This is a genomic window from Lysobacter sp. K5869 (genome assembly GCF_018847975.1).
Taxonomy (GTDB): domain Bacteria; phylum Pseudomonadota; class Gammaproteobacteria; order Xanthomonadales; family Xanthomonadaceae; genus Lysobacter.
Window position 1 is genome coordinate 511844 of record NZ_CP072597.1, and the last position, 230686, is coordinate 742529.

Genomic DNA, 230686 nt, shown 5'->3' on the forward strand with positions numbered 1-230686 from the left:
CCGCGGTTACCGCAACCGCGGCGAACTCAATGCCGAGCGCTTCCTCGCCGATCCGTTCCGCCCCGGCGGTCGCCTCTACCGCACCGGCGACCTCGCGCGCTGGCGCGACGACGGCGCGCTGGAATACCTCGGCCGCGCCGATCAGCAGGTCAAGATCCGCGGCCACCGGGTCGAACTCGGCGAAATCGAAGCGCAGCTGCGCGGTTTCGCGCAGATCGCCGAAGCCGCTGTCGCCCTGCACCGCGACAGCGCCGGCAACGCCTTGCTCACCGCGTATGTCGTGCCGGCCGCGGGCGCCGCGCTGGAACCCGAAACCCTGCGCCGCGCGCTCGCCGCGCGCCTGCCCGACTACATGGTGCCGGCGGCGTGGATCGAACAAGCGGCCTTGCCGATGACCTCCAGCGGCAAACTCGACCGCAAGGCGCTGCGCCCGCCCGAGCGCGACCGCCGCAGCGCCTACGTGGCGCCTCGCACCGAGACCGAGCGCAAGCTGGCGACGATCTGGCAACAGATCTTCAAGCTCGACCGCGTCGGCATCCACGACAACTTCTTCGAGCTCGGCGGCGATTCGCTGAGCGCGGCCGAACTGGTCGCCGCGCTGCCGCGCCACTTCGGCTCGGAGCTGTCGATGGGCGCGCTGTTCGAGGGCTCGACCATCGCCGGACTGGCCGCGGCGCTGGAGCGCAGCGGCGGCGACAACGATCCGCTCGGCGCGCTGCTGGCGTTGCGCGGCGGCGCGCAGGACCGCACCGAGGGCGAGCGGCCGCTGTTCTGCATCCACCCGGTCACCGGCGTCGGCTGGGCCTTCGCCGGCATGCTGCGGCAGCTCGAATTGCCGTTGTATGCGCTGCAATCGCGCGGCCTGCGCGGCGGCGCGCTGCCGGGCAGCATCGAGGAAATCGCCGCCGACTACATCGCGCAGATGCGCAAGGTGCAGCCGCAGGGGCCGTACCGCTTGCTGGGTTGGTCGCTGGGCGGACTGATCGGCCACGCCGTGGCCGCGCAGCTGCAGCGCGACGGCGCGCAGGTCGAGTTGCTGGCGATGATGGATTCCTATCCCTTCGCCGTCGAACCGGCCGTGCCCGACGAAGCCCAGCAGGCCCAGGCCGTGCTCAAGTTCCTCGGCTTCCACCACCGCTTGCGCGAAGCGCCGCAGGACATGCGCGCGCTGACCGAGCTGCTGTGCCAGGAGTACGAGGTGTTCTCCAATCCGCTGGTGCAGCAGGTGCTCAAGGACGACGCCAAGCTGATCGAGCACGTCGCCGCGGTCACCCGCAACAACCTGACCCTGGCGCGCCGCTACCTGCCCCAGCGCATCGACGCCGACGTGCTGTTCTTCGACGCCAAGCGCAAGGAGCGCGTCGACCTCGACGGCCTGCTGCATTACCGCGCCAACGCCTGGCAGGCGCACGTGGCCGGCCGCTTCGACGTGCACGAAATCGATTGCCACCACCAGACCATGCTCGAGCCGCGCGCGGCCGCGCACATCGGCCGGGTGCTGCGCGAGCGCCTGTTCGGCGCGAGCGCCGCGGCCGCGCGCGCCGACACGCCGCCGCCCGCGGCGTTGACCCCGGCCGCGCCGCTGATCGCCGCTTACTCGTAAGGAGACGTCCGTGTCCGCATCCCCGCTTCCCGTCAAAGCCGCAGACGCCGACGTCACCCCCGGCGCGGTGGTGATCTTCACCGTCGGCACCCAGGGCGACGCGCGCCCGTGCATCGGCCTGGGCCAGGCGCTCAAGCGCGCCGGCTATCCGGTGCGCATCGTCACCAGCGACAACTTCGCGCCGCTGGTGCGCGAGGCCGGGCTGGAGTTCTCCGCGATCAGCGCCGATTTCAGCGACCTGCTCACCAACAACCCCGAGACCGTCGATAAGGCGCTCAATCCCTGGTATCTGGTCAAGCACACCCGGGCCAAGTTCGCGCAATGGGCGGCGACCTGGGCGCAGGAAGCGCGGCCGGCGTGCAAGGGCGCGGCGCTGCTGGTCGGCACCGGCATAGTCACCCAGCTCGCCAAGGCGATCGGCGAGGCCGACGGCATTCCTTTCATCCAGGCGCATCTGCAGCCGTTCACGCCCTCGCGCAAGCTCTCGCCGCTGTCGTTCTGGTCCGAGCGCGAGTTCCCCGGCGCGGTCAACATGGCGCTGTTCTCGGTGATGAAGCTGCTGGCGTGGTACACGCTGAAGCCGGCGGTCAACGGCGCGATCCGGCCGCAGCTCAAGCTGCCGCTGTTTCCGTGGTACGGGCCGTTCTTCGACACCAATCCCGACCGCATGCGCGTGCTCTACGGCTACAGCCGCCACATCCTGCCGCCGCCGGACGATTGGCCGGAGCAGGTCAAGGTCACCGGCAGCTGGTTCCTCGATCAGGCCGACGTGTGGCAGCCGCCGCAAGGTCTGGCCGAGTTCCTCGCCGAGGGCGAAAAGCCGGTGTATTTCGGCTTCGGCAGCATGCTGGCCAACAACGCCGAAGCGCTGACTCAAGTGGTGCTCGACGCGGTGCGCATCGGCGGCCGCCGCGCCGTGCTTGCGACCGGTTGGGGCGGCCTGCGCTGCGAACCCGGGCGCTTGAACGACAAGGTCTACGTGATCGAAGCCGCACCGCACGATTGGCTGTTCCCGCGCATGGCCGCAACCGTGCAGCACGGCGGCGCCGGCACCACGGTGGCGGCGGCGCGCGCCGGCGTGCCGTCGGTGTTCGTGCCGTTCTTCGGCGATCAACCGTTCTGGGCGCGGCGCATGCACGCGCTGGGCGCCGCGCCGCCGGCGCTGGACCGGCGCACGGTCACCGCCGAGCAGATGGCGCAGGCGGTCGAGGAGGCGCTGCGTCCCGAGCGCGTGCACGCCGCGTACGAACTCGGCGAGAAGATCCGCGCCGAGAACGGCGGCGTCGCCGCGATCCGCGCGCTCAACGAATGGGGTTTGCTGCCGCCGCCGCGGCTGAGCCAGGACGCGCCGGCGTTGCCGCTGGAACGGGTGGCCTGAGTGTCCGGCGGCGCCGGGCGCGCCGCCATCGCATCGGCGCGGGCGCTCCGGCCTCTCCTCCCCTGTGGAGGGGCCGGAGCGCGAGGCGCATCGCGCGTTCGCCGCTTCGCCGCAGTCACAGCCTGGGAGACGCCCGGCGCGCACAATGGCGGACTGCCCCGCGGCGCATCCGCGCGCCGCCCGCGAGCGAGGCGTCCCCCATGCAAAGCACCGAAGTCGAACTCGAGCGCCTGCGCGTGCGCCGCGAGGCGCGCCGCGCCGAGTTGGCCGCGCACAGCGGCGTCAACCAGCGCGAAGGCCGCGCGCTGTGCCTGTCCGGCGGCGGCTACCGCGCCGCGCTGTTCCACTTGGGCGGGCTGCTGCGCCTGCACGAAGCCGGCCTGCTCGCGGGCCTGAGCCTGATCAGCTCGGTCTCCGGCGGCAGCATCGTGTCGGCGTGGCTGGCCTGCCGCTACCTCGACACCCGTCGCAACAAAGACGAAAGCTTCGCCGCGTGGAGCGACCGCATCGACTTCCGCGCGACGGTGGTCGAACCCTTCCGCGACGTCGCCGGGCGCGACATCCGCACCCTGCCGGTGCTGGCGACGCTGCCGTTCAACTGGATCAAGCCGTCGTGGCGCATCGGCTTGCTCGAACGCGGCTATATCCGCGCGTTCGGCGAACGCCATCTCGACGAGCTACCCGAATCGCCGGCGTTCGTGTTCTGCGCCACCGACCTGACCTTCGGCGTGAACTGGGAATTCTCGCGCCGCCGCGTCGGCGATTACCTCGCCGGCTATCTGCGCGACGGCGCGCGCCGAGTGCGGCTGAGTTGCGCGGTCGCCGCGTCCTCGTGCTTTCCGCCGGTGTTCGGGCCGGTGCGCTTCGACGCCGCGCCCGGCGACTACCAGCGCGGCGATTACCGCGGCGACGACGCCGACGAACTGCGCGCGCGCATCGAACTCAGCGACGGCGGCGTCTACGACAACCTCGCCACCGAGCCGAGCCTGCGGCGGTATCGCGAAGTGCTGGTCTCCGACGCCGGCGGCCCGTTCGTGTTCGAGAGCAAGCGCTGGTGGCTGTCGCGGCTGCTGCGCTACACCCAGGTCATGAGCAATCAGGCCGAAGCGCTGCGCAAGCGGCTGTTCTTCGGCCAATCGGAAATCGGCTCGCTGATCGGCGTGTACTGGAGCCTGACCGGCTATCGCGACGAAGGCGCCGACGGCTACAGCCCGGCGCTGGTGCGCGACGTCCTCGGCCGCCTGCGCACCGATCTGGACCGCTTCCTCGACGTCGAATTCGAAGTGCTGGTCAACCACGGCTACTTCGCCGCGCACGACGCGCTGTGGCGGCAGAACGGCTGGGTGTCGGAGGCCGCGCCGCCGGCGTGGCCGTATCCCGAACGCGCCGACGAAGGCCGCGTGCGGCATTGGCTGCGGCGCAGCCATGCGCGGGTGCTGCATCGCCGCTGGTGGGGCGCGACCTGAGCATCGCGTAGCAGCCGAAGCTCCTGTAGGAGCGGCGCAAGCCGCGACCAACCGAACCGACGCACGCGAGCGCATTCATCCGAAGCCCGGACAACCGGCGCTCACGGCGAGTCGCATTAGCCATCCGGGCTTCGGCGAAGGCGCTTTCGTCAATCGCTTCGGTTGGTCGCGGCTCACGCCGCTCCTACACGGAACCTCCGCGCCTAACGGCTCAACCCTTGCCGTGCACGCAAGGCGCGAACAAATCCATCGGCTTCTGATACACGCCGGTCTCCACCTGCATCAAGCCCAACACCGAATGGAACAGGTTGTCCTGGCTCGCCGGCTTCGCCGACTCCGCGCGCAGGCATTGCAGGTCCAGGCCGCGCGAGGCGGCGAAGCCCGGCGAGAACCACATCACCATCGGCACCTTGGTCTGGGTCTTCGGCGCGATCGCGTACGGCACGCCGTGCAGGTACAGCCCGTTCTCGCCCAGCGATTCGCCGTGGTCGGACAGGTAGATCATCGCGGTATCGCGCGAGGTGTCCTCGGCCAGGTAGCGGATCGTGCGGGCGAGGAATTCGTCGGTCGCCATCACCGCGTTGTCGTAGGCGTTGACGATCTGCTCGCGGTCGCATTTCCCCAGTTCGTTGGTGTCGCAGGTCGGGGTGTAGCGGCGCAGACGCTCGGGATAGCGGCGGAAATACGCCGGGCCGTGATTGCCGAGCTGGTGCAGCACCACCACCGCGTCGCCCGGCTTGGCGCCGATGCGCTCGCGCAGGCCGCCCAGCATCACTTCGTCGAAGCAACCGTCCGGGCCGCAGAACTTGGGATCGGTGCCGTGCTCGAACGACTCGAACGCCAGCCCCTTGCACACGTTCTTGCAACCGGTCTGGTTGTCGCGCCACAAGGTCTGGATGCCGGCGTACTCGAGCACGTTGAGCAGCGATTCCGAACCCTGGATGCGGTCCTTGTCGTAATTGGCGCGGCCGTAGGGCGAGAACATGCACGGCACCGAGACTTCGGTGCTGCTGCCGCAGGCGGTCATGTCGGGGAAGTTGATCGGCCCGATCCGCGCCAGCTCCGGCGTGGTCTGGCGCGCGTAGCCGTTGAGTCCCCAGTTCTGCGCGCGCACCGTTTCGCCGACCACCAGCACCAGCAGGCGCGGTTTCGGGCTGGCCGCGCGCGACGCGGCGACGCGCGCGTCGGTGCCGATGGGCGCGCGGCCGCGCACGCGCGAGGTCGAGTCGTCCAGCGCGACCCGCGCCAGCGACACGAGGTAATTGGCCGGCGTCACCAGATGCCGCACTTCCTTGTGGTTGCGCATCAGCGCCGAGATGTCCTGGAACGCGCCCATCAGCGCCAAGCCGGCCAGCGCCAGCGACGCTACCAGCAAGCCCAGCCGCAGCAGCAGCGCGCGCGCCAGCGGCCGGGCCTTGATCCGCACCCGCCACAGCAGTACCGCCGGCAGCACGCCGTACAGCAGCAGCGGCAGAATCAGGCCGGCGGTGAACAGCTCCGCCGATTCCTTGCCGTCGGACTGCAGCACGTTGCGGATCATCCCGGTGTCGAGATAGATCCCGTACTGGCTCATGAAATGCGCGGCGCCCGCGGTGACCAACAGCAGCACCGTCAGCAGCGGCTTGACCGTCCAGCGATTGAGCAACACGCCCAGCAGCAAGGAGGTGATCGCGACGATGGCGACGAACGCGCAGATCGCCACCCACGCGCCGTGCCCGCCGGCGAAGGCGCCGGCGGCCGAGGCCGCGCGCCAGAACGCGTTGTTGGCGAGCGCGGCGAAGAACACGCTGGCGACGACGACGATGGTCTCGACGCTCAGCTCGGGCCGGTACGACAGCCACGCGGGCCAGCGCAGCGGGGTGCGGGCGACGGCGCTCATCGGCCCGCCCCTTCCAGCGCGGACGCCGCGGCCGGCTGCGCGCGCGGCGCCTCGCGCCGCGCCATCGCCAGATACAGCGTCAGCGCGACGAACCAGCTGATCGCCAGCGTCCACACATCGTGCGAGAGGAAGTGCGCGCCGCGCAGCTGCTGGGAAATGCCGAACACCAAGCCGACGCCCAGGCCGATCGCCAGCCCCGTCCAGCGCAGCCGCGGCCGCACTTGCAGGAAGAAAAAGTACAGCGCCACCCAGGCGTAGCCGCCGCTGGCGTGGCCGGCGGGGAAGCACACGCCGCGGTCGAGCCCGGCCGGGCGCGAGGCGAACAGGCCGTAGAACGGCAGGTCGCCGCCGTAGCGGGCCAGATCCCAGGGGCAATCCATATTGGTCAGCGACTTCAGGCCCGACACCAGCGACACCGACAACAGCGTCGCCAGCAGCAGATAGGCCAGCGGCCGGCGCCAATCGGCCAGCGCCGGGCGCGAGCGCGCGAACACCCAGAACGCGAACGCGCCCAGCCACGCCGCGGTGCTGGCGTCGCGGCCGAAGCGGTGGATCACGTGCTCGGTCAGATAAGCGTTTTCCAAGGCCCAGCGCCCGCCTTGCAGCGCGTACCACCGGTCGGCCAGCCAGAAATCGCCGCCCAGGCCCATGCTCAGCGTCGACAGCGCGAGCACGGCGAGCAGCGGCCACAGCGCATGACGCAAGACGAAACGGCGCGCGGATACGCCGGCGGCCACGCCGGGCAGAACGGCGGGCAAAGCGGCGGGCCGGAGCGCGGCGGGCGCGAGCGGCGTGGAAGCGGAACGATTCATCGACGGCGACGGAGCTCGTGAGCGGACGTGAGAAACCCGCGCGGCGACGGCAACGGCACCGAAGCGGGTCGTCGGCGATGATCGAAACGGCGCTGTCGGAGAGCGGTCGGAACCGGGTTGGCGCCCCGTTAAACGGGGAAAATCCGACCGTTTTCGCCTCGTCTCGTTCAGATTCGGCGTGTCTAAGCCCTTGTTCCGACGCGACTCCGACGCCACCGTAGCCACACTGCCGGCCTGCGCCGGAGACCGGGGATGTCCACGCGCCCATGCCCGGCCGCGTTAACAACCGGCAAGACCTCGCGCCCCGCCATGGGGCACACTCATTCAGCCGCCCCCGCGGCAGGAGACTCGGCGCATGCGCCTGCTGGTGGTGGAAGACAATCGCAACCTGGTCGCCAACCTCTTCGATTACTTCGAGGCGCGCGGCTACACCCTCGACGCCGCGCCCGACGGCCCGACCGGCCTGCATCTGGCGGTGACCCAGCGCTACGACGCGATCGTGCTCGACTGGATGCTGCCGCGCCTGGACGGCCGCGAAGTGCTGCGCAGCCTGCGCGAGGAAGCCGGTTCCGACGTGCCGGTGCTGATGCTGACCGCGCGCGACGAGCTGCCCGACAAGATCGCCGGCTTCCGCGCCGGCGCCGACGACTACCTGACCAAGCCCTTCGCCCTGCCGGAACTCGAGGTGCGCCTGGAAGCGCTGGCCGCGCGCGCCGCCGGCCGCGGCCGCAGCAAGCTGCTGCAGGTCGCCGACCTCAAGCTCGACCTGACCACGCTGGAAGTCAGCCGCGGCGGCCGCTCGCTGCATCTGTACCCGGCCTGCCGCAAATTGCTGGAAGTGCTGATGCAATCCAGCCCCGGCGCGGTCACCCGCGAGCGCCTGGAACACGCGCTGTGGGGCGACAGCCCGCCCGACGGCGACATGCTGCGCTCGCATATCTACGAATTGCGCCGCGCGGTCGACGGGCCGTACCCGCTCAAGCTGATCCAGACCTTGCCGCGCGTGGGCTACCGTCTGGCGGCGCCGGCCGACGCCGAGGCCGCCGAGGCCGATGCCCACTCCGCCTGAGTCCGCGCCCGGCGAAGCCGCCGCCGCGCCGCGTCCGCGCGCGCGCTCGAGCCTGCGCCACCGCATCCTGCTGGGCCTGTTCGGCTACACCGCGCTGCTGTCCATCGCGGTGGTGGTGCAAGGGTTCTTCGTCAACGAACACGCCGAACACTTGGTGTGGACTTCGTTGATGAACACCGAGCTCGACTATTTCATCGAGCGCAGCCGCGGCGACCCGGATTACCGCTGGAGCGACACCCAGGCGCTGTCGCTGTACGACAGCGCCACCCGTCCGCCGCCGCGCGAGCTGGCGAAGTTGCCGCCGGGCGTGCACGACGAGGTCATCGTCGCCGGCAGCGAGTACGTGACCCTGGTGCGCGACATCGACGGCCGCCGGCTGACCCTGGCGCTGGACATCGACGACATGGAGCACCGCGAGTTCGACCTCGCGCTGACCATCGCCGGTTCGGCCATCACCACCTTGCTGCTGCTGTGCGTGGTGATCGGCTGGGGCGTGCACCGGCTGGTGCGGCCGCTGACCAACATGGCCCAGCGCATCGGCGACCTGCGCCCGGACCGCTCCGGCCAGCGCGTGGAGGTGCCCGAATCGGCCAGTTCGGAACTGGTGGTGATCGCCGAGGCGGTCAACGACTACCTGCAGCGCAACGACCGCTTCGTCGAACGCGAGCGCGCCTTCGTCGACAGCGCCAGCCACGAACTGCGCACGCCGATCTCGGTGATCGCCGGCGCGGCCGAGATCGCCCTGGACCAAAACGAACTGCCGGCCGGAACACGGCATCAGCTCAACCGCATCCGCCGCACCTCGCGCGATGTCGAGCAGCTGATCTCGCTGCTGCTGGTGCTGGCCAAGGATCCCAAGCGCCTGAGCGCCAACAGCGACCGCGTCGCGCTCGATCATTTGCTGCCGGAAATCGTCGAAGACCATCAGCATCTGACCCGCGACAAGGATCTGACCTTGATGGTCGCGCCGCTGCCGCCTTGCGAGATCCTCGCGCCGCTGCCGATCGTGCAGGCCGCCATCGGCAACCTGCTGCGCAACGCCATCGAGAACAGCGACCGCGGCGAAATCGCGATCCGCCTGCTGCCCGACGCCACCGTGGTGATCGAAGACCCGGGCCACGGCATGACTCCGGAAGAGATCAGCGCGATCTACGCCCGCGTCGCCCGCGGCGGACGCGAGGGCGGCGGCATCGGCCTGGATTTGATCTCACGCCTGTGCGAGCACCTGGGCTGGTCGCTGCGCTTCGACAAGGCCGAACGCGGGACGCGCACGACCTTGTCGCTGGCGGCGTCGCTGGCCGCGGAAGTTTGAAGCGGCGCGCCGGCGCCGCGGGAAGCGTCGCGTCCGAAGGCGTTGCCGCGAGGCAGCGCCTTCGTTACGGGGTTGGCGCCTTGCGTCGACGGGATTTCATCGCAACCCGCCCGAGCTTCGCGCTCGCGCGAGGCTTCGCCCGCGACGCCTTCGACGCGAACCGAGTCATCCTTGCAACCGCTCCGGCACCGCCAAGGCCTCGCCCGCCTGCACCCGCCGGTACGCCTGCTCCACCGCCTGCGCCCCGTACTTCAGCTCCAGGCGCTTGACGATGAAATGCCCGCGCGCCATGTCCTGATAGTGATTGGTGAACAACACATTCATCGTCGCCGCGGTCGCCGCGCCGATCACCGGCACGATCTGCGCCGCGGTCTTCTCGGTGATGATCACGCCGAAGCGCGTGGCGACCGTATCGATCAGCTTGGCCATCCACGTCGCCGTCTGCTTCTTGGCATAGGCCTGGGTGAGCTCGTGCGCGCCGCGGTGGCCGGCCAGATGCACCAACTCGCGGGTCGCGTTCTTGGTCAGCTCCGACAGCATCCCGCGCGAAGCGTAATACCCCGACTCGGCCGCATCGTCGCGCTTGCTGTTGCCGCCGAACGCGAACACCTCCACGCACGCCGCCTGCACCCACGGTTCGGACAGCGAAAAACCCTCGCTGCGCGCGATGTCGGCGACCGACCGCATCATAATCACCGTGGTCACCGGCAGCTCGACCGCCAACCCGGCCATGCCGAACAAACCGCCGGCCGCGCCCGACACCGCCGCGGCCAGCTTATGGGTCTTGGTCGAAGCGCGCTTGCTCGGCGCCTCCTTGACCGTGCGCAACGCAGCCCCCGCGGCCTTGTGCATCGCCGCGTGGGCGATCTTGTGGATGCGCTCGTGCGCGAACTTCGGCAGCTTGGACAGGCCGAACTCGATCGGCGCGCCGGCCAGCGCGGCCATGCGCGCGGTGATCGACGGCGTCTCCAACAGCGCCACCGCGCGCTTGAGATCGGCCGCATCGACCGGATGGTTCAGCAACTGCGCATCGTCCTGGATCATCGCCTCTCGCCTCGCATCGCCGGAATCCCTGGCCGGCGGCCGGTCGCGAGAGCGGCTCGCGACTTGGCGTAGGTTGGGGTGGCGGGGGGCGGCGACAAGGCCGAGCCCCGCCGCCGTTCAGCGCTGCGGCGGCCGCCTCTTGTAGGAGCGGCGCGAGCCGCGACCGCGCCGCGACGATCGCGACGCAACGGCGCGATCGTCGTCGGCGTCCCGCTACGGCTCGAAAGCGACGACGGGGCGAAACCATCGGGCACGGGGGGAGATGCGCTGTAGTTTTATCGGCGCGGTCGCGGCTTGCGCCGCTCCTACAGGTGGATTCGGCGAGCTGCGCGGGCTCAGGCAACCGCGCGCAGAGAGCGCTCCGCCACCAGCCGATCCACCAGCGCATCCACCTCCCGCTCCGCACGCTCCAACGAAGCGCGCAGCCGCTCGCCGCCGAATTCGTCGTACTCCGCCGCCACCCCGTGCGATTCGACGATGCCGATGTAGCGCATCGGGGTCAGCACGCCGGGTTCGACGTGGTTGATCGCTTCCAGCCGCTCGCCCTTGCCGTAACCGTAGTCGCCGCGCGAGCTCAGCAGGATCAGTTGTTTGCCGTGGTCGGCCAGCATCGGCCAGTACGGTTCGCCTTCGCGCGAGCGGTCGAAGCCGAAGGTGCGGCCGACCCGCACGACGTTGTCGATCCAGGCCTTGAGCTGGGCCGGCATGCCGAAGTTGTACATCGGCACGCCGACGACGATGACGTCGGCGGCGAGCAGTTCGTCGACCAGCGCGTCGCTCTCGGCCAGGGCGTCGCGCATCCAGGCTTCGCGCCGCTCGGGCGGGGTGAAGGCGGCATGGATCCAGCCGCCGGTGACCGGCGCGGGCGGGTGCAGGCCGACGTCGCGCACGGTCGTTTCGTCGTCGGGGCGCAGTTCGCGCCAGCGGCGCACGAAGCGCCCGCTCAGGCGGCGGCTGTGCGAGCCGTAGGCTTGGGTGTCGGACCCGCCGGAGCGGGCGCTGGAATCGATGTGGAGCAGTCGGGTCATGACGGGGCTCGGGTCGTTATGGATGAGTCCGGCTTGGCCTGTTCGGCGCCTTGCCGGGATGGGAGCCATGTTGAAACTCGCCACGACGGGCGACAAACTCCGATTTCTCAACCGACGAGTGAGCTGACCTCATCCATGCCCGGCCGCCGCCTGCCCCCGCTGAGCGCCCTGCGCGCGTTCGAGGCCGCCGCCCGACTGCGCAGCTTCAAGCGCGCCGCCGAGGAGTTGTCGGTCACCCCGACCGCGGTCAGCCACCAGATCCGCGCGCTGGAGGAACACGTCGGCGTGCGCCTGTTCGAGCGCCAGACCCGCCGGGTCGCGCTCACCGCCGAGGCCGAGCGCCTGTTCCCGGTGCTGCGCGACGGCTTCGACGCCTTCGCCGCCGCGATCGAAGCGCTGCGCGCGACGCCGCAGCGCCGCGCGCTGACCTTGTCGGCGCCGCTGTCGTTCACCGCGAAATGGCTGGTGCCGCGCATGGCCTCGTTCCGTCAGGCCTGCCCCGGCCTGGACCTGCGCCTGCACGCCTCCGACGACCCGGTCGATCTGCGCGCCGGCGTCGCCGACGCGGCGATCCGCTACGGCCGCGGCCCGTATCCCGACCTCGCCGCCGAGCCGCTGATCGAAAACCGCTTCGCGCCGGTGTGCAGCCCGCGGCTCGCGTTGCGCCAGCCGCGCGAGTTGCCCGCGCACATGCTGCTGCATTCGGAATGGCGCCATCCCACCGCCGATACGCCGACGTGGCGGCTCTGGCGCGAGCGCGCCGGACTGGCCGAACTCGCCGGCCTGGACGTGGACGCCGGCCTGCGCTTCACCGACGAAAGCCACGCCATTCAAGCCGCGATCGCGGGGCATGGCGTGGCGCTGTTGAGTTTGGCCCTGGTCGCCGACGACTTGGCCAGCGGCGCGCTGGTGCAGCCGTTCGGCCCGATCCTCGACGGCTACCCGCATTGGTTCGTGCGGGCGCCCGGGCCGGAGAACGCGGAGTTGTCGGCCTTGCGCGCCTGGCTGCGCGTGCAAGCGGTCGGTCTGGAAGTTAGCGAATAGAAGATAGGAGGCAGCGAAAAGCAGAGCGTCGATGCCGCGCTTCGCTATCTCCTACCTCCCAACCGCTATCTCCTAGCCCTTCGCCGCCTGATAGCGATGCTCCTGGGTCGCGCCGCCGTAGCCATAGGCCGCCGCGCGGGCATCGACGACATGGATGTAGGAAACCTCGTGCACCTCGCCGATCAGCGCCGCGAGTTGTGCGTATGCCTGCTCGATGAAGCGCGCCTTCTCGTCCTTGGTGTTGGTTTCGTCGGTGATGCTGATGTCGAGGAAAAAGGTGTTCTTGCCGAGCTCTTCGAGGCTCTGGCCGCCGATGAACCATTGCGCGCGCTCGATGAAGCGCACTTCGATCGCGATCAGCTCGCGGCGCTTGCCGAGGATGTCGACGGTGAGGTCGGCGACCGCGGCGGTCGCGCGGCGCGCGAGTTCGTTGTCGGCGGGGCCGGAAATATGCAGGTTCAGGTGCGGCATGACGGCGGTCTCGTGGCGGGCCGGCATGACTCGGCCCCGGGGATGCAGGTACACGATAGGCTTGCGGCCGCCATCGGAATAGCGGGAAGATCAGCGCTCATCCATCGGCTATCCCGATAACGGCACTTCCATGCGCAGTCTCGACCTGGACCAGCTCCGCGCCTTCGTCGCCGTCGCCGAGGCCGGCAGCATTTCCGCCGGCGCCGGCCGGGTGTTCCGCTCGCAATCGGCGGTCAGCGAGCAGTTGCAGAAGCTCGAAGCCGCGGCCGGCGCGGCCTTGCTGTCGCGTTCGCGCCAGGGCGTGGGGCTGACCCCGGCCGGGCAGCGACTGATCGGCCATGCGCGGCAGTTGCTGGCCCTGGGCGAGCTGGCGCTGCACGAGGTGCGCAACGAAGTGCTGCGCACCGATGCGCGGCTGGCGATCAGCGATTACTTCCGCAACGACGAAATCGCCGGATTGCTCGCGCACCTGGGCCGGCGCTGCCCGCAACTGCGCTTGCAGGTGAGCATCGGCCAGAGCGCGGCGCTGGCGCGCGGCCATGCCGAGGGCGAATACGACCTGGCCGTGATCCTGCACGCCGGCGGCGCGCGCACCCGCCCGCCGGGACTGGCGTTGCGGCGCGAACCGCTGCATTGGGTCGCCGCGCCCGGACTGGATCTGCGCGAGGAAGCGGAACTGCCGCTGGTGCTGCTGCCGCCGGATTGCGGCCTGCACGGCTTGGCGGTGCAACGTCTGCAACGGCACCGCAGCGCCCATCGCATCGCCCACTTGGCCAGCGGCGTGGCCGGGCTGCAGGCGGCGCTGCGCGCGGGCCTGGGCGTGGGCTGCCTCAACGCCTCGGCGATCGGGCCAGGGCTGGCGATCGCGCGATCGCCGCGTCTGCCGCCCTTGCCCGATTGCGGCTTCGGCCTGCTGACGCCGCCGGCCGAAGCGCCCGCGGCCTTGCATGAGGCCGCGTCGATCGTGCGCACGTTCTTCGCCTGACACGTTCTTCGCCAGCGGCCGCGCGGCGGAGAACGAAATATCTCGAAAACCGGCATCCGCCACGCGCCGATGCGGCGCGCGCGTCCGCCCACCGCGCCGGCGCCCGCCGCACCCTAGGCGTGCGGCGGACCGGCGGCTGCGCGCGGACGGATTCGGACGAATCCGCCGCGGGTCAGAGCAACATCAGTTCGGAACGTTCCTTGGTGCTGTTGTCGACGAAGAACATCTTCTTGCCCTTGTCGGCGCGATCCTCGACCACCTGATACAAGCGCAGCGCCTGACGGATCGCCGCGGTCTTGCTGACGCCCTTGCGGGTGCACAGCTCTTCGAGGAACTGCATTTCGCTGCCGGCCAGATTGAGGGTCATGCGGCGCCGGGTCTCTTTCATGGAATCACCTTAGTAGTCGCTCAATGGGGATCGCTTGCGTGCGTCCTCGCGCGTCCGGGTGGCGGCGGGCGGAGGAGCGGACTCGTTGAAACCGCGGCGGCGGCCGCGAACCGGTCGGGAGTCGTCGCGCACGAGGCGCCACGGCGGGAGCGGCGATGAGCCGGGATCGCGAACTGCGCTCCCAGCACATCCGAAGTGTTTCGGCGCCACGCTCCCGATGCCTTCAATGCACCTGGCCGTACACATCGCGTGGATTGCTTGATCACTTCGTCTGCTCCCTGCGGCGGGGACGAGCGCCTGGTAGCGACCGCTCGGCACCTCCGACTTCCGACACCTGTCCCAATCGGAGAAACCCCAAAGGCGAGGACATCCGCGGATTTAGCTTGCACGGATTTTTCCGGGGTAGAAAAGCCCGGTCCGAGCCGACGGAGCGAGCAAAATCCCGGCTTTTATCCTCATACGCAGCAGCAATTTCTGGATTTCGGCCACTTAATCGCCACGGATGTCGTTAAAAACCCCTCCATCGCATCCAGGTCGCCGCATCAAATTTCAGACTCGTCTGAGCCGTTTTTCGCCATCGGCAAGCCCAATCGCATGCCGAACAGGCACATGAAATCCTTACGCACGGACGGTTCGGCGCGTACGGCCGCGCCTGGGAGCGCTGCCGCTGAAGGAAACGGCCCAGCGCCCGGATCGATGCGAGTGCCGCGCGGTCGTCGGCGGGCTGGGATCGGGCGCGGTTCGGATGGCCGCTCGCGGACGCGCGGTCGCCGTCCCCGGGGCCGCTACGGCCGCGCGAAGGACACGCCGCGGGCACGGCGACGCCGGACTCAGGCTGGGATGGCCGCGTGCGGCGGCGGGCGCGAGTCGCCGCGCTCGGACTTACAGCGCGCTGCGCGGCGGCAACGCCCAATCGATCGGTGCCTGCCCCTGCCGCGCGAGGTATTCGTTGGCGGCGGAGAAATGCCCGCAGCCGATGAAGCCGCGATGCGCCGACAACGGCGAGGGATGCGGCGCCTTGAGCACGCGATGGCGGCGCGGGTCGATGACCTTGCCCTTGGCCTGCGCGTAGCTGCCCCACAACAGGAACACCAAGCCTTCGCGCTCGCGGTTGAGCACGTCGACGGCGTGGTCGGTGAAGCCTTCCCAGCCCTTGCCCTGATGCGCGCCGGCGCGGCCTTCCTCGACGGTCAGCACCGCGTTGAGCAACAGCACGCCCTGATCCGCCCACGGCAACAGGCAGCCGTGATCGGGCCGGGCGATGCCGAGGTCGCGGTGGATTTCCTTGAAGATGTTGTCCAGCGACGGCGGCACCGCCACACCGGGCTGCACCGAGAAGCACAGACCGTGGGCCTGGCCTTGGCCGTGGTACGGATCCTGGCCGAGGATCACCACTTTGGTCTTGTCGAACGGCGTCGCGTCGAACGCGGAAAAGATCTGCGGGCCGGGCGGAAAAATCCGCGCGCCGGCGGCCTTGCGCTCGCGCAGGAAGCGCGACAGCGCCTGCATGTCCTCGCGCGCGAACCAATCGCCGATGCGCGATTTCCAGGACGGATCGAGCTTGATGTCGCGGTCGCCGTCGCTCATGCGCTCACCGTCGCGGTTTCGCCGATGCGCGACAGGCGCAGCTGGAACAAGGTCTTGGTCACCAGCAAGCGCTCTTCGATCGGCTTGAGCACCAGATCGTTGGCACCGGCGCGCAGCAGTTCGCTTTGGTTGTCGCGGTTGGCGTCGCCGGTCATCACGAGCACCGGCAGACGCCGCTTGCCGTAAGCGAAGTCGTTGCGCAGCCGCGCGAGCAAATCTTTGCCGCCGAGCTCGCCCTTCAGATACACGTCGGTCAGCACCAGATCGGCGCCGGCGTCGCCGCCGTCGCGGCCGCTGGCGCGGTGCGCTTCCAAGTGTTCGAGCGCTTCTTCCACGCCGATGAAATGCAGCACCTGCAGCGCGTGGCGTTCGAGCATGCGCTTGGTCGCCACCGCCACCACGCGGCTGTCCTCGACGTAGAGCACGCGCGCACCGGGGATCGGCTGCGGCTGCACGTAGCCGCGGATGAATTCGGCCAAGGCGGTCTGGCCGAGCGATTTGTCGAAATAGTCGGTGACGTCTTCGGTGAAGCGGCGCGCTTCCAGATGCGCCTGGGCGTCGCCGGAGACCACGATCACCGGCACGTAGGCTTGGCCGGCGGCTTCGCGCACCGCGCGCGCCAGGGCGATGCCGTCGCCGTCGGGCAACACCAGCGACGTGGTGACCAGATCGACTTCGCCGTGATCGAGCGCGAGCTTGGCCTCGATGATGTTGCCGCACTGGACGACGCGCGCGTTCGGCAGCTCGCGCGCGAGCACGTCGGCGATGAGCTTGCGGACCAGCTTGGAGCCGTCCACCACCATCACCCGCGGCGCGGCGTTGTCGAAATGTCGCAGGTTCTGGCTTTGCATACGGGGCCTTGGCGTCGGCGAACGCGCCGGCGGCGGCCGGGGCGGCTGCGGCGGTGGGCGACGCGGGTCGTGCGGGGGAGCTCCGATTCTAGGCGCAAGCGGGGTCGGATTCCGAGTCTTGCGCGGCACGAATGCGGATTGGCGGCGATTCCGATGCCGCGGCGCCTGCCTGTGTAGGAGCGGCGTAAGCCGCGACCGGCGAAACCGCGCTTGCGGCGCGACCGGCGCCCCGCGGGTCGCGGCTTACGCCGCTCCTACGGGGAGATTCCGGGCTCGGTTCAGGCTTGCCCGCCGCGGGTCTGGCGCAGGTAGTGCCCGGTCACCACCCCGGCGCCGAGCCAACCCAACGCGGCGGCGCCGGCCAGGATGCCCAGCGCCTGCAGCGGGTCGAAGCCCTGCAGGGCGAAGCGGCTGCCGTAGCTTTGCGCCAGCGCGCCCAGCGGTTCGCGCAGGCTGTGGTCGGCCGCGGTCAGCAGCGCCAGCGCGACCGCGCCGGCGGCCAGCCCGTAGCAGGCGCCCAGGTACAGGAACGGCCGGCGGATGAAGCCGTCGGTGGCGCCGAGCTGCTGCAGCACGGCGATTTCCTCGCGCCGCGACTGGATGTCCAGGCGCACGGTGTTGCCGACCACGAGCAGCGCGCCGAGGCCGAGCATCGCCGCCAGCACCCAGGCCAGCCGAGTGCCGAAGCGCAGCCAGCCGTCCAGGCGCTGGCGCCAGCCGGCGTCGTGCTGGACCACGTCGGCCTCGCCGAGTTGCTCCAGCGATTGCGCCAAGGCCAGTTCGTCGCCCTTGGGCGTCACCACCAGCAGGCTCGGCAGCGGATTGGTTTCCACCGCGGTCAGCGCTTCGGCCAGGCCGCTCTTTTCGCGCAGTTCGGCCAAGCCTTGCTCGGGCGTGCGCAGGTCCACGCCGCCGACCTCGGGCCGCGCGCGCAGTTCGTCGGCCAGCGCGCGGGCGCGTTCGAGCTTGATGTCGGGCTTGAGGAACACGCTGATCTGGCGCGAGCGCTGCACGTCGCCGGCGAAGCGCTCGATGTTGCTCAGCGCCGCCCACAGGCCCAGCGGCAGCGCCAACGCCACCGCCATCACGCCGATGGTCAGCAGCGCCGCCCACGGCTTGCGCAGCAGGCGGCCGACGCTGGCGACCAGACTGTAGAGATGATGGTCCAGCCACATGCCCAGGCGCGATTGCGAGGACGCGCCGACGGCGGGCTCCGCGCGTTCGGCGCGCAATTCGGTCGGGCGGCTCGCGCCGGCGCGGCTGTCGTCGTCGCGAATGTCCTGCGCGCTCATTCGGCCAGATCCTCCGGAGCGATGTCGTCGACCAGACGGCCGTGGTTGAGCACCAGCACGCGCTTCTTCATGCGTTTGACCAGGGCCAGATCGTGGCTGGCGACCAGCACGCTGGTGCCGCGCTCGGGCAAGGATTGGAACAGGGCCATGATTTCGGCCGACAAGGTCGGATCGAGATTGCCGGTGGGCTCGTCGGCGACCAGCAAACGCGGCTCGCCGATGATCGCGCGGGCGATGCCGACGCGCTGCTGTTCGCCGGCCGACAGTTCGCCCGGCAACGCGCTGGCGCGTGCGCCCAGGCCGACTTTCTCCAGCGCGGCGCGCACGCGCCGGCCGATGTCGTTGCGGCGCAGGCCGCGCAGCAGCAGCGGCAAGGCGACGTTGTCGGCGACGCTGCGGTCGGCGAGCAGGCGGTGGTCCTGGAACACAACGCCTACCTCGCGCCGGTGCAGGGCGATGCGGCGGCCGCTGACCTTGTGCAGGTTCTTTTCGCCGAACACCACCGCGCCGCGGCTGGGCCGCTCGCTGAGATGGATGAGTTTGAGCAGGGTGCTCTTGCCGGCGCCGGAATGGCCGGTGACGAAGAGCATCTCGCCTTGAGCCACCTCGAAGCTGACTTCGCTGAGTGCCTCGTGGCCGCTGCTGTAGCGTTTGCTGACGTTGTCGAAGCGCAGGACGGTCATGGCGGAAGTATCGCAGAGCGAATCGCCGGAAATCATCACGTTTCGGCTCGCGGGTTTGGCCTATGTTCGCGCTGCGGCCCGCGCCGCCCTCCACAGACCGGTCCGTCCGCCGCGCGCGGACACTCCAAGGCCGGCGTCATGCGCGGCCGCCGGCGCCCCGCGCCGCGTGGGTTTTCGTCCGACATCCGCAGCGAAACCTCCCGGCCCGCACGGGCGGGATGTCCTTTCACGCATCCATGGAGTCGGACCTCATGCACACGTTCAAGCTTTCGCTCGCCTGCGCGCTGCTCGCCGCCGCCGCGTCGGCCGCTCCGGCCGCGCGCGCCGAATCGCACGATCCGCCGATCAACATCGCCACCCTGGCCTGCCCGGCTGGGTCCACCGGCTACGGCAACGCGCGTTTCCAGGTGTTTCCCTCGTTCGGCAGCGCGCCGCCGAACTGGCGCCTGACGATCTGGTGCAGCGCCGGCGGCACCGGCCGCCGCGGCCATTTCGAGCCCGGCACCACCGGTGTGTTCACCACCTGGCCGTACGCCGGCGGCGCGTTCGGCATCGGCTGGCCGGCGTCGGCGAGTTACGGCAACCAATATCAGTCGCTGGACATCGACAGCGACGGCGATCTGGACGTGTTCCAGCTGGTGGAGACTTCGGCCAATACGTGGTCGGTGTTTTTGAGCCGGACGCAGTGAGCGACTGAGCGCTCGCGGCACGCCTTCGGGCCCGGTGCGCCCCGGCGCGAATCCACTCGCGCCGCGGCGCCCGGAGCGAGTCGGAACGCGGGTATTCCGCCGCGCCGGGAGACGAAGCGTCGGACCTCAAGGCGTTCTCACGGCCCGCCTAAACGCGAAGCCCCTCGCACGAAAGCCCGCGAACCGGCGGCGCCTTCGTGCGAGGGGCTTCGATGCGTTTCGTCCCGGTCGCCCGGAACCCGCGGCGAAGCGGCCTGCGCCGCTTCGCCCGGCCGATCTCAGTGCTGAGTGCGCGGCGGGCGCGCCACCAGCGACTTCAGCTTGCGGCCGATGCGGCTCAGCAGCGAAGGCTGGCCCTGCGGCTGCGCCGGCTGCGCGGCGGCGACGGCCGGCTTGGCCGGCACCGCCTTGGGCGCCGCCGGGGTCGCCGGCTGCGCGGCCTGGGCCGGATTGGCCGCGCCCTCGGCGCCGTCGATGCGGCGACCGCCGCGACGGCGACGGCGCTTGCGCGGCGCGCGCTCGCCCTCGGCCGCCGGGCTCGCGCCCGGGTGCGCGGCGTCGTGCGGTGCGGCGCCAGCCTGCGCAGCCGCGGCGCCCTCGGCGCGCGGCTTGCGCGGCGGACGCGGCGCGCCGGCTTCGGCGCTCGCGCCGGCGGCGGAACCGTCCTCGCTGCGCGGCTTGCGCGGCGCGCCGTCGCGACGGCCGTCGCCGCGGCCACCTTCGCGACCGCCGCTGCGGCCGCCGGGGCCGCCACGGCCGCGACCGCTGCCGCCACCGCCGCGACGCTGCTCGTCGGCCGCGCGCTGCTCGCGCGCTTCCTTGAAGATCGCGCCGATGCTCTCGCTTTCTTCCTCGCCTTCCTCGACCGGCGGCAACTCGCGCTGCGGACGCGGCAGCGCCACCAGCAGTTCGGCGTCGACCGGCGCGGTCGGCAGCTTCTGCTCGATGTAGGCCTCGATGTCCGGCAGGCTCATCGCGTAGCGCTCGCAGGCGAAGCTGATCGCGTCGCCCTCGGCGCCCAGGCGCGCGGTGCGGCCGATGCGGTGGACGTAGTCCTCCGCGTCGAACGGCAGGTCGTAGTTGTAGACGTGGCTGACGCCGTCGATGTGCAGGCCGCGCGCGGCCACGTCGGTGGCGACCAGGATTTCCAACTGGCCCTTCTGGAACTTGTTGAGCAGCGACTCGCGCTTCTTCTGCGGCACGTCGCCGGACAGCACGCCGACCCGGTAGCCGCCGCGCTCCAGCGCCCGCGCCACGCGTTCGACGAAGGCCTTGGTGTTGACGAACACCATCGTGCGCGCGCCCTCGCTGCGCGACAGCAGGCCCAGCAGCAGCGGGATCTTCTCGTCGTCGGCCGGGAAGTAGACCTTCTGCCGGACCTTGGCCGCGGTGATGAACTCGGTCTCAACCACGACCTTCTCGGGCTCGTTCATGTGCTCGTAGGCGAGCTCCAGCACGCGGTGGCTGAGCGTGGCCGAGAACAGCAAGGTCTGGCGCTCGGTGCGGATCGGCATGCGCCGCAGCAGGAAGCGGATGTCCTTGATGAAGCCCAGGTCGAACATGCGGTCGGCTTCGTCGAGCACGCACACTTCGCAGGCGTGCAGCGAGACCACCTTGTGCTGCTTGACGTAGTCGATCAGCCGGCCCGGGGTGGCGATGATGACGTCGGCGCCCTTCTGCAGCAGCTCGCGCTGCTTGTCGTAATCCACGCCGCCGTAGACCAGGGCGAACTTCAGGCCCAGCTCGGAGCCGAACTTGACCGCGTCCTTATGGATCTGGATCGCCAGCTCGCGGGTCGGCGCCAGGATCAGGGCGCGCGGGTCTTCGGGCTTGCGCTCGGCCAGGGCCGGGCGGGTCAGCAATCGGTTGATGACCGCGACCAGGAAGGCCAGGGTTTTGCCGGTGCCGGTCTGGGCCTGGCCGGCGACGTCGCGGCCGGTCAGGGCGATCGGCAGGGTCAGCGCCTGAATCGGGGTGCAGCGGGAGAACCCGGCCGCTTCCAGACCCGCGAGCAAGCTCGGATGCAGGTCGAAGGAGGAGAACGTGATATCGGTTAAAGGCTTGTCGCTCATGCGTTTCCGGAATCCGCGCCGGTTCGGCGCCGTAGGGTGTCGCTTGCGTGGGTGGCGTCGGCGAAGCAGACTGCCGGGGCCGAGCCGGCCCCCGTTTTATGTGCGGGACAACCGGTTCGAAGGGGCCGTGGCGCGACGCGATACGCTGTGTCCCAGCCCTGTCAAAGGCCTTGAAGGCGCCACGAAACGCCCCAGTTTAGCGTAAGCCCCCGCCCGGCATGGCCCGCCCGGGCATTCCGTTCTAAATTAGCCTCAACCGTACGGTTGAGGCGCCCCGCAGGAGACCCCCGTGAGCGAAAAAGTTCTGCATGCTGGCGCTACCGATTTCGACGCCACCGTGCTGCAGTCGTCCGAACCCGTCCTGGTCGATTTCTGGGCGCCGTGGTGCGGCCCCTGCAAGGCCATCGGCCCGATCGTCGAGCAGCTGGCCGAGCAGTACGAAGGCCGCGCCAAGGTGGTCAAGGTCGACGTGCAGGAACATCCCGCGATCGGCGTGCGTTTCAACATCCGCAGCATTCCGATGCTGATGATGTTCAAAGACGGCCAGATCCACTCCACCCAGCTGGGCGCGCCGCCGAACATCAAGACCATCCTGACCCAGATGATCGACAAGGCCATCTGAGCCCGACGATCGCGGCGGCCCGATCCGGCGCCGCGATCGGATCCGCGACACCGCGTTCGCGCCCGCCACGGGCGCGGACGTTCCTGGCCCGAAACCGGTCGAACGCCGGCCCGGCCAGGTGAACGGCAAGCCGGGGGAATCTTGCCGCAGCCCCGCAGCAGTGCTAGTTTCGCAGTACCCGGCGTCGGACTCCGCGTCCCCGCGCCGCACCCCGTCTAGCTACTCACTCTTCCATCAACCCACGTCCCTGACGTCCCGCTCGCCCGATGCGAGCGCTCGCCGCTTAGCGAGGAACCTCCGCTTGTCCGATAAGACCCCCGACGCTGGCGACACCGCCGAGAAGCGCGTGCGCAAGCCGCGCGCCAGCAAAGCCGCCGAGGCCGCTCCGGCCGTGGTCGCCGATGCCAGCCCCCTGATTCCCGCGCCGATGCCCGCGAGCGACCCCGCTCCGGCAGCCGCGCCCGCGCCGCGCCCGGCCAAGGCCGCCGCGTCCGCCCCGGCCGCCGCCGGCGAGTCCGCTCCGGCCGCCTCCGGCGCCGCCGAGACCGCCGCGCCGCAGAACAACGGCAACCACAACGGCCACGCCAACGAAGGCGGCGGCTCGTCCAACAACCCGCAGCAGCAAGGCCAGCAGAACCAGGGCGGCCAGCAGCGCGACGGCGGTTACGACAACCGCGGCGGCAACAACAACCGCCGCGACCGCTTCCGCAACCGCCGCGAGCGCGACCGCAACAACCGCCAGCAACAGCGCGGCGGCAACGGCGGCGAAGACTTCGGCGACAACGGCAACGGCGAGAACTTCGTCCCGCGCCCGCACCCGCAGGTGCCCGAGGGCTTCCCGCAGTACTCGCTGGGCGACCTCAAGCGCATGCCCGCGCCGAAGCTGCTGGAAATCGCCGAACAGCTGCAGATCACCGACGGCGTGGCCCGCGCGCGCAAGCAGGACGTGATCTTCGCGCTGCTCAAGGTGCTGACCCGCCACGGCGAAGGCGTCGCCGCCGACGGCGTGCTGGAAATCCTGCCCGACGGGTTCGGCTTCCTGCGCGCGGCCGAGGCCAGCTACCTCGCCGGCCCGGACGACACCTACATCTCGCCGAGCCAGATCCGCCGCTTCAACCTGCGCACCGGCGACCACCTCTCCGGCCGCATCCGCTTCCCCAAGGACGGCGAGCGCTACTTCGCCCTGTCGGTCGTCGACAGCATCAACGGCGAGCCGCTGGAAGCGTCGAAGAACAAGGTCCTGTTCGAGAACCTGACCCCGCTGTTCCCGCGCAAGCGCTTCCGCCTGGAACGCGGCGACGGGTCCACCGAGGACATCACCGGCCGCATCCTCGATCTGATGGCCCCACAGGGCAAGGGTCAGCGCGCGCTGATCGTCTCGCCGCCGAAGGCCGGTAAGACGATGATGATGCAGCAGGTCGCCACCGCCATCACCACCAACCACCCGGACGTGCACCTGATCGTGCTGCTGGTGGACGAGCGTCCGGAAGAAGTGACCGAAATGCAGCGCACCGTGCGCGGCGAAGTGGTCTCCTCCACGTTCGACGAACCCGCCGCGCGCCACGTGCAGGTCGCCGAAATGGTGATCGAGCGCGCCAAGCGCCTGGTCGAACACAAGAAGGACGTGGTGATCCTGCTCGACTCGATCACCCGCCTGGCCCGCGCCTACAACAACGTGGTGCCGTCCTCGGGCAAGGTGCTCACCGGCGGCGTCGACGCCAACGCTCTGCACCGTCCCAAGCGCTTCTTCGGCGCCGCGCGCAACGTCGAAGAAGGCGGCTCGCTGACGATCATCGCCACCGCGCTGATCGACACCGGCAGCAAGATGGACGAGGTGATCTACGAAGAGTTCAAGGGCACCGGCAACTCCGAAGTGCACCTGGACCGCCGCATCGCCGAGAAGCGCGTCTACCCGGCCATCAACATCAACCGCTCCGGCACCCGCCGCGAGGACCTGCTGATCGAGCCGGAACTGCTGCAGAAGATCTGGATCCTGCGCAAGCTGCTGCACGGCATGGACGAGATCGGCGCGATGGAGTTCCTGCTGGACAAGATGAAGACGACCAAGTCGAACGACGAGTTCTTCAGTTCGATGAAGCGCTGAGTCGGATCGGTTCGGTCGGACGAAGAAGCCCCCGCGATGCGGGGGCTTTTTCGTTTTCGGGATCGCTCTCGCCGGAACGCGGCGCGGCTTCGTTTGCGGCTGTAGGAGCGACGCGAGTCGCGACCGCGGGGTTTCAATCTTGCGTCGCAAGCGAGGTGTCGCGGTCGCGGCTCGCGCCGCTCCTACAGGGAGCGCCCGGATAGCGCTGCGAACCGGCGTCGGCGAAGGACGCTTACGGCTCGACCGTCACCACATGCTCGATGCCCTGCCGAAACATCTTCGCGTACGGACAAACGCGCTCGGTGTTGCGCACCAGTTCCGCCGCCAGCGCGCGATCCAGGCCGGGGAGGCGCACGCGGATCTCGGCCGAGAGCAGGAACAAGCCGTCGATCGGATCGCGCGCGAACGTCACCGCGGCGTCCACGCGAACCTCGCTCAACGCCATGCCCGCGCGCTGCGCCAACAACACCAACGCGCCATGGAAGCAGGCGGCGTAACCGGCGGCCAACAATTGCTCGGGATTGCTGCCGCCGCCGGGCCCGCCGAGTTCGGACGGCAAGCGCAGTTCCACCGCGAGCGCGCCGTCGTCGGAACGCACCACGCCGGACGCGCGGCCGTGCCCCGCTTCGCCGCCGCGCACACTGACGCGGCCGGTGTAGAGCGCGACGGCGTCCTCGCCGCGGTATTTGTCCAACAGATGGGTCGGTGGAGGCTGCAGCGGAGACATGACCGCGATCCGGCTGATGAAGAAGGCGCCGCCGCCTCCGCGCGCGGCGGAAGCGACGGCGCGCGGCTCAGACCCGCGTCGCGTAGCGCGCGTACTCGGACTGTTCCAGCCAGCGTTCGAAGTTCATCGCGCCCAGCCACGCCTCGCCGTCCGGCACCAAGGTGCCGCGCTGCAAACGCGCGCCGAAGTAACGCGCGTCGGCGTCGGCGACCGCTTCGCGTGGGTCCTGCACGATGCTCATGAAGCGCTGCGCCAGGCTCGCCATCGGCTCGCGCTCGGGGCCGGCGATCTCGACGATGCCGTTGGCGGGCGCGGCCTGGGCGTAGCGCGCGACCGCCTCGGCCACGTCTTCGGCGGCGATGGGTTGGATCAAGGCTTGCGGCAGGCGCACGGTCCCGCCGTCGGCGCCGGCTTGCACGATGCCGGGCAGGAACTCGAAGAACTGGGTCGAGTGGACGATGGTGTACGCCTGCCCGGAGTCGCGGATCAGTCGCTCCTGCGCGATCTTGGCGCGGAAATAGCCGCTCTCGCTTAGCTTCTGCGTGCCGACCACCGACAGCGCCAGATGATGCTTCACTCCGGCGCGCGCTTCGGCATCGAGGAGGGTGCGCCCGGCGGCGCGGAAGAAGTTCAGCACCGCCTCGTCCTCGAACGACGGCGAGTTGGACAAGTCGATCACGACGTCGGCGCCGGCCATCGCCGCATCGAGTCCGGCGCCGGTGAGGATGTCGACGCCGGTCGACGGCGCGGCGGGCACGGCCTCGTGCCCGTTCGCGCGCAGCTGCGCCACCACCTTGCTGCCGATCAGGCCGGTACCGCCGATGACGAGGAATTTCATATCGCACCTCCGCGCGTTCGTGGATGAAGAATCGCCGACGATGCTAGGAAGCGGCGGGCGGCGCCGCTAGCCACGCGCGCGGCCGCGCGGTGTTGCCTTGCGCGCACCAATCGGCGCGCGGCTCACGGCGCGGGCGGCGCGGCGCAGGCGCAGCCCGGGTCGAGCGCGCAGTCCAGATCGAGCGCGCGCACCCGCGCGGTGACGAAATCGATGAACGCGCGCACGCGCTTGGGCAGCTGATGGCGGCTGAGGTAGCACAAGTAATGGCCGCCGTCGTCGGGCGCGTAGCCGCCGAGGCAGCGCACCAGCGTGCCGGCGCGCAGCGCGTCGCAGGCCAGATACGCCGGCAGTTGCGCCAAACCTTGCCCGTCCAGCGCCGCCTGCAGCAGCAGTTCGTCGTCGTTGAACACCAGCTCGGCCGGCGGCGTCGGCGAATGCGCGCGGCCGTCGACCTTGAACTCCCATGCGCGCAGGCGGCCGTTGGGCAAACGGCGGTTCAAGCAAGCACGCGCGTCGAGTTCGGCGACCGTCGCCGGCAGGCCGTGGCGTCGCGCGTACTGCGACGATGCGCACACCAGCCATTGCATCGGAATCAGTTGCTTGGCGATCACCTGACTGTCGTCGAGGCGGCCGTCGCGGAAGGCCAGATCGAGCCGATCCACGGCCAGATCGGGCGCGCGTTCGTCCAAACTCAGTTCGATGGCGATGCCGGGATGGCGCAGGCGGAACTCGCGCAGCAGCGGCGCCAGCACCTTGCGGCCGAAACCGGGCGCCGCGCCGATGCGCAATTGCCCGCGCGGCGGGCCGTCGCGCAGATCGCGCATGTCCTCCAGCGCTTGCAGGATACGCTCGACCCCGGGCCGGCAGTTGTCGAAGAACAACTCGCCCTCCGGCGTCAGCGAAGTCGACCGCGTGGTGCGCGAGAACAAACGCGCGCCGACCTGCCCTTCGAGCTTCTGCACGCTGCGGCTCACCGCCGAGCGGCCGATGCCGAGGCGGTCGGCGGCGCGGGCGAAGCTGCCCTCGGTGGCGACGGCGATGAAGGCGACCACGCCCGCGTAGCTGGCCGAGAACCCCGACGACAGCGCGTCCGCCGACGGCAGCGGCTCGTGGCGCTCGGCTTGCGCGAGAGCGCTCATGGCGCCGCGCCCTCGCGCGCATACAGCGCGGCCACGCGCGCCAGCGTCTGCGCGCGCGCCCGCGCGACGTGCTCGCGGCAGGCCGGCGCGGGTTCGCCGATCAGCGCGGCGATGTCGTCGTACCCCGCCTCGAACACCGCGTACAGCAGAAACGCGGCGCGCGCGGCGGGCGGCAGCGCATCCAGCGCGACGAGGAATTCGCACCACACGCGCTCGGCGTTGGCGGGCGGAATCGGGCGGCTTGGGGCGGGGCGGGACGCGTTCATATCTCTAGGTCGAAGCAGGACCCGCGCTTGTGACATGCCCGCTTCGCCGGATTGGTGCGTCGCGCTCAACACCGCGCGTCCGCGCGGCGGCCTACCGGCGCGGCGCGCGGCTGCCTAGATTGGCCGCCGAACCGCCCCCCTCGTCCCCACCGGAGCCCGCGTCATGACTCAGCGTCTGGATTACCTGAAGCAAGCCCCCGAACTGTTCAAGAAGTTCGTCGATTTCAGCCTGTCGGCGAAGCAGACGACGATCGAGCCGTCGATCGTGGACCTGATCAACATCCGCGCCTCGCAGCTCAACGGCTGCGCGTTCTGCCTGGACATGCACGTCAAGGAAGCGACCATCCACGGCGAACGTCCGCTGCGCTTGCACCATCTGGCCTCGTGGCGCGAGTCGACCCTGTTCGCTCCGCGCGAGCGCGCCGCGCTGGCCTGGACCGAAGCGCTGACCCAACTGCCGCCGCAAGGCGTGCCGGACGAGATCTACGACCGCGTGCGCACGCAGTTGTCGGAACAGGAAATCGTCGATCTCACCTACGCGGTGATGACGATCAACGCCTGGAACCGCATCAACGTCGCCTTCCGCGCCGTGCCGGGCAGCCACGACAAGGCCTTCGGCCTGGACAAAGCGCAACTGGCTTGAACGCGCGCGCCGGACGCCGCGCGCGTCCGGCGTTTCCCCGCTACGCCCTCGCAGGAGCCGCTTCCATGTCCGTCCGCTCGTCCATCGCCGTACTCGCGCTCGCCGCGCTGAGCCCGCTCGCCGCCCTCGCCCACGGCGCCGCGCCCGCGCGCGGCCACGACGCCCCTGCCCCGGTCGTGAAAGAAATCATGACCCGGGCCTTGCCCGACTATCCCGGCAAGGAAGCGCTGATGCTCTCGGTCGAATACCCGCCCGGCGGCGCCGATCCGGTCCATCGCCACGATGCGCACGCCTTCGTCTACGTGATCGAAGGCGCGATCGTGATGGGTGTGGCCGGCGGCAAGGAGGTCACGCTCAAGGCCGGCGAGAGTTTCTACGAAGGCCCGAACGACATCCACACCGTCGGCCGCAACGCCAGCCGCGACAAGCCGGCCAAGTTCGTGGTGGTGCTGCTCAAGGACGCGGACAAGCCGGCGTTGCTGCCGGTGCCTTGAGCGCGGCGCGCCGGCCGCTCGCGGTCCACGGACGCGCGCCACGGTCGGCGCGCGTCCGCTTGCGTCACAATCGGGCTTCCCGATCCGACTTCGTTGTTATGGACGGAGCTCTCGACACCTTTACCCGCCTGCGCCCGCGTTTGCTCGGCGTGGCCTACCGCATGCTCGGCTCGCTGGCCGAGGCCGAGGACGTGGTCCAGGACGTGTGGCTGGGCTGGAACGAGGCCGACCGCGCCCAAGTCGACGACGCCGAGGCCTGGCTGGTGGTCGCCGCCACGCGCCGTTCGATCGACCGCCTGCGCCGCGCGCGCGCCGACCGCGCCCGCTACGTCGGCCTGTGGCTGCCCGAACCGGTGCTCACCGAGGACGCGCCGGCCACGCCGGAAGATTTGCAGGAAGCCGCCAGCGATCTGTCGATCGCCTTCCTCACCGTGCTCGAACGGCTGGCACCGGACGCGCGCGCGGCGTTCCTGCTGCGCGAGGTGTTCGACGCCGATTACGCCGACATCGCCCGCACCTTGGACAAGAGCGAAGCCGCGTGCCGGCAGATCGTGCACCGGGCCAAGAGCCAACTGCACGAACAGCGGCCGCGCTACCGCGTTCCGGCGCAAGCGCACCAGCGGGTGATGCAGCGCTTCGTGGACGCCTGGAACCAGGGCGACCTGCGCGCGATGACCGCGCTGATGGCCGATTCGGCGACGCTGATCGGCGACGGCGGCGGCATCGTCGCCACCTTCCCCGAACCGATGGTCGGCGGCGCGCGCATCGCCCAGTTGTTGTTCGCCTCGACCTTGCGGCCGCAGCGCGGCCTGCGCATCGAGCTGGCAAGGATCAACGGCCGCTGGGGCGTGCTGCGCTATTTCAACGGCGAGTTGGAATCGGCGCAGGCCTACGACAGCGACGGCGAGCGGATCGTGCGGGTGTATGTGCAGCGCAATCCGAACAAGCTGCGGCGGATCGCGCTGGGGGCGGCGGGGTTGCATTGATGCGGGTGCGCGGCGAATCGCCGTGTTGTTTCCGGGCTGTCGTCTTTTCCGCGCTGTCGCCCAAGACGCAGCTGTCCAAGCCGTTGAGTCCCACGTCGCTGTGTCCTACGGCATCGCACGCCGCTACAAACGACGACGGGCCCGCCGGCCCGATGCTCTTCGATCGGACCCGGCCGCAAAGCGCGCGGCCGGAGCGAAAAGCATCGGGCCGGCGGGCCCGCTCGATAGCGTTGCAAGGCGCGACCGAATCCGCCGCGATACCGCCCGACGTAAAACAGCCCGAACTCGAACCGGAGTGCGCGCACGCAACCAACTTCTCCGCCTCGACCCGCAGCGACACCCCGCTCGAAGCAACGACGAAATCCGCGCGACGCCGGAGCCCGACGAGCCCCGGCGTCGCCGGCCGCGCTTAAAACCCGCGGCCGCCCGGCGCTTGCGTCTGCTGCGGATCCTGCCCACCGCCGGCGTTGGCGGCGTGATGCGCGGCGAGCTTGCTGCTGGTTTCGATGCTCTGGTGCGAGCCCTTGCTCACGTCGAGCGCGACCATGCGCCGGTCCGGCGAGTTCGGATCGCCCTGCACCGCGAACACGCGCGTGCCGTCCTTGCTCGGGATCAGGTGATCGACCTGGCTCAGCCCGGCTTCGCGCGCGGCCGGCACCAGCGCCGCGGCGAGGTTCTTCTGCTGCTGCTCGCCGAGCTTGTTCGGCAGATCCACGCCCTTGAGCTTGCCGAGCAATTCCAGGTACTGGCCGTTGAGCGCGTTGGCGCCGCTGGTGAGGATGCCGGCCACGCGCAGGCCTTCCTCGACCGCGCCGCCGACCTTGTTGGTGTTGCGGTTGGCGGCTTCCTGCTGCGAGGCCATCAGCAGATAGGTGCCGCGTTCGCGCTCGCCGTCGCGGTCCTTGATGTAGCGCTTGACGTCGTTGAGCTCCAGGTCGAGGAACTCCTTGGTCGAGCCCTTGGTCGCCTGCGCCAGTTGCATCGCTTGCTGCTGGGTCAGCTTGTCCAGGCCCTGGCCGCTGGCCAGCGCGTCGACCAGCGACTCGGGCTGCACCTTCTGCTTGAGGAAGGCGAGGAAGCGGTCGCGGGTTTCGCTGTTGCCGCCGAAGCCGTCGACGATGCGGGTGGCGGTGGACAGCGCGTTGCCGGCGTCGGTGGGCATGCCGGCGACTTGCCGCATCACTCCGCTGATGGCCTGCTTGGGTTCCAAGCCCTCGGCGAACGGGAAGCGCTCGCGGAACTCGTCCCACTGCGGCTTGAGGATAGCTTCGCGCACGTGCTTGATGAGTTGGTACGCGCCCGCGGCGAAGGCGACCACGGCCACGCCGATGGGCGCCACGCCGATCAAACCGGCGACCAGGCCGGAATTGCCCGCGCCCATCAGCAAGGCGGTGCTGCCGAGGTTGCCGGCGAGCTTGAAGCCGCCGCTGAGCAGGTCGAACGCGGAATTGACCCGGTCGTCGGCGGTCAGCGCCTTGCCGGTGACCGGGTCGCGGCCGTTGAACACGCGGCCGGCGTTGTGGCTGAGTTCGCGCGCGCCGCTGGTGATGCCCTTGACCGCGGTGTAGCGCTCCAACAGCTTGGCCGCTTCGCGCTCGTGGCCGCTGCGGGTGGCGAATTCGAGCACCGCGCTCAGCGCGACCGCGTCGAGCGGCTTGCCGGCTTGCTGGGCGGCGGAACCGGCCTTGATCGCCGCGTCCAACGCGTCCAGGGTCTCGAGGATGTCGGGCTTGCCGGCGGTGGCGGCGAGGCCCTTGAGTTTGGCGAGCGGAATCTCCTCGCTGCCGGGCGCGTGCGGGTCGTGCTGATCGGCCCAGTTCTTGGCGTAGGCGGTCAGCGCCGCCTGCGCGGCGGCCGGCACCTGCAGCGAATAGCCTTGGAACGGCGGCGCCGCCCGGCCTTCGCGGCTTTCGCCGGGTTGCAGCTTCCAGGCCGGCGCGGTGTCGGCGAAGGCGCCGCCGGGCGCGGACGCGGCGGCGACGGTGGCGTCGAGGGTGTCCTCGTCCACCACCAGGCCGTTGCGCTGCAAGGCGTCGGCGACGAAGGCGCGCATTACCAGTTCGCGCGACCACTGCCCGTCGGCGGGCAGCAGCGCGGTGTACGCGGTGGGTTGGGTCAGCGCTGCCCCTTGGCCGGCGTACCAGCGGGGGAGCAGCGCGGGATCCCCGGCCGGGGCGACGCCGGCGGGAGTGGGTGAATCGACTGCGGCATTCATAGGCACTGGCTCCATGTCGGTGCTATTTGCTTCACGAGTCGCCGAGCCCGACTAGGGATGTGGAGCTCCGGGATGGCGGGCGAACCCGCATGATGCCTCCGAAGCTGAACGACAGCAATTCGTCGGCGTACGGGAAGGCGCAGAAAGCGTCTGTGCTTGGCCGGAAGCATGCCTGTTCAGCGTTACCGCCCGTCGGTTGCGGCACCGGCGGGCGGATGCCGCGCCCGCCCGCCGGCGCCGCGGCCGGCCTCAGCGCGCGGGCGCCGGCGCGGCCGCGGCCGGCGCCGAATCGGCGTGCAGCAGCGGCGGACGATCGAACGCCGGATCGCATGCGCTCAACGACAACGCGAGCAGACACAGGGCGAATGCCTTCATGAACTACCTCCTTGTAAGCCGGGATGGACGTGCGTTCCTGCACGGCGCCGACGCTGCCGTCGAACCATGCGAGCGGCGGCCGCCCGCTATTTTCCGGCACATGCATCGCACACATCGCGACGCATAAAGGCGTCTTTTCGATGCCGTGATCGCGAGGCGCGAATCGCTTCGGCGCCGAGACGCGGACGTTGCGCGCGCCGCTTTCCGACCGCACGCGCTCTTGCCGCGACGCAGCGAATGGCGGCGCGCGCGACCGCGCGGGCGCATTGAAATCCGCCCGCGCGGCAACCATTGCAAACATCCGGCGTCATCCTGGGCCACGACGGTGCGTTGCGATCGTGGTGTCCGGCGGCGCGCCGCATCCACGGCGCGGCGCGCCATAATCCCCCGATCGGACAGAAGAGAGGTGCCCATGCACGGTGGCGGTCTTGATCTTGCGTTGTTGTTCCTGCTGGCCGCGGTCATCGCGGTGCCGGTGTTCCGCAAGTTCGGGCTGGGCGCGGTGCTGGGCTATCTGGCCGCGGGCGTGGTGCTGGGGCCGTACGGGATCAAGGTGATCGCCGACGCCGAGCCGGTGCTGGGCGCGTCGGAAATCGGCGTGGTGATGATGCTGTTCGTGATCGGCCTGGAGCTGTCGCCCTCGCGCTTGCGGGTGATGCGCAAGCCGGTGTTCGGCGCCGGCGGCTTGCAGGTGATCCTCAGCGGCATCGCCCTGGGCGCGCTGGCGATGTTCGGCGGCGGGCTGGGCTGGAAGGCGGCGACCGTGGTCGGCCTGGGCCTGGCGCTGTCCTCGACCGCGGTGTGCCTGCAGCTGCTGTCCGAGCGCAAAGGCCTGACCGCCGATTACGGCAAGCTGGCGTTCGCGATCCTGCTGTTCCAAGACCTCGCCGCGATCCCGCTGCTGGCGGCGATTCCGCTGCTGGGCAAGGCCGCCGGGGTGGAAGGCCTGAACTGGATTTCGGTGGCCAAAGCGGTCGGCGCGATCGCCGCGGTGGTGTTCGGCGGGCGGGTGCTGCTGCGGCAGGTGTTCCGGATCGTCGCGCGCACGCAGATGCCCGAGGTGTTCACCGGCGCGGCGCTGCTGACGGTGCTGGGCTCGGCCTGGATCCTGCAGACCGCCGGCCTGTCGGCCGGCCTGGGCGCGTTCCTGGCCGGCGTGCTGCTGGCCGATTCGGAGTTCCGCCACGAGCTGGAATCGCAGATCGAGCCGTTCAAGGGCCTGCTGCTGGGCCTGTTCTTCATGGCCGTGGGCATGAGCATCGACCTGCAGCGGGTCATGAACGAACCGCTGACCATCGGCGCGATCGTGCTGACCCTGCTGTCGGTGAAGTTCGTGCTGCTGTTCGCGGTCGGCATCAGCGCCGGCGGTTTGGACAAGCGCGGCGCGTTCCAGCTGTCGACGGTGATGGCGCTCGGCGGCGAGTTCGCCTTCGTCGTGTTCAACGAAGCGTTCAAGGCCAAGCTGCTCGACGATCCGACCCGCGACCGCCTGATCGCCGCGGTCGGCGTGTCGATGGCGCTGACGCCGCTGCTGATGATCGCCGCGCAGCGCTTGCTCGACTCCAAGCCGGCGCCCAAGCCCAAGCGGCCCTACGACGAGATCACCGACGACCACCACCCGCAGGTGCTGCTGGCCGGCATGGGCCGCTTCGGCCAGATCGTCGCGCGCCTGCTGGTCGCGCACCGCACGCCGTTCATCGCGATCGAGAACAGCGCCGAGCAGGTCGATTTCATGCGCCGCTTCGGCAACATGGTCTATTACGGCGACCCGGCGCGGCCGGAACTGCTGCGCTCGGCCGGCGCGGCGCAGGTCAAGGTGTTCGTGATCGCCATCGACGACCGCGACGCCTGCATCCGCACCGTGCGCACGATCCGGCGCTTGTATCCCAAGGCGAAAGTGTTCGCCCGCGCGCGCGACCGTCGCCATTCCTGGGATTTGATGGACCTGGGCGCCGAACCGATGCGCGAGACCTTCCACTCCAGCCTCAAGCTCGGCGAGGAGGTGCTGGTGGAACTCGGCGCCGACCCGGCGACCGCGCGCGACCACGTCGAGCGCTTCCGCGAACTCGACGAACGCATGCTCAACGCGCAGTACCTCGTGCACGACGACGAAGACGCGCTGCTGCAGAGCGCGCGCGACGCGCGCAAGGAACTGGAAGAGCTGTTCGAGGCCGACCGCGGCGAAGGCATGCTGGCGGGGATGGTGGACAAGCAGTCCACGACGGTGGCGGGCGACAACACCACGCGACATTGAGGTGGGTTGGCGGGTAACGCGCTTGCGTTCGCAAGCGCAGTCGCAGCTTCGATTCCCGCTGTAGGAGCGGCGTGAGCCGCGACCGCGGGGCTTCAAGCTCGCGTCGTAAGCGCGGTGTCGCGGTCGCGGCTTGCGCCGCTCCTACAGGGAGCGGCCGCAGATTCGATTCCGACTGTAGGAGCGACGCGAGTCGCGACCGCGGGGTTTCGAGCTCACGTCGCAAGCGTGGTGTCGCGGTCGCGGCTTGCGCCGCTCCTACAGGGGGCGACCGTAGCTTCGATTCCGACTGTAGGAGCGACGCGAGTCGCGACCGCGGGGTTCCAAGCTCGCGTCGTAAGCGCGGTATCGCGGTCGCGGCTTACGCCGCTCCTACAGGGACAGGCCGCAGATTCGATTCCGACTGTAGGAGCGACGCGAGTCGCGACCGCGGGGTTCAAGCTTGCGTCGCAAGCGCGGTGTCGCGGTCGCGGCTTGCGCCGCTCCTACAGTGAGCGGCCGCAGCTTCGATTCCGGGTGTAGGAGCGGCGTGAGCCGCGACTGCGGGGCTTCAAGCCCGCGTCGCAAGCGCGGCGCCGCGCTCGCTCAACGACCCACCGCCTCGACTTAGCTTCCCGGCCCGCCGCGCAGGAACCGCGCCATCGACACGCCGCCGTTGTTGCCGCTGCCCGCCGGCGTCGCCGGCGCGAACTCCGCGGCGATGTCGACGAAGCCGCGCATCACCGCGATCTCGCGCGGGGTGCGGTTGAGCGCGTCGCGCAGGTCGGGGTTGGCGCCGTGGCGCAGCAGGCGCTGGACCACGCGCAGCAGGCCGTGCAGCGAGGCCAGATGCAGCGGGCCGAAGCCGCGCGGGTCTTGCACGTCGAGCGAGGCTTCGTGGTCGAGCAGCAGTTCCAGACCGGCGATCAATACGTCCTCGTCGGCGGCGGTGCCCGGTTCGGCGCGCGCGCCCAGCAGCAACAGCAGCGGGGTGGCGCCGGCGGCGGATTGGCCGGCGTCGACGCCGGCCAGCAGCAAGGTGTCGAACAAGGCCACCAGGCGGCTGCGCTCGCGCGCGGTGAAGCCGTACATCGCCGCGCAGTGCAGGGCCATGCGGCCTTGCGCGTCGCGCGCGTGAACGTCGGCGCCGGCCGCGAGCAGGCGCGCGGCCAAGTCGGTCAGGCCGAGCGCGCAGGCCACCATCAGCACGGTGAGATCGCCCGGCAGACGCTGTTCCAGCGACGCGCCGGCGGCGACCAGACGGTCGACGATTTCGCCGTGGCGCATGCTCACCGCGGCCGACAGCGGGGTCGCGCCGGAATTGGCGGCGCGGCCCGGTTCGGCGCCGCGCGCCAGCAGCAGATCGACCACGGCGCGATGGCCGCCACCGGCGGCGCGCAGCAGCGCGGTGCAGCCCTGGCTGTCGAGCGCATCGACCGCCAGACCGAGATCGAGCAAGCGGCGCACCGCGTCGGCGTCGCCGACGATGGCCGCGGCCGGCACGTCGCCGGCGCGCAGCGGGCGCTTGGGCAGTGGCCAGCCGCGCCAGTCCAGCCAATCGGCGAGGTCGCGCCGGCCCGAGGCCAGCGCCACGCCGAGCGGGGTTTGGCCGTCGGCGGCCAGCAAGTCCGGCGCGGCGCCGTGGGCGACCAGCCGCTTGAGCATGTTCTCGCGGCCCAGCGCGGCGGCCAGATGCAACGCGCTCATGCCGTGGCTGTCGCGGGCGTTGAGGTCGACGCCGGACGCGAGCAGGCGCTCGAGCAGGCGCGCCCAGCCCAGCCGCACCGCGATCGCCAGCGGCGGATCGCCGGCCGGGGTGCGCGCGAAGGCGTCGGCGCCGCGTTCGATCAGATCCAGCGCGAACTGCTCCAGCCCGCGCGCGGCCTGTTCGCCGGCCGAGCAGGTCGCCAGGAACCGGCCCAGGCCGCCGCGGCCGGCCGGCGAGACGCCGCGGCGCAGCAGCGCGTGCAGCGCCGGCAGCGATTCCGGCGCGCGGTCGAGCAGGGCGAACAGCACGGTGTCGCCGGCGGCGTTGCGCACGTTGGCGTCGGCGCCCTGGCCGAGCAGCCAGTCGATGCGCTCGGCGGTCGGCGCCTGCCCGTCTTCCTCGTGCAGCTGCGCGCCCAGTTCGGCCGGGCTCAGCAGCTTGGCCAGACCGGTCAGTTCGGCCGAGCGGCCTTCGCGCAGGCCGTCGCGCAGCAGCGCGGCGGGCATGCGGTCGACGATCACCCGCTCGCCTTCCGGCGCGTCCGCGTCGCCCTCGCCGCTGACCGCGGCCGGCAGCGGATAGGCGCGGTCGAGCGCGGCCACCAGCGACCAGCGCCCGGCTTCGGCGGCGCGGTCGACCGCGCGCTTGCCCTGGCGGTCGCGCAGTTCCGCGTCCAGGCCCAGTTCGATCAGGCGCAGCACCAGCGGCGGCGAAGCGGTTTCGGCCTGACAGGCCAGGATCAGCGCGCTGGCGCCGTCGGCGTCGAGCGCCTTGGCCTGTTCGACGCCGCCCTGCGGCAGGTGTTCGAGCAGCCGTTCCAGCACCGCCGGACGGCCGCCGCGCGCGGCTTCCAGCACCGGCGTGCGCTGCTGGCTGTCGATCGCCGCGGCGTCGGCGCCGGCGGCGAGCAAGGTGGTGACGATGTCCAGATGCCCGGCGAAGGCGGCGGTGTGCAGCGCGCTGCGGCGCTGCGCGTCGCGCGCGTCGATCCGCGCCTTGTGCTTGAGCAGCAGCTGCACGCCGGCCGGATCGTCCTCGTCGCCGCCGGCCGCGGCCAGCAGCGCCGGCGAGCCGCCGGCGTGTTCGGTCTTGGCGCCGCGTTCGAGCAGGAACTTGGCCAGCCGCCAGTTGCCGCTGGCGCAGGCCACGCCGAGCGGGCTGAGGCCATCGTGATTCAGCGTTTCCAGTTCGGCCTGGGCGTCGCGCAGCAGCGCGGCCACGCCCGGGTCGGAACTGCGCGCGGCGTGGTGCAGCGGGGTGTTGCCTTCGTGGTCGGCCAAACGCGGGTCGGCGCCGTTGGCGAGCAGGGTCATGACCGCGTCGGGGCGGCCGTGCCAGCTGTCGCGGGTGGCGGCCAGCAGCGGGGTCATGCCGGCGTGGGCGAGGTTGAGGTCGGCGCCGCGGGCGATCAGGCCGCGCAGCAGGCGCAGGTCGGGCAGCACCGCGGCCAGCACCGACAGGCTGCGGCGGTCGCGCTCGTCCTCGGCCGGCGGCGCGGCGTTGACGTCGGCGCCGAGTTCGATGAGTTCCAGCGCGCGCTCGACCTTGCCGCCGCGCGCGGCGAGGTACAGCGCCTGGGTCAGTTCGGCGTCGCTGAGTTCGTTGGCGTCGCCTTCGAGCAGTTCGTCGGTGCCGTGGATCGTGTCGAGCTCGGGGTCGAATTCCAGGCCCGGCAGCGGATCGGCCGCGCGGATCGACTGCAGCAGCAGATGCAGCGCCGGCGACGCCAGGGCGAAGGCGACCGCGAGGGTCCAGCGCGCGCCGCCGCTGAGCAGGCCCGGCCATGCCAGCACCAGCGCGATCGCGACCAGCCCGGCGACGATGCCGGCCACGCCCAGGCCGCGCCACGCGCCCAGGTCCAGATCGGCCAGCCGCGCCCACTGCGGCGGCAGCGGATCGCCGTCGCGTTCGGTGCCGGTCCACAACGGCCACAGCCGCCACAGGCCGAGCAGCAACAGGCCGGCGACCACGCTCAATCCCAGCGCCGCCAGCAGCGAGCCCGATTGCAGCAGCGAACTCAGCGGCCACGCCGCCAGCGCCGCGGTCGCGGCGGTGGCGCCGCCCCACAGCGCCGACAGGCTCAGCAGTTCGGGTTTCCAGTCGGGCGTTTCGTCGCGCCGGCGCCACAGCCGCGCGGCCAGGGCGAAGGCCGGCTGCGCCAGCGCGCCGCCGAGCAGCGCCAGGACCGCCCCCGCCGGCGTACCGCCGAAGCCGGTCGCCAGGGCCAGCGCCAGGCCGGCGGCCAGGGCGATGGCGAAGCCCTTGGACAGGGCGCGCGAGGTGGGAGCGTCAGGCATCGGGCTGCGCGGCCTCCGCGGCGTTCGCGATCTCCGCGCCGGGCACCGGCGGGAACTGGATGTGGAAGCCGCGCGCGCTGAGGTTCTCGCGCACCGTCGCCGCGTCGGCGCGGGCCAGCTTGCGCTCCGGGCTCAGCTCGACTTCGAGCACGAAATGCAGCGAACCCAGCTGCTGGCGAACGGGATCGGGCAGGCGCGCGAAGTCGTCGCGCGCGCTCAGGAATACGTAGGTATCTGCCTTGCGGAGACTTTTGTAAACGTAGGCTTGCATGGGGCGGGCGATACAGCCGGGGGAGACTGTTTTTTGTGCATCTGCAGATGCGATGCACAGCATACCCGCCCGTTCGGGCCGCGCGTACTTCCGCGTTCAGCGCCAGGCCCATTCCGGGGTGGTATGGCCGGGGACGGCGATCCGCCGGCCGCCCCCTGAGTTCGCTCGTTTCGGAAATCCAGTCTGGAAATTCAGCTTCGGGCGCCCTCCCGGGCCGCCGCCGTCAGTGATACCCCGCGTCGGCCGCGACCTTGCCGCGGAACACGCGGTACGACCAATACGTGTAGCCCAGGATCGCCGGCAGCAGGATCACCATCCCGGTCAGCACGAACAGCTGCGAGGACGGCGCCGCCGCCGCGTCCCACAGGGTCAGCCCCGGCACGATGTTCGGCCAGATGCCCAGCACCAGACCGACGAAGCCGAGCACGAAGAACCCCAGCGAATACAGGAACGGGGCGCCGTCGCGGTCTTGCCTGCGCACCGCGCGCCACAGCGCCCAGGCGTTGGCGATCACCAGCAACGGCACCGGGAACAGCCAGTAGAAATTCCCGCCCTCGAACCAGCGCGCCATGATCCGCGAGTCCAGGAACGGCAGCCACGCGCTGACCAAGCCGATGAACACCGCCACCACCAGCACCAGCGGCCGCGCCAAGGTCCGCGCGATGTATTGCAGCCGGCCCTCGGTCTTGAGGATCAGCCAAGTCGAGCCGAGCAGCGCGTAGCCGAACACCACCGCCGCGCCGGTCAGCATCGAGAACGGGCTGAACCAGTCGAACACGCCGCCGACGTACTTGCCTTCCTGCATCGGCATGCCCTCGACGATCGCGCCGAGGATCACGCCCTGGGCGAACGCGCAGAACAGCGAGCCCAGCGAAAACGCCGCGCCCCACGCCGGCTTCGCGCGCTTGGCCTTGAAGCGGAACTCGAACGCGACGCCGCGGAACACCAGCGCGATCAGCATCAGCAACACCGGCAGGTACAGCGCCGAGAGCACCAGCGAATACGCCTTGGGGAACGCGGTCAGCAAGCCGACGCCGCCGAGCACCAGCCAGGTTTCGTTGCCGTCCCAGATCGGCGCGGCGGTGTTCATCATGTGGTCGAGCTGCTGCTCGTCCTCGGCGAACGGCGCCAGGATGCCCAGACCGAGCACGAAGCCGTCCAGCAGCACGTACATCAACACGCCGAAGCCGATCACGCCGAACCAGATCACCGGCAGCCAATAGTCCATCGTCGCTCTCCGTCTCTCTCGTCCGCGGCGCTCAGGCGCCGGCCTCGCTGGATTCGTCCGGCACCGACAACGGCCGCGCCGGGGTTTTGTCGCCGTGCGCGCCGCGCGGCGGCGGCTCGTGCGGATGCGGCCCCTTGCGGATCAGCTTGACCAGATAGCGGAAGCCGGCGCCGAACACGGTGAAGTAGACGACCGCGAACACGATCAGCGAGGTCATCACGCTCGCCGCCTCCACCGGGCTGACCGCGTCCGCCGTGCGCAGCAAACCGTAGATCACGTACGGCTGACGGCCGATCTCGACCACGTACCAACCGGCCAGAATCGCGGCGAACCCGCTCATCGTCAGCACCCGCCAGCCCCACAGCGCCGCGCGCGATTCGAACAAGCGCTTGCGCCACAGCAGCCACAGCGACAGCGCCACCAGCCCCAGCATCGCCACGCCCAGCCCGACCATGACCCGGAAAGCGTAGAACACCGGCTTCACCGGCGGCCGCTCGCTCGCCGGCACCGACTTGAGCGGCTGGATGTCGCCGTCGAGCGTATGGGTGAGGATCAGGCTGCCGAGCTTGGGCACGGCGATTTCCAGATCGTTGCGCTCGGCCTTTTCGTTCGGCACCGCGAACAGGATCAGCGGCACGCCCTCGCCGGGCGGGTTGGATTCCCAATGCGCTTCCATCGCCGCGACCTTGATCGGCTGATGCTCGCGCGCGTTGAGCCCGTGCAGATCGCCGACGAACACCTGCGCCGGCACCGTGATCGCGGCGAACAGCACCGCCGCCTTGAGCATGCGCTTGCCGGCTTCGACGTGGATGCCGCGCAGCAGGTACGACGCGCCGGTGCCGCCGATCACGAAGCAGGTGGTGATGAACGCCGCCAGCACCATGTGCGCGAGGCGGTACGGGAACGAGGGGTTGAACACGATCGCCCACCAGTCTTCCGGCACGAACACGCCGTCGACGATGCGGTGGCCGGTCGGGGTCTGCATCCAACTGTTGGCCGAGATGATCCAGAACGTCGAGATCAGCGTGCCCAGCGCGACCATGCAGGTCGCGAAGAAGTGCATGCGCTCGCTGACCCGGTTCCAGCCGAACAGCATCACCCCGAGGAAGGTCGCTTCCAGGAAGAACGCGGTCAGCACTTCGTACGAGAGCAGCGGCCCGAGGATGCTGCCGGCCTGCTCGCTGAGCACCGCCCAGTTGGTGCCGAACTGGAAGCTCATGACGATGCCGGACACCACGCCCATGCCGAAGGACACGGCGAAGACCTTGGTCCAGAAGAAGAACAGATCGCGCCACAGCGTGTCGCGCGTGCGCAGCCAGCGCCATTCCACGAAGGCCAGCCAACTGGCCAATCCGATGGTGAACGCCGGGAACAGGATGTGGAACGAGATGACGAAGCCGAACTGGATACGCGACAACAACAGGGCGTCCACGCGATTTGCCTCCACGGCGCAGTGCAAGCGCCGGCGGGTTCATTTTTGCGCCGCAGCATCGGCCGCGCGCGTCGGGATCGTGGGAGCACTTAAACCGCAAAGGCGGTGAGCGCGGCGTGGTCGGGCCGCGAAGACTGCGACATTCGGCGGCGGGCGTCGCCGCGGCGGCACGGCGGATCAAGCGCTTGGACGCGGGTGAACGAGGGTGAGCGCGAGGGTTTCGCACGCCTGCGCTGCGCGCTGCGCGCGAGGGCGCTGCGACAAACGGCGGCAATGGGCGATGGGCTCGCGCGTGCGCGGATCGGCGCGGGCGCCGAAGCGTTTGCGCGGAAATGCCGTTGGCGCGGCCGCGATTCGGCGCGCGGCGGCGGACCGCGCGCCGTCGCTCACACCCATGCGTCGACGATAGCGCCGGATGCTTCGACGACCGAACAGGCCGAGTCCGCCCCCTCCAGACTGTCATCCCCGCGAACGCGGAGATCCAGGGCTTCATCGCGACAACACTTCGATGTCTGCGAGCCCCGCCTTCGCGGAGATGACGACCGTGCATGCGACCCAACCCAACGAAAGGTTTCCGCCCCCGCGCTTTCGCTCGAAACCCCGATCCCACCGCCCAAATCCCCGATCCGGCAAACCCGCTCCGCCACCCCGCCCGCCGCCCGCGCGCACCCCACGAAAAAACCTCGAAATCCGCGCGCCGCCATGACCAACGACCGACCCGCCGCGCCGCCGCGGGCTGCTACCCTGCCCCGTCTTTGTCCCAGAGCCCGTTCGATGCGCACCGCTTACGCCCGTCTCGCCGCCCTGCCGCTGGCCCTGCTCGCCGCCACCGCCCTCGCCCAGAGCGGCGCGCCCCAGCCCGCCGCGCCGCTGACCTTGGCCGACACCATGGCCGACCCGGATTGGATCGGCCCGCCGGTCGAACGCGCGTGGTGGTCGTGGGACGGCCAGCGCGTGCAGTACCAGCTCAAGCGCGAGGGCGCGATCATCCGCGACACCTGGCAGACCGGCGTCGCCGGCGGCGCGCCGCAGCGCCTCGACGGCGCCGCGCGCAACGACCTCGACGCGGCCAATCCGGTGTACGACGCGCAGCGCGCGCGCATGGCCTTCATCCGCAACGGCGACGTGTTCGTGCGCGACCTGCGCAGCGGCGCGCTGACCCAGGTCACCCGCAGCAACGAAACCGAAGCGCGCCCGCAGTTCTCGCGCGACGGCAACCTGGTGTTCCGGGTCGACAACCAATGGTTCCAGTGGCGCGCCGGCCAGGGCGTCAGTCAGGCCGCGCAGGTGCTGGCGCAGAACGACCCGGCCAAGCCGCCGAAGGCCGACGTGTTGCGCGATTACCAGCTCGCCACCATCGACACCTTGCGCAACGACCGCACCCAGCGCGACGCCTCGCGCGATCAGGACGAAGCCTGGCGCAAGAGCGACCCGAGCCGCGCGCCGCGCGCCGCCTACCTCGGCGCCGATGTCGAAATCGTCGACACCGCGCTGTCGCCCGACGCGCGCTATCTGCTCGCGGTCACCCAGGACAAGAAGGGCGACGCCGGCACCGGCGGCAAGATGCCCAAGTACGTGACCGAATCGGGTTACGAAGAATTCGAAGAAGTGCGCACCCGCGTCGGCCGCAACTCGCCGCTGCCGCAGAAGCTGTGGCTGGTCGAAGTCGCCACCGGCAAGGTCAGCGAACTCAAGTTCGACAAGCTGCCCGGCATCGGCGAAGACCCGCTCGCGACGATGCGCAAGGCGGCCAAGCAAGACGCGCTCAAGGGCAACCGCCCGGTGCGCATCGAAACCGACGGCGACGGCCGCAACGCCGCGGTGCGCTGGAGCGACGACGGCCGCCACGCCGGCGTGCTGATCCGCGCCACCGACAACAAGGACCGCTGGATCGCTTCGGTCGATCTGGCCGGCGCCGCGCTGGAAACCCGCCACCGCCTCAGCGACAAGGCTTGGATCGGCTGGGACTACAACGACTTCGGCTGGCTGCCGGACGGCGGCCTGTGGCTGCTGTCGGAACAGACCGGCTATTCGCAGCTCTACGTCAGCGACGGCGGCGCGGCCAAGCCGATCACCTCGGGCCAGTGGGAAGTCTCCGACCCGCAGCTCGGCGCCGACGGCAAGACGTTCTTCTTCCTGTGCAACCGCAAGTGGCCGGGCGATTACGAAGTCTGCGCGGTCGACCGCAACGGCGGCGCGGTGCGCGAAGTCACCGCGCTCAACGGTGTGGAGAGCTTCGCGCTCTCGCCCGACGGCCGCAAGCTGATGGTGCGCTACTCCGAAAGCTACCTGCCGCCGCAGTTGGCGGTGATGGACGCCAGCGGCGAAGGCGCCGTCAAGCTCACCGACACCCGCAAGGACGCGTTCAAGAACCGCCAGTGGATCCAGCCCGAGTACGTGCAGGTGCCGTCCAAGCACGGCGCCGGCGTGGTCTGGGGCAAGTTCTACGGCCCGAAGAACTACGAACCCGGCAAGAAGTACCCGATCGTGATGTTCGTGCACGGCGCCGGCTTCCTGCAGAACGTCAGCGAGCGCTACACGAATTACTTCCGCGAACAGATGTTCCACAACCTGCTGGTGCAGCAGGGCTACGTCGTGCTCGATCTCGACTACCGCGCCTCGCAAGGCTACGGCCGCGACTGGCGCACCGCGATCTACCGACAGATGGGCCATCCCGAACTCGAGGACTACCTGGACGGCCTGGACTGGCTGGTCGCCCACAAGCAGGGCGACGCCGACCTCGCCGGCATCTACGGCGGCTCCTACGGCGGCTTCATGACCTTCATGGCGATGTACCGCGCGCCCGGCAAGTTCCGGTCCGGCGCCGCGCTGCGCCCGGTCTCGGACTGGTCGCAGTACAACCACGAATACACCTCCAACATCCTCAACACCCCCGATCTCGACCCGGAGGCGTACAAGACGTCCTCGCCGATCGAATACGCCACGGGTTTGCAGGGCAATCTGCTGATCGCCCACGGCATGATCGACGACAACGTGTTCTTCAAGGACTCGGTGATGATGACGCAGAAGCTCATCGAACTGCGCAAGGACAAGTGGGAGATCGCGCCGTATCCGCTGGAGCGCCATGGCTTCGTGCACCCGGACGCGTGGTACGACGAGTACCGCCGCATCTACGAGTTGTTCGAGCGCACCTTGAAGCAGTGACCCGCAAGGCCGGCCATGCCGGCCTTGTCTTTTCCGGGGCAACGCAAAGCGCGGCCGCGATACCGCGCTTGCGACGCGAGCTTGCGGCCCCACGGTCGCGACTCGCGTCGCTCCTACAGCCGGAATCGAAACCACGGCCGCCCCCTGGAGCGGCGCAAGCCGCGACCGCGACACTGCGCCTACGACGCAAGCCTGAGGCGCGGTCGCGACTCACATCGCCCCTACAGTTGCCGTCGGAACCACAGCCGCAGACCGTCGCCACCGCCCTTGCCCCGCACCTTGACCCAAATCAAAACCCATCCGCGCCGCGCCTCGCTAAACTGCGCGCCATGAACGACTTCGACCGCGTCCGCGACTACCTCTCCGGCCTGCAAGACCGCCTCTGCGCCGCCATCGAAACCGCCGACGGCGGCGCGCGCTTCGACGAAGACGTGTGGCAGCGCGCCGAGGGCGGCGGCGGGCGCACCCGCATCCTGCGCGGCGGCGCGGTGTTCGAGCAGGCCGGGATCGGCTTCTCCGACGTCTCCGGCAGCAAGCTGCCGCCGTCGGCGAGCGCGGCGCGGCCGGAACTGGCCGGCGCCTCCTGGCGCGCGGTCGGGGTGTCGCTGGTGTTCCACCCGCACAACCCCTACCTGCCCACCACCCACGCCAACGTCCGCCACTTCCGCGCCATGCGCGACGGCGAAACGGTCGCCTGGTGGTTCGGCGGCGGCTTCGACCTGACCCCGTTCTATCCCTTCGCCGACGACGTGCGCCACTGGCACCGCACCGCGCGCGCGCTGTGCGAACCTTTCGGCGGCGAAGAGCGCTACCAGGCGCACAAGCGCTGGTGCGACGAATACTTCTTCCTCAAGCACCGCAACGAAACCCGCGGCGTCGGCGGCCTGTTCTTCGACGACCTGCACGGCGACTTCGAACGCGACTTCGGCTACCTGCGCGCGGTCGGCGACGGCTTCCTCGACGCCTACCTGCCGCTGGTCGAGCGCCGCCGCGACACGTCCTACGGCGAACGCGAGCGCCAGTTCCAGCTGTACCGGCGCGGCCGCTACGTCGAATTCAATCTGGTGTTCGACCGCGGCACGCTGTTCGGCCTGCAATCGGGCGGCCGCACCGAGTCGATCCTGATGAGCCTGCCGCCGCTGGCGCGCTGGGAGTACGGCTTCCAACCCGAGGCGGACAGCGACGAGGCCAAGCTCGCCGAGTTCCTGGTTCCGCGCGACTGGCTCGGCGAAGCCTCCAGCTGATTCGCCGCAACGCCTGCCCTGTAGGAGCGACGTAAGCCGCGACCGCGGACTTTCACGCTTGCGCCGTAAGCCTGTGTCGCGGTCGCGGCTTACGCCGCTCCTACCCGTGCTTAATCCGACATTTCCAATTTTTTCTAAATAACGCGCAAAACCCATCGCATTTGCCGCGTGAGCGCTTTCGTTTAATCGCGTTGTTATCTGCGACTGCGAATATCCCCGCACCACGGCCGCGAAACCACGCCGCGCAAAACAAAAGCCGCCGCGCGAACGCGGCGGCTTTTGTGCCGGAAAATAAAAAGCCCCGCGGGCAGGGGGGGCCGGCGGGGCTGGTGGAGCGTGCCCTGGGGAGGGGGCGTTCGCTCCGGGGGATCACTCCAGGGGAGGGAGAGATCGGCGACAGACGTTGCATCTGTCGCGACCTATATGACCATCCGGCACATGGATAGTTCGTGAAGATCCGAGTTAATAAATTGTTGGATTCAGGACCGATTCATTAAACCAAGTCCAGCAAAATCAATGGCTTCCAGATAATCAATGCGCTTCGTCCCAATTAATACCGACCCCGCTGTCGACGACTAAAGGCACCCGCAGCGTGGCCGCCGCCGACATCCGCTGCGTGGCCTGCGCGAGCAGTTCCGGCACGAACGCCTCATCGACCTCGAACACCAATTCGTCGTGCACCTGCAGGATCATCAGCGCGCGCTCGCGGTGGCCGGCGAGCCAGCCGTCGATGTCGATCATCGCCCGCTTGATGATGTCGGCCGCGGTGCCCTGCATCGGCGCGTTGATCGCCGCGCGCTCGGCGCCCGCGCGCAAGCCCTGGTTGGTGGCCTTGATGTTCTCCAGGTACAAGCGCCGGCCGAACACGGTCTCGACATAGCCCTTGTCGCGCGCGTCCTGGCGGGTGCGCTCCATGAAGTCGCGCACGCCGGGATAGCGGCTGAAATACAGCGCGATGTAGTCCTGCGCCTCGCCGCGGCCGATGCCGAGCTGGCGCGCCAGACCGAACGCGCTCATGCCGTACATCAGGCCGAAGTTGATCGCCTTGGCGGCGCGGCGCTCGTTGCCGCTGACCTCGTCCAGCGACTTCTTGCCGAACACTTCCGCCGCGGTGGCGCGGTGCACGTCGGCGCCGGATTCGAACGCGCGCACCAAGCCTTCGTCCTGCGACAGGTGGGCCATGATGCGCAGTTCGATCTGCGAATAGTCGCAGGCCACCAGCTTGCGCCCGGGCGGCGCGACGAAAGCGCGGCGGATGCGGCGGCCGTCGTCGGTGCGGATCGGGATGTTCTGCAGGTTCGGATCGCTGGACGCCAGCCGCCCGGTCGCGGCGCCGGCCTGGTGATAGCTGGTGTGGACGCGGCCGGTGCGCGGGTTGACCATCTCCGACAGCTTGTCGGTGTAGGTGCTGCGCAGCTTGGCCAGGCCGCGGTACTCCAGGATCACCCGCGGCAATTCGTGCTGATCGGCGATCGCCTCCAGCGCTTCCTCGTTGGTGCTGGGCTGGCCGGTCGGCGTCTTCACCAGCACCGGCAGCTTGAGTTCGTCGAACAGCAGCGCTTGCAACTGCTTGGGCGAATCCAGGTTGAAGGTGCGCCCGGCCAGCTCGGTCGCCTTGAGCTGCGCCTCGAGCATGCGCTTGCCCAGATCCTGCGATTGCCGGCGCAGCTCGTCGCTGTCGATCATCACGCCGTTGGCCTCGACCCGCGCCAGCACCGGCACCAGCGGCATTTCGATCTCGCGATAGACCTTTTCCAGCGCTGGCTCGGCCGCCAAGCGCGCGCCGAGCACGCGGTGCAGGCGCAAGGTCACGTCGGCGTCTTCGGCGGCGTATTGAGTGGCGTCGTCGATGGCGACCTGCGAGAACGAGATCTGCTTGGCGCCCTTGCCGGCCACGTCGCTGTACTTGATCGTGTCGTAGCCGAGGTAGCGCTTGGCCAGCGAATCCATGTCGTGGCGGCTGGCGGTGGCGTTGTAGACGAAGCTTTCGAGCATGGTGTCGTCGGCGTAGCCGGCGACTTCGACGCCGTAGCGGCTCAGCACGTGCAAGTCGTACTTGCCGTGCTGGCCGAGCTTGCGCCGCGCCGGATCGGCGAACACCGGGCGCAGCGCCGCCAGCACCGCCTCGCGGCCGAGCTGGGCCGGCGCGCCGGGGTAATCGTGGCCGAGCGGGATATACACCGCGCGGCCGGTTTCGCTGGCGAAGCTCAGGCCGACCAGATTGGCCTGCATCGGGTCGAGCGAATCGGTTTCGCTGTCGAACGCGAACTCCTCGACCGCTTGCAGCGAGGCGACCAGCGCGTCGAGCTGCGGCTGGGCGACGACGGCCTCGTACTCGCCCTTGGCCGCGAGCGCCGCGCCCGGCGTCTCGGCCGCGCCGCCGCCGCGCGCGTGGCCGGCGGCGGTGGCGCGCAGGCCGGCGCGGTCGCTGGCGAGGTCGTTGGCGGTGGATGCGCCTTCCAGCTCGCGCAGCGCCTGCTTGAAGCCGTAGCGCGCATACAGGACGCGCAAGGCGTCGGCGTCGCGGTCGCGCAGGGCCAGCTCGGCCGGGCCGCGTTCGAGCTCGACGTCGGTCTTGATCGTCGCCAGTTGCCGGTTGAGCGGCAGCCGCGGCAGCGCGGCGCGCAGGTTGTCGCCGATCTTGCCCTTGATCGCGCCGGCGTGTTCGATCACCCCGTCGAGCGTGCCGTACTCGCCCAGCCACTTGGCCGCGGTCTTGGGGCCGCACTTCTCCACGCCGGGAATGTTGTCGACGGTATCGCCCATCAGCGACAGCAGGTCGATCACCTGATCGGCGCGCACGCCGAACTTGGCGATCACCGCCTCGTCGGAATCCATGCGGCTGCCGCTCATGGTGTTGACCAGGACGATCCCGGCCTGTTCCGGCGCCGCCGCGCGCACCAGCTGGGCGAAGTCCTTGTCGCCGGTGGAAATGGTGACGTCGATGCCCTCGGCGTTGGCGCGCCGCGCCAGGGTGCCGATCACGTCGTCCGCCTCGACCCCGTCGATGCGCAGGATCGGGATGCCCAGCGCCTCGACGATCTCGCACATCGGCAGCACCTGCGCGCGCAGGTCGTCGGGCATCGGCGGGCGATTGGCCTTGTAGTTCGGGTCGAGATCGTCGCGGAAGGTCTTGCCGGGCGCGTCGACCACGAAGGCCACGAAGTCCGGCCGTTCGTTCAAGGTCGCGCGCAGCATGTTGACCACGCCGAACAGCGCGCCGGTGGGCTCGCCGGCGTCGTTGCTCAGCGGCGGCAACGCATGGAAGGCGCGGTAGAGGTAGCTGGAACCATCGATCAGGACGAGTCGTTTCATGGCGGGGATTCTACGCCTTGCCGTCTCAGCGGCGCGGACGCCGCGCCGGCGCCGGGCCGATGCGCACGCTTAACGGCCGCGCGGCGTATCCTGTCGGCCTGAACCACGGAGAATCGCCATGCGCGCCCCCCTCGCCTCCCACGCCGCCCTGGCCGCCGCCGCGCTGCTCGCGCTGGCCGGCTGCGCCAGCACCGGCGGCGCCGCCCAGGCCGCCGACCCCACCGCCGGGCTCAGCAACGCCGAAGTGCGCACGCACACGGTCGAGAACGGCGACACCATCGAGGAATACCGCGTCGCCGGCCAGCTGCGCGTGGTCAAGGTGGTGCCCGCGCGCGGCCCGATCTATTACCTCGTCGACGAAAACGGCGACGGCCGGCTGGACAGCAGCAAGGGCGAGGGGACGGTGTCGCCGGTGTATTTCAAGTTGTTCAGTTGGTGAGGCGGCTTGGAGCCAGAAGTTAGCGGATAGGAGCTAGAAGATAGCCAAAGCCGCTGTTCGCTAACTTCTAACTCCTATCCGCTCACTCCTAGCCCCATGACCACCATCCGCACCCTAACCGGCGACACCGACCTGCGCGCCGTCTGGCCGCTGGTCGCGCAACTGCGCCCGGAGTTCGACGAGGAGCGCTTCGCCGCTCAGATGCACCGGCAGATCGCGCAGGGCTGCCGCGCCACGGTCGTGTTCGACGAGGACGGCGCGCCGCGCGCGTTCGCGTGCTGGCGGGTGATGGAGATGCTCGCGGTCGGCTTGCATGTGTACGTGGACGATTTGATCGTCGATCAGACCGTGCGCAGCCGCGGTTACGGCAAGACCCTGCTCGACTGGCTCAAGGCCGAGGCCAAGCGCTTGGGCTGCGCGCGGCTGCAACTGGATTCGGGTACGCAGCGGCAGGACGCGCATGCGTTCTATCTGCGCGAGCGCTTGCGCATCGAAGCCTTCCATTTCGGCGTCGCGCTCGACTGAGCGAACCCGCCGCGCGGACCTGTCGACAGCATAGCGATCGCTTCGCCAATCCTTTGCCGACCCGGGGAATTCGGCACGCGCGTTCTGGCGGCAGGCCTGCTAGGGTGGCCGCTTGCCCACAGGGGGCGACCACAGGGATGAAGTCGATGACTGGCATGCTTGGCTTGCGCGCTGTTTGCGTCCGCGGTTTCGCCTTGGCCCTGATCCTGACGCTCGCCGCGTGCGGCGAACCGGCGGCCAACGTCGCCGAGCCCAAGGTCTACGACCGCCTCGGCGTGCAAGTGCAGATCCCCGGCAACTGGAAGCTCGCCGACGATCAGCGCCTGGGCGGCGTGCATTACCTCACCGTGGAAAGCCCGGGCACCGCGGTGTTCATCGCGATGGTGCAGTCCGACCGCAATCGCGAGCTGGAAGAATTCGCCCGCAGCTTCTCGGCCGAAGCCGACAAGCAAGTGCCCGCGGCGATGGAGCATCAAGGCCGCTTCGATCTGTCGGCCTTCGATCACGGCACCATCCGCGAGCATTACACCGTCAGCCTGGGCGGGGTGAAGGTGCCGCACTTGCGCGAGTACCACAAGATCACCGGCGCGCGGCGCGCGGCGTTCCTGGTCACGCAGAGCGCGGACGAGGATCAGGCGCAGGCGCGGCCGGGGTTCGATTTGATGTTGAAGTCGTTCAAGCTCAATTAGCGCTGGAAGCGGGTCGCGCGATGAACGTTGCGCGGCTGCCGAACGATGGCGGTCGCGGCTCGCGCCGCTCCTACAGTCGGATACGTAGCCACGCAGCGCCCTGTAGGAGCGGCGCGAGCCGCGACCGCGACACCGCGCCTACGACGCAACCGAGCGCATCACGCCGGCTGCAGATTCGCGTAAGCCAACACCAGCCACTTGCTGCCGACCTCGTCGAAGTTGACCTGCACGCGCGCATGCGCGCCGTCGCCTTCGTAGTCGGTCACCGTGCCGACGCCGAAGCTGCCGTGGCGCACCTGCGCGCCGAGCTTGATCGGCGATTCGTCGATGCGCGCGTGGCCCATGTCGCGACGCGGCGCGGCGCGGTACATCGGCCGCGACACCTGCACCTTCGGCCGCACTTCGTTGAGCAGCGGCGAGGGGATCTCGCGCAGGAAGCGCGAGGGCACGCCGTACATGTCCATACCATGGATGCGGCGGGTCTCGGCGTAGCTCAGCACCAGCTTCTCGCGCGCGCGGGTGATGCCCACGTAGGCGAGCCGGCGCTCTTCTTCCAGGCGCCCGGACTCCTCGGTCGAACGGCCGCTCGGGAACAGCCCTTCTTCCAGACCGCCGAGGAACACCAGCGGAAACTCCAGGCCCTTGGCGCTGTGCAGGGTCATCAACTGCACACCGTCCTCGTCGGCTTGCGCCTGCCCTTCGCCGGCCTCCAGCGCGGCGTAGCTCAGGAACGCGATCAGTTCGGGCATCTCCGCGGCTTCGTCCTCGTCGCTGCGGCTGAAGCGCGAGGCCACCGACACCAATTCGTCGAGGTTGTCGGTGCGCGAGTCGAGCTGGCCGCGCGATTCGTTGGCGTAATGCTCGCGCAGGCCCGAACGCTGCAGCACGTGGTCGATCTTCTCCTGCAGCGGCATGTCGACGACGTCGGCCTGCATGGTGTCGATCATCAGCGCGAAGCCGGCCAAGGCGTTGCGCGCGCGCGCGGCCAGGCCGTTCTCGCCGGCGACGCGGCGCGCGCCTTCCCACAGCGACACCGCGTCGGTGCGGGCGCGCTTGCGCACCTCGTCCAAGGTGCGCTCGCCGATGCCGCGCGTGGGCGTGTTGACCGCGCGCTCGAACGCGGCGTCGTCGGCGCGGTTGGCGATCAGGCGCAGATAGGCCAGGGTGTCCTTGATTTCGGCGCGCTCGAAGAAGCGCTGGCCGCCGTAGACGCGGTACGGCACCTGCTCGGACAGCAGCGCCTCTTCGAACGCGCGCGACTGGGCGTTGCTGCGGTAGAGCACGGCCACGTCGCCGAAGCTGCCGCCGTCGCGCACCCACTGGCGCATGCGCTCGACCACGAAGCGCGCCTCGTCCATTTCGTTGTAGGCCGCGTACAGGTCGATCGCCTCGCCGTGGCCGGTGTCGGTCCACAGCTTCTTGCCCAGGCGGTCCGGGTTGTGGGCGATGACCGCGTTGGCGGCTTCCAGGATGTTGCCGCTGGAGCGGTAGTTCTGCTCCAGGCGGATGGTCTGGGCGTCGGAGAAATCGCGCAGGAAGCGCTGCACGTTCTCGACCTTGGCGCCGCGCCAGCCGTAGATGGCCTGATCGTCGTCGCCGACCACGAACACGTGGCCGCTGTCGCCGGCCAGCACCCGCACGAAGGCGTATTGGATCGCGTTGGTGTCCTGGAATTCGTCGACCAGGATCTCGCGGAAGCGGTTGCGGTAATGCGCCAGCAGCGCGGCGTTGTCGCGCAGCAATTCGTGCGCGCGCAGCAGCAGTTCGGCGAAATCGACCAGGCCGGCGCGTTCGCAGCGTTCCTGATAGGCCTCGTAGCAGCGAAGCATCACGTTCTGCCACTCGTCGCCGCCGGGCTGGATGTTGCGCGGGCGCCGGCCTTCGTCCTTCTGCGCGTTGATCCACCACACGATCTGGCGCGGCGGGAAGCGGGTTTCGTCCAGTTCCAGCGACTGCACCACGCGCTTGAGCAGGCGCAGCTGATCGTCGCTGTCGAGCACCTGGAAGCCTTCGGGCAGCTTGGCTTCCTGCCAGTGCAGGCGCAGCAGGCGATGGGCCAGCCCGTGGAAGGTGCCGATCCACATGCCGCGGGCGCCGCGCGCCAGTTGCGCATCGACGCGCGCGCGCATCTCGCCGGCGGCTTTGTTCGTAAAGGTCACCGCGAGGATGCCGTGGGTCGGCACCCCGACGACTTCGTTGAGCCAGGCGATGCGATGGGTCAGCACGCGGGTCTTGCCGCTGCCGGCGCCGGCGAGGACCAGATAATGCCCGGGCGGGGCCGAAACGGCTTCGCGCTGGGCCGGATTGAGAGCGTCGAGCAAATGCGATACGTCCATGCGGCTATTGTAGCGGTCCAGGCGCGGGAACCCTTTCGCGCGGCGAGGCGGCGATGAGCGGAAGCGTTCCGCGGAACAGGCCGGTCCGGCGGCTCGGACGCGCCGGCGCTTGGCTGGCGGTCATCGCACTGGCTTGGGCGACGCTCGCGCCGACGCGCGCAGCGGCGCAGTCGGCGTCGGCCGACGCCGACGCCAGCCAAATCAGCGAGCGCGTCCTGCGCGCCGGCGACGGCCGTCTGCGCGTGATCGTCGAGAACCCGCCCGATCGCGCCCGCGCCGACGAATTGCAGGCCTGGATCGCCGAATGCGCGCGCGCGCAGCTGACCGCGTTCGGCCGTTTCCCGCTGCGCGAGGCGACGGTGCGGGTGCGGCTGGTGCCGCGCCGCGGCGACGACCCGGTGCCGTGGGGCCAGACCCTGCGCGAGAACGGCGTGTCGGTGCTGCTGTTCGTGCGCGAGGACGCGCGCTGGGCCGAACTGCGCGCGGACTGGACCGCAGTGCACGAGCTCTCGCACCTGTTCCATCCCTATCTGGGCGATGAAGGCCGCTGGCTGGCCGAAGGCTTGGCGAGCTATTACCAGAACGTGCTGCGCGCCCGCGCCGGGCTGCTCGACGGCGAGGAAGCGTGGCGGCGCCTGGACGGCGGTTTCCGCCGCGGACAGGCGGTGCGCGCGGGACGGCGCATGGACGAGATCGGCTGGCAGCGCGGCAGCACCATGCGCATCTATTGGGCCGGCGCGGCGTTCTGGCTGGACGCGGATGTGAGCCTGCGGCGCGAGCGCGGGCGCAGTTTGGACGAGGTGCTGGCGGCGTATTCGCGCTGCTGTTTGCGCGAGGACACGCGGACCGGGCCGGAGGCGTTCGTCGCCGCGCTGGACCGCGCCGGCGGCGGCGGCGTGTTTGCGCGCACGTATGCGCGGCATGCGGCGATGACGGGGTTTCCGTCGCTGGACGCGGATTACGCGGCGTTGGGGATCGAGACGAAGGACGGGACGCTGCGGTTTTCGCCCGACGCGGAGAAGGCGCGGTTGCGCGCGGCGATCATGGGGCCGCGGGCGGCGGTGGCGGTGCGCTCGTCGGCGGGTGGGGACGAAAGCGCGAAGTAGGCGGGGATCGCGGCAGGTGCGTTGTCGCGGTCGCGGCTCGCGCCGCTCCTACAGTCGGATACGAAACCGGCCGCAGCCCCTGTAGGAGCTGCGCAAGCTGCGACCGCGGCAATGCGATTACGACGAAACCCACATCGCCGCCGCGCCTCTACGCCCGCAGCGCCCGATCCGGACGCCGCGTGGCGAAACGGATCAATGCCCGTTCTTCGCCGCCTTGATGCCCGAGCTCATCAGCTTGTCGGTCCACGCGATGCCCACCGCCGAGACGATGAACAGGAAGTGGATCAGCGATTGCCACATCACGCCTTGCTGGGTCAGCTCGCTGCACTTCGCGGTCGCGTTGGCCATGCCGTTGGCGGTCGCCGCGGCCGCCGCCTGCGCGGCGGCGAAGGCCTCCGGCGTGCCGCACAGCGGCAGGCCGAGATTGCCCGCGCCGATGAAGGTCTTGAGCAGATGGATCGAGGAGATGCCGATGATCGCCATCGCCAGCTTCACCTTCAGCACGCTGGCGTTGACGTGGCTCAGCCATTCGGGCTGATCGGGATGGCCTTCCAGGCGCAGGCGCGAGACGAAGGTCTCGTAGCCGCCGACGATCACCATCACCAGCAGATTGGAGATCATCACCACGTCGATCAGGCCGAGCACGATGAGCATGATGCTCTGCTCGGTGAGACTGGCCGCGTCGCTGACCAGGTGGATCAGTTCGCGCACGAACTGGAACACGTACACGCCCTGGGCGACGATCAGGCCCAGATACAACGGCAGCTGCAGCCAGCGCGAGCTGAAGATCAGGGCCGGCAGGGGATTGAGTCGGTTGATCTTGGAGTCGGTCATGCGGAGTCGATAACGTTCGGGGAAAAGTGAGGAATCGCCGTGAACGGCGAGCGCGGCCAAACGCGGGCGTTTACCGCGGCGCGGGGCACAGAGTAGCCGGGCCGCGCCGTCATCGCCATCGCGAACGCCGGCGCATTCAGCCGCGATGCGCGCGGCACGCGCCTTTCCACCGCCGCAACGGCGCCGCGCGCGGGGCCGCGCGTACACTGCCGGCTCTTTATAGCGGAGTCCTTCCCCATGATCGACCTGCACTACTGGCCCACGCCCAACGGCCACAAAATCACCTTGTTTCTGGAGGAAGCGGCCGACGCCGGCCACGGCCTCGCCTACACGATCAAGCCGGTGAACATCGGCGCGGGCGATCAGTTCAAGCCCGAATTCCTGGCGATTTCGCCGAACAACCGCATGCCGGCCATCGTCGACCATGCGCCGGCGGACGGCGGCGCGCCGCTGAGCGTGTTCGAATCCGGCGCGATCTTGCAGTATTTGGCCGAAAAGACCGGCCTGTTCGCGCCCGCCGACCTGCGCGGCCGGGTCGAGACCAACGAATGGCTGTTCTGGCAGGTCGGCGGTTACGGCCCGATGCTCGGCCAGAACCATCACTTCAACCGCTACGCGCCGGAGAAGGTGCCTTACGCCATCGACCGCTATCAGCGCGAAACCGAACGACTGTACGGCGTGCTCGACAAGCGCCTGAGCGGGCGCGGTTTCGTCGCCGGGCAGGCGCTGAGCATCGCCGACTTCGCCTGCTACCCGTGGGCGCGCGAGCACGACTGGCATCACGTCGATCTGGCCCGCTACCCCAACGTGCAGCGCTGGTACGACGCCCTGAGCGCGCGCCCGGCCTTCCAGCGGGCCTACGAAATGGGCAAGGTATACCGCGCCGACAAGGCCATGACCGAGGAGATGCGCAAGCACCTGTTCGGGACTCCGGCCGCGCAAGCCACCTAAACCCGCCGCACCCGCCGCACCACCGCTGTTGCGCCGCCGGCCCGCCGGCGGCGCCCGCCACGGACCTTCCGCCCTGATGAACAACGCCCGCCGCCTCGCCGCCTGCCTGATCGCCATGTCGCTGACCGCCGCCACGCCCGCCCTCGCCGCTCCGCCCGCCGCCGCGCCGGCCGACGGCCGCCTGACCCTGGAAGCGCTGACCGGCGACGCGCCGCTGTCGGGCCCGAGCCTGCTCAAGCCCAAGGTCGCCCCCGACGGCAGCCGGGTCAGCTTCCTGCGCGGCAAGGAGCGCGACCGCAACCGCCTGGACCTGTGGGCCTACGACATCGCCAGCGGCAAGACCGCGTTGCTGGTGGATTCCGACGACGTGCTGCCCGGCGCGGAGGTGCTCAGCGACGCGGAGAAGGCGCGGCGCGAGCGCCAGCGCATCGCCGCGCTGTCGGGCATCGTCGACTACCAGTGGTCGCCCGACGGCAAGCGCCTGCTGTTCCCGCTCGGCGGCGAGCTGTACCTCTACGACCTCGCCCAAACCGGCAAGGCCGCGGTGCGTCGCCTCACCCACGGCGAGGGCTTCGCCACCGATCCCAAGCTCTCGCCGCTGGGCGGCTATGTGAGCTTCGTGCGCGACCGCAACCTGTGGACGATCGATCTGGCCGACGGCAAGGCCACGCAATTGACCAAGGACGGCAGCGGCACCATCGGCAACGGCGTCGCCGAGTTCGTCGCCGACGAGGAAATGGACCGCCACACCGGCTATTGGTGGGCGCCCGACGATTCGGCCATCGCCTTCGCCCGCATCGACGAATCGCCGGTGCCGGTGCAAAAGCGCTACGAGGTCTATCCCGACCGCACCGACGTGGTCGAGCAGCGCTATCCCGCCGCCGGCGACCGCAACGTGCTGGTGCGCCTGCTGGTGGCGCCGGTCGGCCGCGCCGGCGCGCCGCGCGAGGTCGATCTGGGCAAGGAACAAGACATCTATCTGGCCCGGGTGGACTGGCGCGACGCCAAGCGCCTGACCTTCCAGCGCCAGTCGCGCGATCAGCACACACTCGAACTGATCGAAGCCGATCTGAGCAGCGGCAAGCAGCGCGTGCTGCAGACCGAAACCAGCAAGACCTGGGTGCCGCTGCACAACGATCTGCGTTTCCTCGACGACGGCCGGATCCTGTGGAGCAGCGAACGCAGCGGCTTCGAGCACCTGTACCTGCTGTCGGAAGACGGCGCCCAGGCCACCGCGCTGACCTCCGGCGACTGGCCGGTGGACGGCGTGCTCGCGGTCGACGAAGCCGCCGGCCAAGTCTATTTCGCCGCCGGCAAGGACAGCCCGACCGACGCGCAGGTCTATCGCGTGCCGCTGGCCGGCGGCGCGATCGAGCGCTTGTCCAAGACCGACGGCATGCACGCCGCCAGCTTCGCCAAGAACGCCAGCGTCTACGTCGACAGCTGGTCGAACCCGTCGACGCCGCCGCAGCTGGAGCTGTTCCGCAACGACGGCAGCCGCATCGCCGCGCTGGTCGCCAACGATCTCAGCGACGCCAAGCATCCCTACGCGCCGTATCTCAAGGCGCAACTGCCGCTGGAGTTCGGCACGCTCAAGGCCGCCGACGGCAAGACCGCGCTGCACTACAGCCTGATCAAGCCGGCCGGCTTCGATCCGGCCAAGCGTTATCCGGTCGTGGTCTACGTCTACGGCGGGCCGGCCTCGCAGACGGTCAAGCGCGCGTGGTCGCCGGACTTCAACCAATACCTCGCTCAGCGCGGTTACGCGGTGTTCTCGATCGACAACCGCGGCACCCCGCGCCGCGGCGCGGCCTTCGGCGGCGCGCTGTACGGCAAGCAGGGCACGGTGGAAGTGGCCGATCAGCTCGAAGGCGTGAAGTGGCTGAAGTCGCAGCCGTGGGTCGAGGGCGGCAAGATCGGCGTGTACGGCTGGTCCAACGGCGGCTACATGACGCTGATGCTGCTGGCCAAGGCCAGCGACCAGTACGCCTGCGGCTCGGCCGGCGCGCCGGTCACCGATTGGGGGCTGTACGACAGCCACTACACCGAGCGCTACATGAACCTGCCCAAGCGCAACCCCGAGGGCTACCGCGAAGGCCGCGTGCTCGAACACCTGGACGGACTGACCTCGAAGCTGCTGCTGATCCACGGCATGGCCGACGACAACGTGCTGTTCACCAACTCGACCTCGCTGATGAGCGCGCTGCAGCAGCGCGGCAAGACCTTCGAGCTGATGACCTATCCGGGCGCCAAGCACGGCCTGCGCGGGCGCGACGCGCTGCACCGGCTGCGCCTGACCGAGGATTTCTTCGACCGCTGCCTCAAGCGCTGAGCGCTCGGGGCGTCATCGAACCGACGACAAGGAACGCGACGCGATGAACGCCGAACCCCGAACCGAATACCGCAAGCCCTGGGTGCAGCGCCATTGGCTGCTGATGCTGGTGATCAGCTTCCTGGCGATGATGGTGCTGTCGCTGGCCATCGGCTTCGGCGCCGTCTACGTGATGATGTCCTCGATCAAGAAGACCGAGCCGTATCGCGAAGCGATGGCGCGGGTGCACGCCGACGAGCGCATGACCCGGGCGCTCGGCGAACCGGTCGGCGTGCGCTGGGAACCGATGGGCGCGGTCGAACAAACCGAGCAAGGCCAAGCGATGTTCGTGGTGTTCCTGCAGGGCGCGCGCGGCACCGGCTCGGTCAATGTCGAGGCGATCTACGCAGAAGGCCGCTGGCGTTACCGCCGCGTCGAAGGACAGGTCGACGGACCGCCGCGCGAGCGCTTCGATTTGAACGCCGACGGCGACCGCTGATCGGCGCATGACCTTCGGCGCTTGGCCCGCCGCGCCCGCCGGCCGATGCTGGCGGGCGCTTCGCGTTCGCGCCCCTTTCTACTCACGACACAGGCCGCCGCCATGAAACCGCTCGTTTTCGCTATCGCCCTGGCGCTGTGCGCGCCCGCCCTCGCCGCCGCGCCGGCGGCCGCGCCCGCCGCGGCCCAGGCCGCCGCCAAGCCGTCGCCGGCCTGGGTCAAGCAAAGCAACGACTACACCACGATCCTGATCAAGGCCCAGGCCGATTTCGCGCCGGAAGGGTTCTCGTTCTTCGGCATTCCCGGCTACGACGACAAGGTCACCGACCTGCGTCCGGGCGTGAACGAGCGCTACCGCGCGGCGATGGCCAAGGCGCGCGCGCAGTTGCAGGAGAAGCTCGAACTCGAGCGCGATTCCAACGTGCGCCAGGATCTGCAGATCCTGCTCGGCGCGATCGATCAGAGCGTGCAGGGCAGCGAGCTCAACGAGAAGCTGATGCTGCCGTGGTTCGACGCGCCGCAGACGGTGTTCTCGGGCATGAACTCGCTGCTGACCGATCAGATCGACCCGCAGCGCCGGGCCAAGGCGCTGGCGCGCTTGCAGGCTTACGTCGGCCAGGCGCCGGGCACGCAGCCGCTGACCACGCTGGCGCGCCAACGTTACGAGGAGCGCTTGAGCAATCCGGCGCTGTTGCAGCCGAGCAAGCTGGAGGTCGAACAGGCGCTGGCCAACGTCGACACCTACGCCGCCGGCATCCGCAAGCTGTTCGCCAAGTACAAGGTCGCCGGCGCCGAGCCGGCGCTCAAGGCGATGGAGACGCAACTGCGCGACTACGGCCAGTGGACGCGCCAGCAGGTGCTGCCGAAGGCGCGCACCGATGCGCGCCTGCCGGAAGAGCTGTACGCGTTCCAGCTCAAGCAGTTCGGCATCGACGTCGAGCCGCAGCTGCTGATCCGCCGCGCCCAGGTCGAGTTCATGGAAACCCGCGCGGCGATGCGCCAGCTGGCGCCGCTGGTGGCGCAGGCCAAGGGGCTGAAGGTCGCCGATCCGCACGATTATGTGGCGGTGATCGCGGCGCTGAAGCGCGACACCATTCCCAACGACCAGCTCGAAGGCCGTTACCGCAAGATCATCGACGCGATCGATCCGATCATCCGCAAGGAGAAGATCGTCGACGTGCCGCAGCGGCCGATGGTGATGCGCCTGGGCAGCGAGGCCGAATCGGCGGCGCAGCCGGCGCCGCATTTCCTGCCGGCGCAGTTGGTCGGCAACACCGGTCAGCAGGGCCAGTTCGTGCTGCCGGTGGCGGTGCCCAGCCCCGGCGGCAAGGCGCTGCAGTACGACGACTTCAACTACGAATCGGCGGCGTGGACGCTGTCGGCGCACGAAGGCCGCCCGGGCCACGAATTGCAATTCACCGCGATGGTCGAACGCGGCGTGTCGCTGGCGCGTTCGATGTTCGCGTTCAACTCGGTCAACGTCGAAGGCTGGGCGCTGTACGCCGAAGCCGAGATGGTGCCGTACGAACCGCTCGACGGGCAGCTGATCGCGCTGCAGTTCCGCCTGCTGCGCGCGGCGCGCGCGATCCTCGACCCGATGCTCAACCTCGGCCTGACCGACCGCGCCAGCGCCGGCAAGGTGCTGCGCGAGCAGGTCGGCTTCTCCGAGGCGATGACCAAGCAGGAGTTGGACCGCTACATGTTCAACATGCCCGGCCAAGCGGGCAGCTATTTCTACGGCTACAGCCGGATCCTGGAGCTGCGCATGAGCACCGAGCTGGCCTTGGGCGATCGGTTCGACCGCCAGGGGTTCAACAACTTCCTGCTCGATCAGGGGCTGTTGCCGCCGGCGTTGTTGGCCAAGGCGGTGGAAGAGGATTTCGTGCCGAAGGGCAAGGGCAAGTGATCGCGGCGCGCGGTTGAGCGCGCTCGCAACGAAAAGGCCGCGGCGGGTGCCGCGGCCTTTTTTGTTTGTGGCGATGTAGGAGGCGATGCGCGGCAGGAAGCGTTCGCCGCGATCAATACACCAGCGACCACTGCAAGGTGTGCAACGCCAACACCAACCACACCACGGCCAAACACGCCAACGCCATCGCCACCGCGGTATAGCGCCGCAGCTTATGCACCGGCGGCTTCCACGCCGCGCGAACGTTCAGCACCGAAATCGCCGCGACCGCGAGGCTCAGCAATCCCAACAGCTGCGCGATCCGCAACGCCGAATCGAGCTGCCCGTCGAGCAAGCTCGCCGACGCGTCGATGCGGCCGAAGATCCACGCCCACAGCGCCAGCAGCAACAGATTGGCGATCAAACCGAAGAAGGTCAGCAAGCGCAGGTCGCGCCCGCGTCCGTCGAGCTTGAGCTGGCGCTGGGTGTGCCGGCGCACCAGCGCCGCGGCCGGCCACAGCGCGAGCGCGAGCACGTGCACCGCGGCGGCGGCGAACAGCAGCGGCAGCAGCCAGCCGGCCGAGCGCCACGCCGGCACCGGCTGCAGCCACATCGCCGGCGGCGTGTCGTCGGTGGCGATCGCCACGATCTTGCCGTCCACGCGCTTGGCCGCGAGCCGGCTGTCGCCGTCGAGTTCCTGCCACACATAGGGCTCGATCTCGCGCCAGCGCTTGAGCCGCCCGTCGCGCGTGCGCAGGGTCGACACGGACACGGTGTCGTCGTCGTTGAGCGTCACCACCGCGCTGCCGAGCAAGCGCGCGATGGCGAGGAAGTTGCTCGCCGACTGGCGGCTGCTTTCGTAACGGCCGAGCAGTTGCTTGCCGTGCAGGCGCGCGGTCAAGCGGGTCGGCGGCGGCACGCCGCGTTCGGGGTAATAGCGCTTGAGCACCCCTTCGATGAGGTCGCGATGCAGCGCGCGCCCGGCCGCGCCGGGGCCGTCGACCGAGACGAACACGCCGAGCTTCTTGTCCGGCAGCATCGCCAGATTGCTTTGGAACGCCTGCGTCGCACCGCCGTGGCCGAGCACGGTCAAGCCGTGCTTGTCGCGGCGGAAGAAACCCAGCGTCATCGAATCCAGGCCCGGCACCGGCGTGGACGCGATGCGCTGCATCGCCTGCGCGGTGTAGGGCTTGAGGATTTCGGCGCCGCGGTAACGGCCCTGATCGAGCTGGGCGATCATGAAGTGGGCCATGTCGACGCCGGTGGTCGACAGCGCGCCGGCCGGCGCCGGATTGACCAGCTCGAACCCGATCGGGCGCGCGCCGGCGTCGGCGTAACTCTGCGCCATGTCGCCGGCCAAGCCCTTCGGCAGCGGCTGGCGGAAGGTCGAGCGACGCATGTCCAGCGGCATCAGCACGTGTTCTTCGATGTAGTCGTTGAACGGCTGGCGCGCCACGCGTTCGACGATGTAGCCGGCCAGGGCCACGCCGTAATTCGAATACGCCGGCACCCGGCCCGGCGGGTAGATGCGCTCGGGCTGCACGGTTTCCAGATAGGCGCGCAGCGGCCGCAAACGCGACGGGTCGGCGGCGAACAGATGCTTGTTGGACTCCTCGAAACCGGCGCTGTGGGTCATCAGCTGGCGCAGGGTGACGCCCTGGCCGCGGTAATCGCGGATGCGGAAGTCGAGGTAGTCGTTGACGTCGGCGTCGAGGTCGAGCTTGCCCTTCTCGACCAGCTGCATCACCGCGGTCCAGGTGAACAGCTTGGAGATCGAACCGGGGCGGATCACGGTGCGCGCGGCGTCCATCGGCCGGCCCTTCTCGCGGTCGGCGTAGCCGTAGCCCTTGGCGAGCAGGATCTGGCCGTCCTTGACCACCACGACCACCGCGCCGGCGAGGCCGCCGCGCGCGAGCGCGCTGGGGACGAGGCCGTCGGCGTAGGCCTCCACGTCCACCGACACCAGCGCCGGCGCGGGCGCCGGGCCGGCGTGGGCTTCGAGCAGGATTTCGGCGCCGGCGCCGTCGTCGTTGCCGGGCGCGAGCGCGGCGGGCGTCGCAGGCGGCAACGGCGCCAGCGCGATCGGCGCCGGCGGCGGCAGCGCGATGGCCTTGGGCGCGGGCGGAGGCGGCAATGGGATCGGCTTGGGGGGCGCGGGCGGCGTGGGCGGTTGCGCGGCGACGGGCGCGGGCGGAACCGGCGCGGGCGGCGGCACCGGCTTCGGCGCGGGCTTCGGCGCCGGCGGCAGCGGCCGCAGTGGGATCGCCTGGGTGTCGTCGCCGATCCCGCCGTCCGACAGCAGCGGGCCTTGCTTCACCACGCCGCCCGACAGCGGCGCGACATAGGGCGCCGAACCCGGCGGGCGTTGCGGCGCGGGCGTATCCAGCACGATCCGCGAAGGCCGCGGCTCGGACGCGGCGGCGCGCACGGCGGCCGAGGGCGCGGTTCGCTGGGGCGCGACGGGGGTCGGCGACGGCGCGGCGGGACGGTGCGCCGGCGGCGGCGGGGCCGTCGTCGCGGAACGCGGCGGGGCGGAAACGGGCGTCGGCGGGGCGGTTCGCGGCGACGGCGGCGCGGAGGTCGGCGTAACGGTCCGCTGCGAGGGCGGCACGGGCGCAGCCGTGCGCGGCGACGAAGACGCCGGGGTCGGCGCGACGCTGCGCGGCGACGAAGAGGTCGGCGTGGGCGGTGAAGTCGCAGCGCGCGGCGAAGTGCCCGTCGACGGCGCGGCGCTTGTGCGCGGCTGTGCGCCCGCCGCGGCGGGCGCGCGCGTCGGCACGCCGCCGGACGCGGGCGCGGGCGCGGGCGCGGGCGCGGGCGCGGACGAGGCCGGGCGAGCGGGCGCGGGCGCGCTGTTGCCGGTCGCGGGCCGCGAGGCCGCGGGCACGGCGGTCTCGCTGCGGGCCGGCGCGGGCGCGACCGGACGCGGCGCGGACGACGCCGGAGCGGCGGGACGGTTCTCGGATGCCGCAGCGGCCTGCGGCGGCGTCGCGGACGCGGCCGGGCGCGACGCGGGCGTCGCCGCCGGCTTGGCCGGAGCCGCGGGCGCGGCCACGGCGGGAGCGGAACCCGAGCCCGCCGCAGGCGCCGTCTGCGCTGGCGCGGCGTTGCTCCCCGCCGGCGTCAGCGGCACCGCCGTGGTCGTGGCCGGGAACGCCGACGCGTTGCTGGCGCGCGGCGGCGCGGCGGCCGGGGCCGATGCGGCCGGGCGCGGCGGCAACGGCACCGCCGTCGGTGTGGCCGGAAACGCGGCGCTGCCGGGATTCGCCGGCGCGCTCGCGGCCGGCACCGGGGCCGGCGCCTCGTCCGGCTTCGGCGGCGCCTGCGCAGCCGGCGGCTGCGCCGCCGCGGCCCACGCCATCGCCAAGCACAAACCCACCGGCGCACCCACGCGCCAAGCCCGCCCCCAGACCTTACGACTCATCCCTAAACCCCCTCTCGCCCGGGCGCCGCCCCGGGGAAATCCATACGTAGCGCCGCGCGGCGGCCTTGCGGCCGGCGGCAGCCCGGCAGTGTACTTGCTCGCCGGCGACGCATCGGCGACCGCGGCGCGCCCCGGCGGCCCGCGGACGGGCGTTCGGGCGCCCGCCGCGCCATTCCCGCCGTCGCCGCGCCGGCCCGCCCCGGCGCCCGCCCCGCTTTCCTAATACGAAATTCGGTTTCACAATCCGAATAATCGCTTGCCGGCACGGCTTGGCAAGCCTCCGGCGCGCGCCCTAGAGTCGCGTGTGCCCTTTTCCGGCCCTATCGATGCCCGCCAAGCGCAGCAAGACCGTCACCGTCGCCGCGCCCGCCGCCGCCGCCCACAACCCGGGCGTCGCCCTGCGCGCCCTGCGCCGCCAGCGCGGCTGGACCCTGGCCGAAATCGGCGCGCGCACCGGCCTGCCGATCTCCACCTTGTCCAAGATCGAGAACGGCAAGATGTCGCTGAGCTTCGACAAGCTCACCCGCATCGCCCAAGGCTTGGAAGTGGACATCGGCGAGTTGTTCTCGAGCCAGCCGCCGGCCGGCAACGACGCCTTCGGCGGCCGCCGCAGCATCACCCGCGCCGGCGAGGGCTATGCGATCCGCACCGAGAACTACGACCATCTGTATCCGGCCTCGGAACTGCTCAACAAACGGCTGGTGCCGATCATCGTCGAGCTGCACGCGCGCAGCCTGGAAGAATTCGGCGAGCTGATCCGCCACACCGGCGAGGAATTCGCGCTGGTGTTGGAAGGCGCGATCGAACTGCACACCGAGCTGTACGCGCCGGCGCGCTTGGAAGCCGGCGACTCGATCTATTTCGACAGCACCATGGGCCACGCGTATCTGGCCGCCGCGCCGGGGCCGTGCCGGGTGTTGGCGGTGTGCTCGGGCGGCGAAGCGCATCTGCGCGAAGCGATGGCGCGCCAGGACGTGACCCGCGGCGCGCGCGGTCGGCGCGAGGACGCTTGAGCGCTTCGCGCCTGCCATAAAACTTCGCGCAAAACCCATCGCGGGCAAGGCCGAAGCGGCACGGCCGGCTGATCGCAGTCACACAAGCGGCTTGCAGCGATCACGGGGCCGAGTTTTCGCCGCATGAAAATTTTTCTCCGACCGGCGCCTCGCTCCGGGGCGCGCGGCGCGGCGCGGACGGGTTCGCTCGGACGGCTCGGCCCGAGCGGCTCAACTCAAGCGCGCCAACATGCGCTGGCTGCCGATCAGCCGCGCCCAGCGCGCGCCGACATCGCTCAGGCAGACGTAGGCGGCCTCGCCGGCCAGCCGCACCAGCATGCGCGGGCCGAGCCGCAGGCGCGGTTCGGCCGCGCACAGCTCGAAGTCGTAGCCCAATTGGCGGGCGAACCACGCGCAGCGCGCGAGGTGGTAACGGCTGCTGAGCAAGGTCACGCGCGAGCGCATGCCGTCGCCGAGCAGTTCGCGCGCGTTGCGCAGGTTCTGCAGGGTGTCGCGCGATTCGGCCTCCAGCCGCAGCGGCGCGTCGGCGGCGATGCCGCGCGCGAGCAGGCCGCGCCGCGCCAGTTCGGCCTCGGTGGGCTCGTCCGCGGCGCCGCCGCCGAGCAGCACCACGCTGCTCGGCGGACGTTCGCTCCACAGCGACACCGCCCGATCCAGGCGCGCCTCGAAATCGCGGTCGAGCTTTCCGCCCGGCGCGTGCTTGCCGAACAGCAGCACGCAATCGCCGCGCTCGGGCCGGCACGGCGCCTTGCGCGCCACCCGCAGCACGTGGACGAAATACCCGACATACACCAGCCCCGCGCTGAGCGCGCACGCGGCCGCGGCGACCGCCGCGACATGCAGGATGTCGCGGTCGCCGAACAACGCGATGCGGTGGGCGTTGCGGGTGGTCACGGCGGTTCGGAGTCGCGGATCGTCGTTGCGTACCGAAGGCGGCGGCGCGCCGCCGCCCGCGGCGTCAGTCCTGCGTGCTCAGCTGCAGGTTGGTCGACAGATCCGACACCAGATAGCCGATCCAGCCGAGGTAATTGCGGTGGATGTACGGCTTGCCGTTCTTGAGCTTGTAATCGAGGTCGCGGCTGTCCACGTAGGCGAAGCGCACCTGCTTGGCGTCGTAGGTGACGCGGATGCGGGCGACGTGGCTGCGCAGGTTCAGCGTCGAATCGATCTGGCCGGGCTGCTCGGCGGTGACCGACCAACCGCGGCCGGCGAGCGCGCGCTTGATGTCCTTGGCGACTTTCTCCGCGCCGACGTTGGCCGGAACCGCGACCGGATCGGGATCGATCAACGGCGCCGAACGCGCCTGCACCGGCGCCGAAAACGCGACCGCCGCGGCCAGCGCGAGCGCGGCCGACATCACTTGCATGAAACGCATGGAATCCCCCTGTCTGTGAAGCCTGAAGCGTCGATGGTCCGATCCGTCGTTGGATCGCGTGCTGGAATCGCCCCTGCGGCGTCCGGGCGATGCCGCGGCGGCGGCCGCGCGGTACGGCGCGGCGTGCGCCGGTCGAGGCCGCGCCATGATACGCGTCGCGGCTCGCGCCATCGCGCACGCGGCGACGCCGCCGTTTCCGCGTTCATCGAAGCGCCGACCCGACCTCGGCCCGCGCCGCGCGGGGCCCGTCGCGCCGCTTGGCTATACTGCGCGCTCGCCTCATCGCCCCGGCCCGCCCGCTCAGTGACGTCCACCGTTTCCCCGATGCCGCCTCTGGCGATCCGCGCCTACACCGCCAGCACGGCCCTGGGACTCGGTCTGCGCGCGCAGGCGAGCGCCCTGCGCGAACGCCGCGGCGGCCTGCGCCGCAACGATTTCGCCCCGCTCGCGCCGGATCAGGCGCCGCTGGACTGCTGGATCGGCCGCGTCGACGCGATCGAAGCCTCGCCGCTGCCGCCGTCGCTGGCCCAGTGGGAAAGCCGCAACCACCGTCTGGCCTGGCTGAGCCTGAACCAGGACGACCTGCCCGAGGCGATCGCGGCCGCGGCCGCGCGCTACGGCGCCGAGCGCGTCGCGGTGATCGTCGGCACCTCGACATCGAGCATCGGCGCCACCGAGGAAGCCTACGCGCGCCTGGACGACGGGCATTTCCCCGCCGATCTGGCCCGTCCGGTGCTGCACACCCCGCATTCGATCGGCGCCTTCGTCGCCGCCGCGACCGGCTTGCGCGGCCCCTGCGTCACCGTCGCCACCGCCTGTTCCTCCAGCGCCAAGGTGTTCGCCCAGGCCGCGCGCCTGATCGCCGCGGGACTGGCCGACGCGGCCTTGGTCGGCGGCGTCGACACCTTGTGCGGCAGCGTGCTGTTCGGCTTCAACTCGTTGCAGTTGGTGTCGCCCGAGCCGTGCATGCCGTTCGACGCGCAGCGCGTCGGGCTCTCGCTCGGCGAAGCCGGCGGCTTCGCGTTGCTGGAGCGTGGCGAAGCCGGCGCCAGCGGGTTGCAGCTGCGCGGCTACGGCGAATCCAGCGACGCCCACCACATGTCCACGCCGCACCCGCAAGGCTTGGGCGCGCGTTTGGCGATGGCCGATGCGCTGGCCCGCGCCGGCGTGGAGGCCGGCGAGATCGGCTATCTCAATCTGCACGGCACCGCGACGCCGGCCAACGATCAGGTCGAAGCCTTGGCGGTGGCGGCGTTGTTCCCGCCGCACTTGCACGCGTCTTCGACCAAGGGCTGGACCGGCCACACCCTCGGCGCGGCCGGCATCGTCGAATCCGCGTTCGCGCTGCTGGCGCTGGAAAGCGGCGACTTGCCCGGCACGCTCAACAGCCGCGATCCCGATCCCGGCAACGGCCCGCAGATCCGCTTCGACAACGCGCGCGCGCCGATCCGCTACGCCATGAACAATTCCTTCGGCTTCGGCGGCAACAACTGCTCGCTAGTGTTTTCGCGCGCATGAACGCTTCCGTCCGTCCCGCCGCGGCGCTGTCCGCCGTCATCGAAGGCATCGGCTATTGGAGCCGCGGCCTGCCCGATTGGACCGCCGCGCGCGCCTACGCGCTCGGCGGCGAACCGGCCGACGGCGCGCCCGCGCGGCCGTCGCCGCAATTGCTGCCCGCCAACGAACGCCGGCGCGCGCCGGAAACCGTCGCGGTCGCGCTGGAAGTCGCCGCGGCCGCGTGCGCCGCCGCCGGCCGCGATCCGGCCGCGCTGTCGTCGGTGTTCGTGTCCAGCCACGGCGACATGGCGATCACCGACTACATGTGCGCGACCCTGGCCAGCGACCCGCGCGCGATCTCGCCGACGCGCTTCCACAACTCGGTGCACAACGCCGCCGCCGGCTACTGGACCATCGGCGTCGGCGCGATGCGCCCGGCCACCGCGCTCAGCGCGCTGGAGGCCGGTTTCGCCCAAGGTGTGATCGAAGCGCTGGCGCAATTGGCGGCCGGCGAGGACGCGGTGCTGCTGGCCGGCTACGACGGCGGCGGCTACGGCCCGCTGGCCGAGGTCGCGCCGAGCGAAGGCTTGCTCGGCGCGGCGCTGGTGCTGGGCCGCGCGCCGTGCGCGGGGGCGCCGACGCTGCACGCCTGGCTCGGCGACGCGCCGGCCGAGGCCGACGCGCCCGGACGCCTGCGCCTGCGCGCCGCGGGCAACGCCAGCGCGCCGATGCTGGCCCTGTTCGACGCGCTGGCGGCGGGCGACAATCGCCTCGCCCTGCCGGCCGGCGGCGGCCGTTGCCTATGGATGGAATTGAGTCATGACTGAGGCCCCGTCGCCCGGACGCGACCGCCGGCGCGCGCCGGTGTTGGCGCCGATGCCGAGCGTTCCGCGCGCGCGCTTGCACCGCGACAACGTCGCGGTGGTGATCCCCGCGCTCAACGAAGCGCTGCGCATCCGCGAAGTGGTGACCGGCGCGCTGGGCCAATGCGCGCTGGTGATCGTGATCGACGACGGCTCCGACGACGACACCGCGCAGCGCATCGCCGATCTGCCGGCCGTGGTGCTGCGCCACGCGCAGCGCCAGGGCAAGGGCGCGAGCCTGCGCGACGGTTTCGCCGAAGCGCTGCGCCGCGGCGCGGCGGCGGTGGTGACGATGGACGGCGACGGCCAGCACGCGGCCGACGACATCCCGCGCCTGATCGACAGCGGCAACCGCTATCCCGGCCACATCGTGATCGGCGCGCGTTTGCGCAAGCGCGCCGCGCAGCCGACTTACCGCCGCCTCGCCAACAATTTCGGCGATTGGGGCGTGGCCTGGGGCACCGGCTACCAAGTCGCCGACAGCCAGAGCGGCCAGCGCCTGTACCCCGCCGACGTGGCCGCGCTGGAACAAGTGCCGGGCGAGAACTTCGTGTTCGAGGCGCAGATCCTGATGTCGGCCGCGCAGCGGTTGGGCACGCGCTGCGTTTCGGTGCCGATCGAATCGCGCTACAACGCCGACGGCGAGCAGGCTTACCGCGCCAGCCACTTCAAGCCGCTGCGCGATTTCAGCCGGATCACCTCGCACATCGTGCTGCAGTGCTTGCGCCGCGGCCGGGTGCCGGAGATGTACCGCAGCATCCGCGCCCATCCGCCGCTGATCGACGATCCCAGCGGCGAGTTCGCGCCCGCGCCGGAGCGCAAGGCGTCGGCCGGTTCGCGCTGACGGCCGCGCGCGTTTCGCGCGAGGCTCGCCAACGAAAACGCCGGGCGCGAAGCCCGGCGTCCACTCGATACGGAAGCGCGCGACCGCGGCTCAGCGCGTGGGCGGCGGCGGCGGGCCTTGCGGCCCCGGATCGCTCAACGGCGGCGGATTGAGCACATAGATCGCGACGCCGCGGGCGAACTTCTGCCGCGGACTGATGCTGATGCCGACCCCGCCGCCGCTGAAATGACGACCGCCGCCGTAGCTGCCGCCGCCCGCGCCGACGCTGACGCCGGTGCCGCCGGCGCCGTCCTCGGTGCCCTGGAACAGCACGCCGTTGGCGCCGAGCTTGGCCGCCTCCCCGCGCAGCTTGCCGATCACCGAATTCATCTTGTTCTGCTCGCCGTAGGTGAAGGCGCCGCTATTGCTCTGCAACAGCGCGATCTCTTCGTAACGGCTCGGCGGCGGGGCGAAGTACACCCGCACTTGCTCGACCGGCACCGGCGGCCGCGGCTGGCCGGTGATGACGTGGGAACTGGCGCAGGCCGACAACGTCGCCACCAGCGCGGCGAGGACGAAGAACTGACGCATGACGGCGACTCCTGAACGGACCGGGGCCAGCATGCCACGACCGGCCGGGGTCCGCGATGAACCGCCCGCACTGCGCCGACGGCCGTATCGGCACCGGCGGCGAGCGGCGCATCACCGGCTCGCTCCCGCGCGCCCGCCGAGGCAGCGCGCGCGGGCGAATCCGCGAGGCGGGCTCGGCTTACTTCGCGACGACGCCGTCTTCGGCGTGCAGAACCAGCTCGGCGCGGTCGGGCGCGTCCATCTTGTTCCACTTGACCAGGTATTCGGTCTTCTTCTCGGCGACGCTGCCCTTGTGCTCTTCGTACCAGGCCGCGGCGGCCGGCGTCGGAGTCACGTACTCGGTCTTTTCCATCCACTTCTTGAAGTCTTCGCCGAGCAGGTTGTACTTGGCGTCGGCGCGGTTGTGGATCGGCAGCAGCGAGAAGCGCGCCTTCCACACGCCCGGGCGCGGACTGACCAGCAGGTAATAGGTCTTGTCGGCGTCGAGCTTGACGTCGACGAAGTCGGCGTTCTCGGACACGACCATCAGCCGGTGCTCGCCCGGCTCCATCTGCACCGCCATCTTCTGCTTGAAGATCAGCGCGCCGAGGAAGCGGGTGGCGTCGTCGGGCGCGTCGTACACGGTCGAGGCGATGCCGCCGCCGACGAACGCCGCGCGCACGAACACCAGCAACGCCTTGCCGGGTTCGGGCTTGGGATTTTGATCCTCGGCGCGGACCATCAACGGTTCCTTGGCGAACGCCGGAACCGAGCAAAGCGACAGCAACAGCAGCGCGACGCGCAGCAGCTTGGACATCTGGATTTTCCCCTAGAAAACGCCGGCGTTTCCGGCGCGCGCATAGGGTAATCGCTGACCGGCGCGAAACCCAGACCGCTCGACGCCGACGGACGAACGCCTCACCGGTCCATCGCGACCGATGCGCGCGGCGAGCCGGGCTCGCGCCTTCGCCTGGCGCTCAGCCCATGCCGCCGTTGATCCCGATCACCTGCCCGTTGATGTAACCGGCTTCGTCCGAACACAGGAACCCGACCAACGCCGCGACCTCGTCGGCGCGCCCGGCGCGCCCGGCCGGCACCATCTGCTTGATCGCCTCGGGCGGAAACGCCTCGGCGGCCATGCGCCCTTCGATCACGCCGGGCGCGACGACGTTGACGGTGATGCCGCGGCTGGCCATCTCGCGCGCCAGCGACTTGGACGCGCCGTGCAACGCGGCCTTGGCCGCGGCGTAGTTGGTTTGGCCGCGATTGCCGAGCACCGCGGCGACCGAGGACACGCTGACGATGCGGCCGAAGCGGGTGCGCGCCATCGGCAGCAGCAGCGGCTGGGTGACGTGGAAGAAACCGTGCAGCGAGACATCGACCACGCGCTTCCACTGCGCCTCGCTCATGCCGGCCATCGGCGCGTCGTCGTGGATGCCGGCGTTGTTGACCACGCACTGGATCGGCCCGGCGTCGAGCAGCGCCGCGATCGCCGCGCGCGCGGCTTCGCCGTCGGCGACGTCGAACGCCACCGCGTCCGCCGCGCCGCCCGCCTCGCGGATCCGCGCGGCCACCGCCTGCGCGCGCTCGACGCCGCTGTTGGCGTGCACGATCACCCGCCAGCCCTGCGCGGCCAGACGCAAGCAGATCGCTCCGCCCAAATCGCCGCTGCCGCCGGTCACCAAGGCGCGCCGCGCCTGCTTATCCGCTCCGCTCATCGCCATTCTCCGAAACCGAACGGGAGCCGTGGCAGCCCGCTCGTTCCTGGTTCCTCTTCACTGGTTCCTAGCCCCGCGCCATCACCGCCGCGCGCCCGCTCGCAAGCACCTCGCCGGCATGCGAAATCTCGAACTCGTACTGCCAACTGTCGTCCGTCGCGATCAGCTTGCGCGCGCGGCCTTCCAACTCGCCGGGCAGATCGTCGATGCGCGCGGCGCGCAACTCCACGCCGCGCAGCGCCACCAACACGCCGGGCTTGGCGCGGCCGCCGTGCGCGCGCGCCAACAGGCCGCCGTGCACGGCCATCAGCTGCGCGCCGTACTCGCACAAATGCACCGCGTGCAGCCGTTCGCCGCTGCGCAGCGGATGGGCCGGATCGCGATGGCCGCCGCTGCGCGCGAGGATGCGCTCGTCGTCCCATTCGGGCACCGCGTCCCACAGGCACATCAGACCTTGGTGCGGGATCAGCTCGGCGATGGCTGCGCGGGTCTGAATCATGCTGCCGTTCTCGGTATCGGTCGCGCGGGTCACCAGCGATAGCGCAGGCCGGCGCTGAGATCGCGCGAGCGCACGCCGTCGCCGCGCTGGTAGGCGCAGTCCAGGAACAGGCTCAGGCGTTCGCCGCGGCCGAGCTGGATACCGGCGCTGGCCAGGCCGCCCTGCTTCGGCAGCGCCGCGCTGCGCACGCCGAAGCCGTAGCCCGGCGCGCCGGCGAACTCGAGGTTCGTTTGCGCATACTCGTCGCCGTAGCCGCGCAACGCCCGCGCTTCCAGGCGCGGCGACAGCGCCCAGTCGCCCAGATCGTAATCCGCGCTCCAACGCAGGCCGGCGCTGGCGGTGGTGCGCGCCAGCTTCGCCGAAGCGCCGACCAGATCGACGTCCTGCGCGCCGCCCTCGCGGAAGCCGTCGTTGTCCAGACGGGTGCGGGCGATGCTCAGCAAGGGCTGCAGGCGCGAGCCGCCGAGCTCGAAAGTCCAGCCGCCTTCCAGGTAAGCGCTGTAGCTTTGCCCGTCGTAGCGCGATTGCGCCCGACGCGCGATGTCGCCCGCCACCACGCTGCGCTCGACCCGGTTGCGCCAACTGGCATAGCCCAAGGCGCCGTTGAGATAGGCGTTCGCGCCGCGCCAACCGGCGTACACCGTGAGTTGCGCGACCTCGGCCTTGGCCTGGTCGCCCGCGCGCAAATCGGCGTCGAGCTTGTCGAATTGCGCGCTCGCGCCCAACAGCACCGACTCGGCGATCCAACCGTCCGCGCCCAGCGCGGTGCCGCGCGCGTCCAGATCCACGCCCGGCGCGTTGCGGTCGCCGTCCATGCGGGTGGAACCGTCGGACACGCGGATCCAGGCGCCGCCGCGTCCGGCGTCGCCGGCGCCGTCGCGTTGCAGCGCGCGCCGGCTCAGGTCCTGGCCGAACGAGGAGTGCCGCTGCAGCAGCGCGGCGGCGAAGCCGGCGTGGGCGTCGCCGGACAAGCGATCGATGCCGCTCATCGCGCCGGCCTCGCTCAGCGTGGTCAGCTCTTCGATCACCGCTTCCATATCGGCGCTGGGCCGGCCGCCGGCGGCGATGGCGTCGAGCGCGGTGGCGACGCCGCAGCGATTGAAGCCGTCGCACACGTCCTGGAAGCGGGTGTCGCTGCGCAGCACGTCCAGATAGGCGTGTTGCGCGTCGTAGGTCATGGCGAGCTTGAGGAAGGGCTGGTTCTGGGTGAGTTGGTCGAACCGGCCGCTTACCCCGCCCTGCGCGTCGATCAAGGTGTAGCGGGTGCCGTAGGCGTACTGGCCCGGCGCCTTGATCACGTCGAGGGTGCCGCCTTCCAGCACCGCGCGGCCGCCGACCTTGAGCAGGTCGGCGCGGCCGTCCGCGGCGACGTCGACCTGCAGCCGCGCGCCGGCGCGCTGCAGGTAATCGCCGTCCACGGTCAGCACGCCGAGCCCGTCGCCGGGCGCGAGCGTGCCGGCGTTGGTCAGGCCGCGCATGCGGCCCTTACCGAACAGCGTGCCGTTCGCGCCGACGCTGAAAACGCCCGCGCTGAAATCGTCCAGGCGCACGCGGCCCTGCTCGACCTGCACCTGACCGGTGAACAGGCCGGACGCCCTCTCCAGCGCGAGGGTGCCGGCGCCGGTCTTCACCAGCGTGCCGGTGCCCTCCATGCTGCTGATGGCGTCGTCGCGCCCGAGCCCGCCCAGGGTCAGCGTCGAGGCGCCGAGCCGGAGCAGCCCGCCGGCGGCCAGCGAGCCGATCGACAGCGGTTGGCTCATGCCGGACGTGTCCACCGCGAACACGTTGCCGATGGCGAGGCCGCCGGCCACCGCGTGGTCGCGGAAGGCGACCGTGCCGGCGCTGACGATCGTCGCCTGCCTGGCGTCGGCCTGGTCGAAGAACGACACCGTGGTGGAGGTGCCTCTGGCCAGCGCGATCACGGCGTTGCCGGCGTTGCTGCTTTCGCCGAAGGCGACGGTGCCGAAGCCGCCGCTGCCGATGCGCGCGCTGCCGGCGCTGGATTCGTCCTCGAACAAGACCTGTCCGTAGAGGTTCTCGATCGCGATGGTCGCGCGCCCCGCGTCGGAACGGTCGACGAAACGCACGGTCGAAATCGTGCGGGCCGCCCCGTCGAGCACGGTGATGCCGAGATCGGCCGCGCTCGCCTGCGACTCGAAGCGAATCTCGGCATTGTCGTAAGCCGCCAACGGGCCGGTGCCGAAGGCGCCCGTCGTCCGGGCGACGATCGTCGCGTTGTTGTTGACGACCAGGCCGCCGCTGAAGCCGTCGTTGCGCTGCTCGAACGTCACCGAACCGCGGCCGAAGATGTTCAGCCGGCCGGTACCGGAGACGTTGCCCTTGAGCCGCAGAGCGGCCGCATCGCTGCCCAGCAGTTGGATGCGGTTGGTCGCGGCGGCGTCGACTTGGATATCGCGCCCCATGTCGAAGCCGTTGCCCAGCACGTTCAACTGGCCGCCGGCGAAGCGCAGCTTGCCGCCTCCCAGGCTGGCGTCGAAGGCCACGTCCAACTCGCCGCCGCGCAGCGTGGTATCGCCGGCATAGGTGTTGGTGTTGCTCAGGTACACGCGACCGGGGCCGACGATGTCGAGGCCGCCGGCGCCGACGATGGGAACGTCGATGGTCGCCCTGACCAGCGAATCCGCCGCGATCGTCGCTTGCGCCGCGCCGATCGACAACGCGCCGCCGGCGCCGGCGCTCAGGCGGTAAAGGTTGTTGGCGCCGGAGAACCCCAAGCCGGTGAAGACCTGCGCGCCCTCCACCGAAATATCGTTGTTGGCGCCGGCGACCCGGAACGCCGCCACGCCCGGCGTCCACGCGCCGACGCTGCCGTCCTCGCGGGTCCAGTTGGTGTTGCCGGCGTTCCACACGCCGCTGCCGTTGTCCCAATAGTTCACCGGGTCGGCGGCCAGCGCCGCGCCGGGCAGTTGCAGACCCAAGGCCACCGCGGCGGCGAGCGCGCCGCGAACCCAACCGCGCGCGCCGCGCCGGCGGCCGCGCTGGCCGGAAGAGGTGGGCTCGATCGGGAGCGAGTGCGTCATCATCGTCCTTGTCCTGAAGGGAGTGGTGCCGGAACGCGGCGAAAACGATTATCCGCCTGCATCATCGCAGCGCATGATACCCATCGCCGCGACCGTGCCGGCGAGCGAAGCGGGCGCGGCCTGAACCGGCGCGCGCCGGTTCAGGCCGACGCGGCGTCCTCGCCGGAATCGATCATCGCCGCCGGCTCGCGCACGATCAGCAGCGCGAGCGCGAAGTTGAACACCACGCCGAGCGCGACCGTCGCGCCGATCGCGCGCAGCACCGGGATCGACGACAGCGCCAGCAGCGCGAACACCATGAACGTGGTGAGGCTGCAAACGATCACCGCGTGCAAGGTGCGCAGCTGTTCGGCGCGGTCGTCGCCGGCGTGGTCGAAGAACAGCGCGTAGTCCAGGCCCAAGCCGGCGGCGAGGATCAGCGAGACCAGATGGAACAGGTTGAGCTCGACGCCGAAGCCGCGCAGCGCGGCGAGGATCAGCAGCGTGCTCAGCGCCATCGGCGCCAACACCCGCAGCACGCGGCGCGGCGAGCGCAGCGCCACCCACACCGCCGCGGCCAGCAGCACGCCGGCCAGGGCCAGCGCCATCAGCACGCGGCCGCGGTATTCGGCGACCAAGGATTCCGACGCTTGTTTCAGATCCAGCAGATGGCCGCCATGGCGGCGCACCACCGCCTCGACCGCTTCGGGATCGTGCAAGCCCGACAACGCGACCAGCGCGGTGGCGTGGCCGGGCCGCTCGCGCAGCAGGCCTTCGATGCTGCTCGCCAGCGCGGTGCCGGCCAGATCGCGCGGCCGCAGCGGCGGCGCGTGGCGCGCGGCTTCGACCTCGCGCAGGAAATCGGCGAAGGCGTCCTCGCGGAACGGCGTCGCCGCGACCGCTTCGGCCAGCGCCGCGCGCAGCGCCTCGGGTTCGGGCAGGCGACGCTGGCGATCCAGCTGAGTGCGCGCGCTGGGCAGATAGCGAGCGGCCAGATCGAAACCGACCAAGGCGCCGCGCTGGCGCAGTTGCGGCAATTCCTTGAGCAGGCCTTCGGAGGCTTGCAGCGCGGCCTCGGCGTCGCGCGCTTCGATCGCCGCGACGTAACGCACGTCCGGCGCGCCGAGCTCCTCGCGCAGCTGCGCGTCGCGCGCCAGCGCCGCTTCCGGCACCGGGGTGAGTTTGGCCAGATCGTTCTGCCAGAACGGCCCGGGCACGAACAGGACCACGGCCAAGGCCAGCGCCGCCAGCAGCGACACGCTGGCCACGCCCAGGCGCGGCCAGCGCGCCAGCGCGGTCCACACCCGCGCCAGCCGCTGCGATTGGGCGACGTCGCGCGGCGCCGGATCGATCAGCGCCGGCAGCACGAAGCGCGTGGTCAGCGCGGCGGTGGCGAGGCCGACGATGGTGAACACCGCCAGCTGCTGCAGGCCGTCGACGCCGGACACGAAGAAGGTCAGGTAGGCGATGCAGGTCGAGGTCACGCCGGTGCCGAGCGTCGGCCACAGGCTGCGCGCGCTCGCCCACGGCGACAGGCCCGGACGCTGATGGCTGTAGAGGTGGATCGGGTAGTCCTGGACCACGCCGATCAAGGTGAAGCCGAACGCGACGGTGATGCCGTGCACGCCCTCGAAGCAAATCGCGACCGCGCCCAGGCCGGCCAATCCCGCGGTCGCCAGCGGCAGGCCGCCGATCAGCGGCGCTTTCCAACTGCGGTACGCCAGCCACAGCAGCGCGACGAACAGCAGGCTGTCGATGGTGCCGATCAAACTCGCTTCGCGCTGGGTGCGCCCGCCGATTTCCAGCGAGAACGCGCCCGGGCCGCTGATGGTGAGCCGGGCCGGACCGGCGCCGCGCGCCTTATCGAACGCGGCGCGGATCGCGACGATGGCGCGCTCTTGCCCGGCCGGGTCGAAACCCGCCGTGCGCGTTTCCACCGCCAGCAGCGCTTGCTTGCCGGCGCGGTCGAACCACACGCCGTCGAGCGTCTGCGGCATCGCGCCGGGTTGCCAGGCCTCGGCCAGGCGCAGCATTTCCAGGGTCGGGTCGCTGGGCAGCAGCGGCTCGATCAGCTCGCCCGCGGGCGAGCCGAGGTCTTGCACCCGGTTCTGCAGCTGGTCGCGCAGGTAGGCGGTGTGCAGGCGCTGTTCGTCGAGCGTCGGCGACAGCAGATAGCGGTACGGCCGCAGGCGTTCGGGCACCGCGTCCAGGCCGAGGCTGGCGCCGTTGGCGACCAGCTTGAACTCGGGCTGCGCGATCAGCGCTTCGCGCATCGACTGCGATTGCGCGGCCAGCGTGGCCGGCGCGTCGCCTTCGATCGCCAGCAGCAGCAGGCGCGAACCCGGGCCTTCGCCGAGTTCTTCCAGCAGCAGCTTCTGCGCCGGCGTGCGCGCGTTCGGCATGAACCGGCGCAGGTCGCCGCTGAGCTGCAGCTGCGCGCCGATCGCCCAGCCGGCGACGGCGAGGACGCCCAGCCACAGCAGGGCGAACAGCAGACGGCGCGCGGGCGTCATCAGCGCGCCGGGCCGTGGCTGCGGCACAGCGCGGCCAGTTGGCTGGCGTCGCTGACGCCGGCGGCGGCGCGCGCGGCGCTGCCGAGCAAGGTGCGTTGCTGGTCGCTGCCGCGCGCGGGGCGGGTTTCGATGCAGCGCAGTTCCTCGTCGCGGCCGAACAGCGCGATCTCGCGCACGCGCGCGGCGACCTGGGCGTCCTTCGGCGTCATCGTCACGCTCCACTGCCGGCGCGTGCCTTGCGCGGCCAGCGCGTAGTGGCGCTCGAGTTCGGCGCGGTCGCCGCCGAGCAGGGCGCCGAAGCTGGCCTGCAGCGCCACCAGTTCCGGCGCGCGCGACAGCGAGAAGCGCCGCGGCGGCTTGCCGGCGCGGGCGATGCTGACCTCGCCCTGGCCCGGCTTGGCGCCGGTGCGGATGGTGGTGGTTTCCGCGTACGGATCGCGCACCTCGCGCACCAGGGTGTCGGCGTCGGGACGGCGGTATTCGCCGGACACGCGCAGCGGCGCCTTGAGCAAGGCCGAGCCGCGCACTTCGACGAAGTCGGTGCGCGCCGGCACCGGCTGGGCCAGGCGCGGCAGGATCCAGGCCGGGTCGGCGGGCTGCGCGCCGGCGTCGGCGGCGGCCGCTGCGGGCACGGCGGCGGCCGCGCTCGCGGCGGCCTGCTCAGCCGGCGCGGCGAGCGGCGACGTCGCCGCCAGCAGCAGCGCGAGGGTCGTGCAGAGCCGTTGCGGGCGGAACGTAGGAAGCGTCATCGGCATGCCAGAAATCGTAGAAGTTGAACCAGTTGTACGGCGCGCTGCGAGCGTGGTGCTGCAAGCGCTCGGCGTAGCGTTGGGCGAGCGCGGCCAGCTGCGCCGGGCGCTCGCGCCGTTCGATGCTGAGCGCGTCGGCGAACGGCTCGAACACCATTTCGTAGCGCGCGCCGCCGCGGTACAGGCCGAACGCCAGCGCCACCGGCAGCTTGAGCGCGGCGGCGATCAGCCACGGCGAAGTCGGAAAGCGCGCGCCGGCACCGAAGAAATTCGCCGCGATCGAGGGCTCGCCCGGACCGGCGCGGTCGACCAGCATCGCCACGATGTCGCCGTGGTCGGTGGCGTGCTTGATCTGCAGGGCGATGCTGGGACCGTCCTGGCCGGCGTCGATGACGTTGGCGGCGATCTGCGGGTCCAGCGCATCGAGCAAGCGCATCAGCGCGGCGTTGTGGCCGCGGTCGAGCACGACCTTGACCCGCGTCTGCGGCCGCCGGCGCGCCAGCACCCGCAGCGCTTCGAAGCTGCCCAGGTGCGAGCCGAACAGCATCAGCCCCTGGCCGCGATCGAGATGGGCTTCCAGCGCGTCCAGGCCGCGCACCTCGACTTCGAAGCGATCCATGCCTTGGCTGAGCATGAACACCCGGTCGAGGATGGTCGCGGCGAAGGTGTGGATGTGGCGGGCCACGTCCCGCCACCCCGCCTCGCGCCCGAGCGCGCGGCGCAGGTAGGCGCGCGAGGCGCGGCGCTCGGGGCCGCGCGCGAGCAGGTAGAAGGCGACGATGGGGTACAGCGCCAGCCGCGCCAGCGCGCGACCGCCGTGGTTGGCGATCAGGAAAATGATGCGGTAGGCCAGCGGCCCCGCGCCTTCGGGGCGGTTTTTCCAATGCCCGGCGTTCATGCGTTCGCGTCCTTGCGTTGCGGGGTGTGGGTGCTCGCGCCGTCGGCGACGATCTCGCCGCTGGCCAAAAGATCCTCGCCGCGGCGCACGCGGAAGCGCCAGCGCGACGGGGCGAGCGGTTCGAGCTCGACCTGCGCGGCTTCGCCGGGCAGCAGCGGCTGCAGGAATTTGACCTGCGGCAGGCGCAGGCCGCTCGACTCGCCGTGCTGCGCCTGCACGGCTTCGAGGACCCGCTCCAGCAGCACCACGCCGGGCACCAGCGGCCGGCCGGGGAAATGGCCCGGCAGGCAGGGATGATCGGCGGGGACGACGAAATTCATGGGCGGTGCGCGCGGCGGCGTTGGCTGAGATCGAAGGATAAAACAGGCGCGGATGAAACGCGGCGGAACGGCGCCGCTGCAAGCGTTTTCTCGCGCATTGGGGCGCGCGCGGCGTTCAGGACGAGAACAACTCTTTCCAAAAGCGCGGCCCGAGCCGGGCCATGCGCCGCAGGAAATCGAAGAACCCGGTTTCCGGACGGTCGTGGAAGCGGCGGCAACGCACCGCATACTCGCCGGCGAACATCGCGCCGAGCACGCCGTAATTGATGATGTTGGCGAACCACGACCATTGTTCCTGGGTGATCGACGGCGACGGCGCGTAGCCCAATCGCGCCAGCAAGCCGTCGGGCACGGCGATCAGCGCCAAGGCGCCGTTGGCCAGGGTCAAAAACGCCAGCACTGCCGCCCACAGCGCGGTCAGCCCGCGGGTGTAGCGATACAGCTCCGGCGCCAGCTCGCGCGGCGCGCGGCCGTACAAGGCGGCGACGATGCGGGTGATCAGCCCCTCGCGCGGCGCGCGCAGGCTGCGCGCGAACCACCACGCCAGCCAACCGTTGAACAGCACCGGCGGCGTCAGCAGCAGCATCTGCGCATACGGGGTGCGCGCCAGCGCGGCGAGCGCGGCCAGCAGCGCGGCGAAGATCGCCCACGGCGCCGGCCGCAGCGCCAGCAGGCCGTCGACGGCGACGAAGGCGGCCAGATCGGCCAGCGCCAGCGCCGCCGGCAGGCCGCCGCCGTCGTGGCTGGCCCAGTGCGCGAGCAGCGGATAGGCGATGGCCAACAGCGCGCGCGCCGGGCCGCTGGCGCTGGAGGCGAAATCGTTCACGATGGGTCGGAGTCCGGCGGGCGGCGGTCGCGCCGGACGCGCCGGCGCGGGCGAATGCAGCGAAGGATCAGGCGGCGCGGTGCTGCTCGATATGGCTCGACAGCGCGCGCAGCGAGGCGAAGATGCGGCGGTTTTCGTCGTTGTCCGAACGCAGCTGGAAGCCGTAGCGCTTGGTGATCGCCAGTGCCAGTTCCAGCGCGTCGATCGAATCCAGGCCCAGGCCGTCGTTGAACAGCGCCGCGTCCGGGTCGATCTGGTCCGGGGCCACGTCTTCCAGGTTCAGGCTCTCGACCAGCAGCTGCGCCAGTTCGCGTTCGGCAGGGCTTTGTTCAGACATCGTGTGTTCCGTGACAGACTTAACAAGGGGCGCCACGATCCTTCATCGGGCCGCAGCGCGCAACCATCGCTTTGCGGCAGGGTCGGGGCGGCTTCTGGCCGAAAACCGTCAAACCCTTTGGCATCAAAGGCTTGACCCGAAAAATCCGCACCTTGCGGGGTCGGGCCTGCGACCGCGCGACCGCGCTGCCGGCGCCTGCCGCGAGCTATCATTTGCGCATGAAGCCTTCCGTTTCCGTGTTCGCGACGGCCGTCCCGGTCTTCGCCGCGGCCCGCTCCGCCGAGCCGCCCGCCCCTGCCGCACTTTTGCTATACCCCGCCGCCCCGTCGCGAGGCCGGCGATGAGCGCCGCGCCCGCGATGGTCGGCGGTCCGCACCTGGACGTCGATTACCTCGACGCCGATCCGGCGCAGCTGCTGGCCCAGGACGACACCCTGGCCGTGTTCGGCTTCGGCCAGGACGCGCCGCACCACGACGACCCGCGCTACCTGCGCGTGGCCCTGGAGCCCTACGGCGACCGCCGCCTGGAGCGCTGGCGCGGGGTCGGTCCGGTCAGCAGCGGCCGCGACGGCGATCTGGCCTGGTCGGAAGACGGCGCGCTGCAGTTCGGCGTGATCGAACTCGACGAACCCGAGCCGCTGCCCGGCGAGCCGGCCAACGGCGAAATCCGCCGCGCCGCCGATTACCTCTACCGCAAGCTGCTGGCGTTCACCGCGCAACGCGGCTATCCGCATCTGCTGCGGATCTGGAACTACCTCGACGGCATCACCCTCGGCCACGGCGACGAAGAGCGCTACCGCGTGTTCTGCGTCGGCCGCGCCGACGGCCTGGGCGAGTTCCCGACCGCGCGACTGCCCGCGGCCACCGCGATCGGCCGCGTCGACGGGGCGCGCCGCCTGCAGGTGTATTGGCTGGCCTCACGCACGCCCGGCGCGCCGCTGGAGAATCCGCGTCAGGTCAGCGCGTACCGCTATCCGCGCCGCTACGGCCCGCAATCGCCGAGCTTCGCCCGCGCGATGCTGCCGCCGCTGCCGGCGCAGATGCCGCTGCTGCTGTCGGGCACCGCGGCCGTGGTCGGCCACGAATCGCGCCACGCCGATTCGGTGCTGGCCCAACTCGAGGAAACCCTGGCCAATTTCGACAGCCTGCTCGGCGCCGCGCGCCAACAGCGCCCCGGCCTGCCGACCGCGTTCGGCCCCGGCTCGCGCCTGAAGGTGTACGTGCGCGACCTGCCCGACCTGCCGATCGTCGCCGCCGAACTCGACCGCCGCTACGGCGACCGCGTGCCGCGCGTGCTGCTGCATGCGGCGGTGTGCCGGCATGAGTTGCTGGTGGAGATCGATGGGGTGCATGGGTGAGTAGGAGCTGGAGCGGGAATGAGGGGAACAGGGAATGGGGAATGGGTTGAACGCGGGCACGCGAACCGCTGCCTGTTTTGACGATCCGAACCCGCCCGACTACCCGCAAGAAGGCCCGCTTCGGCGGGCCTTTCCCGTTCCCGCCATTCCCCGCCCCCTTCTTTCCCGCTTCTCGATTCCCGCTTCCCGCTCCACGCTCCACGCTCCAAAAAACGAAAGGCCCGCCTACGCGAGCCCTCCGCATCCCGAAGCGTCTACCCCAACCTCAAAGATCCACCCCGAAGCCGACGCCGCCCGAGCTCTCCGAACCGGAGAACGCGGCGCCGATGCTGATCGAAACGTTGTCGTTGATGCGGCGGCCGTAGCCGATGGCCAGACCGCTTTCGCCGTCCTGGAAGCCGGCGCCGACCGAGAGGCGGCCGCGGCCGGGCTTGGCGTAAGCGCTGTTGGCCGACATCTGCGACATCGCCGCCGACATCGCGCCGTTGCGGCGGATGCGCCGGTCGAGATCCTCGAAGCGGTCGTTCACTTCGGCGCGGAAGTTGCCGAAGTCCAGGTTCAAACCGTTGATGCGCTGATCGGTATAGGCGTTGGCCTGCTGCACCGAGGACGCGTTGCCGGCCTGCATCTGGCGCACGTTGACCGCGTCGGTCGCGGCGGTGCCGTTGGCGACGTTGGCCACGCGCGTGCCGTTGGCGCCTTCCAAGGTCATCGTGCTCTTGGACGCGTCGTCGTAATTGGCCGACAACGCCGAACCGCCGCCGCCGCCGCCCGCCGGGCCCTGCGGCCCTTGCGGACCCTGCGGCCCTTGCGGACCCTGCGGGCCTTGCGGGCCCTGCGGACCGGCCGGGATCGCGGCGACGCGGCCGTACAGATCGGTCAGTCGGCCGTCGACCGCGCCGAACGCGGACGCGACATCGTTGAACGCGCTGCCCTGGATCGTGTACGTCGGCGGCGTGAACACGCCGCCGGCGAAGCTGGCGCCGCCGCCGAACACGCCCATGACGCGATTGAGCTGGGACAGGTTGACCGCGTCGGTGTCCTGCGTCGCCGCGGCGACGTTGACGATCTGGCGCTCGGCGCCGGCGGCGCCGACCGAAATCGTGTTGGCGCGATCGGCGACGGAATTGTTGCCCAGCGCGACCGCGTCGTCGGCGGTGGCCTGGCTGTTGAAGCCGGCGGCGAGGCTGCGGGCGCCGCTGGCGATGTTGTTGTTGCCGATGGCGGTGGCGTCCGCGCCGCTGGCCTGGTTGCCGCCGCCCAACGCGTTGGCGCGATCGGCGGTGGCGCTGTTGCCGCGCCCCACGGCGTTCGCTCCCGCCCCATCGGCGATGTTGAAGTTGCCCAACGCGCTGGAATCGTCGATGTTGGCGAGGTTGCCGACACCCGCCGCGGTGGCATTGGCGCCGGTCGCCTGATTGCCGCGGCCCACGGCGGTGCTCGCGTCGCCCATGGCGATGTTCTGATTGCCCACGGCGGTCGAGCGCGAGCCTATCGCGGCGTTTTCATTGCCCAAGGCCTGACTGTCCGCGCCGTCGGCGATGTTGTTGTTGCCGCACGCGACGGCATTCGTGCCGGTCGCCGTGCTGCCGCCATCGTTCTCGTTGCCGGCGATGCCGTCGTTGAGGTCGCAGTTGTTGCCTGCGAGCGCCTGTCCGGGCGCGACCACGTTCAAACCGATGACGCTGGCGATGGCCAGCGCCAATAGAGTGCTGCGTTTCATTCCATTTTCCCCTAAGGCTGACAAGAACCGATACGGAACCGTCAAGGCATGCGTTCTGGCTGAACGGTAAGACCGCGCCCTCCCCGGCACCGGCCCGCTAACCATAAAGCGATTTTATGCACTTTTGTACCGCCAAGAAGGTGCGAATTACTTCACCGAAGCGGACGCTTTCGGAATAGCTTCGGTAACGCTGCTGCAACGCAGCAGGGAGACACTATCGGGTTGATCGAAAATCCAGCGCGCAGCGACGGCCCTACCGGCGATGACGAAAATCGCCCGACCGACGGGCGTTCGGTGCGATCCGACTCTATCTCTCGACCGCGGCCAAGCACCGCCGCAACGCGTGTTTTTCGCCAACCGCAAAGCGGACGCGAAATCCGCGCAAACGCTCGTCGAGCCGCCGCTACTTGAACGGCGAGCCCGCCACCGCGACCAACGGCACTTGAACCGGCGCGGCGCGCCACTAATTTTGCTAGGCGGCCGATCCGGCCGGTCAGCGGAGCGCAACGACGATGGGAGTGATCAGCCTGATCTGGGGCGTGGTGGCGCTGCTGTGGATGATCCTGGCGCTGATTCCCTTGCTGGGATGGGGCAACTGGTTCCTGATTCCGTTCGCCGCCGTCGGCGCGATCATCGCCGCCATCGGCGTTTTGTTCAGCGGTTCGGGCAAGAACGGCCGCGCCAAGGCCGGCTTGATCCTCAACGCGCTCGTCATCGTCGTCGGCATCGCGCGCCTGAGCCTCGGCGGCGGCCTGATCTGACCGTTCGCGCCGCGACTTGCGTCCGCTTCCTGTAGCAGCGGCGCAAGCCGCGACCGCGCAACCCGCCGCCGCGACGCAGCTACAACGCCGCGCGCGCCGCCAGCAAAGCCCGCGTGTGCGCATGCGCCGGCTCGCGCAGCACCCGCTCGGTCGTGCCGGTTTCGACGATGCGCCCCGCCTCGAGCACCGCGATCCGCTCGGCCACCGCGGCCGCCGCGGACAGATCGTGGGTCACGAACAGCAACGCCAGCCCGTGCTCGCGCTTGAGCCGCGCCAATAACTGCAACACCGCCGCGCGGTGATGCGCATCCAAGGCCGACACCGCTTCGTCGCACACCAACAGCTGCGGCTGCGTCGCCAACGCCCGGGCGATGGCGATGCGCTGGCGCTGTCCGCCGGAGAACTGGTGCGGATAACGTTCGAGCATCGGCTCGTCCAGACCCACCGAGCGCATCAGTTCGGCCGCGCGCGCGCGGCGCGCGGCCGCATCGCCGAGCCCGTGGATGCGCAAAGGTTCGGCGACGATATCGACCACGCGCAGGCGCGGATCGAGCGAAGCGTAGGGATCTTGAAACACCACGCCGGTGCGCGCGCGCAGCCGCCGCAGCGCCGCCGCATCCAGCGACGCCAGATCGACGCCGTCGAACGTCACCCGTCCCTGCGCACCGCGCAACAAACGCAGCAGCGCGCGGCCGAGCGTGCTCTTGCCGCTGCCGCTCTCGCCGACCAAGGCCAGTCCTTCGCCGCGGCGCAATTCGAGATCGACGCCGTCCAAGGCCGCGCGCGGGGCGCGCGGATAGCGCATGCGCAAGCCTTCGCCACGCAGCAACACCGGCGCATCGGCCTCGGCCGTCGCCGCCAGCGGCGCGATCTTGTCGGCGGCGATCAACTCGCGGGTGTACGCCTGCGCGGGCGCGGCGAACACCTGCGCGGCGGTGCCGCGTTCGACCACGGCGCCGCGCTGCAAGACCAACAATTGCTGCGCGTAAGCGCCGACCAGCGGCAGATCGTGACTGATCAGCAACAACGCGAGGCCGTCTTCGCGCCGCAAGCGATCCAGCAAATCCAGAATGTCGCGGGCGATGCGCGCATCCAGCGCCGAGGTCGGTTCGTCGGCGATCAGCGCGCGCGGTTGCGTGGCCAGCGCGAGCGCGATGGCGATGCGCTGGCGCTGGCCGCCGGAGAACTGATGCGGGTAACGCGCGAGCGCCGCGGCGGGCTCGGGCAGTTGCACGCGCTCCAGCAGCGATTGCGCCTGCCGCTGCGCCTGCGCGCCGCCCATGCCGCGCACCGCGCGCAAGGTTTCGGCCAACTGCGCGCCGACCCGCCGCAACGGATGTAACGACGCGAGCGGATCCTGCGGCACCCACGCCAAGGTACGACCACGCAAGCGCGCGTGCTGGGCCGAGTCCAACCCGACCTCGGCCCCGTCCACGCGCAACTGCCCGCGCGCGCGCAACGGCGCGGGCAACAAGCCCAGCAACGACAACGCCGTCAAACTCTTGCCGCTGCCGCTTTCGCCGACCACGCCCAGGCATTGGCCGGCGTGCAGTTGCAGATCTAGCGGACCGAGCAAGGCCCGCGGCGCGCGCCCGCGTTCGGCCGCTTCGACCGTCAAATCCCGCAGTTCGAGCAAGGCGCTCATGCCGCCGCGGCCTCGGCCGGCTCGCGCGCCTGGGCCTGGCCGCGCACGTCCAGCCAATCGCGCAGTCCGTCGCCGAGAAACTGGAACGCCGCCAAGGTGGCGACCAGGAAGCCGGCGGGGAACAACAAAGTCCACGGCGCGCTGTCGAGTTCCTGCACGCCCTCGGCGAGCAGGCCGCCCCAACTCGAGGACGGCTCGTCGATCGACAAGCCGAGAAAGCCGAGAAAGCTCTCGACCAAGATCGCCTGCGGCAGGATCAGGCCGAGATAGACGAACGCCAGCGGCAACAGATTCGGCAGCACATGCCAGCGCAAGCGCTGGCCGAAACTCGCGCCGGCCGCCTGCGCGGCGAGCACGAACGGCGCCTCGCGCAAACGCGCGGCCTCCGCGCGCATGACCCGGGCCAGATCGATCCACACGTAGCCGCCGATGGCCGCCAGCAGCAGCCACAGCGAGCGCTCGAACAAGGTCAGCAGCAAGATCACCACCAACAGGAACGGCAGCGCCGAGAACACGTCGAGCACGCGCAGCATCCAGCGCTCGACCCGGCCGCCGGCGAGCCCGGCGACCGCGCCGTAGCTAAGCCCGATCGCTAAAGCCACTACGCTGGAGAGCAAGCCGATCCCCAGCGACAAACGTCCGCCGGCCAAAGTGCGGGCGAACACGTCGCGGCCGATGGCGTCGGTGCCGAACCAATGTCCGGCCGTCCCGGGCGCCGCCGACAGCGCGTCCCAGTCCGGCAGCACCGGACCGTAGCGGCTGAGCAACGGCGCCAGCCAGCAAGCGGCGGCGAGAACGGCGAGCACCGTCAGGCAGGTGCGGGCGAGCGGGGGCAAGGGGGCGGAAAGGCGCATCGCGGTCATCGTAACGGCTCAAGCGGCCTTGCGACGCGCCCGTCGCCGCGAACCCCGCCCCGCGGATCGCCCCGCCGCCCGGCCCCTTCTTTCCCGCCCGCAGGCCCCAGACCGCTCGCCGGCCCGCCCACATTCCCCGCCGTCATACCCAGATAAGCCATCGCCTTTTCCCCTGCCCCCCTTCCCCGCGCCACATTTCCTACATGGTGACTGGGAAATGCTGACGATGAAGGCCAAGTACGCCCTGCGCGCGATGTGCGCACTGGCGCGCGCCGAGGGCGGGCGCGCCGCGCCGGCGCCGCGCCACGGCCGGCTGCAGGCGCGCGCGATCGCCGAGCACAGCGGCGCGCCGAGCAAATTCCTCGAATCGATCCTGGTCGATCTGCGCGAGGCCGGCTTCATCCTCAGCCGGCGCGGGCAGAAGGGCGGCCACACCCTGGCGCGGCCGGCCGATCAGATCATGGTCGGCGACGTGATCCGCGCCATCGACGGCCCGCTGGCGCCGGTGCGCTGCGCCAGCGTCAGCGCGTACCAGCCTTGCGCCGACTGCGCCGATCCCGACGCCTGCAGCCTGCGCGCGCTGATGCGCGAGGCGCGCGACGCGCTGTCGAACGTGCTCGACCGGCGCAGCGTGCGCGAGCTGGCGCTGATGCCGGACTTCGGCGCGGCGGCGATCGATCCGGTGCTGCTGGACGCGACGTTCCTGTCGGGCGAACTGGGAGACCTGTCGTGACCCGGGCGCGCAAGTCCGCGACCGGCGGCGCGCGCAAGCGGCCGGCGACGCAGGTCTCGACCGTGCGTTACGAAGCGCAACGCGCGCCGGAGCCCGAGATCAACATCGTCAACCTCAGCGACAGCGAGTTCGTGCTGCTGCAAGCGCTGCGCGGACTCGGCGCGGGGCGGATCGAGGTGGTGGTGCAAGGGGCGCGGATCGTCGAGATCACCCGCAGCGAGCGGGTGGAAGTGACGGTGGCGGCGGAGTCTTGGGGATGAGGATTCGCCGCTGTCGATGATCGCCGGGTAACGGGATCTTGCGAATCGCTGGGCGCTTGAGCGCGGCCGCGGTTTCGGTCGATGCGGCGGGTTGGTGTTGACGATGCGCGGGGGCGCGTCGGGGATTTCGTTTTCGGGAGGTCGTTGACGCGCTTGGGCGCGGGGCGATTTCTGTCGGCGCGGTTTGCGGGCGTTCGCGGTGCGCGGGTACGCGTGGGGCGTCGTTGTTGGGGAGTCGTCGGGTTGCCTGGGGGCGGCTGCGATTTCTAAGAGATTTTTCTTTGTTGTTTTTTCTGCGAGTTCCGTGGTCCGTGCCACCCGGGCCCTTCCACCGTCTTTTCGATGAAAGGAGCACACCGATGCCAACCCAGGTCCGCCGTCCACGCCGGCCGTCCGCGATCGTGACCACCGCGCCGCTGTGGGCCGCGCTCGCCTGCGCCATGGGCCTGCCCGCGCACGCGGCCGAACTCACGGTCGAGCAATTGGCGCAACGCCTCAAGGCGATCGAGCAACGCCTGGGCACCGCCGCGCCGGCGGGCAGCGAGGACGGCGGCAATCTCGCCGACCTCGACCAACGCCTGCGCATCATCGAACGCAAGCTGGAACTGCAGGCCGAGGAAAGCGCGGCCAAGGCCGCGAGCACGCCGGTGGTGGCGCTGAGCGCGAGCAAGGGCTTGTCGATCAAGTCGCCGCCGCCGGGCGATGTCGAAGTCAAGCTCAAGGCGCTGGTGCAGGCCGACGGCCGCTTCTTCATCGGCGACGAGACGGTGCCGCAGAACGACACCTTCCTGTGGCGGCGCATCCAGCCCAGCATCGAAGGCAGTTGGGGCAGCCTGATCGGCTTCCGCATCATGCCGGAGTTCGCCGGCGACAGCGCCACCATCAACGACGCCTACCTCGATCTCAAGTTCGATCCGCGCGCGACGCTGCGCATCGGTAAGTTCAAGAGCCCGGTCGGCTTGGAGCGCCTGCAATCCAGCGGCTCGACCGGCTTGATCGAACTCGGCCTCGCCTCCGAACTCACGCCCAACCGCGATCTGGGCCTGCAATTGCAGGGCGAATTCGCGGGCTCGACGGTGTCGTACGCACTCGGCGTGTTCAACGGCGCGGTCGACGGCCGCGATAGCCCGACCACCAATCCCGACAACGAATTCGAGTACGCCGGGCGCATCTTCCTGGAACCGTGGAAGAACGCCGGCGGCCCGCTGCAAGGCCTGGGTTTCGGCCTCGGCGCCAGCGCCGGCGACCGCGCCGGCAGCGGCAACAATTATTTGCCGCGCTACCGCACGCCCGGACAGGCGCAGTTCTTCAACTACCGCAGCACCGTGCTCGCCGACGGCGCGACCAAGCGCTGGTCGCCGCAGCTGTACTTCTACCGCAACCGCTTCGGCCTGCTCAGCGAGTACGTCAGCTCCAGCCAGGAAGTCCGCGTCGGCGCGGCGCGCGAGGAACTCGACCACCGCGCCTGGCAAGTCACCGCCGGCGTGGTGCTCACCGGCGAGGACGCGGGCTATCGCGGCGTCGCCCGGCCTAACCAACCTTTTACCGTCGGTAGTGCAGGCTGGGGCGCGTTCGAGCTGGTCGCGCGCTACGGCCGCCTGGAGATCGACGACGCCGCGTTCCCGCGCTTCGCCGATCCCAACGCCGTCGCCGCCGCCGCGCGCTCGTGGGGGCTGGGCTTGAACTGGTACCTCACCGCCAACCTGAAGCTGGTCGCCAACTACACCCAAACCCAATTCGACGGCGGCGCCGCGGGCGGCCGCGACCGCGAGGACGAAAAGACCTTCTTCACCCGCGCCCAGCTCGCTTTCTGATTCCGCTCGCTCTTCCACACGTCCGCACTTACGCCACTTCGCACAGGATCGCCTTATGAAAACCGCACTCCGATGGGTTCTGCTCAGCGTGGCGCTCGCCGCCGGCACCGCCGCGGCCAAGGACGCCGAGCTGCTCAACGTGTCCTACGACCCGACGCGCGAGTTCTACGCCGAGGTCAACCAAGTCTTCGCCGCGCAATGGAAGCAACAGACCGGCGAGACCCTCAACATCCGCACCTCGCACGGCGGCTCGGGCAAGCAGGCGCGCGCCGTGGTCGACGGGCTGGAGGCCGACGTGGTGACGCTGGCGCTGGCCGGCGACATCGACACCGTGGCCAACGCCAAGCAACTGCCGGCCGATTGGCAGAAGCGCTTGCCGCATCAGAGCTCGCCCTACACCTCGACCATCGTGTTCCTGGTGCGCAAGGGCAATCCGAAGGGCATCAAGGACTGGGACGACCTGATCAAGCCCGGCGTCGGTGTGATCACGCCCAATCCCAAGACCTCCGGCGGCGCGCGCTGGAACTATCTGGCGGCGTGGGCCTGGGCCTCGACCAAGTACCGCGAAGGCGACAAGGTCACCGACTACCTGACCCAGTTGTTCAAGAACGTGCCCGTGCTCGACACCGGCGCGCGCGGCTCCACCACCACCTTCGTCGACCGCAAGATCGGCGATGTGCTGATCGCCTGGGAGAACGAAGCGCTGCTGACCCTGGAGCAGTCCAACACCCGCGGTCAGTTCGAGATCGTCGTGCCGAGCCTGAGCATCAAGGCCGAGCCGCCGGTGGCGTGGGTGGATAAAAACGTCGACAAGCACGGCACGCGCAAGCAGGCCGAGGCGTACTTGCGCTTCCTCTACACCCCCGAGGGGCAGCGTCTGGCGGCCAAGCACGGCTACCGCCCGGCCGAGCCGGACAAGGTGCCGGCGGCGGATCTGGCCAAGTTCCCGGCGGTCAAGCAGGTCACCATCGACGGCGCGTTCGGCGGCTGGAAGAAGGCGCAGGCCGCGCATTTCTCCGACGGCGGGTTCTTCGACAAGATCTATCAGCCCAAGTAATCGGGACGGGCCGCGAAGCGGGCCGAAGGTTTTGCGACCGCGACCGCGCCGGCGTGCGAGAGCCGGCGCGGTCGCGTTCTCGCCTCGCGTCGTTGCGGCGCTTGCATCCCGTGGTGCGGCACTCTCACCTCGTCTCGCGCCACTCCCACCTCGTCATTCCAGCGAAAGCCGGAATCCATTTTGACTTTGCCTTTCGAGCCCTCTCCGGCAGAGCAAGAGCAACAGCAAAATGGATTCCGGCTTTCGCCGGAATGACGGAGTAGGAAGGGCGAACAGGGAGGCGACCAGGCATGAAGCACCGGGGTTGCCGGCGCCCTGTCGAAACCGGCGCTCCGCCCCTCCGGCTCACCCCATTCACCGTACGGAACTTCTCCGCCACCCCCGACACCAATCCCATATCGCCATCGCGCACCTCGATACAACCAACGCGCATTTCCACCGGATCGAACAACCGCGATAGCGTCGCACTCCTGCGTCCCTTCCAACTCCTGCCGCCCACCGCCACATGAGCGAGCACGCCCTCCCCTCGCCGGCCTCCGGTCGCTGGCGCCGTCCCTTGCCCGGTTTCGGGCTCGGGCTAGGCATCGGCCTGACCTGGCTCGGCCTCATCGTCCTGCTGCCGCTGGCGGCCTTGGTGCTGCGTTCCGGCGGCCTGGGCTGGGCCGGCTGGGCGCGGGCCGTGTCCGATTCGCGCGTGCTCGCCTCGCTCAAGGTCAGCTTCGGCGGCGCCTTCATCGCCGCGGTCGCGGCGCTGCTGTTCGGCGCGCTGATCGCCTGGGTGCTGGTGCGTTACCGCTTCCCCGGCCGGCGCCTGATGGACGCGCTGGTGGACCTGCCTTTCGCCCTGCCCACCGCGGTCGCCGGCATCACCCTGGCGGCGATCTACGACGAGAACGGCTGGGTCGGGCAATTGCTCAAGCCGTTCGGCGTCCAACTGGTCAACAACTTCACCGGCATCGTCATCGCGCTGATCTTCGTCGGCCTGCCGTTCGCGGTGCGCACCGTGCAACCGGTGCTCGAAGCGCTCGGCCGCGAACAGGAAGAAGCCGCGGTCTCGCTCGGCGCCTCGCGCCTGACCACGCTGCGCCGGGTGATCCTGCCCGAACTGCTGCCGGCGCTGCTGACCGGCTTCGCGCTGGCGTTCGCGCGCGCGCTCGGCGAATTCGGCTCGGTGATCTTCATCTCCGGCAACCTGCCGTGGAAGACCGAGATCGCGCCGATGCTCATCACCATCCGCCTGGAAGAAGACGGCGGCGTGCCGGCCGCGATCGTGCTGGCGACCTTGCTGCTGCTGATGTCGTTCGCCTGCCTGCTGGCGATCAACGCCGCCGCGACCCTGCTCGCTCACGGAAACCGCCGCGATGGCTGAGCGCGATCACCTGCAAGAACCCGCGTGGGTGCGCTGGAGCCTGATCGGCCTGGCCGCGGCGATCATGCTGCTGGTCGTGGTGCTGCCGCTGTTCGCCCTGCTCGGCACCGCGTTCGGCAGCGGGCTGGCGGTGTGGTGGAACGCGGTCAGCGAGGAGCACACCGTCGCCGCGCTCAAGCTGACTTTGCTGACCGCGGCGATCGTGGTGCCGGTCAACGCGGTCTGCGGCGTGTTCGCGGCCTGGGCGCTGACCCGCTTCGAATTCCGCGGCAAGCGCGCGCTGCTGTCGCTGATCGACTTGCCGTTCGCGGTCTCGCCGGTGGTCGCCGGCCTGTGTCTGGTGCTGCTGTTCAGCCCGACCCACGGCTTCTTCAAGGATTTCCTCAACGCCCACGACCTCAAGATCCTGTTCGCCACGCCCGGCATCGTGCTGGCGACCTTGTTCGTGACCTTCCCGTTCGTGGTGCGCGAACTGATCCCGCTGATGGAGCAGCAAGGCAGCGACGAAGAACTGGCCGCGCGCTCGCTCGGCGCCAACGCCTGGACCATGTTCTTCAAGGTGACCCTGCCCAACATCAAATGGGGCCTGCTGTACGGCGTGCTGTTGTGCAGCGCGCGCGCGATGGGCGAGTTCGGCGCGGTCACCGTGGTCTCGGGCAATGTGATGGGCGCGACCAACACGCTCTCGCTGCACGTGGAAGTGCTGTACAAGCAACTCGGCGGCGAAGCCGCGGCGGCGTTCGCGGCGGCCTCGCTGCTCGCGGGGCTGGCGCTGGTGACCTTGGTGGTGAAACTGTGGCTGGAAACGCGGCACGGCGATGCGCTGGCGCAATCGCACCGGCGGCATTGATCGAGCGAAGACGATATGGACCTGCACCTCAAAGCCATCGCCAAGCGGTACGCGAACGTGGCCGCGCTCGACGCGGTCGATCTGGACGTCGCCTCGGGTGAGCTGGTCGCCCTGCTCGGCCCCTCCGGCTCGGGCAAGACCACGCTGCTGCGCGTGATCGCCGGCCTGCTGCCGCCGGACTCGGGGCAGTTGCTGTTCGGCCAGACCGACGCGACGCGCTTGAGTCTGCGCGAGCGCAACGTCGGCTTCGTGTTCCAGCACTACGCGCTGTTCAAGCACATGACCGTGGCCGAGAACATCGCCTTCGGCCTGCGTAGCCGGCCGCGCTCGCGGCGGCCCGACAAAGCGACGATCGCCAAGCGCGTGCAGGAACTGCTCGGGCTGATCCAACTGCCCGAACTGGGCTCGCGCTACCCCGAACAGCTTTCCGGCGGCCAGAAGCAGCGCGTCGCCTTGGCGCGCGCGCTGGCGATCGACCCGACCGTGCTGCTGCTCGACGAGCCCTTCGGCGCGCTCGACGCCAAAGTCCGGGTCGAACTGCGGCGCTGGCTGCGCCGCCTGCACGACCAGACCGGGCAGACCACGCTGTTCGTCACCCACGACCAGGAAGAAGCGCTGGAACTGGCCGACCGCGTAGTCGTGCTCAAGGACGGCCGGATCGAACAGATCGGCACGCCCGACGAAATCTACAGCGCGCCGGCCTCGGCCTACGTGTTCGACTTCATCGGTCGCGCCAACGTCATCGACGGCCAGACCGAGGGCGGCGAGCTGTCCATCGACGGCCACGGCCTGCGCCTGCCGGTGGACGTTCACAGCCGCAGCCGCGCGCGGCTGTACGTGCGGCCGCACGACGTCGGTTTGGTCGGCGCGGGCGAAGGTCTGCCGGCGCGGGTCGTCTCCGCGCACCGGCTGGCCGAGCGGATCACCCTGGAACTGAACGTCGAAGGCCAGACCCGGCCGCTGGAACTGGATCTGGTGGCGACGCCGGATGCGGTGACGCCGGCGCCGGGCAGTCTCGTGCACGTGCGGCCGTTGCGTTATCGCGTCTATTCCGACTGACGACGCGCACCCGAAGTCCCTGTAGGAGCGGCGTAAGCCGCGACCGCGGGGCTCCGAACTCGCGCCGGCCGCCGCAATGCGCGGTCGCGGCTCGCGCCGCTCCTACAGGGGCCCAGACGACATTCGCCGCGCTTTGGCGGAACGCACCGTCCGCCCCAGCCGCGACCCACGGTCGCAGGCCCCCGCCCCGCGCGGGAGTAGACTATGCCGCCATGAGCTACCCCTACACCCGCCCGCGGCGGATGCGCCGCGACGACTTCTCGCGCAGACTGATGCGCGAGACCGTTCTCACCGCCGACGACCTGATCTACCCGGTCTTCGTCCACGAACTCGACGGCCGCGCGCCGGTCGGTTCGATGCCCGGCATCGAGCGCCTGTCCATCGACGAACTGCTGCGCGTGGCCGAACAAGCCAGCGAACTGCGCGTGCCGGCGTTGGCGCTGTTCCCGGTCACCGCGCCCGACGCCAAATCGCTCACCGCCGAAGCCGCGTGGCAGGAAGACGGCTTGTGCCAGCGCGCGGTGCGCGCGCTCAAGCAGCGCTTCCCGGAGTTGGGCGTGATCACCGACGTCGCCCTCGACCCGTACACCACCCACGGCCAGGACGGTTTGATCGACGACACCGGTTACGTCATGAACGACGAAACCGTCGAAGCGCTGGTCAAGCAAGCGCTCTCGCACGCCGCCGCCGGCGCCGATGTCGTGGCGCCGAGCGACATGATGGACGGCCGCATCGGCCAGATCCGTGCCGAGCTCGAAGCCGAAGGCCACATCCACACCCGCATCCTCGCCTACAGCGCCAAGTACGCGTCCAGCTTCTACGGCCCGTTCCGCGACGCGGTCGGCTCGGCCGGCGCGCTCGGCAAGGGCAACAAGTACACCTACCAGATGGACCCGGCCAACAGCGACGAAGCGATGCGCGAGATAGCGCTCGACCTCGACGAGGGCGCCGACATGATCATGGTCAAGCCGGGCATGCCCTACCTCGACATCGTGCGTCGGGCCAAGGACGAATTCGGCGCGCCGACCTTCGTTTACCAAGTCAGCGGCGAGTACGCGATGCTGCGCGCGGCGATCCAGAACGGCTGGCTGGACGAACGCGGCTGCGTGATGGAGTCGCTGACCTCGATCAAGCGCGCCGGCGCCGATGGGGTGTTGACCTACTTCGCATTGGATGCGGCCCGGTGGATGCGCGAGGCGCGCTGACACCCGCCGATTCTTCGCCGGCGTTCGCCGCGCGCGTCCACATTCTGCTGGCGCGCGCGGCGCCTACCGCCGTCGTCATCCGGCGCGGACCGAGCAAGCAAGTCTGCGTGCTCGGCTGGAACCGCGAAAACGACCGCATCGACGTCGGCCAATGGCTGCGAGGCCGTATCTACCCGCTGCGCTGCGATCTCTCGCCCGACGGACGGCACCTGATCTATTTCGCCATGAACGGCCGCTGGCGCTCGCCGTCGAAAGGCTCGTGGTCGGCGATCTCGCGCGCGCCCTACCTCAAGGCGCTGGCGTTCTGGCCCAAGGGCGATTGCTGGAACGGCGGCGGCTTGTTCGTGTCGGACCGCGACTATTGGCTCAACGATCTCTACCACCTGCATAAGCTGGCGCGCGACGAAACCCGCTTGCGCCGCGTCGACGCGCCGCCGATGGAGCATTACGGCGGCGAATGCCCCGGGGTCTATTACCCGCGTCTGCAACGCGACGGCTGGGCGCTCAAGCACGTCAGCGGCAGCGACGGCATCCAACGCAGCGTATTCGAGAAACCCCTGCCGTTCGCTCACTGGGTCTTGCGCAAGACCGCTTGCGCCGGCTTCGACCGACGCCAGGGACGCGGCGCGTACTACGACGAGCATGCGCTGTGGAACCGGCGCGACGAGCGCTTGATCGAACGGCCCGGTTGGGAGTGGGCGGAACTTGATCGTAACCGCCTGGTGTGGGTCGAGACCGGACGGCTGATGACCGCATCGCTCGACAAGACCGGCCTCGGCGAGCCGCGCGAGATCTACGATTTCAACCCGCTGACCTGGCAATCGCTGGAGGCGCCGTACTGATCGCGCAGCGGCAAGGCTTTCAGGTCGGCCCGTGGAGCACGCACACAAGCGACTCTTCGTCGCCTCGCAAGCATGAGAAGTACTCCGCGGCGTCTTCGACGGTGGCGAACCAACCGGCGAAAATGAAGTACGGCTCGTCGCATCCGTCGTCGAGCGCCTGCAGCACACAGACGTCGATAAAGCTGTCGAACAACGACGACGAACACTCACCCACGAACGCCACGAAATCCACGTCGTCGCGCAGCCATTGCGGGACCCAGGTCCACAGTTCATCGTGATGGGCGCGATCGCTGAGCACCATCATCCTGCGCCGGTAAGGCGCGAGATCCTCGTCGCCGGCATCGCCCGCACCCGCCATCACCGCGCCTTCGCAGCGGACGCCGCGCCGCCCACGCACCCATCCTTCCCCGTCGCCGCCGGCGCCGCCATCCGATAAATATCCTGCCGCCCCGCCTTCGGCGCCTTCGCCGTGCCGTTGATCAACAACTCCGTCGGTTTGTTCCAATCCAGCGACGGCCCGAAGGTGAAATTCTCCTCGGTGTTGAACGACAGCTTCAGCGCAGCCGCATCGCCATAGCGCTGCCCGTCGCATTGCGCGAGGTACAAGCGGAACGGTTTGTCGCCGTCCGCGCTCTGCGAACGCGTGAATACGATCGCGCGGCCGTCGCCGAGCCACGCGGCGTCGAATTCGTCGGCGGCGGTGTTCACGCCCGGCACCGGACGCGGGTCGACGAAGGCCTTGCCGTCCCAGTGCGCGATCCACAGGTCCTGGCCGCCGGCGCCGCCGCGGCCGTCGCTGGCGAACAGCAGATGGCGACCGTCGCGGCTCAGCGTCGGCGCCCATTCGCGGCCGGCGGTGTTGACGCCGGGGCCGAGGTTTTCGGCCGGGCCGTAACCGCCGTCCGGCAACACCGCGGCGCGGTAGAGGTCTTCCTTGCCGCGGCCGCCGGGGCGGTCGGAGAAGAACAACAGCCAGCGGCCGTCGGCGCTGAAGTGCGGATCGAAATCGGTGGCGGCGGTGTTGAGCGGCAACGGCTCGGGGTTCTGCCAACGGCCGTCGATCAACGTCGCCTGCCACAGGTCGCGGCCGCCGGCGCCGCCGGGGCGGTCGCTGCCCCAGACGATGCGCCGTCCGTCGGGACGCACGCTCGCGCGCACTTCGCTGTGCGCGGTCGAGACCACGCCCATGCCTTCTATGCCGAATTCGTTCAGTCCCGCGCCGGCCGGGCTGGCTACGGCGCAGGCGAGGAGTACACTCGGTCGCAACCAGACCCTGGCGTGCCGCATGCGCGTCTTGCTCCCATCGGAAGGGTCACCAGTCTAACGAGGCGCGCCCATGTCGATCGACTCCAGTTCGTCCAGCCCGGTCCTGCGCTTTGCGGTGTTCGGCCACCCGGTCGCGCATTCGCTGTCGCCGCGCATCCACGCGGCGTTCGCGCGCCAGTTCGGGATCGCGCTGGAGTACGTGGCGATCGACGCCGCGCCCGAGCGCTTCGACGTGGCCCTGGCCGAATTCGCCGCCGAGGGCGGCCTCGGCGCCAACATCACCCTGCCGCTGAAGACCCGCGCGGCCAGCATCTGCACCCATCTGAGCGAGCGCGCCCGCCGCGCCGGCGCGGTCAACACGCTGATCCGCAGCGCCACCGGCTGGGAAGGCGACAACACCGACGGCGTCGGCCTGATCCGCGATCTCGCCGAACGCCACGGCCTGGATCTGCGCGAGCGCCGCACCTTGCTGATCGGCGCCGGCGGCGCCGCGCGCGGGGTCGCGCCGGCGCTGCTCGACGCCGGCATCGGCGATTTGTTCATCGTCAACCGCACCGGCGAGCGCGCCGACGCGCTGGCCGACACGCTCGGCCAGCCGGGCCGCGTGCATCCGCGCTATCTCGCCGACGTCGGCAACCTCGGCAACTTCGACCTGATCGTCAACGCCACCTCGGCCGCGCGCGAACACGAATTCCCGAGCCTGCCGATGAGCCTGGCGACGCCGCGCACCGCGGCGGTGGACCTGAGCTACGGTCCGGCGGCGATTCCGTTCCTGGCCTGGGCCAAGGTCGCCGGCGCGCACGACCGCCACGACGGCCTGGGCATGCTGGTCGAACAAGCCGCGGAAAGTTTCGAGCGCTGGCACCGCCGCCGCCCGGACACCGACCCGGTCTACGATCTGCTGCGCCAGGGCGCGGGCAGCTTGGTCACCGCGGACTGATCCGCTCGCCCACTCTCGATTCCCTCGCGCACACGTGCGCATCCGCGCGCGGCGACGCGCGCGTTCCGGCGAGGAGCCGCGCATGACCTTCCAAGACTGGCTGCCCGCGTTGGGCGCTCAAGCGGCGATGATGACGCCGACCCTGCTCGCCTGCGCCGTCGGCGTGGTGCTGTGCGTCTCGTGGAAGCGCCGCATCGGCGTCGGCGCGGTCTACGGCGCGGCCGCGTTCTCGTTGGAGATCGTCGGCGCGCTGCTGGGACTGGCCGGGCAAGCCTGGATGTACAAGATGCTGGATTCCGGCATGCCCGCGAGTTCGGCCGGCATGATCAATTCCATGGTCGGCGTCGTCCATGTGCTGCTGTCGCTGGTCTCCACCGGCCTGTTGATCGCCGCCGTGCTGGCCAAACGGCCGGCGCCGCCGCAGGCCTGAGGCGCGCGGCGATGCGCTGCCGCGACCGCTGCGGCGCGTGCTGCATCGCGCCCTCGATCGCCTCGCCGATCCCGGGCATGCCGCACGGCAAGCCGGCCGGCATTCCCTGCGTGCAACTCGACGACGACTTGCGCTGCCGCTTGTTCGGCCGGCCCGAGCGGCCGCGCTTTTGCGCCTCCCTGCAGCCGCAAGCCGAGATGTGCGGCGACGCGCGCGAGGACGCGCTGGCGACGCTGACGGCGCTGGAGCGCGCTACCGCGCCGTGAACGCTCGGTCCGCGTAAGCCGGATATCCCGTGTAGCCGCGTTCGTCGCCGCTGCGAGCTCGTCGCGCGGGTTCGACGTGGCGGGCCGGAACTGATCGATCAGAAACCGTCGCGGCGAACCAGCGCCGTTGAATCTGATTTTCCAGGACCGGCGCTCGTTCAGCCCGCTCGCGCGACCTCTGCACGAGCGCTTCGAGCGGCCCGAATAGTCGGCCCGCGAAAACCGCGGACGAAAAAAAGCCCTCTCCTTTTGCCGGAGTCCGGGAGAGGGCAAGTAAAGCTCAGGGGAAGGCAGAGCGTTCGGTTACGACGGCGAGGCGCGTTCGCGCAGAGTCAGATGCAGGCCGGCCGCGCTGAGCAGGCCGACCGCGCAGAACACCGTCCACGGCAGCCACGGCCGGCCGCTCGCGGCGGCGATATCGATCAACCAACCGCCGGCGATGTTGCCGAAGCCGCCGCCGACGGCGAGGCTGAGCGAACTCACGCCGAGGAAGGTGCCCAAGGCGCGCGCATCGGCGAGCCCGGCGATCAGCGTTTGTTGGGTCGGTCTCGTCAGCACCGCACCCACGGCGTAGCCGGCCACGCACGCCAGCAAGCCCGGATACGAGCCGACGAAGGCGATCGCGCCGGTCGCCAGCGCCATCAAGGCCACGCCCAGCACCAGCACCTTCGCCGCGCTGAGGCGTCGCTCCAGCCAACGCACCAAGCCGTACTGCAGCGCCACGGTGATGCCGGCGCTGAGCGCGAACATCGCGCCGACGCCGTCGCTACCGCCGGCGAGCTTTTGCGCCAGCAGCGGGAAGCTGATGTTGATCTGCACCGCGAGAAACCAATACAGCATCAGCAGCCCGACCAGGCTCAGGAACACGCGGTTGCCCCGCACCAAGCCCAATCCGTGGCGCAGCGGCGGCGGCTGCGGCGGCATCTCGAACTTCGGCAGCAGCTTCAACGCGATGACGAAGTTCAGCGCGAAGCACGCCGCCGCGGCCAGACAGACGATGCGGAAATCGAAGCGCAGCAAGGCCACGCCGAGCAGCGGCCCGAGCGTCGTCGCCACGCCGCTGACCCAGTTGCTGATCGCGTAGTAGCGCGGCCGCGTGTCGGCGTCGGTGAGCGCGGCGATGCTGGCTTGATACGGCGCCTCGAACATCGCCCCGCCCAGCGCCGACAGCGCCATCGCCGCCAACAGCAGCGGCAGGTCGGTGGCGAAGGCGAGGCTGGCGAAACCCGCTGCGCGCAACAGCACGCCCAGGCAGATCATGCGTCGCGCGCCGAAACGGTCCGAGAGCATCCCGCCGATCAGCGCCAAGCCTTGCTGCAGCAACTGCCGCACCGCCAGTGCGAGGCCGACCGCGGCGGCCGCCATGCCCAGCCCATCGACGTAATGCACGGCCACCAACGGCATCAACATGGCGAAGCCGGCGACCATGAAGAAGGTGTAGACCAGCAAGCCGCCGAGCGCTCGCTTGCGCGCGGCTTCGTCGAGCGCGGGAAGGTCGGCGGGCGCGGCGGCGGCGTTCATCGTCCGGCTCAGGCCGCTTCGCGCGCGCCGAGGCGTTCGGCGCGATAGAGGTGGATCGGCGTCGGATCGGCGCTGAACTGTGAGAACGGGAACGGCTCGGACGATACCGCGGCCACGCCGTCGCCGAGGAAGCGCGGCGCGATCGCGCTGCCGGTCTGCGCGTACACGACCAAGCCGATGCCGCGTTCGCGCGCGACCGCGACGATGCGGTCGAACGAGCCGTTGCTCAAGGTCATGCCGGTGGCGATCACCAGGTCGGCCTGCGCCAACACCGGCTCCATGTCGCGCATCACTTCGGTACCGTCGGCCGTGCGGCGCATATTGAAGTCGCAAGGCAAGCACGTGCCGCCGCGCGCGCGGATCGCCTCGACCAGCGGATTGACCACGCCGATCAAGCCCACGCGCATGCCCGGCCGGATATCGAGCAGGCCGGCGATGGCCGCGTCGCGCGCCTTGGCCCGCTCCAGCGGCGTGCCGTGCGGCAGCAGCAGCGTGCGCGCCTGCGGCTGCTCGCGATGCGGATAGGCCAAAGCGAGATACGCATCGAGCGCGGCCACCCGCACCGGCGTGCGTTCGTCGCGCAGCAACTCGACGAGGCTGCGGCCGGACAAGTCCTCGGCGATCGCCGAATCGAGCTGATCGCGCTCCAGGCAGCAGCCGCCGAACGCGGACTCGGCGCGCAGCACCAGATAGTAGTTTCGGTACTTGGTATCGGTGCCGGGGAACTGGGTGCTCTGGCGGACCCAGAACGCGCCCACCGCGTGCAGCGCGGCGGGATCGGGGCCGTGCTCGCCGCGCAACACGGCTTCGGTGAGGTCGGCGACGGTGCGGGGAATGGGCGGAGTCATGCGGGCCTCGTGGTGGTGGCGGATCTCGTTGAGCGACGAATCAAGCGGCGGGCGCAACGGCTTCGTCGGCGTAGCGCAGGCGCAAGCCGGCGACGGCGCGTTCGGCGTGGGCGCGCGCGTCCAGGCCGTGCGGATCGGTCGCGACGACGTGGCCGAGATAGCAGGCGTTGTCGATCGGCGCGGACACCTCGGTGCCGGCGACCGCGGCCAGACTCCAACGCGCCACGCGCGCATCGGCGTCGAGCGCGGCGGCGCCGTCGAGCGCGAGCACATGGCCGGCGCGCGGCGGCACCAGGAACTTGATCGCGGCGCTGGCGACGCCGGTATCGCGTCGCTGCAAGTCGGGTTCGCGGCCCAGCGCCAGTTCGATCTGCGCATCGAGCAAATCGATGCCGGTCACGCGCTGAATCAGTTCGGCGATGTAGTTGCCGCCCGGACGCGGGTTGATCTCGACGATGCGCGGCCCCTGCGAAGTCAACTTGACCTCGGTGTGGCTCAGACCGTGATCGTGGCCGACCGCGGCCAGCGCGCCGCGCACCAGCGCTTCGACCGCTTGCGCCGTCTGCGGATCCAGCCGCGCCGGGAACATGTGGCCGTCCTCAATGAAATACGGAAAGCCGGCGACGCTCTTGTCGGTGATGCCGATCACCGTGGTGCGGCCGCGATAAGTGCAGGCCTCGACGCTGATCTCCTCGCCGTCCATGAACTCTTCCAGCAACAGCAGCGGCACCCGCGCCTGGTCGCGGAAGTTGCGCGGGAACGCGGCCAGGGCGTCGAACGATTCGCGCAGCTGCGCCTCGTCGCGCACCAGCTTGACGAAGGCGCTGGAGGCCAGATCGGTGGGCTTGACGATCAGCGGGTAGCCGATGCGTTCGGCCTCGCGCCGCACAGGCTCCCACTCGCCGGCGACGGCGAACTTCGGGTTGGGCAGGAACGCGCGCTCGATCGCCTCGCGCACCAGATCCTTGCGCCGCTCCATCACCACGTTGTCGGAGAACGCCTGCGGCAGGTTCAGCGCCTGCGCCACTTCGGCGACGGTGCCGATGTAGTAATCGCAGATCGTCACCACGCCGTCGAACGCCAGCACCTCGTGCTGGGCGCGCAGGAATTCGACCAGCGCGGGGACGTCGTTGGTGTCGAAGCTCAGCACGTTGTCGGCGTGCTCGATCACCGGGTGGATCTCGCGCGAACGCGGGTCCTGGTAATGGCCGCGGTTGCGGGTGACGAAGGTGTAGCGGTGGCCGAGCCGGGCGATGGCCGGCGGAAAGATCCGGCCGGTGCCGCCGACCCAGCTTTCGATCATCAACAGATGCGCCATGGCGCGATGCTCCGGGGTAAGGGGATTCAGTGCGCGGCCGCGGCGTGCGCCGCGACGTCGGGAAGAGAAACGGCGGCAGGCTCGAACGCGGCGCGGTTCCAGCGCATCGCCGACCACGGCAGTTCGAGCTGGTCCAGACGCTCGACCGGCTTGGGCCGCAGCCCATCGAGCGCGAGCGCTTGCTCGTGCTGGGCGAACACGCCGTCGACGTAGCGATGACCGGTGTCGGCGGCCAGGAACACCACGTTGCGCTCGGGATGCAGCAACGCCTCGCGCCGCGCGACCAGATAGCAGCAGCCGCTGGACAGGCCGGCGAACAGCGCGTGCTCGCGCAGCAGCGCGACCGCGCCGGACAGGCCGTAGTCGAACGACACCCAATGCACCTGGTCGTACAGCGCGTGGCGCACGTTGCGGAACGGGATCGAGCTGCCGATGCCGGCGATGATGATGCCGGGGTCTTCGATGTGCTCGCAGCCGAAGGTCATGCTGCCGAAGGGCTGCACGCCGATCAGCTCGGTCTCGCCCGCCTGTTCGCGCAGCGCGCAGGCGAGGCCGCCGGTGGAACAACCCGAGCCGACGCCGCCGACCAAACTCAGCGGTGCGCCGCTCACGCCGTCGGCGATCAGCTCGGCCACCGGCTCGTAGCCGCAGTAGTGGATCTCGTCGTGGTACTGCTGCATCCAATGCAGGTGCGGGTCCGCCGCCATCAGCTCGCGGATGCGCGCCACGCGCAAGCTCTGATCGAGTTTCAGCGTCGCCTGCGGCTCGACCTGCTCGACCGTGGCGCCGAGGATGCGCAGTTGCGTCATCAGCGTCTTGTCCACGGTCTTGGAACCGACGATGCGGCACTTGAGCCCGAACTTGTGGCAGGCCAGCGCCAACGCATAGGCGTAGATGCCGCTGGAACTGTCCATCAGCGTCGCGCCGGTTTGGATGCGGCCGCTGGCGAGAAGACGCTCGACCGCGACCAGGGTTGAGTAGACCTTCATCGTCTCGAACCGCGCCACGTACAGGTTCGGCCCCAGCCTTACCAGATCCGGCGCCTTGATCGCATCGGCGATGTGGGCGTGCACGGTCGCGCTCATGGGCCGGTCTCGATCAGGCGGCATTGCCGGCCGAGCCCGGCGAAGAACGCCGACAGTTCGCCCAGCCGCGCCGGCTCCGGCCGCTGCGCGAACAGATAGCCGATCAAGCTGCCGGTGTGCGCGACCACCACACCGTCGGCGCCGAGTTCGCGGCGATGGCGCAGCAGGATGTCCAGATGCGTTTTCGGCGTCACCCACTGCGCCAGTTGCGCGCTGCGTGTGGCGACTTCGCAGATCGCCCGCGCGTCGCCTTGTTCGAACGCCTCCAGCGCCAGCTCCAGATGGATCTGGTACGAGGAATGATGGCGGCGGTAATGCCGCAGCAAGGGCTCGGCCAGCTTTTCGGTTTCCACCGTGCCGCCTTCGTCGATGTAGCAGGCGTACAGCCGCGGCGCCGAACCGAACTCGCGCAGCACCTGTTGCCGCCCGCTCAGATACAGCGCGTAACGGTCGAGGAACACGCTGTCGGAGCGCTCGATGCCGCGCAGCAATCCGGTCAGTTCGTCCAGCCGCGTGCTCAACCCGAACACGCGATCCAGGCAGCGCACGGTCGCGACCAAATCGGCGGTGGAGCTCGCCATTCCCTTGCCGGTCGGCAGCTCGCTGTCGTGGCTGAAGCGCCCGGGCGGCAACGTCTTGCCGTGCAGTTGCAGATAGGCCTCGATCGCGCGCCGGCATTTGTCCTTGCCGGCGAGATCGCGCGCGAGCTCGCCGTCCTCGCCCGGCAGGAAGTGCATCCAGCTGTAGCGACGCACCGGCAGCGAGATCAGGCCGATGTGCAGCTCGCCGCCGAGCTCGCACGGGCCTTGCCACAGTTCGCCCAAGGTGCCGTGACACACGCCGCTGTACGCCGCGCGCAGCGCGGCTTGCGGCGCCAACGCGGCCGCGGCCGCCGGATCGCGGTTCGGAACGTCCTTCGATTCGTACCGTTGCAGCATGCGCATCTCCCCGAGCGCGAAGATCAACCGTCGAAATCCACCGTCAGTTGCGCCACGTAGCGGCGTCCGTCGATGAGGCCGAAACTGTTGTTGCCGTAGATGTTCCAGGTGAAGGTGTCGCCCACGTTCGCCACCAGCAGGCGCAAGCTGGCCGGCGCGTCGCCGAGGCGGAACCGATAGCGCGCGCCCAGATCGACCAGCGCATAGGCCGGCACGATGTTGCGTCCGTCGCGCGAGGCCACGCGCTCGCCGTAGCGGCTCATCGACGCGTCGAACGACCAGCCCGGCAGCGATGGCGGCCGGTACTCGACATCGGCGCGCAACAACTGCTCGGTCTGGCCGATCGGCCGGTCGCCGACGCGACCCAGGCGCACCGCCTCGCCGCTGACGCGCGGGCGCATCAGCACCGCGCCGGCCACCAGCGTCCAGCGGTCGGCGGGCTTGCCGCTCAAACTCAGCTCGACGCCGCGATGGCGAACTTCGGCCAGCGGCCCGAACATGTTGTTCTCGTCGGTGGCGAAATACGGCTTGCGCACGTCGAACGCGCCGGCCACCAGTTTCAAATCGTCGCCGAACTTCCAGCGCAGCCCCGCCTCGGTCTGGCGCGTGCGGATCGCCGGCAGCGCCTGATTGCGGTTGGCCGCGTCGTCCGGGGCGATGCCGCTTTCCTCCAGCCCGCGCGTATGGCCGGCGTACAACGCCCACCGCGGGCTCAGTTGCAACGACACGCTGGCGCTGGGCAGCCACGGATCGTCGCGGCTCAGCGCCGGCGCCGCGCCGGGTTGCAGAATGCGCTTGCGGTACTGGCTGCGCTGGATGCCGAAGTTCCATTCGCCGACATCGCGCCAACGGCCCTCGTAAGCCAAACCTGCGGTCCATTGCTCGACCCGGTCGTGAGTGCGTTCGCCGAACGCGAACGAGCCCGGCCGCGGCTGCGGGCGCGGCTCGCCCAATGGCCGCCAGCCGTAATCGATGGCCGGCGCCGAACCGCCGTACTCGCTGTCCACGCCGCGCCCGCGCACCGCCGCGTGCAGCACGTGCAGGCGCGGGCCTTCGCGGAAGCTGCGGCTCAAGCGCAACTCGCCGCTGGTGGAGGCGTAGCGCTGGCGCGGATCGGCGACCACGCGCTCGCGCGTCAGCCCCTCGCGCGTGGTCTCGGCGAACAGCTCGGCGAAGCCCTGCGGCTGATTGTTGATCGAGCGCACCACCCCGCCGGCGAAGGCCCAGCCCGCGCCGATCCGCGCCTTGGCCAGCACGCCGAAATTGCGGCTGTCGTATTCGTTGTCGCTCCAGCTTTGGCCGAAATGACGGCGACGCTCGATCCGCGGCGGCCGGTACGGCCCGGCGGTGAGGATGGTCGGCGCGACCTCTTCGTCGCGGCCGCGCGAAATGCTCCAGAACGGCAGGATCTCGACGTTCTCGCTCGGCCGCCAGCGCGGCACGAACGCCGCGCGCACGTAGCGCGCGTCGGCGCCGTCGTAATATTCCTCGCGCGCCAGCGCCAGATTCGCGGCGATGCCGAAGCGGCCTTCCACCACCGGCAAGCGCGCGTCGAACTCCAGCGCCGGCGCGCCATACGCGTTGAGCGCCGCCAACACGCTGAGCACTCGCTCGTCCCCGGCTTTCTTCAGCCGGTAATCGACGATGCCGGTCGGCGCGGGGAACGGATAATTCAGCGCGGACGGACCGACGCGGATGGTCGAACCTTCGACCAAGGCCGGCGGTACCGTGCCCTGGCGATCGAAGTAGATTCCGTCCATGCGCACGTTGCCGGCGTCCACCGGCGAGAAGCCGCGCACCTGCTTGGCGCTGTACAAACCGATGGTTTCGTTGCCTAAGGTCGCGCCGAACGCGTCCTCGGCCGCGGTCACGGCGTTGTCGCCGGCGCGCTGCGCTTGCGCGGCGGCGGCGCACAGCAATAGTGCGGCGCCCAGGCTCCAGTTCGATGCGTTCGCGCGCACGCTCACAGCTCCGCCGGCCATTGGCGCAGGCAGCGCAGCGCCCACGCGCTCAACGCCGCCGCCAGCAGCGTCAGCCACAGCGCGGTCGGCAAGGCGCCAGCGACGCGCGACCAGGCCGGCGCTTCGCTCCATGCATAAGCCGGAATCGCGTCGAACTCGAGAAAGTTCATGCGCCCGTAGCTGTCCGCGCGCGGGCGCGGCGTCGGCGCCGCGATCTGGCGCTGCATGCGCGGGTAGAACCAGTCGCGCAGCCGCTTCTGATACGCCGAGGTCTGCCGCTCGAAGCGGCGATGGCGTTCGGCATCGGTGCCGGCCAAGCGCGCCAACGCCTGCTCCATGCCCAGCGGCGGCGCGATGAAGCCCGCCCACTGCGAAATCCGCTCGCGCGCGCTACGGGCCGATTCCTGCCGATCGCGCAGCGGCTGCAGGCGCCGCTCCAGTTCCGGCGAGAGAAAACTCAAACGCGTGGCGTAGTCGAGCCCACCGATCTTGCCGAGCGAACCCGACAGATCGGCGCGGCCGCGGAAGTCGCGCGCGATCAGCGCATCGCGCTCCCCGGCGATGGCGTCGTTGGCGCGTCGCTGCGCGTCCACGTAAGCGATCGGCGTCGGCGCGTCGCCGACCCGCGCGGCGACGCCGCTGCCGATCAGCGGCACGCCGATGGCCAACACCGCCCACACCGCGCTCATCAGGCTGATCGCGCCGGCGGCGCCGGGCCACACGGACACCACGACGAATCCCAGCGCGGCCCAGAACCCCAGGTAGGCCACCACCAGTGCCGCCGACGCGATCAATTCGGGAACCGCCGCGCCGAGATCGGCGCCGGCGGAGAACAGCGAAATCAACAGGCCCAGCAGCGCCCCCGGCGCCAGCCAGGCGAAGATCGCGACGATGCGCGCGCCCAGCCACGCGCGCGGACCGACCCGCTGCGCAGCGATCAGGCGCAGCATGCCGTGGTCGCGCTCGAAGGTGGCGAGCAATCCGATCAACACGATCGCCGCCACCGGCAGTAGATACACCAACACGAAGCCGAGATCGAACCGGCCCAATCCGAGCGCGCGCGGGTTTTCGAAGTCGTAGGCCGGCTCGACGCCGAACGGCGTTTCCAGCTTCACCGGCAAGCGCGTCGGCATCAGATCGCTGCCGCCCACCGCCAACGGCGACAGCGGCAGATTCGGTTTGTAGCTGTGCGCGCGCAGGAAATAGCGGCTGAAGCCAGCCACGTCGGTCGGGTCTTGCCAGTACGGCACCGATTCGGCCGCGGGCTCGGCGTAGCGGCGCGCGCGTTCGAGAATCTGCCGGGTCCAGTCCAGATCGCTGGCGCGGCTGCGTTCGATCGCCCGATCCTGGCCGCGATGCAGCGCCGCGCCGCTGTGCGCGCCCCACAGCATCGCCGCGAACAGCAGGCCCAGCACGGTCCACAGCAAGCGGCTGCGGCCGATGTGGCGCAGTTCCCAACGCAACAGTTCGGCGAAACCGGCGGTGCGCGCGGCCGGCAATGCGAGCGCGTCGGCGTATCCCGCGGGAGCGCTCATGGCCGCAGCCTCCGCGCCGCCAGCGCCAGCAAGCCGGCGGCCAAGGCGCTCCAGCCGAGCAGGCCGAACAACGCCGGCGCCGCGTTGCGCCAGTTCGCCGCCAGCGCCGGCGCCGGCGCGACGAACTGCGGCACCTGCGCCCACAGCGTTTCGTCGCTGGTGTGGCGCGGCTGCGCGCCGTTCAACGGATGCGCCATCACGTCCTCGTTCATGCGGTTGACCAACGCGCGCCGGTACTGCTCGGCGGCGTCGATGAAACGGCGGTGGTGGCCGAAGTCGCTGCCGGCGAGCATCGGCGACAGGCTCTGCATCGCGGTGGCCGGACTCAGCCAGCCCCAGGCGGCGAAAGCGCGGTCCTGCGCGGCGACGCGGTCGTAGAAACCGCCGAGCACGCGGTCGAACACTTCGTGCGAATGGCGTTCGCTCAGATCGAGTTCGGCGCCGCGCGCGTCCACCCGCATATCGCTCACGTCCTTGGCGCCGTAGCGCGCGAGCAAGGTCTCGCGGTGTTTCTTGGCTTCCTCGGCGGTCCAGAACGAGGGCGCTTCGTCCTGCAATTGCTGCTTGACCTGTTGGCTCGACGGCAACGGCAACGACGCATCGACCGCGCTGCTGGCCCAACGTGGCAGGGCCAGCGCCAGCACGATCCACAACCCGAACAACAGCGCCAATGCGCCGCGGACGCTGCGCGTCAGCAGCGATACCGCCACGCCCAGCGCGGTCAACACGCCCAAATAGGCCGCCATCGCCGCCGCCCACAGCGCCAACCGCAATGCCACATCCGCGCTCAATCCGCCCAAGGCCGCGCTGGCGACGGCCGCCGCCAGCGTCACCGGCGCCAGCAACGCCAGCAGCAAGGCCGACCAGATCGCCGACGCCTTGGCCGCGACGATCGCGCGCGGCCGCAGCGCCGCGCCCAGCGCGAGGCGCAACGTGCCGCGTTCGCGATCCATCGCCACCGCGGTGAAGGCGAGCAGGAACGCCACCAGCGGCGCGAACGCGATCAACAGGCTCGCCGGACTCGCCAATCCCGCGCGCTGCAACGCCGAAGCCTCGCCTTGCGGGCGATACAGCATGTCGTTCTGCACATGCGCTTCCAGCCACACGGTTTGGCCGACGAAGGGCTGCGCGCCGGGATCGAGCGCGGCCAGCGGCGGCGCCGGCTTGAACGCGAAGATGCTGTAGTGCGCGGCCGAGTGCGGGTCCTTCTCGCCCTGCCCGAGCCAACGCGCGCGTTCGGCGCGCGCGGCGTCGGACTTGGCCGCGTTGCCCGCGGCCACCGTCGCCAAGTCGAAGGAAAACGCCAGCAACACCAGCGCGGCCAGCGCCAGCAGCGCCCACCACGCGCGGCGGTCGCGGCGCAGCAGGGTCCATTCGTAAGCAGTCAGCGCAGCGCTCATGCCGCGGCGGCTCCGGCGGCGTCGAGCTGTTGCAGATATAGCGCTTCGATTTCCGAGGCCGACAACTCGCTGGTGCGGCGCTCGGTCAGCAAGCGGCCCGCGCGCAGAATGCCGAGGCGATGGGCGACGTCCTTGACCCGATACAGATCGTGCGTCGCCATCAGCACCGCCACGCCGCGGCGCGAGGCCGCGCGCACGCCGTGGGACAGATCGTTGGCGGCGCTGGCGTCCAAACCCGAGGTCGGTTCGTCGAGCAGCAGCAACTGCGCGTCCTTGGCCAAGGCGATGGCGAGGCCGACTTTCTGCCGCATGCCCTTGGAGAAACCGCCGGCGCGGCGCGCATGCGCTTCGGCTTGCAGGCCCGCCTGGGTCAACAACTCGCGCGCTTGCCGCGCATCGATGCGGCGTCCGCCGAGCAGCGCGAAATAGCTCAGGTTCTCGATCGCGTCGAGCTGCGGGTGCAGCATCACCGTTTCGGGCAGGTAGGCGATCTTGGCGCGCGCGCCTAGCCGGTCGCGGCCCACGTCGACGCCGGCGACCTCGATGCGGCCGGCATCGGGATCGAGAAATCCCAGAATCAGATTCAAGGTCGTGGTCTTGCCCGCGCCGTTGGGACCGAGCAGCGCATACACCTCGCCTGGGGCGATGCGCAGCGACAGCGACTGCAGTGCATGGCGGTCGCCGAAGTCCTTGCGCACGCCGTCCAGGCGCAGCGCGTCGGTGGCGGTCTGCATCAAGCTCATAGGTTCACCCTCAAGGTCAGCTCGACGCTGCGCGGCGCGCCGAGCACGAATTGGTCGGCGGCGCCGCCGCTCCAGTCGGCGTAGAGCGCGTCGCCGAGGTTGCGGCCGTACAGCGCGAGTTCGCCGAACGGCAGGCGGTACGCGACGCTGGCGTCCCACACCGTGCGGCCGGCGACGCGCAGGCGGTTGGCGTTGTCGGAATACCAAGGCCCGACGTAGCGGGCGCCGGCGCCGACGGTCAGCGGCAGCGCGTCGAAGCGATAGCTCGCGTGCAGCTGCGCCAGTCGTTCGGGCACGTTCGGCGGCACGTTGCCGGCGCGGTCGATGCCGCCGGCCTCGCGCAGTTTGTCGAAACGCGCGTCCAAGGCCGACACGCTCGCGTCGATGCGCAAGGCGCGGGTCAGCGACGCCGCGGCGGTGAGTTCGATGCCGCGCGACGATTGGGTTCCGCCCTGCACCGACAGATTGGCGTTGCGCGGATCGCGGGTGACGATGTCGTCCTGCTCGATCCAGTACGCGCTCGCGCCCAGATCGACGCGGCCGCCCCACACGCTGCTCTTGATCCCGGCCTCGGCCGAGCGGCCATGAGTCAGCTCGAAGCGCGAATTCGCCAGCGACAGCAGCGGCAAGCTGCCGACCGGCGCTACCGCGGTGCTGTACTGCGCGTACAACTGGGTCGCGGGCGCGAGATCGTAGACCGTGCCCAATCGCCACGACAGTGGCTCGTAACTGCGCTCGAAACGGGTGCGCGCACCGGTGTTGCGGTCGTCGATGCGGCGTTCGAGTTCGATCCGGTCGTAGCGCAGGCCGGCCAGCAGCAGCCAACGTTCGCTGAGGTTGAACGCGTCCTCGGCGAACAACGAGTACACCCGGGTGCGCGAATCGAAATCGACCCGGTTGCCGGCGCCGGGGAAGTTCGCCGCGGTGTCGGCGAAGCCGGCGATACCGCGCAGCGGCGCGAACGGATCGACCGCCGCAGTCGTGCCGAAGCGGCGCATCACTGCGAAATCGCTGTTACTGATCTCCACGCCGAGCGCGGCGCGGTTGCGGCGGCCGCCCCAATCGCGGTCGGCCGACAGCGTCGCGCGTTCGACCCAGAAGCGCTGATCGTGCTCGATCCGCGTGGTGCCGCGGTCGAGCAAGCCGCTGCGCGCGTTGAAGGCGTAGGTTTCCGAGTTCCACCAACGGCGCTGCGCGTCGTAATAGCTGAATTCGTTGGAGAAGCGCAGCCCGTCGCCGATCTGCCAGCCGACGCGGGTGCGCAGCCAATCGCCGCGCGAATCCTGCAAGCCGTTGTCGACGTTGTAGTTGCGCCGGCGCAGCGAGCGGTCGAGCACGCGGCCGTCGGCGCTGCGCACCAGCGAACTCGGGTCGCGGGCGAGCGCGGCGGAAATCAGCGGCGTGCCCCAGTACGCGGTGTCGTAGTCGTCCTCGAAGTGATCGAGCGCGATATCGACTTCGACCGTGTCGCTGGGCCGCCAGCGCGCGGCGACGGTGGCCGAGGTCGCCGAACTCGCGGTGCCGTCGACATAACCGTCGCCGCTGCGATGGCTGGCGATCGCGCGCAGCGCCAAGCGCTCGCCGATGGGTTCGTTGAAATCGACCGCGTAACGGCGGCCGCCGAAACTGCCGGCGCCGATCAAACCCGCGAACGCGCGGCCGTCGAAGTCGGGGCGCTTGGGCACCAGATTGATCGCGCCGGCCAGCGCGCCCTCGCCGTACAGCACCGAGGCCGGGCCTTTGAGCACTTCGATGCGCTCGAAGCTCCAACTGTCGAAGTCGCGGGTGATCAGCGGCGCCGCGCTTTGGCGCACGCCGTCGTAGAGCAGCGCGATCGCGCCGCCGCTGAAGCCGCGCATCGAGGCCATGCCGGGCGAGGACGGCAATTGCCCGGCGAGCACGCCCGGCGCGGCGTTGAGCGCCTCGACGCTGCCGCGCAGGCCGCGTGCCTGGAGCTGTTCTTGGGTCAGGGTTTCGACCGTGGCCGGCGTCTCGCGCGCGCTCAGGCCCAGGCGCGAGGCGGTCGGCGCGGGCCGGTCCCAGGGCGCGACAGGCGCGCCTTCGACGGTGATCTTGTCGAGCAGCTTGGGCGCGGCGCCGCCGGCGCCTTCGGCCGGAGCAGTCTGGGCGAACGCGGGGGCCCACGCCAACGCGGCCAGCACCGCGCCCGCGAGCCAGCGCGGCCCGGACGGGCCCGTCGCCGCGCGTCGCCGTTGCTCCGCACCCGCCGCCGCTGCCGCGCGGCTTTCCCGACTGCCTGTGTTCACCCCGCCCCCCTGCTGACCCAAAAGTGTGAAATGAAACGATATATCATTTCATTTAACGCACAAGGTAAGCGGGCAAACGGAGGCCGTCAATACGGCATGAAGGCGAATCGTTCGGAAGGCAGACGGCTCCGCCGGCGGCGGAGCCGATACGCGCGGCCGGACTCAGCCCAGGCGGATGAAATCGCAGGCCGAGGTCTTGCGCGCGCGCTGCGCGACCTCGAAGCCGTTGGCCGAGCCTTTGTGGTCGGTGTTGCCCTCGATGCTGAGGAAACTGTCGGCGTTGCCGTCGAAAGCGAAGCCGGTGTGGATCCAGTCGCTGGCGCTCTTGCGCACCAGGAACACGCCGCAGGCGCCGAGCGCGCCGAACCCCGGGCTGGCGCCAGCGACTGCGCGCCCCGGCAGGAAGCGGCCCGCCGCCTTGGCCTGCGCCGCCAATTCGTCGCAGCCGAAGCTGCCGGCGATGGGCATCGCCCGCCCGGCTTGTTCGGCCGCCTGCCGCAGCACGGTGCTGACGAAGCCCGCGCACCACAGCATGCTCTCGCCCTCGCTGCCCTTCATGTAGAAGCGCACCCACGGCCCGCGGTTGGCGCCGCCCAGTTCGATCGGATGCGCGGCCAGATGCTGCTCGGCGAACCAGCGCACCAGTTGCGGATACGGCTTGTTGGCCGGCGCCTTCGCGCCCGCCGCGACGATCCGCGCCAACGGTTCGACCAACGCCGCCCACAGCGCCGGCCCGACTTCGCCCGCGTAGGCGATGCGCTTGCGCGCGGCGAAGCCTTGCAGCGCGCGGTCGGTGCCCGGCCCGAACTTGCCGTCGATCGGCGTGCCGTTGCCGTGATAGCCCAGCCACTCCTGCACGCGTTTCGCCGCCGCGCTGCTGGCGCCTTGGCGCAGGGCGCCGGGGAAGTCGAGTTCGCGGCGAACGAAAGACTGATCCTGCAATGGCATGACGGAGCTCCCTGACGTCGGTTCGTCCTTGGATCGCGGCCGCGGGGGCGGCGCGCATCGGTCGCGGGCCGGTCTCGGGCCGGCGACGTAGGAGCCAACGCCGCGAACGCGCCGATGCGGTCAGCGGTCCGCGATGCGCGGATGCAACAGCGGATTGGCCGGAGCTTGCGGCGCGGCGCGTTGTGCGGCGTGCGCGCGCGTCACTGCGCGTCGTGGAAGATCACGCCCAGGGTATGCCGCGTTCCCGCACGCAGCGCGCTGACGCCGTGGCGCAAGTGGACCCGATAGAACCCGCGCGCGCCGCGATGCGGCCGATGGCGCACCGCGAACGCCACCGCATCGCCCTGTCGCAGCGGCACCACCTGCGCGCGCGACTGCATGCGCGGGCGCTGCTCGGTCAGAACGAATTCGCCGCCTTCGAAATCGCGGCCCGGTTGCGAGAGCAAGATCGCGGTCTGCAGCGGGAACACGTGTTCGCCGTAGACGTCTTGATGCAGGCAGTTGTAATCGCCCTCGGCGTAGCGCAACAGCAGCGGCGTCGGCCGCGGCTGGCCGGCGGCGTGGCAGCGCGCGAGGAACGCGTCGAGCGAATCGGGGTATTCGCCGCTCTCGCCCAAGGCCGCGCCCCAACGCGCCGCCACCGGCGCCAGGCGCGGATACAAGCCTTCGCGCAAGGCCTGCACCATCGGCGGCAAGGGATAGCGGTAGTAGCGGTACTCGCCGCGGCCGAAACCGTGGCGCTGCATCACCACGCGGCTGCGATAGCGTTCGTCTTCGCCGTAAGCGTCCGCCAACGCGGCGCATTGGCGCGCGCTCAGCAGATTCGGCAGCACCGCCCAACCCTGCGCATCGAGCGCGGCGCCGAGCGCGTCCCAGTCGTAGCCGGCGATGCGCCGGCGCAGGCGTTCGCGCGCATCGGTACGGTCGGGCGTCGCCCCGTCGGCGTTTTCGGCATCGGCTTTCATGGAATGTTGCGTCCCGCGGCATGGATGGATGACTAACGTCATGCTGGCGATGCGCGCATCGCCGCGCCATCCGATTCTTGCGCCGTCGCGGTTTGCCGATCGTGCGCGGCGATGTTCAGCCACGAGCAAGACTATCGCTCGAAAAACGCCAAAAACCCCTTGAAAACCATGACTTCAGACATGTCTGAATCTCCAAGTACCGTAAACAGAACGTTTAGTTCCCATAAAAAACTGAGAAAAATTCAGGCGCGATTGAAGCGCGATGACGATACTGCGCACACCGATCCACACGGACGCCTTACCCCGAGGCGCGTGGAAACGGAATAAGACCAATAAGAGGCTGAGACCTTTATGAAGCGTGCATTGCTTGCCCTGACCCTCGCCGCTGCGCTGCCGTTTACCGCTTCGGCCGCAGAAGGCGTCTCCTACAACTACGTCGAAGCCGGCTACGCCAAGATCGACGCCAAGAACAAGTTCGCCGATTCCGATGGCTGGACCATCGCCGGTTCGTACGCGTTCCACCCGAACTTCCACGTCTTCGGCAGCTACAGCAAGCAGGAGACCGATTCGCACACCTACAACCTCGGCAACGGCAGCTCGCTGCGCATCCGCAGCACCGACCTCGACCGTTGGAACGTCGGCGTGGGCTACAACCACGAGCTGAGCAGCCGCGTCGACCTGGTCACCCGCATCGCCTACGAGCAGAACAAGTACGACTTCGGCAACGTCATCGGCGGTTCGGACAAGTTCAAGGGCGGCTTCGTCGAAGCCGGCGTGCGCGGTTCGCTGGCGCCGAACTGGGAGGGCTACGCCTTCGCCGGTTACCAGGACTTCGACAACACCCGCAACTACGGCGATCTGGCCGACAAGTACGACAGCAAGTTCTACGCCCGTCTGGGCACCCAGGTGAAGTTCAACAAGAACTGGGGCATCACCGCCGACGCCAAGTTCCTCGACGGCGGCGAAAAGGAATTCTTCATCGGTCCGCGCTTCAGCTTCTAAGAAAAGCGCGTCCGGAAGAACTCCGGCAACAATCGCGAATTCTCTCTCTCCCCCGAAAAGTCGCGATGGAGCCCGGCCGCAAGGTCGGGCTCTTTTTTTGTCCGCGATTCGCGGCGCGCGCCTTGCGCCAGCGCCGATGCGCCGCGTCGCCGCCGGACGGCGCAACGCGAAAAGCCCGGCCTCGGCCGGGCTTTTCGCGTTGCGCGGCGCCGCTGTGCGCGGCGCGCGGTCACGCCCTGGAGAACGAGGGCTGCGACGAAGTCTGCTGCTGTTGCTGCTCCTGCGCGAGCGCCTGCTGCGGCGCCTGCGCCTGACGGTGCGCGGCCAGCTGCGCGTCGACCTCGGCCGGCGCGGGAATCGGCTGCTTCATGTCCACCGCGGCGACGAACCCCGGCGTCTGGCCGGCGACGAACAGCTTGTCGTCGCGCACCGCGACCGCGCCGACGTCGCCGGGCTTGGTCACGCCCGCGTCCTGATTGGCCTTGAGCACCGCATAAGCGACGGCTTCGTCGGGCACGCCGGCCGGCGCCTTGTCGCGGATCGCCTTGAATACGGCGTTGTCCTGCGCGTCCTTGAGCGGGCCGGCCGGATCGGCGGCGGACAGCGAACTGGAGCCGTGCTCGCCCGGCTTGAGCGGCGGCGCGCCCTTGTCCGGCGCGGTCGGCTGCTTCTTCTCCAGTTCGTTGATGCTTTCGTACAACTGACGCGGCGTGCCGGTGGCGCCGAGCAACTCGCTGGCGCTGATGCGCTGGCCGGTGACCTTCTCGGTGACGTCGCTGGCCCAGGACGCGCAGGTATTGGTGTAGCCCCAGGTGACTTTTTCCTTCAGGGCCGCATCGAGTTTTTTCTCTTGCTCGGGCGTGAGCTCGATGTAGCGGCTGGCGGTCGGCTCGAAGCCGCGCCCCACTTCGATGCCCTGGCGGATATTGCTTTCCGGGTGCGGACTTTCGTTGGCGAAGCGCGGGTGTCCGTTCGGCCACAGGCCGTACACCTCGGTGTGCCCGTTGCGGGTCACGGAAATCCAGGCGTGGCCGTCGGTGAGTCCGGCCGGCTCGCCGTTCGGCCCGGGGCCGGCATTGGTGTGTATTCCCAGTACGGTCTTAGCGGGGTCGCCCATGGCTCGTTCGCTCCATCGATCGTGTCGGCACGGCTTGCGCTCGGATTACGGGTAGATTTGCTCTTCCTGATCGGCGTGGACCAGCACGACTTTTTCGCCGTGGTAGGGCACGTGCACTTCGGCCTGCCATTTTTCGTCGAGCGGGATCACGCTCTTGGCCATCGGCGCGCAGGTCTCGCTGATGCCGCAGCGGTCGATCACGACCTTCAGCGTGTCGCCGGCCTTCTCGTAGTTGATGCCGCCGGAGTAGTACGAGCTTTCCGGGAACACGCTGTAGCGGATGCTCAGCTCATCGCCCTGCAGTTTCTGCACGACGACCGGCTCGACCGACGACTTGGCGTAACGTGGCTTCATATTCACTCCTGTGCATGCGGCTAGGAAAGGGAACAGCGCGAGCAGAGCCGTCGATCTCTTCCACATAGGACGCTCCATCGATGCGGCGATACGGCCGCGCGCGAAGCGCATGCGCGCCGGCGCGGCGCCCCGCGACGCGCGCGGCGCGGTGGCTGATGCATAGAGTGAACGAAAAAACCGCGCGGAACCTGACAATCGGCACGCATTAACGGGAAAAGCGTCGCAGGCGTCGCCGCGATGCGCAGGGCCGGACAATCTGAATCGGCGGCGGATACGGCGGCCGCCGCGGCTCAACCGAACAGATCGGTCGGGTATTCGGGCTTCTGCTCGCGCGCGAGCAATTGGCGCAGGCCGTCGGACGGAGTGATGCGGCCGTGCAGCACTTCGCGCACGGCGCTGGAGATCGGCAGTTCGATGCCGTGGCGTTCGGCCTGGCGCATGACTTCGTCGGCGGTCTGCACCGATTCCACCACTTGGCCGATTTCGCGCACCGCGTCCTCGATCGACTGGCCGCGGCCCAGGGCCAGGCCCAGGCGGCGGTTGCGCGAGAGGTCGCCGGTGCAGGTCAGCACCAGATCGCCGAGGCCGGCGAGGCCCATCAAGGTCTCCGGCTGGCCGCCGATGGCCTGATTGAGGCGCAGCATTTCGTTGAGGCCGCGGGTGATCAGGCCGGCGCGGGCGTTGAGGCCCAGCTGCATGCCGTCGGCCACGCCGGTGGCCACCGCGAGCACGTTCTTCATCGCGCCGCCGAGTTCGGCGCCGAGCATGTCGTCGCCGGTGTAGGCGCGGAACGCCGGGCCGTGCAGCGCGTCGGCCACCGACTGGGCGAAGGCCTCGTCGTCGGAGTGCACGGTCAGCGCGGTCGGCAGGCCCTGCGCGACTTCCTTGGCGAACGAGGGGCCGGTGACGACCGCCAGCGGCACGCCGGCGCCCAACACCTCTTCGGCGACTTCGTGCAGGAAGCGGCCGCTGCCGGGCTCGAAGCCCTTGGTCGCCCAAGCCACGCCGGCGTGCGCGGGCCGGTGCGGAGCGAGCTCGCGCAGGGTTTCGGCGAAGGCGTGCGAGGGCGTCACCACCAGGACCAGATCGGCCTCGGCGAGCGCGGCCGGCAGGTCGGTGGTGGCGCGCAGCGCGTCCGGCAGGGCGATGCCCGGCAGGTAGCGCGGATTTTCGTGGCGGGTGTCGATGGCCGCGGCGATGTCGCCGTTACGGCCCCACAGCACGGTCGGATGACCGTGCCGTGCGATCAGCGCGGCCAGCGCGGTGCCCCAGGAACCGGCACCGAGCACCGCCACGCGCGGCTTGGAAGTCGTGGTCTGCGAAGTCATGCGCGCGCGGCGGTCCGGTGTGCCCGGAATCAGGCGTTGCCGGCGGTTTCCGCGTCGGCGAGGCTCTCGCCCTGGCCGGCGCGCTGACGCAGGCCTTCGGCGTAGAGCGCGTCGAAGTTGATCGGCTGCAGGAAGAACGGCGGGAAGCCGCCGGCCTGGATCAGGTCGCTGATGAGCTGGCGCGCGTAGGGGTAGAGCACGTTCGGGCAGTGGGTGCCGAGCATCGCGTCCAGGGTCTGGCCGTCGAAGCCGATCAGGCCGAACACGCCGGCCTGCTTCACTTCGGCCAGGTACATCGGCTTGTCGCCGGCGGTGCAGGTCAGGGTCACGCCGAGCACGACCTCGAAGGCGTTGTCGCCGACGCGCTGGACGTTCTGCGACAGGTTCAGCTGCAGCTGCGGCTGCTGGGTTTCGGCGAACACGGCCGGCGCGCCGGGGACCTCGAAGGAGACGTCCTTGACGTAGATCTTTTCGACGGTGAACGCGGGACCGGTTGCGGCTTCGGCCGACGCGACAGCGCCGTTGACGTTTTCTTCGGACATCGTGGTACTCCCCCAACGAGATGAAATTCGGAAAAGAGGCCGATTATGCCCGCTCGTCCGCGCCTGGACCAAACGGCCCGGCGCGTCGACGCGGGTTCGGCCGCGGAACACAGTGGATTGAGGCGATTGCGGCGCGATCAAGCCCCGAGGCGGCGGGCGAACGGTTCGCCGCGCCGGAATCCCGGCGCGCCTCACACATTGCCCGGCCGCGGTCGCCGGCGGCGAGACCGCAGCCTAGCCGGCGCGCATGGCGGCGGCGCGACAGCGCGCGGCGGGACGCCGGTTCAGACGCGGGCGACGGCGCGCCCGCGCTCCGGCGACGGGCTCAGTTGCGGCCCTTGACCAGCGGCAGTTCGGCCTGCTGCCACGCGGCGATGCCGCCGTCGAGCCAATAGACCTGCTCGAAACCGGCCTTCTTCAGGCGCTTGGCGGCGTCGGCCGAGGCCTGACCGTTGCGGCACACCGCGACCACCGGCAGTTGCTTGGCGCCGGCCAGCAGCTTGCTTTCCGGGTCGAACTGGCTGGGCTGGACCGAGCGACTGCCCGGGATGTGGCCCTTTTCGTATTCGCCGATCGCCGACAGGTCGATGACCAGGGCGTTGTCGCGGTTGATGAGCTGGGTCAGCTCGGCCGGGCGCAGCGCCTTGTAGCCGCGGAACAGGCGCGCGGTTTCGGTGTAGATCAGCGCCACGGTCAAGCCGACCAGGCCCAGCGACAGGTACAGGTGGCGGCCGGCGAACGCCAGCAATTCGTCGAAACTCACGGAGTCAGCTCATGCACGGGCGGGGCCGGCACGGCCCTCGCGGGGCCGCGATTGTCGCCCAGGCGGGGCTTGGGCGCAAAAAAGGGGTCGACGCAGCTGCGGACTAGGAGATAGCGGATAGGAGTTAGGAGGTAGCGGAAGGCCGCTTTCGCTATCTCCTAACTCCTAACTCCTATCCGCTATCTCCCTGCTTCACTCGCCTTGCCAGAAATCCGGCAGGCCGCCGATCACCCACCAGGTCTTGGCGACCGGATCCCACTCCCAGGCCTCGAGGTAGCGCACGCTGCGCTCGGCCATGGTGTGGCGGTTGATCACGTTGATGTTGACGATGCGCACCGCCGAGCCCTTGGCCTTGCTGACCTCGCTGCCGACGTCGTTGTAGCCGGACACCTGGATCTGCTTGTAGCGCTCCATCTGCATCGGCGTGGGCGCCAGCTTCTTGCGCAGCTCGGGCTTGATCAGGTTGGCGGCGCCCTCGAAATCGCCCCAGCGGATCGCCGCGGAATAGGCGTATTGCAACTCCGACAGGCGGTTGTTCTGGGTGCCGGTGGTCTGGCAACCGGCCAGGACGAACGCGAACAGGCAGGACAGCAGCAGGTACTTCAACAGGCGCATCGCGGGCTCCGGCTCGGGGGCGGTTTGGCGTGCATCCTAACCGCCCCGCCCGCGCCGCGTCAGGCTTTGACGATGGCCACGTAGCGCGCGGTGAACTCGGTCGCGACCCCGCCCTCGGGCAGCAGCGCGCGCGCGATCAGGCCGGTGCGGGCGCGGCCGCGGGCGCGCAGGGTCTGCACGAACACGCTCCAGTCGGCGTCGGCGGCCAGTTCGGCCTGCACTTCCAGGTCGCCGAACAGCGGCGCCAGGTAGCGGATCTGGCTGTCGGCGACGAACACCTCCGCGCGCAGTTCGGCGATTTCCAGCCCCAGCGAGACCAGCCCCCACGAGGCCAGGGTCATCACCGAGGCGAGGCTGCCGCCGAACGCGCAGCCCTTGTCGTTGACGTGGTGGGTCAGCGGCGCGCGCAAGCGCAGGCGCTTGCCGTCGTAGCCGGCGATGCCGACGTTCATCGCCGCGACCGGCGGCATGGACTGGTAGTGAGTGTGCAGGCGTTGCAGAGCGGCGTCGAAAGTCATCAGCGGAAAGCGCGGTGCGTGGGGGAAAGGAGGCGTGCGGAACGCGTGGGTACGGCGGCGGATCGAAACGAAACGGCAAACCCGGAACAAACCACAAAACTACGAACCGCTCATGAAACGAGCCGGCTTGGAATCTGCGCGACGCGAAGCGGCGAGGCCGGCGCCGCGACCTGCGGCCGCTGCCGCCGTGCGCTGCGGTATGCGAAGCTGCGCGCATGAGCCGCGAGTCGCCGACACCGCCGCGATGGTACGTGATCTCGTTACGTCCTAGTGACGAACACGAGGCGCTACGCTGTATCGCAGCGCAATACGCCAGCGAATTGATCGAGCTGTCGCCGTGGTCGATCCGCAGCGACAACACCATTGCGACGCGTATGGCCTTGGCCGAGGCGTTGCGGGCGACGCGCATCGTCGTCACCAGTCCGAACGCGGTGCGCGCGCTGCGCGATCTGTGCGCGGCCGATGCGCGCGCGGCGTCGCCGTCGTTGCCGCGGCCGCCGCAACGCGCGGGACAGACGTGGTTCGCGGTCGGCGCCGGCACCGCGCAGGCGTTGAGCGACTTCGGCATCGCCGAGGTTCGATGGCCCGAACGCATGGACAGCGAAGGCTTGCTCGCGTTGCCCGGTCTGCAAAGTTTCGCGGCCGGCGAATCGGTCGGCTTGCTGACCGCGCCGGGCGGCCGCGGCGTGATCGCGCCGAGCTTGTCCGCGCGCGGCGCGCAGGTGATTCGCGCCGACATCTATCGGCGCGAACCGGCGCCGCTGTCCCGATTCATGATCGCGCGGCTGAGCGATGCGCGCGCGCCGCTGCTGTTGGCGCTGTCCAGCGGCGAAGCCTTGCAGCGCGTGCTCGACGAGTTGCCGGCGCAGGCGGCGGCGCGGCTGCGGCAAGCGCGGGTCAGCGCGGCCAGCGAGCGCTTGGCGCAACTCGCGCGCGAGGCCGGGTTCGCCGATGTCGGCGTCGCCGCCGGGCCGGGGGCGCGCGAGTTGTTGGCGCCGTTGAGCGAGGCGGCGTCGGGGTGAAGCGCCCGGGTCGTTCGGATCGGTCTGGTTTTGGACCGGTCTGGTTTTGGATCCATCCGGTTTTGGATCCGTCCGGCTTTGGATCCGTCCGGCTTTGGATCCGTCTGACTTCGGACCGGTCTGATTCCGGATCCGCCCGATCGGGCGAACCGGTTCCGACCCAGCCGCGAGCCCCCATCCGACCCGCGCGACACGGCGAGCCCGATCGAACGCGCTCGATCCGACGCGCTCGAACGAGCCCCGCAAGAACGCGGCCGCGCCGCCCCTCGCGAACGCCGCCCGAATCGGATCGCCCCACCCCGTCGCCCACCCGCGCAACGCCGCGCCGCCCGCCCCCGCAAACCGCCCGGCCGCGGCGAAACGCGATGGCGTCAAGGCTGTCTTGATCCGTTCATCCGGTAGCATGGCCGGGTCATGAGCGCCCCCTTCGATTCCGTGCCCACGCCCCCTTCCTCCGCCGCGCCGCGCCGCGGTTCCTCCGTCTGGCTGTGGCTGGCGCTGTTGGTCTTGATCGCCGCCGGCGGCTGGTTCGGTTGGCGCCAGTGGCAGCAGCGCGAAGCGCTCGAGCAAGAAGCCGCGGCCGACGACGCGCAACGCCTGGACGCGCTGGAGCAACGCCTGGACACCCTGCGCACCAACCAGGACGCGCAGAACCGCCGCATCGTCCAGGCCGACAGCACCAACCGGGTGCTGCGCGACGAACTGCACGGCATCGGCCAGCGCGCGGCGCTGATCGAAGACAGCGTCTCCAAGCTCGCCGATCCCAACCGCCACGGCGCCCAGGCCATGCGCCTGGACGAGACCGAGCTGCTGCTGACCCTGGGCCAGCAGCGCCTGCTGATCGCCGGCGACCTGGAAGGCGCGCGCCGCGCCTACATCCTGGCCGGCGGCGTGCTCGACGGCATCGACGACCCGGCCTACCTCAGCCTGCGCCAGACCCTGCTGCAGGAAACCGCCGCGCTCAAGGAGCTGGGCATCGAACCGCGCATGCAAGCGATGGCCAAGCTCGACGCGCTGGCGCAGACGCTGACCCTGCCCGAAGACACCGCCAAGCCCGCCGCCGCCGAGCCGGCGCCGTGGTGGCGGCGCGCGTTCGGCACCCTGATCGACACCCAGCCGGTCGACCGCACCGTCGCCTCGCATCCGGCCGACCGCGCCGCCGCGCTGGCCGCGCTGCAACTGGAAATCTCGCTGGCGCGCGCGGCCGCCGAACGCCGCGACGCGGCCGGCTACAAGATCGCGCTCAAGCGCGCCGAACGTTGGGTGCAACGTTTGTCGCCGCCGTCGCCGGCGCAGGAAAAACAACTGGCGAGCCTGCGCGAACTGGCGGCGATGCCGCTTTCACTGACGGTTCCCACCCTCGGCACCACACTGCAGCAGCTGCGTCAGCTGCGCACGGCCCATTGACGGCCGCCCGCACGATTCGGCTCTGAGGAAGGAGGCGCCGCGATGAATCTGTTCCGCAATCTGCTGTTTTGGATCGTGTTGGCCTTGGTCGGCGCCTTGGTCGCGCAACTGCTGCTGCAGGACCCCGGCCGCGTGGTCGTCACCTACGGCGGCTACGACTACCTCACCAACGTGCCCAAGGCGCTGCTGATGCTGGTCGGCGGGCTGATCGCGCTGTGGCTGGTGTGGAAAGCGCTGAGCCTGCCGTTCGTGGCGATGCGCCGGCACCGCAAGAAGCAGGCGCGGGCGCGCTTGATCGACGGCCTCGACGCCTTGCATCAGGGCCATTGGGCCCGCGCCGAGAAATCGCTGGCGCAGGCGGCGCGCGGCCGCGATGTGGCGGCGATCGCCGGCATCGGCGCCGCACGCGCCGCAGCCGCGCGCGGCGACGCTGCGGCGCAGGCGCAACACCTCGACGCCATCGCCGCCGACCACCCGGCCGCGCGCGCGCTGACCGTCGCCGAACACGCGCTCGCCGACGGCCGCGCCGACGAGGCGCTGGCCGCGCTCGACGCGACCGCCGCGCAACCGCTGCCGCCGCGCGGGCTGGCCTTGCGCGCGCAGGCGCTGGCCGCGCTCGGCCGCGCCGGCGAGGCCTACGGTTTGCTCGGCGCGCTGCGCCAGAGCAACGCCTGGCCGGCCGCGCGCTTGAGCCAGTTGGAAGCGCAGTGGGCCGAGGCCGCGCTGCGCGAAGCCGCCGACGCCAACGTGCTGGCCGACCTGTGGGAAAGCCTGCCCAAGCCGCTCAAGAACGAGCCGGCCGCGGTCGCCGCCTACGCCGGCCGCGCCGCCGAAATGCGTTGGGAAGAAGCCGCCGCCAAGAGCCTGGAGCAGGCGCTGGACGCGCGCTGGGACGAATCGCTGGCGGCGCTGTACGGACGCCTGCCGATCGGCCGCCTCGACGCGCGCCGCGCCCAGGCCGAACGCTGGCTGGCCGGCCATCCGGGCAGCCCCGGTTTGCTGTTGAGTCTGGCCCGGCTCGCGCGCGCGCAAGGCCAATGGCCGCAGGCCGAGACCTACCTGCACCGCGCGCTGGCCCAGGGCGCCGGCAGCGAAGCCTGGGAAGAACTCGGCCACGGCTTCGCCCAGGCCGGCGACGAAAGCCGCGCGCGCCTGAGCTACCTCAACGCGCTGCGCGCCGCGCGCGGCGAAGCGCCGAGCGAACTGCCCGGCCGCGATCTGCGCCAGAAGCTGTTCGACGAGGCGGTGGTCGAGGAACGCGACGAATTCGGCATGCCGCGCCTGCGCGGCTGAGCGCGCCCGCATCGCCATCGGCGAACGGCCGCGGCGACGCGGCCGTTCGGGTTTTCCGCCGCGCTCAAATCCCCGGTTCGCGGAACGCCGGCAAGGTGGCGAGGAACTCGCGCCCGCCGCCGCCGAAGCGCGCATAGCGTTCGGTGATGCGCTTGGGGTACAGCGTGCGTCCGGCGATCACGCCGACGACGATCCCCACCAGCATCATCAGCCCCGCGGCCAGGAGCAACGGCCCCGAGTCGTTGGCGATGCCGAGTCCCAGCGCCAGCGCGAACCCGCCCAGGCAGGCGAGCGCGGCCGCGATCAGGCGCGAGCGGTGGCGGGCGTGGCGCTCGCACAGGCTGGCTTCCAAGCGGCATTTCTTGCGCACGATCATCGCGGCGAGCGCGTAGACCAGCAGATTGAACAGGATCAGCAGCAGCCACCACGCGCTGTGCCAGTAATAGATTTTCTTCAGCCGCGTCTTGCCCGGCGCGTTGCATTTGACGCAGCGGCCCGGCAGGTGCGAATCGCGCAAGGCGATCAAATCCGCGCCGTCGCGCCACGGGCCGTGGCGGTCGTCGGATTCGGTGGACGTGTCGGCGAACGCGCTTTGCGGCGCTTCGTACGGATTGAAGGTTTGCATCCTGCCCCCGGTGGCCGCGCGTCCGGTCCCGGGCCCCCTGCCCGGCGCGGCGTCCGCGCGCTTGCGCTCGCGCTCGCGGCGGCGGCCCGCGTGCGCGGCGCGCGCGGGCCGCGGCGATTGCAGCGGCCATCGTATCGCCGCCGCGTCGATGCGCAACCGACGCGATGTCCGTCGGTCTGGGTCGATCTTCTCTTCATCGGCACGGCGCCCGATATCGCGGCACGAATGCGGCGGATCGTGATCGCGTCGCGCCGATAAGGCGCCGCCGCGCTCGCCGGTGGCGAAAACGAAAACGGCGCCTCGCGGCGCCGTTTCCGCATCGCCGCGAGCCGGACTCAGCGCAAAGGCACGGTCAAGGTCGCCGGCGCCGAGGCCGGCGAACTGAAGCTCACCGTGCCGCCCAAGCGGCTCGCGCCGGCGTAGCGCGGATCGGTTGTGTCGATCACCAGCACCAGGCGGCGGCCCGGCGCGATGTCCCAACTGGTCGCCTCCAAGCGCAGGTCCAGGGTCTGGGCCACGCCCGGCCGCGCGCCGCGCAGCGACACCGGCTTATGGCTGAGCAACTGGCCGGTGCCGAGCAGGTCGACGCTGTAGAGATAGGCGAACAAGCTCACCTCGCTCTGGCTCGGCGTCACCGTGATGCGCAGCTGCGGCATGCCGCTGAGCTGGGCGCCGCTCCAGTACACCGGCGACTGCCACACGCCGGCGCCGGCGCGCGCCACCAGCGGGATCGACGCGGTCGGCGCGACCTGCAGCGACTGCAGGAAGCCGCTGACCATCGCCACGCCCGAATCGGCCACGGTCGGCAGGCCGGTCAGGATCGAATGGCTCCAGCCCACGCTCGGCGCGTCGCGCAGCTCGCCGGTCGGCGCGATCAGGCCGCTGGGCTTGCTCAGCGCGAACACGGTCGCGCCGCGCTGCACCGCGGCCCAATCGGCGTAGCCGCGCCAATCGCCGTCCTGCGACTTCAGCCGCACCGCCGGTTCGCGCGGCACGCCATTGTCGATGCCCTTGAGGTGATGGTCGAACCAGCGCTCGACCGCGGTGTAGGTTTCGCTCGGCAAGCCCAGCGCGCCGGGCGCTTCGATCGTGGCGTGGTCGCCGTGGGCGAACAGCAACTGCTTCGGCCCGCTCAGCGCGTTGTAGAAATCCACGAATTGGCCGGGCGGGAACAGGCTGTCGTTGAAGGCGTTGGCCAACAGCACCGCGGTGCGGTTGCGGTTGAGCGCGGCGACCTCGGTCATCGCGCTGCGCTGCGGCACGATCGGCAGCAAGCCGGCGACGGCACCGTCGAAATCGCCGAACGCGATGCGCGCGGTGGCTTCGGCCAGTTCCGGACCCGGACGGCCGGTCAAGGCGCCCGCCACCACCAACAGCGCCGCGCCCTGCTGGCTCACGGTGCGGTTGGCGTAGAGCGACGCCTCCAGATCCGCCCAGCCGCTCAACGCGGCCACCGCCTTGATGCGCGGATCGCGCTCGGCGGCGAGCAGGCTGATGCCGGCGCCGTAGGAAATGCCGCTGGCGCCGATCCGGTTCGGGTCGGCCGGGGTGTTGGCCAGCGCCCAATCGATCACCGAGCTGACGTCCTCGACCGTGCCCGGCCCGGCGATGTCGATCTGCCCGGCCGAATCCCAGAACCCGCGCGAGGTGTAGCTCACCACCACGTAGCCCTTGGCCGCCAGTTGGCCGGCGCGGCCGACGTACTCCAGGTTCGGCACGCCCCAGCTGGCCGGCATCACCAGCAGCGGGAACGGGCCCGGGCCCTGGTCCTTGGGCACCATCACGAAGGCGCCCATCTCCGCCCCGTCCCAGCCGGCGATGCGCTGGTATTGGCCGCTGAAGCCGCCGGCGTACGCCGCCGGGGCCAGGACGCTGAGCAACAGCAACAACAACGACAGCCACCACGAATGGATCCTGCGCATGAGCTCGTCCCCTCCCAAGGACCGGTCCCGCACGGTTAGATACGTTTGCGTATGGTTTAACGCTCAGCGACCGTACCATCGCGAATGGATGCACAACAACCGCGACTTCGGCGCAACGGCGTGAACCGCGACGACGCGGGTCACGGAATGGAAAAGGTGCGGTTAGGCGGCTTATTCGGTGCCGGGGAGGCAGGCCGTCCGGCGGCTTCGGGGAGGCAGGCGGCTCGGCCCTGGCGCCGCCGGCCCAGCCGCGTCGCGCCTTCATCGCGGCGGGCCGAAAAGCATCGGGCCCGAAAGCCCCTCCCGGCAGAGAGCGGTTTCAGGCCCGACGATCCGGAGCGCGCCGTGGCCACGGGCTCGGCGCCCGCGGCGAACGCTCAGAAATCCACGATCTCGCCGTTCTCGTCCAGGCGCGCATGCGCCACGCTGCGGTCGCGGATCAGCTGCAACTGCGCCGCGACGATCTTGCGCAGGTACTCGGCGTCCTTGGCGTCGAGCTTCGCGCCCGGAAAGCCGCGGTCGGCGCGCAAGGCCTCGAAGGTCGCGCGCGCCTCGTCGAAGCGGCCGAGCCGGCGCTGCAATTCGCCGATCAACAAGCGCGCCTCATGGCCGGCTTCGCCGCCGCCTTCGCGCGCGGCGCGCTTGCGCCACGCGGCCAAGGCTTCCTCGGCATAGCGCGGATACCGCTGCGCGCCGGCTTCCCAGGTCGCGACCAGCAGCAGCTGCGCGAGCTTGTCCTCGGAGTCGCCGAAGAACGCGCGCTGCTTGGCGAGGCGGTAGTACGGCGTGTCCTTGGCCGCCCAGCCGCGGTACTCGGGCGTGTCGACGAAGGCGCGCAGCCGCGCCAGTTCGGGCTCGCTGTAGCTGCGTTTTTCGTCGACGACGAAGCCGTTGCCCGGACACACCGGCAGCGGCCAGGGCGAGGCGATGGGGCCGTATTCCTGGCCGTCGAAGTAGCGGCCGAACGAGGTGCCCGAAGCGGCGAGGCGGGCCGAGAACGGCTTGCCGTCGATGGGGCAGACGATCTGCTCGTCCATGAAGGTCATCGCTGGGGCGGACAGGGGCAACAAGCCCAGGACGAACCAGACAGCGGCGTGGCGGCGCATGACAAATCCTTGTCGTGACGGAGCGCGCATTGTGCATCAAACCGCGCGGGGCGGCCGCCGCGCGCGGCGATGGCGAATGGTTCCAGCTGAAACAAAACGTCGGCCTGGAGCCCGCGAGCGGAACGCGGCGGCCTCGATGCGGATCGCAGGCGTCCGGATCGGCGGCCGCGACCCGTCGTTCCGACCGGCGCAAACGAATCGGGGCCGAAGCGCTCCCACGCATCGTGGAGTGCTTCAGCCCCGGTGGTTCGCATGCGTCCGCGGCCGAGCGGCCGCCGCCGCTCAGCGCTCCAGAATCGCCACCACGCCCATGCCGCCGGCGGTGCAGATCGAAATCAGGCACCGCCCGCCGCCGCGCTGCTTGAGCTCCTTGGCGGCGGTGGCGACGATGCGCGCGCCGGTCGCGGCGAAGGGATGGCCGGCGGCCAGCGACGAGCCGTTCGGATTGATCTTGGCCGGATCGATCTTGCCCAGCGGCGCGTCCAGGCCGAGGCGGTTCTTGCAGTAGTCCTCGCTCTCCCACGCGCGCAGCGTGCACAGCACCTGCGCGGCGAAGGCTTCGTGGATTTCGTAGATGTCGAAATCCTGCAAGCTCAGGCCGTTGCGCTTGAGCATCTCCGGCACCGCCACGGTCGGCGCCATCAGCAGGCCCTCGCCGTGGACGAAGTCGACCGCCGCCACCTGCGCGTCGCGCAGATAGCACAGCACTTCCTGGTTATGCGCCTGCGCCCACTCTTCCGAAGCCAGCAAGCACGCGGCGGCGCCGTCGGTCAGCGGAGTCGAGTTGGCGGCGGTGAGGGTGCCGCGGCCGGAGGTCTTGTCGAACGCCGGCTTCAGCGTCGCCAGTTTTTCCAGCGAGGAATCCGCGCGCAGGATGTTGTCGCGCGCCACGCCGCGGAAGCTCACCACCAGATCGTCGAAGAAGCCGCGCTCGTAGGCGGCGGCGAGCTTCTGGTGCGAGGACAGCGCCCACTCGTCCTGCGAATCGCGCGAGATGTTCCACTGCTTGGCCATGTCCTCGCAGTGATCGCCCATGCTCTTGCCGGTGCGCGGCTCGGCCACGCCGGGGAACTCGGGCTTGAGCTCGCGCAGGTGGAAGCCCTTGAACGCGGCGATCTTGTCCTTGGTGGTCTTGGCCCGCGCGGCCTGCAACAAACGCCGGCGCAGGCTCTTGCCGTAGACGATCGGCACGTCGGAGGTGGTGTCCGAACCGCCGCCGATGCCGGCCTCGATCTGCCCGGTGGCGATCTTGTTGGCGATGGTGATGATCGAATCCAGCGAGGTGCCGCAGGCGCGCTGCAAGGTGATGCCCGGGGTCAGCGGCGACAGGCCCGAGGACAGCGCGGCCTCGCGGCCGAGGTTCCAGTCGCTGCTGTGCTTGATCACCGCGCCCATCGCCACTTCGCCGAGCTGCTGGCCGTGCAGGCCGAACTTCTCGACCAACGCGCCCAGCGTGCGCACCGACATGCCCAGGTTGCCGACGTCCGCATAGGCGGTGTTCTGCCGGCAGAACGGGATTCGCACGCCGCCGAGCACGGCGACGGGACGGTTTTGACGCATCGGCAGCACCTCTGAAGACCGGGTTTCGGGGAAATTCGTGCGGTTTTTGACGCGGGCCCACTGGGCAGAGCGGGCATAATGGGCCTCAGTGTAGCGCCGCCAGCGCGCTCTACCAAACGCCAGCGTATCCTCGGTGACCATGACCTCCGAAAGCCCCTCCGCCCGCGGCCCGGCCGCGCCCCTGCACGTCCTCGGCGCGCTCGCCCTGGAGCTCAAGGGCGACGCCGCCGTGCAACGCAGCGCCCTGGCCCGCCAGGACGCCGGCGCCCTGTCGGAGAAGATCGCCCGCGATCTGGCCGGCTTCGCCGCCGACACCGCGGCGCTGGATCTGGTCACCATCGGCGCCCACTACGACCCGGTCGAACTGCTGCGCCCGGGCTGGCCGCTGCACCGCGAGCTCGACGAACTCGCCGCGCGCGCGCCGCGCGACCGCGGCGCCGAGCAGGCCGGCCGGGTCATCGCCTTCGGCGCCCACGAAGACCAATTGCCCGGCGCGCTGACGCCCTCGCCCGACTTCGCCGGCGGCCCGCTGCGGCTGGTGCCGTTCGCGCTCAGCGGTTCGGCCGAACTGGTCGCCCGGGTCGGCGAGATCCTCGAATCCAGCCTGCTCGAACGCGGCATGGCCCACGCCGACACCGCGCTGGCCGCGCAGGACGCGTTCGGCCTGCAGATCGAACACGCGCGCTACCTCACCGTGCACGACCTCGCCGCGATGATGGCGATGCAGTACGACCACGCCGGCCTCGGCCCGCTGTGGCCGCTGCTGGAAACCGCGCTGCTGCAGCCCGACGGCGAGCAGTGGCTGGACGCGCCGCCCGAGCCGCTGGTGCATTACGCCGACGGCGAAGCGCGCATCGCCCTGTTCTCGCCGGCCGCCTGGCATGCGCGCTACGCGCCCGAAGCGCCGTGCGACACGGCCGAATGCCGCGACAAGCTCAACCGCCGCTATCAGCACTTCGAAGCGCGGCTGCGGCAGATGTCGGCGGTGCTGGGCGCGCACGGGGTGCCGGTGACGTTCGTGCATTGCGACGACGAAAAGCCGCGCGAGGCGATGTAAGCCGGACGCGGCGCGCGGCCGCGCCGCTTGCCGCCATCGATCTGTCGCGCGCCGATCTCGGCGCGCCGCGCACTCAACCGGCGCCGCCGTCGCCCGCCGCGCCGCGGCCGAATTCCTGCTCGAACAGGTCGTAGCCCGCGTCGCTCATCCCCTGTCCCCGATAGGTGCGCTGCGCCGACGCATTGCCGCGCTCGACGTACAAGCGCAGCCCGATCACGCCGGCGGTGGCCTGCGCCAGCGCGGCGACATGGCTGTGCAAGGCGTCGTACACGCCCTGGCGCCGATGCTCCTCGGCGACGTACACGCTTTGAATCCACCACCACTCGCCGTTGCGCCAATCGCTCCATTCGCGGGTCAGCATCAAGGTGCCGGCGGGAACCGCGATGGTTTCGTGGCCGGCGGTTTCCGCCTCGCGCATGGCGATGAAGTAGCGCGCCTTGGCCGGATCGGCCAAGCCGGCGGCGACGCCGGCGTGCACGGTCGGCGGGTCCAGGCGCTTGTGCTCGGTTTCCCAGGCCATCGCGATCATCCATTGGGCGATGAGGTCGTTGTCGGCGGGAGCGGCGTCGCGGATGCGCAGGCGGGTCATGGCGGCGGGGTCGGTGGTGTCGGTGCGGAAAATCGGATCGGGCGTGGCGTGGGAGAGGCTTCAGTCCCGATGCGTTCGCCCCGGCGCCGATGAGGACCGGTCGCGAAGGATCGAAACGCATCGGATCCGACCGCCTGGCCGCGAGGTCTCGCGACCTGCGCGGCGCGCGTTCGGCTCAACGCGACGAGACTTCGTCGCGCCGCGCCGAACGCGATGCACGACTCAACGGCCGACCTTGATGACGCCGCAAGCCAAACGCGCGCCGGCATTGCCGGCCGGCTGGCTCTTGTAGTCGTCGGGCGAGGCGTGGACGATCACCGCGCGGCCGGCGACGTCGTTCGGCGCGCCGCCGCCGAGGGTCACGCCGCTGGCGTGCGCATCGACCTTGGCCACGCCCTGCGCGTCGGCGACCAGATTGTCCATGTCGCCGGCGTGGTGCGCGCCGTGATCGACTTGGCCGTGCGGCTGTCCGGCCGGATTGAAGTGGCCGCCCGCGCTGCTGGCGTCGGCGGCGCTGCAATCGCCTTTCTCGTGGATGTGGATCGCGTGGGTGCTGTTCGGCGTCAGCCCGCCGATCTCGCCGGTGAGATGCACGCCGTCGCCCATCGGACGCAACGTCAGCTTGCCGCTGACCAACGAGCCCGACGCCGAGGCCAACACCACGTTGGCCGAACTGGCGGTGGACACCGGACGAGCGCCCGCGCCCGCGTTCGCAGGCGGCGTGGGTTTGACGGCCTGGCCGCCGCACGCGGCGAGCGCGGCGGTGGCGGCGGCGAGTACGGCGATGCGAAGAGTCGCGTTCATGGCGGTGCTCCTGGTCGGCGGCGTCGCGCGGCGACGCCCGGTCGTGGAGCCGACGCTAGCTGGGCCTGGGTTCAGCGCGGGTGAAGCGCGAACGGCGTGGCAGCGCGGCGTGAGTGGTGGCCTTGCCGCGCGATTATGGCGGCGATGCGCGCGTTCGCGCCACGGCGTTCGCGATTCGCCAAGGCGCGCATCGTTGCGATGCGGCATCGGTTGGTTTTCGCGCGGCGCGGGTTCCGTTGCGCCGGCGCGAAGACCACGCCGCTCAACCGCGGGGACGGCCCGGACCGAGCTTGCGGGTCAAGGTATTGCGCCCCAGCCCCAAGCGCGCCGCCGCTTCGGTGCGGCGGCCGCCGGTGTGGGCGAGCGCGGCTTCGAGCAAGGCGCGGTCGAAACGTTCGCGCGCCTCGGCATGCAGATTGGCGCGGCCCTCGGCCAACTGCGCGCGCGCCCACGCCGACAGCAGCGCTTCCCATTCCTCGCCCGCGCCCGCCGCGTTCGCGGGCGGGGCGCCGAGCGCTTCGTCGAGATCCTCGCGCGCGATCGCATCGCCCGGCGCCAGCGCGGCCAGACGCCAGCACACGTTCTCCAACTCGCGCACGTTGCCGGGCCAATCGTGCGCCATCAGCCGTTCCAGCGCGGGTTTCGACAAGCGCTTGAGCGGCGTGCCGAAGCGCTGCGCGGCGGCGGCGAGAAAACGCTCGGCCAGTTGCGGCACGTCGCCGCGGCGCTCGCGCAGCGGCGGCAGGCGCAGGCGCACCACGTCGAGACGGTGCAGCAAGTCGGCGCGGAATTTTCCTTGCGCGACCAAGCCTTCCAAATCTTGGTGGGTCGCGGCGATCACCCGCACATCGACCCGGATCAGTTCGCGCCCGCCGACGCGGAAGAACTCGCCTTCGGCCAGCACGCGCAGCAAGCGCGTCTGCAGCGGCAACGGCATGTCGCCGATTTCGTCGAGGAACAAGCTGCCGCCGTGGGCCTGCTCGAAGCGGCCGACATGGCGGCGCTGCGCGCCGGTGAACGCGCCGGCCTCGTGGCCGAACAACTCGCTTTCCAGCAATTCGGCCGGAATCGCCGCGGTGTTGAGCGCGACGAAGGGCTTGTGCGAACGCGGCGATTCGCGGTGCAGCGCGCGCGCGACCAATTCCTTGCCGGTGCCGGTCTCGCCGGTGATCAGCACCGACAGCGGCGCCTGCGCGAGCCGGCCGATGGCGCGGAACAAGGTCAGCATCGCCGGGGTGTCGCCGATCAAGGTGTCGGCGGCGGCCGCTTCGGCGTCCGGCTCGGCCGGCGCTTGCGGCGCGCTGGTCGCCAGCGTGCGCGCGGCCAGCGCGACGGCCTCGTCGAGATCGAACGGCTTGGACAAGAATTCCTGCGCGCCGCCGCGGAACGCGCCGGCGGTGCTGGCGACGTCGGTGTAGGCGCTCATCACCACCACCGGCAGCGACGGCGCGCGCGCCTTGAGTTTTTCCAGCAACGCCAAACCGCCGTCGCCGGGCATGCGCACGTCGGTGAACAACAGGGCCGGCGCGCCGCGCTCCTCCAGCGCGCTCAACGCGTCGGCGGCGTTCTCGAATCCATCCACTTGATAACCGGCCTCGCGCAGCGCGGTGGCGAGCACGAAGCGGACCGAACGGTCGTCGTCGACGACCCACACGCGCGCCGCGCTCATGCCTGCGTCTCCCCGGGCGCTTGCCCGTCGTTGTCTTCGATGTGCATCGGCAGCAACAGCGTGAACACCGTGTGGCCGGGACGCGAGCGATAAGTCAGCGACCCGCGATGCTCGCGCGCGACCTGCTGCGCCAGCGCCAGCCCGAGCCCGCTGCCTTCGGCGCGGCCGGACACCAGCGGCAGGAACAGTTGCTCGGCCAGTTCCTCGGGCACGCCGCGGCCGTCGTCGATGATCTCCAGGCGCAGCGCGATCGGATGCGCGCTGTCGCCGATGCGCGCGCCGTGCTCGACCCGGGTGCGCAGATGGACGTGATTGGCGCCGGCCTCGATGGCGTTGCGCGCCAGATTCCACACTGCCTGCATCAAGCGGTCGGCGTCGCCGGCGAACTCGGGCAGGCTGGGGTCGTAGTCGCGCACCAGGCGCACCGCCCAACCGGCGTCGGCTTCGGCCAGACGCAGCACGCGTTCGAGCACGGCGTGGATGTTGAGCGGCGCGTGCGGCCGCGGCGGCGCCGGCGTCAGCAAGCGGTCGACCAAGCCGGTGAGGCGCTCGACTTCGCTGTCGATCAGTTCGATCAACTCGCGCGAATCGGCGTCGTCGACGCGGCGCGCGAGCAATTGCGAAGCGCCCTTCAAGCCGGCGAGCGGATTGCGCAGTTCGTGCGCGAGCCCCTTGAGCGAGGCCGACAACGCCGACGGCAACAACAGCGCCGGATCGTCGCCGGGAAACTCGTCGACCGGATGCGCTTCCAGCAACCAGCCGCCGTCCTCGCGCCGGCTCAGCCACAGATCGGCGAAACGCTCTTCGCCGTCGCCGTAACGCAAGCGCATGCGGCGCATGCGCAACGGCGCTTCGTCGCCGCCCGCGCGCGCCACCGCCAGCGCCAAACGGCCGTCGCCCGCATCGAGCCCGGCCAGCGGCCAGCCCAGTAAGCGCCGCGCGCCGACGCCGAACCAGCGCGAGAACGCGAGGTTGCAGCCGGTCAGGCTGCCGGCCGCGTCGCTCCAGGCGATGGGCGTGGTCAGGCCGTCGAGGCCGAGGTCGGGAGCGGGCTGGGGGTCGGAGGGCATTGCACCATCATAGTGCAGCGCCTCGCCGCGATTACGGGGCCAATCGGCCCCTTTATTATTTAACCAATCAGTTGACAACAAGGCCCGACAAGGCTTTAGATGGCCATCCCCGGCGCCGCCTCAACGCGGACGCCGCACCGTCATGGCTCATCGGAGGCTCTATGCAAGGCGAACTCGCAGGCAAGGTAGCGGTGGTTCACGGCGGCAGCGGCGCCATCGGCGGCGCGGTGGCGCGGGCGTTCGCGCGCGAAGGCGCACGGGTGTTCCTGGCCGCGCGCGGACGCGAGCGGCTCGACGCGACGGCAGCGGCGATCGTCGCCGCGGGCGGTTCGGCCGAGGCCGACAGCGTCGACGCGCTCGATCCCGCCGCGGTCGCGGCCCACGCCGACGCCGTCGCCGCGCGCGCCGGCGGCATCGACATCGTGTTCAACGCGGTCGGCTACGTGCACGTGCAAGGCGTGCCGCTGGCCGAGTTGAGCGTGGACGCGTTCGAGCTACCGGTGCATCGCTACATCCGCAGCCAATACCTGATCGCGCAAGCCGCCGCCCAGCACATGCGCGAAGGCGGCGCGGTGCTCGCGCTGACCACGCCGGCCGGACGCATGACCGGCCCCGGCTACCTCGGCCACTGCGTCGCCTGCGCGGGCGTGGAAGCGCTGTCGCGGCACATGGCCGGCGAACTCGGCGCGCGCGGCATCCGCGCAGTCTGCCTGCGCGCGCATGTGATTCCCGAAACCTTGCAACACGGCTCGCATGCGCGCGAAGTGTTCCAACCGCTGGCCGACGCCGCCGGCATGAGCATCGAGACCATGCTGCAAGGCGCGGCCGAAGGCACGCCGCTCAAGCGCTTGCCGACCTTGGACGACATCGCCGGCGCGGCGGTGTTTGCGGCGTCGCCGCGCTCGTCGGCGCTGACCGGCGCGATCCTCAACCTCACCAGCGGGTTTGTGCTGGATTGAACCGTCGCGGCCATCGCGGCCGCGACGGCGCAGGGATCAGGGCTGTTTCACCGCGGTGGACGAACCGTTGGCGACATAGACGCTGGTGCAATTGCCGGCGCCGTCGCGGGCGAAGTCGATATACGAATCGGGACCGACCGATTGCACCGCGGCGATGACGCCGGCGTTGGAGCTCAAGCACATCGTGTTGGCACCGGCCGCGTTCTGCGCCTCGCAACCGGCTTGCAGCGAGTTGCCGGCTGCGCCGATGAAGCAACCGATCAGCTGCTTGGTGTCGGCGCTGTTGCGCGCCGTGCCCATCATGCCGAACGCGCGGACCACCTGACCCGAGGCGTTGGTTTCCAACGTCACCGGCACGTTGCCTTTTTCGCCAGCGAATGCCGTGCCGCACAGCACTGCCAAAATCGTGGCGGCCCACGCCGCCGAAGCCGAACGCTTCATGGTGTTTCCTCCTTGAAAGCCCGCCGGAATGGCGGGCGTGGGCGGACTGGAACACGGGGGCGAGCGCGCCACAATCGCGACCGCGCCGTCGCAACGCTGGATTGCGCGCGGCATCGCGCGGAGTTCGTGTCAGCCATCGCAACCGCGGCGTGTTGCGTCCCGCGTGCGGCGTCTCCACTCTGTCCCTATTCCGCGCCGCCGCAGGCCCACGATGCCCGCCGCCCATCCGCCCGTCCCCGCCGCGATCCTGACCCGCCTCAACGCGATCTGCCTGGGCCTGCCCGAGGCCTACGAAGAAACCGCCTGGGCCGGCGTGCGCTGGATGGTGGCGAAGAAGAACTTCGCGCATGCGGTGCGGATCGAGAGCGGCTGGCCGCCGGCGTATGCCGAGGCGGCCGCCACGGCGGGGCCTGCGACGGTAGTGACGTTCCGCTTGCCGGTGGAGCGGCTGGCGACGCCGCGGTTCAAGCGGGCCCCGTTTTTTCGGCCGGTTTGGTTCGCGAATATCGCGGGGCTGATCGTGGGCGAGGACAGCGATTGGGACGAAATCGCCGATCTCATCGTTGCGAGTTATCGCGTGCTGGCACCGAAGCGGTTGGCGCTGCTGGTGGATAGCGCCGGGCTTTAAGGCCGTGCGAAAAGTTCGGGATCGAACACGGCGCCGCCCCGTTTCGACGCAGCAACCACAGCCGGCACACCGCCACGACGAGCGCGGGCCTATAGTGCCGCCACCCCCGCCCCCGGAGCCGTTCGCATGTGGGACCCCGCCAAGTACCTCGACTTCGCCGACCTGCGCGGCCGGCCGTTCTTCGATCTCACCGGCCGCATCGGCGCGACCGCGCCGCGCCGGGTCGTCGATCTGGGCTGCGGCCCGGGCAATCTGACCGCCGCGCTGGCGCAGCGCTGGCCGCACGCGGCGTTGGAGGCGAGCGACAACTCGCCGGAGATGGTCGCCGCGGCGCGCAAGCTCGGTATCGACGCCGAGTTGATCGATGTGCGCGATTGGGCGCCCAAGCCCGATACCGATGTGGTCGTGTCGAACGCGGTGTTGCAGTGGGTGCCGGAGCATCGCGAGTTGCTGGAGCGCTGGGTGCGCGAGTTGCCGGCCGGGGCGTGGATCGCGATCCAGGTGCCGGGGAATTTCGATGCGCCGTCGCATGCGCTGACGCGCAAGCTCGCGGCCAGTCCCGCGTGGGCGGGCAAGCTCGGCGCGGTCGGGTTGCGCGACGACGAGGCGGTGGATGCGCCGACGCAGTACGCGGAGCGTTTGGCGCGATCGGGTTGCCAGGTCGATGCGTGGGAGACGACGTACACCCAGCGCTTGCAGGGCGAGAGCGCGGTGCTGGAGTGGATCACCGGGACGGCGTTGCGGCCGGTCAAGGCGGCGCTGGGGCCGGACGATTGGCAGCGCTTCCGCGTCGAGCTGGCGGCGATGTTGGATGAAGCGTATCCGCCGCGCGGGGATGGGACGACGTGGTTCGAATTTCGGCGGATTTTCGTGGTGGCGCGGACGCCGGGGTGATGGGTTGGGGCGGTTTGGGGCTCGGCTTCGGGAGGCTGCGGCGGGGCTGCGTAACTTCGGTTGGTCGCAGCTTACGCAGCTCCTACGCGCGGTGTAACGAAGTTGCGGCGTTGGTGTTTCGGCGAGGTCGCGGCGTGCGCCGCTCCTACAGGGAGCGGGCGCGACTGGCGCCGAGATGGAAGATCGCATCGATCGCCATCGGCGCGACCGCCGATTGCCGCGGAAGGATCGGCCGACACTGCGAAGCCGCCGGAATAAAAAGCCCCCCGCCACCATCCTTGTGGCGAGAAGCCAAACCGTCGCCGCGCGCCGCCGGGGCGGGCGCGGGCGGCGCGCTTACAGCGGCGCGCCGCCGAACTTGTGGGTGTATTGCACGAACACTTGCCGGCCCAGGGCGTCGAACCAGGACACGTCGTAGTACGGGTAGCTGGTGTAGCCCTTGTCGCGCGGCGGCATCTTGTCGAACAGGTTGGTCACCGACACCGACAGCTGGTTGTGGTCGGTGAAGCGGTATTGCAGCGACAGGTTGTAACGATAGGTCGCGCCGATCCACGGGCTGTCGCCGTCGGCGGGATCGTAGTTTTCGCTGTAGGACGCGTAGTTGGGCAGCTTGCCCAGACGCTCGCCGTGCACGGTCGCGGTCCAGCGGTCGCGTTCCCAACTCACGCTGGCGCTGGCCTTGCTGCGCGGGATGTCGAAGCCGCTGTTGACCGCGAACTGGTCCTCGACGCGGTCGCCGGCGTACTGCTGGCTCTCGTGTTCGCGCACCCAGCTGTAGTTGCCGCTGAAGCGGAACGTGCCGACCGAGGTTTCCCAGCGCCAGCGCGCGGTGAAGTCCACGCCGCTGGTGCGTTCGCTGGCGATGTTGATCGGGTTGACGTAGGCGCCGTACAAACGGCCGTCGGCGCCGCGGGTGACCCGCGCGCGCGCGTCCACGCAGGTCGGCGAGTTCGCGTCCAGCGCGCTGCCGTCGGCGCGCTGGCCCAGGCGGCAATCGGCTTCGTCGCGCAGCACGCTGTCCAGGCGCAGGTCCTGGACCTGGCGGCGCAGATCGATGTCGTAGTAATCCAGCGAGAAATCCAGGTTCGGCAGCGGCGACCACACCACGCCGGCGGTCCACGCGGTGCTGGTTTCCGGATCGAGCTTGCGGTTGCCGCGCCGCGTCACGATCACGTTCTCGTCGGAATACGAGCAATCCGCGTAATCCACGCCCGGCTCTTCGCTGCGGCAACGGTAGTAATCGATGCCCGTCGCCTCGCTGTTGCCTTCGCCGGCGAACACGTAATGCAGGTCCGGCGCGCGGAACGCGGTGCCGTAGGAGCCGCGCAGCAGCAAGGTGTCCAGCGGCCGCCATTCCAGGCCGGCGCTGTAGGTGAACTTGTCGATGGTGTTGCCGCTGTAGCGGTATTCGTCGTAACGGCCGGCGACGCTGAGGTTCAGGCGTTCGAACAGCGGCAGGCGCAGTTCGCCGGCCGCGGCCCAGCGGTCGCGGCTGCCGTGGCCGTCGGAATCGCGCCAGCTGTAGTAGTAGTACTGCGTGGCCAGCGGATCCGGGCGCAGGTTGTAGCTCTGGTTGCCCACTTCCACGGTGCCGGCGAAACCGGCGGCGCCGGCCGGCATCTGGAACAGCTCGGTGTTGGTGAAGGTCAGCGACAGCGTGTCGGTGCGCGACTTGGGCTGGTACACGGTGCGCTGCGCGATCGAGTCGTACTCGCTGCGCGTCAGCGGCCGGTACAGGCGCGAGGGATCGGCGTCGAACACCGGGAAGCCGTCGTCGTCGGTGCCCAGCTGCGGGCCGAGGAACAGCGCGTTGGCCTTGGCCGCGACGATCTGCGGCCAGCTGATGCTGGACTGGTACTGCGAATGGCTCAGCGCCGCTTCCCAATCCCAGTTCGCGCCCCAGCGGCCCTTGAAGCCGGTGGTGAGGCTGAAGGTCTTTTGCCGAGTGCGGATGTCGCCATTGGTGAGGCCGCCCATCTCTTCCGGAGTGAACTGGCGCTGCCAGAACTCGACCTGCTCGGTGGCCCGGTTGTAGAAGTAGCCGCTCTCGTCGCCGTTGGGCGCCTGATAGCTCCAGCCGGTCACGTCGCGGAACATCGACAGTTCGTGATAGCCCAGCTGCACGTCGGCGAACCACTCGGTGTCGTTGCCGAAGCGGTAGCTCAGCGAGCCGTAGGCATTGAGCCCGCGGCGCTTGCTGATGATGGTGCCGTAGCCGATGGAACGGTCGCTACCGCAGTAATAGCCGGGCTCGCCGTCGGCGCCGTAGTTGGCGCGCGAGGCACGGTAGGTGCTGCCGCCGTTGAGCGAGGACAGGCCGTCGCAGGCCGCGCCCGGGTCGAGGTATTCGTCGTCCCAGTTGGTGCGCAGGAACACCCGACGCGGCGCGCGGCTGCCGGCGGTGGGGCCGTCCAGGGTCGAATCCTGGCGCGAGCGGTCGTAGGCCCACAGCGGGTTCTGCACCTGCAGTTCGGCGCCGTAGATCGCGGTGAAGCGGTCGTTGCTGAAGCCGCTGGACACGCTCAGGTCGAACGATTCGGCGCCGCCGCGGGTGGCGTCGCCCATGCGCACGTCGACCGTGGTGCCGTCGGCCTGCTTCTTGAGGATGAAGTTGACCACGCCGGAAATCGCGTCGGAGCCGTAGATGGCCGAGGCGCTGCCGGTCAGGATCTCGATCCGCTCGACCATGCCCAGCGGAATATTGGAAATGTCGGTGAAGTTGCTGCGGCCCTTGAACGGCATCGGAAAGTCGGCGATGCGGCGGCCGTTGACCAAGACCAGGGTGTGGTTCGGGCCGAGGCCACGCAGATCGACCTGCTGCGCGCCGGGCGAGAAGTCGGCGCCGCTGGCCGATTGCTGGCTCTGGGTTTCGCCGCCGTTCTGGGTCATCGCCCGCAGCACGTCGGGCACCGAGGTGAAGCCGTTGGCTTTGATTTCCTGCGCGGTCATCACCGTGACCGGCGCCGGGCCTTCGATCTGCGCGCGCGGAATGCGCGAACCGGTGACCTGGATGGTTTCCAGGTCGGTGGCCGATACCGGCTCCGGCGAAGCGCCGCCGGTGGCGGCCTGCGCGCGCGGCGCGGCCGCGGCCGGCTTGGGCTTGGGTTTGGCGGCGTCCTTGACGATCACCATGCCGCCGGACGGATCGCGGCGGGCGACGAAGCCGCTGCCGTGCAGCAGCCGGTCGAGCGCGTCGCCGGCCGGCATCGTGCCGCTGACGCCGGCCGTGCGCAGGCCGCGCAGCTGATCGGCGGAATAGACGAACTGCGCGCCGGACTGGCGCGCCAACGCATCCAGCGCGGCCGACAGATCGCCGGCCGGGACATCCACCCGCGCCGGCGTCCCCTGCGCCTGCGCGGACAAAGCGGCGGAACACGCCAAGGTCAACAGCAGTACACGCAACCCACGAACGCCACGCAGCATCAGGCTCCCCTCCCCATCGGCGCTCGTGAAGCGCCGTTGTGTATGTCAGACGAACGAAGTCGGCAAATCCCGCATGCGGCGGCGGAAAAGGTTCCGGGCCGCGAGGGGCGCGTAGTGTGCCGGGGCGGTGTCGGGGCGAACAGAGACGCGGGCCTCATCCGCTCCCTGCTTTCGCAAGCGCAGGCGGTTCGGGCGCCTTCTCCCGCGAGCGGGGCGAGCCGCCGCCTCGCGCGGCCGCGAGCGCGCGAGCGCTACGCGTTCGGGCCGGGGAACCAGTCTCGGAACTCGACGAACCCCGCCAACGGCCCTAGCCGTCGCCTCAGCGACTGCGCAGCACGATCCGATCCGGCAACCGCTCCGCCTTCACCGGCATCGCCTGCTCCACCAGCCCGACGAACATCTCCGCGTTCGACCAGCGGAAATTCCCGCCCACGCGCAGCTCCCCCGCGGCCGCGTCGGCGATCACCAGCTTGCGCGCGCTGTAGCGGTTGAACTCGGCCGCGGCCTGCGCCAGCGGCGTGTCGCGGAACACCAAATACCCGTGACGCCAATCGACGTAACGCTCGGCTTCCTCGACCGGCACGCTGCGCACCAGCACGCCGTTGGGCCCGGCCAGGGCGATGCTGCCGGCCGGCAGCAGCGTGGTCGGCTGCGGATGCCCGCCGACCGGTTCGGACTCCAGGCGCACCGTACCCTCGGTCACCACCACGCGCAGGTCGGCGCCGTCGCGCCGGACCGAGAAATGCGTGCCCACCGCGACCACCCGGCGCGCGCCGGCTTCGACCGCGAACGGCCGGCCCGGATCCTTGGCCACGTCGAAGAAGGCTTCGCCCTGGGCCAACTCGACCCGCCGCCGCGCGCCCGACAGCGCGACCTCGATGCGGCTGTCGCTGCTCAGGGTCGCGCGCGAGCCGTCGGCCAGCGCTACTTCGTCGGTCTTGCCCAACGCGGTGCGGTAACTCGACCGTTCGACCGCGCCGTAATGCAGCCACGCCCAACCCAATCCCACCGCCAGCGCGGCGACCGCGGCGGCGGCCGCGAACGGCCAGCGCGAGGCGCGCGTCGGCGCCGGGCGCGGCTGGAAACTCAGGGCATCGGCGCGCAGCGGCGACGCCGGCGCGAACGCGTCCGCCGTGACGGCCCGGTGCGCGGGCGCGGCGTCGTCCCAGGCCACGCGCGCGGGCACGCCCGGCTCGTCGCCGGCCAAGGCGCGCAAGCGCTCGGCTTGCGTCCACGCCGCGCGCAGACGCAGGTACGCGACCCGGTGCGCGGTCGCGCGCGCCAGCCAGTCGTCGAGTTCGGCCTGCGCCGCGGCGGTCCACTCGCCGCTTTCGCGACGGGCCAACCACTGCGCGGCGATGCCTTCAATCTGCTTGCTGCTTGCCGCCATGTCCACCATGTCCGTGCGTCCCGTCCTCCGCCGCCGGACGCCGCGCGGGCGCCTCGCGCCGCGCCCGGCCGTCCGCGGCCTTCCTGACTTCGCCGTCCTCGCCCGCCTCCAGCAACGCCGCGTCGCCGCCGAAGTAGTGCTCGGCCAACAGGCGCATGCCCTTGGCGATCTGCTTCTCGACGGTCTTCTCGGTGATGCCCATGCGCTGCGCCACCTGTTTCTGCGGCAATTCCTCGACCCGACGCAACCACACCGCCTCACGGCAGCGCTCGGGCAGACGGTCGAAGGCTTCGGCCAGGCGGCGCAGGTTCTGGCGCGCGCCGAGCCGGCGCTCGGGCGAGCACTCATCTATCAAGACGTTCAAGGACTCGAAATCACCCACCGGCTCGATCGACACCACCCGCCCGCGGCGCAAACGGTCGGTCATCAGATGCCGGGCGGTGGCGAACAGGAACGATTTGGGCTGGTGCGGACGCGCCTTGCCGGCCGCCTCGTAGACGCGCACATAGACTTCCTGGCGCAGGTCGTGGACCTCGTCCGGATGCGGCCAGGCCCGGCGCAAATACTGCACCAGCGCCGCTTCGTGGGTCAGGATGTCGGCGGCGAACCACGCGTCCAGATCGTTGTCCATGCGCCGACATTAGCCCAGCCCCGCGCGCCGCGCATCCGTCCGCCGCGGCGCGCGCGGCGATGGGGGATCGCGCCGCCCTGCTTCGTCGTGATGTAGAGATCCCAGTTTCGGAGAGCGTGCGATGCGCGGTTCGTCGATGTGGTCCTGGTCCGCGCTGCGGCGCAAAACCCTGGCCGGGCTGTGGCTCGCCGCGGGACTGGCCTGCGCCGGCCTGAACGCGCACGCGCAAGCGCCCGCCGGCGGCGTCGATCCAGCCCAGCGCGACGGTTACCTGTATTACGACATCGGCCGCCTCGACGCGCCGCGCCCGCAGCCCACCCGCGCCGGACTGATGCTGGTCGGCGGCGGCGACTGGCCGCGCGAGGCCTTCGCCTGGATGGTCGAACGCGCCGGCCACGGCCGCATCGTGATCCTGCGCGCGTCCGGCACGGTCGAGGCGCAGAACGAGTTCTATCACGACATCGGCGGCATCACCGGCGCGCAGACGCTGGTGTTCCAGGACCGCCGCGCCGCCAGCGACCCGCAGGTGCTCGACATCGTCCGCCGCGCCGACGGCATCTTCATCGCCGGCGGCGATCAATCGCGCTACGTGCGCTATTGGAAGGACACGCCGCTGGCGCGCGCGCTCGACGCGCACGTGCGCGCGGGCAAGCCGATCGGCGGCACCAGCGCGGGGCTGGCGATCCTCGGCGCGTATTCCTACGGCGCGATGGACGGCGGCAGCGTGGTCTCGCAAGCCGCGCTGGACGATCCGGCCGGGCCGAAGCTGACCATGGTCGACGACTTCCTGCACCTGCCCTACCTGCACAACGTCGTCACCGACAGCCACTTCGGCAAGCGCCAGCGGCTCGGCCGGCTGATCGCGTTCCTGGCGCGGCTGTCCAACGAACACGGCCGCCGCGATCTGGTCGGCCTGGGCGTGGACGAATACACCGCGCTGTGCATCGACGCGCACGGCGAAGGCAGCGTGTTCAGCGGCAACGGCGGCAAGGTCTGGCTGGTCAAGCCGCGCCAGCCGGCGCGCGGGTTCGCCCAGGGCGGACCCTTGAACCAGCGCGCGGTGCCGGTGATCGGCATCGGCGAGGGCAGCGCGCTGCGCATGCGCGATTTCAAGGTCGAGCGGCCGGCGTTCGTCGAGCTTTATGATGTCGAGTCCGGGCAGTTGATCCTGCGCGAGGACCCCGCCGACGGCGACGCCGCGCGCGAGGGCTTGCGGCTGCCGAACTTGTCTGATGGAGCCGATGATGACGAACTCGTTGCGCCGTAATCTGCAGCACTCGTGTTGCGCCGTGTTGTTGGGATCGATGGCGCTGGCGCCCGCCGCCTGGGCCCTGGAACCCGCCGCGCCCAAGCCGGTCCTGGTGATCCACGGCGGTGCCGGCGTCGAACGCGCCGGCCTCAGCGAACAAGACCAGAAGGACGCGCGCGCCGCGCTGGAAAGCGCGCTGCGCGCCGGCCACGCCGCGCTCGCCGCGGGCAAGCCGGCGCTGGACGCGGTGAGCGCGGCGATCGTGGTGCTGGAAGACGCGCCGATGTTCAACGCCGGCCGCGGCGCGGTGTTCACCCACGACGGCAAGAACGAACTCGATTCGGCGGTGATGGACGGCGCCAGCGGCCGCGCCGGCGCGGTCGCCGGCGTGCACCGGGTCAAGAACCCTATCGTGCTGGCGCGCGCGGTCATGGAAAAATCCAAGCACGTGATGCTGGTCGGCGACGGCGCCGAGGTCTTCGCCAAGGAAGCCGGCGTGAGCTTGGTCGATCCGTCCTACTTCCGCACCGAAAAGCGCTGGCAGCAGTTGCAGAAGGCGCTCAAGGAAGAGGCCTCGGGCCAGGCCCACGCCGACCTCGAAACCGCCAAGCACTTCGGCACCGTCGGCGCGGTCGCGCTGGATGCCGACGGCCATCTCGCCGCGGGCACCTCGACCGGCGGCATGACCAACAAGCGCTACGGCCGCGTCGGCGACTCGCCGATCATCGGCGCCGGCACCTACGCCGACGCGCGCTGCGCGGTCTCGGGCACCGGCTGGGGCGAGTACTACATCCGCGCGGTGGCCGCGCACGAGATCTGCGCGCGCATGCGCTACGCCGGCCAGAGCGTGCGCGAAGCCGCCGAGGGCGTGATCGACAACGACATCCCCAAGGCCGGCGGCGACGGCGGCGCGATCGTGCTCGGCGCCAACGGCGAGTTCGCCCTGCCGTTCAACACCGAAGGCATGTACCGCGGCTGGATCGGCGCCGACGGCGTGCCGCACGTGGCCTTGTTCAAGGACGAAAAGCTGGCGGAGCCGGCGGGGCGCTGAAGCGTCGCCTGCGGATCGCGTAGCGGCGGCAGCGCCATCGATGCGGCCGCGGATGCTGGTCGTAGGCGCTGCGTAAGCTGCGACCGCGACATCGGGCTTACGACGCGACCGGCTGCCCCGCGGTCGCGGCTCGCGCCGCTCCTACAGGGAGCGGACGCGGCTTGCATCGTGGCTGAAGATCGCGTTGCCCGACACCGGCGAAACCGTCGATTCCGACTGTAGGAGCTGCGCAAGCTGCGACCGCGATACCTCGCTTACGGCGCGACCGGCTACCCCGCGGTCGCGGCTCACGCCGCTCCTACAACCGCAGGCCGCCGCGACGGCGATGCCGCGGCCACGCGCCGACACGCATCGCCTCAGCGATTCGCCATCCGCATCCGATTGACCATCACCTGCAACTCATCGCGCGGCATAGCGTTGATGTAATCGATCGCCTCCTGCCCGTCCAACGGCCGCCCCGCGCCGATGCGGTTGTCGCGCGCGGCCTGCATGATCAAAGGCACCGTCGGCACCGACAGGTAATACTCGTCCTCGCCCTGATCGCTCAGCACCGCCGCGGCGTCGGCGTCGAAGCCGGCGTTCTTCAGGAATTCGATCGAACCGTTGATCTTCTGCTGATGGTCGCGGTAATCGCCGAGCGAAGCCTGGCCGAACACCGACACACCGATCATCACCGAACCCACCAGCGCGCCGACCGGCCCGGTCGACAAGGCCATCACCACGGTGCCGGTCGCGCCCAAACCGTACAAGCCGGCTTCCACGCCCTTGAGCGGACGATCCGACAGCAGCGCATCGACCAGCTTGGCCACGTCGCCCACCGCCGACACCACGCCCAACACCTTGTTGACGTTCTCGAAACGCTTGAGCCCGTTCTCCAGCGCTTCCATCGCCGCCGGCGAATTGCGGTCGACGGCTTGCATGGCCGGGTTGCTCAGCAGATCGCGCGCGTCCTTGACCAAACCGGCGGCGTCGCCGAACGCGCCGATCTGATTGGCCCAGGTCGGGTCGCTGATCGCATCGGACGTGGACTTGGCGAACGCCAAACCCGCCGCCGCCACGCCCAGCGCGCGGAAGGTGATGCCGGCCGGCTGCTTCGCGCCGAAGCCTTCGATGCCCTGCAATTCGGTGTGGAAGCGGTTGAGCTGGGTCGCCATCGCCTGGGTGTCGCCGGCGGGCACGTCGAGCAGTTTCTCCAACTCGCCGATCGCGCGGCCGTACTGCTCGGCGTCCTTGCCCAGCGCGCCGGCGTATTGGCGGCTCAGCCCTTCCAGCTTGGTCTTGCCGTCGGCGATGCTGGCCGGATCGGCCGGATCGACATCGGCGAACACGCTCATCGCGTTCTGGTTGATCGCCTGACTGGCGAGGCGCTTCAAGTATTCGGCGCCTTCCTTCGACACCTTGGTCGTGTCGAACAGCGCCGCCGTCGAATCGGCGTCGCGCCCGACCAGGAAGCGGTCGTCGCTGCCGGCGGCGAGGCCGAAGGCCTGCAAGGTGTCGTCGTCGTTGGCGATGGACTTGATCTTGTCCATCAGCCCCGGATTCGTCGCCTTGACGCTCTCGGGCAACGAATTCAAACCGGCCAACGCTTCCTGCAGGCTGCGCGCGTCGGCGCCGAGGTTCTTCTCCAGCGATTGGTACTTGCTCAGCCAATCCGGATCGTCCTTGCCCTTGGCGGCGAGGTAATCGTTGACCGCTTTGTTCAACTTGTCCGGCGGCAACCCTTCCGAATACTTCAGCAGGCGCGCCAGCTCGCCCATCATGTCCTTGTAGTCGCCGAGGTTGCCCTCGATGCGCTGCTGCAACAGCTCCGCGCCGTGGCTCACGCCGCCGAGGAAGGCGCCGGCCAGTTCGTTCTCGCCCTTGGCCTGCAGCTGCTTGGCCATGTCCAGCGCCAGCCCGGGGCCGATGCCGTCGCGCACCGCGTTGGCGATGTTCTCCTGGAACGGAATGCCTTGCCCGCGCCAATCGCCGGAATGGGCGACGTACGAGGCCGCGATGTCGGAACGCAGGCTCAGGCCTTCGGGCGTGTCTCCGAGCGATTCGGCGATCCTGGCCATGTTGGCGTAGGAGCTGCCGCCGAACTTCTCGCCGGCGTACATCGGCTTGACGTCGGTGATGCGCATCACCGTGTCGATGTTCTGGGTCACCACGGCTTGGGCCAGCGCGGGCGGCAAGCCGTCGACCAGTTCGGCCAAGCGCTTGGACGATTCGTCGGCCGGGCCTTGCAGCGCCTTGGGATCGCGGTTGCCGGCGTCGACGCCCTTGAACGGCTCGCTCACGTACGGCTTGATCTTCTCGTTGATCAGCTGGCCCAACTCGACGCTGGTGGACAGCCGCTGCTGCGCCTCGGGCGAAATCTTCGACCACTGATCCTTGAGGAGGCTGACCACCGACTTCGGATCGCCGGCCTTGGCGACCATCACCGTGAACTCGACTTCGTAATCGATGCGGATGTCCTTGCTCACCGCCTCGATGCCGGCGCGCGCGGCCGGGTTGTCGGCGTAGCGCTCGGCGATGCTGCGGCCGTAGCCGTCGATGGCGGCGGTGTCGTAGACCGCGCCGGTCGGGCGCGCGTCGAACTCGGCCTGATAGCGCGACTGCATTTCCGCCTTCACCGCGGCCTTGAGCTCGGCGCGGGTTTGCGGCGTGGAATGCGCTGCGTCGGCCTGCACCGCGGTGTCCACGCGCTGCACTTCCGGCGACTTGGCCGGCGCGCCGGGCGCTTGCTCGGTGTAAGCGACGGTCTGCACCTGCGGGTCGTCGTGCTCGGCCGGCGGCAGTTCGATCTGAGTATCGGGGTACAGCGCCTCCCAGTTCAGCACCTGCGGATTGGCGTCCTTGATGCGCTGCTCGTACAGCGCCTGCGGCACCGCGCCGCGGTACTGCGCGGCGATCTGCGGCAGCGTCTCGTCGCGGGCGATGGTATGCACCGGCGGCACCGGCTTGGGCGGCGCGGCCAGTTGCTGGACGGTGCGCGAAACCGAGTCGAGGAAGCTGAAGAGGGACATGGGGGAGTCTCGGGAGTAGACCTGTCGACCCTAGCACCGGCGCGTCGGCGGCGATGCTGGGGGCGGCCCCAGGTCGCGCGGCTCGCGCGCGCGAAAGCCCTGTTTAAGCGGCGAAATCGTCCGTTCGTGCACATCCGCCGAGGCGACGCGGCATGGACGCGCGCCGGCCGCGGCGGCGCCTTTCGCTGGCTCAGCCTTGCCGCGCCAAACGCCGCATCGCCGCCGCGCCGTTGAGTTCGCGCAACGCGTCCTTGCCGTTCCAGCGCGGCGCGGCGTCCTGGGACGCGGCCAGACGCGTCGCAGTTTTCAGCGCCGCGGCACGCAGCGCGACATTGCGCTTGCCGACCGAACGCAGCGCCCAGTTGACCGCTTTCTTGACGAAGTTGCGCTCGTCGAACGCATACGTTTCGACCAGCTCCAGCCCGCGCAGGAACGGCGCGTCGCCGGCCTGCTTGTCGTGCACGCTCTTGCTCGCCAGCAGCGCGAACGCGGCGCGGCGGACGAATTCGTCCTCGCGCCGGGCCCATTGCTCGATCTTGCGCCACGCCAGCGGGCTGCGGTCGAACAACGCGAAGCAGACGGTGTCGCACACCGCCCAGTTGTCGAAGCCGCGCGCCCAGCGATCCATCTGCGCGGCGCTCACCAGCGCGGGGTCGTCGAGATAAGCGGCGAGCAAACGCGCTTCGTACCAGCCGCTGTCCCACAGCGCTTCGGCCAGCGCATGGTCGCGGCCCAGGCGCTTGGCCACGGCCTGGATGTTCGCCATCGGCACGCCGAAAGCGCGGTCGTTCGGAATCGCGAAGCGGGCCATGCCATCGCGGTAATCGGCGCTGGCATCGGCGCGCAGCGCGTCCAAGGCCTGGGCGAGGCGTTGCGGCAAGGGCAAGGCGGCGAACGCGGCTTGCGCGGCCTTGCGTTCGCTGGCCGGGGTACGCGGTTTGGCCGCGACCTTCTTTACCGGCGTCGTTTTAGCGGCCGCCTTCTTCGCCGCCGGCGTCTTGCCCGCGGCGCGCGAGATCGCATCGGTGGTAGCGGTTCGGGCCACGGCGGCCTCCCGGTGGACGCGGCCGCAACGAAAAAGGCCGCGACGCCAATGTATCCATCGGCGCCGCGGCCCGCTATCGGCTAATCAGTGTTGCCCGGCGCGAATTAGGCCTTCGCGCTCGGCTCAGGCTTCGGCGGCAGCATCAGGCTGGCCGCGATCGAGGTGCCGATGATGGCCGCCACGCCCAGCAGCGAGACCAGGATCGGGATCTTGTAGACGTCGATCAGCAGCATCTTCGCGCCGATGAACACCAGCACCGCGGCCAAACCGTAAGGCAGCAAGTGGAAGCGGTCGGCCATGCCCTGCAGCAGGAAGAACATCGCGCGCAGGCCCAGCACCGCGAACACGTTGGAGGTCAGCACGATGAAGGGATCGGCGGTGATGGCGAAGATCGCCGGGATCGAATCCACCGCGAAGATCACGTCGGTCACGCCGATCAGCGCGATCACCGCGAACAGCGGGGTGAACCAGCGCTTGCCGTCGCGCACGATCGACAGCTTGCTGTCGTGGTAGTCGTCGGTCAGGCGCAGGTGGCCGCGCATCCATTTCAGCACCGGGTTCTGTTCCAGGTCCGGACTCTTACCCGCGGCCATCAGCATCTTGATGCCGGTGAAGACCAGGAACGCGCCGAACACGTACAAGATCCAGTGGAACTTGGCCAGCAGCAACGCGCCGGCGAAGATCAGGACCGAGCGCAGCACGATCGCGCCGAGGATGCCGATCACCAACACGCGCTGGCGCTGCTCCTCCGGCACCGCGAAGTACGAGAACAACATCAGGAACACGAAGATGTTGTCGACCGCGAGCGACTTCTCGACGAGGTAGCCGGTCAGGAATTCCAGGCCGATGCGGTTGCCGACTTCGGCGCCGGATTCGCGGCTCACGTACCACCACAGCGCCGCATTGAACACCAACGCCAGGGCGATCCAGCCCACGCTCCACCACGCCGCTTCCTTGAACGTGACTTTGTGCGGCCCGCCGTGGCGCATCAGCACCAGATCGACGAGCAGCGCGACGACGACGAAGGCGGCGAACGCGCCCCACAGCATCGGACTGCCGATGGTTTCCATTTGACTCTCCCGCAAGACGATTTGGAGGCGCAAGCGCGCCGGTTTCGAGGCCGCAGGCCGCGAAGCGTCGTCCGGAGGGAATTCGGGAGACATGCCTTCGCCGCTGCGGCGAAGGTCTTGCTCATATCCGGCCGACCGTTCGGTGGTCCGGATACCTGTCGCACCGGGGTGGTGAGCCCGTAGTGACGATGGCGACAGCGGGAGCTACTCCCCTTCTGCGGGCAACGATAGCACGGTGGCCGCTGAACTGCCGTTCAGGTTGGTTTCGATTTGTAGTTCGCGTCGGCCAATCCTTGTAGGAGCGGCGTAAGCCGCGACCGCGGCATCGCGGTTACGGCGCGAGCTGGCGATCCCGCGGTCGCGGCTTACGCCGCTCCTACAGGGGGATCGCGCGACGACGATCAGACCGGGCTGCGATACACCGCCACCGTCGCGATCCGCGCCGGCGCGTACGCATGCTCGATCGCCAGCCGCAGCCGTCGCGCCCGCACCGGCTCGAACCGCTCCAGGCGCTTGTGGCCGATGGTCGTGCCCCAGGCGACGGTCTGCCAGCCGCCGTCGCGCCACGCCTCGAAGCGATGGTTGGCGACGTGCTGCCCGTGCGCGATCGCTTCCTGCAGGCACAGCAGGTCGAATTCGACCGCCTCGTCCAATTCGAACTCCAGCCACGCCTCGCCCGCCCCGGCCTGCCAGAACGACTCCGCGTCGCCGTCGAGCGCGCGCTCGGGCGCGGCGCCGCCGCTGGCGCGCACGCGCGCGCCGGCGAGGCGGTTGCCGCCGGCGAACAGCGCTTCGCGCTTGCGCCCGAACTCGGCCAGACGCGCGACGTCGGTGTCGTGGAAGCGGCCCGCGCGCGTCGGCGGCACGTTGAGCAGCAGCTTGCTGTTGCGGCCCACCGAACTGCAGTACAGATCGATCAGGTTGTCGGCGCTGCGCACCTTGGCGTCCTCGGCCGCGTGCCAGAACCAGCCGGGCCGGATCGACACGTCGGTCTCGCCGGGCCGCCACGCCGCGCCGTGCGGGTCGCCTTGCTGCAGCGCTTCGCCGACCCAGGGCCGGTCGTAGCCGGGATACGGCACCCGCGCCGGATCCACCGTCGCCCAACAGGTGCTGCCGGCGACGCCGCGCTCGTTGCCGATCCAGCGCACGTCGGGGCCAGCGTCGGAGAAGATCACCGCGTCGGGCTGCAAGGCGCGCACGGTGCGGTGGATGCGCGGCCAGTCGTAGGCCTGACGCCGCCCGTTCGGCCCTTCGCCGTTGGCGCCGTCGAACCACACCTCGACCACCGGCCCGTAGTTCGTCAGCAACTCGGTGAGTTGGGCGATGTAGTAATCGTCGTAGGCCTGGCCGCTGCCGTAGCGCGGTTCGTGCCGGTCCCACGGCGAGAGATAGAAACCGACGCCGAGATTCTCGGCGCGGCAGGCATCGACGAATTCGCGCACCACGTCGCCTCGTCCGTCGCGCCACGGGCTGCTGCGCACGCTGTGCGCGGTGGTCGCGGTCGGCCACAGGCAGAAGCCGTCGTGATGCTTGGCGGTGAGGATCAGGCTGCGGAATCCTCCGGCTTTCGCCGCGCGCGCCCATTGCCGCGCGTCCAGGTCGGTCGGCGCGAACACGCGCGGGCTTTCGTCGCCCTCGCCCCATTCGCGGTCGGTGTAGGTGTTGACCGTGTAGTGGACGAACAACGCGAGTTCTTCGCGTTGCCAGCGCAACTGCTGCGGCGTCGGCCGCGGGCGCGCGGCGGGCTCGGCCGGATCCGCGGCTGCGGCCGCGGCGGGCGCGCTCAAGGCGAGCGCGGAGGCGGAGCTGGCGAGCAGGAAGCGGCGACGATCCATGGCGATGAGAAAACGGCGGCGACACCGCAGTCTAGTGGCGCGGCCGCGCCGCGCAACGCCGCGCTGGCGATTGCCGCGATTTGGATTTGTTTGGATTTTTGGCTTTCGCGCCGCCGTTCGCGCAATCCGAAAGCAAACCCGCGCGCGCCGCGGCGAAACGAAAGCGCGCCGGCTTCAGCGCGGTTGACCGCATCCCGCGCGGTCTGCTGGGATGCATCGATCCGCCCCGAGGACACGCCAATGACGCCGCTGCGCGCCGCCTTGCTCTCCTGCCTGTTCGCGCTCGCCGGCGCCGCGCACGCGGCCGTGCCGGCCCAGGACATCCCCAAGCCGACGGTCGCCGCGCCGAACGAATCGCAGGCCGCGTTCGACGCGCGCATGCGCTGGTGGCGCGAAGCCCGCTTCGGCCTGTTCGTGCATTGGGGCCTGTACTCCGGCGCGGCCGGGCGCTGGAACGGCGAGCCGGTGAAAGGCTCGGCCGAATGGATCCAGCGCAACGCCCACGTGCCCACCGACGAGTACGCGCGGCAGATGCTGCCGCTGTTCAAGCCCAAGCCCGGCTTCGCCCGCGAATGGGCCCAGCTCGCCAAGCAGGCCGGCGCCAAGTATCTGGTGTTCACCAGCAAGCACCACGAAGGCTTCGCCCTGCACGACAGCGCGGTCAGCGACTTCGACGCCAAGGACGCCACCGGCCGCGATCTGGTGCGCGAGATCGTCGACGCCGCGCGCGCCGAGGGGCTCAAGGTCGGGCTCTATCACTCGGTGATCGACTGGCATCATCCGGCCTATCCGTACCGCGACTTCGCTCGTCTCGAACATCCCTTGCCGCATCCGCTGGAGAAAGCCGGCGACAAGGACGACCCGGGTTACGCGCAACGCGCGAACCTCGCGCAGTACCAGGATTTCCTTCAGGCCCAGGTGCGCGAGCTGATCGAGCACTACGGCCCCATCGACGTGCTGTGGTGGGATTACTCCAACCCCGGGGCCGAAGGCGAAACCTGGCGCGCGCAGGAACTCATGGCGATGGTGCGCAAGGACCAGCCCAAGATCGTCATGAACAACCGTCTGTACCGCTCGCTCGGTTACGACGATCCGCAAGGCAGCCTGCAATGGTTCGACCGCGCGCACGGCGACTTCACCACGCCCGAGCAGGCGATTCCGGCGCGCGGCGTGGCCGGCGTGGATTGGGAAGCGTGCATGACCATGAACGGCACCTGGGGCTACAGCGCGCTGGACACGAACTGGAAATCCACGCGCGAACTGGTGCGCGATCTGGTCGACACCGCGAGCAAGGGCGGCAACCTGCTGCTCAACATCGGGCCGATGGCCGACGGCAGCGTGCCGCAAGCCAGCGTCGAGCGGCTGCAAGCGATGGGCGAGTGGCTGCGGCGCAACGGCGATTCGATCTACGCCACCACCGCCAATCCGCTTGGCGAGGCGGCGTGGGGACGCATCACCGCGAAAGGCGAGCGCCTGTACCTGCACGTGTTCGAGCGCCCCGCCGACGGCGAGCTGCGCGTGAACGCGCCCGGCCGCTGGCGCGCGCGCCTGCTCGACGGCGGCGGCGCGCTGCGCGCGCGGCGCGACGGCGAGACGCTGCGCGTCGCGTTGCCCGAGACGCTCGCCGATAGCATCGACACCGTGATCGAGCTGGCTCCGGAAAAATCCTGAGGGCGTCCGGGCCAATTCGTTCATCAAACTGATCCGCCCGCGTCACAAGCGGGTGTCGCGCCGCGTTATGCATCTGCCGCGGCGGGTCAGTTTGTCATCCCATGTCATCGCCGCGACGCCGGGCATCACAGTTCAGACGGTACGAACGGCAAGAAATACCCGTTATTTTTCAATCTATTACATGATTTTCCGTCACGCCGTTTTTACGTAATGCCCTCGTAAATAGCAAGGACGTCAGGGGGCGTCATCCATGAAAAACATCGAGGTTTTCAGCATTGCCACCGCGCGGATCTGCGCGGCGGCGCTTGAGCAGCATCCCGTCGTGGCCCGCTTCAACGCCGAGGAATCGGCGCGTCATCTGCCGGGCGTGGACCCGTCCAACCGCGAAGCGATGGCGCAGGCGGTGCTCGCCTGCGGCGCGACCTTCGAATGGCTGCTCGACGAGGGCTACGTGCGCAGCACGGCCTGCGTCAAGGAGTCGTTGAACGGCGTTCCGTTCGTGCATCTGGCCTTGCGTTACCGGCTCACCGAGAAAGGCCTGGCCATTCTCGGCGCGCACGCCGCCAGCAGCGCCGACGAAAGCAGGACGATCGGCGAGCGCTTGATCGCCGCGGTCAAGCTCGGCGGCGCCGAGCGCATCAAGGAATCGGTCAAGCTGATGATCGGCGCGGGCGCGGGCACGCATGCCGCGCGTCCGATGTTGCAAGCCACCGGCTGAGCGGCCGGTTTCGCCGTCGAAGAACGCGATTCAGTACGCTGCAAGCGGGCACGCGGCAAACGAGCACGCTGCAAAAGAAAAAGCCCGCGGACGCCGCGGGCTTTTTCGTTCCCCTCGTGCGCCCCGAGCGCGCGGCCCGGGGCGCGTTCGCTTACGGCGAGTAGGTCAGGATCAGCTGCGGCGCGTTGGCGCCTTCGCGCGAAGACCAGTCCACGCCGTCGCTGGAGCTCGACGACAGCACCACGCCGTTGTTGGTCGCCGCGCCCGAAGCCCAATCCTTCACCAGTTGCAAGCCGGCGGCGTTGAGCGTGATGTACTGCGCGCCGGTCGCGTTCGGCACGACCGAACCGATCTTGGTGCCCAGGCTCACGCCGCTGTAGGTCGCGTTCGATTCGGTCCAAGCGGCGCCGGCGCGATACAGATCGTAGGTGCCGCCCGAGCGGTCGCTGACCTGCAGCTTGATCTGCGCGCCGGTGATGTTCTTGCCCGCGGCCGACGACAGATCCCATGCCATCAGACCGCGCAGCACCTGACCGCCGTCGCTGCCGTCGGCGTAGAGCGTGGCGCTGTTGTCGCGGCTGCCGCCGGACTTCACCGTCGCGTCGCGCACGCTGTTGAGGGTCAGCGTCTGCGCCGGCGGATTGCCGCCGCCCTTGGCGTTGCAGGTGCCGGTGAAGTGGTCGGTGTAGCTGCTGCCGGCGCGCGGCACGAAATCGCCGGTGTAGCCGGTCGCGGTCAAAGTCAGCTTGAGCACGCCGAAGGTGCTGGCGTTGCTGGCTTCCAGCAGCGCGTGGCTGCCGCTGATGCTGTAGAACGCGCGGCCGCCGGTGCCGACCAGCACTTGGCGGATGCCGTCGCTGGCCGCGCCTTGAGTCGGGTTCATCTTGCCGTAGCGCTGGTAGTTGTGATCGTGGCCGACCAGCACGAGGTCGGCCTTGGCCGCGTACAGCGCGTCCCAGAACGGCTTGACCTGGGTGTAGCCGGAGTAGCTGCCGCGGCTCACCAGCGGGTGATGGAAATAGGCCGCGGTGCAGGGCTTGGTGCTGGCGGCGAGGTCGGCCTTGAGCCAGTCGATCTGCGACTGGGCGACGGTGCCGCCGCTCATGGTGTTGAGCGCGATGAAGTGCCAGTCGCCCACGTCCCAGCTGTAATAGCCCTTGCTGCGGTCGCCGGCCGGGCCGGTCTGGTTGCCGACGCCGTTGAAGTAGTCGAAGTAGCCGGCGGCGCCGGTGGTGCTGTAGTCGTGGTTGCCGGGCGAGGGGCTGGTCAGCGCCTTGAAGCGGCCCCAGGTCGGCGCGTAGCGGTTGTTGTATTCGGTCAGGGTGCCGCTGCTGTAGGCGTTGTCGCCGGCGGTGAACACCGCGGTCGGGTTGATCGAGACGATCAGATCCGAGGTGCCCTGGCACGCGTTGCCGCTGGTGTCGCAGATGTCGCCCGCGCCGGCCACGACCACCGAGGCCAGTTCCAGCGCGGTGGTGCCGAAGTCGTAGCGGTCGAGCTGGAAGGCGCTGTCGGGCTGGCTGAAGTACGGCTGCACGGTCACGCACTCGCCGCGCAGCGCGCGGGTGGTGAAGGCGCGGTCGTTCCAGTGCTTGCCTTCGAACACCAGCTTGTCGCCGCCGTCGCTGGTCAGCACCAGCGAGTCGTAGCCCGACAGCTTGAGCTGCTTGAAGCCCACGCGCAGCCACTTGGCGCCGGTTTCGCAGACGCGGTCGGCGGCGCCGGCCTTGGCCAGCGGGGTGCCGCGCAGCGAGGAGGAGGACACCGGCTTGCTCTGGGTGTTGTCTTCCGACAACTGCAGGGTGCGCTGGGCGGCGGACGCGGGCGCGAGCGCGGCGGCGCCGAGCAAGGCGGTGGCGAGAGCGGCGCAGATCGGCGCGCGCGAGGGCATGAGGTTCACTGGCTGTCTCCGGCGGGAGTGGCTGAAAACGGGTCGGGTCGGGGCACGCATCGCGGCCCGGCACGGCCGCGATGGCTGCGGAGTTTGGCCGGAAAACTGCTACACGATTGCGACGCAATGCGCGGCTGTGTCGGGGTTATCGCGCAGGGCGTCACAAGTCGCGATGCGGCTCGCGGCCGGCGGGCTGCATCGGCCGGCGAACGCCGCGATTCGCGACATCGCGCGGGCACAGCGGTTTTATCGATACCAATCGCATTCGGGCGCGCGCGGCCTGCCGGCGTGGGCGCGGCCGCGCGACGACTGCGGTGGCGCCGCCGAAACGCCATCGCGATCCACGCGCATGCGACGGCGGCGATCCCGTGCGGGCGACGCAGCAGGCTTCGTTCAGCGCTCGCGCGAAAGATATGCACGTCTAATGCATTCGATAAACATGCGAATTACAGGCGATTCATGCAGAAATTCGTAGCCCGAACTTCAATGCGTGCGCCGCTGCGGATTTTCGCACCGGGAAAGCGGATTTTCAGGCGCGAACTCGCTTGCGTTCCATGCTATTTTCCGCGCCGCTTCATCATGGGGCCGCATGCGCGAGGGGAGTCGCCGCTGTGCGCCATCCCCTTTTCAGTCCCGCGAAGCTTGCGTGCAGTCCGGACGCGCGCAAGGCTTCGCCCGCAAGAGATGCCTCGATGAAACTTCTTCGCTTCCGCGCGCTGGCGCTGTCCCTGCTCGCGGCCACGACGCTCGCCGCGTGCGGCGGCGGTGGCGGCGGCAAAGACGCGCCGCCCCCCGGCCCGAATCCCGGAACGCCGGGCACTCCGGGAACGCCCGGCCCCGCCGCGCCCGCGGCCCCGACTCGCCTGATCGCAAGCGCCGGCGTGGGCAGCGTCGAACTGTCGTGGAACGCCGCGCCGGGCGCCACCGGCTACGAGATCTACCAAGGCCTCGCGCCCGGCGCGCAAGGCGCCGCGCCGGTGGTGCGCAACGTCGCCGGCACCACCGCGACCGTCGGCGGGCTCGCGCCGGGCAGCGCGTATTACTTCGTGGTTCGCGCCGTCAACGCCGGCGGCAGCAGCGCGGCGTCGAACGAGGCCAGCGCCACGCCGCTGGCGCAGGCGCCGACCGCCGCGCTCGACATCGCCGCGCTGGAACTGGCGCAAACCCATGTGTTGCCCGCGCAAGGCCTGAGCTGGACGCTGAGCGCGGCCAGCGAGTCCTACCACGCCATCGGCGGCCGCCCGGCGCTGGCGCTGCTGCGGCTGTCGGCCGCCAACGCGCGCAACGTGCGCCTGGAAGGCTGGGCCAACGGCGCGCTGCTCGGCGCGGTCGAAGTCGCGCCGCCCTCGGCGCTGCCGCCCACCGAAGGCGCCGGGCCGGCTTATGCCACCGACCGCTACAGCGCGGACATTCCCGCCGCGTGGATGACGCCGGCGCTTCAGCTGCGCGCGCGCGCCGACAACTACCTGCCCGGCGCGGCGCAAACGCCGCTGATCGGCGCCGACAGTTTGGCGGTGCTGCGGGTGCTGCCGTTCTATCTGTTCGGCGCGACGCCCGACAATTCGGTGCCGCTGTCCGCCTCCGGCTTGCCCGACGCCGCCACCGTGGACGAGATCTACGCGAAATGGCCGGTGGCGCGCCTGATCGCGCAGAACCATCCCGCGCGCGCGACAGTCTGGCCGACCCTGGTGATCCCGCCGAAAGACGGCAAGCCGGCGTATCTGGCGCGCGACGCCGATGCGGTGTCCGACAAGTTCCATCTGATGTCGTCGGTGCTGGCCGTGCTCGGCGGCTTGATCGAGGCCAACGGCGAACGGCCGGCGCCGGTGCAGTTCTACGCGCCCTTGATCCTGTTCAACGCCGCCGGCCGCGTCGTGTCGCCCGGCGGCGGCCTCGGCGGCGGCGAAGTCGGCACCGGCGATCACGCCTACAGCGGCATCTTCATTCACGAACAGGGCCACGCCATGGGCCTGCCGCATCAGGGCGAGGCCTATCGCGCCGGCCGCTATCCCTATGTCGGCGGCAGCCTCGCCGGTTCGGTCTGGGGTTACGACGCGGTCGGCAAGCGCTTCCAGCCGCCGTTCATGCCGACCACCTCGACGCGCTACGCGCGCTGCCGCGGCGATACCTTCGACGGCGCCGCGCGGCAGATCGACGCGCAGGGCCGCTGCGTCAAGCAGGACCCGATGCAGAGCGGCTCCGGCGATCAAGCGCCGGAGTACCGCTTCAGCACCTTCTCCGACTACAGCACCGGCATGTACCAGCGCTATTTCGAGGGCACGACCCAGCGCGCCGCCGACGGCAGCCGCAGCTACAGCGGCGGCAGCGTGATCCAGGACGCGGCGTTCGCCAGCGGCTACCGGCGCTGGGACACGATCGACCGGCGTTGGGTCGAAGCGGCCACCGCCACCACCAGCGGCGGCCTGTTCGGCCTCGATCAGAACCTGCCGCAACGGCGCGACGTGCCGCTGTACGCGATCGCGCTGACGCTGAGCAACGCCGGCACGCCCGACGTCAGCCAGATCTATCCGCCGCTGAGCTACACCGGCAACCTGCTGCGCTACATCGATCCGACCGACGCGGCCCAGCGCGCCAGCATCGTGCCCGACACCAGCGTCAATTATTGGTACTGCCGCAACGGCGGCTGCGATTACACGCTGCGCGCGACGTATGCCGACGGCAGCGTCCGTCACGTGCTGATCCAGGACGGCTTCCGTCCGTTCAACCAACCGCGCGGCACCCCGCCGGCCAGCGCCAGCGATCCGCTCGACGGCGACAGCTTCCGCACCTGGGTCGTGCACGTGCCGGCCGACAAGGCGCTGCGCCGGATCGAGTTGCTGCACACGCCGATGGTCTGGGAGGGCTTTCCCGCCGCGCCGGCGGTGCTGGCCGCGCGCGACGTGACCGCGCCGCTGGCCCCGCGCGGTTTCGACGCGGCCGCGACCTCCTGCGCCGAACTGCCGACCCTCGCGGTTCCGGCCTCCGCATTGCCGCCGCCGCGTTGCGCCGACGAAGCCGCCGCCGCTGCGGCCGCCGTGTCGCAGGCGCAGTCGCGGCTGCGCGGTTTGTTGCGCGACGCGCTGCGGCGCTGAGCGCGACGGCCCGCCGCGGCACACTCATCGCAATCGCAATCCCGGGCGCGTCCGCGCGGCGCGCCCGTCCATTCTGTAGAGGAAGTCCATGTCCGTTTCGTCGAAATCCGTTGCATCGAAGTCCATGCTCGCCGCCGCACTTTGCCTGCTCGCCGCGGCCGCGGCCGCGCAAGAACGCAGCCACACCTATCTGGAAGCCGGCTACGTCGCGCAAAAGCTGGAATCCGGCGGCTCCGATCCGCTGCTGCGGCTGGACGACATCGACGTGAACGGCGCGTACGCCGCCGGCTCGGTCGAGCTGGGCTCGCAACTGTTCCTGACCGGCAGCCTGCACAAAGGCAGCGGCGACAACCGCCTGCGCTCCGGCCAGGACCTGCTTGCCAAGTTCGACGTGGACGCGCAGCAGGCCGGCATCGGCCTGGGCTATTACCGCGCGCTCGGCGAACGCGCCGAATGGACCGCCGAGGTCGGCTACCAGAACACCCGCATCGAGTTCGAGAACCGCGCGCTGAGCTTCAGCGACAAGCTCGACGGCAACGACTACCGCGTGTCGCTGGGCCTGCGCGGCGATCTGGCGCCGAACCTGGAAGGCTGGGCCCGGGTCAACTACATCGACGGCGACGTGTACGAGCGCGAATTCAGCGGCACGGTCGGCGCGCTGCTGAAGTTCAACGAACTGTGGGGCGTGAGCGCGGAAGCCAGCGCCGGCGCCGGCAATCACCGCTACCTCGTCGGCGTGCGCGCGAGCTTCTGATCCATCGGCGGCGCCGGCACGGCCGGCGCCGCCGCGGTTTCACTCGTCGTGCGTCGGCGCGCCCTGCCCCGCGACTTCCAGCAATTCCACCTCGAACGACAGCACCGAGTTCGGCTCGATCTGCCCGGCCAGGCCGCGCTCGCCGTAGGCGAGTTTCGCCGGCAGCCAGAAGCGGTACTTCGCGCCCGGCGCCATCAGCTGCACGCCTTCGGTCCAGCCCGGCATCACCTGCGCCAGCACGAATTCGGCCGGGTGGTCGGTGTCGTAGGTGCTCTCGAACTTGCTGCCGTCCAGCAGCGTGCCGACGTAGTTCACCCGCACCGTGTCGCTGGCCTTCGGATGAGCGCCCTTGCCGTCCTTGAGCACGGCGTATTGCAGCCCCGAAGCGGTGGTCTTCACGCCCTCGGCCTTGGCGTTCTTGGCCAGGAAGGCTTCGCCCGCGGCCAGATTGCGCGCGGCCACCGCCTTGACCTCTTCGTCGCGCTTGTCGCGTAGATGGGCGCTGAAGCCGTCGCGGATGCGCTTGGTTTCGCCCTCGTCGAACAGCGACGGCCGCCCGGCCTGGGCGTCGCGGATCGCGCGCAGCACCAGTTCGGCATCGAGTTCGCCGCGGATCGGCTCGACGCTGCGGGCGAAATCGCGGCCGACGACGTAGCTGATCTTCGCTTTCTCGCTGGCCACATCGCCCGCCGCCAACGGCGTGGAAGCGGCGGAGGAGGCGGCGCCCTGCTTGGCTCCGTCGCTGGGCGCGCAAGCGACCAAGGCGGCGGCGAGCGCGAGCGACAGCGCGGACAGAACGAGCAGGGAACGCGGCATGGAAAGCTCCGGAGTGCGAAAAATCAGTCGGCGACGGCGAAGGTCAGCATCATGCCCATGTCCTCGTGTTCGAGGTTGTGACAATGCAGCATGTAACGCTGGACGCCGGAAAACGGCTGCGAGAAATCGATGGCCAGGCGCACGATTTCGCCGGGCCACACCACCACGGTGTCGCTCCAGCCCAAGTCCTGCGGCGTCAAACCGCCGGGCGCGACCTGGCGCCCGCGGATGTCCGGCGGGCTGATCGCGCGCGAGACCACCCGGAACTGGAAGCCGTGCAGATGCATCGGGTGCGGCATGCTGGTCATGCTGTTGCGGATTTCCCAGACCTCGCGCGTTCCGCGCTTCACCGTGAACGCCGGCGCGTGGCCGCTGAGGTGGAAATTCCAGTCGTTGATGAACCAGCGGCCTTGCTCGTCCATGCGCAGGCGCAGCGCGCGCACCGGCCAATCGGCGGTGTCCGGCGGCGGCGGCACCTGGGCCATCGCGTCGAGCGGCGGCAGCTTGGCGGGCGGGCGTTCGGTGGCGCACTCGATCACCCGCAGCTCCATCAGATCCAGCGGCGCGCCCATCGCCGCCGCGCCGGGATGGTCGCCCATCGGGTCGGGCGCGAACGCGCCGGACTCGTCCTCGTTTTCCATCGCCACATAATCGAGGCTGCGCAGCACCGCCTTGGCGCCGGGCTTGAGCGCGCCGAAATCGACCAGCACGTCGGCGCGCTGGGCCGGCGCCAGGAACAGATCGTCGATCGGCCACGCGCGTTCGAGCAAACCGCCGTCGCTGCCGATCAGCAGCATCGGCAATGGCTTGTCTTCGTGCAGGAAACACGGCCGCAGCAAACGCGCGTTCGACACGTTGGCGAGGCGGAAGCGATACCACGCCGGAATCACGTCGAGGTAAGGCTCCGGCGTCCAGTTGACCAGCACGCGGTTGCCGATCCAATCGTCGGCGCCGTCCTTGTAGACGATGGCGTTGCGCGCGTCGACCTGTTTGTCGGCGATCATCAGCGGCAAGTCGCGCTCGCCCCAGCGCAGGCCCAGGCGCTGGCGCAGCGCGAGTTCTTCCGCGTCCTCGACCAGCAACAACCCGGCCAGCCCGTGTTGCAGCTGCTTGCCGGTGCGGCCGTGCGGATGGGCGTGATACCAGTACAAGCCGGCGCGGTTGTCCACGCGCAAGCGATAGCGGCGCTGGCCGCCGGCCGCGACCGGATGCAGGCCGCTGCCGTCGTTGGCTTCGTCCACGTGCAGGCCGTGCCAGTGCACTGTGGTGTCTTCGCTCAGGCGGTTGCTCAGGCCGACGTCGATGCTGTCGCCGCGGCGCGCGCGCAGCAGCGGGTTGAGCGCGGTGCCGGCGGCGTAGCTCCACAGCTGCGTCGGCGGGCCGGGAAACAAGGCTTGGCCGACGACCTGCGCCGACAGTTCCAGCGGCTTGCGCAGATCGATCTCGGCCATCAGGCCGTCGCCGCCGGGAATCCGCAGCGGCTGCACGAAGCGCGCGTCCGGCGGCAGCGATTGCAGATCCGGCAGCGGTCCCAGGCTGTGGCCGTGGCCGCCGGTGTAGCGCCACATCGCGATGGGTCCGGCGACGGTCGCGGCGCCGCCGACGGTGAGGCCGATGAGGAAGCGGCGGCGTTGCGGATCGGTCATCGGGCGCGGGCGGTGGCGGGCGGAAGTCGGCGACGCCGGCGGGCGCGGGCGACCCGCCATGATGTTCGCGCCCGATGGCAATTGCTTTGCGCGACGGCGGAAATTTGTGTGATGCCGATCATGGCTCGGCGATGCGGCGGCGCACCGGCGCGCCGCTCAGATCGAATCGTCGAGCTTGGATTGCCACACCCGGTCGCCCATTTCGTGTTCTTCGACCCCGGCGAAGAAGTCCTCGCCGAGCCGCGCGTAATCGGGCTCGCCCTCGCCGCGCCAGTCCAGGAACTTCGGCCGGTGCACCGCGAAGCCGAGCGGGTGGGCGGCGTTGCGGTAGGGCACGGCCAGGGTCAGCGCGCCGTCGCCGGCGAAGTCGCGCACGCTCAGGATCAGCGCGTCGGTGCGGCCCGAGGGCAAGGTCAAGAAGCCGTCGTGGACCATCACCGCGTGGCGCGCCTCGTCCGGATTGGCGCCCAGCCGCGCGCGCGCCTCGGCCACGCCGTCCTCCGCGCGCTCGGCGGCGTAGCGGATCATCTTGCGTTCGCCGGCCGCGTCCTCGAAGGCGTAGATCGGAATCAGATCCTCGCCGTCGGCCACGCACCACACGCCGTGAGCGGCGAAGAAGCCGGCCAGTCGGATTGCTTGCTGCACTTGGTTCCCCTCGGTGCGGTCGCCCCTGCGGCGCCCAATGTACAACCTGCAACGGACGATGCGGGCGACCTCCCTACTCCGGGCGCCGCCCGCATCGCCGGCCTCACTCACGCCGCTTGCGCCGCCGCCGCGGCCGGACGCGCAGCCCGCCGCGTCGCCCAGCGCCGCAGCGCCACGTAGAACACCGGGGTCAGGAACAGGCCGAACAGTGTGACGCCGAGCATTCCGGCGAACACCGTCGCACCGGTCGCCGCGCGCACCTCGCTGCCGGCGCCGTGGCCGAACAGCAGCGGCACGGTGCCGGCAATGAAGGCCACCGAGGTCATCACGATCGGCCGCAGACGCAGGCGGCAAGCCTCCAGCGCGGCCTCGACGGTGCCGCGGCCTTGCAGCTCCAGTTCGCGCGCGAACTCGACGATCAGGATCGCGTTCTTGCACGCCAGACCCATCAGCACCACCAGCCCGACCTGCACGAACACGTTGTTGTCGCCGCCGTCGAGCCACACCCCGACCAGTGCCGACAGCAGCGTCGCCGGCACGATCAGGATCACCGCCAGCGGCAGGGTCCAGCTCTCGTACAACGCCGCCAGCACCAGGAACGCCAACAAGATCGCCAGCGGAAACACGATCAGCGCGGCGCGGCCCTGGGTCGCCTGCTGATAGCTCAGGTCGGTCCATTCGATCCGCATGCCGCGCGGCAGCGTCGTCTGCGCCAGCGATTCCAGCGCGCGCATCGCCTGTCCCGACGACAGCGCGCGCGGATCGGCTTCGCCGGCCAGATCGAAGGCGGGATACCCGTTGTAGCGGATCACCGGATCGGGGCCGTAGGTCTCGCGCAGCGTCACCAGCGACGCCAACGGGACCATCTCGCCGCGCCGGTTGCGCAGCTGCAGGCGGCCGACGTCTTCGACGCTGTCGCGATGGCTGCCGTCGGCCTGCGCGATCACCTGCCAGGTCCGGCCGAAGCGGTTGAAGTCGTTGACGTAAGCCGAGCCCAGATAGGTCTGCAAGGTGTCGAACACCTCGCTCAACGCGACGCCCTGCGCCTTGGCCTTGGTCCGGTCGACCTGCGCGTCGAGCTGCGGCACGTTGGCCTGATAGGTGCTGATCGGATAGCCGAGCCCGGGCGTTTGCGAGATCGCCGCGGTGTAGTCGTTGAGCGCGCTCTGCAAGGCGCCGTAGCCCTGGCCGTCGCGGTCCTGCACGTACAGCGCGTAGCCCGAACCGGTGCCCAGCCCGAGGATCGGCGGCGGCATGAACGAGAACGCCGCGCCGTCCTGCAAGGCGGCGAATTTCTGGTTGAGCTCGTCGTTGATCTGCGCCGCGCTGCGGCTGCGCGCGGCGAAGGGTTCGAGCTCGAAGAACAGCGTGCCGGTGTTGGGCGTGTTGGTGAACTGCAGCGGGTTGAGGCCGGGATAGGCCTCGGCCGCGTGCACGCCGGGCGTGCGCATCGCGATCGCGCTCATCTTGCGGATCGCCGCGTCCGTGCGCGACAGCGAGGCGCCTTCGGGCAGCTTGATGCCGCCGATCAGGTAGAGCTTGTCCTGAGTGGGGATGAAGCCGGCCGGCACCGCGTGGAACATCGCGCCGGTCGCCAGCAGCAGCGCCAGATACACCGCCGCCACGGCGCCGCGGCGGCCGAGCATGCGCGACACCGCGGCCTGATAGCGCTGCGCGCCGACGCCGAACATGCGATTGAACGCAGCGAACAGCCCACCGAACAACCGCTCGATCAAGCGGGTCGGCGCATCCTTCGCCGCGCCGTGCGGCCGCAGCAGGCGCGCGGCCAGCGCCGGCGACAAGGTCAGCGAATTGATCGCCGAGATCACCGTGGAAATGGCGATGGTGACCGCAAACTGGCGATAGAACTGGCCGGTGACGCCGGACAGGAACGCCATCGGCACGAACACCGCGCACAGCACCAGGGCGATGGCGACGATGGGGCCGGACACTTCCCGCATCGCCTTATGCGCGGCGTCGAGCGGGCTCAGCCCCTGCTCGATGTTGCGCTCGACGTTCTCGACCACGACGATGGCGTCGTCGACCACGATGCCGATCGCCAACACCAAGCCGAACAAGCTCAACGTGTTGATCGAAAATCCCAGCACGTACAGCGCCGCGAACGTGCCGACCACCGACACCGGCACCGCGATCAGCGGAATGATCGAAGCGCGCCAGGTCTGCAGGAACAAGATCACCACCAACACGACCAACAGCACCGCTTCGGCCAGCGTGGTCGCGACGGCCTTGATCGAATCGCGCACGAACACGGTCGGGTCGTAGACGATGCGGTGCTGCATGCCCGGCGGAAAGCGTTCGGCCAGCTCGGCCATGCGCGCGCGCACCGCGTCGGAGAGCGCGATGGAATTGGCGCCGGGCGCCTCGAACACGCCGATGGCGACCGCGTCCAGATTGTCGAGCTGCGCGCGCATCGTGTAATCGCCGGCGTCGAGCTCGACCCGGGCCACGTCGGACAGGCGCACGATCTGGCCGTCGTCGCCGGCCTCGATCACGATGCGCTCGAACTCGGCCTCGCTCTGCAGCCGGCCCTGGCTGTTGATCGGAATCAGATAATCGCTGCCGCCCGGCATCGGCTCGGCGCCGAGCTGGCCGGCGGAGACCTGCACGTTCTGTTCGCGGATCGCGCGCACCACATCGCCGGCGGTCAGACCGCGCGCGGCGATCCGGCCCGGATCGAGCCACACGCGCATGGCGTAATCGCCGCTGCCGAACATCTGGGTCTGGCCGACGCCGGGCAATCGCGCGAGTTCGTCCTTGAGCTTGAGCGTGGCGTAGTTGCGCAGGTACAGCGAGTCGTAGCGGCCGTCGGGCGAGACCAGATGCACCAACATCGTCAGCGTCGGCGATTGTTTCTGCGTGGTCACGCCTTGGCGGCGCACGTCTTCGGGCAAGCGCGCCAACGCCTGGCCGACGCGGTTTTGCACCTGCACCTGGGCTTGGTCGGGATCGGTGCCGGGCTTGAAGGTGACGGTGAGCACCAGCACGCCGTCGGTACCGGCCACCGATTTCATATACATCATGTCCTGCACGCCGTTGACCGCTTCCTCCAGCGGCGTGGCCACGGTCTGGGCGATGGCTTGCGGATTGGCGCCGGGATAGACCGCGCGCACCACCACGGTCGGCGGCACCACGTCGGGGTATTCGCTGACCGGCAAGTTCGGCAGCGCGATCAGGCCGGCGGCGAAGATCAGGATCGACAGCACCGCGGCGAAGATCGGGCGGTCGATGAAGTAACGGGACAAGTCCATGGCGGCCTCCGGGGCGGCGCGGACAAAACCGGGGGACGGCCGGCGCCGCGCGGCGCCGGCCGGGTTCGATGAGCGATGGATTCGGCGGCGCGCGACGGCGCCGCGCGCGCTCAGGCGGCGCGCGCGTCCTGCGCGGCGCGGCTGTTCACGCGCGTGCCGAACTCCTGCATGCGGCGCAGGAAATAAGCCGGGTCGATCAAGAGGTCCGGCGTATACAGCCCCGGCGCAGGTGCGGCGGCGCCGTCCAGGCCGAGCAGGCGCTCCACGCCGAGGGCGATGCCGAGCGCGGTCAACGGCGCTTGGCCTTGCGGATGCACCAGATCATGACGCTGGCGCACGTAACGGCCTTGGCGATCTTCGCCTTCCAGTTCCAATGCGATCTCGGTCGAGAACGCTTCGCCGCGGCGGCGGCTGGCGCTTTCGCCCAAGGCCAGGTCGAGCCGGATCGAATGCGCGTCCGTGGCGGCGGCCAAACTCACCACGTCCATCGGCGAATACGCCGACGCCGCGATGCGCACGCCGTCGACGCTCTCGCCCACGCTCGCCGCGTCCTCGCCGCGCACCCAACGCCATTGCCCGTCTTCGAGAATCTGCGCGGCCGCGGCCGTGGTCAGGCGTTCGTAATCGGCGGCCGCGGCCGGGCCGCCCATGTCTTCTTCGTCGAGCAGGGCGAAGATGCCGATGCGATCGACGCGGCGCAGCGCGCCGGCGAAATGCAGCGCCGGCAACGTCGCCGCGCCGGCCAGCCAATGGCTCGCCAGCAGCATCGGCGAACGGCCCGGATGGCGCAGATGGAAGCTCACTTCCGGCGCGATCTCGAACGAACCGCTGGAGGTGCTGATGTAAGGCAAGCGATGTCGCAGCGCGTATTTGAGCGTGTTCAAGCGCTCGTCCTTGAGGAACACGACCACGGCGCTGAAACGCGCGTCGGCCGGCAGGCCGAGGTCGGCGCGGCGCAGGTCCACGACGACCGCTTCGGCGTCGCCCAGCGACGCGGCGACGGCCTCGGCGCGGGCGAGGTCGCGACCGGCGACGGCGAGTTTCAGCTGCGGGTGCAGCCGGCGCAGCGCCCGCGCACCTTGCGCGCCGACCACGCCGGAACCGCCGACGATAAGCACGGGCGCCAGCGCGACGGCGGTTGGGGAGGATGGAGCGGAGGAAACGAGGGCGGTCATGATTCGCAGGTCCGGTGATCACCGCGCCCGCGCCGCGCCCCGATGGCCCGGCACAAGCTACGATTGGTAAGTTACCAACAGTAGGATACAATCCCGCCACGCTGTCAAGCGCCTTTTTCGATTCCGCGGAGACCGCCCCCGATGAACGCCACTACCGCTCCCGCCAAGCGCATGGCCAAGGCCGAGCGCCGCGAGCAATTGCTGGAAACGGCGATGGCGATCGTGCGCGAGCAAGGCACCGACGCCCTCACCCTGGGCTATCTGGCCGAGCGCGCCGGCGTCAGCAAACCCATCGCTTACGAACATTTCGGCACCCGCTCGGGCCTGCTCATCGCGCTGTACAAGCGCATCGACGAACGCCAAGCCGTCACCGTCGCGCAGGATTTCGAGCGCACGCCCAAGCGCCTGGGCGATGTCGCGCGGCTGATAGGCGAGAGCTACATGAGCTGCTTCCGCACCGCCGGCCCGGAATGCCACGCGATCTTCGCCGCGCTCAAGGGCGACGAGGAAATGGAGCGGGTGCAGCGCGAGCTCACCGCCGGTTACGTCGAGTTCTATCGCGGCTTGCTGGCGCCGTATGCGAAGGTCGGCGCGGGCGAACTGCAACGTCGCTGCATCGCCATCGTCGGCGCGGGCGAAGCGCTGTCGCGCGAGATGACGCATGGGCGCATCGAGGAAGCCGACGCGGCGGCGACTTTGGCGGCGTTGATCGAGGCGACGATCGCGCGCGCTTGAAGGCGCGGCGGCGCGGGGCCGGGGTTTGTGTGGCGGCGCAAGTAGCGAAATCGGGCTTGCGGCGCGTGCGCGCTGGCGCGGTCGCGGCTTGCGCCGCTCCTACAGGGGGCTATGCGGCGACGATGCGGTCAGTCGCCGCTGCCGATGTCGGCGATTTCGGCGGTGCTGGTGGTCTGCGCGTAGCTCATGAACTCGCTGTCCGCTTCGCCGCGTTCGTCGCCGGCCGGCGCGTCTTGCGCATCGACGTCGAGCGTCAGCCGCGCGATCAGGGTCACGACCGCGCCGCACACCGGCAGCAGCCAGACCAGAAGCCATTGCCAATGGCGCATCGACGGCGAGAGGTTTTCGTTGTCGCGGATGCGTGCGGTCGCCACCACGTTCAACACCAGCACCACGGCGATGATCGTCCAGGAAATCGGGTGCATGCGTTTCGTCCTTTGTCGGTCGCGGGATTCGGTCCATCGGCGCGTACATCGAACCGCTTATCGGTCGGCTTATCGCATCCGCTTGCTCCCCCATCGTTTGCAACCGCGTCCCATGGTGAGCGCAGTCGCGCCGCGCGCGCGTAAACGATTCGCTAAAAACCCGCGCTTTCGCGGTTTCGGCGCTCGTGAATTCCATCTCCGCAACGCCGCGGCCTCGGCCGCTGCAACCTTGTAACACCCGCCCGCCGCCCGACTGAACCGGTTCTGGCGGATCGCGCCGCCGTCGCGCGAACGGGGTTGACCCGGCCGGATTCGGCGAGGATCATGCGCCCCGCAAGTTTCCCTTCCGCCCACCAGAGGCCCCCTTGGACAGTCGATCTAGACCTTCGCTGCAGCGCTTGCGCTGACGGATCGCTTCAGGTCTGGGATGTCCCAGGTCGGCTCCGTTCGCGCAGAACGAAGCCGAGTCGCACGCAACCCGCATCGCCCTCTCCGTCGCCCGCTTAGCGCGGCACGGGCGCGCGCTCGTTTTCCCATCGCACTGCAGTCCACTCGAAGACCGCTTCCGGGTGGCCTTTGGCGTTTCCGTTCGACCGGAGCGCGCCGATGCCCTTCCGTTTCGCCCTGTTTTGCCTGTTCGCGGCGTTGTCGCTGCACGCCGGCGCCGCGCGCGCCGGCGCCAGCCTGTACGTCGACGACGCCGCCACCGTCGCGCGCGGCCGTTGCCAGCTCGAAAGCTGGCTGCGCGGCGCCGCGCCGGCGCGCGAGTTCACCTTGGCGCCGGCCTGCGATGTCGCCGGCACCGAACTCGGCCTGAGCCACAGCGATTACGCCGCGCCGCACGCGGCGGCCGCGCAGAGCCTGAGCGCCAAGCGCGTGCTGCGCGCCTCCGCGCAGGGTTGGGCGTTGGCCGCGTCGCTCAGCGCCAACTGGAGCGGCGGCCGCTACGACGGCTGGACCTTCAATCTGCCGCTGACGCTCGGCCCCGATCCGAACGGCCCGCGTTTGTGGCACCTCAATCTCGGCTGGAATCAGCCGCGCCAAGGCCGTGCGCGGCTCACCGGCGGCGTCGGCCTGGAGCAGGCGCTGAGCGCGCGCTGGACCGCGCTGGCCGAGCTCTATGCCGACGCCCACGGCGATGCCGGCGGCCAACTCGGCCTGCGCCGCGCGCTGAGCGACGACGCCAGCTTCGACCTGCTGCTGGGCGACCGCGAACGCGATCCGCGCGGTCCCTGGCTGACCCTCGGTTTCAACCTCGCGCTGCGTTGAACGCCGCGCTCCATCGACCGGTCGAACCCACCGCAAGGAGGACGCCATGACCCTGCTGCACTTCCCCCTGCACCGCGCCCGCGCTCAACACCGCGGCCTCGCGCCGCTGCTGCGGCTGGCCTGCGCGCAACTGCGCGCGCGCGACGCCGCGCCGCCGGCCGGGCCGCTGATCGCGCAATGGCGCCGCTCGCTCGCGAGCGGCCGTCTGGAATGCCGCTGGGTGCGCGCCGACGCGGCCGACGAACCGCCGGGACGAAAACGCGACGACCGCTCTGCCCCGCGCGCGCTGCGCCGCGCGCGTCCGTTCCGTTCCGCCGAGGCCCGCCCCGATGTCCGTCTTCCGTCCCTTCTCGCTGCTGCCGCCGGCGCTGTTGCGCCAGCGCTGGTGGCCCAACGCTTATGACCTGATCGCCTTCGCCCTGCTGATCGCCTGCGCCGTGGCGCTGGCGCACGCGGCGATGGAAACGCGCGCGCCGCTGTCGGCCTTGCACCTGGACCCGATCTCGTTGGATCCCGCACGCCTGCCCGATTACGCGCTGCGCACCACGCTGCGCATGTTCGCCGCGATGCTGGCCTCGCTGTTGTTCACCTTCACCATCGCCACCTGGGCGGCCAAGAGCCCGCGCGCCGGGCGCTTGATCGTGCCGGCGCTGGACATCCTGCAATCGGTGCCGGTCCTGGGCTTTCTGAGCTTCACCGTGACCGCCTTCCTCGGCCTGTTCCCGGGCCGCCAGCTCGGCGCCGAATGCGCGGCGGTGTTCGCCATCTTCACCAGTCAGGCCTGGAACATGGCGTTCTCGTTCTACCAATCGCTGCGCACCTTGCCGCGCGATCTCGACGAAGTCGCGCGCGGCTTCGGTCTGAGCGCGTGGCAACGGTTCTGGCGGCTGGAGGCGCCGTTCGCGATGCCCGGCCTGGTGTGGAACGCGATGATGTCGATGTCCGGCGGCTGGTTCTTCATCGTCGCCTCCGAAGCGATCACCGTCGGCGACACCACGGTGACGTTGCCGGGCGTGGGCTCATACCTCGCCTTGGCGATCGCGCGCGAGGACTTCGCCGCGGTCGGCTGGGCGGTGGCGGCGATGGCGCTGACCATCGTGCTGTGCGATCAGTTGCTGTTCCGCCCGATCGTGGCCTGGGCCGACAAGTTCCGCAGCGAGCAGACCGCGAGCCAGCAGCGGCCGCGTTCGTGGATGTACGAACTGATCCGCCGCACCCGCGCCGGCAAGCGCGCGCTGCGGCCTCTGACGTGGCTGTGGCAGCGCGCGCTGTGCCTGCGGCTGCGGCCGCGCGCGCCGGTCGCGGCCGCGGGCGTGGCGGCGAAGGCCTCGCCGTGGCTCGACCGCGCATGGCTGGCGGCGCTGCTGCTGGCCGCGGCGTTCGGCGCGTGGTTCGCGTTCGACTACGGCCGCCAGCATCTCGGCGGCGCGGATTTGCGCGCGGCCTTCGGCGGCGGCCTCGCGACGCTGTTGCGGGTGACGGTGCTGATCGCGATCGCGAGTCTGATCTGGGTGCCCGTCGGCGTGTGGATCGGCCTGCGTCCGCGCTGGGCGCAGCGTCTGCAGCCGCTCGCGCAGTTGCTGGCGGCGTTTCCGGCCAACGTGCTGTTTCCCGGCGCGGTGATCGCGATCCTCGCCACCGGCGCGAACCCGGACGTGTGGCTGTCGCCGCTGATGGTGCTGGGCACGCAGTGGTACATCCTGTTCAACGTCATCGCCGGCGCCAGCGCGGTGCCCACCGATTTGCGCGAAGCCGCGACGGTGTACCGGCTGCGCTCGTGGACGTGGTGGCGCCGCGCGATCCTGCCGGCGGTGTTCCCCTACTACGTCACCGGCGCGCTCACTGCGTCGGGCGGCTCGTGGAACGCGAGCATCGTCGCCGAGTTCGTGAGCTGGGGCGACCGCCACGTCGAAGCCTACGGCCTGGGCTCCTACATCGCCCGCGCCACCCAGGCCGGCGACTTCCCGCGCATCGTCCTCGGCGTCGCGGTGATGTCGCTGTTCGTCACCGCCTTCAACCGCGCCCTGTGGCGCCCGCTGTACGCCTACGCCGAACGGCGCCTGCGCCTGGATTGAGCGCGCGCCGCCTTCGCTCGCCGAATGAATTTGGAAGGAGTTTTCTCATGACCCTGCACACCTGCCTCCGCCCGCTGATCGACGTGCGCGGCCTCAGCCAGCACTACGCCCGCGCCGGCAGCGAACCGCTGCGCGTGCTCGACCACGTCGATCTGCAACTGCATCCCGGCGAAATCGTCGGCCTGCTCGGCCGTTCCGGTTCGGGCAAGTCGACCTTGCTGCGCGCCATCGCCGGCTTGATCCGCCCCAGCGCCGGCGAAGTCGAATTCCTCGGCACGCCGCTGAGCCGCGCGCCGGCCGACATCGCCATGGTGTTCCAAAGCTTCGCCCTGTTCCCGTGGCTGACCGTGCTGCAGAACGTCGAACTGGGCCTGGAAGCGCGCGGCGTCGCGCCCGCGCAGCGGCGCCAGCGCGCGCTCGCGGCGATCGACCTGATCGGCTTGGACGGCTACGAAAGCGCGTATCCGAAGGAGCTTTCCGGCGGCATGCGGCAACGCGTCGGCCTCGCCCGCGCGCTGGTCGTGGAGCCGAAAGTGCTGCTGATGGACGAGCCGTTCTCCGCGCTCGACGTGCTCACCGCGCAGACGCTGCGCGGCGATCTGCTCGACCTGTGGGCCGAGCGCCGCATGCCGATCGAATCGATCCTGATGGTCACCCACAACATCGAGGAAGCGGTGTTGATGTGCGACCGCATCCTGATCTTCGGCTCGCACCCGGGCCGGGTGATCGAGGAGATCCGGGTCGAACTCACGCAGCCGCGCGACCGCTTCGATCCGGCGTTCCGCGAGCTGGTCGATGCGATCTACCAGCGCATGACCGGCGGCGCACAACCCGGCGCGGCGCCGCGCGGCGGTTTGGCGATGGAATTGCCGCAGGTCTCCAGCAACCTCATCGCCGGTTTGATCGAAGCCTTGGCCGAACCGCCGTACCGCGGCCACGCCGATTTGCCGGCGCTGGCGGCGCAGTTGCAGTTGGAGATCGACGAACTGTTCCCCATCGCCGAAAGCCTGCAACTGCTGGGACTGGCCGAACTCGGCGACGGCGACCTGCGCCTGAGCGAGACCGGCGCGCGCTTCGTCGCGCTCGATACCGACGCGCGCAAGCATTTGTTCGCGCGCCAACTGGCCGCGCACGTGCCGCTGGCCGCGCACATCCGCCGGGTGCTGGACGAACGCGCCGCGCATCAGGCGCCGGCGCGGCGCTTCCGCGACGAGTTGGAGGACCACATGTCGCCCGACTACGCGGCCGCGACCCTGCGCGCGGTCACGTCGTGGGCACGCTACGCGGAGTATTTCGCTTACGACGAAGCGGCGGACCGGTTCAGCCTGGACAACCCGGGTTGATCCCCACTGTTTGAGGCGTCGGCATCGCGGCCCGCCCGCGAACGCGGGTGGCGCGTCGGCGCGCGCCCCGCACCGGCCGTCATCTTCGCGGGCGAGGCTGTCGCAAGCGGATCTTCTGCACCGACGCGGCCCTCGCTTACCCCACACGCCCCACCACCGGAGCCGCCATGCGCTTCCTGCACACCTTCCAACTGCTGCCGTTCCTCGACACCGTCGCCAGCCTGCTGGCCGCGTTCGTGCTGGGCACCTTGATCGGCGCCGAGCGCCAGTACCGCCAGCGCACCGCGGGCCTGCGCACCAACGTGCTGGTCGCGGTCGGCGCGGCCGCGTTCGTCGATCTGGGCATGCGCTTGGCCGGCAGCGTCGAGGCGGTGCGGGTGATCTCCTATGTGGTGTCCGGCATCGGTTTCCTCGGCGCCGGCGTGATTATGAAGGAAGGCATGAACGTGCGCGGCCTCAACACCGCGGCGACGCTGTGGTGCTCGGCCGCGGTCGGCGCCTGCACCGGCGCCGACATGATCGCCGAGGGCGCGCTGCTGACCGCGTTCGTGATCGCCGGCAACACCTTGCTGCGGCCGCTGGTCAACGCGATCAACCGGGTTCCGATCGACGAACGCGTGTCGGAAGCGACCTATGAGGTGCGCCTGAGCGCCGCACCGGAGTCGGCGCCGGCGGCGCGCGAGTGGCTGGTCGATCATCTGGAGGCGGCGAATTATCCCGTCGGCGATGTCGACGTGGACGAGCACGGCGAGACCACGACCGAGATCGTCGCGACCTTGGTCAGCACCGCGGTGGTGGCGGCGGAATTGGACGCGGTGGTGGAGCGATTGCGGCGCTTGCCGGGGGTGATGCATGCGACCTGGGAGTCGAGCACGCGCGATTGAGTCGCGCCGGATGTCGCGGATGCAGCCTGTAGGAGCGGCGTGAGCCGCGACCGCGGGGTAGCCGGTCGCGTCGCAAGCGCGATGTCGCGGTCGCGGCTTGCGCCGCTCCTACAGTCGGAACCGCGGCGACGTCGCAGGCGCTTCTTCGTACGTAGCGAGCTATCAACGCTCGCAGCTGAAAACCACCGCACAGGTCACGGGCTCGCCCTGTAGGAGCGGCGCAAGCCGCGACCGCTGGGTAGCCGGTCGCGTCGCAAGCGCGATGTCGCGGTCGCGGCTTACGCCGCTCCTACAGTCGGAATCGCGGCGACGTCGCAGGCGCTTCTTCGTACGTCGCGAGCTATCAACGCTCGCAGCTGAAAACCACCGCACAGGTCACGGGCTCGCCCTGTAGGAGCGGCGCGAGCCGCGACCGCGGAATGGCCGGTCGCGCCGCATGTGCGGTGTCGCGGTCGCGGCTTACGCCGCTCCTACAGGGGCCACCGTCGCATCAGGCGCACTCGGCGGCGCGGCCGAGCAGGAATTCGCGTTCGCGGCCGTTGCGGGTCAGGCCGGCGGCGCGCTCGAATTCGGCGCGCGCTTCCTCGCGCCGGCCGAGCTTGAACAGCAGGTCGCCGCGCACGCTCGGCAGCAGGTGGTACTGCTTCATCGACGGCTCCTGCATCAGCGCATCGACCAGCGGCAGCGCCGCTTCTGGGCCGAACGCCATCGACACCGCGACCGCGCGGTTGAGTTCGACCACCGGCGAGGGCGTGCGCTGGGCCAGCCGCTGGTACAAGGCGGCGATGCGCGCCCACGGCGTGTCCTGGGCGGTGGCGGCGCGGGCGTGGCAAACGGCGATGGCGGACTGCAGCACGTACGGGCCTTCGGAGCCGCCGAGCTGCACCGCACGCTCCAACGCGGCGAGGCCGCGCTGGATCTGCAGGCGGTCCCACTTCGAGCGGTCCTGATCGAGCAGCAGGATCGGCTGGCCGTCCGGGCCGGTGCGCGCCTTCGCGCGCGAGGCCTGGATTTCCATCAGCGCGACCAGCCCGAACACTTCCGGTTCCTTCGGCATCAACCCGGCCAGGATGCGGCCCAGGCGCAGCGCGTCCTCGCACAGGTTTGGCCGCATCCAGTCGTCGCCGGCGGTGGCCGAATAGCCTTCGTTGAAGACCAGATAGATCACTTCCAGCACCGAGGACACGCGCTCGGCCAGCTCCTCGCCGCGCGGCACCTCGAACGGCACCTGCGCGTCGGCCAAGGTGCGCTTGGCGCGGACGATGCGCTGGGCGATGGTCGGTTCGCTGGCGAGGAAGGCGCGCGCGATCTCGTCGGTGGTCAGGCCGCCGAGCAGGCGCAAGGTCAGCGCGACCCGCGCTTCGGTGGACAGCACCGGGTGGCAGGAGATGAACACCAGGCGTAGCAGGTCGTCGCCGATGTCGTCGTCGAGCTTGTCGAAGAACTTGTCTTCGGCGTCGTCCTGGTCGGATTCGAGTTCGTAGCCGATCTGCTCGTGCTTGCGGTCGAGCAGCTTGCGCCGCCGCAGCCGGTCGATGGCGCGGTTCTTCGCGGTCTGCATCAGCCACGCGCCCGGGTTGTCGGGCACGCCGGTCTCGGGCCATTTCTCCAGCGCCACGATCAGCGCGTCCTGGGCCAGTTCCTCGGCCAGACCGACGTCGCGGACCATGCGGGTGAGACCGGCGATGAGCTTGGCCGATTCGATGCGCCAGACGGCGTCGATGGCGCGGTGGGTGTCGGTGGCCGTCATGGCGACGGATGACACCACCTCGCGCGCCGAGTCGCAAGGGTCGGCGCGGCCGCGCGGGGGCGCGGCCGGTGTTTTTTCTCGTTTGTGCGTGGCGACGCGCTCGCGGGTGCTGCGGCGGGCGCTTCCGTCGCCGCCTCCCCTACCCGTCATTCCGGCGAAAGCCGGAATCCATTTTGCGTTCGCTCGGGCAGACGGGAAATCAAGAGCAAAATGGGTTCCGGCTTTCGCCGGAATGACGGATGAGGGAGAACGGTGGGGTACGACGGCGCGGGAGCGCCCGCGGCGGGAATGACGACGGCCACGGCAGCAGCGGCGCGCCGCCACCGCTAGACCGGGCGACGGTTCGCGCCGCCGCCCGCCGCTGCCGCCGCCCGCCGGTTCAGGCGGCGGCCTGACCGTGTTCCTCGCCTTCCACGCAGCCCATCGCCTGCACGCAATTGACCATCCACGGCACGCCGAAACGGTCGGTGAGGATGCCGTAGGCCAGCGCCCAGAAGGTTTCCTGCAGCGGCATTTCGATCCGGCCGCCCTCGGCCAGCGCCTTGAAGATGCGCGCGGCGTGTTCCGGGTCGTTGAGGCTCAAGGTGACGTGCGCGCCTTTCACGCTCTGGTAGGGATAGGCCTCGGTGGCGTCGGTGCCCATCAGCATGAAGCCGTCGAGCTCGTAGCAGCCGTGCATGATCTTGCTGCGCTCGGTCTCGCTGAGGTGCTCGCAGCCCGGGTTGTCGCCGAACGGCATCAACGCGTGGATCTTGCCGCCGAGGATCTTCTGGTAGGTCTCGAAGGCTTGCTTGCAATCGCCGTTGAAGGACAGGTAGGTGTTGAGTTGCATGGTGGCGGCTCCTGGTTCGGATGAAGGGGGAAGGCGCGGTCGCGGCGGGGGATCGCGCTGCGCTTTCATGAAGACGACGGATGGGAAAAGGCCGGATCGACACATTCGCGAAGTTTTTTTCGCGGCGTCACGGGGGCGTTCAGTTCGGCGATGCCGGTCCCGCCCGAGGCGGATGCATCGGCGCGAACGCCCTATCGGCGGATCAATGGCGGCCGGCGACCTGCTCGCGCAGCTGTTCCTCGGCGGCCTGCAGCTCCGGCGTCAGCGCGTCGCCGAAGTCGGCGGCGTCGAACACCTGGCGGATTTCGATCTGCGACTGCGAGCCGTCCGGGTTCGGCACCCGCTTGACCCACTCCACCGCTTCTTCCAGCGAACGCGCCTGGATCAGCCAGAACCCGGCGATCAACTCGCCCGGCGCCTCGAACGGCCCGTCGGCGACGCGGCGCGCGCGCCCGTCGAAGTGCACGCGCGCGCCGCGCGAGCTCGGGTGCAGGCCTTCGCCGCCCAGCAGCACGCCGGCGCGCACCAGTTCCTCGTTGTAGGCGCCCATCGCGGTCAGCAGTTCGGTGCTGGGCATGACGCCGGCTTCGCTGTCGGCGGTGGCTTTGACGATCAGCATGAATTTCATGGTCGTGGTCCTCGTTTTGGCCGGCGGAAGCGCCGGTTTCTAGGAAGACGACGAACCGGGATCGGGGGAATCGACAAGGCCGGCGCGGAAATTTTTCCGGCGCGGGATGGGGCCGAAGCCGCTGGTAGGAGCGGCGTGAGCCGCGACCGCGACATCGCGGTTACGGCGCGACCGGCGACCCCGCGGTCGCGGCTCACGCCGCTCCTACAGGGGGAAACCGGACTTGCGCGGCCAGAAAAAAAGCGGCGGACCGATTCTCCCGGTTCGCCGCTTCGATGACTGAGGCGCGAGCCCCGATCGGCCCGCGCTCGCGCTTACTTGCCCAAGCGCTCGTTGACCAAGCTCTCCACCACCGACGGATCGGCCAGCGTCGAGGTATCGCCCAGCTGGTCCGGCGCGTTCTCGGCGATCTTGCGCAGGATGCGGCGCATGATCTTGCCCGAGCGCGTCTTCGGCAGGCCCGGCGCCCATTGCAGGTGGTCGGGCGTGGCGATCGGGCCGATTTCCTTGCGCACCCAGGCGACCAGTTCCTTGCGCAGTTCCTCGCTCGGCGCTTCGCCGGCGATCAAGGTCACGTAGGCGTAGATGCCCTGGCCCTTGAGGTCGTGCGGGAAGCCGACCACGGCCGCTTCGGCGACCTTGGGATGCAGCACCAGCGCGCTCTCGACCTCGGCCGTGCCGATGCGGTGGCCGCTGACGTTGATGACGTCGTCGACGCGGCCGGTGATCCAGTAATACCCGTCGGCGTCGCGGCGGCAGCCGTCGCCGGTGAAGTAGTTGCCGGGATAGGTCTTGAAGTAGGTTTCGATGAAGCGCTGGTGATCGCCGTAGACCGTGCGCATCTGCCCCGGCCACGACGCGGTCAGCACCAGATTGCCCTCGGCCTCGCCTTCGAGCAGCTTGCCGTTGGCGTCCACCAGCGCCGGCTGCACGCCGAAGAAGGGCTTGGTCGCCGAGCCGGGCTTGAGATCGACGGCGCCGGCCAGCGGGGTGATCAGGATGCCGCCGGTCTCGGTCTGCCACCACGTGTCCACGATCGGGCAGCGGCCGTCGCCGACGATGTCGTAGTACCAGCGCCACGCCTCGGGATTGATCGGCTCGCCGACCGTGCCGAGCAAGCGCAGCGACTTGCGCGAGGTCTGCTTGACCGGCTCGTCGCCGTCGCGCATCAGCGCGCGGATCGCGGTCGGCGCGGTGTAGAAGATCGTGACGTGGTGCTTGTCGATCACGTTCCAGAAGCGCGACACGTCCGGATAGTTCGGCACGCCCTCGAACACCAGCGCGGTGGCGCCGTTGGCGAGCGGGCCGTAGACGATGTAGCTGTGGCCGGTGACCCAGCCCACGTCGGCGGTGCACCAGTAGACGTCGTCCTCGCGCAGGTCGAACACCGCTTCGTGGGTGAAGCTGGCGTAGACCAGATAGCCGCCGCTGGTGTGCAGCACGCCCTTGGGCTTGCCGGTGCTGCCGGAGGTGTAGAGGATGAACAACGGGTCTTCCGCGTTCATGCGCTCGGGCTCGCAGGTCTCGCTTTGGCCTTCGACCACCGCTTCGTACCAGCGGTCGCGCGGCATCTGCATCTCGACCGCGGCGCCGGTGTGGCGCACCACCAGCACGGTCTCGACCGAGTTGGTGCCCGGCAGCTTCAGCGCCGCGTCGACGTTGGCCTTGAGCGGAATCTTCTTGCCGCCGCGCAGGCCTTCGTCGGAAGTGATGACCAGCTTGCTGGCGCAGTCGGCGATGCGGTCGGCGATGGAATTGGGCGCGAAGCCGCCGAACACCACCGAGTGGATCGCGCCGATGCGCGCGCAGGCCAGCATCGCCACCACCGCTTCGGGAATCATCGGCAGGTAGATGGTGACGCGGTCGCCCTTGGCCACGCCGAGATGGCGCAGCGCATTGGCGAGACGGCACACGCGCGCATGCAGCTCGCGGTAGGTGATGCGCTCGGCCGGCTGGTTGGGGTCGTCGCGCTCGAACAGCAGCGCGGTCTTGTCGCCGCGCGCGGCGAGGTGGCGGTCGAGGCAGTTGACGCTGACGTTGAGTTCGCCGTCCTCGTACCACTTGATGCGGAAATCGTTGAGGTCGTAGCTGACGTTGCCGATCTTGCTCGGCGGCTTGAACCACTCCAGGCGCTGGGCGACGCGCCCCCAGAACGCGTCCGGGTCGCGCACCGACTCGGCGTACTGGCGCTCGTACTCCTCGCGCGTGTAGCGCGACTGGGCGGCGAACGCCGGATCGACGGGATGGACGCTGGCGGGGTTGCTCATGGGGGCTCCGTGCGATGTGCCGTGGCTGCGTGGGGTCGGACGCGGGACCGCTGAGGATAGCGGACGGGCGGTGCCGTTTCGCCTTCCGCAGGGTTCGTCCGTAGTCCTCTCAGTGTGCCGCAGTGCAACAACGCACGCTGCGCCGCGGCGTTAGACCATGGTCGTAAGCCGCGCAGACAGGCGTCGTTTTTCGACCAATGGCGAATGGTGGCGCCGCGCCGGCCACGCGCAGGCTGGCCTCGGCCGTTCGCTCCGGGCGGCATTCCTCGGGAGGGAATCACGATGTCGTCTAGCCTGCTTACACGCGGCGCGGGGGAGCGCGCCGGTATCCCGGCCGCGGCGACGCGGCCGCGCGGCCGCTCGCTGCTGGCCGCCTCGGTGCTGCTCGCGCTGCTGCTGCCCGGCCACGCCCTGGCCCAGACCGCCAAGGAAAAAGAGCTGGAAGCGCGCGTGGCCGAACTGGAGCGCATGGTCCAGCAACTGGTCTCGCAGCAACAGCAAGTCCAGACCCAGGTCGCCGAGGTCAAGACCGCACAGGCCGCCGCGCCCGCGGTGGCGGCGGCGCCGGCCAAGAATCCGATCCAATCGACCACGATCAGTCCCTCGGCCAATCCGGGCACGCGTTTCAGCTACGGCGGCTTCATCAAGCTCGACGCCTCGGTCACCTCGACCGACGGCGGCGACATCGCCGACGGCTCGGTCGGCCGCTTGTTCTACGTGCCCAAGGCCATTCCGGTCGGCGCCAAGGCCACCCGCGAAGGCGGCAGCGACACCGACATGGGCGCGAACTTCTCGCGCTTCTGGTTCGCCGCCGACACCGACCTGGACAGCGGCGACAAGCTCAAGGGCTATCTGGAATTCGATCTGTTCGGCGGCGGTTCCACCGCGTTCACCGGCAACGAGATCGCCACCAACACTTACGCGCTGACCTTGCGCCACGCTTACGTGACCTGGAACAAGTGGCTGGCCGGCCAGACCTGGTCGAACTTCCAGGACGCCAACGCGCTGCCGGACACGGTCGATTTCCTCGGCCCCACCGAGGGCACGGTGTTCGTGCGGCAAGCGCAGTTGCGCTACACCAGCGGGCCGTGGTCGTTCTCGGTGGAAAACCCGGAGACCGTCTACACGCCGTTCCGCGGCAACATGGCGCAGGTCGCCGGCGACGACGGCGCGGTGCCGGACGTGACCGCGCGCTACACCGCCAAGGGCGAGTGGGGCCATTTCAGCGTCGGCGCCTTGGCGCGGCAGCTGAAGTATCAAGCCGGCCGGGTCAACGACAGCAGCACCGGCTACGGCCTGAGCGTGTCGGGCAAGTGGAACCTCGGCGCCAGCGACGACCTGCGCTACATGGTGACCGCCGGCAGCGGCATCGGCCGTTATGTCGGTCTGGCGCTCAACAACGACGCGGTGCTCGACGGCAACGGCGAGTTGGAGAACATCGATCTGGTCGCCGGCTTCGTCGGCTGGCGGCACGTGTTCAGTCCGAAGCTGCGCGGCAACGTGTTCTATTCGCGGGCGCAGTACGACAACAAGACCGCGCTGACCGGGCTGGGCATCACCAAGTCGGCGCAGTCCGCGCACGTCAACCTGATCTACACGCCGATTCCCAAGCTCGACATCGGCGCGGAGTACATCTGGGGCGAGCGCGAGATCGAGACCGGCGAGAAAGGCGAGTTGAACCGGTTGCAGACGCATGTGAAGTACAGCTTCTGATCGCGAATCGCACGTGGACGCGGCGGCGACGCCGCTTCCAGCCGTCGTTGCCGCGAAAGCGGGAATTCAGGGCTTCATCCAGGCATGGCGCTGAAGTCTCCGGATCCCCGCGTTCGCGGGGAGGACGGACTGAAAGTTTCGGCGCGAAAACGACGGCTTCGCGCAGCCACACCGAAAAGACAACACCGAGAAAGACGCCCCGGCGGGCCACGACCCGCTTCCATTCCACTGTTCGGGGGAACAGCTCATGTCCAGCACCACCGCCAGCACCGCCCCGCACTCGGCGCCGCTGACCAAGGACCACCGCAAGGTGATCTTCGCCTCCAGCCTCGGCACCGTGTTCGAGTGGTACGACTTCTATCTGTACGGCTCGCTCGCCGTCATCATCGGCAAGCAGTTCTTCGGCGGCCTCAACGAGACCAGCCAGTTCATCTTCGCCCTGCTCGCCTTCGCCGCCGGCTTCGCGGTGCGGCCGTTCGGCGCGCTGGTGTTCGGCCGCCTGGGCGACATGATCGGGCGCAAGTACACCTTCCTGGTCACCATCGTGCTGATGGGCCTGTCGACGTTCCTGGTCGGCATCCTGCCCAGCTACGCGACGCTCGGCATCCTCGCGCCGATCATCCTGATCGTGCTGCGCCTGCTGCAGGGCCTCGCGCTCGGCGGCGAGTACGGCGGCGCGGCCACCTACGTCGCCGAGCACGCGCCCAACGGCAAGCGCGGCCTGTATACGAGCTTCATCCAGACCACCGCGACGATCGGCCTGTTCCTGTCGCTGCTGGTGATCTGGGGCTGCCGCAATTACCTGGGCAAGGACGAATTCGAAGCCTGGGGCTGGCGCATTCCGTTCTGGGTCTCGGTGATCCTGCTCGGCGTGTCGGTGTGGATCCGCATGCAGCTCGCCGAATCGCCGCTGTTCCAGCAGATGAAGGCCGAGGGCAAGACCTCCAAGGCGCCGATCACCGAGAGCTTCTTCTCCAAGAACGGCAAGATCGCGCTGCTGGCGCTGCTCGGCGCGACCGCCGGTCAAGCGGTGGTCTGGTACGGCGGCCAGTTCTACTCGCTGTTCTTCCTGACCAAGACGCTCGGCATGGACCCCAACCAGGCCGACATCTTCATCGCCATCGCGCTGGCGCTGGCCACCGGCGGCTTCGTGTTCTTCGGCTGGCTGTCGGACAAGATCGGCCGCAAGGTGATCGTGCTCGGCGGCTGCCTGATCGCGGTGCTGACCTACTTCCCGGTGTTCAAGGCGATCACCCACAACGTCAATCCGGCGCTGGAAGCCGCGGTCGCCGCTTCGCCGGTCACCGTCACCGCCGATCCGGCGCGTTGCGCGTTCCAGTTCGATCCGGTCGGCAAGGCCGCGTTCAAACAATCCTGCGACGTGATCAAGTCGGCGCTGGCGAAGAAGGGCATCCCGTACAACAACGCGCCCGGCGCGGCCGGCAGCGTCGCCACGGTGAGCATCGGCGGCACCGTGCTGACCAGCTTCGAGGGCGAAGGGCTAGACAGCGCCGCGTTCAAGGCACAGTCGGAAGGCTTCGGCAAGCAGCTCACCGAAGCGCTCGGCAAGGCCGGCTACCCGGCCAAGGCCGATCCCGCGCAGATCAACAAGCCGATGGTGATCTTGCTGCTGACCTTCCTGGTGCTGCTGGTGACCATGGTCTACGGCCCCATCGCCGCGTGGCTGGTGGAACTGTTCCCGACCCGGATCCGCTACACCTCGATGTCGCTGCCGTACCACATCGGCAACGGCTGGTTCGGCGGCTTCCTGCCGTTCACCGCCTTCGCCATCGTCGCGGCCACGGGCAACATCTACAGCGGCCTGTGGTATCCGGTGGTGGTGGCGGCGCTGACCGTGGTGATCGGGGCGCTGTTCCTGCCGGAGACGAAGGATCGGGATATTACGGAGTGAGGTGACTTCGCTTCGGGTGACGGCGCCGGCTTTCGAGCCGGCGCTGTTGTTTGGGGGGCAAAAGGGAAAGAGGGAAAGAGGGGAATAGGGAATGGGGAGTGGCGGCTGCGGCGCGTTGGGAAGCCGATTCGAGACCATACTGTCCAACAACGAAACACCCACCATTCCCCGTTCCCTTTATTCCCCTCATTCCCCTGCTTCCCCCATGCCCTCCCTCCCGCCCCTCCTCCACGCCATCCGCGCCTGCACCCTGTGCGCCGCGCACCTGCCGCACGGCGTGCGGCCGGTGCTGCAAGCCAGCGCCGCCGCGCGGCTGTTGATCGCGGGGCAGGCGCCGGGGCGCAAGGTGCACGAGTCGGGGATTCCGTTCGACGACGCCAGCGGCGAGCGGTTGCGCGATTGGCTCGGGGTGGATCGCGAAACCTTCTACGACGCCGCGCGCGTGGCGATCGTGCCGATGGGGTTTTGCTATCCCGGCAAGGGCAAGTCCGGCGATCTGCCGCCGCGGCCCGAATGCGCGCCCGCGTGGCAGGCGCGCCTGTTGCCGCAATTGCGCGGCGTGCGCATGACCCTGGCCGTCGGCCAATACGCGCAGGCCTGGCATCTGCCGGGCGCGGCCTCGCTCACCCAAGCGGTGGCCGCGTGGCGCGAACGATGGCCGCGCTTGGTCGCGCTGCCGCATCCCAGCCCGCGCAACAACCTGTGGCTCAAGCGCAATCCGTGGTTCGAGCGCGAACTGGTGCCGGCGCTGCGCGAGCAAGTCGCGCGAGCGCTGGCCGAATGAGTCACTGGTAGACGAATTTGGGCATTTCCCACTCGTAGCGGATCGCCAGCAAGCGCAGCGCGAAGCCGCCGCCCAGGCAGCCCAGCACGGCGACGCTTTCGGCCACGCCCACGCGCAACAGGACCAGATAGGCCACGCCGGTCAGCAGCGAGATCACCGCGTACAACTCGCGCTGGAACACCAGCGGAATCTCATTGCACAGCACATCGCGCAGCACGCCGCCGAAGGCGCCGGTGAGCATGCCGGCGATCACCACGATCGCCGGCTGGTGGCCGCCTTCGCGCGCCACCGCGCAGCCGATCAAGGTGAAAGCGATGAGGCCGAGCGCGTCCAGCCACAAGAAAGCGCGGCGCAGGCGATGCAGCTTCTTCGCCAGGAACGTCGCCGCGAACGCCGCACCGACGGTGTAGGCCAGATATTCGGGGTGGCGCACCCAGCCCAGCGGATAGTGGCCGAGCACGATGTCGCGCAGCGAGCCGCCGCCCAATGCGGTGACGCAAGCGATGATGACCACGCCGAACAAATCCATGCGCCGGCGGCCGGCGGCGAGCGCGCCGGTCATGGCTTCGGCGCTGATGGCGATGAGGTAGATGATCTGCAACAACACAGGGAGAACTCCGGCGACGGTCGGGGGGACCGCGGCGGCGCGGAGCCCCAGGCGCACGCGGACCGCGCCGCGAACGGACGCGGGCGGTCGGCGGGACGCGCGCGCGAAGGCGCGCGGCGATGCGCATGGGTTTCCGTGGCCTGAGCCGCGGCGCCGCTCCCGCTGTCCTTTTACCTGAGAGTTTGCGCGGCGCCGGCGTGGCCGGACCGCTTGCCCCTTCGGTGGGCCGTCGATGCGGCCTCTCTCCAGATCGGCGATGTCGTTGCAGTGGTCCGGTTCGGCGAATCGGGTTCGTCGAACCGGGCCTGAGCGATTATGGGAGCCTGCGCCTTCGGCGGGCGGCGGCCGTGGGCCGGCGCCTCTCTTCTGCGAACGGGCGGCATGGTAGCAGGCGCGCGGCGAACGGACGCGTCCGGATCGGGCCGTTCGCCGGCGACCGGCATGCGCATCCGACCGACGACGCCGGTAACGCGATCTGCTTGTAGGAGCGGCGCGAGCCGCGACCGCGGCAACCCAACTGCGACGAAACTTGCGCCGCGAGCGGAAACCCCGCGGTCGCGGCTCGCGCCGCTCCTACAGGGAGCCTTCGACGCCGCGAAGCCGTCCGGACCTTCGCTTACTCCTGCGCCAACGCCTCCACCATCGACTGCTCCAACGACCGCCCAGGGTCGCCACGAATCGCATCCAACTCGTCCGCGCCCCACTGCCGCCGCAACCGCCCGTCCACCAGCAACGCCGCGCGGGTGATGAAACGCTCCGCCACATCCAGCGAATGCGTCGCCAGCAACACCGCCACGCCGCGTTCGCGCGCGAGTTGCTGCAGATGCCGCTTGAGCGCATAGGCGCTGAGCGGGTCCAAGCCGTTGAGCGGTTCGTCCAACACCAACAGCGGCGGCTCGCCGAGCAGCCCCAGCGCGATCGCCAGTTTCTGCCGGGTGCCGAGCGAGTACTGGCCGATGCGGCGGTCGAGCATCGGCGCCAGCGACAAGGTCGCGCACAGCGCCAGCGTCGCCTCGGGAATCGCGTCGAGGCCGCGCGCGCCGGCGAACAGGCGCAGGCATTCGCGGCCGCTCAGCAGCGGCGGCAAGCGCGCCGGGTCGACCGCGAAGCCGAGCGCGCGCTTGGCCGCGAGCGGTTCGCGGGCGAGGTCGCGGCCGCCGATCGACACCCGCCCCGCGCTCGGCCGCAGCAAGCCGGACAAGCAATGCAGCAAGGTGGTTTTGCCCGAACCGTTCGGGCCGATCAGCGCGGCGAAATCGCCGGGCATCAAGCGCAGGTCGATGCCGTGCAGCACCGCGTGTTCGTCGTAACGGTGCTGCAGCCCTTGCAGTTCCAATGCCGCGTTCATGACCGACGTTCTCCGCGCAGCGCCGTCAAGGCGGGCAAGCACATCAACAGCGCGATGCCGAACAACGCCGGCGCGGCGCGCCAACTCAAACCGAGCAAGACCGCGCCCGCGCCGGCCATCGCGCAGGCGCAGACGAACGCGAACGCGGGATAGCGCCACGCCGCGCGCACGAACCCTCGCCGGGACGACGGCGCCGCGGCCAGCGCGCGCGCGGCGGCGACGCTGGCGGCGGCGCACGCCTGGGCCAGCAGACTGAACCACGCCAACGCGATGGCGATCAGCAGCACGCCGGCGCCGGAGGTCAGCGCGGTCGAGCCCGGCAACGCCAGCAGCACCGCGCCGATCATCCAGGCGTGGCCGCCGCGCCGCCAGCGCAGCAAGGCTTCGCGGCGCTGCCAATCGCTCAGATGCGGCAGGCGCGCATCGTCGAGCCAACGCAAACCGAACAAGGGCTCGCGCGCGCCTTCGCGCAAACGTTGCACAGGACGGCGACGCTGGCGCAACGCCGCGATCAGCCCGAGCGCGGTGCCGGGTACGAGGCCCGCCGCTACAACGAAGAACGCGGTGCGCAAACGTTCGCCGTCGCCGCCGAACGCGATCAGCATCGCCGCGACGACGAACACGGCGGCCGCGCCGCCGAGCGCGGCGAGCAGGATCAAGGTGCGGGTCGCGCGCGCCGGCTCGACCGGCGCGGCCGCCCACCACCCGTGCCGCAACGTGTCGTCGAGCGCGCTCAAGCGCGCGCGGGCGCTGGCGTAGGACAGCGCCAACGCGAGCAAGGCGAACGGCAACGGCGACTGCGCGACCAAGCGCGGCAACGCCGCCGGCAGGGCCGCCGCTTCGCCGCCCGCCGCGCGCATCCCGAGCGCGCCGACCAGGGCCAAGGCCAGCGCCGCGACCGCGCCGCGCCCGCGCTTCCAACCGCCGCCGCGCAGGGCGGCGAGGCGGGCTTCGCGCAGCCAGGGATGGAACAAGGGCGGCATGATCGGCGAGGGTAGCGCGGTCGAGGTTGCGCGATGGTGTTCGCCCGGACACCGGCGGGCCCAGTGCCGTCAGATGGGCGCCGCGAACGGAACTTTCCGCCCCTCGCGCCCGCGGCCAACCCCTAGCCGCATCCCACCGGCTGTAGGAGCGGCGTAAGCCGCGACAACGCAAATCGGCAGCCCACAAACACTAAGCAAACCGACGCAAACGCCCCGCCCCACGCAGCATCGACGCCCCACCTGTAGGAGCGGCGCAAGCCGCGACCACGGCAACTCGACCACGACGCAAACCGCAAACGCGCCACGCAAACGACCGCCCCGAAGCCCCACGCATTCAAACCGAACGCACGCGCTCCGCCGCCGCCGCCGCCGCCGTCAACGCTCCCCCGCCACGCACCGCCGCCGCACCGCCTCGGTCAACGCCACATCGCGCACCCAGGTTTCCAGCCCGGCCCAGACCCGCTCCAGCGCCGCGACGATGCGCGCCTCGTCGCCGAGCTCGCCCTGCGCCACCAACCGATACAGCTCCGCCGCGCCGTCCGGCCCCGGCAGATCGGCCGCTTCGTCGAACATCGTGCCGGCGGTGACGAACAAATGGCGCTCGGCCAACCCGGCCAGACACGCCACGTGCACGGCGAACTCGCCGGCCAGCAGCGCCAGCGGCTTGCGCGCGTAGCGGTTGCGCAGCTTGCCGATCAGTTCGTACAGCTCGCCGACCACGATCTCGGCCATCGCCCGCTCCACCGCCGCGTCGTCGGGGTGCGCGGCCAGCGAGCGCAGGGTCTCGAACAGCGCGCCGTGGTCCGGCGCGATCCACAGCGCGCGCGCGTGCACGAACTGGCCGTGGCTGATCGGCCAGGTCTCGTCGACTTCGCGCGCGAACGCTTCCACCGCGCTGCGCGACATCAGGTTGACCTCGGCCTTGCCGCGGCCGTGAACCCATTCCAGCGATTCGTCGAAATCCTCGCCGAACGCGGCGTCGTCGAGCACCGCCCACAGCTCGACGTCCGAATACGGACCGTCGCTGTCGCGCGCGGTGGAGCCGTACAGCGCCACCGCCAACAGGCGTTCGCCGTAGCGCTGGCGCAGGCGTTCGAGAATGAGGGCGACGAGGTCGCGGCGTTGTTCGGAGGTGACCGATTGCGGTCCGGCGAACAAGGTATCGAGTTCGCCCTGCGGCAGTGCGTAATCCATCGCGACTAGGTACCACGGCGCTTGCCGGCGCGGCAATTGCGCAATGCGGGCGTTGCGACGCGGCTTGCGCTTGGGGTGGGATGCGGGGCGCATCCTTCGGCCGCGCGATGCGCGCTCCCTACCTGTAGGAGCGGCGTAAGCCGCGATCGAAACCGCGGATACGACGCGACCGGCCGCCACGATCGCGGCTTACGCCGCTCCTACCGTCGGATGCGCGACGACGCGGTTATTGCGGCGGCGACGCCAACTCGCGCGCGTCCAAAAACCCGTCGTGGTTGCGATCCTGCCGGGCGAAGCGCTCGGCCAAGGTCTTGCGGTGCTGTTCGCGGGTCAGCGGTGGGCGCGCGCCGCGGCCGCTGGCGGGTTGTTCGGAGGCGTCGAGCACGCCGTCGCGGTTGGCGTCCATCGCGTCGAAGGCGTAGCTGAGCCAGTCCTGGTATTCGCTCAGCGAGACCCGGCCGTCGTGGTCGGCGTCCATGCGCGAGAGGTAGTCGCCGGTGGAGGTGACTTCCTGCGCCGCGGCCCGCGGGCAGTACAGCGCCAAGGGAACCATCGACGCGAGCAACACGAGAGGCAACCGGCGCATGCGCGCTCCGCAACGGGGGATGCGCGCAGCCTGCCGCGCATGGGCGCGGCGGGCAAGTGCACGGCCGGCGCGCGGAGCGCCGGCCGCGCGGGCGGATCAGCTGTCGTCCTGGCAGCAGGCGAAGCGGGTGCCGCCGAACTGGCAGCCGGACTTGGGCGCGCAGCCTTCGGCGTACTTGGTGTCGGCCTGGGCGGCGCCGAAACCGATGCCGGCGGCGAACAGCGCCGCCAGCGCCAAGGCCTTGAAGCGACGGGTGCGGAACGTCTTCATCGTGCTCTCTCCTTACGCGTGCGCTCGCCGGCGCCGCTCCGTGGCGCGCAGTCGCGGTCGCGGATGGGCGGTTCGTCCTTGAACGCGAACGAAGCGGGACGCCGGCGCGCGAAGGCGGCCGGCGCGACGGCGCGGCGAATGGGAACGTTCGGGCCTCGGATCGGTCCAGGCACGCGCCACCTCCGTGTGCGGCGCGGCCGGACGGCGGCGCCGGAATTCCATGCCCGGCGACGCTACGCCCGCGCGCCGGGCCGCGCAATCGGCGAAGCCACGGCCGTCTCACTCCCGCTTCGGCGCGCGTCGAACAAAAGAAAACCCGCGCCGGAGCGCGGGTTTTTCGGATCCCGCCGGGGCCGGCGGATCAGTAGCGCGCCGGCGCCAACGCGTAGCCCTTGAGCCGCGCCGAGAACGCCTGCAGCGACTGGATGCCGCTGGCTTCGGCCTCCACGCACCACGCGTGCAGGCGCTGCAGCGTGGCCTGGGCGTCGTGCGAGCGGTCGTCCAGCACCTGCGCCAGACGCTGGCGGAAATCGGCCAACTGGGCCATGCGCGGACGCTCGGCCACCCAGCTCTGCAGGCGCGCGCGGGCGCCGTCGTCGAGCCAGCGGCCGCCGTCGGCCAAACCCTTGCGCAGACGCCGCGGCAGCGCGCGCACGCGCTCGCCGGCATCGCCCGCGTCTTCGCGCAGGCTCGGCAGGGTGACGTTGCGGTAGAAGTCGGTCATCGCCTGGAAGCGGATCGCCAGCAGCGCCTTGAGCGTTTCGCCGTCGGGCATGGCGATGTTCGGGCGCACGTCCAAGGTCGGCGCCACTCGCAGCACCTTGGCCAGACGCAGCGCGCTCAGGCCGCGGATCGCGGTCCAGCCGATGTCGAACTCCCACTTGCGCAGGGCGAACTTGGCCGAACTCGGGAACGCGTGGTGGTTGTTGTGCAGTTCTTCGCCGCCGATCCAGAAACCCCACGGGGTCAGGTTGGTCGCGGTGTCGGTGGTCTCGAAGTTGCGGTAGCCCCACCAGTGGCCGAGGCCGTTGACCACGCCGGCGGCCCAGAACGGGATCCACACCATCTGCAGCGCCCAGATCGCCACGCCGGCGAAGCCGAACAGGGCGAAGCTCGCCACCAGCAGCAGCACCGGGCCGAAGGTCGCCCACGGGGTGTAGAGCTTGCGTTCGATCCAATCGTCCGGGCAGCCCTTGCCGTACTTCTCGATGTCGTCGCGCTCGGTGCGGGCCTGGCGGTAGAGCTCCACGCCGCGCCACATCACCGTGTCGATGCCCTTGAACTGCGGGCTGTGCGGGTCGTCCTCGGTCTCGCACTTGGCGTGGTGCTTGCGATGGATCGCCGCCCACTCCTTGGTGATCATCGAGGTGGTCAGCCAGGTCCAGAACCGGAAGAAATGCGCCAGCACCGGATGGAAGTCGACCGAGCGATGCGCCATCGAACGATGCAGGTACAAGGTCACCGACAGGATGGTGAGCTGGGTCACCACCAGGAAGTACACGACCAACTCCCAGAAGCTGGCCTGGACCAGGCCTCCGGCGAGGAAATCGATCAGGGACGCGGGCATTGCGAACTCCGGGGACGGCGGCGGCGGACGACGCCTGGGGGTGGCGGGCAATTAAAGGACAGTTGTATAGCCGATGATGCCATTACGGCTCCACCGTTCGCGCCGGTATGGCCGGCCGATGGTTGTGATGGGGTTGTGAGTTCCAACGGGCAAGCCGGCGCGGAACGGGCAGGACGCGGCGGTTCAGGCGCGGCGGGCGGTGTTTGGGGCGTTCAGGGACGCCACGAGGGGCGTCGGACGGTGCGGGTTCGCGGTCGCGACTCGCCTCGCTCCTACCGTCGGAACCGGAGCCTCGCCCACCCCCTGTAGGAGCGACGCAAGTCGCGACCGCGCCACCCCAACGACGACGCCACCGCCCTACTCCGGCGCCTCGATCCGCTCCCGCGCCCGCTCCAGTTCCCCGCGCGCGAACGCCTTCACCGCCCCGCGCTCGGCCTTGGCGAACGGCGAGCCCTTGCCGCAATGCGCCAGCAACAGCGTCAGATCCTGCGCCTCGCCCAACCGCTCGATCTGGTGCTTGTCGAACTTCGGCGCGTCCGCGCCCAGCCCGGCGCTCTTGAGCGCGCGCTGCTGCTGCGACAGCCGGCGCGCGCGGCGGCGCCATTCGTGCCAGTCCTCGTCGTCGCCGCTGGCGCGGGCGCGCTCGCCGGCGCGGGCGACCCGCTCCAGGCTGGCGGCGACGCCGTCGCGCCATTCGCGCGCTTGCAGCTCCGCCCACGGCAACGCGCGCAACCCGGCGCGCAGCACCCGCAGCAGCGCGCGGCGGCGGCCCAGGCCGGGGTCGTCCGCGCGCGCCGCGTGCGCGGCCTGCGCGCGCGCGGCCGCGGCGGCGCGGCGCGCGCGGGCCAGCAGGGTGCGCGCTTCGGGCGCGAGCGCGGCGCCGCGCAGCAGCCGGTCCAAGGTTTCGACCAAGGCGTGCGCGTCGCGCAGTTGCGACAAGTCGCGGTTGAGATCGCGCAGCGCGCGGTCGATCAATTCGGTGCCCGGCCCCAAGCCGGCGCCGCCGAGCGCCAGCGTGGCGCGGGCGCGGCGCAGGCATTTGCGGCCCAGGTGCACGCCGGCGTGGACGCGGTTGCCGCTCCAGCCCAGCGCGTCGAGCGCCTGATCGATTTCGCGCGTGGCGTAAGCGCGCAGGCGCTGGCCGGGCGGACGCGGTTCGGCGTCCTTGGGTTGTTCGATGTAGACATCGCCGCGCGCGCCGTTGCGATGCGCGGACGGCGCCGCGCCGCGCGGAGCGTTCTGCGAACCGTCCGCCGTCGCCGGCACTTCGCCGGCATCCGCCGCCCGTCCGCCGCTCGCGCCCGCCGCCTGCATCGGCCGTCGCCGCCCGCGCGGCGCGGCCGCACGAGCGACGGACTCGGTCCCTTCGACAGCGGCTTCGACGACGGCCTGCGGCATGGCGGACTCCCGAATTCGGGCCGACGCTAGCAAGCGCCGCCCCGACCGGGATAGTACGCTGAGCCCCATGCCTGAATTGCCTGAAGTCGAAACCACCCGGCGCGGCCTGGCGCCGCACTTGGAAGGCCGCCACGTCGTCACCGCGATCCTGCGCCGCCCGGACCTGCGCTGGCCGATCCCGGCGGCGATCGAGGACACCCTGCCCGGCCAGCGCATCGACGCCGTGCGCCGGCGCGCCAAGTACCTGCTGATCGACACCGCCGCCGGCAGCGCCCTGCTGCACCTGGGCATGTCCGGCAGCCTGCGCGTGCTGCCCGCCGACACCCCGGTGCGCGATCACGACCACGTCGACCTGCTGCTCGACGACGACCGCGTGCTGCGCTTCAACGACCCGCGCCGGTTCGGCTGCCTGCTGTGGCAGCCGCCCGGCGAAATCCACGAACTGCTGCGCGATCTCGGCCCGGAACCGCTGTCGGACGGGTTCGACGGCGACTACCTGTTCCAGCTCAGCCGCGGCCGCAAGGCGCCGGTGAAAACGTTTTTGATGGATCAGAAAGTCGTGGTCGGCGTCGGCAATATCTACGCCGCCGAAGCGCTGTTCGCCGCCGGCGTGTCGCCGCTGCGCGCCGCCGGCAAGGTCTCGCGCGAGCGTTACGCCGAGCTGGCCGGCGCGATCAAAACGATCCTCGGCTACGCGATCCAGCGCGGCGGCACCACCTTGCGCGACTTCATCAGCCCCGACGGCGCGCCGGGCTATTTCGAGCAGGAATTGGCCGCCTACGGCCGCGGCGGCGAGCCCTGCCCGCGCTGCGGACGGCCGCTCAAGCAGGCCAGCATCGGTCAGCGCACCACGGTCTGGTGCGGGCACTGCCAACGCTGAATGCGGCTCCGGCGCGGTCGCCCGCGCCCGGACTGCGACCGGCCGCACTGTCCGGATTGGCGCGCCCTTGCCGTTGATCGCTGCGGGACGTCGCCGTGTCATCGCGAAGGCGTCCCGCGCGTTGTGTTGGCGGGGTAGTTCGCATGTATCGAAAAGCAGCCTTCAAAGCAGGCTTTTGCTGCGTTCCGGCGCAGGTTCGATGCCACCTGTGTCGCTTCCAAGCCAAGCTGAACGCGCTATAGTCTGGTCCGAACCGGGGGCGACATGGCCGAAAGCGCTGACATCACGATCCTGCTGGACGCAGCCCGCGAGGGCGATCGCGGCGCGCTCGACCGCGTGCTCGCGACGCTGTATCAAGAACTGCACACCATGGCCCGGCGACAACTCGCCGGCCAGCACGGCCAGACCCTCGACGCCACCGCGCTGGTGCACGAGGCCTACCTCAAACTGGTGGGCCGGCGCGAAGCGCAGTTCGACGATCGCGCACATTTCTTCGCATATGCAGCGTCCGCGATGCGCAGCGTCGTGGTGGATTACGCGCGCCAACGCCTCGCCCAAAAACGCGGCGGCGATCTGCACCGCGTGACCGAACTGCCCGACGACGTGGAAGGCGGCCTGCGCCTGGACGAGGACACCCTCGGCCTGGATTCGGCGTTGACCAAGCTCGCCGCCGTCGATCAGCGCTTGGCCCAGGTGGTGGAGCTGCGCTACTTCGCCGGCCTGTCGGAACTGGAAATCGCCGCGCTGCTGCAACGCTCCGAGCGCAGCATCCGTCGCGATTGGCAAAAAGCGCGACTGTTCCTGCTGGCTTCGCTGCAGGACGAACCCAGCCGCTGAGCGCGCAATGCGCCGCGGTCCGCGCGGTGCGCGCCTGCAAGGAATGCGCAACGCCATGATCGTGATCGCCGCCGTTCCATCGCCGCGCTTCGCCGCCATCGCGCGCAACCGGGCGGGCGGCTGAGGCGATGGACGCCGAACGCTGGCTGCGTCTTTCGCCGCTGCTCGATGCGTTGCTCGAGTTGGAACCCGATGCGCGCGCCGAACGGCTGCGCGAGTTGGGCGCGGACGATCCGTCGCTGGCGGCGGAGTTGACTGAGCTCATCGGCCTGGAAGAAGGCCACGAAGATTTCCTGTCCGAACCGCTGGTAGCGCCGCAGCAGACCGGCATGCGCCCCGGCGTGGAAGTCGGCACGTATCGCCTGGAAAGCCTGCTCGGCGAAGGCGGCATGGGCCAGGTGTGGCTGGCCTCGCGCGCCGACGGCCTGTACCAGCGCCGGGTCGCGCTGAAGCTGCTGCGCCCCGGCCTCACCGACATCAACCTGCGCACCCGCTTCACCCGCGAACGGCAGATCCTCGCGCGTCTGGCGCATCCCTACATCGCGCGCCTGCTCGATGCCGGCGTGACCCGCGACGGCCTGCCGTATCTGGCGCTGGAGTACGTCGAAGGCGAGCCGATCACCGACTACTGCCGCAATCAGCGCACGCCGCTGGACAAGCGCCTGCGCATGTTCCAGCAGATCTGCGACGCGGTCAGCCATGCGCACGCGAACCTGATCGTCCACCGCGACCTCAAGCCGTCCAACATCCTGGTGACGCCGGCCGGCGACGTGCGCCTGCTCGATTTCGGCATCGCCAAGCTGCTCGACAGCAACGACGTGCCGCTGCCCGAGCAGACCCGCACCGGCGCGCGCGCCTTCACCCTGCACTACGCCGCGCCCGAACAGGTGCGCGGCGAACCCGTCACCACCATGACCGACGTGTACTCGCTCGGCGTGGTGCTGTACGAACTGCTCACCGATTCCAAGCCGTACAAGCTCAAGCGCCAGACCGACGCGGAATGGGAAGAGGCGATCCTCGCCGCCGATCCGCTGAAACCGTCGCAAGCGGTGCTGCGCTACGCCGACGCCAACGATCCCGAACTCGATCCGATTTCGCTGCGCCGGCTCGGCAAGCAGCTCGCCGGCGATCTCGACAACATCGTGCTCAAGACCCTGGCGAAGCGGCCGGAGCAGCGCTATCCCTCGGTGGAAGCGCTGTCGCTGGACCTGCAGCGCTTCGAGGCCGGACGCCCGGTGCTGGCGCGCGCGCAGAGCGTGCGCTACCGGGTCAACAAGTACATGGCGCGCCATCGCTGGGCGCTGGCGACCGCCGGCTTGGTCGCCGTCGTGCTCAGCGCCTCGCTCGGCGTGGTCGCGTGGCAAGCGCGCGAAGCGGTGGCGGAAGCGGCGCGCGCGCAGGCCATGCAGGATTTCATGGTCGGCCTGTTCGAGAGCGCGCGCGGCACCCCCGAAGGCGAGGCGCTGGACTTGCGCGGCCTGCTCGACGCGTCGGTGGTGCGCGGCAACCGCGAGCTCGCGCGGCAGCCGCGCGCGCGCGCCGAGCTGTTCGGCGTGATCGCGCGCATGCGCACCGGCCTGGGCGACTACAGCGAAGCGCGCAATCTGCTGGAACGGCAGGCGCAGGTGATCGCCTCCACCGACGACATCCCCGACAGCCTGCGCCTGGAATCGCTGAACCAGCGCGGCAAAGTGCTGCGGCTGTTGAACCAGCCGCGCGATTGCGCCGCGCTGATGCAGCCCGCGCTCGACCTCGCCCGCCGCGAGCAGGCGCAACTGCCGCTGCAGACCAGCGAGTTCTATTCCGAACTCGGCCGCTGCCGCCGCGCCAACGGCGAGCGCCAGGGCGCGCGGCAATTGTTCGAGCGCTCGCTGGCGATCCGCCGCGAGATGCGCGAGAACACCGACGTGGGCGAAGTCGAGAACCTGATGGACCTCGCCGGCCTGCAAGCCGACGCGGGCCAAAGCCGCGAGGCCTTGCTCGGCTTCGAGCAGGCGCGGCGCAAGCTGCAGCAAAGCGTCGGCGACCGCCATCCGCTGCAAGTGGAGATCGGCCGCAATCTGGCCGCGCTGCGGCGCGGGCTGGGCCAGCTCGGCGACGCCGAACGCGACGCCAGCGACGCGCTGGCGATCGCGCTGGAGGTCAACGGCGCGCAACATCCCGCCACCCTCGACGTGCGCCGACAACTGGCCGCGCTGCACATCGATCAGGGCCAGTTCGTGCTGGCGCAAAAAGAGCTGCAGTTGATCGGCGGCCTGCTCGCTCAGCGCCAGGGCGCCGATCAGGCCGAACTGGCCGGCGTGCATCACGCGCAGGGCGTGGTCGCCTGGGAACGCGGCGACCTGGAGCGCGCGTTGACCGAACTCGAGCGCGCCGCGCAGATCGCCCGCCGCGACCCGCGGCCCGAACCGCTCGCCGCGCTGATGAGCGACCAAGCGCAAGTGCTGATCGAAGCCGGCCGCGACGCCCAGGCGCGCGACTTGCTGGAACAGGCGCGACGCCTGCGCATCCGCCAGGACGGCGCCGAATCCGGGCCGGTCGGCGAATCCGAACGCCTGCTCGGCGAAGCCGACCTCGCCGCCGGCGCGCGCGAGAGCGCGACCGCGCACCTGCAACGCGCGCTGGCCCTGACCCGCAAGGCCTACGGCGAACGCGACCCGCGCACCCGCGCCGCCGAACTCTCGCTCTCGCGCCTGCAGGCCGCGGCCGGCGACACCGCCGCGCTGGCGCATCTGGATTCGCTGGCGGAGCTGCCGATCAACGACGAAGCCCTGCGCAAACTCGGCTGGCGCGCGCAGGCCTACGCCGCGCAGCTGCGCTGCGCCGGCAACCAGCGCGGTCAGGCGCGCGCACGCCTGGACGGCTTGCTGCGCAGCATCGGCGAGGCGCGGCCGGACGGCAGCGAGGTGTTGCGCGAGGTGCAGGCGATTCGCGACGCTTGCGCGGGGTGACCGGCCCGCGGGCGCTCAAGGGGCCGCGCAGTAAGAGCGGTTGTGCCTCTGGTTGGACCAGTTCAACGAAAGCCGATAGACCGTCTCGGCCTGCTGCTCCTGCAACAGCGCCACGCTCAGGCGTACGCGCTGGCGGCAGAACGCGATGGCGGCAGGGCCGTTCTCCACTTGCCGCCAACCTTGCGCGGCCAGCGCCCGCGAATAGCCGTCGAACAGTTCCGCCCGCGATCGCGGGATCGAATAGGTTTGATCCAAACCGGTCAGGATCCCTTTCTCAAGGCCGTTCGTCGGGCCCACGGCGCGAGCGCCGTCGGGAACCGCGAGGCCGTCGAACTGCGCGCGCAACGCGGCCACCGACCACTTGGGCGAACGTTCGTCGAGATTGTCCTCGCGCCACAGCTGCACGACCCCGAAGATCGCTATCGCCGCGATCAGCGCGTACTTGAGGCCTTCGAGGATTTTCGGCTCGAGGCGCTCGAACGTTCCAGGCATATCGTCTCTCGCTTATCGATTCGGATCGACGGCCTGGCGGGTCAGGATCCACTCGAGCAGATCGGTCCCGCCCACATCCTCGCCCGCCTGCGTCAGCAACGTGGTGATCTGCCCGCGATGATGGGTCTGATGATTGGCGAAGTGCATCAGCAGCAGCCCGAAGCGCACGCGCGACACCACGCCCTTGGTGTTGGCGTAGACCAGCACGTGATCGAGGTCGGTCTCGCTCAGCTCGCCGGCCCATTCCACGATCGTCGCATCGAGCTCCTCGCGCGCGTCCCGCAACGCGGGCAGCGTGTCGTGCTCGACCGCGCGCAGGTCGGTCGGCCGCGGCCACATGCGCAGCGGGTCCAGCGCGGCGAAGCGCGCGGGATGGGTGGCGAAACGGTGCAGCCAGATCCGATCGGCGATCATCAGATGGTTGAGCGTGCCCAGGATCGAGCCGAAGAACGCGCCGCGATCCTCGCTCACCGCAGCGGCCGGCAAGCGCGCGGCCGCGGCGTAGACGCGCTGGTTCATCCAGCGGTTGTAGTCGGCCATCCAGCGGGTGTGTTCGAGCAGGTTCATGCCGGGCTCTCCGTCGATGCCGCGCGGCTTATTTTTCCTTGCGCCAATTCACCGACGCGCGATTCTCCAAGGTGCTCGATTCGATCTCGATATCGAAGCCCTTGCGCAGCAGGTACTTCAAGGTCAGCACCTGCCCGGTGCCGAGCAGCGACACGCCGTAGCCGACGTACAAGCGCGGCGACAGATACTTGCCCACGCCCAGCACCGAGCCGCCCAGCGCGCGGCTTTCGCTGACGCCTGCGTCGTCGAGGCCGATCTTGGCGCCGAGCTGCGAGGCCAGCAGGCCGCCGCCGGCCGACAGCGCGGCGCTGGCGGCGTTGAGCTGCTTGTTCTCGTCGCCGGTCACCGACGACAGCGGGCGGCCGAGAGTGAGGTACGCCAGCGCTTCGGACTGCGAGCTGGCCGGATCGGACCACACCGCGACCTGCGGCGCGCTCACCCGGCCGCTGATGTCGACGCCGGCCTTGACCGCGCCGACTTCGCGCTCGGCGCGCACGTCGAGGATCGGATCGGACACCGGGCCGTTGTTCCAGGCCAAGTTGCCGCGGGTGATCTGCAGCTTCTGTCCGTACGCGGTGTAGCGCCCTTCGATGGTCAGCGCGCCGCTCGCGGTCATCTCGCGGCCCGGCCGCGAACGCACGCGCATCTGCCCGCCGAGCTTGCCTTCCAGGCCGAAGCCGTTGAGCTTGACGTCGTCGCCGACGGCCAAGGTCAGGTCCAGTTCGAGCGGCGAGGAGCCGGTGTCCGCCGGATCGACCGGATCGAGCACGACCACGTCCTCGGATACCGACACGCCCTGGTCCAAGCGCTCCAGATCCACGCGGGCCGAGGGAATGGTGACCTTGCCGGTGACGTTGAGCGGCTGCTTGGCCGCGTAGCGCACGGTCAGTTCGGGATTGGCGACCGCGCGCAGATCGCGGGTGTCGGACGCGAGCACATTGGTGCCGCGCAGGTTCAGCACCAGCGGCGTGTCGTCGCCCTGCCAACCCAGCGAACCGTCGACGTTGAGCGTGCCTTCGCCCGAGCGCACGCTGCCGGCGATGCGCGCGCTGCCGTCGGGCAGCGCGTCCAGGCGCACGTCGCCCTGCTGCAGCACGATGCCGAGCGACGGCACTTCGGTGGTGAATTCCGACAAGCGCGCCTGCCCGCTCAACAGCGGCTTGCTGCGCGTGCCGGCCAGGCCGATGCGGCCTTCCAGCTTGCCCTTGGGCTCGACGATGTCGGGCGAGAACAGCTCGAACCAAGTCAGCTCGTCGGTGTCCACCGCGATGTTGCCCGACAGCGGCGCGTAGGCGTCCCAACCGGTGTTGAGCGTGGCCTCGATGCGGCCGTCGTCGTTGAAGCCGGACTTGAGTTCGGCGCTGAGCTTTTGCGTGTCGAAGCTGGCCTTGAGCGAGAGCGCGTTGTAGCGCACCAACTCGCGCCGCGCGCGTTCGCTGAACTTCAAACCACCGCCGGCGGAACTGACGTCGAAGCTGCCGCGCCAACCGTTGCCGGCCGGGCGCAGTTCGCCGTCCACCGCGATCTCGCCGCGCAGCACCCACGGCCGTTTGTCGCTGCGTTCGGGTAGGTACGGCTGTGCCAGCAGCAAGGGCAGGCCGTGGCCCTTGAGTTCGACGCCGCGGCGCGGCCAATCGGCGCTCGCGCACAGCGAACCGCCGCTGCTGGAGGCCAGACACGCATCGTTGAAGCCGCCGCTGCGGCCGTCCCAGCGGAACGCGGTCGCCTGCTGCAAGCGCCAGCTCGCGCCCTTGCTCGGCGCCAGTTGCAGCGAGGCCAGCGCGCCCGACCAGACGTCGCCGCGCTTGTCGGCGTGGCCGGACAGATCCAGGTTCGCCACCTCGCTGCGCGCCTGCGCCTGCAGTTGCAGCGCTTCCACCGCGCCCTGCGCGTCCAGGCTCAGCGACGACAGCGCGATGCCGGCGTTGAGATCGCTGGCGCGCACCGCCAGTTGCCCGCCGCGGCCGCGCCACGGCAGCTTGCCCTTGGCGCTGAAGCTGGCGGCTTGGTAATCGCCGTACTTGATGCCGCTGCCGGTGAGATCGGCATCGACGTTCGGCGCATCGGCCGCGCCGGTGAGCTTGAGCGTGCCGTTGAGGCTGCCGGCCGCGCTGGGCAGCAGATCGTTCAACAGCAGCGGCGCGAACTTGGCGTCGACGTCGATGGCCTGCGCGTACTTGCCCTTGGCTTCGAGCTTGCTGCCGCCCAGGCTCAGCGCGACCTCGCCTTCGTACGCATCGCCGCTCTTGCCGGTGGCCGCGCCGCGCAGGACGAAGCGGCCGCGGCCGCCGAGCGGGCGATCGCGCAAGCGGCCGCCGAGCTGTTCGGCGCTGGCCTGGATCTCCAGGCCGCCGTCGTCGCGGGTGGTGCCGGTGCTGGCGAGCTTGCCGTCGATCGCGCCCTTGAACTCCGGCGCGAAATAGCCGGGATCGAAGCCCGACAGCGCGGCCTTCGCGTCCCAACTCAGCTTCGGCGCCCAAGCGACGTCGCCGCTGGCGTCGAGCAAGCCGGTCGGCATCTTGGCCTTGAGCGATTTCAGCGTCATGCGCCGATCGTCGCCGCGGCCGTCGAATTCCACCGTCGCCGCCTGCTTGTCGCGCACCAGCTTGGCGGTGCCGATCGCCGCCCACTGCTTGACCGTGCCGGCGAAGCCGAGGTCCGCGGTGTCCAGCGTCACCGCCGGCGTGGCCGGCGTCTGCGGCGCTTGCGCGGGCTTGGCGACCGACTTGAGCGTGGTCGGCGGCGCCTTGCCGCCCCAGGTCAGGCCGCGCGCGTTGACCGAGAATTTGAACTGGCCGTTGTCGGCGTCGGTGAAATCGGCGTGGCCGCGCAGCGTCGCGGTGCCGTCGAACAAGCGCAGCGCCAGCGGCTGCACGTCGAGCACTTGTTCCTTCAGCGACAGCTTCGACGGCAGCACCGTCACCGCCATGTCGCCCTGACGGAATTCGCCTTCCAGCGCGGCGACGCCGCCGGTGCCTTGCGCGTCGAAACGCAGCGCCATCGGCGTGTCGCTGGGCTTGGCGTCGGGCGACGTCAGCAGGCCGATGTCGAGCGCGTCGGCGTTCGCGTGCAGGCGCCAGTCCGGCGCCTCTTCCTTGCCGCGCAGGGTCAAGGTCATGCGCACCGGCCCCGGCGCGGCGCCGGCCAGCGCGACGTCCATGCGCGACAGGTCGCCGCGCGCGACCAGCCCCAAGCGCGGCGGCGTGCGGCCCGGCGCGCTCGGCAGCACCGCGGTGACGGTGAGGTCGGATTTGAAATCGCGGCTGGGCTGGTAATCGCCGTGCGCGGTGAAGCGGCCGCGGTCGGTGTCGGCGACGAGCTTCTCCACGTGCAGCTTGCCCGACTGCGCGTCGAGCCCGGCGCGCAGTTGGCGGATGTCGATCAGATGCTCGCCGGCCTGGGCGATCTTGAAGCCGTCGATGCGCACGTCGTCGGCCTGCAGCGCCAGCGGCGGCTCGATCTGCGGCAGCACGTCGGGCCAACGCGGCAGCTCGAAGGGTTCGTCGCTTTTTTCGATATCGAGCGTTGCGCCTTCGACCTGGATCGCGTCGAGCCGCAGCTTGCGGCCCAGCAACGGGCGCAGCGCCGGATCGAGGTAGATGCGCTCGGCGGTGAACACGGTTTTCTTGTAAGCGAAGCGCACGCCGCGCAAGGTCAGCGGGCCCGACAGCGGGCCTTCGGCGGCCTTCCAGGTAAAGCTCGAGTCGGCCGGCAGGCGCGAGACGATCTGGTTCAACAGCACGTCGCGGCCGGCGATGGTGGCGATCAGCCAATACACCGCGAACGCGATCAGCAAGGTCAGCGCGGCGGCGATCAGGCTGCTGCGCCAAGCCCAGCGCTTGGCCGCGGCGCGGCGACGGCGGCGGCGTTCGAGCAGCAACTCCTGCGCGGTGGGGGTCGGCGGCGGCGGGGGCGTGTCGCTCATGTGCTGCGGGATCGTCCTGGGCGCGCCTTACAGGTCGGCGCCGATGTTGAGGTACAGCTGGAAACCGGAATCCGGATCGTCGAGGCCGCGCGCGATGTCGATGCGCAGCGGACCCACCGGCGAGCGCCAGCGCACGCCGAAGCCGACGCCGGTGCGCATCTTGAAATCGCTTTGATCGTCGAACGCGCTGCCGCTGTCGACGAACACCGCGCCGCCCCAGCTTTCGTTGAAGTACTGCTCGTACTCCAGGCTGCTGGTGACCACGTTCTTGGCGCCGAGCGCGTAGGCCTTGCGGCCGTCGCCCGCCGGAATGCGCGGGCCGACCTCGCGCCACTCGTAGCCGCGGATGCTGCGGTCGCCGCCGGCGTAGAAGCGCAGCGACGGCGGCATCGCGGTCAGCGAGCTGGTGAAGGTGTGGCCGATCTCGCCGCGCGCGATCAAGCGGCTGCGTTCGCCCAGGCCCTTGAACCAGCGGCCGGTGACGTGGGCCTGGAGGAAGTTCGCGTCCGAGCCGACGCTTTTGAGGCCGCCGCGGATCATGCCGGTGGCGCTGATGCCGCTGCGCGGATACAGCTTGTCGTCGACGTCGACGTATTCGGCGCGCAGCGAGGGATACAGAAAAGTCGCGGTGCGGTAGGCCTCGCGCGCGTCCACGCCGCCGTCGAGTTCGTCGTAGTACGCCCAGCGTTCGCTCAGGCCGTGCAGCGAGGCGGTCGCGGTCCAATGCTGATCGATCTTGCCGCTGCGGCTGGCGACCAGTTCGATCCGGCGCGAATCGATGTAGTCGGTCTGCTCGTCGCTGCCCTGCAGGCTGAAGGTGTACCAGCCGTCGAGCCAGGCGAAGGCGGGAATGCGGTACTGCAAGGTCGCGGTCTTGCGCCGCTGGGCGAAGTCGATCTGCGCCAGCGCCTTATGCCCGCGATCGTTGACGTAGCGCCGCTCCACGCCCAGGCGCACGCCGGCGCCGCTGTCGGTGCCGTAGCTGACGCCGGCGGTGTAGATGCTGCGCTTGGCCGGAGTCAGGGTCACCTTGACCGGCACCTGCCCGTCGGTCGCCTGATCCGGCAGCGGCTCGATGTCGATGCTGGAGAAGTAATCCAGCCGCGCCAGCGATTCGCGGAAGCGGTCGAGCTTGCCTTGGTGGTAGTAGCTGCCTTGTTCCCAATACACCAGCTTCTGCAGCAGGCTGTCGCGGATGATCCGCTTGGGCGTTTGCTCGAAGCCGATCGCGCCCATGTCGTAGCGCTGGCCGCTGGTCCAGACCAAGTCGATGTCGGCCGCGTGTTCCGCGCGCGTCACCTCCACCCGCCGCGAAGAAAAATCGGCGTCGAAGTAACCTCGTTCCGCGAGCCGCCGGCTGATCTTGGTCTTGCTCGCCTCGTACGCCGCGTGCTCGAACACCTGATCCGGCCCCGGCCGGAACGCGGCCAGATCCTGCTTGAGGTAACGGTCGTCGCTGCCGGCGCCGACCACGGCGATGTCCGAGCGCCGGACCTTGACCGGCTCGCCCTTGTCGACGCTGATGGTCACCGAGATCGGCGGCGAGTTCGCGCGCGAGGCGCTGGCCGGGGCCGCGTCCGGAGCGGCCGCGGCGTCGCGCTCGCCCGGCGCGTTGGGGTCGTCGCCGGCCGCCGGGGCGGCCACGCGGTCGCCGCGCGAGTCGACGATCTTGATGGTCGGGGAGTAGTAGCCGAACGGCTCCAGCGCCTCGCGGGTCTCGTTCTCGGCCTCGCGCAGCAGGTAGCCCAGGCGGCGCCCGGAGACCTCCTTGCCGATGCTGTCCACCAGCGACAACGACACCCGTACGTTCTGGGTCATCGCCTCGTCCAGGCCGTGGATTTCGACTTTGTCGACTTTGGCCGCCTGAGCCGCGCCGGCGGCCCCGAGGCTCAAGGCGCCGGCGAGAAAGAGACGGGGAATCAATGGCATAGCGCGCAGAATAACCGGTAACGGCGGGTATGGCTTACGAAAATTCGGGGGCCGCGTTCAGATTAGCGGCGACCGGGTCTACGCCGCGCAAGGACGATGGAAGGCGCTGCGGATCCACCTGCGCTTCGCACCGCGAGCCCCTCCGTCCCGCTGCTGGCCCAATCCCCAAGACTCGCCGAACGCCGGATCCGCCTCGCGGGTCCGCTCGGCCGGCGTCTCGGACGCCCCTTTTCGGCGTCCGCTGCGGCGCAATTATCCGGCCCCCGCCACTTTGCCGAGTCTGTCGGCATGCTCGGCGCCATCCCGCCTCCGCTTATGGAGACTGCGGTGGCAGCACCAAAAATCAATGAGATACGCAACACAGAACGCTGTAACGGCCTGTATCCATTAGCAAATTTGGTTGACAGTTTTCAGGTTAATTGCACTCAGCGTTAAGAAGACGTAATTTCGGTGTCAGGGGAAACTGATCGATCGTGCAGGGGGCTGCGGATCGGTCACTCGGGGTCTCTCCTAAATAACGATCACCCACCCTCTTCCAGCAAGGAAGTTTTTAGGTAGGGAAGCAATGTCACTGCACATTCCAGGAGTCCACTTCGTGAACAGAAAGCATCTCACCATCGCGGTGTGCACCGCGTTGGTCGGCATGGCCGCGCCCGCGTACGCGCAGCAGACCGGTCCGAGCTCGGGCGAAGACATCAAGAAGATCGACCCGGTCATCACCAAAATCGAAACGGTCACCGTCACCGGTTCGCGCATCTCCAACCCGAACGTGGTCTCCGCACAGCCGGTGAGCGTGCTGACCGCCGAGGACATCAAGGCCACCGGCGCTGTGAACATCGGCGACGTGCTGACCACGATGCCGGCGCTGGCGACCAGCTTCACCATGGGCAACTCCAGCCGCTTCATCGGCACCGCTGGCATCGCCATGCAGGATTTGCGCAACCTGGGCACCTCGCGGACCCTGGTGCTGGTCAACGGCCGCCGCATGGTCGGCGCCATGGCCGGCGACACCGCAGTGGACACCAACCTGATCCCGGCCGACTGGATCGAGCGCGTGGAAATCATCACCGGCGGCGCGTCGGCGGTGTACGGTGCCGACGCCGTGTCGGGCGTGGTCAACTTCATCCTCAAGAAGAAGTACGAAGGCGTGAACCTGCACGCCCAGTACGGCAGCAGCCAGCACGGCAGCTTCGGCAAGTCGCTGTTCGCGGTCACCGCCGGCACCAACTTCGCCGACGACCGCGGCAACATCGCGGCCTCGCTGGAGCACGCGCGCCAGGACGACCTGCAGTTCCGCGATCGCTTCGGCAACGAAGACCTGACCACGCTGAACACCCCGGGCGGCAAGTACGCGCGTTCCTACTTCAAGAACGGCGGCTCGTACGAGTTCACCACCGGCGGCGTGTTCTCGCGCACCGGCAGCTTCAGCAATCCGAACAACCTGTACGTGTTCAATTCGGACGGCAGCTACCGTCCGCTGCGCATCGACGGCCTGCGCGACACCGGCCGCCGCCGCTGCACCGATTGCGACCACAACGACAGCAACCGCGCCAACCAGCTGCAGCCCAAGTTCGACCGCACCACGCTGAACCTGGCCGGCAGCTTCGACGTCACCGAGAACCACCGCTTGTACGTGGAAGGTCTGTACAACCAGGCCAATTCCAAGTCGTTCGGCACCGCCGCGTTCAACACCTGGGGCACCTACGGCGGCCACTTCATTGAGCACGACAACGCCTACGTGTCGCCGGCATTGGATGCGCTGACCGGCGGCGAAGGCTTCGTGGTCTCGCGCGACGACTACGATTCGGGCCTGCGCGGCGAAGACACCAAGCGCAAGACCCTGCGCCTGGTCCTCGGCGCCGAAGGCGTGCTCGGCAGCAAGGGCGACTGGCAGTACGACGCGTCGGTCAACTACGGCCGCACCACCGAGACCCGCGACAACCTCAACAACCGCTACATGGAACGCTTCTACGCGGGCCTGGACGCGGTGAAGGACGCCAACGGCAAGATCGTCTGCCGCTCGCAGATCGATCCGACCTTCGTCAACGCCAACTTCGAGAATCTCGGCCTGACGCTCACGCCGGAGACCATCGCCAACTGCGTTCCGTTCTCGATCTTCGGCGACGGCGCGATCAGCAAGGCCGCGCGCGATTGGTTCAACGTCACCACCCGCGCCAAGACCCGCCTGACCCAGTTCGTCGCCGGCGGCTCGCTGGTGAACAACAACCTGTTCGAACTGCCCGCCGGCCCGATGAGCTTGGCCGCCGGCGTCGAGTACCGCCGCGAGACCAGCGACCAGGTCAACGACGCGCTGGACAAGCAGGGCCTGACCTTCCTCAACGCGATCCCGGATTCGCGCGGCAGCTACAGCGTCAAGGAACTGTGGATCGAAACCGCGGTGCCGCTGCTGCACGACATCCCGCTGATCAAGAACCTGACCCTCGGCGGCGCGGTCCGTTTCTCGGACTACGACACCACCGGCAACACCCGCGCCTGGCGTTACAACCTGGACTGGGTGATCAACGACAGCCTGCGTCTGCGCGGTAACGCCTCGTCCGCGGTGCGCACGCCGAACATCGGCGAGCTGTTCGGCGGCCAGAGCCAGAACTTCGGCTTCATCGACGACCCGTGCGACGCGCAGCAGATCGGCCGCGGCTCCGACCCGGCCGTGCGCGCCGCCAACTGCGCGCTGTTGGGCCTGCCGGCGAACTTCACCGACCAGGTGACCGGCACCAACGAAGGCCTCTCGGGCAGCAACCCGAACCTCGAACCCGAAACCGGCCGCACCTGGACCTACGGCTTCGTGTTCACCCCGACCTTCCTGGAAGGCTTCAGCCTCAACGTCGACTACTGGAAGATCAAGCTGCGCAACGCGATCTCGCTGCTCGACTTCGAGCAGACCGCGCAGCGCTGCGTCGACACCCCAGGCGGCATCGGCAACATCTACTGCTCCAACGTGAAGCGCCGCGCCGACGGCCAGATCTCGTTCGTGACCGCGATCTATCAGAACATCGCGGCCAAGGAAACCGACGGCATCGACATCGGCGCGAGCTACACGCACGATCTGTTCGGCGGCAAGATGTCGTGGCAGCTGGATGCGACCCGCACCCTGAACTACACCGACTACCCGTTCCAGAACGATCCGGGCGCGAAGGTGGAGTACCTGGGCGCGCTGGGCTATCCGAAGTGGAAGGCCAACCTCGGCGTCACCTACCACCGCGAAGCCTGGACCGGCACCTGGAACACCCGTTACGTCTCCGGCGTCGCCCGTCAGACCGACTGGGACACCTACAAGAACGATCCGTTCTTCCTGGCCCCGGCCAAGGCCGGCTCGGGCGTGGTCCACGACGTGCGCGTGAGCTACGACTTCGCCGACACCGGCTGGAACGTCTACGGCGGCATCACCAACCTGTTCGATTCCGACCCGCCGCTGGCGATGTACGGCAACTCGTTCGGTTCGGGCGTGTACGACACCATCGGTCGCGCTTACTACGTCGGTTTCAACTACAAGTTCCGTTGATCCGCGGGTAACGACGAACGTCGTTCGCGTAAAGCAGTGAAGAGAGGGCCGGCGCAAGCCGGCCCTCTTTTTTTGTTTCGGATGTTCGCGTTGGAACCGCCGGCCCCGTTTCCCGCGGACAAAAAAAGGCCGGCGAAGGCCGGCCTTTTTCTACGCCGCGAAGACAGCGATCAGATCGACAAATGCTCGATCGCCGCGACGCCGCCGAGCCGGTCGGACAAGCGCTTGAGCAGCGCCAACCGGTTGTTGCGCACCGCCGCGTCGTCGACGTTGACCATGACCTTGTCGAAGAACGCGTCGACCTGCGGCCGCAGCCGCGCCAAGCGGCCGAGCACGGCGACGTAATCGCGCTGCGCGAGCAGCGGATCGGTGTCGGACACCGCGGCGTCCACCGCCTCGGCCAGCTCGCGCTCGGCCGGTTCGGCGAACAGCGCCGCATCGATGGCTTCCGGCACCGCGCCGTCGACCTTCTTGAGGATGTTGCGGCTGCGCTTGTTGGCGGCGGCCAGCGCTTCGGCTTCCGGCAGCTTGGCGAATTCGGCCAGCGCGGTGAGGCGGCGGTCGAAGTCGAGCAGCGAACCGTGAGCGACGGCGCTGACCGCTTCCAGCTGCGCCATCGCGATGCCGCGTTCGCCGTAGTAGTTGCGCAGGCGGTCGTAGACGAATTCGGTCAACTCGTCGAGGCCGGCTTCGTCGCTGCCCTTCTGCAACGGCTGCAGCTTGATCGCTTCGGCCAGCAGCGCGCGCAGCGACAGGTCGAGTTCGCCTTCGAGCAGCGTGCGCGCCAAGCCCAAGGCGTTGCGGCGCAGGCTGAAAGGATCCTTGTTGCCGGTCGGCTTCAAGCCCGCGGCGAAACCGCCGGCCAAGGTGTCCAGCCGTTCGGCGATGGCGACCACGCGGCCCAGCACCGACGGCGCGATCGCGTCGCCGGCGAAGCGCGGCATGTAGGCCTCGTCGATCGCGTCGGCGACCTGCGCGCTCTCGCCCGCGGCCTGGGCGTAGTAGCGGCCGGCGATGCCCTGCAGTTCCGGGAATTCGTTGACCATGCGCGATTGCAGGTCGTTCTTCGACAGCGACGCGGCGCGCGCGGCCTGTTCGGGATCGATGCCGACCTGCGCGGCGATCGAGCGCGCGAGTTCGGTCACCCGCGCGACCTTATCGGCGACGCTGCCCAGCTTGTCCTGATACTTGACCGTCTTGAGCCCCTCGCCCATCGACGCCAGCCCCTGCTTGAGGTCTTCGTCGAAGAAGAACTTGGCGTCGGCGAAACGCGGACGGATCACCCGCTCGTAGCCCTTGCGCACCTCGCGCGGGTCGCGGCTTTCGATGTTGGCCACGCCGACGAAGCGTTCGGTCAGCTGGCCCTGCGCGTCGAGCACCGGGAAGAATTTCTGGTTGGCTTCCATGGTCGCGATCAGCGCTTCCTGCGGCACCGCGAGGAACTCGCGCTCGAAGCCGCAGGCCACCGCGACCGGCCATTCGGTCAGGCCGTTGACCTCTTCCAGGATGCCTTCGTCGATGCGCGCGCGGCCGCCGTCGGCGCTCGCGGCGGCTTCGACCTCGCGCACGATGCGCTCGCGGCGCTCGTCCGGATCGACCAGCACATGGGCCGCACGCAGCGATTCGACATAGTCCTCCGGCGCGCTGAACCACACCGGCTTGTCGTGCATGAAGCGATGGCCGCGGCTCATGCGGTCGCTGCTCACGCCGAGCACGTGCGCGGGCACCACGTCCTTGCCCAGCAACACCACCAGCCAATGCACCGGACGGGCGAAGCCGTAGTCGTGGTCGCCCCAGCGCATCGGCTTGGGAATCGGCATCGCCGCCAGCGCTTCGCGCACGATCTCGGCGAGCAGGCTGGCGGTATCGGCGCCGGGCTTGACCGCGCGGTGGACGAAGCGCTCGCCCTTGTTGTCGCTGGTCTTTTCCAGCTGCGTCCACTCGACCCCGGCCTTGGCCGCGAAGCCTTGCAGCGCCTTGGTCGGCTGGCCGTCGGCGTCGAGCGCGATGTTGAGGTAGGGGCCGAGCACTTCGCTGCGCTGTTCGGGCTGCTGGGCGGCCACCGTGTTCAAGCGCACGGCCAGACGGCGCGGCGTATACAGCGGCTTGGCGCCGTCGCGGTCGAAAGCGACGCCGCGCTTGTGCAGGCCGTCGAGCACGCCGTCGAAGAAGGCCTGGGCCAGGCCCGGCAGCGCCTTGACCGGCAGTTCTTCGGTGCCCAGTTCGATCAGGAGGGGTTGGGTCGTGCTCATGCGGTGGCCTTTGCGGTGTCGCCGCGCGTCCTGCGGACGGCGCCGGAAGATTCTTGAGTGGGCGTGTCGCCGTGGCCGCGCTCCCGCGAGCGGGAGCGCGGCCTCATCGGGGTCAGGCGGCTTCGGCCTTGCTGGCGTGCTTCAGGCCGGGGAAACCGCGCTTCTCGCGCTGAGCGTAGTAAGCCTCGGCCACGCCCTGAGCGATGCGGCGCACGCGCAGGATGTAGCGCTGGCGCTCGGTCACGCTGATCGCGCGGCGCGCGTCGAGCAGGTTGAAGCTGTGGCTGGCCTTGCACACCTGATCGTAGGCCGGCAGCGGCAGGCCGAGTTCGATCAGTTTCTGCGCTTCCTTCTCACAGGCGTCGAAGCGATGGAACAGCTCTTCGACGTCGGCGTGCTCGAAGTTGTAGGCGCTCTGCTCGACTTCGTTCTGGTGGTACACGTCGCCGTAGGTCACCGGCGTACCGTCGGGGCCGTAGGTCCAGATCAGGTCGTAGACGTTGTCGACGTTCTGCAGGTACATGCACAAGCGTTCGAGACCGTAGGTGATCTCGCCCAGCACCGGCCGGCACTCCAGGCCGCCGGCCTGCTGGAAGTAGGTGAACTGGGTCACCTCCATGCCGTTGAGCCAGACTTCCCAGCCCAGGCCCCAGGCGCCGAGCGTCGGCGATTCCCAGTTGTCCTCGACCAGGCGCAGGTCGTGCACGCGCGGGTCCACGCCCAGCGCCTTGAGCGAATCGAAGTACAGCTCGACGATGTTGTCGGGGCTGGGCTTCATCGCCACCTGGTACTGGTAGTAGCGCTGCAGGCGGTTCGGGTTTTCGCCGTAGCGGCCGTCGGTGGGACGGCGGCTGGGCTGGACGTAGGCGGCGTTCCACGGCTCCGGGCCGAGCGCGCGCAGGAAGGTGGCCGGGTGGAAGGTACCGGCGCCGACTTCCAGGTCCAGCGGTTGGATCAGCACGCAGCCCTGCTCCGCCCAATAGGCGTTCAGGCGCTGGATCATGCTCTGGAAGGTGATCGCGGGGGTCGGTGCGTCGGTCGCGCTCATGGTCTGGTCTGCGCTGCGGCAAAGCGGGTTAGTATAGCGGCGAGCCCTGTAATTTCAGGACTTTGCCCCCATTGTCGGTCCATTATTGGCGCTCCCCCCGCCGTGCCCGCCAACGCCCCGTGAAGCCGCCCTTCCTGATCCTTGAGACCGGCCAGCCGGTCCCCTCCATGCGCCGCCACCGCGGCTTTCCGCATTGGATCCGCGTCGCCGCCGGCCTCGGCCGGGACGAGGCGGTGGTCGTCAACGTCGAAGCCGGCGACGAATTGCCGGGCCGCGACGGCTTCGCCGGGGCCATCGTCACCGGCTCCGGCGCGATGGTCACCGACCGCGCGCAATGGAGCGAACGCAGCGCGCAGTGGCTGCGCGAGGCCGCCCACGCCGGGCTGCCGCTGTTCGGCATCTGCTACGGCCACCAGTTGCTGGCGCACGCGCTCGGCGGCGAAGTCGGCAACCATCCGGCCGGGCGCGAGATGGGCACCGTGCATTTGGAACTGCACCCCACCGCCGCCGCCGACCCGCTGTTCGCCGGCCTGCCGGCGAGCTTCCCGGCCCAGGCCACGCATCTGCAGACCGTGCTGCGCGCGCCCGACGGCGCCACCGTGCTGGCGCGCTCGAGCCACGACGCCTGCCACGCCTTCCGCTGGGGCGAGCGCGCCTGGGGCGTGCAGTTCCATCCCGAATTCAGCGCCGGCCACATGCGCGGCTACGTGCGCGCGCGCCAGGACGCGCTGCGCAACGAAGGCCTGTGCCCGCGCACGGTCGCGCGCGAGGTCAGCGCCGCGCCGCACGCGCGCCGGGTGCTGCGCCGTTTCGTCGGCCATGCGCGCGCGCTGCACGGCCGCTGAGCCCTTCGCCGCCGGCGCGAGCGCGCCGGCACCGCACCCCGTCAGGGCCGCCGCGCCCGGGACCGATCCGATGAGCCGTTTCCGATGAGCCACTCTGTCCGCAAAGTGCCGCTGACCCACGGCGCGCAATGGCTGATGCGCGCATTCAACCTTGGCCGGCGCAATCCGCGCGCGATCTTCGGCGCGGCGCTGCTGCTGATCGCGGTGCTGTACCTGCTGATGTTCGTGTTCACCCTGCCGCTGCAGTTCGGCGACGCGCCCGACTTCGAAACCGCGATCACCACCGTCGCCGTCGCCGCGCTGGCCGCGGTGCTGATCCTGCCGGTGCTGCTGGGCGGGCTGATGCACGTGATCCGCGAAGCCGAAAACGGCCGCCCGGCCCGCGCGCGCGACTTGTTCGCGCCGCTGCGCCTACACAAGGCGCTGCCGCTGGCGCTGCTGGGCATGATCCAGATCGCGCTGGCGCTGATCTGCGGCTCACTGCTGATCTGGGCCACCGGCGCGGACTATTGGCCGCAGTACCAGGAGATGGTGCGCGGCGCGATCACCGGCCGCATCACCACCGTGCCCACCGCCGAACAGCCGGCGCTGGTCGCGCTGGCGCAGCTGCTGTTCTATTACTTCAGCACCGCGGTGGTGCTGGTGTCGGTGCCGCAGATCATGTTCACCGGGCTGAGCCTGTCGGAAGCGGTCAAGCGCAGCTTCGGCGCGTCGCTGTGGAATCTGGGCTCGTACCTGTTCGCGACCATGCTGTTCATGCTCGGCGCGATGATCGCCGGGCTGATGGTCAGCATCGCCGCGCTGGTGGTGGCGCTGCTCGGCGCGGCGGTGACGCCGATGCTCGGGCATCTGCTCGCGTGGCTGCTGTTCGCGGCCTATGGCACAGTGTTCCTGGTGGTGATGTGCGGCACCTGCTACTACGCCTGGAGCGATGTGTTCGCCGAGGACGGCTACAGCGACGGCGCGGCGCCGCCGGCGCCCTCGCCGCAGGATCGGTTCGAGGCGTAAGCGCGGTTACAGCGCGCCGTTGAGCGCGGCGTCCAGCGACGCCTGCAGCGTCCACATCAGCCACACGCACGCGGCCAGCGTGGCCGCGACTTGCAGCACCAACCACGCCCAGCCCCAGGCCGGCATGCGCGCGGCGCCGCGGCGGCGCACGCTGGCGCCGGCGAGGCGGTCGTGCAAAGCCAGATGCTCGGGTTTCCCCGCGGCCAACAGATGGCCGAGGTTGAGCGTGAGCCACGACAGCGAACCGCCGAGATAGCGCAGCGCCGCGCGCACCGGCCCGAGTTCGCCGCCGTCGCGCGCGGCCACGTACAAGCCCAGCGCGCGCTTGCCCGGCGTGGCGCGCCACGGCGTGAACGCGACGAAGCCCACTTCGTAGAGCAGGCCGAGCGCGGCATAGACCAGCAGCCAGCCCAGCACCAGCCCGATCCACGCCGAGGTCGCGGCGGTCGCGGCCGCATGCACCTGCGGCTGCTCGCCCAGGCGGCCGAGAAAACCGCCGAACGCCAGATCGTCCGACGCCGAGGACGCCATCGCCTCGGCCAAGCGCGCGTTGAGGTCGGCGTGAGCGCGCGAGCCCTGCTCGATCAACCGGCGCCAATGGCCGGCGCCGAGCAGGCAAGTCAGCGCGGCGATCAACACCGCATCCAGCGACCACGCCGCGTAGCGCGGCCAGAACCCGGCCGGCGGCGACGCCGCGCCGGGCGCGCTCACGATTCGTGCGCGTCGTCGGCGGGACGCTCGCGCTCGGAGGCGACCCACTTGGCGGCGATGATGCCGATCTCGTAGAGCAAGCACATCGGAATCGCCAGCATCAGCTGCGAGACCACGTCGGGCGGGGTGATCACCGCGGCGACGATGAAGATGCCGACCACGGCGTAACCACGCGCTTCCTTGAGCTGCGCCGGGGTGACCCAGCCGAGCAAGGCCAGGATCACCAGCGCCACCGGCACCTCGAAGCTGATGCCGAAGGCCAGGAACAGGACCAGGACGAAGTCGAGGTAGGCGTTGATGTCGGTCATCATCGCCACGCCGACCGGCGTGACCTTGACCAGGAAGCCGAACACCGACGGCAACACCAGGAAGAACGCGAACGCGCAGCCGGCGTAGAACAGCACCAGCGCCGACACCAGCAGCGGCAGGGCCAGGCGCTTCTCGCGCTTGTACAGGCCCGGCGCGACGAAGGCCCAGGCCTGGAACAGCAGCCACGGCATCGAAATCATCAGCGCGGCGAAGAACGCCAGCTTCAACGGCGCGGCGAACGGCGAGGCCACTTCCACCGCGATCAGCTGGCTGCCGGCCGGCAGCTTGGCCAGCAGCGGCGTGGCCAGGAAGTGGTAGAGCTTGTTGGCGAACGGCAGCAGGCCGAGGAACACCACCATCAAACCGGCGACGCCGCGCAGCAGGCGCGCGCGCAGTTCGATCAGGTGATCGAGCAGGCGCGGTTCGGGCGTGTAGTCGTTGGGATCGCCGGAGCGGGGATCAGCGTCGCTCATCGTTCGGCGTCTGCGCGGTGGAGGGGCGGTAATCGGGCTGGTTGGCGCCGTAGTAATCGGGGTGCGCGGGTTCGGCGGGCGCCGGTGCCGCAGGCGCCGGTTCGGCGTGGTTCGACGCCGAGGGTTCGGGTGCGGCGTGCGCGTGCGGCACCTGCGACGGATCGCCGTGCGCCGGATCGCTTTGCGTCGAATCGCCCGGCGCCGCGGCGCTTTCGTTCTGCGCCTGCGCAGCGGCGGCCGGCGAGGTCCCGGCGGCGGCGACGCGCTGGTTCAGATCGTCGGCGCCTTCGCGCAGGATCTGGCCGCTGTCGCGCAACTGCTGCTGCGCCGAGCGCAATTCGTCCTGGGCGGCGCGCAAGCTGCGCTTGAGGTCTTCGTCGGCGAGTTCGCGCTCGAGCTCGGATTTGACCGAGTACCACTGCGCGCGCGCGCGCCGCACCCACAGCCCGGCGAAACGCGCGGCCTTGGGCAGGCGCTCGGGCCCGAGCACGATCAGGGCCACGATCGCGATCACGAAGACTTCCGAGAAGCCTATGTCGAACATGGCGGAGTGGCCGTGCGGAGAGTCGTGGGAGCGCTAGCCGCGCGGATCAGCGCTGGCTGCGCTCGTCGTTGCGCGCGGACGCGTTGCTGTCGCTGTTGCGCGACTGGTCGTTGAGCTGCTCGGGCTTGTCGTCGTCGGCCATGCCCTTCTTGAAGCCCTTGACCGCCTCGCCGACGTCTTTGCCGATGTTGCCCAGGCGCTTGGTGCCGAACACCAGCACGACGATCAGCAGGACGACGACCCAGTGAATCCAACTCATGCTGCCCATGGCGGTGTCCTGTAGAAACCTGTTGATGAACCTGCGGGTGGAAAGGCGCCGGCTGGTCCGATCAGCGGGCCCGCGGCCTCGCGCGAACGGCGCGCGCGACCGGGATCGCGAGAATACCGCAACCGCGGTAAGCCGGTGTTGCGGCGCGCGCCGCGAACGCGGGAAAACCCGCGTTATAGGCCATCAGTCACGGCGCGCAGGCCCGCCCGCGCGCCGCGGCGCCATTCAGGGCAGCGGCTCGACCTTGGCCGGATTGGGCTGCGCCGGCACGTCGCGCAGCGGCGTGGGCTGGCCCTGCACCGGTTGCGGCTGCGCCGGCTGGGCCGGGGCGAGGCGCTCGTGCGCGGGCGCGCGCGGCGCGGCGCCGGCCGGTTCGGCCACGGTCACGCCGGGCGCGGGATAGACCGTGGTGCCGAGCTCGGGCCGCTGCTCCTCGGCGGTGCGCTTGGCGCGCGCGGCAGCGCTGGCCTCTTCCAGGCGGTCGCGGAAATCGACCACGGCGTTGGACGGCTGACCGCTGGCGCGGCCCTCGAAAATCATGCGCGGGGTGTTGCCCGCGCCGTACACCGCCTGATTGGCGGCATCGTCGATCGACAGCACCGCGCCGTCGAGCGCGATGCCGGCGAACAGGCCGCGCGCGCGCGACCACGACCAGATTTCGGCCTTGAGCTGGCCGTCGGTGGCGGCCGCGGCGGTGCGCCCGACCGGGCCGGCGGCGACGCTGGCGTCGCCGCCGAGGGTCAGCTTGCCGTTGACGATCGAATCCAGGCCGCGCGCGCCGCGGAACACCAGCACGATGTCGGAGGACTGCACGCCGGCCTGGAACCCGACGCTGCCGCCGGTGAGCTTGATGTAGCTGGGATTGGACCAGGTGCCGTCGGGATTCTTCACCGAGGCCAGACCGTGGCCGCGGCGGCCGCCGAACACCAGGCCGACCTTGAGCGTATCGGGCACGACCACGATCGCGCGGGCCTCGTCGAACAACTTGTCGGGAATCGCCGATTCGGGAATCTGCTGGATGTCGGCGAGCACGCGGATCGCGTCGCGGGCGCGCTGGTCCTCATCGGGACCGGCCACGGCGGCGGTGGCGGACAGGCCCAGGCTCAGGGCCAGGCTCAGACTCAGGACGCGGTGCAACGGACGGGGCATGGCAGACTCCGGCATGGCGTACGAAAACGTACGAAGCAAAGGAAGCGGAAGCGGCGCCGGACGTCCGCACGGGCGAGCCGTCGACGCGCGACACCGCGCACGGTCGCCATGGTAAGCAAGGACGCCCGTTCCGGCATCGGCTTGAGGCTAGCCAGACGGCGATGAATCGCTACGGAACTGCGCCGGCGTCCGCGCGCGGCGCATCCAGCCGCCCCGACAGCCAGTGCGCGAGGTTGAGCGCGAACTGGTAATTGCGCTCCGCGCCGGGCGCGTTCATGCCCATCGGATCGCCCTGCGGGCCTTGTCGCTGCGCACTGAACATCGCCGCTTCGCCGAACACCGCGACGCGGCCTTTGCCCAGTCGCAGCAACGCGCCTTGCGACCAGCCGCCGACCTCGGTCCGCGGCGTATCGGCGTCGAATTTCCAGGGCTTGGCCGGCAGCAGCGACAAATAGCCCGGCGGCAAGGTCAGCACCGGCTCGGCCCGCGGCGGTAGCCGGAACGCCTGCCCGGTGAAGCTGCGCACCTGCTCCACCGACTCGCCCGGCGCGCCGCCGTGGCTGATCGCATTCGCCGCCAAGGTGCCGTCGCTGAGGCGGAACAGCGTGGGCTGGCGAAAAATCTCCTTGCGCCGCTGCGGATCGGCATCGAAACCGGGCATGGCGAAGCCGTCGTCGAATTCGAAACCGAACGCGCGCGCCAGGTGGGCGGCCGCGCCCGCCAGCGGCATGTGATCGGCGATCAGCCACAAGCGCCCGCCGCCTTCGACCCAGCGCCGCGCCGCGCGCACTTCCGCCGCGCCGAACGCGGACGGCGTCGGCGAGGCGTAGTCGTCCCAACTCGCGTCGCTGGGTTGGGCGTTGGCGATCACCAGGATCGAACACGGCGCCAGCGAACGCGCGCTCAATCGCGCGCTCAGCGGGCGCACCGCGTAGCCGTCGCGGCGCATCAGTTCGCCGAAGGGCCGATAGCGGCCTTCCAGCGTATGGAAGTTGTGATGCCCCTCGTCCACGCACAGGACCGGGCCGGCGCCGGCGGCATAGGCGGGCGTCCGCACCGGCGGGGCGTAATCGGGGTCGGGGGCTTGCTGGGCCGCGGCGGAGAAGGCGGCCGCCATGGCCAGCGCTGCGGCGAAGGCGAGGAACGGCGGACTCGGACTGACAAGCTTCATCGCGAACTCCTGGGTTGGCCCACACGCAGGGCATCACGTTCAACGCATCGGCGGCCGACGCGACTACACCCCATCCGCGCCTCGTCGGCCACGGCCGCGGGCTCGACGGCGCCTATGGCTGCGATCGAAACATTCGATCCGGCAAAGATTCCTCGCCGGCAGCCGCGGATGTCATCCTATGCCCATGCCCGCTAACGCAAGCCCAGACGCGACCGCCGCCGGCCCGGCCGGCGCCGACACCGCCGTGGTGCTGGTCAACCTCGGCACCCCCGAGGCCGCCAACACTGCGGCCGTGCGCCGTTATCTGTCCGAATTCCTGCACGACCGTCGCGTCGTCGACATGAGCCGCTGGCTGTGGTGCCCGCTGCTGCATTTCGCGATCCTGCCGCTGCGCAGCGGCAAGGTCGCGCACAAGTACGCCAGCGTGTGGCTGCCGGAAGGCTCGCCGCTGGCGGTGCACACCCGCCGCCTCGCCGAAGCGCTGCAGCGCGAGTTGCCGCAGGTGCGCGTGCTGCACGCGATGCGTTACGGCCAGCCGTCGTGGAAGCAGCTGCTGGCGCGGCTGCGCGAGCAAGGGGTGAAGCGGGTGCTGGCGCTGCCGCTGTATCCGCAGTATTCGACCTCCACCACGGCCTCGGTCGGCGATGTGCTCGACGCCGCGCAAGGTCTGGACAAGCGCTTGGTCCACGACTACCACGCCGATCCCGAGTGGGTCGACGCGGTCGCCGAATCGGTGCGCCGCCATCGCGCCGCCCACGGCGCCGGCGAACACTTGCTGCTCTCCTTCCATGGCCTGCCGCAGCGCTTCGCCGCCGCCGGCGACCCGTATCCGCGCCAGTGCGAGGCCAGCGCGCGCGCCATCGCGCAAGCGCTGGAACTGCCCGAGGGCGCCTGGAGCCTGAGCTACCAATCGCGCTTCGGCCGCGAGCGCTGGCTGGAGCCGTCCACCGCCGACACCCTGACCGCGCTGGCCGCGCGCGGCGTGCGCCAGGTCGATGTGATCGCGCCGGGCTTCGCCGTGGATTGCCTGGAAACCCTGGAAGAGGTGGCGATGATGCTGGCCGAGGAGTTCGCCGCGCGCGGCGGACGGCTGCGCTACATCCCCTGCCTCAACGAATCGCCGGCGCATGCGCAGGCGCTGGCCGGCATCGTGCAGCGCGAACTCGCCGACTGGCCGGCGGCCGGCGCGGCTTGAGCGCGGCGGCGCGCGGCGCAGCCGCCATCGTCGCACGCATCGTCATCGCCGCGTGGTGTCATCATGGACGGCGCGATCGGCGGATCGATCGCGCGAACGCTCAACTCGGGAAGCGGTAATGGCAGCCTTGCAAGAATTCGTCGTCGACACCGCCTTCGGCCGCCTCGCCGGCCTGCGCAACGGCCGCGCGCAAGCGCCGAAGCTGCTGGCGCTGCACGGTTGGCTCGACAACGCCGCCAGCTACGTGCCGCTGGCGCCGTGGCTCGACGGTTTCGATCTGGTCGCCCCGGATCTGCCCGGCCATGGCGCCAGCGCGCATTTGCCGATGGCGGCCGAATACACCTTGGTCGGCGCCGCGCGCGCCGCGCTGGCGGTGGCCGACGCGCTGGGTTGGGAGCGCTTCCACCTGCTCGGCCATTCGCTCGGCGGCGCCACCGCCAGCATGATCGCCGCGGCGGTGCCGCAGCGCGTGGACAAGCTGCTGCTGATCGAAGCGCTGGGCTCGCTGTCGGAACCCGAGGAACGCGTCGGCCCCCGTCTGCGCGAGGCCTTCGCCGGCATGGCCGCGCTCGGCGGCAAGCAATTGCGGGTGTTCTCCGACATCGCCACCGCGATCAAGGCGCGCATGATCGCCAACGATTTGAGCGAGCCGGTGGCGCGGCTGCTGGTCGAACGCGGCGTCGCGCCGGCGCGCAGCGACGCCGGCGCGGCCGGTTTCGTCTGGCGCAGCGATCCGCGCCTCACCCTGGTGTCGGCGCAGCGCATGAGCGAGGCGCAGATGCGCGCGCTGATCCGCGCCATCGACAGCCCGACCTGCATGGTCTGGGCCGACCCGGCGCAGAGCTACATGCCCGACGCGCAGCGGCGCGAGCGCGCGACCTTGCTGCGCGACGGCGAGCTGCACACGCGGGCGGGGACGCATCATCTGCACATGGAGCAGCCGGACATCGTCGGCGCCTTGTTCCGCGAGTTCCTGTCGCGCTGAGTTCCGCGCGAGGAACGCCGGCGCTTACTCGTCGGCCGCGATCAGCTTGCGCAACCGCGCCTTGAGCGCGCGCCCGGAATCGCGGAAGTACTCGCGCTGATCGCGCCAGTCCGGGCAGCGCTGCTCGACCTCGCGCCAGAACGCGCGCGAGTGGTCGGCGTGGATCAGATGGCAGAGTTCGTGCACCAGCACGTACTCGAACGCGGCCGGCGGCGCCAACACCAGCGACAGGTCCAGCGACAGCGCGCCGTCGGGCGCGAGCGAACCCCATTGCGACGACATCACCCGGTAACGCAGCCGCGACGGCGCGCGCGGCAGGCCGGGCAGGTACTTGGGCAGCCAGCGGCCGACGTCGGCGCGGGCCTGGCCTTCGTAGAAATCGCGCAGCGCGCGCTGCAGCGACTTGAGTGCGACGGCGTCCGGCGCGGCGATATCGATGGCGTCTTCGCCCGGCTGGATGCGCAGGTAGCGCGCGCTCTGCCAGCGCAGCGGCACCTCGACGCCGCGCAGCGGCAGGGCTTCGGTGAGGTGCGGCTGCAAGCCCGGCGCGTCGGTGCCGGCGCGGGCGATCTGCGCCAGCAGCCAGTCGCCGTGTTCGATCACGAAGCGGGTGCCGGCGATCTCGCTGGCGCGCAGCGGCAAGGTCAGGCGCGGGCCGCGCTCGTCGACGCTGAGCTTGATCCGGCGCGCGCGCGGGTCGCGCACGCGCAGCACCTCGACGGTGCGGCCGTTGGCCAGGGCGATGGCGACGGTCTCGCGCGAGACCGCGCGCGGCGCGGCCTGCGGCTGGCCGGTCAGCAAGCGCAGCAGGCTTTTCATGGGTGGGGGGCCGCCATGCGCGAAGCATAGCGCGGTGGGGTGGGAAAGGTGTTGCGGCGGCGCGGGTTGGGTGGCGACGCGGGCGATGGTCGGCGGCGGCGTAGGCGCGGTGTCGCGGTCGCGGCTTGCGCCGCTCCTACAAGGGGATACGAAGCCGCGGCCGCTCCCTGTAGGAGCGGCGTGAGCCGCGACCGCGCTCCGACCGATCGCGCCGCAACTGCGATGCCCGGGTCGCGGCTTACGCCGCTCCTACACCCGGAACATCGGCGACTGGCGAACGATCAGGCCTCGACCTTCGACAACTTCAACGCCTTCTCCAGCACCACGAACAAGCGCTTCACCTCCGCGCTCATCAACGCGAAGCGCGCGTCCAGCTCGGCGCGCAGCCCGTCGCCGTCGCTGTGTTCCAGCTGATCCACCGCGCCGTCGAGCAGCTTGAACTTGCGCACGATCAGGTCTTCGCCGATCACGAACGAAACGTGGTCGTCCAGGCTCAGCGCCAGTCGGGTGACCTGCTTGCCGGTTTCCAGGTGCTTGGCGATCTCGTCGCTCTCCAGCTCCTGGCGCTGGCACTTCACCACCGCGCCCTGATCGACCGGATCGCGCAGTTCGCACTCGTCGCCGAGCATGATCCCGTCCGGCAGCGGCTCGCCCGCGACCCAGCCGGTCAGGATCGAACGCGGCGCCACTTCGGCGTTGAGCGGCAGCGCCGGGAAGCTGCCGATGGCGCGGCGGATTTCGCTGATGACGTTCTCGGCGGTCTTGCGGCTGGAGGTGTCGACGATCACCAGCCCGTGTTCGAGATCGATGATCGCGTCGGTGCGGCTGGGCTTGATGAACGCGCGCGGCATCAGGTCGGTGATGAGCTCGTCCTTGAGCCGCTTGCGGGTGCGCCCGCCGGGCTTGCGCCCTTCCTTCTGCTCGATCTCGGCCAGCTTCTTGGCCAGCATGTCGTTGATGACCGCGCCGGGCAGCAGGCGGTCTTCGCCGCCGACGGTCAGCCAGATCGCGCTGCCGATGCGGTTGCTGATGACCGCGTCTTCGTCGCCGCGGCCGAACGGCGAGATGAAGCCGCGCGAGGACAACTCCAGCGGGCCGACCGGCTTGAGCCGGCATTCCTCCAAACCCTTGTCGAGTTCGGCGAGATCGTGGGTGGTGGGGAAGCGGAAGAACGTCAGGTTGCGGAAGAACATTCAGAGACCGGGAATATGGAATGGGGAATAGGGATCGGCGTCGCGGGTGCCGCGCCTGCCGCGTGTCGTCATTCCCGCGAAAGCGGGAATCCACAGACCTCGTGCGTTCTCGCACGAAGAGCCCTGGGTTCCCGCTTTCGCGGGAACGACGGTGCGATGAAGCGATGGATCATCCGATCTGCGCGACCGGATCGTCGGAGTCGGCCTCGTCGAGCCACGCCGGCGTCTGCAACGCCGCGCCGCCGCCCTGCCCCAGGCCGAGGAAATCGAACAGCTTGGGATCGCTCAGCTGCGACAGCCGGATGTCGCCGAGCGCGCGCGAGATGATCTCCAGGCGCCCGGGCGTCTCGCGTTCCCACGCCTCCATCATCCGCTTGACCTGCTTGCGCTGCAGGTTCTCCTGCGAGCCGCACAGGTTGCACGGGATGATCGGGAACCGGCGCGCGGCGGCGTATTCGACGATGTCGTCCTCGCGCACGTAGGCCAGCGGCCGGATCACCACGTGGCGACCGTCGTCGGACAGCAGCTTCGGCGGCATGCCGCTGAGCTTGGCGTGGAAGAACAGGTTCAGGAAGAAGGTGGCGACCAGATCGTCGCGGTGGTGGCCGAGCGCGATCTTGGTGAAGCCCTGCTCGGCCGCGTAGGTGTACAGCGCGCCGCGCCGCAGCCGCGAACACAGCGAGCACATGGTCTTGCCTTCCGGCACCACCCGGGTGACCACCGAGTAGGTGTCCTGCTCGAGGATCTTGTACGGCACGCCGACCGATTCGAGGTACTGCGGCAGCACGTGCTCGGGAAAGTCCGGCTGCTTCTGGTCGAGGTTGACCGCGACCAGCTCGAACTTCACCGGCGCCTTCTTCTGCAGCTGCAGCAGGACGTCGAGCATCGTGTAGCTGTCCTTGCCGCCGGACAGGCAGACCATGACCTTGTCGCCGTCCTCGATCATGCCGAAGTCGGCGATGGCGCGGCCGACCTGGTGGCGCAGGCGCGCGCCGAGGCGCTCGAGATCGGCGGCGGGGGCGTCGGCGCGGGCGCGGCGGACGGGTTCGGCTAGGGGCAGGACGGTACTCATCAGGCCGCCGATTCTACGCCAAGGGTCGGTGAACACGGCCGGGACGGCGCGCGCCCGCGGCGCCAAGCCAATCGCCGCAAGGGTTTCAGCCCCGCGCGCGACGGCCGATGACGGCGGACACGGCGGCGGTTTAAGCTCAGCGCCATGACCGTCAGCACCGATGCCGCCGAAATCGCCCGCCAGCTCGCCGACCTGCGGCTGGAGCATCGCGACCTCGACGCGGCCATCGAACGCCTCAACCTGGACCCGCAGTCCGACGAGCTGACCCTCAAGCGGCTGAAGAAGCGCAAGCTGTGGCTCAAGGACTGCATCGCCCGGCTCGAAAGCGCGCTGATTCCCGACGAACCGGCCTGAGCGCCGGCGCCCGCGGCGGCGCCGGGCACCGCATCGCGACGGCGCCCGCGGCGGCACGGATACAGCATCCGCGGCGACGCGCGCATGGCATCTGTCATGTGCCCCTGGTGACGTCCCCGGGTGCAGCGGTTCGTGCCCCCTGTGCTACGGTGCGCGCACTCGCAACGGGCCCTGGCATGGCGAACAAGGACGAACTGATCGGCGCAGCGCGCAACCCGTGGTGGCAGGCCGCCGCAGCGGTCGCCGCGGTCGCGCTCGTGCTCACTTTCGCCCTCGGCGGCTTCAAGCCGGCCAAGAGCAAATCCAAGCCGATCCCGCAATCCACCGCCGGCAAGCGCGTGCAGACCGGCGCGATGGCGGTGACGCCGCTGCGCGCCTGGGTGGCGCGTTATCGGCCGGGCGGGCGGGTCGAGCCGAACCAGTTGTATTTGGTGTTGCAGGCCGATGTCGAGAATCGGACCGGGCGCAGCTTCGGCAGCTACAACTATCTGATCAAGGATCTGATCCTGGTCGGCCCCAAGTTCGACGCGGTGAAAGCCGATCTGCCGCTGGCCGCGGACGACCACAGCATTCTCGGCGATCTGCATCCGCGGCTGAAGCAACGCGTGGACTTGGTGTGGAAGCTGCCGCCCGGTTACGCCTACAAGACGAAAGAGACCTTCGGTCTGTTCGCCCGCGACTACAAGGCCAAGGCCTATCCCAATGACGAAGGCGCCTGGGTGCAAGGCAAGCCGGCCGCGAAACTGGCGCTGGCCGTGCAGGATCTGCGCGACAGGATCGTGGCGCAATGAGTAGCGTCGCGCGCTCCGCATCCACTCGTCCTTCCCGCGGACTGTGGCGTTACGCCCTGTGGATCGTTCTTGCGTTGGCGGCGATCGTCGCCTTGCGCAAGGGCGAGTCCGATTACGAACAACGCGACGCGCCGCTGCTGCAATCGGGCGCGCCGCAGACGCGGGCGCTCGGACGCAACTTCGCCGTCCAGACCGGATCGATCAAGACGGCGCGCGCGTATTTGCTCAAAGGCGATTTCTCTCAGCCGCAGGACCACGTCCTACGCTCCCCGGGCGTGTGGTTGTCGGTGTTGGCGGAGGTCGAAGCGCTGCAGGCGCCCGGCTACGTCACCGCGCAGTTGCGCACCCTCGACGGGCTGGTCTATGTCGCCTCCAACAAAGAGCGGCCCAAGCTGCCCGGGATCAACCTCAGCGAACGCGAGCTCGCGCCCGGCTTGCCAGAGAAAGGCGCCTGGTTCTTCGAAGTCCCGGCGGACAAGCTGCAGGGCGCCCACCTGCAGGTTTATTGGGGCCTGTTGCTGCCCGACGGCGGCGACAGCCTGGTCGACATCGACTTGAAGATCGACCCGGCGCGGGAACGCAAATTGACCGCGGATACCGTCCCGGTGCTGGACCTGCGAATGTGAGCGCGCAACCCATGACCTCTGAGGAAACTTCGCGCACGAGCGCGCAGACGGCCCCGACCGCCGCGCCGTTCCCCGGCTGGTGGCGGCATAACCGATGGTGGCTCGCCGGCGCCGTCTTGATCGCCGGCGCGACGCTTTGGATGTCATATCGCGACGCGCTCGGCGCTTATCGCTCGCGCCATCCGAACATCCCGCTCGCGGCGAACAAGAGCAACTGGACCCACTACGCGGGCGCTCGCTGGCGCTTGACCGGATTCGAAACGCTGCCGCCCGGCGATCCGCGCGTTCGCGGCGCGCTGCGCAAGGACGCCATGATCGTGTTGGTGAACTACGAAACGATCCCCGACTCCGGCACCAAGGTCCGCGATCTGGACACCTGCAAAGGCGCGCTGACCGATGCGGACGGACGACGCTGGGAGCCCGATCCGGGCGCGTTGCCGCGCCTGTCCGGTCCGCGCGTTCCCAACACTTGCGGCAGCGGATACGACGCCTCTTTCAAGCAAATCCTGGCCGTTCCAGGCAGACCGTTCGCGTTTCAGCACGCCTATCTGATCCCCAGGAACGTCCGCCGCGAAGGGCTGCGCGCGCGGATCGAGTTTCGCAACTCCGCGTTGGCGGACGGCCGTTTCCTGAATTACGAAATGTGACGAAAATCGATATTTCGTCAGGAGGCAACACGCCAGCGGCGCCGATCGCCTCCACTCCGGCTGCGATCCTTTCTGGGTGACATCCGCGCTGGACTCGCATCGACGGGCGACCCATCGCGGCCGACTCAGAATCTTCCGCCGTCGTCGCTTGGACCTGGAGCATCACGCAATGGCTTTCGCTTCGCGCTTCGCCGCCGCATCGATTTTCGCCGCACTGTTTTCCTCTCCCGCGGCCGCGCAGGATTACGTCGCGCCCCCGCCCACGCTGGATCCGGTGGTCGTCACCAGTTCCGGCGGGCTGGACATCATGACGTGGACCGCCTACGGAACCGACTGGAATCCCAGCCGCAAGATCATGAATCCAGGCGAGAGTCCGGACCTGATGGAATGCGGCGACTGCGGCGGCGGCTCGTCGGATTACTGGGCTTACGAGACCGTTTGCAGCAACCTGAAATGCAATCTCGCGACGATCCAGACCCGGCTCGCGGATCTCAGGCAGTACTACGCCGCGGGCCAATCGTATTGGGACTCGCGCAGCAAGGAACAGGTGCAAACCGCGATCCGCAAGCTCGAGGAAATCGTCGCCGCGATGGTCGCCAACCCCTCGGAACCGCCGAAAGGCTGGTGATCGCGACAACGAAAAGGCCGCATCCGCGGCCTTTTCGTCGAACGTTCGCGGTTCGCTTCAGCCTCGCATCCTGACCAAGGCGCGATCGAACGTCGCGGCCAGCAGAACCACACGAACCGTATCGGTGATGAGCGAGGGCCGCATCGAAAACGGCGTGGTCAAGAACGCCGCCCAGAACTGGCCCGACACCTTCTGCCATTCGGGGTCGCGCGGCCCGAGCGCCAGCTCCAGCACGCGCCAAGACCAAGAATCGATGTAGGCCAGCGCTTGCCAGCACACGCACAGCGTCAACAGCGCCGGCAGGCCGGCGCGCAGCACCAGGCGCAGGCTGTTGACGATGGGAACGCCCTTGCTGCTCCAACCCGCGCTGGCCTTGTCGGCGAGCATGCGCACGGTGAAATGCATGGCTTTGAACCGGTCGACCATGCGCCCCAGCGCCTCGTCGGCCGCGTCGATGCGCTGCGCGCGGCGCAAGTCGATCCCGTAGATGATGGCGGTGATCGCCAACCAAATCAGCGGCAACGCCACCGCGCCGCCGGCCGTGGTGAGGAAATCCCACACCGGCGCCAGCGCGCGCTTGGTCGGCGCCAGGGTCTTGAACAGCGCGGTGGGGCTTTCCCACCAATCGGTCACCGCCACGTACACCGCGCGCTCGTGCCACCAATCCGTTACCGCCTTGGTGGCCTGAGTGATCGCGGCCACGCCGACGAACACCCAGTACGCCTCGCACAAGGTCGCCAAGATGTTCCAGCGCGCGTTTCCGGTCGCCGTCGCACGGCGCTTGCTGAACCAACGGACCGCCCACGCCACCGCCAAGGCGATCCACAAACCCTTCAGATGCAGCACATCGTGCAGGTCTTCGCGCTCCCACACGCTGAAGGTGTAGTCGGTGACGAAATAACGGCGCAGGTTCTCCAACAACCCCCAACCGGCGTAGTACGCGAAGAACGGCAACAACGCGATCGCCAGCGCCGTGCTCCACTGCTTGCGCACCGCCTTGGTATCCGGCGTGGTCGCGCCGCCCGCAAGCATCGGCAGCGAGGGCCGCAGCGACTGGAACATGAAGATGGTGCCGGCCAGCTGGGTGACGATCAGCACCGACAACGAGGCGAACGACAGCAGCAGCGAGCGTTCGCCGAGCTTGACCGCCAGATCCATCAACAGGCTGTAGCACAGCCGCTGGGCGAAGAACCAGAACGCCAGCGCCGGCCAGTGGCGCCATAGCAGGCGCGCGGTCAGCAGCGGGATTTCGAGCCAGGCGCCGGCGGGCTCGCCGCGGACGGCGGAGCCGCTCGGCGACGGAGAAACGGGCGCGGCGGCGGAAAGCGGGCTGGAAGACATTTCGCGAGGGCCGGAGCGGGATCGCGCGATGGTAACCGCTGCATCGCGCGCGCCGCAGTGACGATCATCAGGCGCCGCCCGGCGGCCGTCCCGGGGCGGCGCCGCCGCCGAGCCCGGCGGCGGCGCGCAGGTTCGCGCTTACAGGTACAGCGCGATGACCTGCATCGTCCAGCTGGGTTCCTTGCCGGCTGGCTGGCTCTTCCAGTGCGCCATCTGCTCGGTCAGGAAGGCTTTGGACTGCGGCGTGTCCAGATCGCCGATGGCCTTGATCGCCATGGCGCGGTCTTGCCAGATCTTGGCGTCGCTGTAGATCGACTTGAGCAGATCGAACTGCCCCTGCGCGCGCAGATTGCCCAGCGAGGAGATCGCCGCGATGCGGACGTACTCGTCCTCGTCGCGGGTCAGGCCGACCAGGGTATCGATGGCCTTGGGATTGTTGGCGAAGCCCAGCGCGTACACGTCCAGGTAGCTGTCGTCGCTGCGTTGGGCGATCTTGGCGGTCAGCGCGGCGACCGCGGCATCGTCGGCGCGCGCGCCGTACAGCTGGTTGGCGACTTTCGCGGCGAGCTCCTTCACCGCCAGCGACAGCGGCTGGTTCAAGGTCGGCTCGATGATTTCGTCGAAGCTCCACACCGGCACCTTGCCTCGCTTGACGAACACGCCCACGCGCTGCTTGCCGGCGGCGGTTTCCACGTCGGCGCTGAGGTAGGTGAAGGTGACGTAGGGCGAGTAGGCGTTCTGGCGGTGGTTCTGGATCCGGAAGGTCTTCAGATCGATGCGCGGGAACGCGCTGGCCTCGCCCGCGCCGACCTGCGCAGGAATGCCGCGCGCGTTGAGCTCGGCTTGCAGGTTCTTGGCCAGGAACGCGGCCGGATCCAGCGGCGCGCTTTCCACCATCAAGGTCGAAGCCAGCGTGCCGGTGAGGAAGGCCCGCTCGGCGGCGGCGCGGTTGTCTTGCAAGGCGATCCGCTCGGCCTGCGCGGGCGCGGCGGCATAACGCACCTGCGACGGCACCGGCGACTTGACCACGTACGATTTCGGCGCGCAGGCCGCCAAGGACAAACACACGAGCACGGCGCCACCGGCGCGCCACAACGCGACAGACTTCATCGATTTCCCCTGTTGAATGATTTACTTCCCCTGCGGCGGCTAGCGCTCGACCGCGAGGCGATTATAGAGAGAATTCGCGAAGCCGGTCGCAGTTTCGATGCGAGCCAGATCAAGGCCGATGCCGCCGGCGCGGCGGGCGGAGCGCTGAAACGCCCCGCCCGCGGCCGGCCCGGATCAGCCCGGCGCTTTTTCCGCCGGCGCCGGCTTAGCCGCCATCTCCGGGCTGATCTTCTCGATGGTGTGGCGCAACTCGCGCCCGAGGATGACCTTCGCATCCTTCGCCCAGGTGTCCAGACGCTGATCGAACGCCAGCTTGCTCTGGCTGTCGGGCCACACCAGCTTGAGTTCGCGCAGTTTCTGGATGAAGCCGCGGAACAGGGTCTTGTCGAAGAACTCCGGCGCGGCCGGCGCGTACAGCAGCGACAGGCGCTGCGCGGCGAGCTGGCACAGGCTTTCCAGTTCGGCCGCCGACAAGGTGCCCGGGCCGTTCTTCACCAGTACCGAAATCGCGATGTAGTAGCGCTCGAAGGCCTGTTGCAGCGAGTGGCCGATCGCGCGCAGGCGGAACACTTCGTCGGTCTGGCCGGCGTTGCGGGCGAGGATGCCGCCGTCGTCGTCGCTGACCTTTTCCAGCAGGCCTTCGCGGATGAACACCTCGACCGTGCGCGCCAGGCGCTGGGCGAATTCTTCCTCGCCCCACGGCAGGAACAGCTCGGCCTGCAGGAACGGATACACGCTGCGGCCCAGGCGCAGCACGCCGGCCAGGCTCATGCGCCGGTTGTGCTGGAAGCAGCAGGCGATCCACGAGGCCGCGGTGAACAAGTGCAGCACGTTGTTGCGGAAGTAGCTCAGCAACACCGCCTTGTCTTCGTCCACGCCGAGCACATCGCCGAGCGGGTGGGCGATGCGTTCGAGCACGTTGATCTCTTCGCCGTGGGCGACGATTTCCTGCGGCGTGTGCGGGGTGACGGTGACGCGGTCGGAGTACGGCAGTTCGGCCAGCAACGTCTTGCTCAGCGCGATCTGCGCGAGCAGGTCGGCCTCGCCCATCGCGTGCTTGGGCGTGGACAGCAGCGCCAGCGCCAGCAGGTTGATCGGGTTGACGTCGGCGGCGCGGTTGACGTTGACCTGGATCTGTTGTGCCAACGCATCGACGGTGTCGGACAGCCACTGCGGCTTGTCGTCCTCGCCCAGCGGCTGGCCGTCCCACTGCGGCGCGTGTTCGGCGAGCATGTCGCCGAGCTTGATCGGCTCGCCGAAGTTCACCACCACTTGCCCGTAGTTGGAGCGCAGCACCTTGGGAATGCCCCACAGCAGCTGCCAGATCGATTCTTTCTCTTTCGGCTTGCCGGAGAGTTCGTCGAGGTAGCTGTTGCCCTCCATCAGCTTCTCGTAGCCGATGTAGACCGGCTGGAACAGCACCGGCCTCGTGGGCTGGCGCAGGAAGCCGCGCACGGTCATCACGATCATGCCGCCCTTGGGCGGCAGCAGCCGGCCGGTGCGCGAGCGTCCGCCTTCGATGAAGTATTCGATCGAATAGCCGCCCGCCACCAGCTGCGCGACGTACTCGGAGAACACCGCCGAATACAGCGCGCTGCCGCGGATGCTGCGGCGCAGGAAGAACGCGCCGCCCTTGCGCAGGATGGTGCCGACCACGGGCAGATTGAGATTGACGCCGGCGGCGATGTGCGGCGGCACGATGCCCTTGGTGTAGAGCAGATAGCTCAGCAGCAAGTAATCGAGATGGCTGCGGTGGCAGGGCACGTAGACCACTTCGAAACCGGGCGCTTCTTGCTTGAGCTTGTCCAGGTGATGGACCAGCACGCCGCGGTAGATGCGGTTCCACACCGGCGTGAGCAGGAAGCTGGCCGAGCGCACCAC

Annotated in this window: 194 protein-coding genes and 1 riboswitch (2 of these 195 cut by a window edge); of the genes, 79 read left to right on the forward strand and 115 right to left on the reverse strand. The window is 69.9% G+C overall.

The window, feature by feature from the left end; genetic code table 11:
* The 3 genes from J5226_RS02200 to J5226_RS02210 form a co-directional block, all read left to right on the forward strand.
* On the forward strand, positions 1-1603 hold the final stretch of the coding sequence (locus tag J5226_RS02200; RefSeq protein ID WP_215838233.1) for a non-ribosomal peptide synthetase. 2420 nt of this gene lie to the left of the window's left edge; 1603 of the gene's 4023 nt are visible here — the last part of the coding sequence; its start codon lies beyond the left edge, outside the window; its stop codon occupies positions 1601-1603.
* A 10-nt stretch (positions 1604-1613) separates the two neighbouring features.
* The gene (locus J5226_RS02205; RefSeq protein ID WP_215838234.1) at positions 1614-2981 is read left to right on the forward strand and encodes a glycosyltransferase; all 1368 of its coding nucleotides are present in this window, start codon (positions 1614-1616) and stop codon (positions 2979-2981) included.
* 200 nt (positions 2982-3181) lie between these two features.
* Positions 3182-4447, forward strand: coding sequence for a patatin-like phospholipase family protein (locus J5226_RS02210; RefSeq protein WP_215838235.1), 1266 nt, complete (start codon positions 3182-3184; stop codon positions 4445-4447).
* 211 nt (positions 4448-4658) lie between these two features.
* Here the strand turns inward: J5226_RS02210 and J5226_RS02215 are convergent, their stop codons facing one another.
* Together J5226_RS02215 and J5226_RS02220 are read right to left on the reverse strand one after the other, a co-directional pair.
* Positions 4659-6326 carry a phosphoethanolamine--lipid A transferase gene (locus J5226_RS02215; RefSeq protein ID WP_215838236.1) on the reverse strand — a complete coding sequence of 556 codons (1668 nt, stop codon included), beginning with the start codon at positions 6324-6326 and terminating at the stop codon, positions 4659-4661.
* A complete protein-coding gene (locus J5226_RS02220) occupies positions 6323-7138 on the reverse strand; it encodes a phosphatase PAP2 family protein (protein ID WP_215838237.1) in 816 nt (271 codons plus the stop codon). The genes J5226_RS02215 and J5226_RS02220 overlap by 4 nt, the downstream gene beginning before the upstream one ends.
* 355 nt (positions 7139-7493) lie before the next feature.
* On the opposite strand from J5226_RS02220, the gene J5226_RS02225 reads away from it, so the two are divergent.
* On the forward strand, positions 7494-8207 hold the full coding sequence (locus J5226_RS02225; protein WP_215838238.1) for a response regulator transcription factor: 714 nt from the start codon (positions 7494-7496) through the stop codon (positions 8205-8207).
* Complete coding sequence (locus J5226_RS02230; RefSeq protein WP_215838239.1) at positions 8191-9519, forward strand: HAMP domain-containing sensor histidine kinase; 1329 nt, start codon at positions 8191-8193, stop codon at positions 9517-9519. The genes J5226_RS02225 and J5226_RS02230 overlap by 17 nt, the downstream gene beginning before the upstream one ends.
* A 165-nt stretch (positions 9520-9684) precedes the next feature.
* Here the strand turns inward: J5226_RS02230 and J5226_RS02235 are convergent, their stop codons facing one another.
* Both J5226_RS02235 and J5226_RS02240 read right to left on the reverse strand, forming a co-directional pair.
* The gene (locus J5226_RS02235) at positions 9685-10563 is read right to left on the reverse strand and encodes an EcsC family protein (RefSeq protein WP_215838240.1); all 879 of its coding nucleotides are present in this window, start codon (positions 10561-10563) and stop codon (positions 9685-9687) included.
* A gap of 335 nt (positions 10564-10898) precedes the next feature.
* Positions 10899-11591 (reverse strand): NAD(P)H-dependent oxidoreductase, encoded by a 693-nt coding sequence (locus J5226_RS02240; protein WP_215838241.1) that lies wholly within the window; start codon positions 11589-11591, stop codon positions 10899-10901.
* 135 nt (positions 11592-11726) lie between these two features.
* Between J5226_RS02240 and gcvA the strand changes: the two genes are divergently transcribed.
* Positions 11727-12635: a transcriptional regulator GcvA gene (gene gcvA / locus J5226_RS02245; RefSeq protein ID WP_215838242.1), complete on the forward strand. Its 909-nt coding sequence runs from the start codon at positions 11727-11729 to the stop codon at positions 12633-12635.
* Positions 12636-12707: 72 nt separating this feature from the next.
* On the opposite strand, the gene J5226_RS02250 is transcribed toward gcvA, so the two are convergent.
* Complete coding sequence (locus J5226_RS02250) at positions 12708-13106, reverse strand: hypothetical protein (protein WP_215838243.1); 399 nt, start codon at positions 13104-13106, stop codon at positions 12708-12710.
* 130 nt (positions 13107-13236) lie between these two features.
* On the opposite strand from J5226_RS02250, the gene J5226_RS02255 reads away from it, so the two are divergent.
* Positions 13237-14091 (forward strand): LysR substrate-binding domain-containing protein, encoded by an 855-nt coding sequence (locus J5226_RS02255; protein WP_215838244.1) that lies wholly within the window; start codon positions 13237-13239, stop codon positions 14089-14091.
* Between the two features lie 172 nt (positions 14092-14263).
* Here the strand turns inward: J5226_RS02255 and J5226_RS02260 are convergent, their stop codons facing one another.
* The 5 genes from J5226_RS02260 to ftsE all read right to left on the reverse strand — a co-directional run bounded on the left by J5226_RS02260 (position 14264) and on the right by ftsE (position 18892).
* Complete coding sequence (locus J5226_RS02260) at positions 14264-14479, reverse strand: ribbon-helix-helix protein, CopG family (RefSeq protein ID WP_215838245.1); 216 nt, start codon at positions 14477-14479, stop codon at positions 14264-14266.
* An 882-nt stretch (positions 14480-15361) separates the two neighbouring features.
* A complete protein-coding gene (gene ung, locus J5226_RS02265; protein ID WP_215838246.1) occupies positions 15362-16066 on the reverse strand; it encodes a uracil-DNA glycosylase in 705 nt (234 codons plus the stop codon).
* Positions 16063-16917, reverse strand: a complete 855-nt coding sequence (locus J5226_RS02270; RefSeq protein ID WP_215838247.1) for a response regulator — start codon at positions 16915-16917, stop codon at positions 16063-16065. Before J5226_RS02270 ends, ung begins: the two co-directional genes overlap by 4 nt.
* Before the next feature lie 278 nt (positions 16918-17195).
* Complete coding sequence (gene ftsX, locus J5226_RS02275; protein WP_255323079.1) at positions 17196-18092, reverse strand: permease-like cell division protein FtsX; 897 nt, start codon at positions 18090-18092, stop codon at positions 17196-17198.
* Between the two features lie 113 nt (positions 18093-18205).
* Complete coding sequence (gene ftsE, locus J5226_RS02280; protein WP_215838249.1) at positions 18206-18892, reverse strand: cell division ATP-binding protein FtsE; 687 nt, start codon at positions 18890-18892, stop codon at positions 18206-18208.
* Between the two features lie 251 nt (positions 18893-19143).
* Between ftsE and J5226_RS02285 the strand changes: the two genes are divergently transcribed.
* A complete protein-coding gene (locus tag J5226_RS02285) occupies positions 19144-19581 on the forward strand; it encodes a hypothetical protein (RefSeq protein ID WP_215838250.1) in 438 nt (145 codons plus the stop codon).
* A 278-nt stretch (positions 19582-19859) separates the two neighbouring features.
* Here the strand turns inward: J5226_RS02285 and rhlB are convergent, their stop codons facing one another.
* Positions 19860-21653: an ATP-dependent RNA helicase RhlB gene (gene rhlB, locus J5226_RS02290; protein ID WP_215838251.1), complete on the reverse strand. Its 1794-nt coding sequence runs from the start codon at positions 21651-21653 to the stop codon at positions 19860-19862.
* A 289-nt stretch (positions 21654-21942) separates the two neighbouring features.
* Here rhlB and trxA point away from each other — a divergent pair, with 289 nt between their 5' ends.
* Both trxA and rho read left to right on the forward strand, forming a co-directional pair.
* Entirely contained in the window at positions 21943-22275 is a 333-nt protein-coding gene (gene trxA / locus J5226_RS02295; RefSeq protein ID WP_215838252.1) for a thioredoxin, read from the forward strand.
* A gap of 301 nt (positions 22276-22576) precedes the next feature.
* Positions 22577-24379 (forward strand): transcription termination factor Rho, encoded by a 1803-nt coding sequence (rho, locus tag J5226_RS02300; protein ID WP_215838253.1) that lies wholly within the window; start codon positions 22577-22579, stop codon positions 24377-24379.
* Between the two features lie 232 nt (positions 24380-24611).
* Here rho and J5226_RS02305 read toward each other — a convergent pair whose 3' ends face one another.
* The 4 genes from J5226_RS02305 to J5226_RS02320 form a co-directional block, all read right to left on the reverse strand.
* Positions 24612-25106: an Ohr family peroxiredoxin gene (locus tag J5226_RS02305; RefSeq protein ID WP_215838254.1), complete on the reverse strand. Its 495-nt coding sequence runs from the start codon at positions 25104-25106 to the stop codon at positions 24612-24614.
* Positions 25107-25173: 67 nt separating this feature from the next.
* On the reverse strand, positions 25174-25944 hold the full coding sequence (locus tag J5226_RS02310) for an SDR family oxidoreductase (RefSeq protein WP_215838255.1): 771 nt from the start codon (positions 25942-25944) through the stop codon (positions 25174-25176).
* Positions 25945-26066: 122 nt separating this feature from the next.
* The gene (locus tag J5226_RS02315) at positions 26067-27083 is read right to left on the reverse strand and encodes a LysR family transcriptional regulator (RefSeq protein ID WP_215838256.1); all 1017 of its coding nucleotides are present in this window, start codon (positions 27081-27083) and stop codon (positions 26067-26069) included.
* Positions 27080-27349 carry a sigma factor-like helix-turn-helix DNA-binding protein gene (locus tag J5226_RS02320; RefSeq protein ID WP_215838257.1) on the reverse strand — a complete coding sequence of 90 codons (270 nt, stop codon included), beginning with the start codon at positions 27347-27349 and terminating at the stop codon, positions 27080-27082. The genes J5226_RS02315 and J5226_RS02320 overlap by 4 nt, the downstream gene beginning before the upstream one ends.
* Before the next feature lie 163 nt (positions 27350-27512).
* Between J5226_RS02320 and J5226_RS02325 the strand changes: the two genes are divergently transcribed.
* The 3 genes from J5226_RS02325 to J5226_RS02335 all read left to right on the forward strand — a co-directional run bounded on the left by J5226_RS02325 (position 27513) and on the right by J5226_RS02335 (position 29472).
* The gene (locus tag J5226_RS02325) at positions 27513-27992 is read left to right on the forward strand and encodes a carboxymuconolactone decarboxylase family protein (protein WP_215838258.1); all 480 of its coding nucleotides are present in this window, start codon (positions 27513-27515) and stop codon (positions 27990-27992) included.
* Between the two features lie 65 nt (positions 27993-28057).
* Positions 28058-28486, forward strand: a complete 429-nt coding sequence (locus J5226_RS02330) for a cupin domain-containing protein (RefSeq protein ID WP_215838259.1) — start codon at positions 28058-28060, stop codon at positions 28484-28486.
* Between the two features lie 98 nt (positions 28487-28584).
* The gene (locus J5226_RS02335; protein WP_215838260.1) at positions 28585-29472 is read left to right on the forward strand and encodes an RNA polymerase sigma-70 factor; all 888 of its coding nucleotides are present in this window, start codon (positions 28585-28587) and stop codon (positions 29470-29472) included.
* Positions 29473-29881: 409 nt separating this feature from the next.
* Here J5226_RS02335 and J5226_RS02340 read toward each other — a convergent pair whose 3' ends face one another.
* The gene (locus J5226_RS02340) at positions 29882-31687 is read right to left on the reverse strand and encodes an XVIPCD domain-containing protein (RefSeq protein ID WP_215838261.1); all 1806 of its coding nucleotides are present in this window, start codon (positions 31685-31687) and stop codon (positions 29882-29884) included.
* Positions 31688-31936: 249 nt separating this feature from the next.
* Positions 31937-32062, reverse strand: a complete 126-nt coding sequence (locus tag J5226_RS25290; protein ID WP_255322969.1) for a hypothetical protein — start codon at positions 32060-32062, stop codon at positions 31937-31939.
* 412 nt (positions 32063-32474) lie between these two features.
* Here J5226_RS25290 and J5226_RS02345 point away from each other — a divergent pair, with 412 nt between their 5' ends.
* Positions 32475-34316, forward strand: coding sequence for a monovalent cation:proton antiporter-2 (CPA2) family protein (locus tag J5226_RS02345; RefSeq protein ID WP_215838262.1), 1842 nt, complete (start codon positions 32475-32477; stop codon positions 34314-34316).
* Between the two features lie 603 nt (positions 34317-34919).
* On the opposite strand, the gene J5226_RS02350 is transcribed toward J5226_RS02345, so the two are convergent.
* The 4 genes from J5226_RS02350 to J5226_RS02365 all read right to left on the reverse strand — a co-directional run bounded on the left by J5226_RS02350 (position 34920) and on the right by J5226_RS02365 (position 41228).
* Positions 34920-38297 (reverse strand): ankyrin repeat domain-containing protein, encoded by a 3378-nt coding sequence (locus tag J5226_RS02350; RefSeq protein WP_215838263.1) that lies wholly within the window; start codon positions 38295-38297, stop codon positions 34920-34922.
* Positions 38290-38568, reverse strand: a complete 279-nt coding sequence (locus J5226_RS02355; RefSeq protein WP_215838264.1) for a YcgL domain-containing protein — start codon at positions 38566-38568, stop codon at positions 38290-38292. Before J5226_RS02355 ends, J5226_RS02350 begins: the two co-directional genes overlap by 8 nt.
* A 223-nt stretch (positions 38569-38791) precedes the next feature.
* Positions 38792-39796: a cytochrome d ubiquinol oxidase subunit II gene (gene cydB / locus J5226_RS02360; protein ID WP_215838265.1), complete on the reverse strand. Its 1005-nt coding sequence runs from the start codon at positions 39794-39796 to the stop codon at positions 38792-38794.
* Between the two features lie 31 nt (positions 39797-39827).
* Complete coding sequence (locus J5226_RS02365) at positions 39828-41228, reverse strand: cytochrome ubiquinol oxidase subunit I (protein WP_215838266.1); 1401 nt, start codon at positions 41226-41228, stop codon at positions 39828-39830.
* A 774-nt stretch (positions 41229-42002) separates the two neighbouring features.
* Here J5226_RS02365 and J5226_RS02370 point away from each other — a divergent pair.
* Both J5226_RS02370 and hemF read left to right on the forward strand, forming a co-directional pair.
* Complete coding sequence (locus J5226_RS02370) at positions 42003-44393, forward strand: S9 family peptidase (RefSeq protein WP_215838267.1); 2391 nt, start codon at positions 42003-42005, stop codon at positions 44391-44393.
* Positions 44394-44722: 329 nt separating this feature from the next.
* Positions 44723-45637: an oxygen-dependent coproporphyrinogen oxidase gene (gene hemF / locus J5226_RS02375; RefSeq protein ID WP_215838268.1), complete on the forward strand. Its 915-nt coding sequence runs from the start codon at positions 44723-44725 to the stop codon at positions 45635-45637.
* 531 nt (positions 45638-46168) lie between these two features.
* Here the strand turns inward: hemF and polA are convergent.
* The gene (polA, locus tag J5226_RS02380) at positions 46169-48952 is read right to left on the reverse strand and encodes a DNA polymerase I (RefSeq protein ID WP_215838269.1); all 2784 of its coding nucleotides are present in this window, start codon (positions 48950-48952) and stop codon (positions 46169-46171) included.
* 118 nt (positions 48953-49070) lie between these two features.
* Here polA and J5226_RS02385 point away from each other — a divergent pair, with 118 nt between their 5' ends.
* From J5226_RS02385 to J5226_RS02395, 3 genes are all read left to right on the forward strand, one after another.
* Positions 49071-49391 (forward strand): DUF2782 domain-containing protein, encoded by a 321-nt coding sequence (locus J5226_RS02385; RefSeq protein WP_215838270.1) that lies wholly within the window; start codon positions 49071-49073, stop codon positions 49389-49391.
* Between the two features lie 96 nt (positions 49392-49487).
* Positions 49488-49916, forward strand: coding sequence for a GNAT family N-acetyltransferase (locus J5226_RS02390; protein WP_215838271.1), 429 nt, complete (start codon positions 49488-49490; stop codon positions 49914-49916).
* 146 nt (positions 49917-50062) lie between these two features.
* A complete protein-coding gene (locus J5226_RS02395) occupies positions 50063-50605 on the forward strand; it encodes a hypothetical protein (protein ID WP_215838272.1) in 543 nt (180 codons plus the stop codon).
* A 158-nt stretch (positions 50606-50763) separates the two neighbouring features.
* Here the strand turns inward: J5226_RS02395 and uvrD are convergent, their stop codons facing one another.
* A complete protein-coding gene (gene uvrD, locus J5226_RS02400) occupies positions 50764-52941 on the reverse strand; it encodes a DNA helicase II (RefSeq protein ID WP_215838273.1) in 2178 nt (725 codons plus the stop codon).
* Positions 52942-52994: 53 nt separating this feature from the next.
* Between uvrD and J5226_RS02405 the strand changes: the two genes are divergently transcribed.
* Positions 52995-54047, forward strand: a complete 1053-nt coding sequence (locus J5226_RS02405) for a hypothetical protein (RefSeq protein ID WP_215838274.1) — start codon at positions 52995-52997, stop codon at positions 54045-54047.
* Between the two features lie 192 nt (positions 54048-54239).
* Here the strand turns inward: J5226_RS02405 and J5226_RS02410 are convergent, their stop codons facing one another.
* Complete coding sequence (locus J5226_RS02410; protein WP_215838275.1) at positions 54240-54881, reverse strand: TIGR00645 family protein; 642 nt, start codon at positions 54879-54881, stop codon at positions 54240-54242.
* 237 nt (positions 54882-55118) lie between these two features.
* Here J5226_RS02410 and J5226_RS02415 point away from each other — a divergent pair, with 237 nt between their 5' ends.
* From J5226_RS02415 to J5226_RS02430, 4 genes are all read left to right on the forward strand, one after another.
* The gene (locus tag J5226_RS02415) at positions 55119-55832 is read left to right on the forward strand and encodes a glutathione binding-like protein (protein ID WP_215838276.1); all 714 of its coding nucleotides are present in this window, start codon (positions 55119-55121) and stop codon (positions 55830-55832) included.
* Positions 55833-55947: 115 nt separating this feature from the next.
* Positions 55948-58164 carry a S9 family peptidase gene (locus J5226_RS02420; RefSeq protein WP_215840297.1) on the forward strand — a complete coding sequence of 739 codons (2217 nt, stop codon included), beginning with the start codon at positions 55948-55950 and terminating at the stop codon, positions 58162-58164.
* 43 nt (positions 58165-58207) lie between these two features.
* Positions 58208-58642, forward strand: a complete 435-nt coding sequence (locus tag J5226_RS02425; RefSeq protein ID WP_215838277.1) for a cytochrome c oxidase assembly factor Coa1 family protein — start codon at positions 58208-58210, stop codon at positions 58640-58642.
* A gap of 102 nt (positions 58643-58744) precedes the next feature.
* A complete protein-coding gene (locus J5226_RS02430; RefSeq protein ID WP_215838278.1) occupies positions 58745-60547 on the forward strand; it encodes a DUF885 domain-containing protein in 1803 nt (600 codons plus the stop codon).
* A 112-nt stretch (positions 60548-60659) separates the two neighbouring features.
* Here J5226_RS02430 and J5226_RS02435 read toward each other — a convergent pair whose 3' ends face one another.
* Positions 60660-62915 (reverse strand): serine hydrolase domain-containing protein, encoded by a 2256-nt coding sequence (locus J5226_RS02435; RefSeq protein WP_215838279.1) that lies wholly within the window; start codon positions 62913-62915, stop codon positions 60660-60662.
* Positions 62916-63147: 232 nt separating this feature from the next.
* On the opposite strand from J5226_RS02435, the gene J5226_RS02440 reads away from it, so the two are divergent.
* Together J5226_RS02440 and J5226_RS02445 are read left to right on the forward strand one after the other, a co-directional pair.
* Positions 63148-64173, forward strand: a complete 1026-nt coding sequence (locus J5226_RS02440) for a hypothetical protein (RefSeq protein ID WP_215838280.1) — start codon at positions 63148-63150, stop codon at positions 64171-64173.
* A 103-nt stretch (positions 64174-64276) separates the two neighbouring features.
* Positions 64277-64963, forward strand: coding sequence for an XRE family transcriptional regulator (locus J5226_RS02445; RefSeq protein WP_215838281.1), 687 nt, complete (start codon positions 64277-64279; stop codon positions 64961-64963).
* A 210-nt stretch (positions 64964-65173) separates the two neighbouring features.
* Here J5226_RS02445 and J5226_RS02450 read toward each other — a convergent pair whose 3' ends face one another.
* Both J5226_RS02450 and J5226_RS02455 read right to left on the reverse strand, forming a co-directional pair.
* Positions 65174-65857 carry a YdcF family protein gene (locus tag J5226_RS02450; RefSeq protein ID WP_215838282.1) on the reverse strand — a complete coding sequence of 228 codons (684 nt, stop codon included), beginning with the start codon at positions 65855-65857 and terminating at the stop codon, positions 65174-65176.
* 64 nt (positions 65858-65921) lie between these two features.
* Positions 65922-66338 carry a hypothetical protein gene (locus tag J5226_RS02455; RefSeq protein WP_215838283.1) on the reverse strand — a complete coding sequence of 139 codons (417 nt, stop codon included), beginning with the start codon at positions 66336-66338 and terminating at the stop codon, positions 65922-65924.
* Between the two features lie 324 nt (positions 66339-66662).
* Here J5226_RS02455 and J5226_RS02460 point away from each other — a divergent pair, with 324 nt between their 5' ends.
* The 3 genes from J5226_RS02460 to J5226_RS02470 are packed head-to-tail and all read left to right on the forward strand — an operon-like array spanning position 66663 to position 69542.
* Complete coding sequence (locus J5226_RS02460; protein ID WP_215838284.1) at positions 66663-67856, forward strand: beta-ketoacyl-[acyl-carrier-protein] synthase family protein; 1194 nt, start codon at positions 66663-66665, stop codon at positions 67854-67856.
* Positions 67853-68662, forward strand: a complete 810-nt coding sequence (locus J5226_RS02465; RefSeq protein WP_215838285.1) for a beta-ketoacyl synthase chain length factor — start codon at positions 67853-67855, stop codon at positions 68660-68662. Before J5226_RS02460 ends, J5226_RS02465 begins: the two co-directional genes overlap by 4 nt.
* Before the next feature lie 49 nt (positions 68663-68711).
* Positions 68712-69542, forward strand: a complete 831-nt coding sequence (locus J5226_RS02470) for a glycosyltransferase family 2 protein (protein WP_215840298.1) — start codon at positions 68712-68714, stop codon at positions 69540-69542.
* Between the two features lie 90 nt (positions 69543-69632).
* Here J5226_RS02470 and J5226_RS02475 read toward each other — a convergent pair whose 3' ends face one another.
* The 11 genes from J5226_RS02475 to J5226_RS02525 all read right to left on the reverse strand — a co-directional run bounded on the left by J5226_RS02475 (position 69633) and on the right by J5226_RS02525 (position 80971).
* On the reverse strand, positions 69633-70112 hold the full coding sequence (locus tag J5226_RS02475; RefSeq protein ID WP_215838286.1) for a DUF4156 domain-containing protein: 480 nt from the start codon (positions 70110-70112) through the stop codon (positions 69633-69635).
* A gap of 178 nt (positions 70113-70290) precedes the next feature.
* Positions 70291-70908, reverse strand: a complete 618-nt coding sequence (locus tag J5226_RS02480) for a hypothetical protein (protein ID WP_215838287.1) — start codon at positions 70906-70908, stop codon at positions 70291-70293.
* Between the two features lie 160 nt (positions 70909-71068).
* A complete protein-coding gene (fabG, locus tag J5226_RS02485; RefSeq protein ID WP_345778195.1) occupies positions 71069-71815 on the reverse strand; it encodes a 3-oxoacyl-ACP reductase FabG in 747 nt (248 codons plus the stop codon).
* Positions 71816-71876: 61 nt separating this feature from the next.
* The gene (locus tag J5226_RS02490; protein WP_215840299.1) at positions 71877-72305 is read right to left on the reverse strand and encodes a phosphotransferase; all 429 of its coding nucleotides are present in this window, start codon (positions 72303-72305) and stop codon (positions 71877-71879) included.
* Between the two features lie 32 nt (positions 72306-72337).
* Entirely contained in the window at positions 72338-75349 is a 3012-nt protein-coding gene (locus tag J5226_RS02495) for an autotransporter outer membrane beta-barrel domain-containing protein (protein ID WP_215838289.1), read from the reverse strand.
* Positions 75350-75489: 140 nt separating this feature from the next.
* Complete coding sequence (locus J5226_RS02500) at positions 75490-77841, reverse strand: MMPL family transporter (protein WP_215838290.1); 2352 nt, start codon at positions 77839-77841, stop codon at positions 75490-75492.
* The gene (locus tag J5226_RS02505) at positions 77841-78590 is read right to left on the reverse strand and encodes a LolA-related protein (RefSeq protein WP_255322970.1); all 750 of its coding nucleotides are present in this window, start codon (positions 78588-78590) and stop codon (positions 77841-77843) included. The genes J5226_RS02500 and J5226_RS02505 overlap by 1 nt, the downstream gene beginning before the upstream one ends.
* Positions 78502-79488 (reverse strand): acyltransferase, encoded by a 987-nt coding sequence (locus J5226_RS02510; protein WP_215838291.1) that lies wholly within the window; start codon positions 79486-79488, stop codon positions 78502-78504. The genes J5226_RS02505 and J5226_RS02510 overlap by 89 nt, the downstream gene beginning before the upstream one ends.
* Complete coding sequence (locus J5226_RS02515; RefSeq protein ID WP_215838292.1) at positions 79485-79808, reverse strand: polyketide synthase dehydratase domain-containing protein; 324 nt, start codon at positions 79806-79808, stop codon at positions 79485-79487. Before J5226_RS02515 ends, J5226_RS02510 begins: the two co-directional genes overlap by 4 nt.
* A gap of 115 nt (positions 79809-79923) precedes the next feature.
* Complete coding sequence (locus J5226_RS02520; protein ID WP_255322971.1) at positions 79924-80634, reverse strand: ketosynthase; 711 nt, start codon at positions 80632-80634, stop codon at positions 79924-79926.
* Between the two features lie 67 nt (positions 80635-80701).
* The gene (locus J5226_RS02525) at positions 80702-80971 is read right to left on the reverse strand and encodes a phosphopantetheine-binding protein (protein ID WP_215838293.1); all 270 of its coding nucleotides are present in this window, start codon (positions 80969-80971) and stop codon (positions 80702-80704) included.
* 340 nt (positions 80972-81311) lie between these two features.
* Here J5226_RS02525 and J5226_RS02530 point away from each other — a divergent pair, with 340 nt between their 5' ends.
* On the forward strand, positions 81312-82328 hold the full coding sequence (locus tag J5226_RS02530) for a pteridine-dependent deoxygenase (RefSeq protein ID WP_215838294.1): 1017 nt from the start codon (positions 81312-81314) through the stop codon (positions 82326-82328).
* A 265-nt stretch (positions 82329-82593) separates the two neighbouring features.
* Here J5226_RS02530 and J5226_RS02535 read toward each other — a convergent pair whose 3' ends face one another.
* A complete protein-coding gene (locus J5226_RS02535) occupies positions 82594-84051 on the reverse strand; it encodes a YadA-like family protein (protein WP_215838295.1) in 1458 nt (485 codons plus the stop codon).
* Between the two features lie 512 nt (positions 84052-84563).
* On the opposite strand from J5226_RS02535, the gene J5226_RS02540 reads away from it, so the two are divergent.
* Complete coding sequence (locus tag J5226_RS02540; RefSeq protein WP_215838296.1) at positions 84564-84812, forward strand: hypothetical protein; 249 nt, start codon at positions 84564-84566, stop codon at positions 84810-84812.
* Positions 84813-84891: 79 nt separating this feature from the next.
* Here the strand turns inward: J5226_RS02540 and J5226_RS02545 are convergent, their stop codons facing one another.
* Together J5226_RS02545 and J5226_RS02550 are read right to left on the reverse strand one after the other, a co-directional pair.
* Positions 84892-86457, reverse strand: a complete 1566-nt coding sequence (locus J5226_RS02545; RefSeq protein WP_215838297.1) for an ABC transporter ATP-binding protein — start codon at positions 86455-86457, stop codon at positions 84892-84894.
* Positions 86454-87311 (reverse strand): ABC transporter permease, encoded by an 858-nt coding sequence (locus tag J5226_RS02550; protein WP_215838298.1) that lies wholly within the window; start codon positions 87309-87311, stop codon positions 86454-86456. The genes J5226_RS02545 and J5226_RS02550 overlap by 4 nt, the downstream gene beginning before the upstream one ends.
* 217 nt (positions 87312-87528) lie before the next feature.
* Between J5226_RS02550 and J5226_RS02555 the strand changes: the two genes are divergently transcribed.
* From J5226_RS02555 to J5226_RS02595, 9 genes are all read left to right on the forward strand, one after another.
* Positions 87529-88044 carry an Rrf2 family transcriptional regulator gene (locus J5226_RS02555; protein ID WP_215838299.1) on the forward strand — a complete coding sequence of 172 codons (516 nt, stop codon included), beginning with the start codon at positions 87529-87531 and terminating at the stop codon, positions 88042-88044.
* The gene (locus tag J5226_RS02560) at positions 88041-88304 is read left to right on the forward strand and encodes a hypothetical protein (protein ID WP_215838300.1); all 264 of its coding nucleotides are present in this window, start codon (positions 88041-88043) and stop codon (positions 88302-88304) included. Before J5226_RS02555 ends, J5226_RS02560 begins: the two co-directional genes overlap by 4 nt.
* Before the next feature lie 359 nt (positions 88305-88663).
* Complete coding sequence (locus J5226_RS02565) at positions 88664-90118, forward strand: porin (RefSeq protein ID WP_215838301.1); 1455 nt, start codon at positions 88664-88666, stop codon at positions 90116-90118.
* 55 nt (positions 90119-90173) lie between these two features.
* Complete coding sequence (locus J5226_RS02570) at positions 90174-91175, forward strand: sulfate ABC transporter substrate-binding protein (protein WP_215838302.1); 1002 nt, start codon at positions 90174-90176, stop codon at positions 91173-91175.
* A 505-nt stretch (positions 91176-91680) separates the two neighbouring features.
* Positions 91681-92544 carry a sulfate ABC transporter permease subunit CysT gene (cysT, locus tag J5226_RS02575; protein WP_215838303.1) on the forward strand — a complete coding sequence of 288 codons (864 nt, stop codon included), beginning with the start codon at positions 91681-91683 and terminating at the stop codon, positions 92542-92544.
* Positions 92537-93394, forward strand: a complete 858-nt coding sequence (gene cysW / locus J5226_RS02580) for a sulfate ABC transporter permease subunit CysW (RefSeq protein ID WP_215838304.1) — start codon at positions 92537-92539, stop codon at positions 93392-93394. The genes cysT and cysW overlap by 8 nt, the downstream gene beginning before the upstream one ends.
* 15 nt (positions 93395-93409) lie before the next feature.
* Positions 93410-94453, forward strand: coding sequence for a sulfate/molybdate ABC transporter ATP-binding protein (locus J5226_RS02585; RefSeq protein WP_215838305.1), 1044 nt, complete (start codon positions 93410-93412; stop codon positions 94451-94453).
* 212 nt (positions 94454-94665) lie between these two features.
* Entirely contained in the window at positions 94666-95658 is a 993-nt protein-coding gene (gene hemB / locus J5226_RS02590) for a porphobilinogen synthase (RefSeq protein WP_215838306.1), read from the forward strand.
* A gap of 107 nt (positions 95659-95765) precedes the next feature.
* Positions 95766-96500 carry a hypothetical protein gene (locus tag J5226_RS02595; protein ID WP_215838307.1) on the forward strand — a complete coding sequence of 245 codons (735 nt, stop codon included), beginning with the start codon at positions 95766-95768 and terminating at the stop codon, positions 96498-96500.
* Positions 96501-96519: 19 nt separating this feature from the next.
* Here the strand turns inward: J5226_RS02595 and J5226_RS02600 are convergent, their stop codons facing one another.
* Together J5226_RS02600 and J5226_RS02605 are read right to left on the reverse strand one after the other, a co-directional pair.
* Positions 96520-96858 carry a hypothetical protein gene (locus J5226_RS02600; protein WP_215838308.1) on the reverse strand — a complete coding sequence of 113 codons (339 nt, stop codon included), beginning with the start codon at positions 96856-96858 and terminating at the stop codon, positions 96520-96522.
* Complete coding sequence (locus J5226_RS02605; RefSeq protein WP_215838309.1) at positions 96858-97787, reverse strand: TolB-like protein; 930 nt, start codon at positions 97785-97787, stop codon at positions 96858-96860. The genes J5226_RS02600 and J5226_RS02605 overlap by 1 nt, the downstream gene beginning before the upstream one ends.
* 49 nt (positions 97788-97836) lie before the next feature.
* Here J5226_RS02605 and aroE point away from each other — a divergent pair, with 49 nt between their 5' ends.
* The 3 genes from aroE (at position 97837) to J5226_RS02620 (ending at position 99402) form a co-directional block, all read left to right on the forward strand.
* Entirely contained in the window at positions 97837-98706 is an 870-nt protein-coding gene (gene aroE, locus J5226_RS02610) for a shikimate dehydrogenase (RefSeq protein WP_215838310.1), read from the forward strand.
* A gap of 82 nt (positions 98707-98788) precedes the next feature.
* On the forward strand, positions 98789-99136 hold the full coding sequence (locus J5226_RS02615) for a hypothetical protein (protein ID WP_215838311.1): 348 nt from the start codon (positions 98789-98791) through the stop codon (positions 99134-99136).
* 11 nt (positions 99137-99147) lie between these two features.
* Positions 99148-99402 (forward strand): YkgJ family cysteine cluster protein, encoded by a 255-nt coding sequence (locus J5226_RS02620; RefSeq protein ID WP_215838312.1) that lies wholly within the window; start codon positions 99148-99150, stop codon positions 99400-99402.
* A 303-nt stretch (positions 99403-99705) separates the two neighbouring features.
* On the opposite strand, the gene J5226_RS02625 is transcribed toward J5226_RS02620, so the two are convergent.
* The 12 genes from J5226_RS02625 to J5226_RS02680 form a co-directional block, all read right to left on the reverse strand.
* On the reverse strand, positions 99706-100923 hold the full coding sequence (locus J5226_RS02625) for an MFS transporter (RefSeq protein WP_215838313.1): 1218 nt from the start codon (positions 100921-100923) through the stop codon (positions 99706-99708).
* Positions 100924-100931: 8 nt separating this feature from the next.
* The gene (locus J5226_RS02630; RefSeq protein ID WP_215838314.1) at positions 100932-101771 is read right to left on the reverse strand and encodes a DUF364 domain-containing protein; all 840 of its coding nucleotides are present in this window, start codon (positions 101769-101771) and stop codon (positions 100932-100934) included.
* Positions 101772-101811: 40 nt separating this feature from the next.
* Positions 101812-103089 (reverse strand): ATP-grasp domain-containing protein, encoded by a 1278-nt coding sequence (locus tag J5226_RS02635; RefSeq protein WP_215838315.1) that lies wholly within the window; start codon positions 103087-103089, stop codon positions 101812-101814.
* A gap of 26 nt (positions 103090-103115) precedes the next feature.
* Entirely contained in the window at positions 103116-104174 is a 1059-nt protein-coding gene (locus J5226_RS02640; protein ID WP_215838316.1) for a pyridoxal-phosphate dependent enzyme, read from the reverse strand.
* A complete protein-coding gene (locus J5226_RS02645; protein WP_215838317.1) occupies positions 104171-105112 on the reverse strand; it encodes a hypothetical protein in 942 nt (313 codons plus the stop codon). The genes J5226_RS02640 and J5226_RS02645 overlap by 4 nt, the downstream gene beginning before the upstream one ends.
* Before the next feature lie 23 nt (positions 105113-105135).
* Positions 105136-107073 (reverse strand): TonB-dependent receptor, encoded by a 1938-nt coding sequence (locus J5226_RS02650; RefSeq protein WP_215838318.1) that lies wholly within the window; start codon positions 107071-107073, stop codon positions 105136-105138.
* Between the two features lie 2 nt (positions 107074-107075).
* Complete coding sequence (locus J5226_RS02655) at positions 107076-108608, reverse strand: DUF3526 domain-containing protein (RefSeq protein WP_215838319.1); 1533 nt, start codon at positions 108606-108608, stop codon at positions 107076-107078.
* Entirely contained in the window at positions 108605-110008 is a 1404-nt protein-coding gene (locus J5226_RS02660; protein WP_215838320.1) for a DUF3526 domain-containing protein, read from the reverse strand. The genes J5226_RS02655 and J5226_RS02660 overlap by 4 nt, the downstream gene beginning before the upstream one ends.
* Positions 110005-110751, reverse strand: a complete 747-nt coding sequence (locus tag J5226_RS02665) for an ABC transporter ATP-binding protein (RefSeq protein ID WP_255322972.1) — start codon at positions 110749-110751, stop codon at positions 110005-110007. Before J5226_RS02665 ends, J5226_RS02660 begins: the two co-directional genes overlap by 4 nt.
* The gene (locus J5226_RS02670; protein WP_215838321.1) at positions 110748-112901 is read right to left on the reverse strand and encodes a TonB-dependent siderophore receptor; all 2154 of its coding nucleotides are present in this window, start codon (positions 112899-112901) and stop codon (positions 110748-110750) included. Before J5226_RS02670 ends, J5226_RS02665 begins: the two co-directional genes overlap by 4 nt.
* Positions 112902-113180: 279 nt before the next feature.
* The gene (locus J5226_RS02675) at positions 113181-113966 is read right to left on the reverse strand and encodes a peptidoglycan-binding domain-containing protein (protein WP_215838322.1); all 786 of its coding nucleotides are present in this window, start codon (positions 113964-113966) and stop codon (positions 113181-113183) included.
* 200 nt (positions 113967-114166) lie between these two features.
* On the reverse strand, positions 114167-114931 hold the full coding sequence (locus J5226_RS02680; protein ID WP_215838323.1) for a 2OG-Fe(II) oxygenase: 765 nt from the start codon (positions 114929-114931) through the stop codon (positions 114167-114169).
* A gap of 351 nt (positions 114932-115282) precedes the next feature.
* On the opposite strand from J5226_RS02680, the gene J5226_RS02685 reads away from it, so the two are divergent.
* Positions 115283-115933: a diffusible signal factor-reguated Ax21 faimly protein gene (locus tag J5226_RS02685; protein ID WP_215838324.1), complete on the forward strand. Its 651-nt coding sequence runs from the start codon at positions 115283-115285 to the stop codon at positions 115931-115933.
* Between the two features lie 229 nt (positions 115934-116162).
* Here J5226_RS02685 and J5226_RS02690 read toward each other — a convergent pair whose 3' ends face one another.
* The 7 genes from J5226_RS02690 to J5226_RS02720 all read right to left on the reverse strand — a co-directional run bounded on the left by J5226_RS02690 (position 116163) and on the right by J5226_RS02720 (position 121170).
* Positions 116163-117050, reverse strand: a complete 888-nt coding sequence (locus J5226_RS02690) for a hypothetical protein (RefSeq protein ID WP_215838325.1) — start codon at positions 117048-117050, stop codon at positions 116163-116165.
* A 45-nt stretch (positions 117051-117095) separates the two neighbouring features.
* Entirely contained in the window at positions 117096-117404 is a 309-nt protein-coding gene (locus J5226_RS02695; protein ID WP_215838326.1) for a hypothetical protein, read from the reverse strand.
* A gap of 290 nt (positions 117405-117694) precedes the next feature.
* A complete protein-coding gene (locus J5226_RS02700; RefSeq protein ID WP_215838327.1) occupies positions 117695-118732 on the reverse strand; it encodes an NAD(P)H-dependent glycerol-3-phosphate dehydrogenase in 1038 nt (345 codons plus the stop codon).
* Positions 118733-118761: 29 nt separating this feature from the next.
* Positions 118762-119274: a protein-export chaperone SecB gene (secB, locus tag J5226_RS02705; RefSeq protein ID WP_215838328.1), complete on the reverse strand. Its 513-nt coding sequence runs from the start codon at positions 119272-119274 to the stop codon at positions 118762-118764.
* Positions 119275-119599: 325 nt separating this feature from the next.
* A complete protein-coding gene (locus J5226_RS02710) occupies positions 119600-120037 on the reverse strand; it encodes a rhodanese-like domain-containing protein (protein ID WP_215838329.1) in 438 nt (145 codons plus the stop codon).
* Positions 120038-120229: 192 nt separating this feature from the next.
* The gene (locus tag J5226_RS02715) at positions 120230-120652 is read right to left on the reverse strand and encodes a hypothetical protein (protein WP_255322973.1); all 423 of its coding nucleotides are present in this window, start codon (positions 120650-120652) and stop codon (positions 120230-120232) included.
* A gap of 59 nt (positions 120653-120711) precedes the next feature.
* Positions 120712-121170: a YiiD C-terminal domain-containing protein gene (locus tag J5226_RS02720; RefSeq protein ID WP_215838330.1), complete on the reverse strand. Its 459-nt coding sequence runs from the start codon at positions 121168-121170 to the stop codon at positions 120712-120714.
* 215 nt (positions 121171-121385) lie between these two features.
* Here J5226_RS02720 and J5226_RS02725 point away from each other — a divergent pair, with 215 nt between their 5' ends.
* The 3 genes from J5226_RS02725 (at position 121386) to J5226_RS02735 (ending at position 124892) form a co-directional block, all read left to right on the forward strand.
* Complete coding sequence (locus J5226_RS02725; RefSeq protein ID WP_215838331.1) at positions 121386-122192, forward strand: uroporphyrinogen-III synthase; 807 nt, start codon at positions 121386-121388, stop codon at positions 122190-122192.
* A 414-nt stretch (positions 122193-122606) separates the two neighbouring features.
* On the forward strand, positions 122607-123599 hold the full coding sequence (locus tag J5226_RS02730) for a uroporphyrinogen-III C-methyltransferase (protein ID WP_215838332.1): 993 nt from the start codon (positions 122607-122609) through the stop codon (positions 123597-123599).
* A 42-nt stretch (positions 123600-123641) separates the two neighbouring features.
* Positions 123642-124892: a heme biosynthesis HemY N-terminal domain-containing protein gene (locus J5226_RS02735; RefSeq protein ID WP_215838333.1), complete on the forward strand. Its 1251-nt coding sequence runs from the start codon at positions 123642-123644 to the stop codon at positions 124890-124892.
* Positions 124893-124956: 64 nt separating this feature from the next.
* On the opposite strand, the gene J5226_RS02740 is transcribed toward J5226_RS02735, so the two are convergent.
* From J5226_RS02740 to J5226_RS02755, 4 genes are all read right to left on the reverse strand, one after another.
* Entirely contained in the window at positions 124957-125517 is a 561-nt protein-coding gene (locus J5226_RS02740; RefSeq protein ID WP_215838334.1) for a hypothetical protein, read from the reverse strand.
* 335 nt (positions 125518-125852) lie between these two features.
* Positions 125853-127439: a CocE/NonD family hydrolase gene (locus J5226_RS02745; protein WP_215838335.1), complete on the reverse strand. Its 1587-nt coding sequence runs from the start codon at positions 127437-127439 to the stop codon at positions 125853-125855.
* 377 nt (positions 127440-127816) lie between these two features.
* On the reverse strand, positions 127817-128545 hold the full coding sequence (locus J5226_RS02750) for a hypothetical protein (RefSeq protein ID WP_215838336.1): 729 nt from the start codon (positions 128543-128545) through the stop codon (positions 127817-127819).
* 282 nt (positions 128546-128827) lie between these two features.
* The gene (locus J5226_RS02755; RefSeq protein ID WP_215838337.1) at positions 128828-130105 is read right to left on the reverse strand and encodes an acetyl-CoA C-acetyltransferase; all 1278 of its coding nucleotides are present in this window, start codon (positions 130103-130105) and stop codon (positions 128828-128830) included.
* A 139-nt stretch (positions 130106-130244) separates the two neighbouring features.
* On the opposite strand from J5226_RS02755, the gene J5226_RS02760 reads away from it, so the two are divergent.
* Positions 130245-131162 carry a hypothetical protein gene (locus tag J5226_RS02760; protein ID WP_215838338.1) on the forward strand — a complete coding sequence of 306 codons (918 nt, stop codon included), beginning with the start codon at positions 130245-130247 and terminating at the stop codon, positions 131160-131162.
* 73 nt (positions 131163-131235) lie between these two features.
* On the opposite strand, the gene J5226_RS02765 is transcribed toward J5226_RS02760, so the two are convergent.
* From J5226_RS02765 to J5226_RS02780, 4 genes are all read right to left on the reverse strand, one after another.
* The gene (locus J5226_RS02765; RefSeq protein WP_215838339.1) at positions 131236-131751 is read right to left on the reverse strand and encodes a GNAT family N-acetyltransferase; all 516 of its coding nucleotides are present in this window, start codon (positions 131749-131751) and stop codon (positions 131236-131238) included.
* Positions 131752-131973: 222 nt separating this feature from the next.
* Positions 131974-132555 carry a superoxide dismutase family protein gene (locus J5226_RS02770; RefSeq protein WP_215838340.1) on the reverse strand — a complete coding sequence of 194 codons (582 nt, stop codon included), beginning with the start codon at positions 132553-132555 and terminating at the stop codon, positions 131974-131976.
* Positions 132556-132817: 262 nt separating this feature from the next.
* The gene (ntrC, locus tag J5226_RS02775) at positions 132818-134224 is read right to left on the reverse strand and encodes a nitrogen regulation protein NR(I) (RefSeq protein ID WP_215838341.1); all 1407 of its coding nucleotides are present in this window, start codon (positions 134222-134224) and stop codon (positions 132818-132820) included.
* Positions 134221-135294 carry an ATP-binding protein gene (locus J5226_RS02780; protein WP_215838342.1) on the reverse strand — a complete coding sequence of 358 codons (1074 nt, stop codon included), beginning with the start codon at positions 135292-135294 and terminating at the stop codon, positions 134221-134223. Before J5226_RS02780 ends, ntrC begins: the two co-directional genes overlap by 4 nt.
* A 161-nt stretch (positions 135295-135455) precedes the next feature.
* Between J5226_RS02780 and J5226_RS02785 the strand changes: the two genes are divergently transcribed.
* Entirely contained in the window at positions 135456-136253 is a 798-nt protein-coding gene (locus tag J5226_RS02785) for an SDR family oxidoreductase (protein WP_215838343.1), read from the forward strand.
* 36 nt (positions 136254-136289) lie between these two features.
* Here J5226_RS02785 and J5226_RS02790 read toward each other — a convergent pair whose 3' ends face one another.
* On the reverse strand, positions 136290-136694 hold the full coding sequence (locus tag J5226_RS02790) for a hypothetical protein (RefSeq protein WP_215838344.1): 405 nt from the start codon (positions 136692-136694) through the stop codon (positions 136290-136292).
* Positions 136695-136905: 211 nt separating this feature from the next.
* Between J5226_RS02790 and J5226_RS02795 the strand changes: the two genes are divergently transcribed.
* Positions 136906-137322 (forward strand): MmcQ/YjbR family DNA-binding protein, encoded by a 417-nt coding sequence (locus tag J5226_RS02795; RefSeq protein WP_215838345.1) that lies wholly within the window; start codon positions 136906-136908, stop codon positions 137320-137322.
* Between the two features lie 126 nt (positions 137323-137448).
* Positions 137449-138216, forward strand: coding sequence for a trans-aconitate 2-methyltransferase (locus tag J5226_RS02800; RefSeq protein ID WP_215838346.1), 768 nt, complete (start codon positions 137449-137451; stop codon positions 138214-138216).
* A gap of 336 nt (positions 138217-138552) precedes the next feature.
* On the opposite strand, the gene J5226_RS02805 is transcribed toward J5226_RS02800, so the two are convergent.
* The 3 genes from J5226_RS02805 to J5226_RS02815 form a co-directional block, all read right to left on the reverse strand.
* Positions 138553-141639, reverse strand: coding sequence for a TonB-dependent receptor (locus J5226_RS02805; protein ID WP_215838347.1), 3087 nt, complete (start codon positions 141637-141639; stop codon positions 138553-138555).
* A 319-nt stretch (positions 141640-141958) separates the two neighbouring features.
* Positions 141959-143029: a FecR domain-containing protein gene (locus tag J5226_RS02810; RefSeq protein ID WP_215838348.1), complete on the reverse strand. Its 1071-nt coding sequence runs from the start codon at positions 143027-143029 to the stop codon at positions 141959-141961.
* Positions 143004-143660, reverse strand: a complete 657-nt coding sequence (locus J5226_RS02815; RefSeq protein ID WP_215838349.1) for a sigma-70 family RNA polymerase sigma factor — start codon at positions 143658-143660, stop codon at positions 143004-143006. The genes J5226_RS02810 and J5226_RS02815 overlap by 26 nt, the downstream gene beginning before the upstream one ends.
* A gap of 136 nt (positions 143661-143796) precedes the next feature.
* Here J5226_RS02815 and J5226_RS02820 point away from each other — a divergent pair, with 136 nt between their 5' ends.
* A complete protein-coding gene (locus J5226_RS02820; protein WP_215838350.1) occupies positions 143797-144927 on the forward strand; it encodes a cyanophycinase in 1131 nt (376 codons plus the stop codon).
* Between the two features lie 37 nt (positions 144928-144964).
* Positions 144965-145960: an isoaspartyl peptidase/L-asparaginase gene (locus J5226_RS02825; RefSeq protein ID WP_215840304.1), complete on the forward strand. Its 996-nt coding sequence runs from the start codon at positions 144965-144967 to the stop codon at positions 145958-145960.
* A 356-nt stretch (positions 145961-146316) separates the two neighbouring features.
* On the opposite strand, the gene J5226_RS02830 is transcribed toward J5226_RS02825, so the two are convergent.
* From J5226_RS02830 to J5226_RS02845, 4 genes are all read right to left on the reverse strand, one after another.
* Entirely contained in the window at positions 146317-148968 is a 2652-nt protein-coding gene (locus J5226_RS02830; protein ID WP_215838351.1) for a hypothetical protein, read from the reverse strand.
* Positions 148969-149158: 190 nt separating this feature from the next.
* On the reverse strand, positions 149159-150013 hold the full coding sequence (locus J5226_RS02835) for a DNA alkylation repair protein (protein WP_215838352.1): 855 nt from the start codon (positions 150011-150013) through the stop codon (positions 149159-149161).
* A gap of 104 nt (positions 150014-150117) precedes the next feature.
* Positions 150118-151083, reverse strand: coding sequence for a TerC family protein (locus J5226_RS02840; protein WP_215838353.1), 966 nt, complete (start codon positions 151081-151083; stop codon positions 150118-150120).
* Between the two features lie 401 nt (positions 151084-151484).
* On the reverse strand, positions 151485-152918 hold the full coding sequence (locus J5226_RS02845) for an alpha-L-fucosidase (protein ID WP_215838354.1): 1434 nt from the start codon (positions 152916-152918) through the stop codon (positions 151485-151487).
* A 240-nt stretch (positions 152919-153158) separates the two neighbouring features.
* Between J5226_RS02845 and J5226_RS02850 the strand changes: the two genes are divergently transcribed.
* Together J5226_RS02850 and J5226_RS02855 are read left to right on the forward strand one after the other, a co-directional pair.
* Positions 153159-154589 carry an alpha-L-fucosidase gene (locus tag J5226_RS02850; protein ID WP_215838355.1) on the forward strand — a complete coding sequence of 477 codons (1431 nt, stop codon included), beginning with the start codon at positions 153159-153161 and terminating at the stop codon, positions 154587-154589.
* A 250-nt stretch (positions 154590-154839) separates the two neighbouring features.
* Entirely contained in the window at positions 154840-155307 is a 468-nt protein-coding gene (locus J5226_RS02855; RefSeq protein ID WP_215838356.1) for a hypothetical protein, read from the forward strand.
* Between the two features lie 151 nt (positions 155308-155458).
* Here J5226_RS02855 and J5226_RS02860 read toward each other — a convergent pair whose 3' ends face one another.
* Positions 155459-157198 (reverse strand): DNRLRE domain-containing protein, encoded by a 1740-nt coding sequence (locus tag J5226_RS02860; protein WP_255323080.1) that lies wholly within the window; start codon positions 157196-157198, stop codon positions 155459-155461.
* 692 nt (positions 157199-157890) lie between these two features.
* Between J5226_RS02860 and J5226_RS02865 the strand changes: the two genes are divergently transcribed.
* Both J5226_RS02865 and J5226_RS02870 read left to right on the forward strand, forming a co-directional pair.
* Positions 157891-160290 carry a M66 family metalloprotease gene (locus tag J5226_RS02865; RefSeq protein WP_215838358.1) on the forward strand — a complete coding sequence of 800 codons (2400 nt, stop codon included), beginning with the start codon at positions 157891-157893 and terminating at the stop codon, positions 160288-160290.
* A gap of 88 nt (positions 160291-160378) precedes the next feature.
* The gene (locus tag J5226_RS02870) at positions 160379-161044 is read left to right on the forward strand and encodes an outer membrane beta-barrel protein (protein WP_215838359.1); all 666 of its coding nucleotides are present in this window, start codon (positions 160379-160381) and stop codon (positions 161042-161044) included.
* 39 nt (positions 161045-161083) lie between these two features.
* On the opposite strand, the gene J5226_RS02875 is transcribed toward J5226_RS02870, so the two are convergent.
* From J5226_RS02875 to J5226_RS02895, 5 genes are all read right to left on the reverse strand, one after another.
* Entirely contained in the window at positions 161084-161860 is a 777-nt protein-coding gene (locus tag J5226_RS02875) for an FKBP-type peptidyl-prolyl cis-trans isomerase (RefSeq protein ID WP_215838360.1), read from the reverse strand.
* A gap of 23 nt (positions 161861-161883) precedes the next feature.
* Complete coding sequence (locus tag J5226_RS02880; RefSeq protein ID WP_215838361.1) at positions 161884-163506, reverse strand: multicopper oxidase domain-containing protein; 1623 nt, start codon at positions 163504-163506, stop codon at positions 161884-161886.
* 156 nt (positions 163507-163662) lie between these two features.
* On the reverse strand, positions 163663-164151 hold the full coding sequence (locus J5226_RS02885) for a hypothetical protein (RefSeq protein ID WP_215838362.1): 489 nt from the start codon (positions 164149-164151) through the stop codon (positions 163663-163665).
* A gap of 107 nt (positions 164152-164258) precedes the next feature.
* Positions 164259-167420 (reverse strand): multidrug efflux RND transporter permease subunit, encoded by a 3162-nt coding sequence (locus J5226_RS02890; protein ID WP_215838363.1) that lies wholly within the window; start codon positions 167418-167420, stop codon positions 164259-164261.
* Positions 167421-167530: 110 nt separating this feature from the next.
* Positions 167531-168595 (reverse strand): hypothetical protein, encoded by a 1065-nt coding sequence (locus J5226_RS02895; RefSeq protein ID WP_215838364.1) that lies wholly within the window; start codon positions 168593-168595, stop codon positions 167531-167533.
* A 141-nt stretch (positions 168596-168736) separates the two neighbouring features.
* On the opposite strand from J5226_RS02895, the gene J5226_RS02900 reads away from it, so the two are divergent.
* The gene (locus J5226_RS02900) at positions 168737-169330 is read left to right on the forward strand and encodes a TetR/AcrR family transcriptional regulator (RefSeq protein ID WP_215838365.1); all 594 of its coding nucleotides are present in this window, start codon (positions 168737-168739) and stop codon (positions 169328-169330) included.
* A 128-nt stretch (positions 169331-169458) separates the two neighbouring features.
* On the opposite strand, the gene J5226_RS02905 is transcribed toward J5226_RS02900, so the two are convergent.
* Complete coding sequence (locus J5226_RS02905) at positions 169459-169755, reverse strand: hypothetical protein (RefSeq protein ID WP_215838366.1); 297 nt, start codon at positions 169753-169755, stop codon at positions 169459-169461.
* A gap of 606 nt (positions 169756-170361) precedes the next feature.
* On the opposite strand from J5226_RS02905, the gene J5226_RS02910 reads away from it, so the two are divergent.
* The 5 genes from J5226_RS02910 (at position 170362) to J5226_RS02930 (ending at position 175326) form a co-directional block, all read left to right on the forward strand.
* A complete protein-coding gene (locus tag J5226_RS02910; RefSeq protein ID WP_215838367.1) occupies positions 170362-171024 on the forward strand; it encodes a hypothetical protein in 663 nt (220 codons plus the stop codon).
* A gap of 46 nt (positions 171025-171070) precedes the next feature.
* Positions 171071-171427 carry a hypothetical protein gene (locus J5226_RS02915; RefSeq protein WP_215838368.1) on the forward strand — a complete coding sequence of 119 codons (357 nt, stop codon included), beginning with the start codon at positions 171071-171073 and terminating at the stop codon, positions 171425-171427.
* A complete protein-coding gene (locus J5226_RS02920) occupies positions 171354-173099 on the forward strand; it encodes an ABC transporter permease subunit (protein ID WP_215838369.1) in 1746 nt (581 codons plus the stop codon). The genes J5226_RS02915 and J5226_RS02920 overlap by 74 nt, the downstream gene beginning before the upstream one ends.
* 47 nt (positions 173100-173146) lie before the next feature.
* The gene (locus J5226_RS02925; protein ID WP_215838370.1) at positions 173147-174442 is read left to right on the forward strand and encodes a nitrate/sulfonate/bicarbonate ABC transporter ATP-binding protein; all 1296 of its coding nucleotides are present in this window, start codon (positions 173147-173149) and stop codon (positions 174440-174442) included.
* 167 nt (positions 174443-174609) lie between these two features.
* Positions 174610-175326 carry an MgtC/SapB family protein gene (locus J5226_RS02930; protein ID WP_215838371.1) on the forward strand — a complete coding sequence of 239 codons (717 nt, stop codon included), beginning with the start codon at positions 174610-174612 and terminating at the stop codon, positions 175324-175326.
* A gap of 490 nt (positions 175327-175816) precedes the next feature.
* On the opposite strand, the gene J5226_RS02935 is transcribed toward J5226_RS02930, so the two are convergent.
* The 4 genes from J5226_RS02935 to acs all read right to left on the reverse strand — a co-directional run bounded on the left by J5226_RS02935 (position 175817) and on the right by acs (position 180803).
* Positions 175817-177076 carry an RNA polymerase sigma factor gene (locus J5226_RS02935; RefSeq protein ID WP_215838372.1) on the reverse strand — a complete coding sequence of 420 codons (1260 nt, stop codon included), beginning with the start codon at positions 177074-177076 and terminating at the stop codon, positions 175817-175819.
* A 379-nt stretch (positions 177077-177455) separates the two neighbouring features.
* Positions 177456-177908 (reverse strand): VOC family protein, encoded by a 453-nt coding sequence (locus J5226_RS02940; protein ID WP_215838373.1) that lies wholly within the window; start codon positions 177906-177908, stop codon positions 177456-177458.
* A gap of 202 nt (positions 177909-178110) precedes the next feature.
* Positions 178111-178536 (reverse strand): YciI family protein, encoded by a 426-nt coding sequence (locus J5226_RS02945; protein WP_215838374.1) that lies wholly within the window; start codon positions 178534-178536, stop codon positions 178111-178113.
* A gap of 314 nt (positions 178537-178850) precedes the next feature.
* Positions 178851-180803: an acetate--CoA ligase gene (gene acs / locus J5226_RS02950; protein ID WP_215838375.1), complete on the reverse strand. Its 1953-nt coding sequence runs from the start codon at positions 180801-180803 to the stop codon at positions 178851-178853.
* Positions 180804-181085: 282 nt separating this feature from the next.
* On the opposite strand from acs, the gene J5226_RS02955 reads away from it, so the two are divergent.
* From J5226_RS02955 to J5226_RS02965, 3 genes are all read left to right on the forward strand, one after another.
* Entirely contained in the window at positions 181086-182516 is a 1431-nt protein-coding gene (locus J5226_RS02955; RefSeq protein ID WP_255322974.1) for a DcaP family trimeric outer membrane transporter, read from the forward strand.
* A 247-nt stretch (positions 182517-182763) separates the two neighbouring features.
* Positions 182764-184428, forward strand: coding sequence for an MFS transporter (locus J5226_RS02960; protein WP_215838376.1), 1665 nt, complete (start codon positions 182764-182766; stop codon positions 184426-184428).
* 205 nt (positions 184429-184633) lie between these two features.
* Positions 184634-185212: a uracil-DNA glycosylase family protein gene (locus tag J5226_RS02965; protein WP_215838377.1), complete on the forward strand. Its 579-nt coding sequence runs from the start codon at positions 184634-184636 to the stop codon at positions 185210-185212.
* A 1-nt stretch (position 185213) separates the two neighbouring features.
* On the opposite strand, the gene J5226_RS02970 is transcribed toward J5226_RS02965, so the two are convergent.
* The 8 genes from J5226_RS02970 to J5226_RS03005 all read right to left on the reverse strand — a co-directional run bounded on the left by J5226_RS02970 (position 185214) and on the right by J5226_RS03005 (position 193033).
* Complete coding sequence (locus J5226_RS02970; protein WP_215838378.1) at positions 185214-185819, reverse strand: trimeric intracellular cation channel family protein; 606 nt, start codon at positions 185817-185819, stop codon at positions 185214-185216.
* Positions 185820-185973: 154 nt separating this feature from the next.
* Positions 185974-186078, reverse strand: a riboswitch (glycine riboswitch).
* Between the two features lie 357 nt (positions 186079-186435).
* Positions 186436-187167 (reverse strand): ABC transporter ATP-binding protein, encoded by a 732-nt coding sequence (locus J5226_RS02975; RefSeq protein ID WP_215838379.1) that lies wholly within the window; start codon positions 187165-187167, stop codon positions 186436-186438.
* Positions 187164-188150: a hypothetical protein gene (locus J5226_RS02980; protein WP_215838380.1), complete on the reverse strand. Its 987-nt coding sequence runs from the start codon at positions 188148-188150 to the stop codon at positions 187164-187166. The genes J5226_RS02975 and J5226_RS02980 overlap by 4 nt, the downstream gene beginning before the upstream one ends.
* 375 nt (positions 188151-188525) lie before the next feature.
* A complete protein-coding gene (locus J5226_RS02985; protein WP_215838381.1) occupies positions 188526-189437 on the reverse strand; it encodes a kanamycin nucleotidyltransferase C-terminal domain-containing protein in 912 nt (303 codons plus the stop codon).
* Positions 189438-189570: 133 nt separating this feature from the next.
* Positions 189571-189897 (reverse strand): hypothetical protein, encoded by a 327-nt coding sequence (locus J5226_RS02990; RefSeq protein ID WP_255323081.1) that lies wholly within the window; start codon positions 189895-189897, stop codon positions 189571-189573.
* Positions 189898-190026: 129 nt separating this feature from the next.
* Positions 190027-190200: a hypothetical protein gene (locus J5226_RS02995; protein WP_215838383.1), complete on the reverse strand. Its 174-nt coding sequence runs from the start codon at positions 190198-190200 to the stop codon at positions 190027-190029.
* 361 nt (positions 190201-190561) lie between these two features.
* On the reverse strand, positions 190562-191767 hold the full coding sequence (locus J5226_RS03000) for a fatty acid desaturase (protein WP_215838384.1): 1206 nt from the start codon (positions 191765-191767) through the stop codon (positions 190562-190564).
* Between the two features lie 357 nt (positions 191768-192124).
* Entirely contained in the window at positions 192125-193033 is a 909-nt protein-coding gene (locus J5226_RS03005; RefSeq protein ID WP_215838385.1) for a CHAD domain-containing protein, read from the reverse strand.
* A 199-nt stretch (positions 193034-193232) separates the two neighbouring features.
* Here J5226_RS03005 and mutM point away from each other — a divergent pair, with 199 nt between their 5' ends.
* From mutM to J5226_RS03020, 3 genes are all read left to right on the forward strand, one after another.
* Entirely contained in the window at positions 193233-194045 is an 813-nt protein-coding gene (gene mutM / locus J5226_RS03010; RefSeq protein WP_215838386.1) for a bifunctional DNA-formamidopyrimidine glycosylase/DNA-(apurinic or apyrimidinic site) lyase, read from the forward strand.
* A gap of 264 nt (positions 194046-194309) precedes the next feature.
* A complete protein-coding gene (locus tag J5226_RS03015; RefSeq protein ID WP_074871731.1) occupies positions 194310-194882 on the forward strand; it encodes an ECF-type sigma factor in 573 nt (190 codons plus the stop codon).
* A gap of 128 nt (positions 194883-195010) precedes the next feature.
* Complete coding sequence (locus tag J5226_RS03020) at positions 195011-197833, forward strand: serine/threonine-protein kinase (protein WP_215838387.1); 2823 nt, start codon at positions 195011-195013, stop codon at positions 197831-197833.
* Positions 197834-197848: 15 nt separating this feature from the next.
* On the opposite strand, the gene J5226_RS03025 is transcribed toward J5226_RS03020, so the two are convergent.
* From J5226_RS03025 to J5226_RS03040, 4 genes are read right to left on the reverse strand one after another with little or no spacing between them, the layout of a single operon-like run.
* Complete coding sequence (locus tag J5226_RS03025; protein ID WP_215838388.1) at positions 197849-198325, reverse strand: hypothetical protein; 477 nt, start codon at positions 198323-198325, stop codon at positions 197849-197851.
* Between the two features lie 12 nt (positions 198326-198337).
* Positions 198338-198892 carry a DinB family protein gene (locus J5226_RS03030; RefSeq protein ID WP_215838389.1) on the reverse strand — a complete coding sequence of 185 codons (555 nt, stop codon included), beginning with the start codon at positions 198890-198892 and terminating at the stop codon, positions 198338-198340.
* A 28-nt stretch (positions 198893-198920) separates the two neighbouring features.
* On the reverse strand, positions 198921-202817 hold the full coding sequence (locus tag J5226_RS03035) for a translocation/assembly module TamB domain-containing protein (protein ID WP_215838390.1): 3897 nt from the start codon (positions 202815-202817) through the stop codon (positions 198921-198923).
* Positions 202818-202844: 27 nt separating this feature from the next.
* Positions 202845-204746 (reverse strand): autotransporter assembly complex family protein, encoded by a 1902-nt coding sequence (locus J5226_RS03040; protein ID WP_215838391.1) that lies wholly within the window; start codon positions 204744-204746, stop codon positions 202845-202847.
* 595 nt (positions 204747-205341) lie between these two features.
* Between J5226_RS03040 and J5226_RS03045 the strand changes: the two genes are divergently transcribed.
* Entirely contained in the window at positions 205342-208266 is a 2925-nt protein-coding gene (locus tag J5226_RS03045) for a TonB-dependent receptor (RefSeq protein ID WP_215838392.1), read from the forward strand.
* A gap of 170 nt (positions 208267-208436) precedes the next feature.
* Here J5226_RS03045 and glyS read toward each other — a convergent pair whose 3' ends face one another.
* Both glyS and glyQ read right to left on the reverse strand, forming a co-directional pair.
* Complete coding sequence (gene glyS / locus J5226_RS03050; RefSeq protein ID WP_215838393.1) at positions 208437-210518, reverse strand: glycine--tRNA ligase subunit beta; 2082 nt, start codon at positions 210516-210518, stop codon at positions 208437-208439.
* A gap of 112 nt (positions 210519-210630) precedes the next feature.
* On the reverse strand, positions 210631-211566 hold the full coding sequence (gene glyQ / locus J5226_RS03055) for a glycine--tRNA ligase subunit alpha (RefSeq protein ID WP_215838394.1): 936 nt from the start codon (positions 211564-211566) through the stop codon (positions 210631-210633).
* A 119-nt stretch (positions 211567-211685) separates the two neighbouring features.
* On the opposite strand from glyQ, the gene J5226_RS03060 reads away from it, so the two are divergent.
* Together J5226_RS03060 and J5226_RS03065 are read left to right on the forward strand one after the other, a co-directional pair.
* Positions 211686-212411 (forward strand): glutamine amidotransferase, encoded by a 726-nt coding sequence (locus tag J5226_RS03060; protein ID WP_255322975.1) that lies wholly within the window; start codon positions 211686-211688, stop codon positions 212409-212411.
* Between the two features lie 84 nt (positions 212412-212495).
* Positions 212496-213419, forward strand: coding sequence for a hypothetical protein (locus tag J5226_RS03065; protein WP_215838396.1), 924 nt, complete (start codon positions 212496-212498; stop codon positions 213417-213419).
* A 6-nt stretch (positions 213420-213425) separates the two neighbouring features.
* On the opposite strand, the gene J5226_RS03070 is transcribed toward J5226_RS03065, so the two are convergent.
* From J5226_RS03070 to J5226_RS03095, 6 genes are all read right to left on the reverse strand, one after another.
* Positions 213426-214130 carry an RDD family protein gene (locus J5226_RS03070; protein ID WP_215838397.1) on the reverse strand — a complete coding sequence of 235 codons (705 nt, stop codon included), beginning with the start codon at positions 214128-214130 and terminating at the stop codon, positions 213426-213428.
* On the reverse strand, positions 214127-214912 hold the full coding sequence (tatC, locus tag J5226_RS03075) for a twin-arginine translocase subunit TatC (protein WP_215838398.1): 786 nt from the start codon (positions 214910-214912) through the stop codon (positions 214127-214129). The genes J5226_RS03070 and tatC overlap by 4 nt, the downstream gene beginning before the upstream one ends.
* Complete coding sequence (tatB, locus tag J5226_RS25580) at positions 214899-215456, reverse strand: Sec-independent protein translocase protein TatB (protein ID WP_215838399.1); 558 nt, start codon at positions 215454-215456, stop codon at positions 214899-214901. Before tatB ends, tatC begins: the two co-directional genes overlap by 14 nt.
* Before the next feature lie 46 nt (positions 215457-215502).
* Complete coding sequence (gene tatA, locus J5226_RS03085; RefSeq protein WP_215838400.1) at positions 215503-215724, reverse strand: Sec-independent protein translocase subunit TatA; 222 nt, start codon at positions 215722-215724, stop codon at positions 215503-215505.
* A 225-nt stretch (positions 215725-215949) separates the two neighbouring features.
* Positions 215950-216861, reverse strand: a complete 912-nt coding sequence (locus tag J5226_RS03090) for a lipid-binding SYLF domain-containing protein (protein ID WP_215840306.1) — start codon at positions 216859-216861, stop codon at positions 215950-215952.
* A gap of 181 nt (positions 216862-217042) precedes the next feature.
* Complete coding sequence (locus J5226_RS03095; protein ID WP_215838401.1) at positions 217043-218044, reverse strand: hypothetical protein; 1002 nt, start codon at positions 218042-218044, stop codon at positions 217043-217045.
* A gap of 184 nt (positions 218045-218228) precedes the next feature.
* Here J5226_RS03095 and hemH point away from each other — a divergent pair, with 184 nt between their 5' ends.
* Both hemH and J5226_RS03105 read left to right on the forward strand, forming a co-directional pair.
* Positions 218229-219239: a ferrochelatase gene (hemH, locus tag J5226_RS03100; protein WP_215838402.1), complete on the forward strand. Its 1011-nt coding sequence runs from the start codon at positions 218229-218231 to the stop codon at positions 219237-219239.
* Positions 219240-219357: 118 nt separating this feature from the next.
* A complete protein-coding gene (locus tag J5226_RS03105; protein ID WP_215838403.1) occupies positions 219358-220224 on the forward strand; it encodes an alpha/beta hydrolase in 867 nt (288 codons plus the stop codon).
* Between the two features lie 24 nt (positions 220225-220248).
* Here the strand turns inward: J5226_RS03105 and J5226_RS03110 are convergent, their stop codons facing one another.
* The 3 genes from J5226_RS03110 to ttcA all read right to left on the reverse strand — a co-directional run bounded on the left by J5226_RS03110 (position 220249) and on the right by ttcA (position 223308).
* Positions 220249-221043 carry a SprT family zinc-dependent metalloprotease gene (locus tag J5226_RS03110; RefSeq protein ID WP_215838404.1) on the reverse strand — a complete coding sequence of 265 codons (795 nt, stop codon included), beginning with the start codon at positions 221041-221043 and terminating at the stop codon, positions 220249-220251.
* A gap of 281 nt (positions 221044-221324) precedes the next feature.
* Entirely contained in the window at positions 221325-222236 is a 912-nt protein-coding gene (locus J5226_RS03115; RefSeq protein ID WP_215838405.1) for a recombination-associated protein RdgC, read from the reverse strand.
* A gap of 169 nt (positions 222237-222405) precedes the next feature.
* Positions 222406-223308 carry a tRNA 2-thiocytidine(32) synthetase TtcA gene (ttcA, locus tag J5226_RS03120; RefSeq protein WP_215838406.1) on the reverse strand — a complete coding sequence of 301 codons (903 nt, stop codon included), beginning with the start codon at positions 223306-223308 and terminating at the stop codon, positions 222406-222408.
* A 144-nt stretch (positions 223309-223452) separates the two neighbouring features.
* Between ttcA and J5226_RS03125 the strand changes: the two genes are divergently transcribed.
* The 5 genes from J5226_RS03125 to J5226_RS03145 all read left to right on the forward strand — a co-directional run bounded on the left by J5226_RS03125 (position 223453) and on the right by J5226_RS03145 (position 226354).
* Positions 223453-223662, forward strand: a complete 210-nt coding sequence (locus J5226_RS03125) for a YdcH family protein (RefSeq protein ID WP_215838407.1) — start codon at positions 223453-223455, stop codon at positions 223660-223662.
* A 176-nt stretch (positions 223663-223838) separates the two neighbouring features.
* Positions 223839-224453 (forward strand): hypothetical protein, encoded by a 615-nt coding sequence (locus J5226_RS03130; RefSeq protein ID WP_215838408.1) that lies wholly within the window; start codon positions 223839-223841, stop codon positions 224451-224453.
* Entirely contained in the window at positions 224450-225079 is a 630-nt protein-coding gene (locus J5226_RS03135; RefSeq protein WP_215838409.1) for a hypothetical protein, read from the forward strand. Before J5226_RS03130 ends, J5226_RS03135 begins: the two co-directional genes overlap by 4 nt.
* Positions 225076-225726 (forward strand): hypothetical protein, encoded by a 651-nt coding sequence (locus tag J5226_RS03140; RefSeq protein ID WP_215838410.1) that lies wholly within the window; start codon positions 225076-225078, stop codon positions 225724-225726. Before J5226_RS03135 ends, J5226_RS03140 begins: the two co-directional genes overlap by 4 nt.
* A gap of 148 nt (positions 225727-225874) precedes the next feature.
* Positions 225875-226354, forward strand: coding sequence for a hypothetical protein (locus J5226_RS03145; protein WP_215838411.1), 480 nt, complete (start codon positions 225875-225877; stop codon positions 226352-226354).
* A gap of 57 nt (positions 226355-226411) precedes the next feature.
* Here the strand turns inward: J5226_RS03145 and J5226_RS03150 are convergent, their stop codons facing one another.
* The 3 genes from J5226_RS03150 to plsB form a co-directional block, all read right to left on the reverse strand.
* Positions 226412-227695: a hypothetical protein gene (locus tag J5226_RS03150; RefSeq protein WP_215838412.1), complete on the reverse strand. Its 1284-nt coding sequence runs from the start codon at positions 227693-227695 to the stop codon at positions 226412-226414.
* A gap of 138 nt (positions 227696-227833) precedes the next feature.
* Positions 227834-228805: a HEAT repeat domain-containing protein gene (locus tag J5226_RS03155; protein ID WP_215838413.1), complete on the reverse strand. Its 972-nt coding sequence runs from the start codon at positions 228803-228805 to the stop codon at positions 227834-227836.
* A 174-nt stretch (positions 228806-228979) separates the two neighbouring features.
* A protein-coding gene (plsB, locus tag J5226_RS03160; protein WP_255322976.1) for a glycerol-3-phosphate 1-O-acyltransferase PlsB crosses the window boundary here: on the reverse strand, positions 228980-230686 show its 3' portion. The gene runs 1137 nt beyond the window's last position; the window shows 1707 of its 2844 coding nt (coding positions 1138-2844); the start codon falls outside the window, past its right edge; it ends in the stop codon at positions 228980-228982.

Coding starts and splice junctions, on each gene's coding strand:
- J5226_RS02945 (WP_215838374.1), bottom strand. CDS start 178,536: ATGAAATTCATGCTGATCGTCAAAGCCACCGCCGACAGCGAAGCCGGC.
- J5226_RS02410 (WP_215838275.1), bottom strand. CDS start 54,881: ATGACCGACTCCAAGATCAACCGACTCAATCCCCTGCCGGCCCTGATC.
- J5226_RS02740 (WP_215838334.1), bottom strand. CDS start 125,517: ATGCAAACCTTCAATCCGTACGAAGCGCCGCAAAGCGCGTTCGCCGAC.
- J5226_RS02225 (WP_215838238.1), top strand. CDS start 7,494: ATGCGCCTGCTGGTGGTGGAAGACAATCGCAACCTGGTCGCCAACCTC.
- cysT (WP_215838303.1), top strand. CDS start 91,681: ATGAGCGAGCACGCCCTCCCCTCGCCGGCCTCCGGTCGCTGGCGCCGT.
- J5226_RS02890 (WP_215838363.1), bottom strand. CDS start 167,420: ATGGACTTGTCCCGTTACTTCATCGACCGCCCGATCTTCGCCGCGGTG.
- J5226_RS02810 (WP_215838348.1), bottom strand. CDS start 143,029: ATGGCGGCAAGCAGCAAGCAGATTGAAGGCATCGCCGCGCAGTGGTTG.
- J5226_RS02715 (WP_255322973.1), bottom strand. CDS start 120,652: ATGCGCCTGTTGAAGTACCTGCTGCTGTCCTGCCTGTTCGCGTTCGTC.
- J5226_RS03025 (WP_215838388.1), bottom strand. CDS start 198,325: ATGCCTGGAACGTTCGAGCGCCTCGAGCCGAAAATCCTCGAAGGCCTC.
- J5226_RS02820 (WP_215838350.1), top strand. CDS start 143,797: ATGTGGTCCTGGTCCGCGCTGCGGCGCAAAACCCTGGCCGGGCTGTGG.
- J5226_RS02815 (WP_215838349.1), bottom strand. CDS start 143,660: ATGGACAACGATCTGGACGCGTGGTTCGCCGCCGACATCCTGACCCAC.
- J5226_RS02830 (WP_215838351.1), bottom strand. CDS start 148,968: ATGTCCCTCTTCAGCTTCCTCGACTCGGTTTCGCGCACCGTCCAGCAA.
- J5226_RS02210 (WP_215838235.1), top strand. CDS start 3,182: ATGCAAAGCACCGAAGTCGAACTCGAGCGCCTGCGCGTGCGCCGCGAG.
- J5226_RS02355 (WP_215838264.1), bottom strand. CDS start 38,568: ATGCAAGCCTACGTTTACAAAAGTCTCCGCAAGGCAGATACCTACGTA.
- J5226_RS02530 (WP_215838294.1), top strand. CDS start 81,312: ATGAGCGCCGCGCCCGCGATGGTCGGCGGTCCGCACCTGGACGTCGAT.
- tatC (WP_215838398.1), bottom strand. CDS start 214,912: ATGAGCGACGCTGATCCCCGCTCCGGCGATCCCAACGACTACACGCCC.
- J5226_RS02545 (WP_215838297.1), bottom strand. CDS start 86,457: ATGAGCGCCTTGCTCGAACTGCGGGATTTGACGGTCGAAGCGGCCGAA.
- J5226_RS02675 (WP_215838322.1), bottom strand. CDS start 113,966: ATGCCATTGCAGGATCAGTCTTTCGTTCGCCGCGAACTCGACTTCCCC.
- J5226_RS02330 (WP_215838259.1), top strand. CDS start 28,058: ATGTCCGTCCGCTCGTCCATCGCCGTACTCGCGCTCGCCGCGCTGAGC.
- J5226_RS02930 (WP_215838371.1), top strand. CDS start 174,610: ATGCGCTTCCTGCACACCTTCCAACTGCTGCCGTTCCTCGACACCGTC.
- J5226_RS02425 (WP_215838277.1), top strand. CDS start 58,208: ATGAACGCCGAACCCCGAACCGAATACCGCAAGCCCTGGGTGCAGCGC.
- J5226_RS02620 (WP_215838312.1), top strand. CDS start 99,148: ATGCGCTGCCGCGACCGCTGCGGCGCGTGCTGCATCGCGCCCTCGATC.
- ung (WP_215838246.1), bottom strand. CDS start 16,066: ATGAGCGACGGCGACCGCGACATCAAGCTCGATCCGTCCTGGAAATCG.
- J5226_RS02505 (WP_255322970.1), bottom strand. CDS start 78,590: ATGACGCTTCCTACGTTCCGCCCGCAACGGCTCTGCACGACCCTCGCG.
- J5226_RS02925 (WP_215838370.1), top strand. CDS start 173,147: ATGACCCTGCACACCTGCCTCCGCCCGCTGATCGACGTGCGCGGCCTC.
- J5226_RS02350 (WP_215838263.1), bottom strand. CDS start 38,297: ATGCCTGACGCTCCCACCTCGCGCGCCCTGTCCAAGGGCTTCGCCATC.
- J5226_RS02985 (WP_215838381.1), bottom strand. CDS start 189,437: ATGCGCCCCGCATCCCACCCCAAGCGCAAGCCGCGTCGCAACGCCCGC.
- J5226_RS02555 (WP_215838299.1), top strand. CDS start 87,529: ATGCTGACGATGAAGGCCAAGTACGCCCTGCGCGCGATGTGCGCACTG.
- hemB (WP_215838306.1), top strand. CDS start 94,666: ATGAGCTACCCCTACACCCGCCCGCGGCGGATGCGCCGCGACGACTTC.
- J5226_RS02550 (WP_215838298.1), bottom strand. CDS start 87,311: ATGCGCCTTTCCGCCCCCTTGCCCCCGCTCGCCCGCACCTGCCTGACG.
- J5226_RS02745 (WP_215838335.1), bottom strand. CDS start 127,439: ATGCGCAGGATCCATTCGTGGTGGCTGTCGTTGTTGTTGCTGTTGCTC.
- J5226_RS02535 (WP_215838295.1), bottom strand. CDS start 84,051: ATGAAACGCAGCACTCTATTGGCGCTGGCCATCGCCAGCGTCATCGGT.
- J5226_RS02285 (WP_215838250.1), top strand. CDS start 19,144: ATGCACACGTTCAAGCTTTCGCTCGCCTGCGCGCTGCTCGCCGCCGCC.
- J5226_RS02920 (WP_215838369.1), top strand. CDS start 171,354: ATGTCCGTCTTCCGTCCCTTCTCGCTGCTGCCGCCGGCGCTGTTGCGC.
- J5226_RS02220 (WP_215838237.1), bottom strand. CDS start 7,138: ATGAATCGTTCCGCTTCCACGCCGCTCGCGCCCGCCGCGCTCCGGCCC.
- J5226_RS02840 (WP_215838353.1), bottom strand. CDS start 151,083: ATGGAAACCATCGGCAGTCCGATGCTGTGGGGCGCGTTCGCCGCCTTC.
- J5226_RS03125 (WP_215838407.1), top strand. CDS start 223,453: ATGACCGTCAGCACCGATGCCGCCGAAATCGCCCGCCAGCTCGCCGAC.
- J5226_RS02935 (WP_215838372.1), bottom strand. CDS start 177,076: ATGACGGCCACCGACACCCACCGCGCCATCGACGCCGTCTGGCGCATC.
- J5226_RS03130 (WP_215838408.1), top strand. CDS start 223,839: ATGGCGAACAAGGACGAACTGATCGGCGCAGCGCGCAACCCGTGGTGG.
- J5226_RS02880 (WP_215838361.1), bottom strand. CDS start 163,506: ATGACCGATCCGCAACGCCGCCGCTTCCTCATCGGCCTCACCGTCGGC.
- J5226_RS02875 (WP_215838360.1), bottom strand. CDS start 161,860: ATGCCGCGTTCCCTGCTCGTTCTGTCCGCGCTGTCGCTCGCGCTCGCC.
- J5226_RS02215 (WP_215838236.1), bottom strand. CDS start 6,326: ATGAGCGCCGTCGCCCGCACCCCGCTGCGCTGGCCCGCGTGGCTGTCG.
- aroE (WP_215838310.1), top strand. CDS start 97,837: ATGTCGATCGACTCCAGTTCGTCCAGCCCGGTCCTGCGCTTTGCGGTG.
- J5226_RS03040 (WP_215838391.1), bottom strand. CDS start 204,746: ATGCCATTGATTCCCCGTCTCTTTCTCGCCGGCGCCTTGAGCCTCGGG.
- J5226_RS02975 (WP_215838379.1), bottom strand. CDS start 187,167: ATGAACGCGGCATTGGAACTGCAAGGGCTGCAGCACCGTTACGACGAA.
- J5226_RS02990 (WP_255323081.1), bottom strand. CDS start 189,897: ATGGTTCCCTTGGCGCTGTACTGCCCGCGGGCCGCGGCGCAGGAAGTC.
- J5226_RS02870 (WP_215838359.1), top strand. CDS start 160,379: ATGTCCGTTTCGTCGAAATCCGTTGCATCGAAGTCCATGCTCGCCGCC.
- J5226_RS02310 (WP_215838255.1), bottom strand. CDS start 25,944: ATGAAATTCCTCGTCATCGGCGGTACCGGCCTGATCGGCAGCAAGGTG.
- tatB (WP_215838399.1), bottom strand. CDS start 215,456: ATGTTCGACATAGGCTTCTCGGAAGTCTTCGTGATCGCGATCGTGGCC.
- J5226_RS02685 (WP_215838324.1), top strand. CDS start 115,283: ATGAAGCGTGCATTGCTTGCCCTGACCCTCGCCGCTGCGCTGCCGTTT.
- J5226_RS03115 (WP_215838405.1), bottom strand. CDS start 222,236: ATGTTCTTCCGCAACCTGACGTTCTTCCGCTTCCCCACCACCCACGAT.
- J5226_RS02445 (WP_215838281.1), top strand. CDS start 64,277: ATGCCCGCCAAGCGCAGCAAGACCGTCACCGTCGCCGCGCCCGCCGCC.
- J5226_RS03035 (WP_215838390.1), bottom strand. CDS start 202,817: ATGAGCGACACGCCCCCGCCGCCGCCGACCCCCACCGCGCAGGAGTTG.
- tatA (WP_215838400.1), bottom strand. CDS start 215,724: ATGGGCAGCATGAGTTGGATTCACTGGGTCGTCGTCCTGCTGATCGTC.
- J5226_RS02725 (WP_215838331.1), top strand. CDS start 121,386: ATGAGCCGCGAGTCGCCGACACCGCCGCGATGGTACGTGATCTCGTTA.
- J5226_RS02515 (WP_215838292.1), bottom strand. CDS start 79,808: ATGAATTTCGTCGTCCCCGCCGATCATCCCTGCCTGCCGGGCCATTTC.
- J5226_RS02850 (WP_215838355.1), top strand. CDS start 153,159: ATGACGCCGCTGCGCGCCGCCTTGCTCTCCTGCCTGTTCGCGCTCGCC.
- J5226_RS02230 (WP_215838239.1), top strand. CDS start 8,191: ATGCCCACTCCGCCTGAGTCCGCGCCCGGCGAAGCCGCCGCCGCGCCG.
- J5226_RS02795 (WP_215838345.1), top strand. CDS start 136,906: ATGCCCGCCGCCCATCCGCCCGTCCCCGCCGCGATCCTGACCCGCCTC.
- J5226_RS02470 (WP_215840298.1), top strand. CDS start 68,712: ATGCCGAGCGTTCCGCGCGCGCGCTTGCACCGCGACAACGTCGCGGTG.
- cydB (WP_215838265.1), bottom strand. CDS start 39,796: ATGGACTATTGGCTGCCGGTGATCTGGTTCGGCGTGATCGGCTTCGGC.
- J5226_RS02640 (WP_215838316.1), bottom strand. CDS start 104,174: ATGAGCGCGACCGTGCACGCCCACATCGCCGATGCGATCAAGGCGCCG.
- J5226_RS03135 (WP_215838409.1), top strand. CDS start 224,450: ATGAGTAGCGTCGCGCGCTCCGCATCCACTCGTCCTTCCCGCGGACTG.
- J5226_RS02255 (WP_215838244.1), top strand. CDS start 13,237: ATGCGCAGTCTCGACCTGGACCAGCTCCGCGCCTTCGTCGCCGTCGCC.
- J5226_RS02460 (WP_215838284.1), top strand. CDS start 66,663: ATGCCGCCTCTGGCGATCCGCGCCTACACCGCCAGCACGGCCCTGGGA.
- J5226_RS02825 (WP_215840304.1), top strand. CDS start 144,965: ATGGCGCTGGCGCCCGCCGCCTGGGCCCTGGAACCCGCCGCGCCCAAG.
- J5226_RS02605 (WP_215838309.1), bottom strand. CDS start 97,787: ATGCGGCACGCCAGGGTCTGGTTGCGACCGAGTGTACTCCTCGCCTGC.
- J5226_RS03105 (WP_215838403.1), top strand. CDS start 219,358: ATGGCAGCCTTGCAAGAATTCGTCGTCGACACCGCCTTCGGCCGCCTC.
- J5226_RS02465 (WP_215838285.1), top strand. CDS start 67,853: ATGAACGCTTCCGTCCGTCCCGCCGCGGCGCTGTCCGCCGTCATCGAA.
- J5226_RS02430 (WP_215838278.1), top strand. CDS start 58,745: ATGAAACCGCTCGTTTTCGCTATCGCCCTGGCGCTGTGCGCGCCCGCC.
- J5226_RS02525 (WP_215838293.1), bottom strand. CDS start 80,971: ATGTCTGAACAAAGCCCTGCCGAACGCGAACTGGCGCAGCTGCTGGTC.
- acs (WP_215838375.1), bottom strand. CDS start 180,803: ATGAGCAACCCCGCCAGCGTCCATCCCGTCGATCCGGCGTTCGCCGCC.
- J5226_RS02370 (WP_215838267.1), top strand. CDS start 42,003: ATGCGCACCGCTTACGCCCGTCTCGCCGCCCTGCCGCTGGCCCTGCTC.
- J5226_RS03000 (WP_215838384.1), bottom strand. CDS start 191,767: ATGCCCGCGTCCCTGATCGATTTCCTCGCCGGAGGCCTGGTCCAGGCC.
- glyQ (WP_215838394.1), bottom strand. CDS start 211,566: ATGAGCGCGACCGACGCACCGACCCCCGCGATCACCTTCCAGAGCATG.
- J5226_RS02570 (WP_215838302.1), top strand. CDS start 90,174: ATGAAAACCGCACTCCGATGGGTTCTGCTCAGCGTGGCGCTCGCCGCC.
- gcvA (WP_215838242.1), top strand. CDS start 11,727: ATGCCCGGCCGCCGCCTGCCCCCGCTGAGCGCCCTGCGCGCGTTCGAG.
- secB (WP_215838328.1), bottom strand. CDS start 119,274: ATGTCCGAAGAAAACGTCAACGGCGCTGTCGCGTCGGCCGAAGCCGCA.
- J5226_RS02645 (WP_215838317.1), bottom strand. CDS start 105,112: ATGCTGCAACGGTACGAATCGAAGGACGTTCCGAACCGCGATCCGGCG.
- J5226_RS03150 (WP_215838412.1), bottom strand. CDS start 227,695: ATGTCTTCCAGCCCGCTTTCCGCCGCCGCGCCCGTTTCTCCGTCGCCG.
- J5226_RS02270 (WP_215838247.1), bottom strand. CDS start 16,917: ATGCAAAGCCAGAACCTGCGACATTTCGACAACGCCGCGCCGCGGGTG.
- J5226_RS02865 (WP_215838358.1), top strand. CDS start 157,891: ATGAAACTTCTTCGCTTCCGCGCGCTGGCGCTGTCCCTGCTCGCGGCC.
- J5226_RS03020 (WP_215838387.1), top strand. CDS start 195,011: ATGGACGCCGAACGCTGGCTGCGTCTTTCGCCGCTGCTCGATGCGTTG.
- J5226_RS02750 (WP_215838336.1), bottom strand. CDS start 128,545: ATGCGCCGCCACGCCGCTGTCTGGTTCGTCCTGGGCTTGTTGCCCCTG.
- J5226_RS02385 (WP_215838270.1), top strand. CDS start 49,071: ATGCGCGCCCCCCTCGCCTCCCACGCCGCCCTGGCCGCCGCCGCGCTG.
- ftsE (WP_215838249.1), bottom strand. CDS start 18,892: ATGACCGTCCTGCGCTTCGACAACGTCAGCAAACGCTACAGCAGCGGC.
- J5226_RS02415 (WP_215838276.1), top strand. CDS start 55,119: ATGATCGACCTGCACTACTGGCCCACGCCCAACGGCCACAAAATCACC.
- cysW (WP_215838304.1), top strand. CDS start 92,537: ATGGCTGAGCGCGATCACCTGCAAGAACCCGCGTGGGTGCGCTGGAGC.
- polA (WP_215838269.1), bottom strand. CDS start 48,952: ATGAAACGACTCGTCCTGATCGATGGTTCCAGCTACCTCTACCGCGCC.
- J5226_RS02855 (WP_215838356.1), top strand. CDS start 154,840: ATGAAAAACATCGAGGTTTTCAGCATTGCCACCGCGCGGATCTGCGCG.
- J5226_RS02625 (WP_215838313.1), bottom strand. CDS start 100,923: ATGAACGCCGCCGCCGCGCCCGCCGACCTTCCCGCGCTCGACGAAGCC.
- J5226_RS02680 (WP_215838323.1), bottom strand. CDS start 114,931: ATGAAAGCCGATGCCGAAAACGCCGACGGGGCGACGCCCGACCGTACC.
- J5226_RS02630 (WP_215838314.1), bottom strand. CDS start 101,771: ATGACTCCGCCCATTCCCCGCACCGTCGCCGACCTCACCGAAGCCGTG.
- J5226_RS03065 (WP_215838396.1), top strand. CDS start 212,496: ATGAGCCACTCTGTCCGCAAAGTGCCGCTGACCCACGGCGCGCAATGG.
- J5226_RS02910 (WP_215838367.1), top strand. CDS start 170,362: ATGCCCTTCCGTTTCGCCCTGTTTTGCCTGTTCGCGGCGTTGTCGCTG.
- J5226_RS02845 (WP_215838354.1), bottom strand. CDS start 152,918: ATGGATCGTCGCCGCTTCCTGCTCGCCAGCTCCGCCTCCGCGCTCGCC.
- hemF (WP_215838268.1), top strand. CDS start 44,723: ATGAACGACTTCGACCGCGTCCGCGACTACCTCTCCGGCCTGCAAGAC.
- J5226_RS02800 (WP_215838346.1), top strand. CDS start 137,449: ATGTGGGACCCCGCCAAGTACCTCGACTTCGCCGACCTGCGCGGCCGG.
- J5226_RS03095 (WP_215838401.1), bottom strand. CDS start 218,044: ATGAAGCTTGTCAGTCCGAGTCCGCCGTTCCTCGCCTTCGCCGCAGCG.
- J5226_RS02335 (WP_215838260.1), top strand. CDS start 28,585: ATGGACGGAGCTCTCGACACCTTTACCCGCCTGCGCCCGCGTTTGCTC.
- J5226_RS02805 (WP_215838347.1), bottom strand. CDS start 141,639: ATGCTGCGTGGCGTTCGTGGGTTGCGTGTACTGCTGTTGACCTTGGCG.
- J5226_RS02660 (WP_215838320.1), bottom strand. CDS start 110,008: ATGAGCGCTGCGCTGACTGCTTACGAATGGACCCTGCTGCGCCGCGAC.
- J5226_RS02250 (WP_215838243.1), bottom strand. CDS start 13,106: ATGCCGCACCTGAACCTGCATATTTCCGGCCCCGCCGACAACGAACTC.
- J5226_RS02755 (WP_215838337.1), bottom strand. CDS start 130,105: ATGCGTCAAAACCGTCCCGTCGCCGTGCTCGGCGGCGTGCGAATCCCG.
- fabG (WP_345778195.1), bottom strand. CDS start 71,815: ATGGCGATGAGCGGAGCGGATAAGCAGGCGCGGCGCGCCTTGGTGACC.
- J5226_RS02345 (WP_215838262.1), top strand. CDS start 32,475: ATGCACGGTGGCGGTCTTGATCTTGCGTTGTTGTTCCTGCTGGCCGCG.
- J5226_RS02390 (WP_215838271.1), top strand. CDS start 49,488: ATGACCACCATCCGCACCCTAACCGGCGACACCGACCTGCGCGCCGTC.
- J5226_RS02540 (WP_215838296.1), top strand. CDS start 84,564: ATGGGAGTGATCAGCCTGATCTGGGGCGTGGTGGCGCTGCTGTGGATG.
- J5226_RS02615 (WP_215838311.1), top strand. CDS start 98,789: ATGACCTTCCAAGACTGGCTGCCCGCGTTGGGCGCTCAAGCGGCGATG.
- J5226_RS02395 (WP_215838272.1), top strand. CDS start 50,063: ATGACTGGCATGCTTGGCTTGCGCGCTGTTTGCGTCCGCGGTTTCGCC.
- J5226_RS02690 (WP_215838325.1), bottom strand. CDS start 117,050: ATGGGCGACCCCGCTAAGACCGTACTGGGAATACACACCAATGCCGGC.
- J5226_RS02315 (WP_215838256.1), bottom strand. CDS start 27,083: ATGAGCGCTCTCGCGCAAGCCGAGCGCCACGAGCCGCTGCCGTCGGCG.
- J5226_RS02905 (WP_215838366.1), bottom strand. CDS start 169,755: ATGCACCCGATTTCCTGGACGATCATCGCCGTGGTGCTGGTGTTGAAC.
- J5226_RS02565 (WP_215838301.1), top strand. CDS start 88,664: ATGCCAACCCAGGTCCGCCGTCCACGCCGGCCGTCCGCGATCGTGACC.
- J5226_RS02735 (WP_215838333.1), top strand. CDS start 123,642: ATGAATCTGTTCCGCAATCTGCTGTTTTGGATCGTGTTGGCCTTGGTC.
- J5226_RS03110 (WP_215838404.1), bottom strand. CDS start 221,043: ATGAAAAGCCTGCTGCGCTTGCTGACCGGCCAGCCGCAGGCCGCGCCG.
- J5226_RS02995 (WP_215838383.1), bottom strand. CDS start 190,200: ATGAAGACGTTCCGCACCCGTCGCTTCAAGGCCTTGGCGCTGGCGGCG.
- ttcA (WP_215838406.1), bottom strand. CDS start 223,308: ATGAGTACCGTCCTGCCCCTAGCCGAACCCGTCCGCCGCGCCCGCGCC.
- J5226_RS02895 (WP_215838364.1), bottom strand. CDS start 168,595: ATGACCGCCCTCGTTTCCTCCGCTCCATCCTCCCCAACCGCCGTCGCG.
- J5226_RS02655 (WP_215838319.1), bottom strand. CDS start 108,608: ATGAGCGCTCCCGCGGGATACGCCGACGCGCTCGCATTGCCGGCCGCG.
- J5226_RS02475 (WP_215838286.1), bottom strand. CDS start 70,112: ATGCGTCAGTTCTTCGTCCTCGCCGCGCTGGTGGCGACGTTGTCGGCC.
- J5226_RS02305 (WP_215838254.1), bottom strand. CDS start 25,106: ATGTCTCCGCTGCAGCCTCCACCGACCCATCTGTTGGACAAATACCGC.
- J5226_RS02955 (WP_255322974.1), top strand. CDS start 181,086: ATGTCGTCTAGCCTGCTTACACGCGGCGCGGGGGAGCGCGCCGGTATC.
- J5226_RS02500 (WP_215838290.1), bottom strand. CDS start 77,841: ATGACGCCCGCGCGCCGTCTGCTGTTCGCCCTGCTGTGGCTGGGCGTC.
- J5226_RS02730 (WP_215838332.1), top strand. CDS start 122,607: ATGAGCGCCCCCTTCGATTCCGTGCCCACGCCCCCTTCCTCCGCCGCG.
- J5226_RS02600 (WP_215838308.1), bottom strand. CDS start 96,858: ATGGCGGGTGCGGGCGATGCCGGCGACGAGGATCTCGCGCCTTACCGG.
- J5226_RS02960 (WP_215838376.1), top strand. CDS start 182,764: ATGTCCAGCACCACCGCCAGCACCGCCCCGCACTCGGCGCCGCTGACC.
- ftsX (WP_255323079.1), bottom strand. CDS start 18,092: ATGTGGCTGGACCATCATCTCTACAGTCTGGTCGCCAGCGTCGGCCGC.
- J5226_RS02695 (WP_215838326.1), bottom strand. CDS start 117,404: ATGAAGCCACGTTACGCCAAGTCGTCGGTCGAGCCGGTCGTCGTGCAG.
- J5226_RS02665 (WP_255322972.1), bottom strand. CDS start 110,751: ATGAGCTTGATGCAGACCGCCACCGACGCGCTGCGCCTGGACGGCGTG.
- J5226_RS02765 (WP_215838339.1), bottom strand. CDS start 131,751: ATGACCCGCCTGCGCATCCGCGACGCCGCTCCCGCCGACAACGACCTC.
- J5226_RS02980 (WP_215838380.1), bottom strand. CDS start 188,150: ATGCCGCCCTTGTTCCATCCCTGGCTGCGCGAAGCCCGCCTCGCCGCC.
- J5226_RS02340 (WP_215838261.1), bottom strand. CDS start 31,687: ATGAATGCCGCAGTCGATTCACCCACTCCCGCCGGCGTCGCCCCGGCC.
- J5226_RS02320 (WP_215838257.1), bottom strand. CDS start 27,349: ATGAACGCGTCCCGCCCCGCCCCAAGCCGCCCGATTCCGCCCGCCAAC.
- J5226_RS02495 (WP_215838289.1), bottom strand. CDS start 75,349: ATGACGCACTCGCTCCCGATCGAGCCCACCTCTTCCGGCCAGCGCGGC.
- J5226_RS02325 (WP_215838258.1), top strand. CDS start 27,513: ATGACTCAGCGTCTGGATTACCTGAAGCAAGCCCCCGAACTGTTCAAG.
- J5226_RS02700 (WP_215838327.1), bottom strand. CDS start 118,732: ATGACTTCGCAGACCACGACTTCCAAGCCGCGCGTGGCGGTGCTCGGT.
- J5226_RS02720 (WP_215838330.1), bottom strand. CDS start 121,170: ATGACTTTCGACGCCGCTCTGCAACGCCTGCACACTCACTACCAGTCC.
- J5226_RS02770 (WP_215838340.1), bottom strand. CDS start 132,555: ATGAACGCGACTCTTCGCATCGCCGTACTCGCCGCCGCCACCGCCGCG.
- J5226_RS02915 (WP_215838368.1), top strand. CDS start 171,071: ATGACCCTGCTGCACTTCCCCCTGCACCGCGCCCGCGCTCAACACCGC.
- J5226_RS02780 (WP_215838342.1), bottom strand. CDS start 135,294: ATGCCCTCCGACCCCCAGCCCGCTCCCGACCTCGGCCTCGACGGCCTG.
- J5226_RS02510 (WP_215838291.1), bottom strand. CDS start 79,488: ATGAACGCCGGGCATTGGAAAAACCGCCCCGAAGGCGCGGGGCCGCTG.
- J5226_RS02480 (WP_215838287.1), bottom strand. CDS start 70,908: ATGTCCAAGCTGCTGCGCGTCGCGCTGCTGTTGCTGTCGCTTTGCTCG.
- J5226_RS02940 (WP_215838373.1), bottom strand. CDS start 177,908: ATGCAACTCAACACCTACCTGTCCTTCAACGGCGATTGCAAGCAAGCC.
- J5226_RS03015 (WP_074871731.1), top strand. CDS start 194,310: ATGGCCGAAAGCGCTGACATCACGATCCTGCTGGACGCAGCCCGCGAG.
- J5226_RS02585 (WP_215838305.1), top strand. CDS start 93,410: ATGGACCTGCACCTCAAAGCCATCGCCAAGCGGTACGCGAACGTGGCC.
- J5226_RS03155 (WP_215838413.1), bottom strand. CDS start 228,805: ATGAAGTCTGTCGCGTTGTGGCGCGCCGGTGGCGCCGTGCTCGTGTGT.
- J5226_RS03030 (WP_215838389.1), bottom strand. CDS start 198,892: ATGAACCTGCTCGAACACACCCGCTGGATGGCCGACTACAACCGCTGG.
- J5226_RS02900 (WP_215838365.1), top strand. CDS start 168,737: ATGAACGCCACTACCGCTCCCGCCAAGCGCATGGCCAAGGCCGAGCGC.
- J5226_RS02420 (WP_215840297.1), top strand. CDS start 55,948: ATGTCGCTGACCGCCGCCACGCCCGCCCTCGCCGCTCCGCCCGCCGCC.
- glyS (WP_215838393.1), bottom strand. CDS start 210,518: ATGAGCACGACCCAACCCCTCCTGATCGAACTGGGCACCGAAGAACTG.
- ntrC (WP_215838341.1), bottom strand. CDS start 134,224: ATGAGCGCGGCGCGCGTGTGGGTCGTCGACGACGACCGTTCGGTCCGC.
- uvrD (WP_215838273.1), bottom strand. CDS start 52,941: ATGGACGTATCGCATTTGCTCGACGCTCTCAATCCGGCCCAGCGCGAA.
- J5226_RS02860 (WP_255323080.1), bottom strand. CDS start 157,198: ATGCCCTCGCGCGCGCCGATCTGCGCCGCTCTCGCCACCGCCTTGCTC.
- J5226_RS02240 (WP_215838241.1), bottom strand. CDS start 11,591: ATGACCCGACTGCTCCACATCGATTCCAGCGCCCGCTCCGGCGGGTCC.
- mutM (WP_215838386.1), top strand. CDS start 193,233: ATGCCTGAATTGCCTGAAGTCGAAACCACCCGGCGCGGCCTGGCGCCG.
- J5226_RS02635 (WP_215838315.1), bottom strand. CDS start 103,089: ATGGCGCATCTGTTGATGATCGAAAGCTGGGTCGGCGGCACCGGCCGG.
- J5226_RS02405 (WP_215838274.1), top strand. CDS start 52,995: ATGAGCGGAAGCGTTCCGCGGAACAGGCCGGTCCGGCGGCTCGGACGC.
- J5226_RS02235 (WP_215838240.1), bottom strand. CDS start 10,563: ATGATCCAGGACGATGCGCAGTTGCTGAACCATCCGGTCGATGCGGCC.
- J5226_RS02790 (WP_215838344.1), bottom strand. CDS start 136,694: ATGAAGCGTTCGGCTTCGGCGGCGTGGGCCGCCACGATTTTGGCAGTG.
- J5226_RS02455 (WP_215838283.1), bottom strand. CDS start 66,338: ATGCGTTTCATGCAAGTGATGTCGGCCGCGCTCGCGCTGGCCGCGGCG.
- J5226_RS02260 (WP_215838245.1), bottom strand. CDS start 14,479: ATGAAAGAGACCCGGCGCCGCATGACCCTCAATCTGGCCGGCAGCGAA.
- rhlB (WP_215838251.1), bottom strand. CDS start 21,653: ATGAGCGACAAGCCTTTAACCGATATCACGTTCTCCTCCTTCGACCTG.
- J5226_RS02965 (WP_215838377.1), top strand. CDS start 184,634: ATGCCCTCCCTCCCGCCCCTCCTCCACGCCATCCGCGCCTGCACCCTG.
- hemH (WP_215838402.1), top strand. CDS start 218,229: ATGCCCGCTAACGCAAGCCCAGACGCGACCGCCGCCGGCCCGGCCGGC.
- J5226_RS02760 (WP_215838338.1), top strand. CDS start 130,245: ATGACCTCCGAAAGCCCCTCCGCCCGCGGCCCGGCCGCGCCCCTGCAC.
- J5226_RS02785 (WP_215838343.1), top strand. CDS start 135,456: ATGCAAGGCGAACTCGCAGGCAAGGTAGCGGTGGTTCACGGCGGCAGC.
- J5226_RS25290 (WP_255322969.1), bottom strand. CDS start 32,062: ATGAAGGCATTCGCCCTGTGTCTGCTCGCGTTGTCGTTGAGCGCATGC.